The sequence below is a fragment of the Geobacter sp. AOG1 genome, from assembly GCF_019972315.1.
Classification (GTDB): domain Bacteria; phylum Desulfobacterota; class Desulfuromonadia; order Geobacterales; family Geobacteraceae; genus Geomobilimonas.
Genome location: NZ_BLIZ01000001.1, coordinates 1609671 through 1840356, shown reverse-complemented (window position 1 = coordinate 1840356; position 230686 = coordinate 1609671). Strand labels below are relative to the sequence as shown.

Sequence of the window (230686 nt, the reverse complement as noted above, 5' to 3'; positions counted from 1 at the left end):
TTTCTTTTCGCGAATACGCGCTGCCTTGCCGCGCAGTTTGCGCAGATAGTACAGTTTTGCCCGCCGCACATGGCCACGGGTAATCACCTCGATGGCATCGACGATCGGCGAGTGGAGCGGAAAGCAGCGCTCAACCCCGATACCGTTAGAGATTTTCCGGACGGTGAAGGTCTCGCGGATACCGCCATTCTGGCGACCGATCACTACTCCCTGGAAGGCCTGGATACGGCTTTTGTCTCCTTCCACGATCTTGACTTGCACCCGCACGGTATCCCCCGCCTTGAACGGCGGGATGTTTTTCTTCATCTGTTCCATTTCGATGGCGTCAATCTTGTTCATGTTCTTTCTTCCTTTCTTATGCTAGCCAAAACTTTCTTTCAGCATTTCAATACAGAATGTTAACTGCTTCAGTACGTCATTCCCGTTCTCCGAACAGGCGATCCAGAATAATGGAAACCGCCGAACGGACCGATAAATGGTTATACTCCGACGGGCCCTTAATGGGGGGAAGTACATAATCTGCCCGTTCGAATATTTCCTTCGTCATCCCCCAGCCGGTACCGAACAGAAGCAAATACGGCTGGCCCCGGTCACGACAGAGTTCCGACAGTGCTCCAAAGGAAATGGTATTTCCCCGTTCACCGGCGCCGGTCACCACAACCCGTGGAGTCCGGCCATAAGCTTCAGTCATGTCAACCAGCACATCGTCGAGTCCCGCGATCACCCGAACCTGGTCGAGGGCGGCCTTGCGCTTGGGGTTATAGGTTGCCCCCCACCCCTCCTGCCAGTGCCGTATTACTCGCTCCGCGAGTTTCTGCTGTTCCGCGACCGGTGTCACCACGTAGTAGCGGTGAAGACCGAAGGTCCGTGCCGCTCGTGCAATGTCATGCAGGTCCAGGTTGGTAACTGCGGTAGTGACCACCTGCCGGTTCTTGTCATAGACCGGATAGTGGAGCAGGGCAAGGCAGACGTTGGCAGCAGGCACATCCGAAATGGTCATTGTCCATCACCGTCGCCAAGCTCCCTCAGGCAGCGGCGATCGGCATCGGTCAGCCGTGCGGTGGCCAGTAGGTCGGGCCGTTCCCGCAAGGTACGCTCCAGGGACTGGCACCGCCGCCAGCGGTCTATCTCCCGATGGTTCCCCGACAGGAGCACCTCAGGCACCGCGAGTCCTCTGAACTCGGGGGGCCGGGTATAGTGGGGATACTCAAGGAGCCCGTCGGAAAAAGAATCGGCCGCAGCCGACTCCGCGCTCCCCAGTACTCCGGGAATCAGGCGGGTCACCGCGTCCGTCACGGCCATGGCGGCGATCTCTCCACCAGTCAGGACAAAATCGCCGAGGGATATCTCGTCCGCACCGAACAGTTCCCGAACACGCTCGTCCACCCCTTCGTACCGACCGCAGATAATGACAAGTCCCTTTTCGCGGGCCAGGGTCTCAGCCATCCCTTGGGAAAACGGCTTTCCCCCGGGGGTGGTCAGGATCACACGTCCCTTGGGGTTCTCCGCCAAAACTGATTCAAGGCAGGCCGTAAGGGGCTCAACCTTCATGACCATGCCGGCTCCCCCGCCATAGGGGGCATCATCCGTAGTCTGGTGCCGGTCGATGGCGTAATCACGGATATTGTGGAGACCTATTTCCACAAGCCCTTTCTCCACGGCCCGCTTAGTGATGCTCTCGGTCAGGGGGCCGGTGAACATGGCAGGAAAGAGCGTCAGAATATCGATTTTCATAGATCGAACAGCCCCTCCGGGGGGCTGACCGTCATGGTACCGGCAACCAGGTCGACATCCAGTACCACGTCAGCCAGGGCGGGAATCAGGTATTCCCGCTCTTCGGCGGTTATCACGTACACATCGTTGCTACCGGTGGCAATGATTTCCGTCAGGCTGCCCAGCAGGTCACCCTGGTCAGTCATGACCCGCAAACCCAGGAGGTCGCACCAGTAATACTCTCCATCATCGAGGGGAGGGAGTTGATCCCGGTCGGTATACAGTTCCCGTCCCACAAGATGAAGTACCTGGTTGATCTCCGTATACCCCTTGAGCGTCAGGAGCAGTTTCGTGCCATGCACCGCGGCCCCGGCAACGGCAAAATACTCCATGTCGCCAGTGGTCCCCTTCAGCATCACCGACCTGAGTCCGGTCAGATTGCCAGGTTCCCCCGAGTAGGAGATCACCCGCAGCTGCCCTCTGATCCCGTGGGTCGCGGCAATCTTGCCGATCAGAATCGGTTCGGTGCGATCCGGCATTACTCGACGATTTTCAGGACAGCCTTCTTGTTATCCTTGGTGGAAACCGCATTCAGCAGAGTCCGGATTGCCTTGGCGGTCCGCCCTTCCTTGCCGATGATCCGCCCCATGTCCTCTTTTGCCACGGTCAGCTTGATGACGGTCGTATCCTCTTCCATCTCCTCGGTTGCCTTCACCTGGGTGGGATCATCTACGAGCGCTTTGGCGATGGTTTCTACAAGCTGTTTCATGTCGGTATCCTCTGTCGATGTAGAATGTCCGGCGGACCGGGGGGAACAGGATTACACGGCTTTGGAAACGAACTTCTCCCAGATTCCGGCTTGCTTGAGGATCTGCTTGACGGTATCGGTCGGTTGGGCACCCTTGCCGAGCCATTCCAGCGTCTTGCTCTCCTCGAAGGTGACGGCTGCGGGGTTCTGGTTCGGATCATAGGTGCCGACATTGGCGATAAAACGCCCGTCGCGCTTGGACCGCACGTCGGCAACGACGATCTGGTAAAAGGGTTTCTTCTTTGCGCCTGCCCTGGCAAGCCTGATTTTTACTGCCATTTCTTCCTCCTGGTGTTGTGACGGTCCGTGGACCGCCTGAGAGTCTCGTTTATGTAGTCTGAAGTATAACCGACGTCACGAAAAAGGGAACATCCCCTTGCCAAGCCCACCCATCCCCTTCATGAGTCCCTTGGGGCCGAGCTTCTGCAACTGCTTCATAACCCGCTGCGCCTCGGTGAAGCGCTTGAGGAGCTGGTTGACTTCCTGTACTGAGGTACCACTCCCCTTGGCTATGCGGAGACGGCGGCTACCGTTGATAATGCTGTGGTTGGCACGCTCCGCGCGGGTCATGGAATCGATGATCGCCTCGATCCGCTTCAGCTCCTTTTCCGAAGGCTGAGCCCCCTGGAGCTGTTTCATCATCTTGCCGACGCCGGGAATCATACCGAGGATCGAATCAATGGACCCCATTTTCTTGATCTGCTGGAGTTGGGCCTTGAAATCCTCAAGGTCGAACTGGCTCTTCTTCAGTTTCTGCTGGAGCCGCTCCGCATCCTTGGCGTCGAATACCGACTGGGCCTTCTCCACCAGGGTCAGCACATCACCCATGCCGAGAATGCGCGACACCAAGCGGTCGGCGTGGAATACTTCGAGGGCGTCCAGCTTCTCGCCGATACCGGCAAACTTGACGGGACGGCCGGTGACCGCCTTGATGGAGAGGGCGGCCCCCCCCTTGGCGTCGCCATCCAGCTTGGTCAGCACTACACCGGTAATGTCGAGGCGCTCATTGAAGCCGCTGGCGACGTTGACCGCTTCCTGGCCGGTCATGGCGTCAGCCACGAACAGGATTTCCCGGGGATCCACGGCCCCCTTGATCCTGACCAGCTCATCCATGAGGAAGTCGTCGATCTGATGCCGGCCGGCGGTATCGAAAATTACCGTATCGAAGCCCGAACGCTCGGCATACTGCAAGGCATCCCGGCAGATATCGACCGGGTCCTGATCGGCACGGGCATCAACCACCTCGATGGACAACTGCCGACCCAGGGTTTTCAGCTGCTCGATGGCTGCTGGCCGGTAGACATCAGCCGGCACCAGCAGGGGCCGCCGGCGCTGACCCTTCAGGTAGCGGGCGAGCTTGCCGCAGCTAGTGGTCTTTCCGGCCCCTTGGAGACCGACCATCATGATGGCCACCGGCGGCTTGGCTGCCAGGTCAAGGCTGTTGTCCTCGCCACCCCCCATGAGGGCGACCAGCTCGTCGTGGACAATCTTGATCACCTGCTGGCCGGGGGTAAGACTCTGCAGCACCTCGGTGCCGACCGCGCGACTGCGGACCTTTTCGACAAAATCCTTGACGACCTTGAAATTAACGTCAGCCTCAAGCAGCACCAGCCGGACCTCGCGCAGGGCCTCCTTGACGTTTTCCTCAGTCATCACCCCCTGGCCCCGCAATTTCTTGAAGACCAGGTCAAGCTTATCGGAAAGGTTTTCGAACATGCAAACTCTAATTATTCCATATGGTTGGCAAGTAGGAGCAAATACCCGGCACCGGCTCGCAAATATCCACCAGTAAAGAGGTTAACTATAGAGGGCCGCAAGAGTTTTTGTCAAGACAATTTTTCCCGCGCTTTTTCACCTTTCACCTTTCACCTTTCACCTTTCACCTTTCACCTTTCACCTTTCACCTTTCACCTTTCACCTTTCACACCCGCACAACCGAACCTGCCGTGAGGAGGCTCTCGGCGATGGTGAACATATTGGTCACCGCTCCGGCCAGGAGCTTATTCCTGCGATTGAAATAATCGAGGCAAATCCCGCATGACAACACCTCCACCCCACGATTCCCGAGCTTTTCCAGAGCCTCCACAACCTCAGACCCTTCGGTGGCAAGGAGGACACCGCTGTTAACGAACATGAGGCGATCCGGCAACCGGTCAAGCTCCAGCAAAGTAATAATGAAGTTCTTCATGAGCAGGCGTCCCAACTCTTCCGGACCATCTCCCAGTCGATCGGAAGCAATGAGCATCACCGTCGGGCCGGTCAAGGCGCCATTCCCCTTCCTGGCCGTTGTCGCCTCACCCGTTATCACCAGGGCAACGCCGTCCTCCAGGGTGGTTTCCGTCACCGTCAGTCCACGGTTCGCGGCGAACCGGGCCACATTCTCCCGGGGCGCGCCGTCGTCCAGAAGCACCTGAAGCGCCTCTCCCGGCGCATCCTCCAAAGCCCGCTTGACGGTCACCACCGGCAGCGGACAGGCCATATTCCGGCAATCCATCGTTTTCATCATAACTCCTTTAAAAGCCGTGATCCGTGATCCGTGATCCGTGATCCGTGATCCGTGATCCGTGATCCGTGATCCGTGATCCGTGATCCGTGATCCGTGATCCGTGATCCGTGATCCGTGATCCTAGTTCCTAGTTCCTAGTTCCTAGTTCCTAGTTCCTAGTTCCTAGTTCCTAGTCCCTAGTCCCTAGTCCCTAGTCCCTGCCTCCACATACTTGCCGTCCCGTCGCACATAGATCGACTCCGGAATCAGCCCTGCCTCTGCCATCACCCCCTCCACAGCCTCCCGGTCCGATGCGGCATACCTGATGGCAAGGCCGCAGTCGGCGCTGATATCGCGGGGTGCGGGTATAAGCAGCATCGCCACACGGCGTCCCTTGAGGAGCTGCTCGGCCTTCATGACCCGGTGGATCGAATTGAAAATTGCCACGAAATCGCCTTCGTTAACCATGCATCACCTTTCCGCATGCCCTTCCGGCAGGGTGCCGGTCTGGGCCGTCATTGCATTCCAAGAAGCGGATTGACAAAATTTCGCCAAATCCATACTATGGGCCGATGTACTCCCTCTTGACACTCATCGGTCTCATTCTGCTCGCCCTGGCCGTAAACGTACCATTCGGCTACCTGCGGCAGAGCTATGAAAAATTTACCTTCGGCTGGTATTTCTACGTCCACATCTCCATCCCCCTTATCATCTACCTGCGCATCAAATCCGGCTTCAGCTGGAAATTCATCCCCCTCACCCTGGGAGGAGCCGTGGCCGGGCAGATTATCGGGGGATTCCTCCACCGGAAACGCTATGGCCGCCGATGAAAAACGGCGGAGAATGCCACGCCCCCTTGCCGTCGCCGACCTGATCGGCACGGCACTTCACGGCAAGCCGGCAGAAAAACGTCTCCAAGAAGGAAAGATATGGCTCGTCTGGGAGGAAGTGGTCGGTCCTACGATCGCAGCTCAGGCTCGCCCAACCGGGTTCCGCGATGGAGTCCTGACCGTCACGGTTGCCAGTTCCCCCTGGATGCAGCAACTCACCTTCCTCAAGCGGGACATCACGGCCCGGCTCAATGCCCGGCTCGGGTGCGACCTCGTCACGGATATCTACCTCCGGGCCGGTCAGCCGGAAACACAGCCTGTAGCGGTGAAATCTCCACCGCCACCGTCACGAACCCTTTCCGCCGCCGAACGGGAACGGATAGCTGAACAGACGGCGGCCGTGACGGATCAGGAACTGCGTGACGCCATCGCTGGCCTACTGAGCAGGCATCTGGCAACGGAACCCCGGAAACGGGAGCGATGAAAGAAACCCGCCGGATAGCTGAACGTGCTATCCCAGCACTTCGTAGACCGCAACCCCCACACTGGAAGGGTCCCGGTACAGGAAGTACAGCTTCAGGCCGGGGAGCGGTCTGAAACCATCCCCCTTTTCAACGTAGACCCCGCTGGCACCTTCGACGAAGAGGGGCTCGTACAAAACTCCCAACTGCGGACGCAAACCGGCAAGTGCCCCATCGACTACAATGTACCGGGTACCACTCTTCCGGGCCGTTGCCACGATCTCTTCAAGACTGGCCTGGGGCATATCAACCCACCCCCTGTCCGCGTAGAACCCGACCCTCCCCCAACGCGTCATTATCCTGGCCGATTTCGGCAGATATTCATTCAATAGTTGACCTATCCGTTTGTGATCATACCGCCCCCCATCCTGGGAAAAGTGATAGGGAAGATTACGGTCTGCAGGGACCTGGCCAACGAGGAGATAGAGAGCGAACAGCACCGTTGCCGCCAGCGAGAACATACCTCCCGCCCCCCGCAGGGTAAGGAGCGGATGGCGACCCACTCCCACAAGGGCGAGTGCCCGCTTCTCCATCCAGAGGGCACCGGCAGAAACCCACAGGAAGAATACCGGCAGGTACGGCTGGGTATACTCCGGCCCAATGAAGAAAAAAACGACGATGATCCCCATCGGCGCGAAGGTGGCAATCAGAAAGGCCCGCTCCTTGAGTTTATCCCGGCTCCAGCCGCCGGTGCAGAAGCCGAGCAGGCCGAGCAGCCAGAGATAGGGGGGCACAAATTCCCTGATGAATTTCATCAGATTCTCAGGAATATTCTGACGAAGGAAGTCGGGATAACGTCTCACCACGTCCAGATAGCCGATTTCCTGGAAAGCGGGGTCCCTTTTCAGGTCGGGCCGGCCGAGATACTCCATCAGCGAATCCGCCAGGGCAACGCGGCTCTTCCCCGTGAGTTGCCACGTGCCGGTTACCTCATGGAGAAAGTAGGCATAGGGAAAAAACACGACAACGAATGCACACCACCCGGCCAGGAGACAGACGAATTGTCGGCCGTCACGTTTTACCCCCGCATCGACCGCAAGAACAAGAGAGAGAACAAGGAAAACGAGCACCCCTTCGGAACGGGTTAGGTGCGCCATCCCCATGGCCAGGCCACCGGCCACGGCATACGCCACCGACCTGCTCTTGCAGGCATGCCAGATGAGATAACCACCGAGCAGTACCAAGGTGATGTAGGTTGACTGACTCATCACCTCGTTTGACCATAGCCGGAGGCTGGGCCAGGCCATGACGAGAACGGCAGCCATGATGCCTACCTGCCGGTCAAAAAATTCACGGGCGAGCAGATAGACCGGAATGACAAGCAGGCTCCCCATGAACATTGCGGCCAGTCTCCCCGCAAGTTCGATGTCGCTGAACATCGTATGAAAAAGGGCCACGAGCAGCGGATAGAAGGGGGGAAAATGGGTGGCGCCGGCAAATCCTCTCCCGGCAAGTATATCTCGGGCAATCTGGGCATAGGCGACACCGTCCGATGATATGACCCGACAGAACTGCAGGAAGTAGAACTTTATCCCCAAGGCGACAAGGAACAAGGTACCCATGATGAGCAGGTCACCCTTGGTAAGATTGTCCGTCCCGGACAGCTCATTTCCCCGCACAATCACTCCCCTTGGCAAAAATTCCTCCAGACGCCAGCCCTATCTTCGCCAGTCTGAACTGTAGCGCCGTTTTCATGACCCCCATCCCGTAAATCACGCTACGTCTGAAATTTATGGACGAAGCATCATCGAAATACTTGGTCGGGCAACTCACTTCGCCGATCCGGTAACCAAACCAGACGATCTGAGCCAGCATCTGGTTGTCGAACACGAAGTCATCAGAATTCTTCTCCAACGGAAGGGATTCCAGAATTTCCCGGGAAAAGGCACGGTACCCGGTATGGTATTCGGAAAGCTTGTGCCCGAGCAGGAGGTTTTCGAACAGGGTCAGAAACCGGTTGGCAAGGTACTTGTAGAGCGGCATTCCCCCCTTGAGGGCGCCGATGCCAAGGATACGGGAGGCCAGCACCGCATCGAACTCGCCGAAGGCGATCATGGCAGCCATGGACGTGATAAGTTTCGGCGTGTACTGGTAGTCGGGGTGGAGCATGACCACAATGTCCGCACCATGCTCCAGTGCCATACGGTAACAGGTTTTCTGATTGCCACCATACCCTTTATTCTGTTCGTGGACAATGGTCCGTATTCCCAACCGCCGGGCCACCTCGGCCGTATCGTCGCGACTGGCGTCATCAACGAGGATGACCTCATCGACAAACTCAAAGGGAATCTCGCTGTAGGTCATCTCCAACGTTTTTGCCGCATTATAGGCAGGAAGCACCACCGCAATTTTCTTTCCGTTCAGCAAAGGTCAACCTCCTTCTGATAGCACTCTGGTGATAAATATCCGAATCGTCTTCATCCTTCCTGATCCGATCCCTCGTTACGGACTAAAAGCGGCGGCAGCACCCGCAGTTCTCCCTTCCGCCCCTTTGCCAGTTCGACCATGAACATCCGCGCGTCGGCATCTCCATATCCATGCACCATCCGCAGACGAAGCGGCGCCAGTTTCAGTTCCGTCGCCAGGGCGAAGAACTCGGCTAGCCGGGAGGGATGGGAAATGAAGCAGATCCGACCCGTCGGTTTCACCAGATACTTTGCAGTCGCCATAAAATCGGCCAGGCCGGCGGTTGACTCGTGCCGTGCCAGGTCCCGCCCGGTCCGGGGACTAATGCGACCGGTGCCGCGCCGGCGGTAGGGGGGATTGGCCGTCACCAGGTCGAAGGTAGAAACGGGGAAATGCTCCCGCAGCCGTCCTACATCCTCTTCCAGAATCGTCACCTGATCCCCCAACCCATTCAGATGTGCATTACGCTCAGCAATTCCTACCATTGCCTGCTGGTGCTCAACGCCGACAAAATGTACCCCCGTCGCAAGACGGGCCAGCACCAGGGGGATCACGCCGCAACCGGTCCCCAGATCCACTCCCCTCTCACCCTCTCTTACGTCGGCAAACTCACACAGGAGAAGCGGATCAAGAGAAAATCGGTACCCATGACGGGGCTGAATGAGGCGAAGATCGAAGCGCCGCAGTTCGTCAATGGTTTCGTCGCAACAGTTCAAAGTTGCTCCATGTGGGGTACGTTTAACATGCACAAATCTATTAACGCAGAGACGCGGAGACGCAACGACGCAGAGAAAACATATCTGCTTTTACTCAGGACTTTGATTTCTCCGCGCCACCGCGTCCCTGCGCCTCTGCGTTATATGCCTTGGTTAACCCCGCCTTTTTCTCAGCAACATCTCCCGCGCCACCATGAAGGCAAAAAACGCGAAGGAAGCCAGGGTCAGGTATTTGCCGATCTTGAAGGGGAGCGGATCGAAGGTGAATTCCACCGTGTGGGTCCCCGGCGTAAGGTACACGCCGCGCAGGATGTAGTCAACCCGCTGAATCTCGGCAGGTTTGCCGTCCACCCGTGCCCGCCACCCCTTGTAATACTTCTCCCCCATGACCAGCAGGGCATTCCCGGCAGTCTGGGCGTTTACTTTGAGGAAGTTCGGTTCATAGCTCTTCACGGCAACATCCCCCACGGTCCCAGCCGACGCCTGATCAGCCAGGGGAAGGGAAGGCGGGGACTCCACCAGCGCCAGGCGCCGCGGGTCGAAGAGCGGACTCTGCAGAACCGGCAATTGCTGACGGGGTTCAGTCGTTACGAGTACTGTCGGCACCAGCCATGCCTTGGGGAGCACCGTCCGGTTTTCCAGTACCACTTCGGCCCCATCGGGTGAGGTAAAGACCGGCCTGAAGCGGTCCCCCAGTTTGTCCTTTTCCTTTTCGTACTGGACGGTGTCGTAGACGAGATACTTCACGTTCAGAAGATCCAGCATGGCCGAATCGAAGGTAAACCCGTCGAGGAAATCCTGCCAGCGCTGCATCATCACCGGGTTGGAGGTAAACATCACCGGAATGCCGTTGCTCACATAATGCATCGGATCGCGGCCGTTCATGGGAAGGACCCGGTACTCCTTCGAATCCCGGGCCAGGTACTCCATCACGGGGGTTTTGGTTCCCCGCAACGATTGGGGGAGATCCTGCAGCAGCATGAACTTGGCGTTCACCCGTCCCGTATCGGCCAAAAACAGGAGGAAAAGGACTGGCAGCACGATCCTCAGGGAAAGCCATTTTCGGGCAAGAGCGAACAGCATAGCGGCATGGAGAGCCGCCACCACCGTCGCAATTGCCGTCTCCCTTACCAGATTGTTCCAGCGGTTCATCACCAGTTGCGGCCCTTGCTCGTACCGGGTCGGCTGGGCAAATGCCTCGATGAACCGGTTCAACAAGAAGTCCCGCCCGGCCGCCTCCACCGCCACCATGACGAGAAGCAGGAGCGGTAGCGCCAGCACAGCAGTCAGATAACGGCGAAACTCCCTTGTCCCGCGCACCCCTTCATCACGGAGAATGTCGAGCCCCCGGGCAGCCAGCACCCCCAGGCCAAGGGCCGGGATGAACATCATCATCTTCGGCACCCGGAAGTGGTTGATGCCAGGGAAATGCTCGAAGAGAAACCAGTAAAAAGGGGTATATTTACCCAGGGAAAAGAGGATGCCGACCACCACGCCCGCCAGCGCCAGCCAGGTATAGCGGTCACGCCGGAAGATGAGCGGCAGGGGGAGGAGGAGCCAGGGGAGAAGCCCCATATAGTCGATGGTCTGGGTGAAAACCATCCGTCCCCAGTAGTAGGCATCGATATCACCGGTATTGTATCCCCCCTCCTGGCGGGAATATCCGAACAGGCCGGGGACCACGAAGGTCGCCAGCTCCTCGGGAGGCATGGACCATGACATGGCCTCATCCAGGTTCAGCCCCCCCTGCCCCTGGTTGGCGCCAGTCTGCACGCCGCGGGTGGTATCCTTGGACCAGTCCGCCAGGGGGACGAGGGAGATGGCCACCGTGGAGAGGAAAAAGAACATGGTCACCAGGTTGAGCCCCACCAGCCGGCCGACCTGCCCCGGCGACCGCTGCCGTTCAGCCACCAGGATGCCGACAGAGCGTCCAACGCCGTACACGCCGATCCCGAGACAGGTATAGAAGGCGATCTGCCAGTGCATGTTGAAGAACTGGAAGGCGAGCACGAAGCCGGCAGCGAGGAACCAGATCACCCGGCGGCAGATGAACCCCTTTTCGAAGAAATAGAAGGCCCAGGGGGCGAAGCTGATGGTGGCGATCTTCTGGGCATGGCCGGCGTTGATGAGGGAGGCGTTTTCCGGCACGATGGCGAACAGCAGACCACCGAGAAAGGCGGCCGTCCTGCTGCAGCCGATGGCACGGCAGTAGCAGTAGGTCCCGGCACCACCGACAAAGAGGTGGAAGACGATGAACCACGCCACGTTGGCCGGTTCCGGAATGAGCCAGAACAGAAGATTCCGGTAATAAAGGAACTGCATAGAGGCAGTCCCGCCTCCTTCGGTTCCGCCACTGTTGGCATATATGTCCCAGCCGGCCTGCAGGTGGGTCCGGAACAGCTCGAAAAACCCCATCTCCTTGAAGTGGCGGATGGTCCAGTAGAACTCATTGGTAATGTCCGGCGCCCGGATTATCTGGTGGGTGAAGAGGATCTTGGCAAAGTATATGAACAGCACCGCCAGCAAGCCGGCAAGCGCCAGCAGGTTTTTTTTCCGTTCAGTCATAGAGAATGCTCCGGTGTTCTTCGTTTTCAAGCTTTAACGCAGAGGCGCAGGGGCGCGGAGACGCAGTAAAAACAATAAACCAAAGGTATAACCCAAACAAAAAGATCCAAATAAGCTTTTCCAGGTGTTCCCCTGCGTCCTTGCGTCTCTGCGTCCCTGCGTTAAGCCTTTCGCTTGTAAAATCCTAACGCAAGGGCGCAGAGAGCGGAGACGCGCAGAAAATCTTTCCTGGTTTTTCTCTGCGGCACTGCGTTAAGCATCAAAAATCACAAACCATTTACTACCCGGTGAATACCATCTTTTACAAACTTTTCCCCAAAGTTGATTACCAAAGCAAGTCTCAGATCAAGCATTCTCAAGTAGGTTAGCGCCTGTGCCTCAAATATCGGGTTATATTGAGCCGCTGCCTTTACTTCAACAATGATCTGATTTTCAACCAATAAATCGAGACGAAGCGGTGAGGCTAACAGATTCCCTTTATATTTTACCGGCACCGTTTTCTGGCGCTCAACAACAAAGCCACGTTGTTGTAGTTCCCAAGCCAATGCTTCTTCATAGACATTTTCCAATAAGCCGGGACCGCCGAGATTTCTATGAACTTCAACAGCACAAGCGACAATATTTCCGCTTATCTGGTTTTCGATCATAATTTACCCTTGTTCAGTAAATACCTAACCCAGAGGCGCAGGAAAAACAATAAACCAAAGGGATAACAAGCCAAACAAAAAGATTCAAATAAGCTTTTCCAGGTGTTCCTCTGCGTCCTTGCGCCTCTGCGTTAAGCCTTTCGCCTGTAAAATCCTAACGCAGGGGCGCAGAGACGCGGTGGCGCAGTAAAACCAATCATCGCAAAAGAAAACCAAACAAAAAGATTCAAAAAGCCTTTCCCCAGTTTTCCCCTGCGTCCTTGCACCTCTGCGTCTCTGCGTTAAGCCTTTCGCTGTAAATATAAGTTCTGCAACTGCAGCGCAAAATCCCGCCATCTGAACCGCTCAAGCAAGTAACGTCTCCCCGCTTCACCTAGAGTTCGCCTTTTCAGAGGATCTCCGAGCAGTTCAATCACCCGGTCGGCCATCTCCCGCCAGTCGTCCGGATCACAGAGGATGCCGGAGACCTCCGGCTTGATGTACTCCGCCAGCTGCCCCACCCGGTCGGCCACCACCGGCACGCCAGCGCGCAACAGCTCGGTCAGTTTGGCAGGACATTTGGACCGGTTGACCAAGGTGTCGGCAAAAGGGTAGATGGCCACATCACCCGCCGCCAGATAATTGGGGAGGTCGGCCGGCTCCACCCAACCCGCCATTACCAATGCCGGAGCAAACCCTCTCTGCTCACCCGCCTGGAGAAGAAGGGCTTCTTCGTTGTTCCGCCCCTTCCCCACCACCAGAAACCTGACCTCGGGAACCCTCTGGTAGATCTCGTCAAAAAGAAAGTGGAGTTTCTCCTGGGCAAACTCGAAAAACCGTGTATAGAGTAGCACCACCGGTGCATCGGGCGGAATTCCCAACTTCTCCCTGGCGGCAGCGCCATTACCCGGGGGTACAGCTTCTACGCAGTTGGGAAGATAGAGCGTTCGTTCCGGCGGCACCCCCATCTCCCGGATGAGATTTTCCAGCATCCGGCTCGCCACGGTTACCCCAGCGGCCCGCAGGGGGATCCACCGCTCCTGAAAACGGTAGAGCTGACGCTCGGGTAACGAGTACTTATGGAGGGTTTCCATCCCCCCGCGACCTTCCCAGTCGTCCGTATCCACGAACAGGGGGGGAAGCCGCACCCCTAGCTGCCGGAGAGCGAGAAGGAGCATCCCCGCGAGGCCGCCATACCCCTTCGGCTTGAAGAGGTGGACCAGATCGGGCTTTTCGGCCAAGGCAGCCCGGAACATCCGCCAGGCAAGGGCCGGAGCGGCAAGAGCCTTATTCTTCGGACCAATCGCGATATTTCGCACCATAACGCCCCTAACCACCTCGGTCTTCCCCGAGTCCTCCGTGTTGGTATAGGGAGGGGCGATGATCACCACTTGGTGGCCAAGCGTCTGCAACTCTGCAGCCAGCGGGATCATGCGGGCGATCACCGTCCCCTTGGGGCGGAGACCGAACGGTGCGAGGAAGACGATCTTCATCGGAACTCGCCTCTCTGCCGATCAAACCGGTTGCAATACGGGTCTAATGTCACACTACCCCCTGCATTTCAGAGAAAGAGAATGTAGCTCGAGAAAGATGATTTTCATAGCAACTTACTCTTCATATTTACCGAACTTCCCACGCCGGTAGTCCCTATAGCCGCGCCACATCATCCGCAGTTTCGCCAGCTTCTCTCCTTCGAACAGGATGATGCTGGCAATCTCCTTCGCCAGCCGCACCCGGTCGAACAGGCAGTGACCGGGAAAGTCCCGCCGGTAGAGGCGGTTCACGAGGAAGCGGTTGCGGGTCTTGTAGTAGCGGCGCAGGGGCGAATGGTTCGTGGCAATGAACGGCCCGTATTTATGGGTGTCGCCGACACTGTGCTGCAACAGTGCATCATTGGCCCGAAGTACCAGGAATCGCTGTTTGCGCAACCGGAGACAGTACTCGTTGTCCACGAAATCGATGAACAGGTCGTCCCGGAAGGGGCCGACTTCCCGGTAGGCATCAAGACTCAGCAGACAGCCGGAGGTCATGGGGGTCATAACATCCTGACACGCAACGCCGGAAGGAGGATTACCACTCGATTTTGTCATGTGGAAGGGGGAAATGATACCAACTCTGGCCGAATCCCGCTCGCCAAGACAGGTCAGCATCTTCTCCACCATATCCGGCGCCGCACTGCTGTCCTGATCCATGGTGAGAAGTATGTCATAGCCTTCTTCACCAGCCTTTTCGGCACCGATGTTCAGCGCACGGGCTATCCCCTCATTCTCCCGGTTGCGGGTGAGGACCACTTTCCCCAGCGCGGCAATTGCGGAAACGACGGCGGGAATGTCTCCCCCCGAATTGTCAACCACGAAGATGGCATCCACCTGCCCCGCCCAACTCCGGATATTGGCAACCACTTCCGGGGTGGGGTGATACAGAACCGTCACGGCAGCAATCCGCGGCGGAGTCAGCACAAACTACCTACTGACCTGGCGGTCTTCCGCAGGATAAAAATATTCTCTACCCCCCCCCGCAGCATCAACTCGATCTCAAATGAGTGCACTGTCCGCAGGAACAGAACCAGTTCGACCATCTCCTTCTGGCTCCAGACATGGAAATGGATGCTGTAATCCATTGCGATCAGCTTGTTGACCAGTTCGTCTCGTTCTTTGGGATGTTCCACCTTGCTGACCAACCGGACCCACTCTTCGAAATGCCCTTTTCTCGACCACTCCGGCCCCTCCCGGAAGTCTCGCAGCAGGTGGTCAAGGGGCGTAACCGGCCTGTCCACGTCAAAGGAATATCGTTTGTCGGGCAACGCGATATAGAGAACACCGTCAATCTTCAGTACCCGGAACATGTTGGCAATTGCCCGCAGGGGATTCTGGCTGTGCTCAACAAAATGATTGGCTATGACGAAATCCTGACTTTCGTCGGCAACCGTCGCCAGATGTTCTCCGTCGTCAACGATGTCCACATTGACCAGTTTTTCCTTGGCAAGTTCCGGATACTGCCTACGCAGATCGGCCACCGACATCCGGTCCAGATAACGGACCCGGGCCTTCTCGCCCACCTTCAAGGGATTGTGGAGCGCGCCAATCTCGATGCCGTTCCCTTTTAGGTAGGTCGCTGCCACTGCATCACGGTCAATGGTAAGCACAAATAAACCCATGAGCCGTTTCAGCTTTTGAACTCCGTTCCACGCTGTTTTCCTCAGTAGTTGCATCGTTTCATCCTATCCGATCATGGAGCGATCAACCGGCCAATAGCCGCTCGTAAGCTTCATGGGTCTGTCGTGCCGCCACATCCCATGAAAAATCATGCCGTATCCGACTGCTGATTGCTGTCATGTGCCGCTCCGTGGCAAGTTCGGCAAATATCCCCTGGCGTATGGATAGGTAATTCAGTGGGTCTACAGCGGTCGCAACCCCTTTAAAATAGCTTTCGAAGGGACAGTAACGCCCATCAGCCACAACAGCCCGGCAGCCGCACCCCAGCGCCTCCAGGCTCACCAATCCCGTGGTTTCTCCGAGGGAGGGGAGAACGTGAAGGGCGGCATTCCGGTAGAACAGGGGCAGATCCTCGTGGGGAACCTCGTCGATGAAATACACATTGCCCCGCCGTCGCCCAAGCTCCTCGACCGCGCGGAAATAGGCCGGGTTAACCCGTTGATTCCCGACAAAGAGGATCGGAAGGTGCCCGTCATCCATCAACGCCTTGACGGTGGAATACTGGTTCTTCCCCGGTTCGATCCGCCCAACCTGGAGAATGTAACCGGACGGCAAATGGTTCCCCCCGGCAAAGTCGGCAGCTGTAGCCGGCTTTGACTCGGTAAGTGTAACGGCATTCACGACCGGTCGTGTTTTGGCCAGCAGCTCACCGGGATCAAGCCCCGACAATCGGGCCAGCACATCCGCCTCCTCAACCGAATTGGGCAGCAGCAGATCGGCAGCGGAAAGGGTCTGCCGCAGATACTCCCGGTAATTGTGCGTGTGTATTGTCGGCATTCCCACGACACCAGCAAGAAGCTTGAGCAACCGGGAAGCAAAACCCATTCGCCGCTCCGACAGCCGGTATGCTGACAGGCGTTTTACCATAAAGGTATAGGATACGACAGCAGTGAAATCCCACAGCACAGGGGAAAGGGCAACTTTCACCCCGGCGGTACGGCATTTTGCCAGATAGGCTTTCGTATCCTCGATCTTCTGGATATTGAATATGTGGCAGAGATCGTACTTTCCTGCATTCAGTTTCTCCGGGCTGGTAACGACATCAACATTCGTTCCATAGCTGTTCTGGAGCAACTCCCGGGTCTGCAGGAGTTGGACCGTATCGCCACCCTTGACGGAGAGAAAATCGCTACGGGTGCAAAAAACGATGTTCATTGATTACGCTCTTTGAAGCAGTACTTGAAAATACGGTATTTTGCTATTGACCACCATTTACGTTTTTCTTCAAAGTAACAGATGAACTTGTTTCTCTCTCCGGACACCGTCTTCGCCCGATAATTTTCCTTAAACACAGCAAGATCAGTACTTGCGCCACCAACCCGCATCATTACCGTAATATTATCCAGGAATCCGGCAGCCAGACCTTCATGGGCACGCAAGAGTAATTCATAATCACCTGCCATTCGATAGGTAGGGTCAAAAATGCCGTATTTAGAAAAGTATTTTCGATTATGCAACGATCCCGGATGTGCAACTATCATATTCTTCCTGAAAAATTCCCATGACCATTTTTCTCCAACCACCTTGATAGGCTGCAGATCGGAACTCACCAACTCGATCCGTGAAGAAACAAAGTCAAGGTCTTCATTCTTGTGTAAAGCTATATACTCAACATAATCCTTTATTGCAGTCGGATAATAGAGATCATCACACCCAAGGAAAGCTATCCATTCACCATTCGCTACGGCGAGACCTTTATTCCATGCGTCATAAATCCCTGAATCAGGCTCGCTCACCCAATAGGCAATATGTTCAGAATGTGCCCGCAGAATATCAACAGTAGAGTCTTTGGAATCGCCATCAATAACAATCAATTCAATATCGGCATATGTCTGATTAGTAATACTATTAATAGCTTCCGCAATATATTTTTCGCCATTGAATACAGCTATTATGACTGTGACCAACGGTCCATTTTCACTATTGCATGAATTTAAATATGTATCATCTGTTGTTGGCATTGACCCTACTGGATACTATGTAAGGCCCCCCTTGGGCATACGCCGTATGCTAGACTTCGGCGAAACCCATTCTCCAAAGGAGGCCTTACAGATGAGATTTTACACAAAAACACTACTGCAAATCGACCTTTATACTGGAGTAGCATTTCGTATGAGACTATTCATGTCGTATTTGTTTAAGAAGTAAAGATGGTTTTAACTTCTCATTCTCTAACCGTTCACGGGAGGCGATGAATATCGCCCTCTGTAGGCTAGCCTTATGCTCGTCTGGATTCGTCCAGTCTAGTGGAAATTCCTCGTGGTTTGGTTGGGTCGTTGGCAGATAGACATATTCAAAAAGCTCTTGAAGTTCCTTGAATATCCATGCCCTTGTTGGCCGGCAGCCGGTACCGGAGTGAGCCTGAGTCGGATCAGTTTGCATTTCCGTTACAAGATTTATTGCTTCGTTGTCGCCAAATGAAACGCTTGTTTCGAGGAATAGCATTCTTCTAGTGCTCTGACTGAGAAACGTTAAAGCTTGTTTGGGCGCACTCAGGTGATAAAGAAGACCATAACAGTGAACTAAATCAAACGGAGAATCATTGATATCGGACGGATGTTCCATATCAAGAAACCGCACATCACAGGCCGGATAACGATTCTTTAGGATTTGAAGATTGTCCGTTCGTGCCTCTGTAATAGTTACTCTGCATCCCCTATCAATATAGTAATGTGAATGATCACCAATGCCAGCTCCAACTTCCAAAACGGACATTCCCGTTACAGGAATTCTCAAGCTCGCTAAGTGCTCCAACCTTCTTGCATTATGGCGCAGATAGTGATCTGAATGGAATGTACAAACTGGGTTATCCGAACGGACAATATCGAAACCCGTTTTTCTGATTATGTTCCTTGCCGTTGTCATGATCTTGCTTAACATTTCCATTTCCTCCAGTGTCTGTTGACCTAACGAAGCGTTGTGGGGGCGCACTGGAGAAGTGCAACGAAGTCCAGTGCCGCCCGTGTTCGACCTTTCCGCATAAATTGTTGACCATATATCAATGTATCTGGCGGATTTTGTTGTTGTACCAGTCTGAGATATAGAAACTGTTCCTTCAGTAGTAATGCCACGTGGATCATGGAATTGCGCCCCTTTTCCGGTGCCGCCGGCCGAAGATTCCTGACCCTGATGATTCCGAAATGAAGTCAGAACGGAGAAGCTGCTGACCCAATTCGTTCAAAAAAACGATTCAAAATCGTCAGGGCTTATTTTTGCCTTTGACGGACGGGGGTCTTATAAAGGTTATAACTAACAAACATCGTGACTAACTTCAGTTTTGCGGAGAAAAAACAATCTGTTGTCACCACATCCGCACAAATCGAAAAACCGGGTAATCACATGATTCAGCTTTGTACGTCTGATTAGCTTAACCAGTAAGTATTTTTTTGTGGTTTCAAATCTTGTCCCTGAAGAGGGGAGCCAAAAAGAAGATGGTTGTCCCATGTCGGGAAAAGAAAGTAGATGACACCATTGGAAATGGAGCCATTCTGATGACGTGATGGTCTTGCTCTGCTCTAACACCAGACCTGCCTTTTCTGCAGCAATTGCCATCGACCTGGTGGAGAAAAAATGTAGATGATACGGAGTATGCCAATTTATCCAGCGGCGGCCAAACAATCGTGCTCCCCAACCGTTTGCATTAGGAGTACTCAGAATAACCGTCCCATTGGTTTTCAATATCGCAGCAATGCTCTTCATGGTTTCCAGGGGATTAGTAACATGTTCAATAACATGGTCCATGGTCACATAATCAAAGAAGCCTGGTTCGTAAAGAGTTGAATCAAACAACCCTACATGCACCTTATATTGATATTTTTCGGCAACCCGTCGTATGTTCTCATCCGCTTCAACGCCATACACATCACATCCACGTGCCCGATGATACCCAAGAGTTTCGCCGAATCCACATCCAATATCCAGGACACGAACGTTTCTGGGGACCCATCGGAATGCAGCGCAGTATTCACCAACCAGCCAAGGCTTCAATCCGTGGACTTCGCCATGCGGATTGTAGTTGGCTAGATCATACGTTGAACGGGGGTAGAATTCCGTATACAGTTGCAGAAGAGCCTCATGGTCGAATTCTGCAAGTAATTGCTTGTGGCCACAAGCAAGACATCTTACCAAAGTGAAGTAACCAGGATACGCGTAGCGGTCATCAAACAATCCATCAATAAAATTTTCAATTGAATTGCCGCACACAGAACATAGTGTCATAAGCTATTATCCGGAACAAAAAAATAATTATACTGACTATCGTCGTGCTTAACAAAAGAGGTCAGATTTACCCCATCGTACACAAAAGCTTTATAACCTTTATCAATTAAATATTTCACGGTAGCTTCTGGATCTTCATTCGAATCAGTACCTTTATAAATTTCACAGAATATAACAGGATAGTATTTATCAATTATCAACTTCATTCCTTCAAGCACTTTTTGCTCAAATCCTTCCACATCTATTTTAACAAAATCAATATGTTTGAGAGCTAGTTTTGGCAACAAATCATCCAGACTCATGCAAAGCACGTTCATTTTACCACGGATTTCTTTCCTTCCAGTATCTTTTAAGCTGGAATACGCATTGTCTGAAGCCACAAAAAATTCAGCAAGTTGAGTTTTATCTGAAACCCCAATGTTAAGAGGCAAAATATTATTGATGCCTTGAATATTATTCAGCAACAAACTGAATGTGTCCTTGGATGGCTCAAATGAAATTACCAGACCTTCAGGAACAAGGCGCGAAAATGAAATGCTGTGCAACCCTATGTTGGCGCCAATATCCAAAACGACACTGTCATTTTTAATGAATCTATTACACAGTTCAATCTCATCTTTTTCAAATTCACCCCTGAAAAACAAAGCCTCACCTATATCAGTATTGGGATTATAGGCTATCTTGCGTCCTTCAAACTCGTCACTCACTCGTACAGCAAACGTTTCGTAAATCTTTAAGAGTTTTTTCCCCAACAACAAATTCAATGCTTTCCTCATTTTATGCTTAAGCATTATTGTTCTCCATTTGAATGCGTATTCAAGTTAAGCAGTATGCCAATATTTCCGACTGCGTCTCCATACAAAATAAACTGCTGGCAAAATAAAGAGCACCATTACAGAAAAAAACCCTATGACAACGCCAAGCACTCCATATTGCATTCCCAATAACCACGTTACTAATCCTTGAATAATTGAAGAAATAAGAATTGCCACCATCAGGGGTTCCTGTTTATGTGCTCTAAGGTAAACAGCAAACCCATTTATCACAACGAGTACGCACATTGACGCAAATAGAAGTGCTGCATAAGGTGTAGGAATAAATCTCTGACCAATACTAAAATTAGATTGAAGAAACCAGATTATACATGTTCCTATTACAGCACCTGTTACTGCTAGAGATGCAGCCTGTATCAATACTCTGAAAAATAGTTTATCAAGAGAAACCCAGTCACGAACAGCCACAAGTTTTCCAAATTCAGGATTTTTAGCGAGGAGCAAAGTCATGCAAATCCCTAACAAAGCATTAGCTGCGGATAGTGTCATCCCCATCTGCCCAGCGACAGCTGCACCATGGTAATGGAAGAGCACAGGGTTGAACAGCTGCATTATAAAATAAGCAGCTCCAGAAGAAATCGCCATCCTCCACTGCATCGGCCAGATTTCACCCCACCAGGAAATCCCCCGTGAGCTCTTCGGTAAACTTTCGGGATGAAATATCCCGCTAATTGCCAGTTTCAGCAATTCAGGCTTAGTTCTGATTAGGTACGACCATCCTATTAGGCTAATTCCAAAGCTCACCGCACTGACCGCATAAAGACCACCGTACATTCCTATCACAAACCACGACACCAGTGAACCGACAACGCCCCCTAACATTTCTCGATGATTTACCGATACAACATCGCCACTCCCCATGATGACGGCAAAAAACGGGGTGATTAACAGATTCGATGCCGTACCGATAACGGCAAGAATCCAAGGGATGCGCCATGAAAAATCATGTACAACCCCTTCATTCCCATAATTGAAAAAGTAGAGTCCTGCAGGGACAAGTCCGACTACCATCAGTAGCGAGGCCACCCCGAACCATTTAGTAGTCTTGTACAATAGTTCCACAAAGCGTTTGAGCGGTTCGGTGTCACCCTCAATTCTCCCGGACTCTCCCCATTTTAAATATACGAACTCATGGCTCGCAAATTGTGCAACAACGAAAAGGAGGCCCAATTCAAAAAAAACCTGCAAACCCAGCAGACTGCCAAAAGTGTAGTAAAATCCTTGCTGTTCCTTTGTGAAACGTGCCGCGATCAACAACATGGTAACCGGACCGGCAATAACTCCCCATATCCGCGTCAACATCCCATAAATGACCGCCCGGTTCATCCCGAGCATGTTCAATATTCCTCTTCCGACTTTATTGCCGTCAGACATCTCCATTATCTCCTGGTCGAGCATCTCCCGGTGCTGGGCGGTCACGCAAACAACGCTCCTGAAGCTTTCTGGATGACGTTCCAGCTCTTTTATCACGGGAGCCATCTTTATCGCCTCCGGTCGGGTACCGAAGATCGACATAACAGTCAACATCTACACCCTCCCTGACCGAGGGGCATCTATGCATCCAGGTGAATAGATTCTGTTCCGGTCTCCCCTTAAATCGAGCAGTTTGCCGAGAAACTCCTCTGCACGTTTAAGTGAGGTAATAACGATTATGTCGGTATCCGACACTGTACTCTGTGTAACGTCCATAATCGGCAAGCCGAAAAATTTCTCCCCCGCCGCAGCATCATCCAGAACCGCAACCAGTTCGATCCCCGCCTCCTGCATGGACAGATACGCAATTTCCGCAACCTCGTCCACCCCGCAGAACACCACCCTTGCCACACCTCCCGCCTTCAGAGATTGAAACAGATCGAGGTAATCCTGCCGAGCGACGGTATAGAGATTGGTGAAATAGCTAAGGTGCTGGTAGGCGAGCCGGCTTTTCTCGGCGATGCCCGTTGGGGTGAGGAGGTAGGCGTAGCGGTTGCGGGGAAAGTTCTTGACCCGCACGTACCCCTTGGCCACCAGGTTCTTCAGGTAGGAATTTACCAGCCCGACCGCAATGCCGGCCCGGCGGGAAAGCTCCCGCTGGGAGAGGGGCTCCTCGCCGGCAATCTCGGAGAGGAGAAGGAAGGAACGGTAGGAATCGACGGACTTGTCACTGTGATCGTTCATGAAATGAACAGTACCGGAAATGGCATAAAGAGGCAAGGGAAATGTTCATCTTGTGAACGCTTGTCCTCTTCCCCCCTCCTAACCTCCCCCCGCTGGGGGAGGAACTCTTAGTCCCCGGCAATTCTCAGCTCCAGCAGGGCACATACTTTCCCCTCCCCCAGCGGGGGAGGGTCAGGGAGGGGGAAGGGGGAAAGATGAATAGCATTCAGGAGCCCTACTCATTCAACGCATCATAAATTCTCTGCAAAACTCCCTCAGTAGTTGACAAAACCTCGTTGTTCCAGAAACGAATGACCCGAATGCCATGGTATGCCAATAACGCAGACCGTTCAGCATCACGGACCTTTATATCTGTATAGTTATGCTGTCCGCCATCCAACTCCACTGCTAGCCGTGCTTCATAACAATAAAAATCAAGAACAAATCGTTCGATCGGGTGCTGTCGGCGAAACCGAAAACCGCCGAGTTGCTTACGACGCAGACAATGCCATAGCAATTGTTCTGCGTCGGTCATGGTACGACGCAGAACACGGGCGGCTTCAAGCAGAGGAGTTGGAATGGGTTGCGGCAGGAAAAGTTTTTTCTCGTTGGTCAAGATATTCCCCCCTCCTAACCTCCCCCCGCTGGGGGGAGGAACTCTTTGTCCCAAGCAGGGCACTATTTCCCTCCCCCAGCGGGGGAGGGTCAGGGAGGGGGAAGAGGTATCATCTTTTGATACACCTCCACCAGCTGCCCCCCCCGCGCCTGCCAGGAATGCTCTTCCACCGCTTTCCGACGGCTGGCGGCGGCAAGAGCAGCGCGTCGGGCAGCATCCTCCGCAAGATTCTCCAGTTGAACGGACAGGTCAGTGGCATCGCCGTAGCGCGCATACACGCCGGCATCGCCGAGGATCTCCCGGTTGATAGGGGTATCGAATACCACCGTCGGAAGCCCGCAGGCCAGGTAGTTGAAGAGTTTGCCGTTGGCTTCGGCGAGGGATATTTTCGGGGATACCGCCAGGTCGCCGGCGCTGAGCCAGCGGGACGCCTCGCCGTAATCGATCCGGCCGGTGAATGTTATCCGGTCGGCAATCCCCATCTCCACGGCTTTTTGCCGGTAGGCGTCTTCGGGGAACCCCATGACAAGGAAATGGAGTGGACAATCCCGCATCTTGAGCAGGTGGATCGCCTCCAGGAGGAGGTCTGTTCCCTGGTAGGAGTTGAGAAGCCCCAGGTAGACAGTCAGTGGCCGGTCGTGGGGAATATTGAGTGTCTTTCGGGTCTCGTCCCGGGGGACAGGCCGGAATTCGTCGGTGTTCACCCCGTCCATGAGGCCCAGCACCTTTTCCGGCGGAATGCCCCAGTTGCCGCGCAGATCATCGGCAGCGGCTCCTGAACTGGTAATGATAAAGTCCGCCCGCCCGTTGATCAACCGCTCCAGCATGCTGAAGAGGCGATGGAGAAGGCTTCCTTTGCGAATGAATCCATGGTCCATGATTTCGGCAGTGAGGCTCCCCTGGCAATCGAATAGCAGAGGGATGCGGAGAAACATTTTCAGGAACAGGCCGATGAACGCCCCCTCGTGAAGGTGGGCATGGATGAGGTGAGGGCGATAGGTGCGTGCCGTCTTCAGCGCCCTGAAGAACAGAAGGATGTCCAGATAGGGTTTGTGCCAGGAAGGGCCGGCGGTGAGCTTTTTGTACCAGGGAATTGCCGGAATGCGGTCCGTGGGTATTCCCGGCATATCCCGGCCGATGTGATAGGTAACGATCCGGACCTCATGTCCTTGCGTGACCAGTACCCGTGCCTCTTCATAGATGCGCACATGGCATCCTCGGTCGGCGAAGAACGGAGTGGGCGCGAGCATGAGGATACGGAGTACGTTCGGGACTCGGGACTCGGGACTCGGGATCCGTACCTGCTCACCGGGATCCGGGACTCGGGATCCGGAACCCGAAAAACTTTGGTCGGAAGATCTCGGAAGTTTAACGGACACCTGTTGTTCCCTTGTTCCGGTAATGGCGGATGAGGCCGTTAAGCATTTGCTGAACAGCAGCTAAGCGTATGAGCACACCATCGATTTCTTCCAGATAACCAAGCTTTTTGGCGATAATGAACTGAGTCTCCAACTCAGCAGCCGACCCAAGCGCAACGTGGAGGAACTGGACAAACTCCTTGCTGGTATTGCGTGCTGCTCCCTCTGCGATGTTGGAAGGTATTGAAACCGCTGCCCGGCGCATCTGGCTCGTCAGGCCAAACAGTTCATCTTTAGGAAACATTCCGGAATGCCGATACGACTCGACAACCAAGTCGATACCCTTCTTCCAGACATCCAGCTCTTTATGATCTTTCATGCTTAACACCCATAGTGGCCGTGATCCGGGGTCCGGGGTCCGGGGTCCGGGGTCCGGGGTCCGAGTTCCGAGTTCCGAGGTCCGGGGTCCGGGGTCCGAGTTCCGAGTTCCGAGTTCCGAGTTCCGAGTTCCGAGTTCCGAGTTCCGAGTTCCGAGTTCCGAGTTCCGAGTTCCGAGTCCCGAGTTCCGAGTTCCGAGTCCCGAATCCCCGACCTTCGGCTTTTACCCGAGTCCCGGATCCCGAGTCCCGGATCCCGACTTCACATTGATTCGTTCCCGAACCGCATAAATAGGCTTCCCTTGCGCCTCATAATACGTGCGGGCGTTAAGTTCGCCGAGCAGGCCCAGGACGATAAACTGCACCCCCATGAAGAGAAGAAAAGCGGTGAGGATGAGCAGCGGATTCCTGTTCATGCTCATGTGCTCGAACAGCTTCATGTAGATGGTGAGGCCGCCACTGAGGAAACCGGCCATGAGCGTGTAGATCCCCCACTTGCCGAACAGCTGGATCGGCTTGGTGGAGTAGCTGAGGAGGAACTTGACGGTCATCAGGTCGAGAACGACCCGCATGGTCCGGGAGATGCCGTATTTGCTCGTGCCATGGAGCCGGGGGTGGTGGCGCACCGGCAGTTCCGCCACCTTCGCTCCCACCTGGGAGGCGAGGGCCGGCACGAAGCGATGCATCTCCCCATAGAGATTAATCCCTTCCAGCACTTCGCGCCGATACGCCTTGAGTGTGCAGCCATAGTCATGGAGGTGCACCCCCGTCAGCCGGGAGATTATCCCGTTGGCGATGATAGAGGGGAGCTTCCGGTTGATGAAGGTATCCTGGCGATCCTTGCGCCACCCCGACACCACGTCGTACCCCTCGTGGATCTTCGCCAGGAGGCGCGGAATGTCGGTCGGGTCGTTCTGCAGGTCGCCGTCCATCGGGACCACCACTGCTCCGCTGGAGGCATCGAAACCGGCCGCCATGGCGGCGGTTTGGCCGAAATTGCGGCGAAAGCGGATTACCTTAACCCGTTCGTCCCTTGCAGCCAGTTCCTTGAGCAGGGAGAACGAGCCGTCGGATGAACCGTCGTCCACCAGGATCAGTTCGTACTCCAGGCCAGTCGCTGCAAGGGCTTTCTCGATGCTGTCATGGAGGGCGAAGATATTCTCCTCCTCGTTATAAATGGGAACAACTATACTTAAATCCACGCGCGCCTCATTTCTTTTTTTCAGACAATAGCCGAACTTTTTCCCGCAGATAGGGGAGATAGTTTCTCACCTGGACCGTGGCGACGGGAAACTCCGCATCCCCGTAGGCCTGGAATATTTCGTAGTTCTTCAATGCAGCCTCCGGGTTCCCCAGCATATCCTCCACCCTCCCCAGCGTAAGGTACGCCTTGAGATTGAACCGGTTAAGCTCCAGAGCCTTTCGCAGATGATCCCTCGCCGAGACAAAATCACCCGTCAGGATGTAGCTGTCGGCTACACCCGACTGGACATAGCTGGAGTCCGGGTTTACCTGTACCGCATGGCGCCAGAGGATGTGTTCATTCAGCCAGAACCCGTTCTGCCGCACCGTCAGAAGGGCAAAGATCAGGAGCAGGGAGCAGAAACCGGTGACCATGGCTTTGGCGGGCCATCGCCCGAGCAGCCATGCTCCCAGGAGAGCCATTCCCGGCAGACAGGTGTACATGTAACGATCGGCCATCATGTACGATATGGGAACGATATTGGCGACCGGCAGGTACATGAGAAGAAACCAGCCGCCGGAAAAGGTCAACAGCGGATTACGGGTGACGTTCCGCAGGAGAAAATAGACGAGGAGCACGAGCAGTGCTGCCCCCGCCAGCGCTCCGGGCTGGAGCGTATCGCTGGAGAACCGGATCGCATACTCGGGTGCCAGCTTGAACGGCATCAGTATCTTGCCCACATAGAGCACAACGACCTTGAGCGCACCCATGTAATAGGGGAAATGGTCGAGGGAGTCGGTGAAACCGTTCTTGGTGTAAGGAGCCATCAACTGGGCGGTGGAAAACATCCCTCGGTAATGGTAGATGGCGGTGCCGACCAGCACCATTACGGAACCCGCCAGCAGCAACGGCCTACGCAGCAGAAACCGCCGCTCCGCCGGAACGAAAAGATATTCGTAGAGCACTAAAACCAACGGCAGAAACGCGGTGGATTCGTTGGAAAGAAGCGCCCCGACACAGGCCACTGCGGTCAGGACAACGAACAGAACCCGGCTTCGGCCGCCGGATGCCATCCCTTTCATATACCAGAGAACGGCAGTGAGGCTGAAAAAGAGTGCCAGCAGTTCCTTTCGGTGTCCAACATTCGCCACCGACTCGACCTGCAGCGGGTGCAGCAGGAAAAGCAGGACACCGAGAAAGGCGGGCAATGGCCCGACACCGAGGTTAAGGAAAACCGCCAGCAGAAGGCAGCCGTTCAGGCCGTGCCAGAAGAGCTGCTGGGCGTGATAACCTGTCGGGTTCGTTCCGAACAGCTTGTAATCGACCATGTAGGAGAATTCGCGCATAGGTCGTCCGGGATACTGGTTCCGGGCAAACTCCGCCAGTGAATGGGTATCGGGGTTGTCCACCACCACATACCGGTCGTCGTAGGTCCAGTCGTTGCGGAAGGTGTTTCCATAGACGAGCAGGGTGACGCCGAACAGCGCGATGAAGAGATATATCCGTGGTATGTCTGTAAATTTCTGCATTGCTAATCCTAGACCATAAAAAAAGCCCATTAACGCAGAGTCGCAGAGCCGCAAAGAAACCAAACCTTACACTGCTCCATTTCAACTGCGATCTGTTGGGAATTCCTTAACCCACCGCAAGGTAACGACCGGTTCTCCTGCCCTGGTTTTTTTGAACGGCCAGCCGATGAATCCTCGCCAGAGCCCCGCCCCGTAGGCAAGGTGAATGGTCGGGAAGATGGCCATGAGCAGGGGAAACACTTTTGCCTCCCGGGCCCGTAACGCCCCCTGGAAGGCGGCCAGCGCCACAGCACCTGCATAGCACAAAAGCGGCAGATAGTAAACCGGCTTGGTTACGAACGGAGCAGTTGCCAGATAGAGAAGCATGAGTGCCGGAAGGAACGTGACCGGGTGGAAACTCCGGCTGATGAGCGTCTGCTCTGCACGCCCCCGGCCATAATTGAGGAACTGCCGCATGAAAGCCCGGAATGTCGGCCGCTGACTCCGGTAGACCGCCAGGTCGGGATCATGAATGAGAACGCTCCCCCCCCTCCGCACCCGGTCCATGAGCTCGTTTTCCTCATTGGGATAGAGCCGTTCGTCCAGCCCTCCCAATTCGAGAAACAGGTCGCGACGGAAGCTAAGGTTGCAGAGGATCAGTTCATGGTCGCCGGTGGCTCGTGCCATGCCGGTCCTGCGATACCGGTTCCGCATCCCGCCCCCACCCATCGGGGCAGCAAGCGCAATCCCGATGCTCCGCTGCAAGAGCGAATCGCTGGCAGGAGTCAGGGATGGTCCCCCCACCGCCGCCACCGCAGAGTTGGCATAATGGCGTACCGTTCGGTGGAGAAAATCGGGAACGGTGAGGGAATCGTCATCGAGAAAATAGAGGATGTCGCCGCGCGCCTCCCGGGCGGCCCGGTTCCGTTGTACGCTCGGCTGCGCTCCTTCGGCGACGATGATCTCCAGCAGGTCGGGAGGAAAATCAAGCCGGGACAGCCCCTCAAGTGCAGTTACCGTCCCGCCGGGCTTTACCGGTATGATGATGGAAACCTTGTTGGTCATCTCGGTAGTCAACTTTCCGCTCCGTACAAAAAGAAAAACCGGGCAGACCCGGTGTGTGTAATGGTGGTTGTCAGCCGTTTCAAACGGCCGTTCTCCTGTGATTATAGCTAGAAAAATTTCTTCAGGTTAGCGGAAAACCGCTTTTCCACCCGCTTGAAGTTGAGGTTCCCGTCCTGGTTGCCATAGGTATAATCGAGGCTGACCTGGAGCATGCTGTACGTAATGCCCGTTGAGGCAGAGTAGACAAACGCCTTGAACCCTCCCGGGTCGGTCAGCGTATACCGCGCATTACCCGCCAGGAAGAAATTTCGCAGCGGATAGTATCTGGCACCCAGCAAAATACTCTTGCTGGTAACGGCAGCGCTACCGAAGTCGGTGCTGTTTTCGTTGTAGTTGATTTCCTCGTTCAACTCCAGGAGTCGCCGGCTGACACCGTTGGTCCGGTAGAGGTAATAGTTGAATTTCTGGACCAGGTTGACAAAGGTGGTTGTCTGGTCGGACCTTTTTTCCCGCGTATAATGGTAATTGAGCGACGCATCAATGAACCGGTTCGGCTGGTAGGTGACGAGGCCGCTGCTTTCCAGCCAGTCGTTGCTGGCGCTTCCGGTATTTTCCCGGGAATAGCTGCTGCTGACTCTCATGGAAAAAGCGGAAATACCGTAGGAAATCGTGTTGGTCACCCTGGTGATGTAATCCACGGGCTGGCCTGAGGCGGTCAGGACATCCTCTGTCAGCGAGAGGGAAACCTGCAGACGCGCTGCGGGGGACCAGCTCCCCTTCAGGGTGGTGACGGAGCGGACGTAATCGTTGATGGTCGTGCCGTTGGTGCGCCAGAACTTGCTCGTCGTGCTGTCGCCGAATCCGCTGTTGACCACCACGGCGGAACCGCCGGAATTGCCGGGGTTGGTGCCGGAACCGACCTGGAAGAGCTGGCCGGCTTCGAAGAAGAAGATGTTTGATGGCCTATAGCTTGCGCGCCCCTCGATTTCCTGGTTCGTATAGGTGCCCGTGGTCCGCCCGCTCTGGTTGGAATCGAAGTACTTCCCGGAATACCGGCCATAGAGCCCGTATACGGAGGAAAACCGCCGGGTACTGGTGGTCTCGACGGAACCTTCGACGGCAAGGGTATTCCCCGTGATGGAATCGTAGCGTTCCACGGACAGGGTGGGGGTCAGGGTGAAGGACGAACGCTTGAAGGTATTGACCTGTAGCGAAGCGAGCAGGTCGGAGTCTCTCTCCAGGGGATTAGTGACGTTCGCCTGCTTTTTCTCGTGGTCGTAGAACCTGAACCGCCAGTCGGTCTCCGGGCTCAGGTCGCCATTGGCATACAGCGGCAGGTTCGCTTCATGGATCAGGTTCTGGTCCTCGATGCTCCGCCGGAACGTGCTGTAGGTACGTGCTTCCCAGTTCTGGCGCTTGGCTATGCCAAACAGATTGAGGTCGTAGCTTTCCACAGAATTGACGGTGTTTTTCGCGTCCCTCTTGGTGAAGGTCCCGTCGGCGGAGAGGTTAATCCAGTTGGTGAAGCTGATCCAGCGGCGCCCCATGTTCTGGTCGACGGTCCCTATCTGGAATGCCTTCTCGGTCCAGTCGTTGAAGGGATTGAGGTAGTCGCTGAACTTGCTGGTGCGGTAATGGAACCAGTTGTCCTTCTTGTTGAGGCTCACGAACGCCAGACGGCTCAGACGGGTATCGACGGGGGACAGGCTTTTGGGATCGTGATTGATCTCGTCCCGGTAATCCACCAGCAGCATGGGGAAATACCGGAAAATCTCGTTATAGCCGTTGGTCAGGCCGTTACGCACCCCCAGGAGCAGGGTGGCGCCGCTTTCGATGCGGGTGCCGTCGATGATGTCGGTGGTGAGGTTGGGGGTGACGAGATCGTCGGCGAAAACGGCACGGTTGCCAACCATCACCGTGTCCCGGTTGAACTGGATTCGGTTCAGGTCGCGGCTGAACGCCTTGAACTGGAACGGCAGTTCTTTCGGGTCGATGAAAATCTCCCCTTCGTAGAGGACGTGGCCGCGGTTCGCTGAGAGGGAGACGTCGGTGGCGGGATTCGGGGTTTTCATCTTGGTGTTGAACGCCGCCCATTCGTAGCCGAGGGAGATATTGTACCCACCCACGCGGCCGCCGGCGAGGAGGTTCGACGTGGAATAGAGGAGGGAGTAGCGCTGCTGGAAGGAACGGGCGTCGTTTTCGGTAACGCCGTTGGTTTTCGAATCGTACTTCACGTACCCCAACTCAGCTTCTCCGGAGAGCTTGGCATGGGCGGAAAGGGGCGACAACTGCAGGAAGATCGCACAGAGCAGTGTAGTCAGAAGCCGTAAGTATATGTCGTGCCTTATCCGCATCAGGGAGCCATTAACCTGTCGTGAAACATTCGCAATATCTTCGCCGACTTGTACGGTGATTTGGTAAATCTTGTTCGACCCCTTTTGTGTGCAAATACCATACCTTCCGCGTCAATTAATTGCCACATTCCAATACACCATAACCTGCTGATTCACAAGGCATTTTTGACCACCCGGGCGGGGCGGGTGCACCTCTCTCCGAAAGCCCGCGATATGACACGATATTGCAGGTGAAATGACGCGGCGCCTGGTGCCACGCACCCTTTGCACAAAAAAAGGGGGATGGTTTCCCATCCCCCTCGATACCATCAGCAGGTATACATTCGCATTACTTGTTGTGGCAGGTCAGACAGAGGTAGCTGCCGGCGTTGGTGGTGCGGAGGAACGGCACGTAGCCCGGATCATGCACCGCATGGCAGCTGGCGCACTCGAGGCTGGAAGTACCACGGCCGGAGTTGAAGAGCGGGAGGTTGGTCGTGGTAAGCCCGCCGATGGCCTTGCCGCCGTTCTGGGAGGTGCCGATGGCGCCGCCGAAGTTGACGATGTTGAAGTTGACCGGATGGTCGTTCTGCAGGTTGGTGCCCAGGTTGGCCGTGGAGGTGATCTGATCAGCGGCAGGGGTCATGGTCGGAATCACTTTGCCGTTGTCGAGCGGCAGGTTGTGGATCCGGCCGGCAACGAGGCCGCCATCGTGGCAGCTCATGCAGTAGAGAGAGACGCTGTTGGTGGTGAAGCCCTGGCTCGCCTTTAGGGCGCCGTACTGGTTCTTCATGTTCCCCGAGGAGTAGAGGAGGAAGGAGCCGCTCGCGGCGGAACGGTTCCAGAGGGGGTAGCCGTTCTGGATCGCGTTATGCGGGGTGTGGCAGAACACGCAGATCTGATTGGTGGAGGTACCCACGCCAGAACTCTTGAAGGTGGCGGTGCTGCCGCTGCTCAGGTCATGCTTCGAGTTCTTGATGGTTGCTGCGCTTGCTACGGTTGCAGCGGCCATGAGACTGACGACCGCCACGAGGGCTAATACTTTTTTCATCGGTGTTACTCCTTTCTGTTGGTGTCGGTCTTAAAAAGACCTTTGTAATTGCTCCGAGCATTAATGGTTTCTTTGCAAGCCCAGGGGATAGCTATCCCGCACTTACTGCATACCATGACGACTAACTTAGCAAATCGCATGCCAGCTTGAATCTCACCATGTAACACGGAATACGAAAGGAGTTTGTGCAAATATGAAGCCAGCTTTACCAATAACAATTAACACTCTGAAATATCTCGAAACTGCTCCTGCTCGACTGACCCTAACCGATAGATGCAACCGTCAATACCCCACCCTATCGGTTAAATAACTGCACTTCCATGCCACTCATTCCACCCTCTCATCCGTTGAAATGTCCGGTCATAGTCCGCCATATGCCGGGAAATGGCGGACAAAAAGGGGCACTGCTGCCACCATGCTACTTCGGCGGGACGTACCCGGGAATGGGGTTGGCCTGCAGGTAGCGGTCGGAGATGTACTGGAAGACCTGAAACCGCTTGTTCAACTGGTCGACGATGTAGATGGTGTCGTTCTTGTCGATGTCGATACTCTGGGGGAGCATGAATCCACCCGGAGCGTATTTGCCCGTATTGAGCGAGGAGTAAAGCCCGCCGACGAGGAGCAGGAAGTCGCCGTTGCTGTTGAAGATGAGCATCTTGTGCCCCTTCCCCTCACTCACGTAGATGTTATCGTCCGAATCGACCGCGACCCCCTTCATGATCTGGAAGTCGGAGGGGCCATCACCCCGGCGACCGAATTTGCGGAGAAACTTCCCGTCCCCGTCGAATATCTGGATCCGGGCGTTCATGGAATCGGCCACGACGATCTCCCCCTTGCTGTTGACCGCAACCGCAACCGGATAATTGAAATAGCCGTCCGCATCCCCCCCCGCTCCGAAGGAGGTGAGGTAGGTGCCGTCGGGGGCGAATGCCACGATCTTGTGCCCCCGGGTGTCGACAACGAGCAGCCGTTTGCGCACCTTGTCGAAAGCCATGCCGGTGGCCCGTTCCAGACGGTCCTTGGTGGTAATGGTGCGCAGCGGTTTCTCGTTCCGGTCGAAAACCTGAATTATCCCCTGTTCCGTATCGCTGACGTAGACGTTCATTTCGTCATCCACGGCCAGTCCGACGGGAGAGCGGAACTGCCCCACCGCCTCCTCACCTCCGAGCATGTGGACATTGTTGTTGACCATGTCATACACAAAGACAAGGGCGATGGCCGGGTCGGTGACATACACCTTTCCTTCGCCGTTCGACTTGATATCGAGCGGCTTGCTGAAGGGAATCGGCTCCTCCTCGCCCGCTATGGCGGAGATGAACTGCCTGAATCCCGACTTGGGGAAATCGAGCTGGCTGCTGTATGCCTTCTTCCACTCGATGCGCGGACGATCGGGGAGCTGTGGCCAGTAATAGTGCCTGACCTCCTGCTGCTCGGCCGCGCATCCTGCTAAGAGGCCGAGACCGAAGACCAGACCGGCGAGTTTAACCAGTGCTCTTGTTGCGTTTTTCATACCGTACCTCTTCTTTGTGCTGGGTTAATTCCGCTGTAATCGACAAAATTCTTATTTATTGTGGCACATCTGGCAGAGGAGCAAGCGGTCCTCCGCATTGTTCGTGAAGAAATACCGGACGTCGCCGCTGTGGGGATTATGGCAGGAAATGCACGACATCTCCCTGCCAGATGACGGCCTGGACGGATCGATCTTCCACTTCAGCGGGTGACCGGCGCCAGCCGTGGTGCGGACCACATGGTACCCCTTCCCCACATCCTCGTGGCAGGAAAGGCAGAGCTCGTTGATCGGCATGAGGAGCTGGGCGGGATACGGCGAGCCGTGGGAATCGTGGCAGACCTCGCACAGTCCCGCTGCGATGGGGCCATGGAGGTACTTGCGCTTGGTGAATTCATCTCCCTTGTCGGCGTGGCATTCGTTGCACAACACCGCGTCGCGCTTGACAACGGCGTACTTGGACTTTCCGTCACCCACGTGGCAGTAGGCACAGGAATAGGTTCCTGCCGGACCGTGCACGAAGGTGTAACTCATCATCTTCTTGTGGCAGCCGAAACAGGGATTCCCCTTCTCCGGACTGCTGGCAAGTTGAGCAGGGGTCGGATTCATGGGGTGACAGGGGGCGCAGAGCTTTTCGTTTTCCGGCACGTGGAGTCGATTGGGACTGTACTCGGGGGCGACGGGACCCGTCCCTCCCGGGTTGTACCATACATCGTTCATCGCGGTTTCAATCCGCTTGTCGCCGCTGAACGCTTCTACGGCAACGTCATTCTTCCCCTTGTCCCAGACCGCCTGGAGAATGAGAAAATCCTGAAACGCCTTCCGGTATTCCGGCGTGCCGATCGGCAGGAGCCCGCTCGCCTCGCCGTTCACGGTGACCCGGACGCCGGTGATGGCGGGGTTATTCAGCTTCAGGACGAGATAGTCCGCCCGCTTCACCCAGCTTTTGGGAGCAGGATAGACGAAGGTAATGGCGGCGTGGGCTGCAACCACCCCTGAAGTCAGCAGGATGACAATGGTCGGAACGAGCTTGCGGAACATCTTGCCTCCGTGGATACACCAGAAAATGAGTGCTAAAAGCCGGCAGGGAATATCCCTGCCGGCGAACAACGACCGCTACGGATTGATGACGGGCCTGACCCGGTCATAGGATTTGGGTTTGTGACAACCGACGACACAGGTCCCCCCCGTGGAGGTGCCGGTGAAAAACATGGGGATATCCCATTTCCCGAACCCGGGGATGTTTTTCTTGAGGAGGCGCCCTTGGGCTGCGTTGTGTGGCTCATGGCAGGTCTTGCAGGTACGCCCCTTGTCGGGCTTGTTGACGTGCAGCTCGTGGAGGTTGCGGTCCCCGTTCCGGAATCCGGTGAGGGTATCGGTCCGCTTGTCCTTGGCCAGATCCCGGTTGTGGCAATCGAAGCAGAACGAGTAGTGGGCGGGGTTGTAGGGCATGTAATACAGGTCGGGATTGTCGCGCTTGAGCATATGCCGGTACGGCGAGCCATGCACCAGGTGGCAGCCGAGACAGTCGCCGGTCGCCACTGGCCCGTGCACCGACTTCCCCTTGGCGATAGCGCTATCGTGGCAGTCGAAGCAGAGTTTGGAACCGGGCTTTCTGACCATCATCTTGTTATCGGACTGGTGGGGATCATGGCAGGCAAGACAGTCACCCTGCACGACAGGTGCATGGCCGTATTTGAACTGGAATTTGTTCTCGTGGCACATGAAGCAGAAATCGGCGCCGGTTCCCTTCAGCAGTTTGCGGTTGGGGGACTTGTGCACTTCGTGGCACGCCTGGCATTCGCCACTCGCCACCGGCCCATGGACGAACTTCTTGGCGGCAAGATTATCATGACACATGTAGCAGAGCTTTTCCCCCTTTTCCTGAAGGGTCACCGACCCTTTCTCGGAAGGATGCATCTTCCCTTGCACCATCTGGTGGCATGAAACGCACTCCCCATCGCCGACCGGCTTGTGCACCACGCTGTCGCGCACGATGGCGGGGTGACAGCCGAGACATCTGAGCTCGGAGGCCGCCTCACTTTCCCCCGACGGAGCGACAAACGCCAGCATCGCGCCGAGCAGGGCAGGAACAGACAGCCGCTTCCATGCACTCATTCTCACTCTCCCGAACAGCCGTAGTGTAAGCTTCTGCTACCGTCCGCCGTAACTGTGCAGCCCCGAAAGGAACAGGTTGACGCCGAGATAACAGAAGATGGTGGCGGCAAAGCCGACAATGGACAGGATCGCCGCTCGTCTCCCGACCCACCCGCGGGTAATGCGGGCATGGAGGAAGGCTGCGTAGATGAACCAGACGATAAGCGACCACGTTTCCTTCGGGTCCCAGCTCCAGTAGGTGCCCCAGGCGTAATTGGCCCAGGCGGCGCCGGTTATGATGCCGAGGGTCAGTAGCGGGAAGCCGATCATGATCGCCTTGTAGTTCAGGTCGTCCAGTATTTTGATGGAAGGGAACATGGCGATGACACCCCCTGCCTGGGAGTTTCCGTCGGTCGTCTCCTGCTTCTCCTTGATCAGGTACATGATGGAGATGCCGCAGGCGACCGCGAACGCCGCATAGCCGAGGAAGCAGGTGATGACATGGTAGAGCAGCCAGTTGCTCTGGAGGGCCGGCACGAGAGGCTCGATCCCGCTGTTCATGCCGAGCTGCGCCCACGCCATGCCAAGGAGGGCAAAGGGGACGACAAAGGCACCCACCACCCGGTACTTGTATTTCAGGTCGAGAAACCCGAAGATCAGAATGATGGTCCAGGAGAAGAAGACCACCGATTCGTAGAGGTTGGAAAGAGGCGCATGGCCATGCCCCATGGCGTAGGACTCCTGCCAGCGAAGGCCGATGGCGACCGTCTGGACGATGAATCCGAAGAAGGCGATGCCGCTGCCGGCAAGACCGAGATTTTTGTTCCTGCTGGCCAGGAAGGCAAAGAAGGCAACGGTGGACGCCAGATAGGCGAAGGTGGTGACATTGAACAACAGCGAACTGGACATCGGTGTATCCTCCGAAGGGTTACAGTTTAGTGAGTTTATCCACGAGGGCATCGAACTGGAGCTGGAAGCCGGCCGGATTTTTGCTGGCGCTCCCCCCCATTACCACATGACCATTGGCGATCCGTATCCAGACCCGCTTGTGGGACATGAAAAACGCCATGCAGATGCCGATTACCATGAGGGCACAGCCCAGCCAGACGACCCAGACGCCGGGGTCCTTGGCCACCTGGAGACCGGTGTAGAACTTCTGGTCCGAGCCATCGTAGGAGAAGATCGTGTCCCCGCCCCGCTGTTCATCCAGTTCCGGATAGTTGCGCATGACGATGAAAGCCTGGGGTGCCCCGCTGCCGGTAGCCACCTCGATGCGGGCCGCCGGCCCGGAAAACTGCGGGATGAAATTGCGCACCTCGTCCGTCGACTCCAGTACCTGCATGGTGCCACCGCCGGGAAGCGGGACCTTGTCCCCCTGGCGGGCCGTCAGCTTGACCGGTGCTCCCCCCTTACGGCTGCGGACGGTGAAGTAGAAGGTACCTCCCTCGCTGGCGGAGCCGTAACTGGACTGGTAGAAGGTAATCCCCTTGTAGGTGAGGGGACTGTTGACGATAGTCGGAATGTTGATATAACCGGGAACCGGCTGGCCATTCTCCAGCACGGTCAGGATGCTCTTGAACTCCTTGGGAGCACCGGTGTCATAGAAGGAAACCGAGAATTTCTCGCACTTGAGGGCAAACCCGAGGGGGATGGTCTTTCCCGAGCGGCTCGTCAAGCTGTCCACGCTCTGCCCCTCCACGATGGTGACGAACCCCTTGTAGCCGAAGTAGGAACCGATGATGGCGCCAATGAAAATGATGATGATGCTGAAGTGGACCACGTACACCCCCAGCCGGCTGTACGGGGTTTTCTGGGCGAAGAGGTGGCAGGTTCCGTCAATTTCCGTTACGACCGGTTTCGCAAACTCGCTCGTGAGGAAGGAAACCATCTTCTCCCTGAGGGTGGCGCTCTCCCCCTTCATCTTGACATCATGGGTCAGGGAAAGGGATTTCTCGAAGGCTTCGTCCATCACCAGAGTCGGCTCGGAGACGATCTTCCAGACCCGCGGCAGACGCTTGATGGAACAGGCGATCAGGTTGACCGTCAGCAGGTAGAGGAGCAGGATGAACCACCAGGAATGGTACATGTCGAAGAAGCCGAGCTTGTCGTACAGCTGCAGCTTGGTCTGGCTCAAGGAGTGGATATACTCCTCGGGGATGTTGGGGACCTGGGGGATGACCGTCCCGATAATCGAGGTCACCGCCAGCAGGATGAGGAGCGAAATCGAGAGTTTGAGGGCGCAGAAAAAATCCCAGAGGGCTTGCAGAAAACCGCGGTCTTTGGTAGTCAAGGTGTTCTCCTGAACAGATAATAGATGTGATGCTGTGCTACATCAACGTGCGATTATATGCAAAACGGCGCAAAAAGGATAATTTAATTTTACTAATTTTATTTATGGCTAAGAAAAAGGGATAACAAGAACCCTGTTACCCCTTTTCCGTTGTTTCTGAGAGCCTGGAACGGTTACTTCTTGTGGCACTCACCACACTTGGTCGGGCCGGCCTTCTTCTCCTCGTGGCAGCCTTTGCAGAGCTTGTGAGCGGCGTCCTTGCCAAAACCCTCGATTTTACCGGGGCCTTTTTCGTGGCACACCTTGCAATCCTTCAGCGTCTCCTGGTGCTTCTTGTGGTTGAAGGTCACGTTGCCGTTCTTGGCCGGCAGATTGATGGTGTCGGCAGCCATGGCGGCCACTGCACAGATGAGCGTAAGCGCCATCGCAGCAAAAATCTTTTTCATCGAATTTCACCTCCTTCGTCTGTAATGTAAATCGCGGCAAAACTAATACACAACACTACCGTTGTCAAGCAAAAATATCCCCGTGACGCCCCTCCCAGTGCATGTTAGCACGGGTTAACCATGCTCTCCGGCACCTGTCTATTCCGGTATCCGGGAAAGAGAGAGGCGACTTCAATTTCGCCGACGACTATCGGGAGGCTTGCAGGGCCTGGTCCTTCGCTTCCACTTCCAGCGCCATCTTTTCCCGATGACTGACGAGAGCGGCGGCCAGGCCGGCATCGTGAAGCGCCAGCATCTGAATGGCAAACAGGGCGGCGTTCTTCGCCCCCGCCTTGCCGATGGCCATGGTCGCCACCGGTATCCCCGCCGGCATCTGCACCATGGCATAGAGGGCATCCACCCCGTTGAGCGATCCACCGCCGATGGGGACACCGATTATGGGCAGGGTGGTTTCCGCCGCGATGACGCCTGCCAGATGTGCCGCCATACCGGCGCCGGCAATTATGACCCTGATCCCCCGCCCGGCCGCACCTGCTGCAAGTGCCGCTGTCTTGCGGGGACAGCGGTGGGCCGACGATATCCGCATCTCGTAGGAAACGCCGAATTCTGCCAGGACCTTTGCCCCTTCTTCCATGATCGGCAGATCGGAATCGCTCCCCATGACGATGAGTACCTGTGGATTTTCCATTTATACACTCCTTTTATAAGGCCGGGACTCGTGATCCGGGACTCGGGACTCGTAAAACCAACACCGATATTCCGGGGTTCGGGAAGCGTAATCCGTTACCGTTAAATGGTCACTTATTCAGATGTTGTTGTTATGAGCCCCGGATCCCAGGTCCCGGTTTAAGTTTTTACGAGTACCGAGTCCCGGATCACGAGTCCCGTCGAGTTTACGGTTCCCGAGTCCCGGCTTTACGAGTCCCGGCCTAACGCCTTACTCCCGATATCCCTGCGATAGTGCACCCCGTCCCAGCTGATGGCGGCGACACCTTGATAGGCGCGATCGATCGCTTCCCGCACCGTTCCCCCCAATGCAGTGACACCGAGGACCCGACCGCCGCTGGTAACCGTTTCTTCTCCCCTGAGCGCCGTGCCGGCGTGGAACACCACCACATCCGGGATATTCGCCGCCGCGTCCAACCCCAGGATGGCATCCCCTTTGCGATACTCCCCCGGATACCCGCCACTCGCCATCACAACACATACCGCTGCCTGGTCGTGCCATTCGATCGCAACCCGGCTGATGTCCCCCTCCGCAACTGCCAGAAGGATCGGCACGATATCCGATTTCATCCGCATCAGGAGCGGCTGGCATTCCGGGTCGCCGAACCGGGCGTTGAATTCCAGGGTCTTCACCTGGTCACCGTCGATCATCAGGCCGGCGTAGAGGACCCCGCGATAGGGGCGCCCCTCTGCCGCCATACCGTCCACGGTGCGGCGCATGACTTCAGCCATTGCCTTCTCGTGAATGGCCGGTGTCACTACCGGCGCCGGCGAATAGGCACCCATGCCACCAGTGTTGGGGCCGGTATCCCCGTCGAAGACCGCCTTGTGGTCCTGGGCGCTCGCCAGGGGGATGATGTTCTTCCCGTCGGTGAAGGCAAGGAACGACGCTTCTTCACCCTTCAGGAACTCCTCGACCACCACGCGGGAACCGGCCTCGCCGAAGGCATTCCCCGACAGCATGTCGGTGACCGCCTCGACCGCTTCGTCCCTGGTCTGGGCGATGATAACACCCTTGCCCGCAGCCAGTCCGTCGGCCTTGATGACGATGGGGACGCCGAGCCTGTCAATGAAGGCGATCGCAGGCTCAACCTCGGTGAATACTTCATAGGCGGCGGTGGGGACATGGTATTTTTTCATCAGGTCCTTGGAAAAGGCCTTGCTCGCCTCGATCAGCGCCGCATTGCGCCGGGCGCCGAATATCTTCAGACCGTACTCCTCGAACAGGTCCACGATCCCGAGGGAGAGGGGGAGTTCCGGACCGACGACCGTCAGGTCGATATTTTCCTTGCGGGCGAAGGCCAGAAGCTGCGGTAGGTCGTCCACCCCGATGGCGACATTTTCCGCCAGCTGGCCGATACCGGGGTTCCCTGGCGCGCAGTAGACTTTCTCCACCAGGGGGGATTGGGCTATTTTCCAGACTAGGGCATGCTCCCGCCCGCCGCCGCCGATTACCAGAATTTTCATATCATCTCCCTACCTTTCTTTACTTTTACGCTATGCCCGGCTATTCGTCCGGCAATAACCGGGTGTGTCGGCATCGAGGACAACCTACGTCCCATCGGGTGTTCCCAGGTAACGAGCAACCAACTTCCGGTACTCGGGGAGGCTTCTCAGACGCGCCAGGTCAGGATCAGTCGACAGGTTGGCCCAGTCCCGATACCCCTGTTGCAGGGCCGCCTCCAGGTGAGCGAGGGCTGCCGCCAGTTGTTCAGCCAACGCCTCGACGCAAGCCATATCGTATTCCGCATCGGCGTCGACCTCCCCCACCCTCGCCAGTTCACCGTAATAACGTCGGGCTTCTGCGAACTGGTGCTGTTTCAGGCTGAGGTTGAGCAGGGCAGCCAACGCCTTTCCATACCTCGGCTGCAGTTGCAGGGCCGTCATATACTCTTGGGCAGCCTTTTCGGGCATGTCGGCAAGGTGGTAGTTGTTCCCCAGGTTATAATGGCCCGGGGCGTTGTTCGGGTAACTCCTGACCAGCCGTTCCAGATACTCCCGGGACCGCGACAGGTCTCCCCGGTCCATCAGGAGAATGCCGAGATTGTTGAGGATGGTCGGATCGTCGGAGTCGGCAGCTATTCCCCTCTCGTAGGCCGCCAGGGCCTCATCAAGCCGGCCGGCACGCTGCAGGATTTCGCCGACGCCACTCCACGCCTCGGCATTGTTCGGATCGATAGCCAGTGCCCGGCGGAAAACTGCCATTGCCTCATTAGACTTGCCGTTACGGAGCAGGGCCTGCGCCAGCCCGTTCCAGGAGCCGGGCTTTTCGGGGGTTTTGGCCGCCGAGTCTTCCCAGAGGGTGAGGGAATTCCGCCAGACCCCGGCCCGCTGCCAGGAGAGGAACGACATACTGACAAGAACAAGGCAGCAGCCGACCAGGAGAGCCTTTCGCCCCACCTCCCCCACACGTGTCGACAGCCCGGCAACTCCCAGTCCCACCAGAGCTCCTGCTCCGAGGAGGGGGAAATAGAGGTAGCGGTCATTCATGAGCGTTACGAGCGGCACGACCTGGGAAACGGGCACCAGCCCGAGAAAAAACAGGGCATACCAGAAAAAAGCTCGCCGGTGACGACGGTAGAGATAGATTCCTCCGGTCGCCAGAATCACCAGAAATCCAACCGCCAGAAAGACCGTCATATCCACACTGGTGCGTATCTGCGGATTGTAGATGGCACTCAGATCGGCGGGCCAGACCAGCAACAGCAGGTAGTGCCCCAGTACCGGCAGCATGGTAAAGAGTGTTGCCAAAGGAGTACCGCCGGGGTAGCCGGCACGTCCTCCACCGGACCGCAAGGCCGGATCCTGGCTGACGAGCGCGAGCACCGCCACGGCAACCGCTGCCACCAAGTAGGGGATCTTGTCGAACCAGCCCCGTTGCTGGCCGCTCTTGAAACAGCACCGATCGTAGATCACCAGGAGGGGCGGCAGGATGACGGCGATCGACTTGGCCAACAGCGCCAGGACAAAGGCTCCGAGCGACCATCCATAGGCAGGCCGCCCACCCGCCGGCTCCCGTTCCCGGTAGACCGCATACCCATACAGGGATACCAGAAAAAAGACCATCGCCAGCAGGTTCTTCCGCTGGGAGACCCAGGCAACCGACTCCACCTGGACCGGATGGCAGAGGAAAACGAAGGCAGCCAGTATGGCCACCAGCTTGCTGCCGTGCAACCGCAACAGTAACAAATAAAAGACGACCCCGCTGGTCAGGTGGCAGACGATGTTGGTCAGCAGAAAGCCTGCCGGCCGCAGTCCCCAGAGGGTATAATCCAGCATGTAGGAAAGCATCTGCACCGGCGCATAATTGCCGACGTAGAAATGGCTGAAAGCGTCCCGTAGATGGGGCCAGGAGAAACCCCGCACCGTCTCGTTTTCCGTTACGTAGAGGTTGTCGTCCCAGTTGATGAGGAATTCGTGCCCCAGAATCCGGCCATAGATGGCAAATGTAACCGCCACCAGGAGAAGGACCGGCGGCAAATGGTCACGTAAACGGGTTTTCAGGCCGGGTGCCCCTTCAGCAGTACCGCGCATCGTCTGACGTATCGCCGTCAGTGCCGGAAATGACGCATGGCCGTAAAGACCATGGCGATATTGTGCTCGTCGGCGGCGGCGATGACCTCCGCGTCCCGCATGCTCCCCCCCGGCTGGATGACCGCAGTGATCCCCGCAGCCGCCGCATTGTCCAGACCGTCCCGGAACGGGAAGAAGGCGTCGGAGGCCATAACCGCTCCCGTTACCTCAAGCCCCGCATTCTCCGCCTTGATGGCGGCAATGCGTGCCGAGTTGACCCGGCTCATCTGACCGGCCCCGACGCCGATGGTCATCCCGTCCCTGCCGTAGACGATGGCGTTGGACTTGACGAATTTGGCCACCCGCCAGGTGAAGAGGAGGTCGATCATCTCCTTCTCCGTTGGCTGCCGTTTGGTCACTACCTTCAGGTCGCTGTACAGGGAAAGATCGGTATCCTGGACCAGGAGGCCACCGTTGACCCGCTTCATGTCGAGACGCTGTCCCGGCTCGGTCGACCATTGGCCGCACTCCAGGAGCCGTACATTCTTCTTGGCCGCCACGATCTCGCTGGCCGCGGCGGAAACCTTCGGTGCAATGATCACCTCCACGAACTGGCGCTCCACGATGGCCCGGGCCGTCGCCTCGTCCAGTTCGCCGTTGAAGGCGATGATCCCCCCAAAGGCCGATTCGGGATCGGTCTTGTGGGCGCGGTCATAGGCCTCCAGGAGCGTCGCACCGATGGCCACCCCGCAAGGGTTGGCATGCTTGACGATAACGCAGGCCGGCCCTTCGCTGAACTGCTTGACGCATTCCAAAGCAGCATCGGTATCGCCAATGTTGTTGTAGGAAAGCTCCTTCCCCTGCAACTGGCGGGCAGTGGCCACCGAGGCCTCCTTCACATCACGTTCCACGTAAAAGGCAGCAGACTGGTGGGGGTTCTCGCCGTAGCGCATTCCCTGGGCCTTTCTGAACTGGAAGGTGAGGGTCGGCGGGAACGCTGCATCCTCTTCGCCGAGCTTTTTCCCCAGCCAGTTGGAGATGGCCCCGTCGTAGGCGGCGGTATGCTGGTAGACCTTCACTGCCAGACGGAAGTTGGTTGCCGGCGCCATCGCGCCACCGGAGCTTTTCATCTCGTCCAGCACCAGACCGTAGTCGTTGTGGTCCACGATTACGGTCACGTCGGCATTATTCTTGGCTGCCGAGCGGAGCATGGTCGGGCCGCCGATGTCGATGTTCTCGATGGCATCCTCCAGGGTGCAGCCGAGCTTGGCAACCGTCGCCTCGAAGGGGTAGAGGTTCACCACCACCATGTCGATCGGCTCGATGCCATGGGCCTTCATGGTCGCCACATGCTCCGGGTTGCCCCGCATGCCGAGGAGACCGCCGTGGACCTTGGGATGGAGGGTCTTCACCCGGCCGTCCAGCATCTCGGGGAAACCGGTGAACTCGGAGACATCCTTAACCGCCAGCCCCGCCTCCCGGAGCAGCTTGGCGGTACCGCCAGTGGAGAGGATCTCCACGCCGAAGGAAGACAACTCCCGGGAAAAGTCGACGATGCCGGTCTTGTCGGAAACACTGATGAGCGCGCGGGTGATTGTTGCCATTTGGTTATCTCCTTACATGAAAAAAATCTCTGAACCGCCAAGACGAAAAGACCGCAAAGTTTTAAAATGATTCGACGCCGTCTTTGCGAGCTTCGCGCCTTAGCGGTTCAATGGTTGAAGTTTGTTGCCGTTTTTCCGAAAATCACGCTGTGGGGAAATTCATCTGTTCAAGAAAGTGCTTCTCGAAGGCAGGGGTGCCGGAAAGGGGGATGACCCGGATGGACTCCGCCAGGCGTGCCACCCGGTCGAAACCGTCGGGGACGCAGATGGCATGCTCCACCCCCCGGAGGGCACCCTCCCGGACAAAGCAGGCAATTTTTACCATGTTTTCGGTGAAAATTCCAAGGTTTTTTAGGCAGCGGGGGGAGAGTTCAGCGCCGAAGGAACCGGTCAGAATCACCTCTTCCACGGCATCGCACCGTATACCGGCCCGCTCGCAGAGCACCTCCACGCCGGCCCGGATGGCCCCCTTGGCAAGCTGCACCTGGCGGATATCCTCCTGGGAGAGGTAGACCGTGGTCCGTGCATCCCGGTAGAGGATGAAGGCGGACTGGCCGGCAACTTTTTCCACCCGGTTGGCCAGGTTGGAAGGGATCTCCGCAGGGTTGAGGAGCCGGCCGGTGGGGTCAATGACACCCGCCTGCAGAAGTCCGGCAATGGTCTCGATCACTCCGGAGCCGCAGATTCCCGCCGGGGTGCCGCCACCGATGACGGACAACTCCAGCCGGTCGCCGACGATCGCCACCCGGTGGATGGCACCCGCCAGGGCTGCCATGCCGCAGGCCAGGTCCCCCCCCTCGAAAGCGGGACCGGCGGCCGCCGACGTGGCGAATATCTTCTCTCCCACCTGGAGCGCAAGTTCGCCGTTGGTCCCCAGGTCGAGGGAAAGGCGGAGGCCGGAAACTCGGGACCCGGGACCCGGGACCCGGGGACCAGCCAATTCAACACCGAAAAGGAAGGCCACCAGGTCGCCACCGACGAAACCGCCCGGGAGGGGAAAGACCATCACCGGCAGCGTCACGTCCCATCCGAGATCCCTGGTCGTGATCGCCTGGCCTGAGGTAAAGAGCGGTCGGTAGGGGGGGAAGGCGAGAGATTCCACCGGCAGGCCGAGGAGAAGATGCTCCATGGCCGGATTGCCGGCGATGGCAATCCCCACCAGGTCAGGGAGGTCAGCGCCGGCCTCGGCGAGCAGTTTCTCGACCATATTTGCCAGTGTCCCGTTAACGATGGCGGTCATCTTCTGCCGGTTGGCGGCTGAAGCGTGGGCAACCTCAAGACGGGCAATCACGTCGGCGCCGTAGACCCGCTGGGGGTTGAGGCCGCCGGTCATGGCAAGCCGCTCGCCGGTTACCGGATCCAGAAGTGAGGCGGCGATGGTGGTAGTGCCGAGGTCAATGGCGATGGCGAGGCGACGCCTAGGCGATGACAAGTGGGGAGTCTCCAAGGGAAAGCACGTCGCCGATGGCGACGGCAAAGCAGCCCCGTTCGGTGGCCATTGCCAGGAAACGTTCGGCGGCCGCAGGGTCCAGGGCAATGAGGAGTCCCCCCGAGGTCTGGGGATCGAACAGCGGCAGGAGTTCATCCCCTGTGCCCCCCTCCCCCGTCACCATCCCCCCGTAATGGTCACGGTTACGGTAACAGCCGGCAGGTACGAGTCCGTCGGCCATAAGTTCCGCTACGCCGGCCATGACCGGCACCTGCCGGCGCTCCAGCCGGAGGGTGACACCAGCGCCACGGGCCATTTCGGCGGCATGGCCGATGAGGCCGAAACCGGTCACGTCGGTGGCGGCGCTCGCCCCGCATTCCTGCATGATCTCCGCCGCGACGGCGTTGAGCGTCGTCATCCACCGGACCGCCTCGACCGCTACATCTGCCGGGGCCAGGTCCGCCTTGATGGCGGTGGTGACGATGCCGGTCCCCAGGGGCTTGGTGAGGATGAGTCGGTCGCCGGGGCGGGCCGTGGAGTTGCGCACGATCCGGTCCGGATCGATGGTACCGGTGACGGACAGGCCGTACTTGAGCTCGTCGTCCTCCACCGTATGCCCTCCCACGAGACAGACCCCCGCCTCCCGCATCGCCGCCTGGCCACCGGACAGGATATCCCCGAGGACATGGAGTGGCAGGGAGCAGGCGGGGAAAAAGGCAAGATTCATGGCGGTCACCGGCCTCCCCCCCATGGCATAGACATCGGACAGCGCGTTGGCCGCGGCGATCCTGCCGAAGGTGAACGGGTCGTCCACCAGGGGGGTGATGATGTCGGCGGTCTCCACCAGGGCGAGCCTCTCCCCCAACCGGTAGACCCCGGCGTCGTCGGCAGTCTCCATCCCAACCAGCAGGGCCGGATCGACTGACCGTTCCACCTCCCGCAAAGCGTCTTCCAGACCCGCCGGGCCCAGTTTAGCCGCTCAACCGGCCGCTTTCACCATGGCGGTGAGTTTGATCTTGTTTCTTGTCATATATGTGCATTCCTTCTCGTGCTCAAAAATGTCCAGATGCTAGGCGCGCAAGGCCGAGGAGTGAGGCGTAGTACCCAAACATCGGGCATAAACAGCGCTACGCCGCAGCGACGCAGGCAGAAGCGGAACAACGCAGATTGGCGTTTTTCAGCGCGAGCTATTAAGATAGATACGTGGCACCCGCTTGCTGATGCCACAGAAGATCTCGTAGGGGATGGTCCCCGCCTTCTCCGCCAGTTCTTCGGCGTGGATGCAGTTGCCGTTGCCGTCGCACCCCAGGAGGGTCACGTCGTCCCCCACCGCCACACCGGGGATGTGGGTCACGTCGAGCATGATCCAGTCCATACAGACCGTCCCGACCACCGGTGCCCGTTGGCCGCGGATAAGCGTTTCGCCCCGGTTGGTGAGGCTGCGGCTGTACCCGTCGGCATACCCCACCGGCACACTGGCGATGAGTCGACGGTCGGAAGCGGTATAGCGCCGGGCATAGCTGATACTCGTTCCCGGATCGACCCACTTGAGCATGGCGACCCGGCTTTTGAGCCTGAGCACCGGTTTGAGGTCCAGCTTGCCGGCAAAATCGGCGGAGGGGAGCGCCCCATAGAGGACGATGCCGGGGCGGACCAGGTTGCAGAAGGGGAACTTCTGACTGAAAACAGCGGCGCTGTTGGCGATATGCACATAGCGGGGGGTAAACCCCTGGCCATGGGCCTCCGCAAGGGCGGCAGCGAAGAGACCGGCCTGGCGGGTGGTGTAATCACAGCCGGATTCGTCCAGTTCGTCAGCAGAGGCGAAATGGGAAATGACCCCCTCCAGTTCCAGGTGGGGAAGCCCCTTGAGTTCCCGGAAAAAGGGGCCCGCCTCGGCGGCGGGAATCCCGAGCCGACCCATGCCGGTGTCGATCTTCACGTGGACCCGTGCCTTGCGGTAGAGCCGGCCAGCCGTCTCGTTGAGGGCCCGGGCCTGCTCGATGCTGAAGAGGGCGGTTGAAAGGTTGAAACCGACACACTTCTTCTCCTGCCCCGGGTAGATGCCGCCGAGAAGGAGAATCGGCCGGTCGATGCCGCTCTTGCGCAGCTGTATCCCTTCGGCGAGGAACGCCACGCCGAAAGCTGTCACACCAAGGGATTCCAGTTCAAGGGAGATGTCCATGAAGCCATGGCCGTAGGCGTCCGCCTTGACCACCGCCAGGATGCCGCAGTCGGAGGGGATTGTGGCGCGAACCTGGCTGAAGTTATGCCGAAGTGCCGCCAGGTCGATCTCTGCTAACGTGGGACGACTGTCCATAAAAATCCAGTGTTGAATTATGAGTTTTGAATGTTGAATTACAAGCTCTCGTGCGAGGCCCGCAACACAGATACTGATCCCACGTTTTCTACCACTTATCCACCGCCTCTGTAAAGCCAAAAACCGGAAAATCCATTGACTTATGGGCAATAATCCCGTAGTCTGCAAGGCTACAATCGACAGCCAGCTGGGGGAGTTCGCAAGAACTGAGATCCACAGAAATCCCAGGGAATGTCAGTTTTTCGCAAGGTCAAGGCGATCAAGGGATTGCGCGGAGGCGTACTGAGAGGTACGCCGCACAAGCGATCTCGAAGATCAACGCAGAGATTGCGGAAAAATGGCATTTCCCCACGAAGTGGAAACCCTTTGAACCTGATCCGGTTTATCCCGGCGTAGGAAAGCGGCCCCCATCCCCTGACCGTTGACAGTGGAGAGCCGCGAACATTTTAATTCGCGGCTTTTTGTTTCTCAAGTCCGCTATTTCGAGATAATGATGAAGCGCAGTCAGGATTTTCTCAAACTCGTGGTGGACCGAGGGACGACCGAAACCCGGATCAGGGGGGTCTACCTCGTTACCGATCAGGGGAACCGCCTCCCGGAAAGGGTCCAAGAGACCATCGCCGGCGGCATCTCCGTGCTCCAGTACCGGAACAAGGAGCGGGACGGGGCAGCCAAAGTCGAACTGGGACGGGAACTGCGGCAGATGTGCGCCACGGCGGGAGTTACCTTTATCGTCAACGACGATGTGCACTTGGCGCGGGAGCTCGACGCGGACGGTGTGCACCTGGGTCAGGAAGACGGCGACCTGGCGGAAGCCCGGAAAATCCTGGGGGCAAGGAAGCTCATCGGCGTCTCCACCCACAACCTGGAAGAGGCGCAACGGGCGGAAGCTGCCGGCGCCGACTACATCGGTTTTGGCGCCATGTATCCGACCGGCAGCAAGGACATCGAGCATCTGGTCGGCCCGGAAACCCTGGCGGACGTCAGGCCGCACATCGGCATTCCCATCGTCGCCATCGGCGGCATCAACAGGGATAACGGGACGCGGGTCATCGACAGCGGCGCCGACGCGGTTGCCGTCATTTCCGGGGTACTCGGGCAGAAGGAACCCGCCCTGGCCACCGCCGAACTCTCCCTCCTCTTCAACCGGAAGGCCCCCCTGCCGCGCGGGGTGGTGCTGACCGTTGCCGGCAGCGATTCGGGAGGAGGCGCCGGCATCCAGGCCGACCTGAAGACTATCTCCCTCCTCGGCAGTTACGGCGCCTCGGTCATTACCGCCCTCACCGCCCAGAACACCCGGGGGGTAGCCGGCATCCACGGCGTCCCGACCGACTTCGTGGGAGAGCAGTTCACGGCCGTCCTGAGCGACATCCCGGTGGACGTGGTAAAGACCGGCATGCTCTATTCGGCGGAGATCGTCCAGGTGGTAGCGGACCGGCTCCAGGAGTTCGGCCGGCGCATCGTAGTGGTCGATCCGGTGATGCTCGCCAAGGGGGGGGCCAGCCTCATCGATGCCACCGCCGTTACGACCCTGAAGGCGCGGCTTCTCCCCCTCACCTACCTCCTCACCCCCAACGTACCGGAAGCGGAAAAGCTGACGGGGCTTTCCATCATGGACGAAGCGGGGATGGAAGAGGCGGCCCGGCGCATCCACCGACTGGGGGTCCGTAGCGTGTTGATCAAGGGGGGGCATCTCCCCGACGGAACGGCGGTGGATATCCTCTATGACGGCAGCGCCTTCACCCGTTACCCGGCCCCCCGTATCCTGACCAAGAACACCCACGGCACCGGCTGTACCCTCGCCTCCGCCATCGCCACCTTCCTCGCCCAGGGGGAACCTCTCCCCACTGCGGTTGCCCGGGCCAAGGAGTTCATCACCGCCGCCATCAAGCTCGCCCAGCCCTTGGGGAAAGGGCATGGGCCGGTGAATCATTTTCTGGCAGCACGAGAAAACAGGTAAAGGTAAAGGTAGAGGACTGCATGTTCAAATCTTTCAAAGACATGCCGGCGTGGCAGCATGCCATCGCACTTGCCGAAAAAGTCCATGCCCTCACTGACAACCTTCCGAAAAAGGAAGATTACGGATTCACCTCTCAAATCCGCCGGTCAGCCCTCAGCATATCCGCCAATATTGCCGAAGGTTACGGAAGGAAGCACACACTGGATAAGATCAATTTTTACTATAACGCTCGTGGCTCCCTGACTGAAACCCAGAGCCATCTCGACTACGCTGTAAGAGTCGGATATATGACGAAAGAAGATTCAACAACCATGGATGAAGCGTTGAATGGTCTCTACCACGAAATCAACAAAATCATTAATTCACTGCGCGACACTGCAGCCTAGATTTTTCTTTACCTTTACCTCTACCTTTACCTAGGAGCCTTATATGACACAACTTGATTACGCCCGGAAGGGCATCATAACCGACAAGATGAAAGAGGCGGCCCTGGCCGAAGGGGTATCCCCCGAATTCATCCGCGACGGCATAACCGCCGGAAACATCATCATCTGTCATAACGTGAAACATGGCAACGGCCGACCCCTGGCCGTGGGGAAAGGTCTCCGCACCAAGGTTAACGCCAACATCGGCACCTCCGCCGACGACCTGGACATCAGCAAGGAACTGGAAAAGGCGCGCACCGCAGTACATCACGGCGCCGACGCCATCATGGACCTCTCCACCGGCGGCCCGGTGGACGAGATACGCCGCGCCATCATCGCCGAAACCAGCGCCTGCATCGGTTCCGTCCCCCTCTACCAGGCCGCCCTCGACGCCGTCCGGACCAAGAACAAGGCCATCGTCGACATGGGCGTGGACGACATCTTCGCCGGGGTCATCAAGCACGCCGAGGACGGGGTGGACTTCATCACTGTCCACTGCGGCGTGACCCGGAGCACCGTGGAGCGGATGAAGAACGAAGGACGGATCATGGACGTGGTCTCCCGCGGCGGTGCCTTCACCGTGGAATGGATGGCCTACAACAACAAGGAAAATCCGCTGTTCGAGCACTTCGACCGGCTGTTGGAGATCGTCCGGGAATACGACATGACCCTGTCGCTGGGTGATGGTTTCCGCCCCGGCTGCCTCGCCGACGCCACCGACCGGGCCCAGATCCACGAACTGATCATACTGGGGGAGCTTACCCAGCGTGCCCAGGAGGCGGGGGTGCAGGTGATGATCGAGGGGCCGGGACATGTGCCCCTCAACCAGATCGAGGCCAACATCCTGCTGCAGAAGCGGCTCTGCCACGGGGCACCCTTCTATGTGCTCGGACCGCTGGTCACCGACATCGCCCCCGGCTACGACCATATCACCTGTGCCATCGGCGGGGCCATCGCCGCCGCGGCCGGCGCCGACTTCCTCTGTTACGTGACGCCGAGCGAGCACCTGCGGCTCCCGAGCGTGGAGGACGTGCGCGAGGGGGTCATCGCCTCCCGCATCGCCGCCCACGCAGCCGACATTGCCAAGGGTGTGAAGGGGGCGATGGAGAAGGACCTCCGGATGGCAAAATGCCGGAAAAAGCTTGACTGGGAGGGGCAGTTCGACATCGCTCTCGATCCGGAGAAGGCGCGGCGGCTTCGGGCAGAATCGGGAGTCGCCGACCACGGCGCCTGCACCATGTGCGGCGAGTTCTGCGCCTACAAGGTGATGGACGACGCCATGGAGAAACAGGCAGCCAAGGGGTGACAACCTCGGTGCAACCCGATCCGGCACTCAAACACATCCCCCGCGCCAGGCATAACCCGGTGCGGGGGATGAAATACCTCGGCATACCGTATTCATTGCCATGACTACCACCCAAGAACTATCCGCTTCTCCCGCAGGATCACTACGGTCAACCGGCAAGCGGCTGGATGCGGCCCTTCTTTTCCTGCTCGCTGTCGTGATCCGGTGCCTTCCCTGGTCGCAGGTGTTCTCGGCGGGGCAGGTCTATCTTTTCGATCCTGACTGCTACATCCGGCTACGCAAAATCATGGTCTACCTGCTGGCCTTCCCGTCTCCCCGTGTCCATGATTATTTCCAGGGATTCCCGGTTGGAACGGGTGTGATTTCCCCGCCAGCCATGGAGTATGTTATCGCGGCACTGGCATTGCCCTTTCGCACCGTCCACGACCTGCAGCAGTCTCTTGCCCATCTCATCGCCGTTATCCCTCCCCTGATCGGCGGAATAACCGTCGTCATCCTCTATCGCTCCCTCGTCAGCCGCATCGGCCGGACTCCGGCCCTGCTTGCCGGCGGCTTGCTTGCCCTGCTTCCGGCACATATCGAGACAACTGTTCTTGGTCGCTTCGACAACGAAATGATCGAACCACTCTTCTTTCTTCTCATCTTCCAACTCTCTATGGATGCCAGAAACGGACACGGGAGCACTCGACGCTGGATTGCCGCCGGCGTTCTCAGCGCCGTATTTCTCACACTCTGGCGAGGTGCGGCTCTCCCCCTTGTCGTCATTGGCCTCGACCTGACGGCCGGCATCTTCATGGAGTCCCCGGACGACGAGCCGCTCCGGACGGCGCAAGGAGGGGTGTTGATGTACCTGACAGCTACCCTGCTCATCGCCGTCATCTGCGTGAGCGACATATGGGGAACCGCCGGCGTTTTCAGTGCCACCATCGTCTCCTGGTTTCACGTTGCGTTATTTGCAGCAGCGGCCCTATTTCTCTCCGCAGCTGTAATATCTGCCCGCCACGGCGTCCGGAAACAATTCGGCATCACCTGCCTGGGACTTCTTGTTGCGGCGGCCCTCCTGATTGCACTGACCTCGCGAGATGCGTTGTGGCTCCAGCTCTTCAGCGGAGGAAACAGCTGGCTCGATTCCATATCCCAGTATCAGCGGCCAGGAGGAATAACGGGATGGCTGCGCAATTTCGGTTTTACGTCGCTGCTGGTGCCTCTCACCATTCCTTTTCTCCTGAAAACGCCAAGCATCCCCTTACCCTTGCGGCGCCAGCTCATTATCTTGGGAATGTACACCCTCCTTCTTGCAACTCTCAGGGAGCGGTTCAGCGCATATTTTGCCCTTGCCTGCGCAGCCATGGGAGGGGTTGCGTTCCATATCCTGGCCAACCACATTGCCCGACGGATGTCAATCTCTGACTGTGCAAAAAAAACCTGGGCAGCCATTCTCCTTGTCGTTGTCCTTGCTCCGACAATCGGTTTCGACACTGCTCTGGCACGGACGGGAATAGCCTTCCCCTTCCGGGGGGATATTGAAGAGACAATGATCTGGCTGCGCGAGCACACGCCACCGGCCGGAGACCCGCTTCGGCCCCAGCAGTTTCCGGATTACGGCGTTATGGCCCGATGGGACTACGGTGGCTGGATCGAGACCGTTGCCCAGCGCCCCTCAGTCGCCACCAATTACGGCACTGAAACCCACGGCATGGCAGAGGCAGCCTCGTTCATGCTGGCCCGAAACGACGACGAGATGGCCGCTGTCCTGCGCAAAAACGGAGTCCGCTACCTGATTGTCGATAAGGTGATCGGCGATATCCCCATGTACGCACGCCTGATCGGCAGGCAAGGACATTTCTTCGATCGGCAGCCTGGCAACGGCAACGCGTATTCTCCCACGGCTGAAGCCTTTGACCTTGTCTCCTCCCGTCTCTTCTTCGCGGACGGAAGCCAGCGCATGCTGGGAGGATTCACGTTTCGGGCAGTGGAAGGGGTCAGGATGGTCCACGAATCGCCTTCAAATGCCAAGGTTGGAGGGTTCCCCTGGGAAGTCAAGCGGCTCAAGATCTATGAGTTCTGTCCCGGGACCACCATCATCGTTCATGCTCGGCCTGGCGAAACGGTAACCATCTCCCAGCCGATCGAAACCAACCAGGGGCGGCGTTTTGACTATGTGAACGAGAAAACCGCTTCTGCTGATGGGGTGGTACGGTTCACCCTGGTCTACTCCCGCCGGCAGGGCCCCGATTCCGTCGGGGCAACCGGGCCCGCGCTCATTACCGCCGGCAGCAGGCATGCGGATATCAACCCATCATCAGACACACCAGCCGACACGGTCTACCACATACGCCTGAATTGATGCCATTATTGACGACAAGTTCATCGAACACGCCCGTCCGCCTGCCACCATCTACCCGCAGCATAGTTCCCGACACCATCAAATCGAGTCGTGGCAACAATCCCCCAGACTTTTGGCTGCCACAAAACGCCCTTGAGGGTTGACTTGCCCGAGGAAATAGTATTAAATATGCTTCGCTTGACGGGTTGCTGACAACAGGTACCCGCCACCTTAGCTCAGATGGTAGAGCAATTGATTCGTAATCAATAGGTCGCCGGTTCGATTCCGGCAGGTGGCTCCAAATTAAAATCCGGCACCATCCGGAGCAGTACAGAAAGCCCTGAGAAATCGGGGCTTTTTCTTTTTTAATTGTCCAGCATTGTCCTATCTGGTATGCTTAAATCTAGCAGTTTTGACGGTATGCATGGAGGTATACCGTCAGCACAGGAAAATGGATACCGTCAAAAGGGGGTGCGCCAATGCCAAAGAATATCCAACCGATGACTGAAATGCGAGTTAAGACTGCGAAGCCTAAAGAGAAGGATTACAAGCTTGCGGATGGCGGTGGGCTCTATCTACTCGTCACAACCACGGGAGGTAAACTCTGGCGTTGTGACTATCGGCATAATGGAAAGAGGAAAACGGCTGCATTCGGCGCATACCCTGCAGTCTCCCTTACAGATGCACGACAGCGCCGGGAGGATGCAAAGAAGCTCCTGGCCAACGGTGTTGACCCAGGCGAAGTGAAGAAGGCACAGAAGGCCGCGACGGTTGCCGAATCAGAAAACAGCTTTGAAGTGGTTGCTCGTGAATGGCACTCTCGGCAGAAAACCATATGGACAGAAGGCCACGCCGAAAGAACAATGCAGAGGCTTGAGCGTGACATATTCCTCACACTTGGGAACCGTCCCATCGGGGAAATCACCCCTCCAGAACTTTTGGCGGTGCTTCGCCGGATTGAGTCACGGGGCGCACACGAAACAGCACACCGGGCAAGGTTTGTATGTGGTCAGATTTTCCGCTATGCCGTGGCTACCGGACGGGCTGAACGTGACCCATCGGCAGATTTAAAGGGGGCACTTACCCCCGTGAAAGTAAAGCACCATCCAGCAATAACCGACCCTAAAGAAGTTGCCCACCTCCTGAGAGCGATAGATGGGTATAAGGGGACTTTCGTTGTCAGATGCGCTTTCCAGCTTGCGCCCCTTCTCTTTGTTCGCCCGGGTGAATTAAGAGAAGCCGAATGGTCAGAGTTTGACCTTGACGCAGCAGAGAGAAACATCCCTGCAGAACGAATGAAGATGAGAGTTGCACACCTTGTCCCCCTCTCTCGACAGGCAGTAGAGATACTGCGTGAGCTTCACGCATTAACAGGCCGTAGCCGTTATTTGTTTCCCAACTTACGCTCATTCCATCGCTGCATGAGCGACAACACAATTAATGCCGCTCTCCGTAGCATGGGGTTTGACAAAGACACCATGACCGGCCACGGTTTCCGTGCAATGGCACGGACCATCCTTGATGAAGTGCTACAGATACGGCCTGATATTATCGAACATCAGCTTGCCCATGCCGTGAAAGACCCGAACGGCAGAGCCTACAACCGCACGGCGCACCTTGCCGAACGGCGGAAGATGATGCAGACATGGGCTGATTACCTGGACGGGCTCAAGAGCGGGGCGAAGGTGATACCGTTACGCAAGGCGGAGTAGAAAACCAACGATCTAAAAAAATTATCGTGTCAAAACGGCCAGCTGTGGACAACTACATACTTCACTGTTGAAATTCATTTTTCTTCGGACGTAGTATGTCAAACATGACTGACACACATATAACAATTACAGCAGAAATGGATGCTCTTTCCCTTGCCGACCTCGTTAAAGAGCTTTCCAGGGTCTGTGGCCATGGCGACAATTTCAGCGGCACCATTCCCTTGATGTTTGGTCAAGGTGGCCTGCGTCAACCCGTCATAAGCGACCCAGGCGTAAAAGCGAAACTTGTCCCGTTGCTCAAGATGATATGCAAGCCGCTATTCATGGCACAGGAAATGAGTGGGCACGTTACCTTCAATATCCTAAACGGCAAACTGTCTGGATTGCCAGATTGCACGGAACAGACACATGGGGGCCTTGAGGGTGATGAATACCTCTCGTGGATAATGACACGGGATAAGGTCTGGAGCGCCCTTAAAAAGCATCCTGGCGCCCCCCTTAAGAAGCTTTTGAACGACCCAGGGCGTTACGGTTCCAGAAAGGCTCTATCGCTGCTTTCGATTCGCGGCAACAGGGTTGAAATGAAGTGGCACAAGCACCACCACGACTTTTAATTTAACGCCGATACTTCACGCGTGAGGCTGCGTCCTACGTCTATGTAGTTTCGGAAAAACCAACGAACAGCGGGCAGTAAACCCTCCCAGAGGACTATTACAAACCCCGGTGTTGACACTCTATTGTGTCGATGCCGGGGTTTTTTTATTCCCTGCCGTCGTCACGGAAAGGGCAAAGCAATGGAAGTTAACACGAAGCAGCGCAAGAAGAATGGCCGCGTGGGAGGGCTCCCGGAAACGGGTTATCTCCGTCTCTCCCAGATCGTCGGGGACAGCAAGACAGACCCTCCGACACCGGCAATCATCCCTATTTCACGTTCATCGTGGTGGGATGGCGTCAAAAAAGGTCGTTACCCAGCCGCCATAAAATTGAGCGCAAGAACAACTGTCTGGCGAGTAGAAGACATTCGCGCCCTGATCGAGAAGGAGGTGTAACCATGACCAGTCAACGAGAATTCCAAACCGAGAGCATCGACCTTGCCTCTTTCCTCGTCACCGCCGATTTCAACGTTGAGGTACTTCGACAGATCGGCAGTCACCGCGCCGTGTTTTCCTTCGCTGACAGCGACGCCTTACGGGACGCAATCATTGCATACGAGCGCGGGGCCTCTCTACCTGCAAAGCGCCTCTTGAACTGCCGTTCCTGGCTCTTCCGTGAAGCGTCGCGGGTCGTGCGGGAAGGGAGAATATAGCCATGGCGAGAATAAGAACCGTAAAACCAGAATTTTGGACATCCGAGCAAATAATGAATCTTAGCCCTATCGCACGGTTGTTATTTATTGGCCTGTGGAACTTTTGCGATGATGCTGGTATTCACCCGGCAAGCATCAAAAGTCTGAAAGCCCAGATTTTCCCTGTTGACGACATCGATGTTGCCTCACTAGTCGACGAATTAATCCAGGAAGGGCTTGTCGATGAATACGAAGTTGAAGGTAAAAGTTATTGGCGAGTGACAGGATGGCAGCGCCACCAAAGAATTGATAGGCCAACATTTAAACATCCACTGCCCAACGGGGTGATACCGAAAAACCATGACGAAGTTATGAGGGTGCTTGAGTTTCAAGCCATAAAAAAGAACCTCGACGAGTATTCGCCGAATGAACGAAGAGCCCTCACCCCCGGAATGGAAGGTAAGGGAATGGAAGGTAAGGGAAGAGGAAGGTAACGTATAGGAAGGATGGGGAGCGGGGAAGGAAACCTACCCAAAATTCTTGTGGGGAAGGAAAGCATGAGTGAACCAACGAAACCAGATTACCAGAACCTAACCGCCATGATACGGGCGAAGAGGGAGCAGGCAACCGGCGAGATCGGCTGCAAACTGGAGAGAGGGAACCGTTACCAGTTGACGAAGATCGAAAACAACTATCTACCTGCCGGCGAAAATCGGCAGATTGACCAGGAGGAACCAGATGGACAGAGAGCAGATCATTAAGAACGTAGAGAAGAACTGGCCCAAGAAGAAAGGGAAGGCTGACTACATTCACCACCTTCGAGGGAAGAGACTGACCCAGGCAGCGGCAATTCGAGCGAAATGTTACGAATGTGTCCAAGGGGAAGATACCCAACCATGTACCGTCGCAACTTGTGCACTGGCTCAATATTGCCAGTGGAACAAACGAGGGGAAAGCACCCCAGAAGATGCCGACTAAGGGCAAGGTATAGGGTCAGCCGTAAAAATTGCTGCAAGACCCCGTACAGGTCATGCCAATGACAAGATTTTTAAAAGACGACGCAGGGGGGAGACGATGGCAAAGAGATACAATCCATTTGACTACGACATGGTAGTTATCTGCGAGACAACCCCGCGACCCATGGAGCCGATTGCACGTGTTGAAGCACACATGATAGACGGCAAACCCGTGTCAATTACAGCCTGGTTGCCGAGTGAAGGGCAAAATTATTTACGGTATGACTTCTTCACATCCCCTGATTCATGGCGGGAGATAATCACCCATCTTGCACCGTTCCTTGGGATGAAGGTTATTGACGCCAACGAGAAGACCGGCAGAGGTGCTGCAACTGTTCCCGCCGATATGGTGCCCTTTCTGGAAGCGATCGAGACGGCACAGGCCACCGGGAGGCCGTATCACAAGACCGGGCGAAACGGTCTCTATGCAAGGCGGGCGGAGTTGCCAGCGGGGTACAACGGAATAGGCCGGGACCGCTTAGAATCTCTGGCAGGGGAGTTGCTGAAAGCAGGGGCTCTTTCCCAAGATGAAGCCGGAGCACTGGCCATTCCTGACAGCGTTACTGATTCCTAAAATTAGCCGGAACCTGCTATTGATAAGGTTTTGCAGGTAGGAAGTTGACATGGCAACGTAAAAGACGCCTCACGGTGAAGCTATATCGTGGGGCGTCTTGCGTGTTAACACGGCAACCGATGCGGGTTTACCTCTTACTTCGCCTGCGTAACCGCCAGTAACCGGGAAGTTGAACGTGTGCCCCGCCTATATTCTTCTCTTGTCTAATACACTACACTACAATATTTACTACACTGTCTAGTATTGCAAGATTTCAGCCACCTGTAGCCAGTCAATCCTTGATAACAGTGGCTATATGATGTTGTGTCCCTTCCCCAGTTTCATCAACTCTTCCCCCGGGATGTCCAGGTATTCCGGTTTCAGTCCCCTCCCCAGCACTTCCTTCATATAATCCCGCTCCTTCTGCGGAAGCTCTGCCAGGGGAAGGTTGAAATACTTGGGAGGAAGCATTGCCCGTAGATGCAGGAGTCTCATCAACGGCTTCGCCTTGGTAGTATTCGACAATTCGGGGAATGTCTGCACTATGGGCATAGTAGCAAAGACTTCCTTACTCATGGTGTTACCCCCTTGCTCTGGAGTTCAAGAACCTTTTTCGACCCTACTGCCGGCGCTGGTCCCTCATTTCCCGCTTGAGCCTCCGCAGGGTTTGTGCTGCTTGAACTGGCGGGTACAGCATCCTTATCAGTTCCACTACGCTCCCCGCTGCGTCTTCCTGCAGGTGCCGTGGTTCCACTACTGACAGCATCCGATGCAGGGCGCTTGCTGCTCCCGGGAGTTGATCGAATATCTCCCGTGCTATTTCCTCCGGGTTGCTCCCCCCCAGTGTCAGGGTGTTGTCCTCGACCCCCCGCACTTCCTCCATTGCCCGGAGCATTTCCCGCCTCCACGCTGGGCTGTCCTGCTGATTTTCCTCCACCATCATTGCCAGGAAGTCTCTTGGTAACATTTGGCCTCCTTCGGTGATCGTCGCCTGATATGCTACCATCATCTTGCGACAAAAAAAGTCCTACCCGAAATCGGCCCCTCACTTAATATCAAGGACGCATTGATCGTTGACCCAGACTCCACCTTGTTGCTGGCATATGCGAGCCTTCCTCATAGTCGCTTCCAAGTCTTTCGGTTGCTGGCTTGGTTGGATTGCTTGGTTAACAATTTCAATTTTCTGCGTTTTCCTCTGGGAACAATTAAACACTTTGGCATTAACGAAGGAGGAGGGATTCATTCGGCTACTTGTTACCAGGATAGCGTTCGCTCCGGGAAGTTCTGCAGCTTTGTTCTTTGCATCCGTAAATGCCATATCGAGGCCAGCAGTGCCCCCCCATATACCAGCATCGCCAGTAACATAACCTAACTCCTGACAGTCCAACATGGCCATAACACCTCCGTCACGGATGGTCATTAGTCTTGCTGCCTCTGGAGATAATGACGCACAACCTGTGACCAATAGCATAACCGGAAACAGTCGAAACAAGCATTTAAACCATTTCATCGAAACCTCCCCTTAACAGGCATGAGACATCCATAAATCAGCAAGAGTCTGAAGAATCATTAATAACGCATAAACCCGCAGTAGGCAATGAATTTGTATTTCCCGACTGCCAATGAATTGGGGTTTGTCCGGAAAATCGGGGTTCTTGAAAATGGCGCGGCGTTACGTGACAGGTCAACTCTCACTGGCGGGCGTGGGTGTCGTCTAGGGGGTCTAGGGGTAGGTGGGCGGGGGGGAAGTTAACATGCAAGACAAAAATGATCTTAAATCATGTAACATCCTAGATTTATTACGTTTTTTATTGACTTAGAGGGCTGAGTCATGGTAGTTTCTAACCATAATTCAATACACTGGAGGGCAAGAAAATGACGGTAACACAGCTGATCGAGGCACTGAAAGCAGTACATGCAGAACTGGGTGACGTGGCAGTACACAGCGAGCAAGGGGAAGTTAACACGGCGGAAGCAGTCCAGGCGGGGGAAGGATACGGGGCTCACGTCTACCTTATGTAACGAGGATGCTGGATAGCAGATCAAGAAGGCCGCTCAGAGATGGGCGGCTTTTTTCGTTCCTTATGCCTACGTCATGGTATAGAATGCAGAAAATTTGACCTCCAGGAAAGAGGGTAGCTTGAGTTTTTAACGGTATTTTTGACGGCATCACAAAAAAAACAACATCAATATTTCCTTTAGCAACAATAGGTTAAGCTTATATTTCGATTGAGGCAGGTGCTCCAGTAAAAAAGGGTCGTTCCCCGAGGGGATCGGCCCTTTTCTTTTCTTCTCCCTGTACGCCGCTTCCGTCAGGGGGTGTTGATCAGGAATGCGAGCTCTTTGCGTATCTCATCGGGATCGGCAGTGTTGAACTCCATCAGCCGGCGCAGATGAATCATCGTGTCCAGGTCTTCCCGCACGAACTTCACGCCGATCTCGTCATCCTCCATATGCACCACCTGGGCCTCGAATCTGAGCACCACATCACTGCCGTCCAGGTGGATGGTGAGCTTGCAGGGGTCACCAAGCTTGACCGGAGGGTGCCCTCCGGCGGCGATCAGCGCCCCCCTGAGGGAAATGTCCATGAGGTGGGCCTCCCCGCGGACACCGCCAAACTCCACGAAACTCTCCGCATCAAAGTTCACGCGGCTGAAGCGTCTCATCTCCGTCATATCCATCCCCCTGTCCGCAGTTTCGAAAACTATACCGTCACCAGGCACTATTCGCAAGCGCCGTCTGCCGGAGGTTCGCTGACCCCATCCATCTGCAGCTTGACCTGATGTCGGTTTTACAGTTATCCTACAACCATGGCCACGAATCCATCCCTTAGCGAACTGCTGAAAAACTACCGGGAACTGATCGGCCGGGTGGACGAGCTGTGCGCCGCTATCGGTGAAGAATTCCCGGAAGAGATCGTCTGTCGGGCCGGATGCGCCGGATGTTGCCGGCACCTGACCCTTCTGCCGGTCGAAGCCATAGCCCTTGCCGTGGCAATGTATGAGCTTCCCCCCACCCAGGCCGACATGATCCGCGACCGGGCACGAAAGTCGGCACCGGACGGCCCGTGCCCCCTGCTCATGGACGAACGCTGCCTCCTCTACGCCGCCCGCCCCCTCATCTGCCGCACCCACGGGCTTCCCCTCCTGACCCGGCTGGACGACGTCCCTCAGGTCGATTTCTGCCCGGAGAATTTCAGGGGAGTGACCAACCTCCCCGGCAGTGCCGTTATCGACCTGGAGCGCCTCAATACCGCCCTCGTAGCGGTAGATGCCCTGTTTCGCCGGGAGTATTTTCCGGAAGGGCGCGCCGGCAGGGATCGGTACACCATCGCCGAAGCGTTGCTTCTGCAACTATAAGGAGCCCACCATGAACGCTCTCATCAACGGTATCAACCTGGCCTATGAAGACACGGGCAGCGGTCCGGCGGTCATTCTCATCCACGGCTTTCCCCTCTGCCGCAAGATGTGGCGCCCCCAGTGGAACAAGCTCCCCCTTTCCGGTTACCGGGTCATCGCTCCCGACCTGCGCGGTTTCGGCGAGAGCGACGCACCGGATGGCCCTTACAGCATGGAACTGTACGCCGACGACCTGGTCGGACTCATGGATCATCTGGAGATCGAAAAGGCGGTCATCGGCGGGATGTCCATGGGAGGATACGTTCTCTTCAACCTGCTGGAGCGCTACCCCGAACGGGTCAGGGGAGCGGTGTTCATCACCACCCGTGCCACCGGCGACGATGAGGCGGGGAAGGCCAGGCGCCTCCAGCTCGCCACCGACGTACGGAGGTTCGGCCCCCAGGTGGTGGCAGATTCCTTCGAAAAGCTCCTTTTCGCCCCCGACACCCCCCATGAGCGCCCCAAGCTCGTAGAGGAGGTGTACGGCTGGATGGTCGAAAACGCCACTTCCGGGCTGGCGGGAGGGCTTCTCGCCATGCGCGAGCGGAAGGATTACTCCCCCCTGCTCGCCGATTTTGATCTCCCCTCCCTTGCCATCGGCGCAGAATGCGACCAGGCCGCACCACCCACGACGAGCAGTGCCATAGCCGCCGGCATTCCCGGCTGCCGACTCGCCATCATCCCGGAAGCCGGCCACCTGGCCAACCTGGAGGACGTGAAGGCATTCAACGCCCCCCTGCTGGATTTTCTGGCCTCGCTCCCCCGGACATAACACGTCTACTACCCTATTCCACATTTATGTACGACAAACAAGCCGCCCCCTTCCGTTAGAGCCGGCTTCGTCCGGCAATACCATAAAACCGTGTTTTTGTGAAAATAAAACAAATATTACAATAAGTTATAGTATTGGTAAAATTATAAAGATTATTAAAACAAAAAAGTGGTCTGACCAGCATCGCAACATACTTGTAACGTTTCGTTTTATTTGATATTTTTCCACTTATCGCTTGCGTTTTACAAAAAAACTGATTATAGTCTAGTTAAAAATAAGATATGAGTACAAGGAGAGCAGCAATGACGTGTCCAGTTTGCAAAACCCATGGAGAGTATGTTGGAATCAACCTGCATGCGGATGATTTCGCCGAAAACATCAATACGTGCCACGTTTGCGAGACGACGTGGTCCGTCAATCACGGCATATCGAAAGTCATTGAGGATTCGACTTTTCTGGAAACCACATCCGATTGTGCCGATGAGGATACCTTCTGTTTTGCCGCATAAGACAACCCGTGGTAGCTAAAAAAAGTCCACAAAAAAACCGGGACACGCCCAGAGCGTTCCCGGTTTTTTTGTCGCCTGAAAAGACCGGTTACATGCCGAACCGCCGCTGCACATCGGCCGGAGCCGGCTCGAAGCGGGCAAATTCCATGGTGAAGGTGCCCCGACCGCGGGTGGCGCTCCGCAGTTCTGTCATGTAGCCGAACATCTCGGCCAGAGGAACCAGCGCCCGGACGGTCTCAATCTCCCCGTGGGTCTGGAGTCCCTCCACTCGTCCCCGCTTCTGCTGGAGGGAGCCGAGCACCTTGCCGGAACAGTCGAGGGGAAACACGATCTCCAGCGTCATGACAGGCTCCAGAAGGATCGGCCCTCCTTCCCGGGCGGCCATTACCATGCCCCGCTGGGCAGCAGCCCGCATCCCCTGGTCGGTAGTTATTCCCGGTTCGACGGGGGCTTCCAGAACCCGCACTTCCAGGTCGGTGAGGGGATACCCGGTCAGGCAGCCGGCGGCGCATCCCTGTGTAAGGCTATCCGTCAGGGTACTCCGCAGCTCCTTCGCCAGCACCGCGTCCGGCGGGAGGGAAATCGCGACCCGCACCCCCTCTCCCCGCGCCAGGGGAATCAGGCGGAGCAGAACCTCCCCACCCTGCACCTTCCCCTCGAATTCCCTCCTGAATACCTCGCGCCGCTCAACCATTCGTGTCAGCGTCTCCCGATAGACCACTTGTGGTCGGCCGGTTTTGACCCCCACACCGAACTCCCGCTCCAGCCGGTCGGTGATGACCTCCAGATGCAGTTCCCCCATGCCGGTAAGGATCGTCTGGCCGGTTTCGGCATCCTCATGGACCCGGAACGTGGGGTCTTCCCATTGCAGCTTTTCCAGGGCGAGAGGGAGCTTCTCCTTGTCCTCAGTCCCCCTCGGCTCCACCGCCAGGGAGACCACCGGCTCGGGAACGGTCAGCCCCTCCAGGGCAAGATGGTGGTCGGGGGTGCAGAGGGTGTCGCCGGTCAGGGCCGCCTTGAGACCGGTCACCGCCACGATATCGCCTGCCCGGGCCGTCTCCAGCTGTTCCCGTTTGTGGGCATGCATCCGGAACAGGCGGGCCGCCTTCTCAAAGCATCCCTGTGAACTGTTGAAAAGCGCCATACCGGCCTTGAGCGTGCCGGAATAGATCCGCAGCCAGGTGAGTTTCCGCCCTTCATCGGCAAGGACCTTGAAGGCAAGGGCGCAGAAGGGAGCCATGGGGTCGCAAACCAGCAGCTCACGCTCGCCCGCCGTTGAACGATGGGCAGGGATCGGCGGTAGGTCCAGGGGGGACGGCAGGTAGTCGGCCACCCCATCGAGCAGGGACTGCACCCCTTTGTTGCGCAGGGCCGACCCGAGAAACACCGGAAACAGCCGGCACTCCAAGGTTCCCCGCCGAACGGCACCCTTGAGACGCTCCGCCGTCACCTCGGCACCGGACAGGTAATCGGCCAGGATGGTGTCATCGAAATCTGCCGCCGCCTCCACCAGTTCGTCACGCGCCGTGCGGGACGCCTCGGCGAGATCGGGGGGGATGGGCCCCACCACCACCGTCTTCCCCTGGTCTGCCGCGTCAAAGGAGAGGACCTCCAAGGAGAGAAGGTCGATCACACCCCGGAAACCGGCCTCGTTCCCGACGGGGAGCTGAAGGAGGAGAGGGCGGGCGTTGAGCCGCTTCACCATTTGCCCGAGGACGGCCCGGTAGTCGGCGCCGACCCGGTCGAGCTTGTTGATGAAGCAGATTCGGGGCACCCGGTAACGGTCAGCCTGGCGCCAGACAGACTCACTCTGGGGCTGGACCCCCTCCACGGCGCTGAAGATGGTGATTGCCCCGTCCAGCACCCGCAAGGCCCGCTCCACCTCGATGGTGAAGTCGATGTGGCCGGGGGTATCGATCAGATTGATCCAGCAGTCGTGCCAGCGGCAGCTGGTGGCGGTGGCGGTAATGGTGATCCCCCGCTCCTGCTCCTGGGGCATCCAGTCCATGACCGCCAGCCCCTCGTGCACCTCCCCCATCTTGTGGGTCTCACCGCTGTAAAAGAGAATCCGTTCCGACACGGTAGTCTTGCCGGCGTCGATATGGGAGATGATGCCGATGTTGCGGATGGATTGAAGAGGCGGCTGGTCCATGGTCTCCTCACGCTGCCGTGATAGTATGTAGACCACCGGAAAGAGGGGCAGCAGACGGCCTTCCCGGAAAGCCTACGTTTACAACACCCCGTCCATGGAGAGATTATAGGGATAATTATTCATTCTTCAAGATTTTTGACGGTTCCCGCGGATGGAGGCTGTCCTTTCCCCGCGAACCATGACCGCCAGATGTCATTTACATCTCTCCTCAGTGCGCTAGAATGTACGGTGTCGTCAACAACTTAGGGGAGGAAATTCATGAAGATTCTTCGACTGCTGATCGTGTGCCTGTCGCTCCTGCCGGGCGCAGCGTTCGCCGCCGATCTGGGACAGGCGAGGATAAGCCTGATCAAGGGGGACGTTCAGATCTATACCAGCGACACCCAGGACTGGGTCGCCGCTTCCATCAACATGCCCCTTCAGGAAGGGGACCGGCTCTGGGTACCGGAAGGCGCGCGAACCGAAATCCAGCTCCAGGGAGGGGTGTATATCCGGCTCGGTTCTTCCACGGCGTTCGACCTCCTGCAGTTCCAGGAGGAGGCTTACCAGTTCTACCTGAACGGCGGCCACGCCTATGTCAACAACCGCAAGGGGGGAATCGACCAGATCCAGATCGATACCCCACTGTCGTCCGTCAGATGCTACGACAACTCCCTCCTGATGCTCGACGTCACACAGAACGGCAGTACCGACGTATCGGTCCTGAAGGGGTACGCAGCCGCCGAGAACAGGGAAGGAACGACCCGGGTCGAGGCGGGCAACACTCTCCACATCGGAGTCGACATGGCGGCAGAACTCTCCCCCCTCCCCCCGCCGGACCAGTGGGAAAACTGGAACCGTGAGCGGGACCGCAAGCTCGCCCAGTCGAACCGGAGCCTGCGCTACGTCCCCGAAGAATTGGACGACTACAGCCATGACCTGGACGACTATGGAAGGTGGGTGTACGTCACCGACTACGGCTACTGCTGGACTCCCCTCAACGTCTCCGTCACTTGGGCCCCCTACCAGATCGGCCGCTGGTGCTGGCGTGGCGCGGACTACGTCTGGGTATCCTACGAACCGTGGGGGTGGGGCCCCTACCATTACGGCAGGTGGTCCTTCGTGACCAACGTGGGATGGTGCTGGGTCCCCCCCACCGTCGGTGCTGTCTACTGGGGACCGGGTTACGTGGGATGGGTCCACACCCCGACGTACGTGGGATGGGTGCCCCTGGCGCCGGGAGAAATTTATTACGGTCGTGGTTATTACGGGCCATGGAGCGCTAACATCGCCACCTCCACCATCAACCGGACCATTGTCCAGAAGTACCGGAACATCAACGTGCGAAACGGCGTTACCGTGGTGAACCGCACCACCTTCCTGACCGGCAGGAGAGAACCGGTCAAGGTACGGGAAAACCTGTTCCGCGCAACGAACGTCGCGGCGGGCCCACCTAACATCAGGCCGACCCGGGCCACCTCCATGCCGATCATCAGAAACATACCCCAGGCCAAGCGCCCGCCGGAGAGGGTCAGACAGACCAATGTCAGCGAGATCAGGAGGGAGAGGGGACTCGTGCGGGAAGAGAAGGGGTCCGCCTTCAGGGGAGGTCGTACTGGAACGGAAATGCCGGTCAGGAAGCGGAGCGAGCCCCAATCCATGATCCGTGAACAACATCCGGCCCTGCCGACACAGCAGCCCGCCAAAAGATATCGGACCACGCCACGAAGCGAGCGGAAGCAGCCCGCCAGGGAAGCAGAATCTGTAAAAGGCCAGCCGGCGCCAGCCGCAGTGAAGCCGGCTGCACCAGCCGCTCAGCCTGCTCCACCTTCGGTCAGACCGACTCAGCCTCGGCAGTCCGTAAAGCCTGAAAAACCCCGTCAACTGGAGACGCCGCGCCAACCCCAACCGCAGGTTCGTGGCGGATCGCAAAAGCTGACTCCGCGGCCGGAGCGTGGGACTCCGCGTGAACCACGCTGGCAAGAGCCGCTCCCTGGCGTACGTTCTGCGGCCCCCCAGGCGCCTGCCGCCGTACGATCCGAGGGTCAACGTCCCCCACGCCCGGCTGCGCCCCCTGCCCAGACACCGACCGTTCAACGGCCGGCTGTCCAGCCTCGGGAATCTCCTGCAGTATCCCAGCCCCAGCAGCCCATGCAGCGTAGGGAACTACCCGGCAGATAACTGGATACACCTTAACATGCAGTTTCACGCAACGAACGTAATGGACACGACATTAATCTCACAAGACAGCAAAGGGGGCCGGTATCCCGGCCCCCCTGATCATCGAGAGACAACTTTTGTCGCTGAACCGTAAAGAAGCTCTGCCGGCACCCGGCTAAGGGGGGACGGCAGGCGACGAGAAGCGGCCGTCATGCCTTCACGATTCTGATCTTCTTCAGGTCCATCTCCCCCAGTCCCCGCTTGTATGCCGCGACGGTTACGGCGATGTCGGCCGGCTTGAGGCCGAAGAGGGTGGTGGCATAAGCGTCGGCCGCCACGATGTCGGTACCGGCGATTACCTTGTTCAGCACCTTCACGTCCCGCAGATCTCCCCCTTGGGGACCGTGGGCGGTGAGGACCCTCGTGGCATCGATCACCACCAGGTGGCTCTTCATGACACTGTTGATGTCCGCCAGGGCACCATCGATTTTCTTGTGGATGCTCCCCCGGTTCCCCCCCATCACCCCCATGACGTTCTTGAGTCCGAGGGTGAGCTTGGTGAGACCGTGATGTTTGGCAACCGGGACGTTGATGAAGACATCGGCATTGAGCGCCTCATCGTAAAGCTCCCATTCCTTGAGCGTTACACCGTTGACGATGGAGACCTTCCTGAAGCGCTCATCCTCGATGTGCTTGACCTCCACGTTCTTCATTCCCTTGAGGGCCGGCTCGATGCCGCTATTGATATAGCAGCGCCGCTCGTCGTTGCAGGTCCGGTCGAAGACCTTGACCTTTTTCGCCCCCGCCTTCAGACACTCCTCTACCACCGCCTTGACCACGAGGGGATGGGTGTTGGCTCCCTGCTCCGCATTCCGGTCCCACCCCATGTTGGGCTTTACCACCACCGTCTGACCCGGCTTCACGAAGCGCCCCATCCCGCCAAGGGCATTGATAGCCTGACGGGTGATGCGCCCATAGTCAGTACCTTCGGCGACGGCCAGCACCGACTGACCCGCGGCCGCAAGCTCCTTGACCAGCCAGTGCCCGAACAACGGCGTCAGCCCCAGAATTCTGAGAAATACCCTTCGATCCATTGCTCCCTCCTGTCTAGTCCCTAATCCCTAGTCCCTGATTCCCATCCTTCTCCCTGAGGAATACCACGAAAGCGCCGTTCCCTCCCATCTGGCGCGGCGCCGGGGCAAACTCGGCCACCATGGCCTTCCCCCGGTCCCGCAGCCAACTGGCAACCGCCCCCTGGAGCACCGGTTCGTCGGGGGAATTGTTTCCCTTGCCGGTGATGACGAGCACCGCTTTCTGTCCCCGGTTGAAGGCGCCGGTGATGAAACGGGTCAGGCTCTCCAGCGCCTCGTCCCGGGTCATGCCATGCAGGTCGAGCTCGTAGTCGATCCGGAGCGCTCCCCGCCTGAGCTGGCGCATCCTGTTCACGGGGAGCGGCTTGAGGGGGACGACGTCGTCCGGCAGTTCGTCGCGGAAGTTCACATCAAGCCGCAACTCTTCGATGGCTTCGAGAAATGCCTGCCGGTCCGCCGCCTCGATCCGCACTTTCGGCGGAACCGCTGGTTTCTGCGGGCGTGGCCGAGCGGGCTCATCCTGGAGGCGTCGCACATTGGCCACCGCCCGCAGGAACAGGTCGCTGTCGTCCTCGGCCACCGGGGGAGGAACCGGTGTGGGTGCGGGCGTCGGTGGAGCCGGCGAATCAGCCTGAAACCCCTTGAGGGACCGGAACGGAGTGGCTGCAAAATCCTTCGGCTTCGGCATATGTTTTTTTTCTTTTTTCATGACAGGACCACCATGGCAGGGGCGGAGCAAGCGCCGCCCCTGCCGTCAGACTGCTAATCCTTCGGCACCAGAATGATCTCGATCCGCCGGTTCTTGGCCTTCCCTTCCGGCGTGTCGTTGCTCGCCACCGGCTTGTACTCGCCGTACGCCACGGCAGCCAGGAGGGTCGGGTCGATCCCCTGCTGCTGGAGGAACTTGGCCACGTTGATGGCCCGGGCCGCCGACAGTTCCCAGTTGGTGGCGTACTTCTTGGTCAGGGCGCCAACGATCTGATTGTTGTCCGTATGCCCTTCGATACGAATCGCCTTGTCCTGCACGGTTTTCAGGATATCGATCACCTTCTGCAGCACTTCGAGCCCTTCCGCCTTGACTTCCGCCTTGCCCGAGTCGAACAGGATCTCGTTGAGCATGTTCACCGTCAGCTTCCCCTTCAGCTCGGAGATGGTGACTTCCCCCTTGGATATCTCCCCCTTCATCTTTTCCAGCAGCTCCTCGTAGGTCTTGCTGGTCTTCTGGACCTCTTCCTCCTTGGCCTTCTGGAGCTTGGCCACGTCATCCCTGAGCCGGGAGTTCTCCCCTTCCAGGTCGGTGATCTTCTGGCGCAGCTCGGCAATCTTGTCGAGGGATTCGGACTTGGACGACTTGAGGACCTTGTCCAGTTCCCTGTTGTCGGCTGTCAGCTTTTCCTTCTCCTTGCCGAGCCCTTCCACCTCGCCGGTAAGCTTGGCTACCCGTGCCTTGAGCCCGTCGTTTTCGCTGTTCAGGTCCTGGTATTTTTTCTGCAGCTCCTGCAGGTTCTTGTCGAGGGTCTGTGCCTCCTGCTCCTTCTGCTCGAACCTCCCGAGGGATACGCATCCCCACTGGGAGGCCGTAATTACCAGAAAGAGTACCAGCAGCAGCGATTTTTTCAGCATGTCAAACCTCCTTGTTTGTCAGGGGAGCCACCGGCTCCTCCTTGAAATCTAACGGAACAGCCAGAGCGGGATGACGGCCGCGGCCAGAACGAGGGCGGACGGCACCCAGAGCCGATGGTAGACCCTTGCCATGTCGGCATTGAAATATTCTCGGGTCAGCACGAGGCAGAGATGGAGCGGCGACAGCATGACGCCGGCAAACCCGCTGCCGAAGGCGAGTGCGAGCAGCCCGAGAGACGGTGTCGCTCCCCCCATGAGCGGCAGCAGGAGCGGAAAGGTGATCCCCACATAGGCAATGGTAAGCCCGGTCATCAACCCGGCAAGAAACGGAATGGCCACGATGATGAGTATGGGGGGCAGCCCGCTGCTGGTGAAAAACCGCGACACCCCATCGAGGGCACCGGTAACCTGCAGGGTTTCCTGGAACACCATGATGCCGAGCACGAGAAATACGGCCTTCAGGGAGACGCTCTCGCGCAGGGATTCCCATACTTTGGCCGGAGAATAGCGGTGCAGCAGGTAGAGGAGCACCACCACGCCTCCCATGGCCGGGACGGGACTGACCCGCAGGATCACCACGAGCACCAAGGTAACGAGAATAGGGGCCACCGCCAGGAGAAATACACCGAACGCCTTCCAGCGCCCCGCCGTCTGCTCCCGTGCGATCCTCACCGGACCGACTCCCGTAAAACAGAAGAACACCCCCCACCCCACCACCGACACCGCAAAAGGTGCGTTGGCCAGGGAGAGGCTGGCATAGGGGAGACCGGTCAGGCCAGACACCAGGATGATGCCGGGATAGAGGGGCGAGACGTATTCCCAGATGTGGCGATACCAGTAGTTGATGAACGCCTTCTGGTCGGCGCCGATCGTGGTACCGGCGGCCGCCTCGTTCACCATCGGCGCCGAGAACACCGCACCGCCGGGAGACGGAAGAAGGCCGATCATGGCCGGCATGGCCGCCATGATCAAGCGCCCGTCGGGCAAGAGTTCCGCCAGACTTGCCACCATCCGCTTCAGGGTACCGGTCTTTCTGAGCACGTTCTCCATGATCATGGTGAAGACCAGCATCCCCGTCATTTCCAGGGAGCGGGGGGCGAGCAGCGCACGGTACACCCCCCCCAGGAATGCACGGGGTGGGGTGAGGTAGAGAATCGCCAGCAGCAGCGAACCCACCGCCATGACGGTCCCCAGATAGACCTTGCGGCGCAGGAGTACCACGAGAACGGCCAGCACCACGAGAGTTTTAACGAGATCGATCACGGGTCACCCGGAATGAAAAGTATAACAAAAAACGTGAATCCGTGAGGGATGATTGTCCCGCGGAACACATGGTACTTTGGGCAGAACGTTGGCGCGCAGTTCTCACGGATTCATAAAAAAAGAGACCCGAAGGTCTCTTTCTCTCTGCCGTAGCCGGCTCTATTTCCGGATTATCCGGCGCTTCGAGCCCCCCATGGCGGCCGCATGATGTTTCTGGATCGCGCCGATGCTCTCAAGGTGGAACTGGAACCACATGTCGCCGAAGCCGCGCATCTTCATCTTCTTCCCTTCCCCGAGCAGGGCCAGGTTCCCCTTCAGATGCTCGTCGCCGGGGAGCTTCTTGAGCCCCCGCTCCAGCACTTCTTTGGCCTTTCCCGTATCCCCGATTTCCGTCAGACAGTAGGCGTAAACGTTCCAGAGGAGAGACTCCTTGCTGCTCCACTGGACCGCCTTCTCGAAGGTCTCCCTCATCTTTTCGGGCTTGCTCCGCTTCATGTAGCTGACCGCGAGCATTCCCATGGCTACCCAGTTCTTGAAGAACGATTTTTCCAGATAGGGAAAGGCCTTGCCGAAATCGCGCTTCATGTAGTAGATCATGCCGATCTGGGCGTTGAGCTGGCCGGTGACGTACATCTGCCACTTGCCATAGACAAAGGCGCTCTTCAGCTCGTTAATGGCCTTGTCCACCCGCTGCCCCTGGAGGTCTCGATTGGCGGTCTCCATAATGGCCATGACCTTTTTCATGACGATGCGGGAAATGAGGAAGAAGACCAGTATGGCCATCAGCGGCGAAACCAGCGCGGCTATCCACCAGGAACCGACCGCAAGCTTGAGTCCGATGAAAACGACCACGGCCACCGCCGCGGAGATCAGTGCATTATACATCTGTGGGAAATCCTTTCCGACTTACGATTTTTCGTTCACCGCGGGAACCATGGCTCCCGCTTTCTCCACATACTTTGCGACGATGATGCGCCGGCCCGGCCGCAGGGCGATTTTTTCCCGGATGTTGTTCCAGGCGGAGAGAATCCTGGCCGAAACATTGAAACGTCTGGCCAGGGCGTGGAGGGTATCCCCCTTTTTCACGGTGTAGTACTTGTTGAACTCACGACTTTCCTTCTTGGCAACAACGTTGACGGGGGCATCCTGCACCTCGGGTCGGACGGGGATGGTCAACACCCGTCCGCGCACCTTCTTCGCCTTGCCCAGCCGGTTCAGCTCCGCCAGAACCTGGGGGGTGGTGCCGTAACGACTGGCCACACCGGCCAGGGTGTCCCCTTTTCTCATGCGGTAGCGGGTATAGAGAACCTTCGGAGTATACCGCTTCTCCTCGGGGAGCTTTGCGTATTCGGCCGCGAACAACTCCCTTTTCCCCTTCGGCAGCTTCAGCTCGTACCCCGGGTAATCGGGAGGAGTGGCCCACCGGCGCAACTCGGGGTTCAATTCCCGCAGGGTCTGAAGGGGAATGTCGCAGAGACGCGCCACCAGATCGAGATCAGTCTGGGTCGGAATCGGGACCGTGTCGAACTCGATGGGAGGGAGGTAGGCCACGTCGGCGAAACCGTACTTGTGCGGTTCCTTGGCGATAATGGCAGCGGCCAGGAGTTTCGGCACGTAATCCTTGGTTTCCCGCTTCAGGTACGAACCCTTGGCGAGCTGCCAGAAATCGCGGCTATTGTACATGTCGATGGCCCGGAGAATCTTGTTCTCGCCGGCATTGTAACCGGCTGCCGCCAGATACCAGTCCTTGTTGAACAGCCCGTAGAGTTCTTTCAGGTAAAGTGCGGCGGCCACCGTCGACTTGAGCGGATCCCGCCGCTCGTCGATCCAGCCGTCGATGCGCAGGGAATAACGCTTGCCGGTGGCTGACATGAATTGCCAGGGGCCGACGGCGCTCGCCACCGAGTAGGCGTGGGGAGAGAACCCGCTTTCGATCATGGCCAGGTAGACGAGGTCTTCCGGCAGGGACTCCTTGCGAAGCACCTCTTTCATCATCGGCAGGTACCGCTCGGAACGGGAAAGCCAGCGGGCGAATACGGGCCGGGCACGACCCTGGAAATAGGAAACGAAATACTGCACCTTATCGTTCAGGGTGAGGGGGATGTCCGAATCGGGCAGGTCCTCTTCCGGCAGCTTCAGGTCGAAATCCGCAGCCACATCGGCCGGTTCGTCAAGCGGGTAGAGCTCCGCCGCCGGGAGTTCCAGAGCCCGCCCCAGATGGGAGGCCTCCCGGGACGCAGCCACCCCGTCGGCGGGAGGGGTAACCATGCTCCCGGACATGACAAGTCCGGCAAGAAGCGGGTTCTGTTTCGAACTGCCGGCCGGCAACTCAGCCGCCAGCACCGGCGCTGCCACCAGCAGGGCTATGGCAAGAGAGAACATTGTTTTCATTGAAGATCCTTGGACTGTCGCGACCTGGGTAACCGACACATGGCAGCCTGCGAGGAGGGGTCAGTATAGTCAATTATTGGCGGGCTGTCAATCGGGATGCGCGGCGGCTCGGGAGGCGGAAGTGCAGACAATTAGATTCGGGGAGGCGCGGATTAGCGCGTCAGAAAGGCCAGAACCGGCGCTCCATCTCCACGAGAAGGGGTTCCAGGGTGGCGCCATCCAGGGCGGAAATGCTGATGGATCCGTAGCGGCGCGTCAACTGGCGCACCTTCATGAACGCCAGGGGATCACGCCGTTTCAGTTCGGCAAGCTGGTCGCTCTTGTTGAACACCAGGATGCGCGGCTTGTCGGCCAGATCCAACTCTTCCAGAATCTGTTCAACCTGAGCGATCTGCTCCTCGCAGCGGGGATTCGCGCAGTCAACCAGATGCAGGAGAAGATCGGCATCCTGAAGCTCTTCCAGGGTAGCCTTGAAGGCCCCCATGAGGGAGCGCGGAAGGGAGCGGATGAAACCGACCGTATCGGTGATGATTACCTCCCGTTCCCGGGGGAAGCGGAGGCGGCGGGTCGAGGTGTCGAGGGTGGCGAAGAGGAGGTTTTCGGTAAAGACGTCGCTCCGGGTAAGGGTGTTAAGAAGGGTCGATTTACCCGCGTTGGTGTAGCCGACGATGGAGACGATGGGGAGGCCGGAGCGAGCCCGTTTCTGCCGGCGCTGGTAACGTCCGTGGGACAGCTCGGCCAACTCCCTCTCCAGCTTGGCGATCCGGTCCCGGATCCGGCGGCGGTCCACTTCGAGCTTCGTTTCACCCGGTCCGCGGCCCCCGATACCCCCCATGAGTCGGGACATCTGCACCCCCCTCCCGGTCAGGCGGGGGAGAAGGTACTTGAGCTGGGCCAGCTCAACCTGCACCTTGCCGTCCAGGCTCGTGGCCCGGCGGGCGAATATGTCGAGGATCAGCTGGCTCCGGTCGATGACCTTCAACTCGGTCATTTCCGAGATGGAACGGACCTGGGCCGGAGAAAGCTCCTGGTCGAAGACCAGCAGGGTCGCGCCGAACTGGAGTGCGCGGATCACCACTTCGCGCATCTTCCCCTCCCCCATGAGGTAGCGGGGGTTGAACTGGCGCGGACGCTGAATCAGCGTATCCAGCACCTCCACGCCGGCAGTGCGGGCGAGCTCCTTCAACTCCTCCATGGAATCGGCTGCCTCTCCCGGCGGCTGAGTGGTCACCGAAACGAGGATTCCCCGCTCCTCACCACCCCGCACCTCTCTGGCCCCCTTGGCGGCACGCTGAAGGGCGCTTTCCCGCTCGGCGACGAAGGCTGCGAAATCGAACTGAAAACGGTTTAAGAGTTGGGGAGGATCGACGCTGTAGGGAGCAGCAGCGGGGGCAGAAGGGGTCAGGCTGGCATTCTGGATGGAGATCGTCGTGTCATGGGGATCGAGGAGGAGGGCCGCAATCAGGTCGAACCGGAGCATGGCCAGGTCGGTAAGGTCGTCGTCGGTGAGGGGTTCACCCTTCAGGTGGGTGTGGATGAGCCGCAAGCCGCGCAGGAGCTTCTTGCCGAGGGGGTAGTCGGGAAGCTCGGGAATGAGGAGCCCCCGCTCGTCACCGACGATGACATACTCGATCTCGCCGAACCGGTTGGCCAGGATACCGATCTGGCGCCGAATATCGCGGGACAGCTCGGCCACCTCCCGCGCCACATCGAGGGAAACCACGTCGGCAATCCCGATACGGCGCCGGTAGAGGCGCTCAATCCCTTTGAGCTGGCTCGGCTTCAGGCCGGTGAGGTTGCCATGGAGCTGTTTGATAGACTTCCCTCTGGATTGTAGGGCAGGCACCCGCGCCTACCACTAACGATGGGCAACCACAGGGGTTGCCCCTACAATGGGGCATTAAAGACCGATGATGTTGTACCCACAGTCCACGAAATGGACTTCGCCGGTCACCCCCCGTGACAGGTCACTTGCCAGGTAGAGAGCAGCCCCGGCCACCTCATCCTGGGTGATATTGCGCCTGAGCGGCGCCTTTTCGGCGACATGGCCGGCGATCTGGTTAAAACCGCCGACCCCCGCAGAGGCAAGGGTCTTGAGCGGCCCGGCAGATATGGCATTGACCCGGATACCTTCCTGGCCGACCGTCTCGGCAAGGTAGCGGACGCTCATCTCCAACGCTGCTTTGGCAACCCCCATCACGTTGTAGTTCGGAAAAACCTTCTGGCCACCATAATAGGTCATGGTCATCACGCTCCCCCCCTCCTTCATGAGCGGCATTGCCTCCTTGACGAGGGCAATGAGGGAGTAGGCACTGATGTCCAGGGCCATGGAAAAACCTTCCCTGCTCGTATTGAGGAACGATCCCTTCAGCTCTTCCCGGTTGGCAAAGGCAATGGAATGGACAAGACAGTCGATCCCCCCCCAGGCCGATCCGATCTTGCCGAAGGTATCCCTGATCTCGTCGTCGCTCCGCACGTCGCAGGGGAGTACCAGGGTGGACCCGATACTCTCGGCCAGGGGGATGACCCGCTTGGCCACCGTCTCATTGGCATAGGTAAAGGCCAGTTCGGCCCCTTCACGCTTGAACGCCTCGGCCACGGCCCAGGCAATACTTTTCTCGTTGGCGACACCGAAAATGACCGCCTTTTTACCCTGCAAAATCCCCATGTGTATGACATCCTCCTCGCTTCTACATGCTGGTTATACCAATTCCACATCAAGGCGCTATCTGCGTTGGCTCGTCTTCGGCTCCTCAACGTACTGCCTGTACGCCTGCGTCGCCTCAATCCTCGCCGCCTTGATTTCATCCTTGATCTGAAATTGGTATGCATCCCCTTCGGACCGCGCCACCGGCGTCTCGGAAACAGAGGGGAAACAGGGTGGATAGTAATAAAAAATCCTTGTTTTGGCAAGCACTATGGCCAATTTTGTGGTTTAATTCACTACGGACGGTACAACACCCATGGCCGACATCTTCAAATCCATCATCGAAGGGAGCGAGCGCCTCAGCAACCTCGACGACATCGACGAGGTGGTGAAGGACCTCTCCCGCCTGCTCAGGAAAATGGTCAAGAGTCGCTGGACGGCGGCCTATTTTTTCGATCGGGACCGGCGCGATTTCACCCCCGTGCACAGCGCGGGACTCCCCCGCCGTTTCCAGCCGGTATTCCGGACGATGCCCCTCGCATCGGCCACCATCCCCCTTATCAAAGGTCTGTTGCAGAAGAAACAACACCTTCTCATCACCGACACCGGCAGTTCCCAACTCCTCAATCCGCGCTTCCGCCGCATCCTGCGCGACGTCAACCTGCTGGCCGTGCCGATGATCGTCCGCAACCAGGTACTGGGGGCGGTGTTCGTCTCCCGGGAACGGAAACTCCCTCCTTTTTCCGATGACGAGATCGCCATAATCAGGGATATGGTCTCCCATGCCGCCCTGGTGGTTTCCCATATGCGCCTGTTCGACGAAACCCTGGACATGGCCATCGAACTGGCCGGCCGGATCGACGTCATCATGACCCTGGACGAGATCAACAAGGCAATCTCCTCCTCCCTCTCCCGGGAAAAGATCATGGAAACGGCCATGCAGCACATCGAGCGCATCACCCGCTCCGAACTGGTGGCCATCCTCCAGGTGGAGGGAGAGGACCTGGAGATAACGGCTATTCATGGCAACGGCATCACCGTTCCCCCGGAAATGCAGCCAGGCTCGCGCATCAGAGGTCGCTCGACAGCCGGTGCGGCCTTTGCCCGCCAGTCCAGCCAGCGAATCGGCGACCTGACGGCGCGCGAACGACTCAGTCCCGTGGACCGCCGCCTGATGGAGGCAGGCATCAAGTCTCTTTTTGCCATCCCGCTTCTGTCAAAAGACCGGATCGACGGCGTGCTCCTCCTAGGGGATACGGATGCAGGGCAGTTCACACCGGAGGCCACCTTCACCATCGAGAAGATCGCCTCCCAGATGGCGGTAGCCCTCGGCAACGCACGGCTCTACGAAGATCTCCACATCCTCTTCATCAGCACGGTCACCAGCCTGGCAAACGCCATCGACGCCAAATCCTCCTGGACGAAGGGACACTCGGTACGGGTCATGCAAATGTCCACCCGCCTCGCCCGGGAGATGGGTCTTTCCAATGACGTGGTGGAACGGGTGCGCCTTGGGGGGCTGCTCCATGACATCGGGAAAATCGGCATTATCGAGGCCCTGCTCGACAAACCGGCGGCACTCATGGAAGACGAATTCCCCCCCATGCGTCTGCATCCGGAAAAAGGGGTGGCCATACTCGCCCCCATAGAACAACTTCGGGACGTAATCCCCGGCATCCTTCACCACCACGAAAGGTATGACGGATCCGGTTATCCAGCCGGGCTCAAGGGAGAAGCCATTCCGCTGGAGGCGCGCATCATCGGGGTCACCGACGCTTTCGACGCCATGGTGGCCGAACGTCCCTACAAACCGGGCCATTCGGTAACTGAAGCCCTTTACGAACTCCGCCGGTGCGCGGGGAGCCAGTTCGACCCGGTGGTCGTGGAACATTTCTCACGCGCCATAACGCGAATCATGGAGGCGGTCAAACCACCGCCAAACCAGGACAAGGAAGAACAATGATGATGAGGCTGATTACGGCAGGAGTGATTGCGCTGGTGATTTCCGTGGGAATACCCCTTGCGCAGGGGGATGAGGGAAAAGCGGGCCAGACATCGGTAGCCCTGACCGTGCACGGCATGATGTGCTCTTCCTGTCAGAAGAACGTTGAAAAAACGCTCTTCAAGCTGGAAGGAGTTGCAGATGTGAAGGTCGACATGAAGAAAAACCTCGTCGAGGTCAGGTACGACGGGAGGAAGGTTACTCCCCGCCAGATGACGGAGGCGCTTGAGAAGGCGGGATTTCGGTCGAAACTTCCGAATTACTAGCTGCCGAAGCAAGGGGAACGACCATGTCGAGCCGCGCCTCGATTGCCGTCAGCCGTTTTTCAATGTCTTCCAGAATGATATGGCTCCGGTCAAGTTTTCCCTTCATGGCAAAAATCACAAAGGGGAGAACGAACCAGAGGACCGTGAGAAAAAACCCCACGATCGAAACCATCACCATGAACCCGCCGACCAGTTCCATCACACCCTCGTTAATCATGATTAGCTGATATGTAGGGGAGCCGCTTTCCGTCCCATCCTTCGCCGGGAGCCTCTACCCTTTGAATACCGTTGCCTCCAAAGCCCTTGCCAACTGGTCCGGGCAGGAGGTGTCCCCCTGGCAGGCGATACCTTTGAGACGCCGAATCGCATCGGCAACCGGCATCCCTTTTACCAGCGCGGCCACTGCCCGGGTATTTCCGGGACAGCCATCGACGAATACGGTATCCACGATAACTCCCGCCTCGATTTCTATGTCGATCCTCTTGGCACAGGATCCCGCTGTTTCGTAACTTATGCGCAAGCCGTACACCCTCCCGATAGATGCAGAGAAGGGTACCCGGCGACAACGGAAATGTCAATGGGAACGTGAACGGCCGGTGGCAGCCCGATTTCCCCCATTTGTCGGGGGTCGGTACGGGGGGTAAAATTCCCTTGCCTTTTTTCCGGCGTATGCTAGTATGCACAAAAATTAGGCAAAAGCTTTCCCGGAATAGATATTTTTCATGGTACAACCCCTTGTAATCGGTTCGCTTCGGCTTCCCAACAACCTGCTGCTGGCGCCCATGGCCGGCATAACCAACCTCCCGATGCGGCTCATGGCCCGGGAATGCGGTGCCAGCCTGGCATTCACCGAAATGGTGAGCGTCAACGGCCTGGTACGTGACGGGAAAAAGACCTTCGGTCTTCTTGCCAGCACACCGGCGGACCGGCCACTGGGGATCCAGCTGTTCGGTGACGACCCCGTGCTTCTGGCTGAAGGGGCCCGGCTGGTGGAAGGTTACGGCGATCTCCTCGACATCAACATGGGATGCCCGGTCCGCAAGGTGGTCAACAGCGGGGCAGGCAGCGCGCTTCTGCGGGAACCCGGGAAGGTGGCAGCCATCGTCAGGGAGGTTCGTCGTGCCACCCCCCTCCCCCTGACGGTGAAAATCCGGACCGGCTGGGGCGCCGACAGTGACAACTTCCTGGAAATCGGTCGCATCGCCGCAGCCGAAGGGTGCGACGCCATCACCCTCCACCCCCGCAGCCGTTCCCAGATGTTCGAGGGGCATGCCGACTGGGAGAAGATCACCGCCCTGAAAGAAGCCGTTACCATCCCGGTCATCGGCAGCGGCGACCTGTTCACGGCGGCGGATGTGGCCCGCATGATCGGGGAAACCGGCTGCGATGGCATCATGCTGGCCCGTGGCGCATTGGGAAACCCCTGGCTGTTCCGGGAAGCGGCCGCTCTCCTGAATGGTGAGGAGCCGGTGATTCCGACTCCTGCGGAGCGGCTTGCGGTTGCCCTGCGCCACATGGATATCTTCATCGAACTCACGGGTGAACGGGTTGCCCTGCGGGAGATGAGAAAACATCTTTCGTGGTATGCCCGGGGCCTTGCCGGCGCCGCCCAGTTCCGGGACCAGATCAACCGCATCACGGGGAAGGCGGCGGTCGTCGCTGCCGTGGAGGATTTTTTCGGGGGTACGGTCCATGGCCGTTAACCATCTCCAGGATTATTACGCCAACGTTATCGACAGCGTCGGCGACGGCGTGGTCGTTATAGCCGAGGAGGGGGGCATAACCCTCATCAACCCGGCGGCGGAGGAACTGGTAGGAGTTTCCCGGCGCCAGGCGATGGGATTGCACTTCACATCGCTGTTCCGTGGAGAGGACCTTCTCCTGGAGATGATCGAGAAAACCACCCGTACCGGGATGACCATTTCCGACCACGAGAACATCGTGCTGAAGAAAACCGGCCACCCCATCCCGGTTGGTGCCACCACCTCCCCCCTCCTGATGGCAAACGGTGAACGGATCGGCACCATTCTCCTCCTGCGTGACCTTACCAACATCAGGGACCTGGAGGAGGCGGTACGCCATGCCGACCGGCTTTCATCCCTGGGAGCCCTGGCGGCAGGCCTTGCCCACGAGATCAAGAACCCTCTCGGCGGCATCAAGGGGGCGGCCCAACTCCTGGCCATGGAACTGCCGGAGGGGAGTGAACAGCGGGACTATCTCCGGGTAGTCCTCAAGGAGGTGCAGAGGGTCAACCGGATCGTCGAGGAACTCCTGGAACTGGCGGCCCCCCGCAAGCTGGAGCTTGCCCCCGTCAACCTCCACAAGATACTCGGCGACATCATCGTTCTTCAGAAACGTTCGGTGGACGACCGGGAGATCACGTTCCAGCAACAGTTCGACCCGAGCATCCCGCCAATCCTCGCGGACGAGGCGCTCCTGACCCAGCTCTTCCTCAACCTGATCAAGAACGGCGTAGAGGCAGTGGGTGATACGGGACAGGTCCGGGTGAGCAGCCGGGTCCTCGCCGACTACAGCATGACCCAGAAGGGGGAACGGCGCTCCCGCATGGTGGCTATAGAGGTATCCGACGACGGACCGGGTATCGGCAAAGAGCAGCTTGAGCACCTCTTCACCCCCTTCTACACCACCAAGAGCAAGGGAACCGGCCTCGGCCTCGCCATCTGCCAGAAAATCGTCGCCGAGCACCGGGGAATGATCAAAGTGGAGTCGGAACCGGGGCGGGGGACGACGTTCACCGTCATGTTGCCGTTAATCCAATAAAATCCGTTCAACGTTCAATGTTCCACGTTCAACGTTGCAAGACGTGAACCTCGAACTTTGAACCTTGAACCTTGAACAGAGGTTTTACTTATGTCCATCAACAGAATTCTGGTCGCCGATGACGAAGAGAGCATGCGCTGGGTCCTTTCCAAGGCCCTGAGGAAGAAGGGGTTCAGCGTCGACCTGGCCCGGGACGGGGACGAGGCGTTGCGCCTCATCCAGGCCAATAGTTACGACATGGCCATCCTGGACATCAAGATGCCCGGCCTGACCGGTCTGGAACTGCTCGACCGGGTACGGGAACTGAAAAGCGACCTGCTCGTCGTAATCATGACCGCCGAGGCGAGCATGAAGAACGCCGTGGAGGCCATGAAGCGGGGGGCGTACGATTACATCACCAAGCCCTTCGACCTGGACGTGATCGACGCCATCGTGGAGAAGGTCAACCGGGCACAGGAGATGACCTCACAGGTTACGGTCCTCAAGGAGGAACTGAAGGACCGCTACCAGCTGGAAAAGACCATCATCGGCAACTCGCCAGCCATGCGCGAGGTGTACAAGACCATCGGCAAGGTAGCTCCCTCCGACGTCACCGTCCTGATCCAGGGGGAGTCGGGAACCGGCAAGGAACTCATCGCCCGGGCGATTCACTTCAACTCCAAACGGCTCGGCAAGCCGTTCATTGCCCTGAACTGTGCCGCCATCCCAAAAGAGCTCCTGGAGTCAGAACTGTTCGGCTTCGAGAAGGGGGCCTTCACCGGCGCCGTGGAGCGCAAGCTGGGAAAATTCGAGCAGGCCAACGGTGGCACCATCTTCCTGGACGAGATCGGCGACATGCCACTGGACCTCCAGGCCAAGATACTTCGGGTCCTCCAGGAAAAGGAAGTCACCCGGACCGGGGGGAGTCAGAACATCTCCGTTGATGTCCGGATCGTTGCCGCGACGAATCAGGACCTGGAGGAAAAGGTACGGCAGAAGGAGTTTCGGGAAGATCTGTTCTACCGCCTCAACGTGGTGCCGATCCAACTGGTCCCCCTCCGTGAGCGGAAAGAGGATATCCACCAGCTGGCAGAGTACTTCCTCCAGAAGGCATGTGCAGAACTGGAAACCCCGCTGAAACAGTGCTCCTCCGACGCCTACCAGCTCCTGTCGGACCACAACTGGCCGGGAAACGTGCGGGAACTGGAGAACACCATCAAGCGAGCGGTGATCCTCTCTTCCGACCTGCTTCTCACGGCACCCGACTTCCCCAGCCTGCGCCGGCAGAAGGGAAGCGGAGAGCGGGTGGCCAACGAGGAACTCTCCCTGGAAGGGATCGTCGACATCAAGCTGCGCAGCTGCTTTTCCAACATGGACAAAATGGAGAGCGGCGATGTCCACACGATGGTGCTGGAACAGGTTGAGCGCCCCCTGATACGCTTTGTCCTGGAGAAGACCCGTGGCAACCAGGTGCGGGCCGCCGACATCCTCGGCATCAACCGCAATACGTTGAGGAAGAAGATACAGGAGCTGGGCATCGAAGTTAAGAAAGATTAGATAGAAACGCGGCTATTCCGCAATCTCTGTGTAAGTCTTCGGGATCACTTGTGCGACATAGCAGCGCTACGTCTCCGCGCAATCCCTCGACAGCCTTGACCTTGCGACAATTCTAACAGAATTGGACAGCGGAGGCTGCCCGTAGGGTGAGGCTGTAGGCCGAATCAAAAATCCACGTTTCTCTGTGAATCAGGTAATGAAAAGGAGGAATCTATTTATGGGCGTCAAGGATACATTTTTTCTCGACCGGAGCAAGGCAGTGCTGGTGGTGATAGATGTGCAGGAGAAGCTCTGCCGGGCCATGGACGAAAAGATCCTGGAGCGGTTGGCCCGCAATGTCACCATACTCCAGGAGGCAGCCCGGGAGATGGGAATCCCGGTAATCGCGACTGAACAGTACGTGAAGGGGCTCGGCGAGACCCTCCCCGCGCTCAAGGAAGGGCTGACCGATCCGGCAATCGAGAAAATGTCGTTCAGCTGCTGCGGCGAAAGCCCCTTCCCCGACCGGCTGCAGGCACTGGGCAAGAAACAGGTCATCGTAACCGGCATGGAGACCCATGTCTGCGTACTCCAGACGGTGCTTGAACTCCTTGACGCGGGATACACGGTTCACCTGGTGCGCGATGCCGTGATGAGCCGCCGCAAGGAGAACTGGCACGTCGGACTCGAAACCGCCCGCGCCGCCGGTGCCGTCATCACCTCCACCGAAGCGGCACTCTTCCAGCTCCTCCGGACAGCCGGAACCGAAGAATTCAAGAAACTCTCGAAAATGGTAAGGTAGCCCTTCCTTCTGCAGCATTCTTCAGCAGGTGGTCTCCCCTGGAGGCCACCTGCCAACCCTGCACCACCACTCCGTCAAATAACCACCCAATTTCGCTCCTCCGGAACCGGCGCAACATTTCCCTGAAATAGACGAGGAATTTCCCCAACATGCTAATTTTTAGTTGTTTTTATTTAAATTAAGTGATACTTAGGTAGGAATCGAGGAGCTGGATGAATACCGTTATATACCCGACTATTACGCGATATTTCCGGGTCAGCCGGCGTGAACTGGTCTATCTGAAGTTTATCACCGAGGCATATGAAGGATTGCTAACTGTCAGCACCGTTGACAGGACAGAGGGGATTGTTACAATTTCTTACCCGGATTGTTCCGCACGGGATGCAGAGCAGTTGCTCCTGGCCCTTGCAGGAGAAATTCCGCTGGAAGAAGTCGCGCCTCCTCCTGCGGGGGCACATCCTATCGTTTCTGCTGACAGCACACCACTTCCTCATAGCCGTTAGGCCGTCACACGATATCTCCACTCCTCCCCATTCCCAGCTCCGGGAGGAGGGACCAGCTTCCCGCAGGGGTGGCATTTCGATTGCGTACTGAGAACAGGAACCTCCCTCATGCTGGACAGCTTCGACATAGCAAGGATTCTCCGCCGGGCACTTGCCGGCGGCGGGGAGTTTGCCGATATTTACGGTGAAGAAGGCGCCTCCACCGCCATCGTCTGCGAGGACGGCAAGATCGAAAAGGTCCTGGCGGGTACCGACCGGGGGGTCGGTATCCGGGTCATTTCCGATCTGCGCACCGCCTATGCCTACACCAATGAAATCACCGAAGCCGCTCTCTTCGACCTGGCCGACACGGTCAGCAGGGCGGTACGGGGGAAGGACTTCGGCAGCGCCATTGACCTCCGCCCGAAAGTTGTTGGGGCCGGGTTCCCCATTAAACTGCCGCCGGCCGCCATACCCCTGCAGGACAAGGTCTCCGCTGCCAACCGCGCAGAAGGCGCCGCCCGTGGGTTCGACCAGCGTGTCCGGCAGGTGATGGTGATGTACCGTGACAGCGCCCTCCGCGCCCAGAGCGCCAACTCCCTGGGAGAATTTCATGAAACCAGCCGCACCGGCACGGTTTTCATGACTCAGGTGGTCGCGGCGGACGGGGACATCATCCAGACCGGCTACGAACCCCTTGGCGGCTTCCGCGGCTTCGAGCTGTTCGACCAGAAGAGCCCGGAGGAAATCGCGCTGACGGCCGCCCGCCGGGCAGTTATGATGCTCACCGCCCGCAAGGCGCCGGGAGGAATGATGCCGGTCGTGCTTTCCGCCGAGGCGGGAGGCACCATGGTCCACGAAGCCATCGGTCATGGACTGGAGGCGGACCTGGCCCAGACCGGCATGTCGGTCTATTCCGGCAAGATCGGCGAGCAGGTTGCCTCGTCCCTTGTGACGGTTGTTGACGACGCCACCATCCCCAATGCCCGCGGCTCCTTCTCCTTCGACGACGAAGGAACCCCGGGAGAGCGGACCGTGCTGGTGGAAAACGGCATCCTCAAGGGATACATGTACGACCGGCTCACCGCCATGAAGGATGGTTGCCCATCCACCGGGAACGGCCGACGGGAATCGTACCAGTCGAAACCGATCGTCCGGATGTCCAATACCCTCATCGCCCCCGGCAACACCCCGCCGGAATCGATCATCAAAGGGGTAGCACGCGGGCTGTTCGTCCGGAAGATGGGTGGAGGGCAGGTCAACACGGTAAACGGCGACTTCATGTTCGAGGTCTCCGAGGGGTATCTTATCGAAAATGGCATGCTCGGCGAACCGGTGCGGGGAGCGACTCTGACCGGCAGCGGGCCGGACGTGCTCAAGAAGGTAGAACAGGTCGGCAGCGACCTGGGGTTCGGCATCGGCACCTGCGGCAAGGATGGGCAGGGTGTGCCGGTGGCCGATGCCCAGCCGACCCTGTTGATAGCTGAAATAACCGTCGGCGGCGCCGCCTGACGGGGTGACATGGGCGAGGGAACTGTTCCTTGACTGACCCAAAATCCACATTCAAGCCGGAAGAGTTGCTGGGAAACCTCAGGGGCCACAGCTTTCTGTCGAATTACCAGCTCGACGTCTTCTGCTTCAAGAACGGCAACGGCTCACCCTCGGAGACCGGCTGGAAGCTCTGCCACTCCCTGTTGCCCGCCGACCTCTGCACACGGATCTGCCAACCTGCAGTGGAGCAGGCGCTGAAAAGCGTAGTGACCTCCAACCAGCCCGCTGTCTTTCACTGCCCCCTCGGCCTTCTTAATTTCGCGGTACCCCTCAATTCATGCTCCGCCCCCTTGTGCTGCGTCATTGGCGGTGGCGTCCGGGAGCGCTCACTCGACCTGTTCAAGCTGGAAACCATTGCCCGCACCGAAGACATCAACCCGATGGCAATCCTCGACCAGCTGCAGAAACTTCCCGCCGTCAACGAAATGGAACTGCTCCGGGTGGCCCAGAAGGTACACAGTCTCATCCCCTCCTTCCAGAAGGAAGAGCACCATGCCATCTACGTGGAAAAGACCACTGAGCAGCTCAACGCCATTGTCCAGGTCTCGGCGGACATCGATGCCGCCGTCACGAGCGGTGAAGTGGTGGCGCTCCTGAGCGAGACCCTCGGCATTCTCTTCGACGTGCCGACCATCGCCGTAGCCCTCCCCGAGGAAGGTGACCGCAGTTTCTTCCTGCAACGGACCTGGGGAGACATCTCCCTCGACCAGACGACCATCGGCACGGACAAGCTGCGGCGACTGATTCCCGGCTTTGCCACCGACGTGATCGTGCTCCAGGGCGAAGACGCGGAGGAGCTGATACCGGGAGGAATGGCCGACGTGCTCACCTGCATCCCCCTCATCTCCGCCAGCGAGCTGTTCGGACTGGTGTTCGTCTTCGACCGCGAACTCCCCACTCGCGATCTCCTCCTCACCCAGATCATTACCGGGCGGGTGGCGGGCAAACTACGTCAGTTGCAGCAGCAGGCAGATTACGGCAAGGAAACGTCCCTTTCCGACAAACTCATGTCCATCATCAGTTCCCTGGCCCTCACCGAAGGACAGACGGAACTGATCAGACAGGTTCTGGAGATGGGAGCGGACCTGGTCAGTGCCACCAGCGGCTCCCTCATGCGGATCGACGACCGGGGAGAAAACCTCCACATAGAGGCGGCCATCGGCATGAACCTCAACCTGGCACGCAGCCTCAACCTGAAAGTCGGCAAGGGGATTGCGGGCCGGGTGGCACTGAACGGCACCCCCCTGCTGGTGAACGACATCGAAAAGGCCAATCTCGGCCAGGGGGTCAATAGACCCCGCTTCAAGACCAAGTCGTTCATCAGCCTGCCGCTCAAGTTCAAGGAACAGATACTCGGCGTGCTCAACCTGGCGGACAAGAAAGACCAGGGGCTGTTCACCGACGCGGACCTGGAGATTCTCACCACGTTCGTGGAACACGCCGGGGCCATGATCGTCCGGACTCTCTCCCTGGAACGGGCGGCGGTGCTGGAGAAACTCTCCCTCACCGATCCGCTCACCGAACTCTATAACCGGCGCTTCCTGGAGAAACGGATGGAAGAGGAGCTGAACCGGAGCGTCCGGCAGGGACTGAGTCTCACCGTCATGCTGATCGACCTGGATCATTTCAAGCTCTACAACGATTACAACGGCCACATCGCCGGGGACAAAGCCCTGAAGAAAACCTCCAAGATTCTCCGGAGCTCCGTGCGGGACATGGACATGGTAACCCGATACGGCGGCGAGGAGTTCTGCATCATCCTGCCGGGAACCGTGAAGCGGGAGGCGATTTTCGTGGCCGAGAGGGTCCGGCGCGGCATTGAATGCGAGCCGTTCGCCGGCGAGGAAGAACTCCCCCTGGGACGATTGACTGCCAGCATCGGGCTGTCAGCATTCCCGGAAGACGGCGACTCGGCAACGGCCCTTATCCATGCGGCAGATGTCGCCCTCTACCAGGCCAAGGCAGATGGGCGCAACCGCATCACGTTCTCCGCGCCCCCCCAGAAAAAAGAAGAGGAACACGTGCAGGAAGCGACAAAATCGGCTTGACACCCCCTTCCCCGAAGCGGTAATGTTGGCCCCTTCCAACCATGTCCGCTCCCCCTCGAAACAATCAGGCAGCACCGACATGTATTCCCCATCCCCGGCAGATCTCCCGCGACACCGGGGATCAACCATCCCAGCAAAGGAGGATTACCATGAGTCTGAAGGGCACCCGCACCGAAATCAACCTGTTGACGGCTTTTGCCGGCGAAAGCCAGGCACGTAACCGCTATACGTACTTCGCTGCCAAGGCGAAAAATGAAGGCTACGTCCAGATGGCCGACATCTTCGAGGAAACCGCCAATCAGGAAAGGGAGCACGCCAAGCGGCTCTTCAAGTTCCTGGAGGGGGGCGAGGCACAAATCACCGCCAGCTTCCCCGCCGGAAGGATCGGCACCACCGCGGAAAACCTGCGGGAAGCGGCAGCGGGAGAGCATTACGAACACACCGACATGTACCCCTCCTTTGCCACCGTCGCGCGGGAGGAGGGATTCCTCCAGATCGCCGACGTATTCCTTGCCATCGCCGTGGCGGAAATGCAGCACGAAAAGCGCTACCTCGGGCTCCTGGACAACATCGAACAGAACCGTGTCTTTCGCCGGGACACCTCCGTCACCTGGCGCTGCCGCAACTGCGGGTACCTCCACCACGGTCCCGACGCCCCCGACACCTGCCCGGCCTGCAACCATGCCCAGGCCCACTTCGAGCTGCTCGGAGAAAACTGGTAGGGCAGCTTCGACATACCTACAAAACAAAAAGGCCGACAGGGGATTTCCTGTCGGCCTTTTTCACTTTTCACTTTTCACTTTTCACTTTTCACTTTTCACTTTTCACTTTTCACTTTTCACTTTTCACTTTTCACTTTTCACTCTTACCCTTCGACAACCTTCATCGCCGTGATAAATACCGGCTCCACGGGGACGTCCGAATGCCCCCCCTTCGAACCGGTCTTTACCTCCTTGATGGCATCCACCACTTCCATGCCGGCGGTCACCTGGCCGAACACCGCATAACCGAAACGGTCGGGAGTTTTTCCCTGGTGGTCGAGGAACGGGTTGTCCACCACGTTGATGAAGAACTGGGACGTGGCGCTGTCAACCACGCTGGTCCGGGCCATGGCCAGGGTTCCCCGCTTGTTGGACAGGCCGTTGGCCGCCTCGTTCTTGATGGCAAACTTGGTCTTTTTCGGCTGCATGTTCTCGTCCATCCCTCCCCCTTGGACCATGAAGGATGCGATGACCCGGTGGAAGATGAGTCCGTCATAGTAACCGTCCTTCACGTAGGAGAGGAAGTTGCGGACACTGATGGGGGCCTTGTCCTGGAACAGCTCGATGGTGACCTTCCCCATGGAGGTTTCCATAAGGACCTGGGGATTTTTTGCTTCGCTCATGACGATCTCCTTTAGGGGTAAATAATGGTCTTTTGTAGCACAAATCCCGTCGCGACGGAAAGCCTTTTCGCCAGTCCTCATGGCAGCCGGCAGTTGCAAACCGGTCGGGGGGAAGTACAATCTAGTGTGCCTGCCGGCTTTCATTCGGCAACAGGCAACCAACACCAGGCCAGGAGGACTTACACCAATGAATGGACGACAATGGATGGGCGGGACGGCTCTCGCAGCCGCCATATTCGCGTGCGGCGGCAGTGGAGCCCTCGCGGTTGAAGTGGATAGAGCCCACGGCATGTTCGCGACAAGTCACTCGCTGGAATCGCACATGGATGGGGGCACCGCCAGGGTAGGTCAACCGGCCCCCGGTTTCACCCTGGACGCCGTGATCAACGGCGAATTCAAGAAGGTGGGACTGGCCGATTACCGGGGGAAATGGGTGGTCCTTTTCTTCTATCCCAACGATTTCACCTTCGTCTGCCCCACCGAGATCAGGGGGTTCAACGCCGCCCTCGACAGCTTCCGGAAGCTGAATGCGGAAGTCCTCGGCGCCTCCGTGGACAGCAAGTACTCCCACCTTGCCTGGATCCAGCGGGGCGACCTGGGAGACCTGAAATATCCCCTCCTGTCCGACTTCAGGAAGGAAGTGGCCGCCCGGTACGGCATTCTCGACGAGAAGGAAGGGGAAGCCCTGCGCGGCCTCTTCATCATCGACCCGACCGGTGTTCTCCAGTACGTACTGGTCCACAACCTCTCGGTCGGGAGGAGCGTGGAAGAGACCCTGCGGGTACTGGAAGCGCTCCAGACCGGCGAACTCTGTCCCATCGGCTGGAAGCCGGGGCAGAAAACGCTGGGAAAATAGGTTCAGTATATTCTGGACATGACAAAGGCCGCGGAATCCGCGGCCTTTGCTGTTCGAGCATGTCGATTTTCTCCGCCAACAGCAGTCACCTTATCCTCTCACCGGCAGCACTCCAGGCACGCTGGCGTGACCATCGCCCCACTGCAGACGCACCCCTTGCACGGATCGGCAGGGGCTTCGGGGGGAGGCTCCGGCGGCGTCTGCACATCGGGGACCGACGTTCCCGGTACAGACGGAGGGGGCGAAGGGGAAGGCTGGGGCTGGTAGGGAAGCTCCGGCGGTGCCTGCTGGCTGTCAGTAGCCGGCTCGTTCGCCGGTTGCTCTTGATCGGCTCCCCACAAGGCCCCCCCACTCAGGACAACACACACTACACCAACAAAAAGGCTGATTTTCAGACGTTTCATGATATCTCCTCCGCCGGAACTCACGCGCAGTCACACCCCTTTTCCTGATACATTTTAATGGCGCACAGTTCCAAGTCAAGGCGCTTTCATCGTTACCGGGACTGCCACGGTACCGCCAGTATTATAACAATCACCGGCTGGCTTCGTCTGCATATTTCCATATGTAGAGATACCAGTACACCGGCATGGCGACCATGTTCCCCAGGAAGATGACCACCGCCCAGAGCGCCTTCTTGTCCTGGGAAATGACATCCGTCTTGAAGATGTGCCAGATATAGATGGCGATCAGGGCGAATATCTCCAGCATGGTGAGAAAGTGCAGGGGAAAGATGATCTTGAAGGCCAGCGGCATGCCGTCGCCCGTGGGGTGCGTACCCATGCCGGTGAACACCTGGGAAAAAATCACCGCCATGAACAGGAACATGTAGACAATCGGCCAGAGGGTGAATCCGGCAAGCAGCAAGGCTTTCGGTTTAGTCATGGGGAACTCCTGAATGAGTAGATGATTGCCTACAGTTTCTCCAGCAGCGCGCTGAATCTATCCACAAGAATGGTCACTTCTTTCTCGATCCGTTCGTCCAGTGCCCCGATCGCGACCGGCCCGACGAGTACTGTCTTCATTGATCGCTCTCCTCGTTTGATACTTAATTCCCCTACAAGACTCGGGAAATTGTTTATTCAGCAGTAACCTCAATCTGTCGTTCGGCAATTTGTTCCCCATTGACGAAAAAGACGAACTTCCACATGCCCGGCTTCTCGAATGCTTTGTCGAAGTTGCGATAAAACCACGAGTACCATATCGCCGTCTTGGGGGAAACGGAGGGGGCGGTGAAATTGAAGACGAGGTTCCCATCCGCGTCGTAGAGCTTGCCCGTGCTCTGGTAGGGCTTATCGGGGGGACCGAGCATTTTGACATGCGCCACGATTTGTTTTTCATTGATGGAGATTCTGCTAAGGTCGTTTCCCGGCATATTGTCTTTGTCGATTGCAGTAGCAAAGACGATCTTTGCCCTGGTGATGCCCAGTGTATTGCCCATGGCGTACGGGATGTCGACAGAAGCAACCGGCGGTTTCGCAGCTTCTCGATCCGCCGGCACATTTGCCGCAGGGGATGTTGTGGTTTTGTCTGGTTCTGTTTTTTGCGATGTTTCAATGGAGGGGATCGATATTCTCGAATCCTGGGTTAATTGCCTGAATACAAGCGCGACAATAATGATTACAAGCAAACAAACAATCGACACAATACTCATTGCATGTTTGCCACCGGTTTTCACCTCACCGTGACCGGGTTCTCCGCACTTTGGGCAAAATGCCGAGTTGATACTTATCTCGGTACTACACGTTTTGCATGCTATTAGCCCTGAAAAAGTCTCTAAGACATTCTGCTGTCTATATTTGTAATATTTTCTAACAATAAGACCGCACTTTGGGCACGTTTCGAATTCGTTGTCAGCTGTATAGTGGCAGGATGGGCATGTTCTTGTTGTTTCAAGTATCTCCTGAGTGGTATCCGTAACCGTTATAGTATCAGGGGTAACGCTACATCGTGCACCATCATGACCGGGCTCAGTACCCATAACTAGTTTCCCTCAAATTAAATTGGTCAACAGCAAGATTTAGTCCCACTACTGGAAACTCACGTTACACCGCACGACTGCTCATCAGCCAGGCGACGCTGGGCTATTGCACGCCCCAGGCGCCAAGCCTCTTCCACGGAGAGAATCGTTGCTTCCGGGTGTATAGACCGCCATGCATCCGCGGCTTGGGGCGAGGCTATGAAATGGACCTGACTGCAAAAAGCGATGCGTATAGTGCAGCACCCTGCCTGACCAGCGGGTATCACAAGGGAAACGACGGCTCCAGCCGGGGCCAGGAAGGTAACCCCTGCTGGTGTAACCGTCAGCCGAACGGCAGTGCCCGTAACGGGGCAATGTGATTCCACTTGAGCAGTTTGCTGCAGTGCCACGGGGTACATCAAGGCATCCAAAGCACACCACGTAAACAAATTCAGGCCGTTAACCTGGAAGCAATGCGGCGTCGGGGTAAGTGAGAGTCCACAGGCAACCAAGTTTCCATCAGCGTCATACTCAATATCTTTGAACGTTGTCAATGCCGACCGTACATCGCCACGTGACATTCCGAGCGCGCTGGCAATGCTCACGTGCGTCACTGGTTTGCCCTTGGCGAGAGCACGCAACACATACAGCCAGAGTCTTGGGTGGTCGCAGCGCAACACTGCCTGGAGGTGATTTTCCAAGATAGGGTTGAGGGACTGACCGCTATTTTCTGTTCGTTCCAACTTGAGCGACATTTTCAGATACTTCCCTTAGATTACTATCTGCCGAACGGGGTCGGCCTTGATCTGCCTAGCTTTTCGGGCAGGTCGAAGGACGTGGTTAGGCGTTCTTCCTTGGTTTGAGGCATTTCGCTCAGGCTTCACTCACATACGCAAAAATTCTCGATCACTCGGCCTTGGAAGTTCTCTGCCTCTCCCTTTGTTTTTTTCTAAAGCAATTCGACCTGCTTCAGTCTCTATTGAGACCATCGAATGCCCTCCGCACTCCGGGCAATGCCTCACCTTCTGGAAGAAGGGAACATTTGTGTAGAAAATCAGGTTCGTAAAGAACTCGGTAAGAAGGCGACCGACGCTGACTTTCGGCGTTCCAGTGAAGAAACACTCCGTGCAAATATGCGACTTTTCTTTTTCCATTTATTCACCTAACGGGCATGGCCCTCGAACGCAAAGCGTGAAGACAGTCCGTAGTGCAGGACCTAGTTATGGTCCTCGTAATTGTCATCCCTTCTTGACCTTCCACCTCCACCCACATCCAGCGACTATGAGCATCACGACAATGCCAGCCAACGAAACCCAATCGTCTAATCCATTTAAAGCGAGGATAATGCCAAGAGTCCCAAATAAATAATACCACCACGGAAAGAGGCCTTTGGATAAGCGTTCCTGCTCTAACGGATTTACTTTACTTTTGTAACGAAACATTGAAAAACTACAGTAGAAAAGAAATGCAAAGAAGCTCAACCATGCAACGACCAGTAAAGCTTTCATGGTTTTTCCTCATTCGATTGCCTTTTTATTTAACCATAACGTGCACGAGTGTGACCGGAGCGGGTTCATCGCGTCCGTGTCTACACGAGAGTTAGGCATTGTCTTTCTCTCGCGCACAAAAGGAGAGAGTCATGATAGACGAATACACCGGCAAGAAGATTGTCAGCCCGCTTGATTTTTCAGAAATCCGGACAGAGGAAGCAAAGAAATTAATTGCCGCCGGGAAACTTGACCCTAATGATTGTCGTACTGCTATCTACGTTGATTCAGATGGTGAGCTATCTGTCTCAAAGTGTGTTCAATGTTAGATAGTCTTGATTCAATGTCGTCAATTGACTTTTCTTGCTTTTTCATTAGTGTGCCAAGATTGTAGTAGTCAAGCACTCCGATAGGAGCATTACAAGACGAGCATTGCACGAAATTTACTTTGAAGTTTGAACCGTGGGGTTCTTTCTCGACTACTTTAAACATCCCTCCGCCACATTTTGCACAACTTGAGATAGTAAGCATGAGAGCCTCCCATTTATTTTTTGCTGCCTAACTAGGAGTTATATGATTGTGTTACTCTTCCAGAAACTCGCTTGAGAACCTGCCGAAATACCGCTAATTAACCCTAAAAAAGTTGGTTTTCAGGGAATGAGTACAATACACCCCGATACAGGGGGGTTATGTTACTCGTCACATAATTCCGGCGAAAATTATCCAGGCCCGTTTCGAACGCATTTTGACAAACAAAACACAAAAAGCCGCCCGGGAGAACATTCCCCCGCCAGCGGCTTTTCCGTTACGTCATCCCTCCATGTAAATCCTTTACTGAAGAGTCGTTAACGCAACCTACCCTGTGTAACCTCCGTTGTCAAGCAAAACTGCGCCTCACTCCCCGCCCAACATCGCCTTCAGCCGGGCAAAGGTGTCGCTCGCCACCTTCTCCGTCTCCTCCTCGGTGAGGACGGTTGCCGCGGCTGCCTGCTGGACGTTGAGGAGGTCGGCGGGGATCTCCTCCAGGAACCGTGAGGGGAACCGCTCCTCCAGCTTGCCGTACTTCTTCCGCCGCAGACAGCGGGTGATGGTGAGGTGACGGCGGGCGCGGGTGATCCCCACGTACATGAGCCGGCGCTCCTCGTCGATGGAGAAATCCTCGTAGATCGAGCGCTTGTGGGGAAGAATCTCCTCCTCCAGCCCGACCAGGAAGACGTAGGGGAATTCCAGCCCCTTGCTGGAGTGGAGCGACATGAGGGTGACGGCGTTCTGGCCGTGCTCCTTCTTGTCCTTCCCCGAAAAGCGGTCCTCGTCCATGAGGGAGACCTTCTCCAGGAAACCGGCCAGGGTCGGTGCGGGGACCCGCTCCTCGTAGGAGGCGAGGGAGTTGACGATCTGCTCAACGTTCTCCACCTTGCGCCGGGCCACGGCCCGGTCGTCGATGGTCCGGTACAGCTCCTCCTCGATGCCGACCCGCTTGAAGAGCGCCGTCACCCGCTCCGCCAGCTCCGTCTTCCGGTGCCGGAAGCGTTCCGCCTCCTCGATCAGCAGCCCGTGGAAGGCGAGGACCTTCTCCCGGATGGCGACGGGGATGTCGTCCACCTCCCCTACCCGCCCCAACGCCTCGAACAGGGGTATCCCCTGGGCCAGTGACCACTGGTTGAGCTTCAGCACGGTCCCCTCGCCGATCCCCCGGCGGGGGAAATTGATGATCCGGAGGAGCGCCTGCTCGTCGTCGGTGTTATTCAGCGCCTTCAGGTAGCAGAGGGTGTCCTTCACTTCTTTCCGCTCGTAGAACTGCATCCCGCCGATGAGGACATAGGGAATCCCCTCGAAGCGGAGCTGCTCCTCCAGGGCACGGCTCTGGGCGTTGGTCCGGTAGAGGATGGCGAAGTCGCCGTACTCCATCCGGTTCCGCGTGCACTCCACCTGGATCCGTTCCACCACCGTGGTCGCCTCCTCTTCGTCATCGGCGGCCACCACCAGGTCGATGGCCCGGCCCGGGCCGCTGTCGGTCCAGAGGGTCTTCTCTTTGCGCTTCGGGTTGTTCCGGATGACGCTGTTGGCAGCGGAGAGGATGGTGCCGGTGGAGCGGTAGTTCTGCTCCAGCTTGATCACCCGGCACCCCGGGTTGTCGTGCTCGAAGGCGAGGATCTTCTCCACGTCGGCGCCGCGCCAGCCGTAGATGGACTGGTCGTCGTCCCCCACTACGCAGAGGTTTTTGTGGTAGGCCGCCAGCTGGCTGATGAGGAAGTACTGGGCGGGGTTGGTGTCCTGGTATTCGTCCACCATGATGAAGCGGAATCGCTCCTGCCAGTGCTTGAGCGCCGCCGGATGCTCCTGGAAGAGCCGGGCGGTCAGCATGATGATGTCGTCGAAATCCACCGCGTTGCAGGCCTGCAGGGCCTTCTGGTAGCGGGGATAGAGCCGGGCGGCCAGGAGCTCGTAGTCGTCGCCGGGACGGGGGACGTAACGGTCGGGGGGGGTAAGGGCGTTCTTGGCGCCGGAGATCTTCCAGAGGACGGTCTCGGCGTCGTACTTCCTGCCGGTATCGTCGATCTCCCGCATGAGTTGGCGGATGAGTCCCACCTGGTCGGAGGTGGAGTAGATGGAGAAGTTTCGCTTGTAGCCGAGCCGCTCGATGTCCCGCCGGAGGATGCGCATCCCGAGGGAGTGGAAGGTGGAGAGGATCACCCCCTTGCACCGCTCCCGCCCCACCAGTTCCGCCATCCGCTCCTGCATCTCCCGGGCCGCCTTGTTGGTGAAGGTGACCGCCAGGATCTGCTCCGGCGGCACCTGGAGCTTTTCCAGCAGGTAGGCGATCCGGTAGGTGATGACCCGGGTCTTCCCCGAGCCGGCCCCGGCCAGGACCAGGAGCGGCCCTTCCGTATGCTTCACCGCCGCCAGCTGGGGTGGGTTCATGGTATGGAGATCGAGCATGGGAAATAACCTTGAGTGCGGAAGTTTGAAGAGCGAAGCGCGGAAGTAAAAGGCTTCTTCCAGCCTCCGACTTCCGCGCTTCCGTTCCTTGATACCAGAACGCCCCCGGCAAATCAAGAAGGCTAGTTTCATGCCAAGGGTTTACCTTCCCCCTCCCCTGTGCTATAAAAAATCTCCACCATTACCAAGGAGCCCTTTCCCATGGAGAACCAGGCCGCCGCGCAGCGGATTCAGGAGCTGCGCGCCGAAATAGAGCGCCACAACCGCCTTTACTACCAGGAAGACCGGCCGGAGATAACCGACGCCGAATACGATCTCCTGTTCCGGGAATTGCTGACACTGGAAGAACGGCATCCCGACCTCGCCACCCCCCATTCTCCCACCCGCCGGGTCGGAAGCGCGCCGCTTGAGAAGTTCGCCCAACTACGGCACCGGATCCCCATGCTCTCCCTGGAGAACGCCTTCACGGAGGCTGAGATCGCCGAGTTCGACGAGCGGGTGAAGCGCTTCCTCGGCATGGCGGCCGACCGGGAGATCGAGTACGTTTGCGAACCGAAGATGGACGGACTGGCGGTGGAACTGGTGTACGAAAATGGCGGCTTCACCGTCGGTTCCACCCGCGGCGACGGCTTCACGGGGGAGGAGATCACCCAGAACCTGAAAACGGTAAAATCCATACCCCTGCGGCTCGCCACCGACACCCCCCCGAAACTGCTGGAGACACGGGGGGAAGTCTATCTCCCCCTCGCCCCCTTCCAGCGGCTGAACACCGAGCGGGAGGAGGCGGGGGAGCCCCCCTTTGCCAACCCGCGCAACGCCGCGGCGGGGAGCCTTCGCCAACTCGACTCCCGCATCACCGCCCGCCGCCCCCTTTCCATCTTCTGCTATGCGCCGGGAATGGTGGAAGGGACGGAGTTCGCTTCCCAGAGCCACTTTCTTTCAACCCTCGCCACGTGGGGCCTGCCGGTCAACCCCCTCATCCGGACAGTCGCTGGGGTCAAGGGGATCATCGACTTCTACCGGGAGATGGCCGCCCAGCGGGAAACCCTCCCCTACGAGATTGACGGAGTGGTAGTGAAGGTGGATTCCTTTGCTCTCCAGCGGGAGCTGGGGGAGAAGAGCCGCTCCCCCCGCTGGGCGGTAGCGATAAAGTTCCCGCCGCGCCAGGCGGTGACCCTGGTGGAGGACATCGTCCCCCAGGTCGGTCGAACCGGCGTGGTGACCCCCGTGGCCCACCTCCGGCCGGTGGAGGTGTCCGGGGTGATGGTTGCCCGGGCCACGCTTCACAACTGGGAGGAGATGGAGAAGAAGGACATCCGGATCGGCGACACCGTGGTGGTGGAGCGGGCGGGGGACGTCATCCCGGCGGTGGTGCGGGTTATGACCGAGAAACGGACCGGCGCCGAGCGTCTCCTCCCGATCCCGGCGAGCTGCCCGGAGTGCGGCTCCGAGGTGGTGAAGATTCCCGAGGAGGTGGCGGTCCGCTGCCTCGGTCTCTCCTGCCCGGCCCAGATCCGCGAATCCATCATCCACTTCGCCTCCCGCCGTGCCATGGACATCGAGGGGCTGGGTGACAGGTTCATCGAGCAGTTGCTCCGCCTGAAGCTGGTCCGGAACGTGGCCGACCTCTACACTCTCACCCAGGAAGACTTCATGCAGTTCGAGCGGATGGGGGACAAGCTGGCGGAAAACCTCCTGAACGCCATCGCCGCGAGTAAAGAGCGGGAGCTCTCCCGCTTCATCTACGCCCTCGGCATCCGCCACGTGGGGGAACACACGGCAAAGCTCCTGGCCACCTCCTTCGGAAGCATCCACAACCTGGCGAAGGCGAGCGAAGAGGAACTCCTCGCCATCCGGGAGGTTGGCCCCCAGGTCGCACTGAGCATCCGGACCTTTTTCCATAACCGGGACAACATGGAGGTGGTGGAGCGGCTCCTGGCGGCGGGCGTGACACCGTCGGTGACGGAGAAAAAGGTAGGGGGACGTTTCACCGGCAAGACCTTCGTCTTCACCGGAGCGCTCACCCGCTTCAGCCGGGATGACGCAAAAAAGCTCGTGGAGGACGAAGGGGGACATGCCGCCGGCTCGGTGTCCAAGAAGACCGATTACGTGGTGGCCGGTGAGGAGGCAGGGAGCAAGCTGGATAAGGCCCGGCAGCTGGGGGTGACGGTGCTCACAGAAGAGGAGTTCCTCGCCATGCTGGAGTCGTGACGACTACCGGTAAAACCATTTTACAACAGAGAAGTAAAGCTGACGACATTCCGTGTCCTCTGTGTCCCATATGTCCTCTATGTCATATGTTTTTCGAAAGGAAGCAGCATGAAAATTCGTACCATGGTGATCGTAAAGGGGGTCGTGCAGAAGGTGAACTTCCGTCACTTCACACAACAAAACGCCCTTCATTTCCACGTGAAAGGGTGGGTGCAGAACCTCCCCGACGGATCGGTTGAAGGGTGCTTCGAGGGGGACGAGGCGAATGTCCAGGCTCTCGTCGACTGGTGCCGCACCGGACCCAGCGCGTCCCGGGTGGATGAAGTACAGGCGAAATGTGGCACCTACACGGGGGAGTTCGATGACTTTTCCATCAGGCGCTAGGACGCTTCTTTTCTTTCTCCTGCTCCTGGCCCTGCCGCTGAGCGCCATGGCCACCGAGGAGTACGCACGCCAGACCGGCCAACCGTGCAAGACCTGCCATCTCGACCCGGCCGGTGGCGGCGAACTGACCGCGGCAGGCCTCGGCTTCCAGAAGAGCGGGGCACTCGCCACTGCTCCCACCGCCGTACCGGCTCCCGCCGGGACACCGGAGCGCTCCCCCGCCAATCGGCTCTTTCGCCTGGCGGTCGGCTACCTCCACCTCATCACCGCCATCCTCTGGTTCGGCACCATCCTCTACGTCCACCTGGTGCTGAAGCCGGCCTACGCCGCATCCGGCCTCCCGAAGGGGGAGATGCGGGTCGGCCTTGCCTCCATGGCGGTCATGGCCGTGACCGGCGCCATCCTCACCCACTACCGGATCCCCGACCCGGCGCTCATCCTCGCCACCCGCTTCGGCATCCTTCTCACGATCAAGGTCTCTCTCTTCGCCATTATGGCCGTCTCCGCCCTCTACGTGGTCATCGTCATCGGCCCGAAGCTCCGCCGGCAGATAAAAAACGGAGAAACGCCGGCCGGTGCCGGCGGTGATCTGACGCTGGAAGCCCTTGCCGGTTTCGACGGCAAAGAGGGTCGGCCTGCCTATGTGGCCTATCAGGGGGGAGTCTACGATGTGACGGAGAGCCGGCTCTGGAAGGAAGGGGCGCACATGCGCCGGCATCAGGCGGGGATCGATCTGACGGAGGCGCTCTCCCAGGCACCCCACGGTGAAGACCGGGTGCTGGCCATGCCGCGGATCGGCACGCTGGTACTGGATGCGGTCAAGGTGAAGCCGCCGTTGCACGTACGGGTATTCTACTTCATGGCCTACATGAACCTGACCATGGTGTTCCTCATCACGCTGGTCGTTGCCCTCTGGCGCTGGTGGTAAGCACTACCCCCGGATCGGCCATCCCGCCTCGTACCCCGCCGGGAAGAAATTTTCTTTGGTTCGATTGAAGTAGCCGTACTGGATGCGGGGGAACTCTTTTTTCACCCGCTCCAGCATCCGGTACATCCCCATCCCCTTCCCCGTCACCCCCATCCGCGTGTTGTAGAAGTCGGGATCGATGGAAAGGTTCCGCATCTGAATCATGTCCACCCCGGTCTCCCCGATGAACTGGAGGAGCGCCTCCACCTCGTCATCCCGGTCCGAGAGCCCCGGCGACACCAGGTAGTTGATCATGGTGAAGAGCCCCCGCTCCTTGGCAAGCCGGACCGACTCCCTCACCGCGGAAAACGTGTACCCCACCGGCCGGTAGTAGCGGTTGTAGAACTCCTCCTGCACCGAATTCATGGAAAACCGCATGGAATCCATCCCCGCGTCGCAGAGAAGCGCGATCCGGTCGGGGAACGAGCCGTTGGAGTTGAAATTGACGGTGCCGCGGCTCGTGGCGGCCTTGAGCCGCCGGGTCGCCTCGGCGATGGTATCCGCCTGGAGGATCGGGTCCCCCTCGCACCCCTGCCCGTAGGAGACGATCGGCTCGGGAGCCTCGTTCAGGTGGGGGAGCATCAGCTCCACGATCTCCTCGGGAGTCGGGACGAAGCCGATCCGCTCGTGGTTGGAGGGGCAGCAGTCGGAGGGTTGCAGGCTGATGCAGCCGAGGCAGCGGGAATTGCAGGCGGGGGAGGTCGGAATGGGTGCCTCCCAGCGGCGAAAGAAGAGGTTCTTGGCGGCAAAGCAGTGGTAATCCACGGCGCAACGGGCCAGCTGCACCAGGAGCCGGTTGTCGGGAAACTCCGCCACGAGCTTGCGCACTAGGGGATCGAGCTTCCGGTCGTCGTAGTTTCGGGGGAGCCAGTTCTCGTTGCCGTCCACCCGGCTCGCCGCCACCACGAACCGCTCCCGCTCCTCGTCCCACCCGACGGCGGTGTAGGACCAGAGGGGGAGATGGACCTTCTTTTTGCGGTAGTCGCAGGCGGGTAGCAGCGTCCGGACGTAGCCGGGGGCCATGAAGGCGGAGACCGCCTGGACCCGCTGCTCCCGCCGCCCCTCACGCACCGTCTCCACGGTGACAAAGGCGCGCTTGTTGGCGTCCCACGCCATGGGGGGGGTATCGGGAATGGTGAAGAGGCGGCTGTCCTCGGGGAGGGGGATCAGTTCCACATCCTCGGGGAGGACCGGCTCGGTGCCGTTCATCCCGGCCATGGTGAGGTGGGGATGGTCGAAGATGTTTCCCTTGGCATCGGCATAGAGGAGTTTGGGCAAGGTTTTTCGTTTCATGCCGTCACCTTACCACAAACCGTCGGCCACGGGCAAGGCCGGACGGCCGGATCGGAAACAAGCGGGCTGAGCGGAGCTTTTGGCCTTAATCTCCTTTGACACTGACTAAAATCGGGATTATAGTGCGCCTTCATTGGCCTTCGCTTACCAGAGTTGCCGATTTGCCCCGGATTTTCCAGCCAGGCTGTATTGGAGAAAAAGATGAGAACAGAACCACGACGTACGGATCGGAAGATGACGACCTCACGAGAAATGGAAATCTTGCTGGAGAGGATGCCAGTCGGTCGATTGGCTGTCACGACTGAGGATGGGCCCTATGTTGTTGCAGTAAACTACTTGTTTTTTGAAGATTGCATTTATTTTCACAGTGCGCTATCCGGCAGAAAAATGGAAGCGCTTCGAGCCGATTCTCGCGTTTGTTTTTTAGTAGACGAAGTCGGCCCTCAAGTCCTTTGGGAACGGGGGTGTGGGATAAGTCAGATTTACAGAAGTGTTGCTTGTTTCGGAAAAGCCGAGCTGTTGGAGGGGGCAATTAAGAAGAGGGAAATATTGGAGAGAATGGTGCAAAAATACGTGCCTTCCAGCTACGCAACCTCACCTATGACCGATGAGAACATCGAGAAAACAGCCATAGTAAGGATTTTAATAGAATCAATGAGTGGGAAGGCGAATGAACTCTCTTCGGTGCACACCGTTATTCAAGTGAATGAATCCAGTTAAGCAACCATGGGAATTGGGAGACATCTCTATGAAGAACTGCCCGAGCATGAGCGCACCCCCGCCCCGCCCGCGCGGGAAGAGTACCCTGGTGATGGCAATCGCCCTCTTCCTCATCACGACTTCTCTTCTTGTCTGCGCCACCTCGTCCGAGCTCTTCGCCGGAGCTTCCCACCGTCCGTCAATCACCATCTACGTCGGCAGCGGCTGACCGTACTGCGCCAAGGTGGAAAGTTATTTCACCCGAAAAGGAATCCCTTATACCAGCCGGGACATCCGCAAGGACAAAAAAGCGCTCCAGGAATGGCGCGAGCGCTACCATGGCGAGATCGTACCGATGGTAGTCTTCAACAACGGCAAGCGGATCGTCGACGGGTACGATATTCCTGCCATAGAGCGGGCACTGCGGGATCTGGGCTATTCTCCGTCACCTTCTCCGTAAAATCGGTGGAGGACGCCAATCCTCCTCAAGAAAACGCATTCGTCGCCCCCTGTTCCGGGTAACTTTCGCTGGTCTTCCCCCTTCCCTTCCGCTACAATTTACCCATGAAACTCCTCCTCGTAACGCTCCACGCCAAGTACGTCCACGCCTCCCTGGCGCTCCCTTCCCTCGCCGCCGCCTGCGCCGACCTGCCGGATACGGAGTTCGCCATCCGGGAATTCACGGTGAACGAGCCGGCAGACGGGGTGCTGCGCCGGATGGTGGCGGAAGAGGCCGGTCTGGTGGCTTTCTCCTGCTATATCTGGAACATCGAGGCGACCCTGAAGCTCGTCGCCGACCTGAAGCAGCTCCGTCCCGGCACCATCATCGTGCTTGGCGGTCCGGAGGCGTCCCACGGGGTGTTCGAGCTGATGGAGCGCAACCCGGCGGTGGACATGGTCATCCGGGGGGAAGGGGAAGTGACTTTCCGCGAGGCCCTGCAGGCCCTGGACGGCGGAGTCTCATGGGAAGCGGCGGCTAGCCGGCTGAGTGAGGTGGAAGGGATAACCGTCCGGACGGACGGGGAGCTCGTCGCCAACCCGGAACGGGGGCCGGTGGCCGATCTGGACACCCTCCCCTCCCCCTTCGCCGCAGGGCTGGCGGATCTCACCAAGCCGCTGGTCTACTACGAGACCTCCCGCGGCTGCCCCTTTTCCTGCGCCTTCTGCATGTCCTCCCTGGAGAAGGGGGTGCGAAGCTACTCCCCGGGCCGCATCGAGGCCGACCTGGACATCCTCATGGCGGCAGGGGTCAGGACCGTCAAACTGGTGGACCGGACATTCAACTACGATGCGGTGCGGGCCAACCGGATCTGGGAGTACATCCTCGACCACAACCGGGAGAGCGCCTTCCATTTCGAGATCGCCGCCGACCTCCTGACCGACGCCAACATCGAGTTCCTGAAGCGGGTCCCGGCCGGCCGGTTCCGGTTCGAGATCGGCGTCCAGGCTGAGGGGGCGGAGACCCTTGCCCGGGTCGGGCGGAGTTCGGACCTCACACGGCTCTTCGCCAACGTCCGGCGGCTCGTGGCCGAAACGGCCGTCACGGTCCACCTCGATCTCGTGGCCGGCCTCCCCCACGAAGATTTCAACGGCTTCCTCCGTTCGCTGCAGCAGGTATTCGACCTCCTCTCTTTCGACAATTCGTATTTTTTCGACTGCCAAGGCGGCAAGGAGGAAGCGACGGAGGCGTACCGGGCGGTACGTCGAGAAGCTTCCGACGCAGCCAACGCCGGCAGGCGGGAAAAGACGGATTGTCATGTACAGGTGGAGCCGTTGAAGGTGCTCAAAGGTTCACCCATGCGCGCCATCGCCCGGGAGGAAGGATACCGCTTCTCCGCCACCCCCCCCTACAAGATACTCACGACCCCCTGGCTCACTTACGGCGAGATCGGCCGCATCGAAACCATCGCTCGGCTCCTGGACCTCGTGTACAACAGCGGCCGGTTCGCCACCCCCCTTGCCGCCTGGGGGAAAACCACCTCTCCCGCGCGGATCTTCGCCGCCATGGCCGAATTCTGGGAACGGGAAGATATCTCCCTCACCCTTTCCCAGCCCGACCTGTTCGCTGCGTTCTGGAGCTGTGCAGAGGCGCTTGCGCCGCAGGAAGTGCGGGAAGATATCCGGGACGCTCTCTGCTACGACCTCTGTCTGACCGACTACCCGGGGGGACGGGAACTGGGGTTTTTCACGAAGGAGGAAGTGCGAGCCAGGAGGAACGAAGAGAAGGAAATTGCGCTGGAACTGGTGCAAAGGCGGGGCGGCGACGCGGCGGGGCGGGTACGGTGGATCAGCCGCCGGTTTGCACGGGATTACCGCCGGACCCCCTGGCGGGAAGGAGAGATCGATCTCCTGTTCGTCTATGTTTCGGCCCCCGGCAAGGGACTGTCGGTGGAGATTGCCGAAATCGGCCAGCCCGGGATGGCGGAAGACACATGAAACCCTTCCCCGCGAAATGCTTCAGGTTCCTGGCCTGCCTGTTCCTGCTCCTGCTTTTTTCAGGGAATGGAGACTGCGCAAGCCGTTTCGAACGTGTCAGAGACGGCAAGACCGTCGATTTTGACGCCATGGTGGGGGACCTGAAGGGTGCCAAGGCGGTATTCATCGGCGAAGTTCACGACAAACGGGAGCACCACAACCTCCAACTCGACGTGATCAAGGCCCTGCAGCAGCGCGGAATACCGGTTGCCATCGGCGTGGAGATGTTCAGCTTCGACCAGCAGCCGCTCCTGGACCGGTGGGTCGCAGGGGAAATTACCTTGCCCGACTTCGTCAGGGCCTACCAGCAGAGCTGGAACATTCCCTGGGCCATGTACGACGATATCTTCCTCTATGCGCGGAACAACCGCATCCCCCTGGTCGCCCTCGACGTACCGCGGGAGATCGCCATGATGGTCTCCCGCGACGGATTTGCATCCCTTCCGCCTGCCGCACGAAAGCTGATCCCCACCGTGGTAAGCTGCCGGATCGACGCCCCCTACATGGAATTCATCCGACGTGCCTTTGAAAACCACGGCAACGGCACACAGCAATTCATGCACTTCTGCGAAGCCCAGCAGCTGCGGAACCAGACCATGGCCTGGTATCTCCTCTCCTACCACCAGCGGGAACCGCAACGGCTCGTGGTGGTCCTCACCGGGGTCGGGCATGCCATGAAACGGGGCATCCCCTATGAAATCCAGCAACTGGCACCGCTCCCCGTCAAGGTCGTCATCCCCCGGCTCACCGCCGGAGCCCGGAAGAGCCTGGACGATAGCGACGCCGACTACTACCTGACAGACTGACCGGTAACTCTCCGCCGTCAACGGGTGGCCGGGCCGTAACTCCCTCCGACCAGGTTGGCGGTGACGCTCCCCACGGTGACCTTGGTCTGGGCCCGCACCGGGATGCGACGAGCGTCGTCGGTCAGCCAGATATGCACCGACCCTTTCCCCTCGAAGACCCCCTGCGACTTGACCATGGGACGGATGACAATGGTGTCCAGTTCTCCCAGAACGGTCTTCAGCTTCTCCTTCCGGAGCACCCGCACTGCCACCTGTTCCACATCCTTGCCGTCGAGTACCGTCACCACAAATGATTTCCCCACCTCGAGGGGGAGAAACCGCACATAGTAAAAGCTCCCGTAGATGTCGAAAACAGGGGGGATGATGGGAATGTCCTTTTTTTCGCCGGAACGATGGTCGCGGTAGACGGCCTTCCTCCCCGCCTGGTCAAAGTCGATCTCCCGGTCCCGGCTATGTCGCCCCTCGCTCATCTGCATCCGATAATGGCGGGTGAGCCCCGGGAAGGGTGCGCCAGCCGATTCCAGGGTGCTCTCGATCCGGTCGTTCACGGGAAAGAATACGGAAAGCCAGTCGTTGGAGCGGGCAGTGGAAACGATCCGGCGCATTTCCCCCTCATCGGTGATCTCCTGGGTCGCCATCCCGACCGGAATACCGGTCCAGCTCAGTTCGTAGACGAGCTTCTCCGGGACGGTCTGGGCAAATCCGGTATCGGGCAGAACAAAGAACAACCCGATGAACGCCAGCCACCAGACGGGAGCACATGCCATCCGCGCGATGTCGGCAAGTCTGCTCATACCATCCCCCCTTCTCCGATCTCCTCCGGCAGCGCCCCCATTACCCGGCGGATATAGACGATGGAAACGATGGCGGCGCTCCAGGTGACGAGAAATATCCCCCACCATATCCCCTTCACTCCCCAGCCGAAGACCATGGAGAACAGGTAGAACACCGGCAGGGGTGCCAGAAACTGCCGGTAGAGGCCGATCCAGATGGCAAACTGGGGACGTTTGAGACCCTGCAGGGCGAAGACGTTGATGTAGAGAATCACATAGGCGCAGAAGACCAGCGCTGCCACGTGGAGGTAGCTGGTGCCGATGGCGATGACCCGGGAGTCACGGGTGAAGAGCTGAACCAGGTGATCGGCGAAAAGGAGAAAGAGAGCCGCGACGCCCGCCATGAGGGAGACCCCCCGCACCAGTGCTCCCCGGATGGTCTGTTTTACCCGGCCCGTCCGTCCGGCACCGCTGTTCTGGGCCACCAGGGCCAGGGTGGCGACGTTCAGCCCCATGACCGGCAGAAGCGCCATCTGTTCCAACCGGGCAGCGATGCCGTAGGCGGCGACGGCATCCTTGCCGAACCGCCCGAGGAACCAGGTGATGACGAATATCCCGATGGCCACGGTCAGCATGTTGAGACTGGCGGGAAACCCCTGCCGGGCCAGATCCAGATAGGTTTGCCGCCGGGGAAGAAGGTGGGAGGGGTGAAAATCGGCCAGGAGACCGGTACGGCGAACCCGGGTCAAGAGGTAGAGATTGCCGCAGATCTGGACCGCCACCGTCGCCCAGGCGATGCCGGGAAGCCCCAGGGGGGGAACGCCGAAACCGCCGAACAGGAACCAGGGGTCATAGACGAGGTTGAGGAAGAAGCCGGTCACGAGGAAGTTGCGGAAGCTTTTCGTATCTCCGGAGGCGTTGAGGCTGGCGTTGAGCACCTGGTTGAAGATGAAGAAGACCGCCCCCGCAAGAAGCACGTTGATGTAGGAGAGGGCCTGGGTCAGATAGTCCCCCTCCGCCCCGAGCCAGCGGAACAGAAGCGGCGTCACCAGCGGTCCCACAAGTGAGAGGAGGAGTCCGTGGAGGAGGCCGAAAGAGATGGCCTGAACGCTGAAGCGGCGGGCCTCAGCCAGTTTCCCGCCGCCTAGGGCATGGCCGATGAGGGCGGTTGCGCCGGTGGCGATACCGGCCCCCACGGCAATGACGACGAAAAAGGTGGGGAAGGCGAGGGACATGACCGCCAGCGCCTGGGTGGAGACGAGGCCGCCATAGAAGGTGTCCACCACGTTGAACATGGTGTTGAAGAAAAAGCCGATACCGACCGGCACCGCCAGCCGGCGCAGCAGGCGGGGTATCGGGTCGGTCAGGAGATGGTTATTGGCGGCCGGCACATCGCTCATCATGCACCACTATACCCTGACGGACCACCCTGTCAATCCTCGCGGAAGGTCGCCATTGACAAACGCCCGTGGGTGTTCATACTTTTCTGGAAGAGCCGGCCGTAGCCGGCGGCATATCATTCACGAAAAGGAGAAAGACCATGCTCTATTTCGTCAAGGAAAACACCCTCCACAAATTCCCCGTCCCGAAGCGTTGCACGGCGGTTCGGGAAAAAGAGCAGCTGCGGGACACCATCCCGCACGGCGTGGAGGAGTGCCCTTACTGCATGCGCATCTGGCCGGGAGCGCAGGAATAAACCGGAAGGGGCGGCCCACCGACATCGGTAGCCGCCCCTTGCTTTTTAGTACACCAGCACCCCGTTTCCGGCCGTTTCACCTTTCACCTTTCACCTTTCACCTTTCACCTTTCACCCTGCCTCCCTGCTTCAGGTGCACAAACCAGTAGGCGAAGGCGACGAACACCACTCCGCCGAGAATATTTCCCAGCGTTACGGGGAGGAGATTGCCCATGAAAAAGTTTCCCCAGGTAAGCGCCGGATCGTTACGGTGCAGCTCGTTGGCCAAGAGGAGTCCGGTCGGGATGGAATACATGTTGGCGACGGAATGTTCGAAGCCGCTCGCCACGAACGCCATGATCGGAGCGAAACAGGCGAGCATCTTGCCGGTGACGTCGCGGGCCGCCGTGGCCATGAAGACCGCCAGGCAGACCAGCCAGTTGCAGAGAATGCCGCGGATCAGGGCGACCTCGAAGGGGAGCTGGCACTTGACGGTGGCGATCCTTAGCGCGTGCTCCGCCAGGTTCCCCTGCTGCCAGAGACGCGATTCGAACATGAGCCAGGCGAAGAAGAGGGAGCCGACCAGGTTTCCCACCAGCACGATGAGCCAGTTTTCCGCCAGCTTCAGCCAGGATATCTCGCCGTGGAGGGCCGCATTGGCGAGGAGACTGTTCCCCGTGAAGAGCTCGGCGCCGCAGATGACCACGAGCATGAGCCCGAGGGAGAAGACGCTCCCCCCCAGCAGGCGGGAGATGCCGCTGCCGACGAAGGTGGCGGCGTCCTGGGTGACCACCGTCATCAGTTCTGCGCCGAAGGCGATGTAGAAGCCGGCCAGAAGGCTCAGGACCAGCGCCCGGGAGCGGGACTGGGTAAGGACCCGTCTGCCGTTCTCCACGATGGCCCCGACCGTCTCCGCTGGGGTGAGAAAGCGCTTTTCCATGGTTGCCTCGTTTGACCGGATATCTTACAACCCGCTCGTGCCGAGAAAATTCTCGCCGTGCGGATGTCCCGAGCTGTTTGCAAAGGGAGCGGTGGCTTCGGCCATCGAGGCGATGAACGCCGCGGCATCCGCGAAGGCGGTGCCATCGCCCCCGTGCGGATGGGATTGGAGGTACAGGGCCGCCACTCCCGCAACATGGGGGGTTGCCATGGAGGTACCGCTCATGAGGACCGTCCCTCCCCCTTTCCTGGTCGAAAGGATGTTCACCCCCGGCGCCGCGATGGTGACCGGCGCCGACACGTTGAAGCTTCCCGGATTGTCCCCCCAGTTCGACCATGTCGGCCAGTCGTCGCCGCTCGTCGTGGCGCTGACCGTTATGACGGTATCGTCGTATGCTGCGGGGGTGGAGTTCTGGGCGTCGGCCCCCTCGTTCCCTGCGGCGACCGCAAATACGACCCCCTGGTTCCGGGCATTGCATATGGCCCGGTGGAAGTTGTCCGTTCCCGAATAGCCCGATGACGTACAGGTACCGGTCTTGCTTCCCGCCCCCCCGAGGCTCATGTTCGCGACAGCCGCCTTGCCGCGGGCAAGCGCCTCGCCGGCGACCCAGTTTATCCCGCTGATGATTCCCGATATCGTCCCCGACCCTTGCTTGTTCAAGACCTTCACGGCATGGAGAGTCGCCTCCGGCGCCACCCCGACAACGTCGATGCCGTTGTCGATGGCCCCTATCGTGCCGGATACGTGGGTTCCGTGACCATGATCGTCGTCCCAGGGGGCAATGCACGATCGCCCGGTGCACGCCACAACGGCGTACCCGTTCCCCACGTGGGGCTGCAGGTCCTTGTGGTCGGAATCGATGCCCGTATCCAGGACGTACACATCGACACCGATCCCTTTATTGAAAGCGGACCTGGCCCCGATGCGCTGGACGCCCCACGGCACCGTCTGCACCGTCGTTCCGCCACCCCCAGACGGTTTTCCAATCGCATAGACAGGCGCATCGAAGGTCACGCTTTCCACATCCGCATCCTGCTGCAGGCGCGCCAGCCGGCGCTCCGGAATCTGCCCGGCAAAACCGACAAGCGCCGTCCCGTAAAGGAATTTGGGGGATACTCCATGCCGTGCGGCAACCTCCACGGCCCGCGCGTTGTTGTGCCCGCTGTTCCTCGGATTGATAGCGCCTTTCAGGCTGACTATCACGTCGACGACCTTCTCCTCTGCCGCCCCTTCCTGGTACACGGAAAGAAGGAGAAACAAGCAGGCCAGCAGCACGAACGGGGTTCTTATCCTCTTCATAATGCCTCCTTTGATAAACGGTGTGGTAATAACTGGCGTGACCTGCGGGGCGGGGTTCGCAGCGACAGAGCGAAGCGAAGACCGTCTGCCGCTGAGTGGCGTTATTTGTTAGCACAGGCCGACGAACTTCAATGACGACGTCCTTGGTTACCTCGCGGCTTTATCGATTATATCTAAGTTGCCCGTTCATTGAAACATTGGCAAGGCGAAGAGGATTATGCCCACTCCGCCAGTGAGCAGCGAAGCGAACCAGACCAGTCTGTAGCGCGTAAGTGCCGCCACTGCGCCCAAAGCAATGGATACCTGAAAGAGGGCGACCGCACTGGCGAAACCATGATGCTTATGGAGAAGGTGATCGGATTCTTTCAGCCTCTCGTCCCGCTCTCGTTCCTTCTCCCGTGCCTTGTCCTGGATCTCTTTCTGTTCTTCTTCGTAGCGATGCATTTTTTCTTCATAGGCTGCGGGAGGCACCTTGCCGATGGCCAACCAGGCCGTGCGTGCTGCGTCCTGGACCGCTGCCTTGACCCCCTTGGCCTGGTAATAGGCCCATTGGTCTGATGCTTCGGATTGCAGTCGTGTCGCTTCCGTCTTCAGCACCAGGGCCATGTTGACGGTGGCTCCGGCCTGAAGCGAAGCGATAGCGGCGAGAACCGCAAGGATCGCGGTGGTGAGTGAAATTTGCTTGAGGAACGATCCCCCTTCCCGTTCAAGTTCTTCCTTGATAGCTTCGTGCAGGTTTTCGGTTTCGATCTCTTGGCCTTCGGGCATGTTACGTCTCCTTTCATCCACCAAGTGCAGCATCAACCGATTCTTCACTGTTAACGGCTTGAGGGTGACCCGCCAGTCACTTAGGGCGGAGCCATGCCGATAGTTGGGCTATTTCAGGCAAGTTCTACGAAAACTGACTAACGGTCTGTTGGGCATTCTCAAAGTTTCGCAAAGAGATAAACAACAAAAGCAGTTCCAGCTGCTGCCATTGCCAGATAGAGCCAAACAAACGACTTTGCGACTGATTTTTTGCAATTTTTCACTGGTTCTTTATCATCACGTTCTCCTTCTAACTGGACTTGTGCAGTAATAATTTTGTGCGCTTCTTCTGCAAATGAAGCAGGGACCTGAAGCTTTATGCCACCTAGTGCATTCGAGTATAACGGGTTAGCACCTATGGTAAATTGATCTAATACAAATGCTGGAATTCCGCACGCTTCGAGATCTGCTTTCGCCATTTCTGCTTCATAAGGTGCACCAAAGACAGCGATTGTCACCAGTTGTTCTTCCATATTGTTCCCTTTGCCTAACGGCTCAATGCGCGACCTGCGCTGCAGAGTTTGCCGCGTCAGAGTCTATGCATTTGTTGGACGTTTCCCGCTGTTTGACAATCCCGGCGATCTTTTCGGCAGCACGGCGCTCTGACTCGGCGAGTGCAAGGGGAACAGTGCTGGAGGCAAATGCAACGTATGTTCTTCCAATTTCAGTCCGCAACAGGTCGATGTATTCTCGAAGTTGTGCATCATCCGCTAAACGATATATGAAATGGTAATTCAGCATAAGTTCTGGCCTACTGTCTGCGACTAACGCATCTCGGTTCTCCTTCATCCTTCTCACCGCGTCCTGCCGCTGAGCCAGCACTTCCTTTGCAAGAAAAGGCTCAAGAGACTTCGTCATGCTTTCGGACAGCATAATTATGGTGTCAGCTTCGGTTTCTGCGCCGTGAAGAGCTGCCTCAATTGCATTCAAGAGTTCGATTCGCTTCGCCGGCGGTGGAGTATCCCTGATGTCTGTGAGATACTGGCACATTTCCCCCTGTACGCCCGGTTCTTCAATTCGTCGCTCTTCCCGCATCATGGCCGCAACAACCGGACGCTCCAGGAACTCCGCAAGTCGTTTCAAGGTAAGCTGGTCGTATCGGGAAATGAGAGTTTGTAACAGCACTCCTCGAATGGCACCAATGTCGAAGCTTTCTTTTAGTGCCAGGAGCATACGGCTTTGCTCCCCCTCATCGTTTTTTGTGACGAGACTGGTATTGGCGACCGCTTGGTATGCATCTTTGTAGGTACTAAGATGCTCGATGAGCTGAGAGGCGGCAAGGACTCTTTCCGCCAGTCCTTCGCTAACAGGGTCGGCTGCAATCGCAGGCGAGACGAGCATGTTGCAATAAATGCATAATGAAATCATAAATGCCCAGATAACTCTCATAGCAGCTCCTACAGTACATGCTTTAAATGTATTTAGTTCAACGGCTTGAGGGTCTGCTGTGTAGCGAAGCGAAAACGGCAGCACCCGAGTGTTGGCAATCGGACTTCTATTCGCTTTCCTCGGCTTTCTTCTTGGCAGTCAGTCTCCTTTTCCTAATCATGTCTACAAAAGGCTTTATTGGTAAGGTTAATATGATGAATGCGTAGATAAAGATGATCTTAAATGACTGAAGAAATATGTTGTCTCTGAAAAGATCAGATACTTTTTCTCTTGCCTCGTATCTCCTTCTCTCGTTTGCACTCGATCGTGAGACCAACTGTAAACGTACGCCGACATCAGTATTTGTGAAGGCGAAGTGGTAACCAGCGTATTTTAATTCAAATCGATCTGACGCCGGCACAAACACCTTCTCAAGCTCCTGATAATTCACCGGAATGCAGCTGAAAGCAAGCGACCCATCTCGCTGATCACGTATAGCAACTAATACGATTCCTTTCGGAATAACACAGTCATAACCACCTGTGTAAGGCGCTGCCCAACTAACTGCTACGTGGGTCTTTATGTCTTCCATCGTGACGAAACGGTCTCCGTGGAGAATTTTTGTAGGTTCGATTTTATTCACCTTTTTCTTGTCAACTCGTTATTGACCGGTTTCCATTTGTTCCCGATATAAGTAATGTCTCAGGTTACCTATATAGCAAATTTCGTCAGGCATACCGTTCAGCCAGTCGTTCGACCAGCGGTGTTCCGCGGATCAGGCCGTACCGCACGTACCAGAGTTTCCTCTCGGCATCCCACCTTGCCCGCATGGCGCGCAGTTGTTGCCGCAACTCCGTCTCACCGTAGGCGACATGAATTTCCCCTCTATAATCGCCATCGACGCGCCATGGGCCGCACGCGCCGGTCACTTACCCGACTATACGCATTCCTCGATTGTCTGTAAATTACAATCTTCAAAGAATTGAGAAACCAGAATTCACGTGGAGGGAAGCGGCGAAGCGAGGTGTACCTTCGCGCCGTGGAGAGGACATTGTAAGAACTAGAACTCCACCAGGTGCCGGCGGTACTTGAGGGGGACCTTGCTCTGCTGCAGGCGGGGGTTGTGCCGCGCGGCGATGGCGAGCCGGTCGAAGTAGCGCCGCCAGAGGGACTGGAACCACTCCTCCCGCTCGCTCATGACCGGCGCTCCGGTCAGCTCCAGGGACACCTCCTCCCACCCCTCCCGTCGCGCGGCATGGACGATCGCCAGGTTCCTCCGGACGTCGTGAATGACCCAGTGCTGGTCGAAGAAACGGTCGGCAAAATGGGGGGCCATGAGGGAGAGGACCCGGTGGTCCGGCTCCAGGGCGGCATAGTAGAACCCCTCCCGCACCTTCCGGAACCGGACGAACCCTTTCATCCGGTGCGCCTCGTGTCGTACGCGACGGGCCAGCTGGTGCACCGGCAGGACCGACTCGTGGCTGAGGAGGGAGTCGAGCCGCCGCCCCTCCCGCCACCCCAGCCGGAGGTAACGGTGGAGGTGCATCTCCACCCCTTCCGTTTCGCTGAGAAAGGCATGGTAGAGGTGGGCGGCCGTTGCCGGCGACAATCGCCGGCCGATCTCGTCCAGCAGCCGTTCCGCAACTTCTTCGTTGGTCTCAACACGGACGATGGCAGCGAAGAGCCCCGCCTGGGCCGGGGCAGTCGTGCCGATGGAGTTCGGCTCCTCTCCCGCCTCCCGCACCAGGGCCAGGACGGTCAACACCCCTTCAAACGTCCCGTCATAGAGATAGCAGGTCATAGGCAACGCCTTTTCGTCGTTAACTCAAAACTCAAAACTTAGAACTCAAAACTGCCTCACAACTCCCCCGTCAGCACTGACGCCAGCTCATCTCCCCCCGCACCGTCGAACAGGGAGAGCTGTCTCGCCTTTTTGGTCGTCGCCGGCGCCATCAGCCGCGACCTGAGCACCGCCTCGTTCATGTCCAGATCATCCAGCCGCTTCCCCCGGGCGGTGAGGAAGTAACGGGCCCGCTTCAGCACCACCCCCAGCTTCGCCAGGTCGTCGAAGGAGAGGCGCTGCTGGCGGCGGGCGCGGACGATCCGCTTAGCCGAGCGGACGCCGATCCCCGGCACCCGGAGGAGCACTTCGTAGTCGGCCCGGTTCACCTCCACCGGGAAGAGGTCAAGATGGCGAAGCGCCCAGCCGCACTTGGGGTCCACCGCCAGGTCCAGGTCGGGACGGCCGTCATCCAAGACCTCGTGGGCGGCGAAACCATAGTAGCGCAGCAGCCAGTCAGCCTGGTAGAGACGGTGCTCCCGCACCAGCGGCGGGACCGGAAGTGCGGGCAACCGGTTTCCTCCCGCCACCGGGATAAAAGCCGAGTAGTAGACCCGCTTCATCCCGAGCCGGTTGTAGAATCCCTCCGCCAGGCGGATGATCTGCAGGTCGCTCTCCGGGGTCGCCCCGACGATCAGCTGGGTGCTCTGCCCCGCGGGCGCGAACAAGGGCGCCTTGCGCGATACCTTCCGCTCCTCCCGGCTCCGGGTGATGAGACCGCTCGCCGTCCGCATCGGTCCAATAATAGCTTCCCGGCTCTTGTCCGGGGCCAGGAGCTTCAGGCTCTCCCGGGTCGGAAGCTCGATATTGACGCTCACCCGGTCGGCAAAGCGCCCCGCCTGCTCGACCAGCAGCGGGTCGGCGCCGGGGACGAGCTTCAGATGGATGTAGCCGTTGAAGCGATGGGTTTCGCGGAGGAGCCGCGCGGCCCGGATGAGGAGCTCCATGGTCTGGTCCGGGCCGTGCACCACCCCCGTGCTGAGGAACAGCCCTTCGATGTAATTGCGCCGGTAGAAGCCGATGGTCAGTTCCGCCACCTCCTCCGGAGTGAGGGAGGCGCGGGGGACGTCGTTGCTCCGGCGGTTGACGCAGTAGGCGCAGTCGTAGATGCAGGCGTTGGTGAGAAGGACCTTTAGGAGGGAAACGCAGCGGCCGTCGGAGGTCCAGCTGTGGCAGATGCCGCAGGAGGCGGCGTTGCCGATGCCGTCCCGGTTGTACCTCTTGCTCCCGCTCGAGGCGCACGACACGTCGTACTTCGCACTTTCCGCCAGGATCACCAGCCGCTTTTCCAGCTCCATCTTTTCCTCCTCCACCGGGGCCTGCGGTTCAAACAACCGCGAGACATGCCGTGGTGGTCAGCGTAGGGGAGGAGTGTGACAGAATACGTCAATTTTATCCTGAACCCGTGGGGGAGAAGTGCCCTTGGAGCAAATAGGAGAGAGGCGTGAGCCAAACCACGTCAGCGCCACGGCAGCCCTGCCCATAAAAAAAGCCCGCAGATATGGAATCTACGGGCTTTGCCAGCTTTTGTGCGGTGAGGTCATTCCCCCAGGTAGGTGTACCCCAGCAGCGTCCGGTCCAGCAGTTCGATGAAGTGGCTGCTCTCCTCGATGGAGACCTTGCGCTGGGCAACCCCCTTCTCCAGGTGTTCCCGGACCCGCTTGAGAATCTCCGGCCCCTTGTACTGGACATACTTGAGGCTCTCCCAGCAGGCATCGCCGTTGATGACCGTGTCGATCATGTAGCCGGACTTCTTGCTGAAGGTGATATGGACGGCGTTGGTGTCGCCGAACAGGTTGTGCAGGTCCCCCAGGATCTCCTGGTAGGCGCCGATCAGGAAGAAGCCGATGTAGTATTCCTCCTCCTTGCGGATCTTGTGGAGCGGCAGGAACTTGGTCCGGCCGTTCTCCCCCACGAAACTGGTGATCTCCCCGTCCGAATCGCAGGTGATGTCGGCGATGGAGGCGATGACGTCCGGCTTCTGGTTGAGCCGTTGCAGCGGGACGATGGGGAAGAGCTGGTCGATGGCCCAGGAGTCGGGGACCGACTGGAACAGGGAGAAGTTGGCGAAGTAGGTCTGGCGCAGGGCCAGCTGGAAGTTCTGCAACTCCTCGGGGATCGGCTTGATCTTCTCCACGATGCCGTTGATCTTCCTGATGATCTTGCCGTAGAGCCACTCGGCGATGGCCCGCTCCTGCAAGGTCAGGTACCCCAGGTTGAACAGGCTCACCGCCTCCTGGATCAGTTGCTGGGTGTCGTGGTAGTCCTCCCGCAGGCTGTAGCGGTCGATGCTCTTGTGGATGTCCACCAGCTTCTTGACGGTCGGGGCCAGCTTTTCCGCTTTTTCCAGGTCCTCCTCGAAGTCGGGGGTGAGGCGCTGGGTGTTGGTGTTGAGCACGTTGGTCACCAGCACCGAATAGTGGGCGACCGTGGCCCGCCCCGACTCGGAGATGATGTTGGGGCACTCCACCCCCGCATCGTCGCAGATGTTCTTGATCTGGTAGATGACGTCGTTGGCGTACTCGTCGATGGAATAGTTGACGCTGGAAAAGTAGCTGGACTTGGAGCCGTCGTAATCCACCCCCAGGCCGCCGCCGATGTCCACGTACTCGATGCCGAGTCCCATCTTCCGCAGCTCGGCATAGATGCGTGCCCCCTCGATGAGGGCGGTCTTGATCTTGTCGATCTTGGTGATCTGGCTCCCGATGTGAAAATGGAGGAGCTTCACTTGGTCGATGAGCCCGTTCTCCTCCAGAAGGCCGATGGCGGCGATGATCTCCGCCATCCGGAGGCCGAATTTGGCATCCTCGCCGCCGGAGGTCGCCCACTTGCCGGTCCCCTTGGAGGAGAGCTTGACCCGAATGCCGAGCTTGGGCTGGATGCCGGTCTTCTTGGACAGCTCGATGATCTTTTCCAGCTCGAACAGTTTCTCGATCACCAGGGTGATGTCGTAGCCGATCTTGGTGGCGTAGAGGACCGTCTCGATGTACTCGGTGTCCTTGTAGCCGTTGCAGATGATGGGGAGGTTATTGCCGCTGGAGATGGATATCCCCGCCACCAGTTCAGGCTTGGAACCGACCTCCAGCCCGAGGTTGTAGCGCTTGCCGTAGCTGGCAATCGCCTCGACAACCTGGCGCTGCTGGTTCACCTTGATCGGGTAGAAGGTCTGGTACTTGGCCGGGTAGTCGTTCTCGGCGATGGCGTTCCTGAAGACCCGGTTGATGCTGGCGATCCGCCCCTGGAGGATGTCCATGAAACGGAGCAGGATGGGGGGCTTGATCTTCCGCTTGATCAGGTCGTCCACCAGCACCCGGAGGTCGATGGAATTCTTGGAGTTGGACGAGGGATGGACACAGACATTCCCCTTCTTGTTGATGGAGAAGAGATCTGCCCCCCAGTTGTCCATGTTGTAGATTTTAGAGGAATCGTTTATCGACCAGCGTTCGGATACCATAGTTTACCTCGGGCGATGCCAGGAAAATTTAAAATCAAACCAATTACGACAACTTGTTCCGGAAATCCTCGTAGCAAAACGTTCGAACTACCTTCAACTCCCCGGTCTCCGGCTCATAGGTACAGATGGCCGGATGCTGGATGCCGTTGAAGGTGGTGGTCTTCACCATGGTGTAGTGGGACATGTCCTCAAAGGCGAGCCGGTCACCCGCCGTGAGGGGCCGTTCGAAGGACCAGTCGCCGATGACGTCACCCGCCAGGCAGGACGGCCCCCCCAGTCGGTAGGTGTGCGCTTTCACCCCCGGATCGAAGCCACCCGTGATGCCGGGACGGTAGGGCATCTCCAGCACGTCGGGCATATGGCAGGTGGCCGAGACGTCGAGAATGGCGATGTCCATCTCGTTGTGCACCACGTCCAGCACTTCGCCGACGAGGATGCCGGTGCCGATGGCGATCGCCTCCCCCGGCTCCAGGTAGACCTCCACGTTGTACTTCCCCTTGAAGTAGGCGATGAGCTCCACCAGGGCGTCGATGTCGTACCCCTCGCGGGTGATGTGGTGGCCCCCCCCGAGGTTCAACCACTTCATGCCGTGCAGGAACCGGCCGAACTTCTCCTCGAAGACCTGGGCGGTCCGCTCCAGCGGCTCGAACAGCTGTTCGCAGAGGGTATGGAAATGCAGTCCTTCGACGCCGCCCAGGGACCGCCCCTCGAACTCCCGCAGCGGAATGCCGAGGCGCGACGTGGGGGCGCAGGGATCATAAAGAGGGGTGTGCCCCTCGGAGTGCTCCGGGTTCACCCGCAGGCCGACGGAGACCCGCCCCGCCTCCTTCTCCCACAGGGGGCGAAACCGCTCCAGCTGGTTGAATGAGTTGAAGACCAGGTGGTTGGACACCTGCAACAGCTCGACGACATCGCTCTCCTTGAAGGCGGCGGCGAACGAATGGACCTCCCGTCCGAACTCCTCCCGCCCGAGCCGTGCCTCCCACGGCGAACTGGCGCAGACGCCGTGCAGCGTCTCCCGGATGAGGGGAAAGACCGACCACATGGCGAACGCCTTCAGCGCCATGAGGATCTTCGCCCCGCTCCGCCGCTGCACTTGGTCCAGTATGGCCAGGTTATGGCGCAACCGCCCCAGGTCCACCACGTAGGCGGGGGACGGAGCGAGTTGGAGAATTTTCGGAATGTCGATACCGGTCAATGTTAGAACCTTTTTTCACCACAGAGGACACGGAGGAACGCAGAGGGAATTTATCAACCTTCGTTCCGACTGTTAGTCCCGTATTGTTGCTCTTGCGGCACATCCAATTCTGGTTCTGGCTGGTTATAAAAGGAACGTTAGATTTGCGATGATGACGGCGTCGGAGAGGAGGGCCGCCCGCAGGCGTAGCAGCGCTACGTCGAGGAGCGGGCCGACGAGCCGGCGTCGTCAGTGCGCAAATATGGCGTTCCTACAGCGTAGGCCACTCCCCGCCGTCGACCACAACCGTCGGCAGCCCCATGGGGCCAAGCACTTCAAGAAACATCTCCGGATCGAACTGCTCCATATTCCAGACCCCCGGCTTGTGCCACTTGCCGGTCAGCATCATGATGGCCCCCACCACCGCAGGCACGCCGGTGGTGTAACTGATGGCCTGGGACTGGACCTCCCGGTAGCACGCCTCATGGTCGCAGATGTTGTAGATGTAGACCTGCTTGCGCTTGCCGTTCTTGGTACCGCGGGCAATGACGCCGATGCAGGTCTTCCCTTTGGTAAGCGGCCCGAGCGATCCCGGATCGGGAAGGAGCGCTTTGAGGAACTGGATCGGGACGATCTTCTGCCCCTGGAACTCCACCTCGTCGATGCGGGTCATCCCCACGTTCTGCAATACCTCCAGGTGCTTCAAATAGTTATCCGAGAAGGTCATCCAGAACTGGGCCTTCTTGATGGTCGGTATATGCCTGACCAGCGACTCCATCTCCTCGTGGTAGAGACGGTAGATGTTCATGGGACCGATACCCTCGGGGAAGTCGAAAACGTGCTTGGTGGAGAGTGGTGCACTCTCGACGAACTGGCCGTTCTCCCAGTGGCGGCAGGTGGCGGTCACCTCCCGGATGTTGATCTCCGGGTTGAAGTTGGTGGCGAAGGGCTGGCCGTGGCTCCCGGCGTTGGCGTCGATGATGTCGAGCTCTTCCACCACATCGAGATACTTTTTCGCCGCCAGGGCGGTGTAGACGTTGGTCACCCCCGGATCGAAGCCGGAGCCGAGGAGCGCCATCAGCCCCGCATCCCTGAACCTGTCCTGGTAGGCCCACTGCCAGGAGTACTCAAACTTGGCGGTATCGAGCGGTTCGTAGTTGGCGGTGTCGAGGTAATCCACACCGGTTTCCAGACAGGCGTCCATGATGGTCAGGTCCTGGTAGGGGAGCGCCACGTTGATGACCAGTTTCGGTTGCTCCTGCCGAATCAGGGCCGCCAGTTCGGGAACATTGTCCGCATCCACCTGGGCCGTCTTGACCGGCGTCGGAATCTGGGCCGCGATGGCGTCGCACTTGGATTTCGTCCGGGACGCCAGGGTGATCTCGCTGAAGATGTCCCTACGCTGGGCGCACTTGTGGGTGACCACTTGTCCAACTCCACCGGCACCTATTATCAGAACTTTGCTCATCATTTCCTCCAAAGAGTGCCGCCACATTTGCGCCCTGACGACGCCGGCTCGTCGGATTGCTCCTCGACGTAGCGCTGCTACGCCTGCGGGCCTTCCTCCTCTCCGTCGCCGTCATCATCGCAAATCTGACGCCACGCAGGTTTTAAAAGTCTTCACTGCCTAAGGGATGCGAGATTTCGGCCAGATCCTCGCACCCGCAGGAATGCCGGCGGAGGCGTACTGGAGATACGCCGCACAACGAGCATCCGGAGACGGCGGGGATATGGTCGGAAGATCGCATCCCTCAATAGTAAAAGGTGGGTGGTGTTACCACCCACAATATCTTCGCCGCCGTCTTCCCGATATTCTTCACCGAATGCTTCTTATCCGACGTGAAATAGAAACACTCGTCCTTCTTGATGGTGTGGAGCCGATCGTCCAGACGGAGCTGGATTTTCCCCAGGAGGACGAAACCAAACTCCTCCCCCTCGTGAAACTGCTGCTCGTCCATCTCCTCACCCGGCTCCAGGGTCACGAGCACCGGATCCATCTCCCGATTCTGGGCGCCGGGGACCAGGAGTTCGACCTTTATTTTCTCGTCGTCGTCAGTGGCCTGCACCCGGGCGTCCTTGCCGAACACCACGTTCTCGTCGTCGTCGGTATCGCTGAAAAACTCCTGCATGCTCACCCCGAACACATCGACGATGTCCTTCAGCGTTGCAATGGACGGAGATGTGGCGTCGTTTTCCAGCTGGGAAATGAACCCCTTCGTCAGGTCGGCGCGACTCGCCAGCTCCTCCTGGGTCAGGGAATTGATCATCCTCAGCCGCTTCAACCGTTCACCGATCTTCAAACAGTCCTCCACGTTCAGCACAGGTAAACGCATCGCTCCCGCAAAGTTTAGTATTTCTAAACTTATTGTCAATCAGCGGGTTTAGCATTGGTAAACTTTCTGTCATGTGCCGGGTTTAGAAATGCTAAACTTTATGTTTAAACCCAAGCACACGAGCAAAGCTTTATAGTACATGCCCCACACCGTGTCAATCATTTTTTGAGCCCTCCGGAAAATTTTACCCGACGGCAACAAAACCGGTTCCGGTGTCCCCGGGGAAAAGGTGAAATAGTGCCATTATTTCCCTTCGGCACCGCCAAATTTATTGACATTTGAAGAGGGATTTATTACTCATTCATACAGCTGCACCGAAATGAACGAACTGATTCCGGGCCATAGGCCCCGGCAAGGAGAGAATATGCTGAAAGACAAAAAGATCGGCTTCATCGGCGGGGGGAACATGGCTGAGGCCCTGATAAAGGGGCTCCTGGCGGGGGGAATGCCGGCCGGTGACCTGGCAGTGGCAGAGCCGGTGGCGGAACGGCGCACGTTCCTGCATGACCGTTACGGTGTGAACGTCAGCGGCGATAACCGGGGGGTGGCTGCCGACAGCAACATCCTGTTCCTCGCCGTCAAGCCTCAGATGGCGGAACCGGTGCTGGCGGGACTGGCCGGTGTCGTGGGCCCCGCCACTCTGCTGGTCTCCATCATGGCCGGGGTGAAAACCTCCACCATAGAGGCGGCATTCGCCACCGGCGTCAAGGTCGTGCGGGTGATGCCCAACACACCCTCACTGGTTCTGGAAGGGGCAACAGCCCTTTGCAGCGGGGCCAACGCCACGACTGACGACCTCACCACCGCCCGACGCATCTTCGAGCTCGTGGGAAAAGCCTGTATCGTGGAAGAAAAACTCATCGACGCGGTCACCGGCCTGTCCGGCAGCGGTCCGGCCTTCGTCCTCACCTTCATCGAGGCGCTCTCCGACGCGGGGGTCAAGAACGGTCTCCCCCGCGACATCGCAACGAGCCTGGCGGCCCAGACCGTCTACGGCACCGCGCGGCTGCTCCTGGAAACCCACGAACACCCCGCCATGCTCCGGGATAAGGTGACGTCCCCCGGCGGGACAACCATTGCCGGGCTTCACGTACTGGAAAAGGAAGGGTTCCGCGGGACGGTCATTAACGCCGTGGATGCGGCCACGGCCCGGTCGAAGGAACTGGCGGGAGGGAAGTAGGAGATTGGATGAATTCGGAGAAAGCTCCAGATGCAAGGCTTGCGATCCGTGAGGAGTGAGGCGTACTGGCAGGTACGCCGCAACGACGTATAATTGAGGAGCAATTATTGGTGCGGGCGTGTAAGCGTTCGCACTAAAGGCAAGCTGACAATCAGCAGATGGACTTTTTACGGATTCGTCATAGCTGGCCATAGTACTGCAATGCCCGCTTCACCCTCGTCACCAGCGTCGCCTCCCGCACCGGCTTGGCCATGAAATCGAAAAAACCCTTCTCGAATGCGCGCGCTTCTTCGTCGCCGTCCGCCACCCCTGTAAGGAGGATCACCGGGATCAGTCGGGTTTCCGGCAGATTCTTGAGCGCGGACAAGAGGGCATAGCCGTCCATCTTCGGCATCTCCTTGTCGGTGAGAATCACCTGGGGTGCCTCGGCCAGCGCCGTCTGGTACGCTTCCATCCCGTCCATCGCCACCACCACCCGATACCCTTCCTGCGTAAGAATATTGCTCAGCATGGTGTAGAGGAGCTTGTTGTCCTCCGCGACCAGGATGGTCCGCTCCTCGCCGGAGATTTCACTGGTCTTTCCCAAGTAATGGCGATTGATGGCGGCAATGATATCCCGGCGGGTGGCAATGTAGGGGACGATCTTCAGGCTGTGGTTGGCGGCGATGTTGGCAATGATGCGGGTGTCGGTGGGATCGGCCATGGCAATGGCGAGCCGGCCATTCTCCACCTTGAGCGGAAAGAGGAGATTGGGGAGCGCCACATCCACCGAGAGGAGACGGAGCGCATCGGGAGAAAACTTGAACCGGGCAAAATCGCTCACCACCCGGTAGCCATACTGCTGGGCCAGCGCATCGGCAAGCTCCTCCCCCGTGATGACCTCGATGTCCTCCAGCACAAAACCGACCTTTTTTTTCTGCCGTCTAGCCCTGAGCAACGCACGCTCCAGCGTCGTCGGGGTAACCAGCCCCTTCTCGACAAAAATTTCGCCAAGCTTCTGCCGCTTCGTCATCGTCCCTCCTCGGATCACTGCTTCATAACATGGGCAACCGGTCGCAACCTTAACACATTTTCAGAAAAAGACAAAGCCAGGTGCGAGCCTGGCTTTGTTGTCCTTCATTTCGGAGCGTCCCCCTCGGGGGGAGACGGAGCATCTCCGCGGTTGATCGCGTCATAGAGCGCGATCTGCTCCTGGAGCGAGAGCTTCCGCTTCCCCTGACACCCCTGCCGCAGGCAGAGGCTGCACCGGTCGTCGCTGCACCACTGGCAAAAGGTGCAGTCCGGACACGCGTGCTTCTTTCCGCTCTCGTCACTTTTCAACTTTCACCGTTTTTCAGTAGACGATGTTCCGCTTGGGTGCCGTTCCCGCCAGTATCTGGGCAAACGCCTTCCCCTGATCGGCATTGATGAGGAGATACCGGGGAAGCTTCGTGACGGTGTCGGAAGCGCCCGCGTGGTGGCGCTCGATGGTGAAGGTCGTTATGTAGCCGGCAGCAGCCGCCTTCTGCAGCAGATGGTCGTCATAGATACCGAACGGCCAGGCAAGCATGTCCACCTTTCCCCCCAGCTCCTTTTCGAGCCGCGCCTTCGACTTGGTGAGCTGCGTATCCACCGATTTCTCGAACTCGGCGGGCGCCATTTTCTTCCGGTCCTTCTTGAAATTGGGATGCCAGTAGGTGTGGGACTGGATGTCGAACAGCCCGGTCTTCTTCAACTCCCGCAGTTGATCCCAGGTCATGGCGTACTTGGCATTGGAGATGGCGGAGGGGTAGACGAACACCGTCACCGGTACGTTGTACTTCTTCGCCAGGGGGAGCATGTCGCTGTATACCGTCTTGTGGGCATCGTCCTCGACGATCACCACCGACTTCGGAGCGGGCGCCGGCCCCTTCTTCAGATACCAGTCCACCAGCTGACGGAGCGGAATTACCTTGTAGCCGTTGTCCCGCAGGTATTTCAGGTGTTCTTCGAAAACGGTAGTCTTGATGGTCATGCCGTCGGCGACGGTCGGTCCGAAACGGTGGTAGAGGAGAATGGGGACACTCACCTCCTGGGTGAGCGCGGGCTTCTGCTGCTTGAGTTGGGGAGTGGCGGCCAAGGCCGGAGTAAGGGTGACGAGCAGGGCAAACAGGACGAAAGCAATGCGGGACATCATTGAACGATAAACCTCCAGGGGATGTGTGAATAGGGATGAGTGTATAACAGAACGGTTACAGAAGGGAATGGAAAAATGGCTGGATGCAGAAAGAAATTGGGCAGTTACCGGTACTGCCGCTCCCCGAAGACCGCCGTGCCGATCCGCACCAGGGTCGCGCCCTCGGCGATGGCCGCCTCGAAGTCCCCCGACATCCCCATGGAGAGTTCCGCCATGGTCACGCCGGGAATCCCCATAACGGTGATCTCACCGGCAAGGCGTCGCAGCTCCCGGAAGTAGGGGCGCGCCCCCTCCGGGTCGTCGAAGAAGGGGGGCATGGTCATGAGGCCGCGCACCCGGAGGTGGGGAAGCCGTGCCACCGACCGCACCAGATCGAGCAGTCCGGCGCTCGTGGTGCCGCTCTTGGTCGCCTCTTCGGCGATGTTCACCTGGATCAGCACGTCGCAGCTCCTACCCAGCCTCCTCCACTGCCGGTCGATCTCTTCAGCGAGGGAGAGCCGGTCCACCGAGTGGATGAGGGTGACGAGCCCGGCCAGATATTTCACCTTGTTGCTCTGGAGGGAGCCGATAAAGTGCCACTCCACCGGCTCCTTCACCTCGGCCGCCTTGGCGGCGAACTCCTGGACGTAGTTCTCCCCGAACAGGAGCTGCCCGGCCCGGGCCGCGCCGGTAACAGCTTCCGCCGACTGGGTCTTGGAGACGGCCACCAGGCGCACGCTGGCCGGGTCACGTCCGGCCTTGACGGCAGCAGCGGCGATGCGGTCCTGGATGATTTTCAGGTTATCGGCGATGGGCATGGAAATCTCCGGAGCAGACGGTTTCACTTTTCGGGCTAACAAATGCAGCTTTTAACGTTAACTAGCTTGCAGGACAGGAATTCCTTGTCACCTGCGGATTCCCATGTAGTAGGTCTAGATCTGCTTCGAAATCAGATACACCCTGTCTTCACCCCGTATTTTTTGCCCAGCAAAGGTTTCTGCCTCCAGTTCAAGGAGTTGCGACGAAGCACCTGGTTCGACAATAATCTGGTCTATGTATATGTGACAGATAAAATCCTCTATGCCATCTCCATTGACATCCTCGATTGCACATAGATATTTATCCCCTTTACCCACTCTTTGCACATCAGCTCCAGCCAATGTTACCGATTCGGGGTTGATAGCAGTGGCATCAAATACCGCAGAACCGAAGATCGCCACGGTGAGTTTACCATTAGTGCGAAGTTTGATTTCATTATCTGGATCAGATGGTCTGATATCGATCCGTACCGTTTGCACAAGTGGGCTAAAAATAAATGCATGCCGTTCCCCGTTGAGGAGGCCGGAGCCAATGATCTGTCCCTTGTCATTGATATCACGGACCTCTTCGATATTCCAGCCTGAACTTGCAGGGAGCAAGGTATTCAGGTCGGTCATGATTCCGTTATAGTATATATAAGGATGGAGGATAAAATCCAAAGGGCTTTGTGCCGTTCCAATGACCTGCCCCAAGTTGTTAAGAGCTGTTGGGTAATTATAACTGCCACCGAAATCGTTAATACGGGTCATTTCCCCTTCCTGATATATGAAACCGTCAATATGCACCCACGCCACTATACCGGATCCGACTACTTGTCCCACGTCATTGATATCTGTTGCATTGAAAGGAAACAGTCTGGTAAACGTACCCTGGCTATAAAGATAAGAATGTTCACATTCCCAACTGCCGCACGGGACCTGGAAAAGAATAGCTTGTCCCAGATTATTGATCCCTCTGGGGCTACCTTTTATCCCAGGATATACTATTCCTTGACGTTCTCCTTCTGCAGATAAGTCTGTAACACTACCATTGTCGTATAAAATCACATGATTTTCTCCCATATCAGGCACATTGGCTATGCTTCCTATTATAACGTTGTGATCGTTTATTCCTGTGGCTTCGATCATACCAGCAGCTATAAACAAATCTGTGAATTGGGCATTGTACAACTGAAAAGCCTGCTTATAGTCATTGTTACTATAGTTTCCCACTATATAACCCGATTCATTAATGCCCAATGCTTCACTATCGGTTCCACCGAAGGTACCAAGATCTGTCAATAATTGATTCTCGTAAAGAAATGCATGTTTATGCCCATCATCAGTTGTTTTGTATCCGACGACTTGTCCTTTGTTATTGATCGCCGTTGGAGTGACCATTGAACCCAAGTCAATAACGGAATATGATGTTGTTCCCGCGATTGATTGAAATGCCAGCGAAATGACAATTAAAATTGTAGAAGCTGTCTGTGTTATTATCTTCATTGAATGCTCCCTTCGTTAGATGAAGGGGCGTAGTGTCCGACCCCTCACGGCAGAAATTTTGACGAGCTATAGTTAACATACTCAAATCACTTAACATACTACCCTGTTCTATTACATTGTCAAAATTCTGTGGCCACCAGAAATTCAGGGGTGATTCTGACAACAATCAATTACCACGCTTGTCACACAACTGAACCATCTTGACCCGATAGTGAAGAAATTGTGGAGGAATATAAAAAAGGCGGCCCGATTGGACCGCCTTTTTGGTGAAGTTGCATTCTCTGAAATTGTGCCTCACTCCTGCAGTGCCCCGAGCCTCCGCAGCGCCTCCACCACCTCGCACAGCGGCAGCCCGACAACGTTGGTGTAGGAGCCATCGATCCGCTCCACCATGTGGGCCGCCCCCCCCTGGATGGCATAGGCCCCTGCCTTGTCGAAGGGGCAGCCGGTCGCGATGTAGGCGGCGATCTCCCCGTCCCGGAGTGGTTTGAAAAACACCCTGGTCGTTACGGCATCGCAGAGGGCATCATCACGTTCCTTGTCGAAAATCGCATAGCCGGTGATCACCTCGTGGGGGACGCCGGAGAGCTTTTTCAGCATCCGCTCGGCGTCGGCAGGATCCACCGGTTTTCCCATGATCTCGCCGGCGCAGACGACCACCGTGTCAGCCCCGATGAAGAAGCGCCCTTCTGTTCTCCCCGCGGTGAAGAACGCCTTGTCCCGCGCCAGCCGCCGAACGTGATCCTCGGGGGTCTCACCCGGCATCTCTTCTTCCGGGATGTCGCTCGGGAAAACGTCAACCTCAACTCCTGCCGATGCCAGCAGTTCAAGCCGCCGGGGGGAGGCCGATGCCAGCACGATCCTATTTTTTATCGCCATGTTCCTGCTCTCTCTTTTCCTTCATTTTCTGTTCATAGATCTGCTGCATCGCCTCCTGCTCCTCCCAGTGCTTCTTCCAGTCCTTCTTCCGGACGAAATAGAGGGCAATGGAGCCGCCTATGATCATCACCCCCCAGAACATCTGGGTAGCCTGGCCGGTCACAACTCCCGAAACGAGGGATCCAATACCCATGAGGAGGAGAAGCACCTCGATGCAAAAGAGCCGGCCGATGACCGATATTTCCTGTTTTTCCTTATCCTTGTCCATTCATTCCCCTTGCAGGTGCGATCCTTGGATCGCCCGCTTCTGGTATCGCGTCAATTCCGGGCGAACACAAGGTTCGCCCCTATCATGATCTCAGCCATCCGTCCAGCTCTGCCAGTGCCCGTTCCGCCAGCCTGGCACGTTTCTCCTTTTTCTTCACCCGTCCGGGAAGGTCGGGGAAGAGGCCGTAGTTCACATTCATTGGCTGGAAATGGCGGGGCTCGGTGTTGGTGATGTGCCGCACCAGTGCCCCCAGGGCCGTTGCCGGCGGGGGGACGGTCAACGCCTCTCCCACTGCAAGACGGGCGGCATTCAGACCAGCCAGAAACCCGCTCCCCGCCGATTCCACATACCCTTCCACGCCGGTGATCTGCCCCGCAAAGAACATGCGCGTATCGCTCTTGAGCTGGAACGTGGGAAGAAGGAGGGCGGGTGCGTTGATGAAGGTATTACGGTGCATGGAGCCGAGGCGAACGAACTCGGCATGCTCCAGCCCCGGCAGCATCCGGAAGATGCGACGCTGTTCCGGCCAGGTAAGCTTGGTCTGGAAGCCGACCAGGTTGTACATGGTCCCGGCCAGGTCCTCCCGGCGAAGCTGCACCACCCCATGGGGTTCGGTGCCGGTACGCGGGTCGACCAGGCCCACCGGCTTCATGGGGCCGAAACGGAGGGTATCGAGCCCTCGCGCCGCCAGCTCTTCCACCGGCATGCACCCCTCGAAGTGGACCACTTTCTCGAACTCCCGGGCCGGCACCTTTTCCCCGTCATTGAGTGCAGCCACGAAAGCCCGGTACTCCCCCTCGTCCAGCGGGGAGTTAAGGTAATCGTCCCCATCCCCTTTGCCGTAGCGGGAGGCACGGAACACCTTCCCCATGTCGAGGGAATCGGCCGTCACAATGGGGGCAATGGCGTCGTAAAAGTAGAGGTAGTCGCCGGTGAGCCGGCCTATCTCCCCGGCCAGGGCATCGCTCGTCAGGGGGCCGGAGGCGACGATGACCGTCCCGTCCTGCGGAATCTCCGTCACTTCACCCCGCACCACCCGGATGAGAGGATGGGTCTCGATCCTGTCGGTGACATAGTCGGAAAACAGCTGACGATCCACGGCCAGCGCCCCACCGGCCAGCACGCGGGTGGCATCGGCCGCCATCATGAAGAGGGAGCCGAGTCGACGCAATTCCTCCTTGAGAAGTCCGACGGCGTTTTCAAGCGACTCACCCCGCAGGGAATTGGAGCAGACCAGTTCGGCGAGACCTTCCAGGTGATGGGCCGGGGAATACCTGACCGGCTTCATCTCGAGGAGGGTGACCGATACCCCCCGCTGCGCCGCCTGCCAGGCCGCTTCGCAGCCGGCCAAGCCGGCACCGATGATCGTTAGTTGCGTCATGGTGTCATTCGCCATCGTCAGAGGAAACGTCGAACTTCTGCAGTGGTGAGCCGGCCAGAAGCCGTGGCCGTCCTTTCCCCTCGTCCCAAACAGTCAGATACCCCTTCCACCCTTTGTCGAGCAGTTCCCTGATCTGGCTCACCACCCCATCCGCCGGCGGCGCATGGAACGCGTTGTACCCGGAAAATCCACCAGGGGGGATCAGGCGGTAGGCACCGTATCCTCGCTTTTCATTCCGCTTGGTCAGTGTGGACGATGCAGATAGGCTTGTATGCTCCTCATACTTTGTCCAGCCGCAGATGGGGCACATGACCCGCCGGGCACTGGTTTCACCCCAGCATTCCATATCGATGCGGGCGTAGGCGAAGCGACACTGGCCACACTGCTCATGCGTCTCACTTGGCATGAAAAACTCCTTGTATCATGAAAAAAGCGGGGATCGCTCCCCGCCTTGCGTTCGACAGCGGGCTATTTCTCTTTGCCCCCCAGCTTGTAGTCGCACCCTTCTTTCGGGCACTTGAGGAATTCCCCTTCCCGCTTGTACACCTTTTTCACGAGGAGCGGAAAACCGCATTTCGGACAGGGTCCCGGCTGAGGGGGGTCCCAGAGAGCAAATTTGCATTGCGGGTAGCGGTTGCAGGAGTAGAAGAGCTTTCCGTAGCGGGATTTCTTCTCGGTCAACTCCCCTTCCTTGCAGTCGGGGCAGACAATTCCGGTTCCTTTCGGTTTGACCAGCGGCTGGATGTTCTTGCAGGCGGGGTAACCGGAACAGGCCAGGTACTTGCCAAAGCGGCCATCCTTGATAAGCATGGGGCTGCCGCACTTGTCGCATTTTTCCTCGGAAAAGACCGGCTCCGCGGTTTCCGTGGCCGACTGCTCCAGGTTGCGGGTATACTTGCAACCGGCCTGGTAGCCCGAGCAGGCGATGAACTTCCCTCTCTTCCCCAGCTTGACCACCAGCGGCTGGCCGCAGTCGGGACAGATTTCGTCGGTAGCCTCGGTGGTCAGGTCAGACTTGCTGACCTCCCCCTCCTTCTGGTGCAGAAGCGAACTGAATGGCCCCCAGAACTCGCGCAGGAGGGGCTTCCACTGCTTTTCACCACGGGAAACCTGGTCCAGTTCCTCTTCAAGGGAGGCGGTGAAGTTGTAATCCACATAGGTGGTGAAGTGGTTGACGAGCAGATCGCTCACCACCATCCCCACATCTTCCGGGAAGAACCGCTTCTTGTCGAGCCTCGTGTACTTCCTCTCCACCAGGGTGTTCATGATGCTGGCATAGGTGGAGGGCCGGCCGATGCCATATTCCTCCAGGGTCTTGACCAGCGTCGCCTCGGTGTATCGGGGAGGGGGCTGGGTAAAGTGTTGCTCCGGAAGGAGCTCCCCGAGCGACAGGGATTCACCTTCGGCAAGGGGGGGAAGCGTCCCTTCCTTCTCCTCCGTCTCGTCGTCGATCCCTTCGATATAGAGCTTCATGAAGCCGGGAAAGCGAATGACCGTACCGGCAGCCCGGAAGACAAAGCCTTCACCCGCACCGATATCGACGGAAGTCTGGTCCAGCAGGGCCTCAGCCATCTGGCACGCTACGGTACGCTTCCAGATGAGTTCGTACAGCTTGAACTGGTCGGATGAGAGGAATTTCTTCAGTTCAGCGGGGGTCTTGACGATGTAAGTGGGGCGGATCGCCTCATGGGCTTCCTGGGCATTCTTCGCCTTGTTCTTGAAGGTGCGGGGCTTGGCAAGGGTGTACTCCTTGCCGTACAGGTTCCCGATCACCTCTTTCGCCTCGGTAAGCGCCTGGTTGGAAAGCACCACGCTGTCCGTACGCATGTAGGTGATGAGACCGACCGATCCTTCACCTACGTCGATCCCCTCGTAGAGCTTCTGCGCAATGGACATGGTCTTTTTGGCGGAAAAGCCGAGCTTGCGCGCCGCCTCCTGCTGGAGAGTGGAGGTGGTAAAGGGGGGAGACGGTGAACGTTTCCGTTCGCTCCTGGTGACCTTCTCCACCCGGTAGGATGCCTTGCCAAGTGCGGCCACGAGACGCTCGGCGGCCGTCTGATCGGGGATATCGAACTTGCCGAGCTTCTTCCCTTCCGCCTCCACCAGGTTGGCGGTAAAGCGCTGCCGGGCGTGGTTGGCGAGCTGAGCTCCAATGGACCAGTATTCCCGGCTCTGAAACGCCTGAATCTCCTTCTCCCGCTCACAGACGAGACGGAGCGCCACCGATTGCACCCGCCCTGCGGACAGGCCATAACGGATTTTCTTCCAGAGGAAGGGAGAGAGGTTGAAACCGACCAGGTAATCGAGAACCGACCGCGCCTGCTGGGCGTCCACCAGGTCAAGTGCAATGTCACGGGGGTTGTTGACGGCATCGACGATGGCGTCCTTGGTGATTTCGTGAAACACCACGCGCCGGACCGGAATCGACTTTTTCCCGTCGAGGCCGAGCGCCGCCAGCAGATGCCAGGAAATCGCCTCCCCTTCACGGTCGGGGTCGGTGGCCAGGAGAAGGGAATCGCAGTTCTTCAGTTCCTTTTTGATCGTGTCGATGTGCTTCTTGCTCTCAGGCAGAACCGCATATTTCGGCTCAAAGTCGTGCTCGATATCCACCGATCCCTGCTTGCTGGGAAGTGCCCGTACATGGCCGAAAGAGGCAAGGACACGGTACTCCTTGCCAAGGAACTTTTCGATGGTCTTGGCCTTGGCCGGAGATTCGACTATGACGAGATGCTGGGACATTTATTCACCGCGCTGATTGATTAAGTTGAATTCTACCACAGGTGGCACAGAGGAAAAGGAGAGTTTCCGGAGTAAACCATTTCCTCTGGCTTTTCTCCATGCCCCTCAGTGTCCTCCATGGTCTAACAGGAGTTGTATCCTCTGTTGTTTCATGCAAGCGCAAAAAGTTTCCCCGGGAGTTGCTGCACCGCCCCCTTCAATTCCAGGCGCAGTAAAATAGCGGAAACATCCCCCACTGTCAATGCGCTTTTTACAATGATATCGTCGATATGGTGCGGTGCCGCCGCCAGGATCGTATAGATCGCCGCTTCCTGGTGGGTGAGCTCAAATGCCGGCACGACAGCCTGCGAAGTCCGGTTCTCCCCACGCTGCGGCAGTTCCTCCAGGATATCCTCCACCGTCTCCACCAGCTTGGCCCCCTGCTTGATGAGGCGGTTGGTTCCGCGACTGGAACTGCAGGTGATGTTTCCCGGAATGGCGAATACCTCCCGGCCCTGATCCAGTGCATACTGGGCGGTGATGAGGGAGCCGCTCCGCTCTGCCGCCTCCACCACCAGGACCCCGCGGCAGATACCGCTAATGATCCGGTTACGGCGGGGAAAGTTCTCCGCCAGGGGGAGGGTCCCCAGGGGGAACTCGGAAACGAGCCCGCCTTTCTCCTCCATGGCGGCAAACAACTCATGGTTTTCCGGCGGATAGACCACGTCGACACCGCACCCCAGTACGCCGACGCTTCGCCCTCCACCGGACAGGGCTCCCCGGTGGGCTGCCGTGTCAACGCCACGCGCCATGCCCGAGACTACCGTGATACCGTGGGACGCCAGATCACCAGCCAGCCTTCGGGTGGCAAGCAGCCCGTAACTGGAGGCACGACGGGAACCGACCACGGCCACGGCAGGCTCGAGCCCCGTCAGTGAACCCTTGACATAGAGGTAGGGGGGCGGATCGGGTATCTCCAGCAGGGATCGGGGGTAGTCGGCATCCAGCAGCGTGACGACCCTGGCGCCACTCCGCATGAGCAGTTCACATTCCCGTTCGGCCGCTGGCCGGTAATCATGGTTCCCGATGGCGGCGGCCGCCGCCACGCTGACCCCTTTGACTCTTGCCAGTTCTTCCGCCGAAGCGTCAAGGGCTCTGGCCGGTGTCCCGAACTGTTCCAGCAGGCGACGGAATGTCACATTTCCCACCTGGGGAACCGATTTCAGGGCAAACCAGTAAAAATGTTCCATGCATGGACCTGTCTCAAATCAAATAAAAAAAGGGGGTCCAATCCGCGAATTGGGCCCCCTTTCCGGTCGCCTGCCTACTTTCTCATTTCAACCCGATCTCCTCGGTAAATGGTGTCGATGCTCTTGACTACCAGCGCCGTGGATGTGGTTTCACCGGTCTCAACCACCACGACCGCCCCGACCACGTCTATCGGAAGTTTGCCGATCGGCAAGCTGAGAAATTTCTGATCGGGAACCACGTCACGCACCACATACAGCATATTGCCAGGCTCAAGCCCGTTCCCTTTCCCCATATCCAGAAAGACAACGTCACCCGTCGCAATAGCCTTGTTGCCGGTCTGGGTTTCGACGATATAGCCGTTCAGGTCCTTCGCCGGCGCCTTGAGCGATACGATCTTCTTCCGCTCCCGGTACGGCATCAGGTATGCCCCCGCACCTATTTCCAGGTACGATTTCGTGATGAGCGCCTTGGAAGATTTCTCCTCCAGTTCGGAAATCTGCAGCGAACCGAGGGGGATGACCCGGTGTCCCAGGATCACGTGGTTTACCGGATGGCTGACCGCTTCCATTTCCTTGAATATGGAGAAGCGGTCGCCGGTCTTTACCCCTTGGACCTTGCCAATGTCGGCATAGACGATGTCGTCCTCGCCGACAATCTGACGGTTCTGAAAGGTGGAGATGATGTGACCTACCGGCCGGGCGTTCCCTTCCAGCAGGAAACCTTCTCCGCCCGTCACGGTGAATACCCGCTCCGGAACCACACCCTCCGGTTCAGGCGAAGGGGCAGGAACGGGCGGAACCGCTCCTTTTTCGTCAACTATCTCGATCCGGTCTGCAAATATCCTCAGTTTCTGGCCAGGGAAGATGAAGTGGGGATTGCCGATACTCGGATTTTTCGCCCAGAGGGGCGGCCAGTAGTGGGGATCCTTCAGGAACTTGTCGGAGAGCCCCCACAGGGTATCACCCTTCTGAATCACATAGATGGTCGGCTCTTCGTCCTGAGCCCAAGCCACCGTATAACCGGCCGTCAACAACAGTAAAAACAGAAGTGCTCGCACAGTTAGTTTCATAGACACCTCACGGGATAGTTTGGTTCCATCTGAAAGTTCTAAGAATGTCCCAGTCGTTCCTTCGCCTTCACCGCAGCCGGGCTCCGGGGATATTTGTCGACCAGTGCCTTAAGGGCCGCCTTGGCCCTGGCCGGTTCGTTCATATTGAAGAGGGTGTAACCGGTCTTGAGCATGGCGTCCGGAACCTTGTTACCTTTCGGATAATTACTCACCACCTTGTTGAACGCCTCCAGTGCCAGTGGGTAGTTGCGCTGGGTGTAATAGCACTCACCGATCCAATACTGGGCATTGCCGGCATACTCATGTGAGGAATGATTCCGAATGAAGGCCTCGAAGGCCTCGATGGCTTCACCATACTTGTTGCTGCTGAACAGGCCGAAAGCCTTCATGTAGGCTTCCTGGGGGCCGGCATCGCTATCGGGAGGGGCCGCATCGCTATTCACCACCTCGATCCTGGGGGTGGCAGCGGGAGGCAGTTCGGTCACGCTCGGGGAGGGGGTTTCCAGGGACGGCTTGAGGTTCTTCAGCTGGGGAGCAACCGTATTCTTCAGTTCATCCAGTTCGGCAGACTGGGCCTTGTCCCTCGCCTGCAACTCTTTCACCTCGCCGCTCAGTTCGGCCACCCGCTTGTTGGCAGCAGCACTCCCCTGGATCAGCTGCTCCAGCCGGGCATCCATCTCCGTCTGCTTCTTCAGAATGACGTCATAGTCGCTGCATCCGGAAGCCGCAAACGCCAAACCAGCCACGACAACCCACGAGATCGAACGCATTCCCCCTCCTTATCAAAAACTGACCATAATAAATGCCATTTCCCCGTTTTTGTCAAGAACAAAGCGCCTTTTCGGGTTTATCTGACGTCGTCGATGTGCTACTATCCGGCATGTTTTCCAACTTTGCTCCCCAACCCAGGAAGTTACAATGACCAAACCGGAACTGCTCGCCCCGGCGGGCAACATGGAAAAGCTAAAGATCGCCATTCACTACGGAGCCGACGCCGTCTACCTGGGGGGGAAAGCCTACGGCCTGAGAAACCATGCCGACAATTTTACCTTGGATGAACTGGCTGGCGCCGTCGCCTATGCTCACCACCACCGGGTCAAGGTCTACCTGACCGTTAATGCCTATCCCGACAATGCCGACATCGACGGACTTTACCGCTACCTGGAGTCGCTGCGGGACATCCCCCTCGACGCCTGCATCGCCGCCGACCCCGGAGTAGTCGCCATGCTGCGGGAGGTCGCGCCGGACCGCCCCATCCACCTCTCCACCCAGGCCAATACCACCAACTGGAAGAGCGCCCTTTTCTGGCAGGAACAGGGAATCAGCCGGATCAACCTGGCCCGCGAGATGTCCCTCGACGACCTGCGTTACGTCCGGGAGCGCGTCGGCCTGGAACTGGAGGCCTTTGTCCACGGGGCCATGTGCATCTCCTACTCGGGGCGCTGTCTCCTCTCCAGTGCCATGAGCAGCCGCCCGGCCAACAAGGGTGAATGCGCCCATCCCTGCCGCTGGAGTTACGCCCTGGTGGAGGAGACCCGGCCCGGCCAGTATTTCCCGGTAATCGAGGACGAAACCGGCACCTTCATCTTCAACTCCAAGGACCTCTGCCTCCTCCAGTACATCCCCGAACTGGTGGAAAGTGGCATCAATTCCCTGAAGATCGAGGGACGGATGAAGGGGATACACTACGTGGCGGCGGTGGTCCGGGTCTACCGGGAAGCGCTCGACCGCTACTGCGACGATCCGGAGAACTACCGCTGCCGGCCGGAATGGCTCGACGAACTCTGCAAGATCAGCCACCGGGGGTATACCACCGGCTTCTTCCTCGGTCCACCCAAAGACCTTGACCACGAATACCGTTCCCGCTATACAAGGAGCCACGACTTCGTCGGCATCGTGGAAGAGGTAAAACGCGACGGCTCTCTCGGCATCGAGGCCCGTAACCGGATCGAGCCGGGAGACGAACTGGAATTCATCGGCCGTGGCATGACCGGTGGCAGACACCGATTGACGGAGCTCTGGAGCTCCGACGGCACGCCGCTCCAGGTTGCCCATCCCAACCAGCGAATCACGCTCCGTGTGCCGTTCCCCGCCGAAAAATACGACCTCATCCGGCGGGAAAAACCGGTGGAGGAACTGACATAACGTCACGCCAGGCAACAAAGCTCTATGACGCAACAACACAAGGACACAAAGAAACGCCACAGCCCCATCGACTTTCTCCTGTCTCCTCCACGTCCTCTGTCGTAAATATTTTCCAGGTTAAAATTCTATTCCAAGTAAAGGTCACTTCCGATGAAATTTATCACCGACTTCCTCACCGCCAAAGAGAGCCCCGCCAGAAGGGACCTGGTGGCACTCCTTCTCGTTTTCGGCGTGGCATTTCTGCAGTTCCTTGGCCGCCTCCCCCTGTTTGAACCGGACGAGGCCCGCTACGCGGAGATACCCCGGGAGATGCTTGAGCGGGGGGACTTCATCACGCCGTTACTCAATCACGTCAAGTATTTCGAAAAGCCCCCTCTCCTCTACTGGCTGAATGCCATCTCCTTCTCCCTTTTTGGCGAGAACGAGTTCGCCGCCCGTTTTGCCTGTGCCATGGCAGGGCTGCTCACGGTCCTCATAACCTACCACGTAGGACGCACCCTGTTTGGCCGGCGGGAGGGTCTCTTCGCAGCCCTGATCCTGGGGACCTGCACCGGCTTCCTCATCCAATCCAGGATCAACATAACGGACATGCTCCTCACCTTCTGCTTGACCGCCTGTCTCGGCTGCTTCGCCATTGCAGTCCGCGACAGCGAGCCCCGCCGGGGGCTTTACTGCCACTTTGGCTATATTTTCGCTGCCCTGGCGGTTCTTGCCAAGGGGCTCATCGGCATCGTCTTCCCCGGTGCCATCATCTTCCTCTACCTGCTCCTGGGAAAACGCTGGCGGCTTCTCAAGGAGATGCGCCTGGTGACCGGCACCCTCCTCTTCCTCCTGGTGAGCGCCCCCTGGTTCATCCTCGTCTCCCGGCAAAATCCGGAATTCGCCCGCTTCTTCTTCATCCACGAGCACTTCGAGCGCTTCACCACCAAGGTCCACGGCCGCTATCAGCCCCCCTGGTTCTTCGTCCCGGTCCTGCTCGGCACCATGATCCCCTGGTCGTTCTTCATTCCCTCCGGGCTCAGGGGGATATGGCGGGAGCGCCACAGCCTCTCGGGGCTCAATGCCCTTTTCCTCGCGACATGGGCCATCTTCATCTTCGTTTTCTTCTCCAAATCCGATTCAAAGCTTGTCCCCTACATACTTCCCGTCTTCCCTCCCCTCGCCATCCTCATGGGGAGGGCTTTTGTCCGGCAACTGGGCGAGCCTGACCGGCTCATGCGTATCCAGGGATACGTGCTGGCCGCCATTCTGACGATACTCGGGATTGGCGTCTGCATCTATCCCCATGTTCCCCAGGCGCGGGATATCACCCCCCTTTCCGGGCTGGTTGTCGGCTCGATTTTCCTCGTCGAAGGGGTGGCAGTCTTCGCCATGGCCCGCCGCGGCACTCTTGCGGCACTCCTCGTCGCCCTCTGTTTCTGTTCGTACCTGCTGGAAATTGCCGGCCCGCTGACCATCATGAACGATGTGGCACCGACAAGGTCCACTAAGGACCTTTGCCTGATCGTGCGGGAACAGGCCGGGCCGGACGCCGTGGTCGCCTCTTTCGGCCACGAACAAGGGCTGCCGTTCTACGCCCGGCGGCGCGTCATCACCGTCGGCGGCATGGGAGAGCTGGAATTCGGCTGCAAGCAGGGAGACCAGTCCGCCTGGTTCATGGATGCGCAGCAGTTCAGCCAGCTCTGGGACGGCCCGAAGCCGGTGTTTCTCCTTTTCCGCCACACGGACGTGGAGGGGTTCCGCGCCCTCGTCAAGACACCCATCCGGGAATTGGCCCGCACCAGGAAGAAGGTGCTCATTACCAACCGCTAACGAGCCACCAGCCTGAAAATTGTTTGCACCATCAGTAGTTTTGTGCCATAAATAACAGGTTATTTTACCTGCCGGAGGCCCTTCGTGCGCACGGATTTTCTCCCCTTTTCCCGCCCCACCATTGACGACGCCGAGATCAACGAGGTTGTCGATTCCCTCCGCTCCGGCTGGATCACCACCGGCCCCAAGGTGAAGCGTTTCGAGGAAGAGTTCAAGGCTTACGTTGGGGCGCCCTACGCCGTTCCCCTCAGCTCGGCCACCGCCGGACTTCACCTGACGCTCCTGGCGCTGAAGATCAAGGAGGGGGATGAGATCATCACCACCCCCATGACCTTCGCCTCCACGGTCAGCATCTGCGTCCTCTGTGGCGCAAAACCGGTGCTGGTCGATATCGAACCGGGGACCCTCAACATCGACGCGGCAAAGATCCGCGAAAAAATCACGGAGCGGACCCGCGCCATCATTCCGGTTCACTTCGCCGGCCAGTCCTGCGACATGGACCCCATCTTCGCCTTGGCGAAAGAGTTCGGCATTACCGTCATCGAAGACGCTGCCCATGCCGCCGGCACCGAATACAAGGGGCAACGGATCGGTTCCTTCGACTCCATATCCATCTTCTCCTTCCACCCCAACAAGAACATCACCACGGGCGAAGGGGGGATGGTCTGCACGCCGGACGAGACGCTGGCCGAGGAAGTCTCCCTTCTCAAGTTCCACGGCATGAGCCGGGAGGCGTGGAAGCGGTTCGCCGCCAGCGGCACCCCCAACTACGACATCGTCCTCCCCGGCTTCAAGTACAACATGATGGACATCCAGGCAGCCATCGGCATCCACCAGCTCCCCCGGCTGGACGGTTTCATCGACAGACGCCGGGATATCGCCGAATTTTACAACCGCGAATTCGCCGACGTGGCCGAACTGGCCCTCCCCACCTATGCCCCCTACGAGCAGCGCCACGCCTGGCATCTCTACACGCCGCTGGTCAGGATCGAAAAGCTCGCCATCGACCGGGACACCTTCATGGCGGAGTTGAAGAAGGAAAACATCGGCACAGGCCTCCACTACAAGGCGATCCACCACCACGAGTACTACCGGAACACCCTGAGCATCCGCCCCGGTGAACTGCCCAATGCGGATTACGCGTCGGACCGGATACTCTCCCTCCCCCTCTTCCCGCTCATGTCGATGGACGACGCCCGGGACGTGGTGGAAGGGGTGAAAACAGTGATTGCGAAAAACAGAAAATAACGTAGGGGCGGGGTTTCCCCGCCCTAGCGCGTGAACCGCGCCCCTACAGGACACCCCATGCCCGACAAACCGTACATCTCCATCGTCATCCCCGTCTACAACGAGGAACCGAACCTCCACCCCCTCTTCGACCGGATCTACCCGGTCATGCAGCAGATGGGACGGCCGTTCGAGATCATCTTCACCGACGACGGCAGCCGCGACCGCTCCATCGAGATTCTCAAGGAGCTGGCCGCAACCCACCCGGAAGTGAAGGTCATCGAGTTCAACGGCAACTTCGGCCAGCACATGGCGATCCTCGCCGCCTTCGAGATCAGCGCCGGCGACATCGTCATCACCCTGGACGCCGATCTCCAGAACCCGCCGGAGGAGATCCCCAAGCTGGTGGCGGAGATCGAGAAGGGGCACGACGTGGTGGGGAGTGTGCGCCAGAAGCGGCAGGACACCTTCTTCCGCAAATTCGCCTCCCGCATCGTCAACATCACCACCAACAAGATGACCGGCATGCGCATGAGCGACTATGGTTGCATGCTCCGCGCCTACCATCGCGACATCGTCAACAATATCAACCACTGCCAGGAGACCACGACCTTCATCCCCGCCCTGGCCCAGACCTTCGCCTCCAACCCGGGTGAAGTGCCGGTCGCCCACGCTGAACGGGCGGAAGGGGAGAGCAAGTACTCCCTCTACAAGCTGGTCCGGCTCAACTTCGACCTCATGACCGGCTTTTCCGTGGTCCCCCTCCAGCTCTTCGCCCTGCTCGGCATCTTCACCTCCGTCGCGTCAGTCCTTTTCGCCCTCTTCCTCCTGGTACGCCGCTTCCTCGTGGGAGCTGAAGTCGAGGGGGTCTTCACCCTCTTCGCTATCCTCTTCTTCTTCATCGGTATCGTCATCTTCGGCATCGGCCTGGTGGGGGAATACGTGGGGAGGATCTACCAGGAAGTGAGGAAGCGGCCGCGCTATGTGGTACGGCGGGTGCACGGGCAAGAAAACAAAAAGCAGAATTAACAGGGATGAACAGGATATACAGGATAAAGTCAAAATCCTTTAGAAGGCAATCCGACAAATTTCTTTCATCCTGATCATCCTGAATATCCCTGTTAGAAAAGGTTTTATATGTCTTCTGTTGTCGTCTGCGCCTATCACAATGTCGGCTATCGCTGCCTGACGGAACTCCTCCGGCAGGGGGCGGATGTACGGCTCATCTTCACCCACGAGGACTCCCCCACCGAGGAGATCTGGTTCGAGTCGGTGCGGGAGCTGGCGGACCGGCATGGCATCCCCTACCTCACCACCGACATCAACCTGCCGGAGAACAGGGAGCGGATCAGGGCGATCGACCCTGACTTCCTTCTCTCCTTCTACTACCGGAACATGATCAAGCCGCAGGTCCTGGAACTGGCACGCCGGGGTTCCCTCAACCTCCACGGCTCGTACCTGCCGAAATACCGGGGGCGGGTACCGGTCAACTGGGCCGTCATCAACGGCGAAACGGAAACCGGCGCGACCCTCCACTACATGGTGGAAAAACCCGACGCCGGCGACATCGTGGATCGGGAAAAGGTGACGATTGAATTCACCGACACATCCCTCGACGTTTTCAATAAGGTTACCGCCGCGGCAGTGACGGTCATTGGCCGCTCCTGGCCCAGGCTCGTGGCCGGCACCGCCCCCCGCATCCCCATGGACCTCAAGGCGGGAAACTACTGCGGCGGGCGGAAACCGGCCGATGGCCTTATCGACTGGACCAAGAGCGCCGTACAGATCTACAACCTCGTACGCGGCGTCACCCACCCTTATCCCGGTGCCTTCACTTTCCAAGACGGGAAGAAGGTCATCGTCTGGAGCGCCTGGCCGGTGGCCGGAAACGCCGAGCCGGGAGCCATCGTTTCGTCGGCCCCCCTTCTCGTCGGCACCGGAGACGGCCTCCTGGAAATCCGCTCCCTCCAGGAAGAGGGGAACAGCGAAATTCCCGCTGCCCAGTTCGCCAAAGCGTTTCCTGGAGGAATAGTCAAATTCTGCAGCGAATGAAACACCTCGACAAGAGAAACCAACCATGAATCATGCCCTGTTCACCTTCATAAACGGCTACGCCGGCAAGAACGTCATCGTCGACACGGCTGCCGTGGCCCTAGCCGAATACCTGCCACTCATCTTCATCGCTTTTCTCGGCTATCTGTGGTTCTTCAGGAAAGAATCCCGGGAAGAAGTACTGATGACCTGTGTTGCAGCACTGTTCGCTCTCACCATGAACGTCGCCATCGGCCTTCTCTACTTCCATCCCCGCCCTTTCATGGACCATCCGGTGAACCAGCTCATTGCGCACGCGGCTGAAACATCATTCCCTTCCGACCACGCGACCTTCATGCTGGCACTGTCGCTCATGCTGGCAATCTGCCGGCGGACCAGAACCGCTGGACTTCTGTTCGTTGTTTTGTCCTTCGCGGGAGGTTTTGCACGGGTATTTTGTGGAGTCCATTACCCCCTGGACATAGCCGGGTCATTCCTGGTCGCCCTCCTGGCATCCGGTCTCGTCCGTTCCCTGCACAGCCGCCTGTCGTCGTGCAGTCAGGCAGTGCTGGGTAAATATGATATCATTGCAGCAAAACTGGTTATTGCCAGACGGCAGTAGCTTCAGCTGTTCAGTTACCACCAAAGGAGAATTTCATGAAAGTACTCATTCTGGGCGTCAACGGCTTCATCGGCAACGCCCTCACCCACCGCATCCTCACCACCACCGACTGGGAAGTCTACGGTCTGGACATGGCATGCGACAAACTGGAGCGCTCCCTCGGCGATCCCCGTTTCCACTTCCTGGAAGGGGATATCACCATCAACAAAGAGTGGATCGAGTACCACATCAAGAAGTGCGACGTGGTGCTGCCGCTGGTGGCCATCGCCACGCCGGTCACCTACGTGAAGGACCCGCTCCGGGTCTTCGAACTCGACTTCGAGGAAAACCTGAAAATCATCCGCCAGTGCGTGAAGCACAAGAAGCGGGTCATCTTCCCCTCCACCTCCGAGGTCTACGGCATGAGCCCCGACCGGGAGTTCGACGAGGAGAGCTCGCCGCTCATGCTCGGCCCCATCAACAAAGAGCGGTGGATTTACTCCTGTGCCAAGCAGATGCTCGACCGGGTCATCTACGCCTACGGCAACCACGAAGGGCTGCAGTACACCCTGTTCCGTCCCTTCAACTGGATCGGCCCGAAGCTCGACTCCATCAGCACCGCCAAGGAGGGGAGTTCCCGGGTACTCACCCAGTTCCTCTACAACATTCTGGCGGGGGAACCGATCCAGCTGGTGGACGGCGGCAACCAGCGCCGCTCCTTCACCTTCGTGGAAGACGGCATCGGCGCCCTCATGAAAATCATCGCCAACGAGAACGGCTGCGCGAACGGCGGCATCTTCAACATCGGCAACCCGGGGAACGACCTCTCCGTCAGGGAACTGGCCGAGAAGCTGATCGCCCTGGTAAAGGAGTACCCCGCCTACCGGGAGCGGGCCGAGGCCTGCAAACTCGTGGAGGTGTCGTCCGGAACCTTCTACGGCAAGGGATACCAGGATATGCTGACCCGCGTCCCCTCCGTCGAGAATGCCAGGAAATGCCTCGGTTGGGAGCCGACGACCGGCATCGACGACGCCCTGCGCAAGACGCTGGATTTTTATCTCATCGAAGAGCGGGAGAAGATCGAGCATCTGTTGTAGTTTTTGCGAACCGTCACTAAAAAGGCCACTTCCTTCCGGAAGCGGCCTTTTTAGTGACGGTCATCGAGCATTCAAGATTCAGCGCTTCTCCTGAAAGGGCGAAAACAGCAGGGGTGACCGCTTGGGATTTCCCCCCACCCGCTGCAACTCCACCTGCGCCGTCAGGATGGAGGGGGAAACGACGGAAACGGGGACCCACCCCGACTCCGCGCCGCACGAGGCGTTAAAGACATCGTCGTCGTTGCCGGCGGCGATGACCTTTTCCAGGCTCACCAGCGGGGTGCCGACCAGTTCCACCCCCCGCACCAGCCGCTCCTTGCCGGTCGCCACATCCACCGCATAGACGAGGACCGGCGTCGCCTTGAACGCCTGGAAGTTTCCCCCCAATCCCGACGCACTCGGTCCCTTCGTGTCCGTTTCACCGTTCCTGATGTGCCGGATGATCAGCCCGTACGGTTTCCCCTGCTTCTTCGCCTCCTCGATCAGCATCTTCTTGAGCGTGTCGAGGCTGTGCCGGTTCTCCGACTCTACCATCAGGGTCGCCATCCTCCCCACCGGGTGGCCGTAGAGGAGATTGGCCTGGGGGTTCTGGCTGCGGGCGTGACCGTTGGACCCGGCGAACCCCTTGATGGGGGTCCGGGAGAGAAGATAGTTCGCCAGCTTTCCCCGGTTAACCAGGGTGACCTTCTGTGCCGCAACCCCCTCGCTGTCGTACCGGTAATGCCCCGACAGGCTTTTCCCCTTGAAGCACGGGAGCGTCGGGTCGTCCACGATGGATATCTGCTCCGAAATGATCCGGTCGCCGACCTTGTCGCGGAACGTCTGCCCCGACTCCGTCATCCTCTGCCGTTCCCCCTCCAGCCGGTGCCCCAGCGCCTCGTGGAAAAAGACCCCGGCCACGTCCGGCCCCAGGATTGCCGGTCCGCTGTAGGGATTGAACTCCTCGGCATTTCGCAGTTCGGCCAGTTCCCGGGCCAGCGCTTCGGCCTCGGCCAGGAGCTTCTTCCCGTCGGGCAACTCCTTCGGGTCCTGCACCTGGAAATGCCGAAAATTCGCCACCTTAATCCCGTCCGGCGTCCTGGTCCAGGCGGAGATATCGATGGTGTAGAGGAGCTCCGACGTCCGGAGGACCGTCCCCTCCGTGTTCATGTAGTAATTCACGTCCCGGGCGGCCTGAATATCCATGGTCGGTTCCATGATCCCCTCCTGCCGCGCCAGGTAGCCGGTCACCTTCCGGACCGCATCCTTCCAGACCTCGTCATCCACCGAGACGCCGACTTCCATGATGGGTTCCACGAAAACCACGCTCTTTTCCCGGGAGAAATCGTCCAGCGGCTCCTTTTTAACCCCCGTGGACTGGAGCATCTTTTTCTTCTGGTATTCACCCACGGCCCGTTTATACGCCGTATCCCCCAGGACCCAGAGGGCCGACCGGAGCGCGGCCCCTTCCCCTTCCAGCGGCACCTCGGCGAGCTGCCAGTCGTTCTCTTCCATGAAATCCGCATAGTCGGTGGCGTTGAAGCGCAGCGCCAGGGGGAGGTTCATGTTATCGAACTCGTAGGAGCCGACCCGCACCTGGACACCGGCGGCTCGTCGTGGATGCAGGTCCGGGTGGGTGTGAGTGATCCCACCGTACTTGCCGGAGAGGTTGGCGCTGACCGATTCCTGGACCCAGTACTCGATGAAATAAGGAGCAGGCTGGTCAGGCAGCCGCAGGCTCTCCTTCGCCCGCTGCAATTCCGTCCGCATCGCCGCCAGGAGAGGGTCGGTCTGTAGGTCGGGCAGCGTCTTTTCTGCTTTTACGACTGACGGAGTGAAAGAAAGGATGGCCAGCAGGATAAACGTAACAGCGGCGCTTCTGAACAGTAGATTCAACACGTGCGTCCTCCGGGGGAATGGGGTGGTGGTGTCCATATATTCGTTGACGGTGCTGGATCACCGGGCCGCGAAGTTTTTGCGGCAGCCGGTTTAACCTCTCGTTGGAGACTATTGCAGTTAACATCTTATAGCCTCTTCAGAAGTCGGTGGCTAATTCATGTAAGTCCAATGATATCTTAAAATAGCCCCTACCCGTCTTATAGCACAGCTTTTTATTAATGAACATTATTTTGACATGTCTCATCAACGACGCCGCGGTCAATCCATCCCCGATGGATACCACATCCACCCCTCAGCCGAAAAACTCTTGTATTTCCGTCCATGTAAAGGTAGAGTGAGCCGGCAGCCGGAACCGAGCGGCGACTCTATCCTCCCGTCTTTCCCGAAACGAACACATGAACCAGCCAGTTATTGCACTGAAAGTAGACATCGACACCTTCGTCGGCACCCGCGACGGCGTACCGAACCTGCTTGCCATCCTGGCACGGTTCGGCATCAGGGGTACCTTCTACTTCTCCATGGGTCCGGACAACTCGGGAAAAGCGATCCGCCGCATCTTCCGCCCCGGCTTCCTGAAAAAGCAACTCCGCAGCGGGGCACCCTCCGCGTTCGGCCTGCGGACCCTCCTTTCCGGCACCCTCCTTCCCCCCCCCATCATCGCCGCGAAGCTCCCCGAAGTCCTTAAAATGACCGAGAAGGCCGGGCACGTGGTCGGTATCCACTGCTGGGACCACGTGAAGTGGCACGACTACCTCCCCTGGTTCCCCAAGCCGGTGACCGCCATGGAACTGGGCAAGGCAAGCGCTCTCTACCAGGAGGTTCTCGGCCACCGTGCCCTGACCACGGCCGCGCCGGGATGGACGGTTTCCGCAGATTCGCTGGAGGTGCAGGACGCCATGCACCTCTCCTACTGCAGCGACTGCCGCGGCAGCCACCCTTTCTACCCGGTCATGGACGGGAGAACCTTTCGCACCCTGCAGATCCCTACCACCTGGCCCACCATGGACGAACTGCTCGGTGAGAACGGCATCACCCCCGAAACCATCAACGACCACTACCTCACGCTTCTCAAGCCAGGACTCAACGTCCACACCATCCACACCGAATTCGAGGGAATGGCAATGTCGCAAGTCTTTACCGACCTCCTCACCCGACTCACCCAACGGGGAGTCCGCTTCGTCACCCTCGCCGAGGTGGCCGAAGAGGCAGGCCCAACTGCCCCAGTCGCCCCCCTCGCCATGTCCGAGATTCCCGGTCGCGCCATGCCGGTCGCCATTCAGGGATAACGCGCCGTATAAAAAGATTAACGACAATTGAGCGCAGATTAACGCTGGTAACAGCGGATTAGCGCCGATGAAACTCAAACCCATCAACACTGAAGCAGCGTACATTCGTCTCTACACATACTTTCCGGGAAAAGTGGAAGCGTGCTGGCGGGGTCTCGGGAGTGGAGAGAGAGACCGAGCGGCAGCGAACGCCCGCCGAAAGTTTCCTCGGAGGCATCCACGGGAAACTGCGGCGTCGCCCGTTATGAAATGAAGATGGTCAAGGTTCGCAGCAGAGGGCTCGACTGTAACGGACGGGACTCCGCCAGCACGTCAATTCGCTATTGATTAAGAAGGCTCGCAAAAAAAGGGGGACCGCATGGTCCCCCTTTCCCGTTATCACTTATCCCCCGACTCCTTCAGCCTGCCCCCATGAAGGCACGCACGGCGACGGTCGACTCCTCAGTCATGGCAATGAACTCAACCCCGAATCCTTCGGGGAGGCTCCCCTTCAGCCGCGTAGCCCCACCGTTCACCCAGGCGACCCGTCCCTTGGTCTGGACAACCGACCCCTTCCCGTCCGGGAGGGCGAAGACCAGGTCCATGGTCGTCCCGAGTTCCACCGCACAGGTGGCCGCCACGTAGATGCCATGTTCGCTCATGTTCACAACGTCGCCGGAGAGGGTGATGCCGAAGACCCGGAATTTGACCTTGGCGACACAGGGGACACGCCGGTCGCGCCGGTCGATGCTCGGGATGAAGTGGCGCGCCTTGTCCAGGAAGACGTTGCGGTCAATCGGCTTGGTCAGGTAATCGTCGCATCCCGATTTGATGCAGAGGACCCGGTCATCCTCCTTCCCGTCGGCGGTCAGCATGATGACCGGGATGTTCCGGAGAGACGGGTCGGCCTTGAGACGGGCGCAACATTCGTCGCCGGTCATGTTCGGCATATGCAGATCCATGAAGACAAGGGCGGGCACTTCCCGCCGGGCGATCTCCAGCGCTTTCGCCCCGTCGCTCGCGGTCAGGACGTGCACGGAAGAGAGTTTGAGGAACCCCTTCATCAGCTCCAGGAACATGTTGACATCATCGACCAGCAGCACCTTCTGGGGCATAAGCGCTCGTCACCTTCAGTGGATTGGGTAATGATCGACTACGTCGTCAGCCCTTCAGCAACCGGCGTGCGATCACGTCATGGTTCAGCCAGAAAACCGGTGCTGCGGGCGACCACGCCGTATCGAACATGAGCCGACCGACGCCGCTGAACACCGCCCGGGAAAGGACCCCGCAGACGATTTCCTTCGGGTTCGCGTTCATCCCCATGAGCGCCTCCGAGCAGCCGAGCATCAGCTCCGCAAGTTCAGGAGTGTTGTGGAGCGGCCATCCGGCATAGTCGCCGAAAGGGGCCAAAACCGGTGAAGCCAAGTAACTGTTGGCCTTCTCCAGGATGTCCCCGATGCCGGTATCCGGTTTCAGCAGCGACTGGCATTCTTCCCGTACCTGCTGTGCCAGCTTGCCGTCACCCTCCTTCTCAAGGGCGGCCAGGAGTGGATAGAGGGATATTTCCACGCCGAGGAAGAGGGCGCTGGAGTTGGTCAGGATTTCCGGGCAGTTGAATACCGTCGCATGCACCCCTTCCCCCCAGGCGGCCGTAGCCACATCCTCCAGGCGTATCTTGGCCCATCCCTGCAAATAGGGAGTGTAGGTCTGCCAGGTGTAGTTGCCGTTGACGAGCACTTCGCAGCCGTGGTAGCCGTAGGCAACGTAGCTCACCCTGCCGCCGGCGCTAATGTTGCGTGACCGGATGGCAGCCGTGGCGTCAATGAGGTAACGGAACGTGTCGGCCGTCACCTCGTCGAAGGAGAGCTGGCAGAGCCGTCCCAGTTCAGAATTCCAGAATGTCTCCGAACTGATGAAGCGCTCCCCCTGCCCCTTGAACACCTTGTTCAGGAGCGGCATGAATATGCGTGCCCGGGGAATGCCGCCTGCCATGGAGTGGACGAACAGCACGTTCGCCCCGGAGGGGATGAGTCGTTCCAGTTCCGTCGCCACGCAGGTCATATTGGCGGTGAAGCGCCGGATACCCGCCTGGCGGGATGCCTCGATCCCCTCCCAGTTCAGGCGAACCGCCTCCCACTCGTCGGTCTTTATCCCCTTGAGCTGATCCAGGGGAGTGCTGCCGCTGCCGTCCGGCTCCATGTCGAAACCGGCCTCCAGCGGGACATTGATGATCTTACCCCCCAGGTTCGCCTCAGCTTCTGCCAGTTCGGCGTCGTTCAGGGGGCGAAGTGTGCCGTCGGCGTCACGGCGCCCGACGGTTGTACCGATGATGGTCATGCCGGCCCGGCGCGCCTCGTCGATAATGCCATTGGCATAGCCGCGGCCGAACAGCTCTCCGCAGAGGACGAACACGTCCCCCGCCTTGTAGCCGGCGCTCGCCGGCAGTTCCCGTAAGGGGTTGTAAGTTGTCATGGTCATATCCTTGCTCATTGGAATAGAGTGTTACGTAGTTAAAACCTTGACGCAGAGGCGCAGAGACGCGGGGAACCCCAAAAAACTCTTTTCAGATTATGCCTTCTCTGCGCCTCTGCGTCTCTGCGTCAATAAAGATTTTGCCTGTTCTGCCCCGGCCTTAATCGAAATCTCCCACGGCTTGCCCTTTCCCAAAACACACCCCCCGCTTGGAGGACTTGATGAAGTCGAGCAGGTGCCGCACGTCGTCGGTCACTTCCAGCTCCGCTTCCACTTTGGCCACGGCGTTCGGCATGTTGAGACCGCTCCGGAACAGGACGGCGAAGGCGTTCTTGATGGCCCGGACCCGTTTCTGGTCGAAACCATTGCGCCGCAGACCCACCAGGTTGAGGGTCTTTACGGTGTGGGTCTCGTCCATGATGCAGTAGGGAGGAACGTCGCGGGAGGTGCGGGAGAGGCCGCGCATCATGGCAAACCCGCCGATGCGGCAGAACTGGTGGACCACGCAGTTGCCGGAGATGATGGCCCGGTCCGCCACCTCCACGTGTCCGGCAAGGAGCGAGCCCCCGGCAACGATGATATTGTTTCCCAGGATGCAGTTGTGGGCCACATGGGACTGGATCATGAGGAAGTTCTCGTTGCCGACCACCGTTTTCGTCCCGGCGCGGTTTCCCCGGTGGATGGTGGCATACTCCCGGATGATGTTACCGTTCCCCAGCTCCAGGTAGCTTTCCTCGCCGTGGTAGCCGAAATCCTGGGGATCGTGGCCGACGATGGCACCGTAGTGGATGGTATTGTTGCAGCCGACCGTGGTCCAGGGGCCGATGACCGCGTTGGCCATGACCCGGGTGCCGCCCCCCACCGACGAGTGGTCGCCGACGATGACGTTGGGGCCGATCTCCGCATCCGGAGCGATGGTCGCAGTCGGGCTGATGCGTGCCGAAGGATCTATCATGGTATACCTCTCTAATTCGTGAAAAGTGAAAAGTGAACGGTAAAAAGTTCATAGTATTGATTCAAACTTTTCACTTTTTTCTTTTCACCTTTTACTTTTCACCGTATTAATATTCGTCCCGCCGGCTCAGGTTCTCGAAGCGGGTGTATTCCCCCCGGAACGCTAGATCGACTATCCCGATCGGTCCGTTACGCTGCTTGCCGATGATGATCTCCGCCTTCCCCTTCAACTCCTCGTTCTCCTTCTCGTAGACTTCGCCACGATAGACGAACATGATCACGTCGGCATCCTGCTCGATGGCACCCGATTCGCGGAGGTCGCTCATCATCGGCCGTTTGTCGGTGCGGCTTTCCAATCCGCGGTTCAACTGGGAAAGGGCCACCACCGGCACATCAAGCTCCTTGGCAAGCGCCTTGAGGGAGCGGGAGATCTCGGAAATCTCCTGTTGGCGGGATTCGGGGTTGGATCCACCCCGCATCAGCTGGAGGTAGTCGACCACGATCAAGGCAATGCCGTGCTCCGCCTTGAGGCGACGGCACTTGGCCCGCATCTCCAGTACGGAAATGGCCGGGGTATCGTCGATGAAAATCTTCGCTTCGTGTAGGTTTCCTGCCCCCCGGGCAAGCCGGTCCCAGTCGGAATCGATGAGGTGTCCGGTGCGGAGCCGGCTGGCATCGATGCGGGCCTCGGAACAGAGGAGGCGGGTCACCAGCTGTTCCTTGCTCATCTCCAGGGAAAAGACGGCGACCGGCTGCTGCTGGTCGGCATGGATCGCCGCATACTGGGCTATATTGAGGGCGAAGGCGGTCTTTCCCATGGAGGGGCGGCCAGCAATGATGATAAGGTCACCGCGCTGGAAACCGGCGGTTTTTTCGTCCAGATCCGTAAAGCCGGTCGGGACGCCGGTGATGTGCTCTTTCTTCTCGTAGAGCTTCTCGATATTCTTGATGGTATCTTTGAGAACGGCGCCAACCTGCACGAAGGCGGGGCGGAGTTTGTTCTCGGATATCTCGAAGATCACCTTCTGGGCTCCGTCCAGGAGCTTCTCCACCTCCACCTGCTCGTCGTACCCCTGGGTGACGATCTCGGTGGCAGCAGATATCAGCTTGCGCACCACCGCCTTTTCCTTGATGATTTTGCTGTAGTAGGCGATGTTTGCAGCGGTCGGCACATAATCGACGAGGGTGGCCAGGTACGCCCCGCCGCCGACCTCTTCCAGGTCCCCCTTCTTCTTCAGGATATCGGACATGGTAATGAGGTCGCACGGCTCCCCTCGCTCGCTGAGCTCAATCATTGCCCGCAGGATCTTGCGGTGCGACTCCCGGTAGAGATCATCCACTTCCAGTATCTCAATTACCCGATTGATCGCATCGTTGTCGATGAGGATGCCGCCAAGGAGCGACATTTCCGCTTCGATACTCTGGGGGGGAAGTTTTCTCAGGTCTACTGCTGCCATCGCCTCAATCCGTGACTTTTCTGGTGGAGAATCGAACGCGTACTATAACCCGGCTCACCGCGCCGGTCAATCATTTTGGATGGAACCGCCCGGCGCCTGTTCTTTGAGTTCGCAGAGAAAAACGAGAGAATTGAGGGGTCGGCTCAGGTGAATGGCAATGCTCGCATCGAGGAGTTTCCCGGCTTCCGCCAGCGCCGAAGGCGGGAAATCGACGGCACCGAAGCGGCCGGTTGAGAGGCAACGGTGGAGAAGGGTGACGGTGGCAGCCGTAACCGGCATGGATCCGGTACCACAGTTCCGGCACAGAATCCCACCGGCAGTGGCACTGAAGCCCAGTCTTTCCAGGCCGGCCAGCCCGGCGCCGCAGCCTGCGCAATGTTCCAGTGCCGGCCGGTAACCGAGAATGTTCAGCAGGTTTATCTCGAAAAAACGACGGGCCGATTCGGCATAGGGAGAGTGATCCAGAAATTCGAGGAAGGCGGCGAGAAGCCGGAACAAGCGGGGATTGGCACCCCCCTCCGGCAGCAGGCGGTCTACCAGTTCGCAGGCATAGCCCGCGCAGCCGATGCGGCCCAGGTCCGTGCGGATTCCGGGAAAGACAGTGAGAATGTCCGCCCCCTGTATCCGCACCAGTCCCTCCTTCAGACTGACCTGGAGGTGGAGGCGGGCAAATGGTTCCAGCGCCCCGCCAAATCGTTGACGGCTTCGTTTCGCTCCTCGAGCGACCCCCCGCAGCTTGCCATGCTCATGACAAAAAAAGGTCACGAGACGGTCCGCTTCCCCGTAGTCCGTGGCCCCGAGGATAATCGATTCACACTCCGTCGTCCGCATGGGGGCAAAGGTACCACCGGAGCAGGTGGCAGTCAATCACTTGCCCGACGGCACCTTCCCCTTTTCAAACAGTAAAGGGCGTCCAGTCCCGCGACGCCCTCACTTTTCACTTTTCACTTTTCACTTTTCACTTTTCACTTTTCACTTTTCACCTGAGCCCGAGCCTGCTCAGCAACAGGCCGAGATACCTATTGAGCGGATGGCTCCGCGGCAAGTTCCTGAAAAGGGGAGGCTTCCTCTCACCCAGTGCTTCAAGCTCGTAGACGACCGATGAGTCAGCCCCATGATGGAGCGCCAACCTGAACATGATCAGGGCTTCGTGGCGCTGTTCGGCCAACAGATAGATCTGGCCGAGATTGAGATAGTAGACCGGGTTTTCAGGATCTTGGGATGTAGCATCGCGGCCGAAGGCGATGGCCTGGGGGAAACCGCCGGTGGACTTGGCCAGTGCGAGCCCAAGGTAGGAGCTGGTGCGGGGCGACTGTTCCAGTTCGTATGCCCGTCCGAAGCAGGTGCGGGCCAGGTAGTAATGACCGTTTTCCAGCGCTTCCAGTCCTTTTGCATAAAGTTCCGTTGCTTCCTCGGCAGGCATGACTCTCCTCGCTAACCGGTTGAATCAATTTATTAATCAGTAATATTCAATAACCGCGCCAGCCGGAAAGGAAAAACCGCAGCAGCAGACAGAATGGACGTTTAACCGTTAAGCCCGAGGATTTTGCCGGGGGAAAGCAATTACCCATCCCGCCAAATAGCTGAAAACCCCGAAAAATTTGCTCGATTTAGTTTCACGGAAAAGAATGTCACCCGGAAAGGGTGTGGCAGAATACAGCAGTACCGTTGTGGTGAATGGGCGCGCAACATGTGCCATTTTCTTGATAATGGTGATAAAGTATAGTAGATTGAATGGCAAATCGTACACGAGGTACCCCATGCGACTTTCGACCAAAAGCAGGTACGGGCTGCGCGCCCTCTTTGACATCGCCTACAATTCAGGCAATCTGCCGACCCAGATCCAGGACATCTCCCGCCGCCAGGAGATATCCCCCCGCTACCTGGAACAGATATTCCAGAGTCTCAAGAAGAACGGCATCCTGAAGAGCAAACGAGGACCCCGGGGGGGATACTACCTGTCACGCAGTCCGGAACTGATCACCGTCAGGGAGATCATCGAGGCAACGGAAGGCGATGTGATGCTGGTGGAATGTGTCGCTAGCAAGAGGAAGAAGAAAGAGAATTGCACCTTCAGCGGCCACTGTGTCACCCAGACCGTATGGAACGAGGCGGGCGTCCTGCTCAATGACTACCTGGGGAAACTGACCCTGACAGACCTTTGCGAACGGGGGCAGGCCTTGGGTGTAAAGAAGGAACAGGATCACCGATTCGTCTACTACATATGACGAAAGGAACGTACATGCCTCTATTTACCAGCACCGCCACCCTGGAGCAGATCGGCAATACCCCGCTGCTACGCCTGGCACACCTTGAAGAGCCCGGGTCTGCGGCTATTTACGCCAAGGCGGAATTTTTCAACCCCGGCGGCAGCGTCAAGGACCGCATTTGCCTCGCCATGATCGAGGCGGCGGAAAAAGCAGGCCATCTCAAGCCCGGCGCCACGGTGGTCGAACCGACCAGCGGCAACACCGGTATCGGCCTCTCCATGATCTGCGCAATCAAGGGATACAAGCTGGTCCTCACCATGCCCGATACCATGACCGTCGAGCGGCGGCGGCTGCTAGCCGCCTACGGTGCCGAACTGGTCCTCACCCCCGGCACCCAGGGGATGCGTGGCGCCGTGCAGAAGGCGGAAGAGCTGGTGACGGCCCACGGCCACCTGATGATGCAGCAGTTCAAGAATCCTGCCAACCCCGATGTGCACCGGCGGACTACCGGCCCGGAGATCACCTGCGCCCTCGACGGCCAGACCATCGACGGATTCGTCGCCGGAGTCGGAACCGGCGGTACCATCACCGGTGTGGGAGAGGTACTGAAGCAGCATAACCCCGCGATCATCATCGCCGCCGTCGAACCGGCCGCCTCCCCTGTCCTCTCCGGCGGTGAACCAGGTTCCCACAAGATTCAGGGGATCGGGGCCGGCTTCGTTCCCGACGTGCTGAACCGGAAGGTCTACAATGAAGTCATCAAGGTAGGCAACGATGACGCCTACGCCGCCACCAGCCGGCTCGCCCGCGAGGAAGGGCTTCTGGTGGGAATTTCATCCGGCGCCAACGTCTTCGCCGCACTCCAGCTGGCCAGACGGCTTGGACCGGGGAAGAACGTGGTGACGATTCTCTGTGATACGGGGGAGAGATACCTCTCCACCGGAGTGTTTGACTAATAGGGAACGGTCCTTTTTCGCAATATCTGCGTAAGCCTTCGGGCTCACTTGTGCGGCGTAGCGCTGTTTATGCCCGATTATGGGTACTACGCCTCCGCGCAAACCCTCGACAGCCTTGATCTTGCGAAAAATTACTCGTCCCCGAAAAGACACATGAAAAGCCCGGAAGGGCTTTTCGTTTTCGGAGTGATAATGGACGAATTGCACGAAAAATTTGAACGGCTGAAGGGGATTCTCACGAAGATGGGTTCGGTGCTGGTCGCCTTTTCCGGCGGGGTGGATTCCACCTTTCTCCTCAAGGTCGCCCACGACCTCCTGGGGGAGCGGGCCGGTGCCATCACCGCCACCTCCCCCACCTACCCGGAGTCGGAATTCCGGGCGGCCACGGACCTGGCCCGACAGATCGGCGCACGGCAGATCGTGGTGGAATCCAACGAACTGGAGATACCCGGTTTCGCCGGCAATCCCAAGGACCGCTGTTACCACTGCAAGAAAGAGCTTTTCCAGCTCTGCGCGGCCCGGGCCGGGGAACTCGGTTTTGCCGTCATCGTGGACGGGAGCAACACCGACGACCTTGGGGACTACCGGCCGGGTCGCCGGGCACTGGGGGAGCTCAACATCCGAAGTCCCCTGCTGGAGGCGGGGCTCTCGAAGGCCGATATCCGCCAGCTCTCCCGGGAACTGGGGCTCACCACCTGGGACAAGCAGCCCTACGCCTGCCTCGCCAGCCGCTTCCCCTACGGGGTGGAAATCACGCCGGAACGGCTCCGGATGGTGGAAGCCTGCGAGGAATTCCTCAAGGAAAAAGGATTTCGGACCTACCGGGTCAGATTCCACGGGGAAACCGCCCGGATCGAACTGGGGGAGGAAGAGATCGACCGACTGCTCGACCCGGTCCTGCGCCGGGAGGTAGTGGTGGCCGTCAAGGGGGCCGGCTTTACCTATGTGGCGATGGATTTGCAAGGATACCGGACCGGCAGCATGAACGAATAGTGTTAGCGTTGAAAAACGCCCATCTGCGGCGTTGGCTCGTCGGCGGCTCCTCGACGTACCGACGTACGCCTCCGTCGCCTTCTCCTTGCCGCCTTGCATCTGGACATTTTTGAACGCTAACAAAGAAGGGGGCGGATCAAATCCGTCCCCTTTGTTTATTGGTATCAGTTAGAAACGTGAATTTTTGATTCGGCCTGCGGCCTCACCCTCCGGGCAGCCTACGCTGTCCAATTCTGTTTGAATTGTCGCAAGGTCGAGGCGCACAAGGAGTCCCGAAGGGCAACGCAGAGATTGCGGAAAAGCCGCGTTTCTACTTCACTTCGACCTTGATCTGCTTCGGCTTCGTCTCCTCCCTCTTCGGCAGCGTCACGGTCAGTATCCCTTTCTCGCAAGTGGCCTGAACGTTCCCCTGGTCGATGGTGTGGGGGAGGGAAAAACTGCGCTGGAACGAGCCATAGTACCGCTCCACCCGGTGGTAGTTCTCCTTCTGGACGGTCTGGTCATGCTTCCGCTCACCCCGCAGGGTGAGGGTGTTATCCTCGATCCGCACCTCGATGTCATTCTGATCGATCCCCGGCACTTCGGCCTTGATGACCACCGACGTCTCATCCTCGTAGATGTCCACTGCCGGCTGCCAGAGTCCCTCTCGCAGTTCCTCGCCGCTCTCCCGGCTCCAGGTCATATCGAGGAGACGGTTCATCTGGTCCTGCATGGTCCTCAGGTCACGAAACGGATTGTACTTGACGATTGCCATGATGTGGTACCTCCTGCATGCTTAGTTTCACCATCGCTACCAAAATAAGCAGCCTTGGCAAAAAATCAAGGGGGGAGAAAACCAGTTTCTCCCCCCCCCTTTATCTCTCCGTCCCCAGGACGGGTGGCGGTACGCCTAAACCCGTTTCCCCTTGGGGATGCTATGTTTCAGTTTTTTCGAGCCGTCATACAGGGCCGATTTCGTCACCGCCCGTTTTTCCTTCATATCCTTCTTCTCGTAGTCGGTTTCCAGCACCAGTTCCATCTCGTTTGCCAGGCGTTCGATCACTTCAGCATCTTTTTTCGTCATACGGACACCCCTTTGGTTAAGGTTGAGACATGGCAAGTTCAGGCCGATTGCAGGTTCTTTTCCGGGCCTCCTTTCTTTTGCAGCAAGTCTAGCAGATTCCCCCTCCCTTGCAACCGTTAACCTATTAAAATGGTTCAATTTTTATGCAAGGCCTCCAGACGGTGCACCACCCGTTATTCCCCTTGAAGAGCGGCCGGAGATGGGCTAATATGCCGGGTAAATCCAGCCAAGGGGTGTACCGTGCTGAAATACAAGGTCGTGGAAATCAATTCCGTCACTGAGGATACCATCGAGACTGCCCTCAACGAGCTTACCCGCGAGGGGTGGCGCTTCGACGGCCTCCACTTCGCCATGCGCGAATCGAGCAAACGCCCCTCCATGGCCTTCGTCATCTTCACCCGGGAAGAGGAATAAGACATGGCCGAGCAACCCACCCTCTACCTCATCGACGGCTCCTCCTACATCTACCGTGCCTACTACGCCATCCGCCACCTCTCGTCCCCCTCGGGCTTTCCCACCAACGCCCTCTACGGCTTCACCCAGATGCTGCTGAAGGTGCTCAAAGACCGGAAGCCGGAGCATGTAGCGGTTGTGTTCGACGTGGGACGGGTCACCTTCCGGACCGAGATCTACCCGGAGTACAAGGCCAACCGGTCAGCCATGCCCGACGATCTGGTCCCTCAGATCGCCCCCATCAAGGAGATGGTCCGCGCCTTCAACATCCCGGCGCTGGAACTTGCCGGCTTCGAGGCGGATGACATCATCGGCACCATTGCCCGGCACTGCGAGCGGGAAGGGCTCGCCACCGTGGTGGTGACCGGGGACAAGGACCTTATGCAGATCGTCAGCGACAAGGTTACCCTTCTGGATACCATGAAGGAGAAAGCGTCGGGGATCAGGGACGTGGAGGAGCGCTTCGGCGTCGGGCCGGACCGGGTGATCGACATCCTGGGGCTGGCGGGGGACACGTCGGACAACATACCCGGCGTCCCCGGCATCGGCGAGAAGACTGCCATCAAGCTGATCCAGGAGTTCGGAACCCTGGACGAGCTGCTGGCAAGGGCAGGCGAGGTGAAGGGGAAGATGGGGGAGAAGCTGCGGGTGTTTGCCGAGCAGGCCCGGCTGTCGCGCCGGCTCGCCACCATCGACTGCCAAGTTCCCATCCACTACCGCCTGGACGACTTCGCCCTTTCCCCTCCCGACAACAAGCGGTTGGCCGAGCTGTTCAAGGAGTACGGCTTCACCACCCTCATGAAGGAGCTGACGAGCACCGCCACCCTTTCCAGCGAGCAGTACCGGGCCATTCTCGACACGTCTGCATTCGACCGGCTCATGGCGGAGTTGAAGGCAGCCCCCGCCTTCGCCGTCGATCTGGAGACCACGAGCCTCAACCCCCTGGAAGCGGAGATCGTCGGCATCTCCGTCAGCTGCCGGGAACATGAGGCGGCCTACATCCCGGTAGGGCACTGCTACCCCGGCGCGCCGGACCAGCTGGACCGGCAGGAGGTGTTGGCAGAACTGGCATCACTTCTCACCGACCCGGCCCGTCCCAAGATCGGCCAGAACCTGAAGTACGATTACCAGGTGTTCCGGGTGAACGGCGTAGAAATGGAGGGAATCTGGTACGATACCATGCTCGCCTCCTACCTCCTCAATCCGGCCCGCTCCAGCCACGGCCTGGACTCCCTCTCGGTGGAACACCTGGACCACAAGATGATCTCCTATACGGAGGTTACGGGAAAGGGGAAGGAGCAGGTCAACTTCGCCCAGGTGCCGGTGGAGAAGGCAACCACGTACTCCTGCGAGGACTCGGATGCCACCTTCCTCCTCCATCGGCTCTTCCTTCCCCGGCTGAAGGAAGCTGGACTGGAGGGGCTCTTCTTCGAGCTGGAGATGCCGCTGGTGATGATCCTGGCGGAGATGGAACTGGCGGGAGTGAAGCTTGACCTGCCGCTCCTCGCCCGGCTTTCCGCCGGTTTCGGGACGCAGATGGGGGAACTGGAGGGGCGCATCCATGCCCTGGCGCCGGGCCCCTTCAACATCAACTCCCCCAAACAGCTGGGGGAAGTGCTGTTCGAGCAGCTGAAGCTCCCCACCGGGAAAAAAACCAAGACCAAGACCGGCTGGTCCACCAACGTGGAGGAACTGGAGCGGCTGGCGGAGGAGCACGAGATCGCCCGGCTGATCCTCACCTGGCGCAGCCTCTCCAAGCTGAAATCCACCTATACCGACGCCCTCCCCAAGCTGGTGGACCCCACCACCGGCCGGGTCCATACCTCCTACAACCAGGCAGTCACCAACACCGGCCGGCTCTCCTCCTCCGACCCGAACCTGCAGAACATCCCGGTCCGGAGCGAGGAGGGTCGCCAGATTCGCCACGCCTTCATTGCCGAGAAAGGGCACCTCCTCCTCTCCGCCGACTATTCCCAGATCGAACTCCGGGTCCTGGCCCACCTGTCGGAGGACCGGGTCTTCTGCGACGCCTTCGCCCGGGACGAGGACATCCACACCCGCACCGCCAGCGAGGTATTCGACCTCTTCCCCGAAATGGTCACGCCGGAGATGCGCCGCCAGGCCAAGACCATCAACTTCGGCGTCATCTACGGCCAGGGGGCGTTCAGCCTCGCCAAACAGCTCGGCGTGGCGCGCAAGGTGGCCGACGAGTTCATCGCCCATTACAAGGAACGGCACGCGGGGGCCATGGCCTATTTGGACAGCTGCGTGCGGCAGGCTGAGGGGAAGGGATACGTCACCACCATCCTCGGCCGGCGTCTCCCCATCCCCGACATCGCCAGTTCCAACGGCAACATCCGTTCCTTCGCCCAACGGAACGCCATCAACTACCCGATCCAGGGGTCGGCGGCCGATATCATCAAACAGGCGATGGTGAAGGTGTTCAACCGTATGCGGCGGGAAGGGCTTGCGAGCCGGCTCATCATGCAGGTCCACGACGAACTGGTGTTCGAGGTGCCGGAAGCTGAAAAGATGGTGATGGAGCAACTGGTGCGCCACGAGATGGAGCACGCCGTCCCGCTAAGGGTCCCCCTCAAGGTGGACATCAACTACGGTAGGAACTGGAGCGAAGCCCACTGATTTTACAGGACACACCGCCATCCGCGAGGGGTGAGTGTCCCGTGAAGCGAATGTGCCCGAGTACCAGCCGCTGTAGGCGAAATAAAGCAGAACCGGCCAATCGGCCGGCGCGAAATAAGCCATACAGCGGCGGCACGAGGGTACTCTGAGCGGAACGGGACGCTCACCCCTCGCGAAACAACCGCAATACGGGATCCCCATGCGTGCCTTCATCAGCCTGATTCTGCCGTCTCTTCTCCTCCTGGTTTTCCACTCCCCTGCCTCAGGGGCCGCCTATCCCGGCGGCGAAGCGCTCATCGGCGACCCGTCGCGGTGTGTGACGGTAGCCGGCGAGTCGCTCATGGAGATCGCCCGCCGGTATGACTTGGGGTATAACGAGATCATCGCTGCCAATCCCGGACTCGACCCCTTTGTACCGGGCAGCGACAAAGAAGTACGGCTCCCCACCGTCTGGCTCCTCCCCGCCGTGGCCAACACGGAAGGAATCGTGATCAACCTCTCCGAACTGCGGCTGTATCTCCTGTTTCGCGCCGCCGGCAGCAGCCTCGTGACCACTTTCCCCATCGGCATCGGCAGCGAGGGACACGCAACCCCAACCGGTACCTTCCGTATTCGGGAGAAGATTGTTGATCCCCCCTGGCATGTCCCCCCCTCCATCCGTAAAGAGCGCCCGGAACTCCCCACCGTCATTCCTCCCGGCCCCGACAACCCCCTCGGCAGCCATGCCCTGCGGCTCTCCGCCGATGGCATCCTGATCCACGGCACCAACCGCCCCTGGGGAACGGGACGGGAGGTGAGCCACGGCTGTATTCGCCTCTACCCCGAGGATATCCCCCGCCTCTTCCGGCTGGTCCGGGTCGGTACGCCGGTCACCATCGTCCGGGAACCGATCAAGGTCGGTGAGCAAGGGGGACGAGTTTACATCGAAGCACATGATGATGGCGAGGAAGATATGGATTATCTGGGGGTGGCAACGGGGCTTTTGACCCAGCGCGGGCTCGTGGACCGGGTGGACATGAACCTCCTCGACAAGGCGCTCCGTTTGCGGAGCGGCATCCCTGCCGACATCACCCACTGAAACTACAGTGTAAACAAAAAAGGCCGCGGCATTCTCACCGCGGCCCGTTCACTCACATCTACCTGCGTTACTTTTTCTGCTGCATCTCGAATGCCTTTTCCGCCTTCTGCGCGGAGGTATCGGCCCGCTTGGCCGCGTCTTCTGCCTTGGCTGCCGCTGCTTCGGCCCGGTTGGCCGCCGCAACCGAGTTTCCTTCGGCCGCCTGTGCCGCCTGCGCCGCCTTCTGGGCATCGGCCTTGGCAGCGGCAACCTCGCTCTTTGCTGCATCCAGGTCGGCCATGGGCTGCCCCACCTTCTTCTCCAGGTCATTGAGCTTCGTTTCAATCCCCGTCAGCCGCGAATCGAGCTTGTCGATCCGGCTACTGATGGGGTCCGTCTGCTCCTTGACGAAACTTTCCGTGGCACACCCCGCAGCAAAGAGCATCGCCACACACACCATCACACCCAATCCCTTCATAGTCCACCTCCCGTAGTATTAAGCATAACTAACACAAATCATACAATTTTTCAGACAGTAATCAAGGGGGGATGGGACGATAAACAGGGTAGCCGGTCTCTATGGGCATCTATGCGGCGGAAACCCCTTCCCGGCTTGATACATAGAAGGACGAGGCCATGCACCCGACGACAACCCCACAGGTTCAAAACTCGCTCCTTCCCGTACCCGCAAGCCCCATTTCCACGCTGTTCTCTGTAACGTAGCCAGTGAAACCCCTTGCCACAGTGAAGTTTTTCTAACTTCAACCTTGACTTTTGCGTTGCTTAAAGTACATTTATAATCCGATTCTCACAAAACCAGGGTTTCCCGTCGCGCCCGAGGCTTGCAACGCGGCACATCAGCCTTTACAAAGAACACGATCCCGATATCGGAATAATCATCCGAATGTCATCATACAAAGGAGGAGTTATGCGCAGCCTGAAAATGATCGCGCCGGTCCTGGTTTCTCTCATGTTGCTGTCGATAGGTGGTTGCGGGAGCGGTTCGTCTTCAACCAGTAGCCCGTTCTCTTCGGGGTCTGGCAGTACCGCAGATTCAACCTCTACTACGCCCACACCCACCGGAAGCGGGACCGTGCTTTCCTACAATCTCGCTCTGAGCGTTACCGCACCATCGGGGACCGGCACCACCGTGGGACCCAACAGTATCGTCATTGCCACCGCCACATTGAAAGACTCCAGCGGTAACCCTGTCGCCAATCAGCCGATCAAGTTCGAGGCTGTCACGGGGCCGGTCACCATAAATCCGGCAATAGTTACCACTGATTCCAGTGGCAAAGCCATAAACTTCCTCACGGCGGGGTCAACAACCACGTCGGCTGTTGATGTAATTATCAAGGCGTCTACTTCGGCGAACAATCAGCTCGTCACCGCAATCGGCTTATTCAAGATCATGCGTAGCGAAAGTAATATCATCAAATTTTTAACAACCAAAAACCCTACCGATCCCGACGGCACACTGAACACATTGGCAGTAACTATCAAGGACCCAGCACCTACTTCGCGAGTAATTCTACAACTGGTCCCGTTTCAGATACTGGATAACAACGGGATCCCACGCACGCGTGTTCCAGTGACAATAAGTGTTTACAGCGAAATCGGCAATTGTCCTGTATTCATCGATTCTCCAGAAACAAGTGCAAGAACAGTTACCACTGATGACACTGGTTTAGGCATATTCAATGCCGGGGTAACTGTAGCTCTCCCAGCTGGTGTAACCAAGAATTCGTGCTCTGTCATATACAAAGCTGAGGCTGCTGATCCGAACAATGCTACGGGGTTCGTTTACTCTTATGGGGGTTTTATTGCTACCCTGGAAACCACACCATAATGTTGACTAGTTTTATATGCTAAATGATTTCATTCTTCTAGGAGGCACTATGCGTATCATCATCTCTTGTATCCTGAGCCTGGTCCTGCTCACATCTACCGCCATGGCCGAAAGCATCAACGGCAGGCTGGGCTTGACAGGCAAGCTTGGGTTTACCGTGCCGCTCAAAGACCTTGAGGTGGGAGGTGCAGAAATAGGTGAACATGAGACGGGTTTTGCGGGGGGTGGTGGGCTGATCTACGGTCTGGGTGACAACTTCGCCCTCGAACTTGACGTTACCCACGCCCCTGCCACGGACATCAAGATCAACAAGAGCAAAGTTGCGGAACAGCAGACCACCGACATCTCGGTCGGCCTCCAGTACCGGCTCATGCCCGAGCACCGGTTGGTCCCCTACGTGGGTGCCGGCGCCGATTTCATCAAGGGTGACATAACGAATTCAGACATAGATTGGACCTACGGAGGACACGCCTCTCTCGGGGCCGACTACTTCATCACCAAAAGCATCGTAGCGACCGTCGACTTCAGGTTTGTAGCCGGCAGCAAGAGCGACATTCTACTGAACGGCTCGACCATAGGGAGATATGATCCGATGAGTTTTATCGGAACGTTCGGAGTGCGGCTATTCCTGCCCAAAACCTGGTAGCAAAGGAATAGTCCTGGCTGAATGCGAAAAGGGGACCGGCGATGGTCCCCTTTTTCGTTCTGGAATTCCCCCGACCTGGCAGAGTTCCTGCCGCATCAGGAGGATATTTGACGAACGATTCATTCTGACAGAAGCGACAGAGTCCTCACAGCCACCGCTTCCGCTTGAAATAGACAAGCATACCCCCCGCTATGGCCGTCATGAGGGCCAGGACAGCATAGTAGCCCCATTGCCACTTCAGCTCCGGTATGTTCTGGAAGTTCATGCCGTACACCCCGACGATGAAGGTGAGGGGGATGAAGATGGTGCCGATGATGGTAAGGAACTTCATGATTTCGTTCATCCGGTTGGAGAGACTCGACAGGTAGACGTCCAGTATGCCGGAGAGCATGTCCCGGAAGGTGTCGATCGAGTCCATCACCTGGATGGTGTGGTCGTAGACGTCGCGCAGGTAGATCAGCGTTGCGTCCTGTACCAGTTCCGATTCTCCCCGCTGCAGGGCTGCGAGCACCTCCCGCAGGGGCCAGACGGCCCGGCGCAGGAAGATCATCCGCCGCTTCATGCCATGGATGCGACGGACGGTATGGGGGGTCGGCCGGGAGACCACTTCGTCCTCCAGCGCTTCGATCTCCTCCCCCAAATGCTCCAGCACCACGAAATAGTTGTCGACGATGGCGTCGATGAGGGCATAGAGCAGGTAATCGGCGCCGGCTGCCCTGATGCGCCCCTTCCCCCCCCGGAGCCGTATCCGGACCGGATCGAACGCGTCCCCCGCCATTCCTTCCTGGAACGACAGCATATGGGTGGGGCCGAGGATGAAGCTTACCTGTTCCGCGCGGACCTCGGGGTGCCCATTGTTGTGCAGCATCTTCATGACGACGAAGAGATAGTCGCCGTATACTTCGATCTTCGGCCGCTGGGTGGTATTGAGGATATCCTCCATCACCAGGGGATGGAGGCCGAAGCACTCCCCTAGCTGCTGGACGATATCTGCTTGCTGGACACTGTCCACGTTGATCCAGGTAACCGTCCGCGTGTCCCGGTAGGGGATGCACTGGGAAACGGACTGCAGTTGGGTCTCCCGGCATCCCGCCTCGTCGTAGTCCATTACGTGAATGGTTACCGGCCGGTCGATCGTCTCGCCGATGTGGACCAGGGTCCCCGGCGGCAGGCCGCTCTTTGCCCCCCGCCCTTTGACGAATTGCGTCATGTCATGTACCTCGGAACAGTCGTGGTGATAGCGACGGCGATTCTACACCAGACGTACGCCGCCGTCCACACCAATCCCCTGAAGCAGGGCGTCATGGTACATGCAAAAAATCCTCTTTACTTCATCCGCCTGTACGGATATATTCCGAGTCATGGAAACCATTGCCACGATTTTCCAATCCCTCGAAGACGAAACCCGTCTCCGCGTCCTGGCCCTGCTCCTGGAAGAAGAAGAGCTCTGTGTCTGCGACCTGATGGCGGTCCTGCAACTCCCCCAGTCCACCGTGTCGCGACATCTTTCCCACCTCAGGAATGCGGGATGGCTGCGCGACCGCCGTGAAGGGGTATGGATCTACTACTCCATTCTCAAACAGCTCGGCCCACTCCAGCAGTCGCTGCTGCCCATCCTGCGCCACTTCTTTCACGGCAATACGGTGGCAAAGTCAGATATTGAGCGACTTCGCGGGTTGAGTCGCGGGAATGTCTGCGCCTGACGAGTGGAATTATCGGAGTTCCCAAATCTGGGAGTGGGGGCGGAGTCTCCGCCCCCACCACACATCGACGATTTGGAGCAATTTTTTTGCCCGAATTAATCCGTAAATCCGGATTAAAGAAAGAAATCGCAAAAAAATCGCTGTACGCCGTACTCAATAGGAGCAGGAATGATGGAAAAGCAGATGAGTTTTTTCGACAAATACCTGACCGTCTGGGTCGCCATCTGCATGGTGATTGGTGTGGCGCTGGGCAAGGCGGCCCCCCAGGCGGTGGCATCTCTGCGTGGGCTTGAGTTTGGTCAGGGATCCCAGATCAACATTCCCATCGCTGTCCTGATCTGGCTCATGGTCTACCCGATGATGCTCAAGGTCGATTTCGGTTCGGTGGCCAATGTGGGAAAAAATCCGAAAGGGCTCTTCGTCACCCTGTTCGTCAACTGGATCGTCAAGCCGTTCAGCATGGCCTTTTTCGCCTGGCTCTTTTTCCGGCTGGTATTCAGCCCCTGGATCGCCCCGGCCGAGGCCGATCAGTACATTGCCGGCAGTATCATCCTCGCCGCCGCCCCCTGCACCGCCATGGTCTTTGTCTGGAGCTACCTGACCGACGGTGATCCCGGCTACACCCTGGTGCAGGTCTCGGTGAACGACCTGCTGATGCTGCTGTTCTTCGCCCCCATCGTCAAATTTCTCGTATCCGGCGCATCGAACCTGATCGTCCCCTTCGGCGTCCTGTTCACCTCGGTGGTTGTATTCATCGTCATCCCGCTGGCCGCCGGGGTCATCACCCGCAACGTGCTGATCAGATCCCACGGCCCGGAATGGTTCAACAACGCCTTCCTGCCCAAACTTCACCCGGTGGCAATCGGAGCCCTTCTGGCCACGCTGGTGCTGATCTTCGCCTTCCAGGCCGACAACATCACCGGCCGACTCTTCCACGTGCTGCTGATCGCCGTACCAATCACCATCCAGGTCTATTTCAACTCATCCCTGGCTTATGGACTGATGAAATGGCTCAAGATTCCCCATAACGTTGCCGCTCCGGGGGCACTGATCGGCGCCAGCAACTTCTTCGAACTTGCCGTCGCCGTCGCCATCACCATCTTCGGCCCCGAGTCAGGGGCTGCCCTGGCCTGCGTGGTGGGGGTCCTGGTGGAGGTGCCGGTCATGCTGTCGGTCTGCTCCTTCTGCAACCGCACCCGGCACTGGTTCGCTGCCGCATAATAAGAAGAAAAATGTGGCTGCAATTCATGATTTTTTTACCATGGCAGCATTCTTTGATCATTCCATGAAGAGATACCAACATGTTTTCATTCCTTGAACAGTTCGCCGACCTGATTGTAAAGCAATGGCTCGGCCTGGATATAACAACCCGTCTTGGCGGGGCGCTCCATTTCTTTATCTACGACACGGTGAAGATATTTCTCCTTCTGTCCACCATCATCTATGTTGTCGCCATCATCCGCTCCTGGTTTCCTCCGGAGAAGACCAAGCGAATACTTTCCCATGAACGGGAGTATGTTGGTAACGTCATGGCCGCCCTTTTGGGGATTGTGACTCCCTTCTGCTCCTGTTCGGCGGTGCCGCTATTCATCGGCTTTGTGGAGTCGGGAGTGCCCCTGGGGGTGACCTTTTCCTTTCTTATCTCATCACCCATGGTCAACGAGGTGGCCCTGATCATGCTCTGGGGGATGTTCGGCTGGCGAATCGCCCTCATCTACATCGGCACTGGCCTGGCAGTGGCCATCGTCGCCGGCATCGTCATCGGCAAACTGAACATGGAAAAGTACGTTCAGGACTATGTCTGGGAGATGCGGGTGGGGAACGCCGAGATCGCCGAGCAGAGCTGGCCGGAACGGCTCACCTATGCCCGTGGCTACACCCTCGGTTTGTTGAAGAAGATCTGGCCCTACGTTGTTGTGGGTATCGGCATCGGCGCTTTTATCCACGGCTACGTGCCGCAGGATTTCCTGGCCCGCTGGGCAGGACGGGACAACCCCCTCGCTGTTCCGGTCGCGGTGGCCTTGGGTGTGCCACTCTACTCCAATGCCGCGGGGGTGATTCCCATCGTCCAGGCCCTCACCGCCAAGGGGATGGCCATCGGCACCGTGCTGGCGTTCATGATGGCGGTAACCGCCCTCTCCCTGCCGGAAGCGATCATTCTCGGCAACGTACTGAAGAAACCGCTCCTGGCAACCTTCTTTGGTATCGTTGCAATAGCTATCGTCATCGTTGGCTACCTGTTCAACGCACTACTGTAAAGGAGAATATGACATGAAAATCGAGGTACTGGGAACCGGCTGCGCAAAATGCAAGACCCTCTACGAGAACGTGAAGAAGGCCGTGGAAGAAAGCGGCGCAAGCACCGAGGTGGTGAAAGTGGAAGACATACCATCCATCATGAAGTACGGCGTCATGAGCACGCCGGCGCTGGTGATCGACGGTCAGGTGAAGTTTTCTGGCAAGGTCGCTTCCGTAGCGGAGATCATGGGGATGCTATAGAGCTTCACCAACACAATCCACTGAAAGGAACATCCATGAAACGCTGCATAGCAGTCCTTTCCTGTATCCTGATGCTTGCCGGGGTAGCTCGCGCCGAACTCCCGTCCGCCACCGATGCGATTGTCAAACAGGCCCTCTCTTCCGGCAAACCGACCGTTATTGACCTGGGGGCGCGCAGCTGCATCCCGTGCAAGAAGATGGCGCCGATCCTGGAATCCCTGTCCGGCGAGTATCGCAGCAAAGCCAGCGTGCTGTTCATCGACGTCCATGAAAATCAGGCTGCTGCGGAAAAGTTCCGGGTTCAGTTGATCCCGACCCAGATATTCTTCGACGCCAAGGGGAAAGAGGTCAAACGCCACATCGGCTTCATGGAGAAGGCCGAAATCACCAGGGAATTGAAGGCGCTGGGGATTAAATGACCTTTCTCGACAACATCGAGCAGATCGTCGCCGCCTATCCGCTGCTGGCCTTTGGCGCCGTTTTCCTTGCCGGCGTCATCTCCTCGGCTTCCCCCTGCGTGCTCGCCACCATCCCGCTGGTCGTCGGCTTTGTCGGCGGCTATGCCGAAGGAAACCGCTGTAAGGCATTCCGCTATTCTCTGGCATTTATCCTGGGGCTCTCCCTCACCTTCACCGCCTTCGGTGCTGCCGCGGGGCTGCTGGGGACCATGTTCGGCACCGTCGGCGGCTGGTGGTACGTTGCCGCCGGTATCGTGGCGCTGGTGATGGGAGGACAGATGATGGGGCTCTACGAAATCCGTCTGCCGGTTAAGCGTGATTTCAAGCCGAAACAGGGGGGTGTGGTCGGCTCGTTCATCCTCGGCCTGTTCTTCGGAGTGGTCTCTTCCCCCTGTGCAACACCGGTGCTGGTGGTGATCCTGACCTACGTGGCCACCAAGGGGCGGGTGTTGTACGGAACGACGTTGCTGTTCACTTACGCCATCGGCCACTGCCTGCTGATCCTGGCAGCCGGGACGTTCACCGGTTTTGTCGAGTCGTTCGTAAAGGCAAGAGGGGTCGTCAACTTCTCCACCTGGACAAAACGGATCGGCGGATTCGTTGTCGCTACTGTGGGGGCGTATCTCTTGTGGATGGCTTAAATCGCCATGCTCAAAATACCACTCTTACGCTACGTTTCGGCCGCGTAAACCTCCATCAGCTTGCTGAAGCCGCAAAAAAGCCCGTTTCCTGCGGGCTTTCACACATGCACCTTTACACATGCAACGTGACCAGATAAATCTGCCAATCAGTATTCCTTGAGATTGCCGAACTCACCCCAGGCCAGGTACGTACGGGGAGATTCGACGAATTCGTAGATATTCTCCATGACTTCCAGATGGTGCTTCTCTTCCTCGGCGATCCGTTTCAGGATTCCGGCTGCCGACACGTTCTGCTCCTTCTCTGCCAGCTCTTCATAGAGCCGGATGCTCTCTTCTTCCGCTTTTATGGCATGGCCATATCCATCCTGATCCTCCGCCAGGATCGTCTCGGGAACAGCTTCACCGACGATTTTCCCCAACTCGTCCCTGGCCCGCTCGAGCACGACCGACTCGGCCCGCCGAGAATCGGTCCCCGCTTTCAGGGCCGCCAGGTGCTCGTGATGCTCCCGTTCGGACTCTGCCAGCAGGTTGAAGATTGTTTTTAGTTCATTCGTTCTTGCCGCTGCCGCCAGTTTCTCGTAAAACTTCCGGCTTTCCTCTTCTTTTTCCATGGCGAAATCGAACACGTTCATCCTTGCCACCACCTTTCACCACCGGCAGCACGTAGCGTCACCGGTGTTTTCTGTCATGCAATCCTTTTCCTGTTTCCTGGTTATAGTATACCACCAATCGCCCCTTCATGAATCCCAACAACTCGCCATAGTCCTTCCCATTTCGACGACCGCCGTAATCCGCCCCCTTGAAGCCGGCATCGACACATTGTAAGGGTACAATTTCCCGTCCCCGGTTGACACCCTGAGCACCATCGGATACATTAACACAGACTTAACAACTGAAATTCAATCCTGAGGAGGTAGCGATGAACCGCTTTCACCTGATACGCACCCTGGCCTGCGCGGCCCTGTTTCTGGCACTGTGTGTCGGATCTGCGTTGGCCACGTCCAAGGTCTTCGACGTGGACCAGGAGTTCTATCCCTACTACCCGTCCCTCATCAAATGGAACAAGTCCTCCGTCCCCTTCAATGACCCGAAAAAATGCGGCGGCTGCCACTCCAAGCAGTACCGGGAATGGAACGGCTCGGTCCACAGCCTCGCCTTCAAGGACCCGGTCTATCAGGGAGAGCTTAACAAGGGGGTCAAGGCGGTGGGGCATGATATCGCCCGTCAGTGCGAGGGGTGCCACTCCCCGGCTGGTGTAGTTACCGGCGAAATCAAGGGTCCGGGGAACGCGGGGCTTTCCGACATGGCCCTGGCAGGGGTATCCTGCGACATCTGCCACTCCATTAGCGGCACCACCCACTGGCAGACCCCCTCCCACGAACCGGAGAACGGCTCTTTCATCCTGACCCCGGGAGTGGAAACAACGGGGGGACAGACCCTGATCAAACGGGGCCCCTTCAAGCCGTCCGACAACTGCGGCGCCGGCTTTCACAAGTGCGAAGAGTCGTCCCTCCACCTCCAGTCCGACCTCTGCGCCGGCTGTCATCAGGTCTATCACTACGACTCCCACTTCCCCATCGAGGCCACTTACCTGGAGTGGAAACACGGACCCTATGCCCAGAAGGAGATCCTCTGCCAGGACTGCCACATGGTGGAGACGGAAGTATTCAAGCGCACCGCCGACCAGTTCGTGAAGCCCACGCGGGAAGAGTACCGCCACTACTTCAACGGTGCCAACTTCCTCCTTTCCTACCTGGCGGCCGGGGCGGCAAAAAAGGGGGGAGACGAGAAACTGGCCAAGAGCCTCATGCAGCAGTATGACATGGCGGTAGAGCGGCTTAAGTCGGCGGCCGACCTGGAACTCTCCCCCGTCTACCGCGACGGCCGGCTGGCAGAACTGAAAGTCCGCGTGAAGAACATCCGCGCTGGCCACAACCTCCCCACTTCCCTCACCAACGTCAGGGAGATGTGGCTCGAGGTCATCGCCAAGGATGAAAGCGGCAAGGTCATCATGACGAGCGGCTCCCTCAACCCTGACGGCACTCTGCCCGAAGACGCCCGCAACCTCAACTCCGACGGCATGGGGAACGATTTCCACTTCGCCATCGACCCGTGGAAAGTCACCGCCTTCTCCCGCCACGACACCATCCCTCCCAAAGGGTACAAGGATGTGCATTTCGGCTTCCCCGCCAATGGGGCGAAGAGCGTAACGGTCGAGGCCCGGCTCCGGTTCCGTCAGGCCGGCCAGAAAGTGGCAGAAGCGCTCCTTGGCGCCGTGCCGAAGGACATCGATCTGAAAGCAATCTACGGTCTGGAGAAGGTGCCGGCGCTGCCGGTGGTGGACATGGTGGTCAAGCAGGCAAATTTTGCCACTTCGCAGTAATTTCCCACCACTACATGCCATTCGCGAAAGCCCCGGCACCTTGCCGGGGCTTTTTTTGCGCATGCGGTCGCTAACGTCGCTTCAGCCGGGCAGAACCCTTTCCGTTTGACATCGTCCCACGTTTTCTCTATAACGACGACAGTATGCCGTAGTGCCGGGGAGGAGATAACCATGCAGCGGGCATTGCTGATCATCGACGTGCAGAACGAGTACTTCACCGGCAAGCTGCCGGTCACTCACCCCGCCGGGAGCCTGGCCAACATCCTGCGGGCGATGGATGCCGCCGCCGGACGGAACATCCCGGTAGTGGTGATCCAGCACGCCTCTCCCCAGGCCGATGCGACGGTATTCAGGAAGGGAACGCCCGCCTGGGGACTCCTTTCCGACGTAGCGGAGCGCCACCACGACCTCCTCCTCGGCAAGGAGTGGCCGGGGAGTTTCACCGGCACATCCCTGGAGACATGGCTGCGCAAGCGACGGATCGACACCGTGGCCATCGCCGGCTACATGACCCAGATGTGCTGCGACACCACCGCCCGTCAGGCATGCCATCTCGGTTTCGGCGTGGAATTCCTGTCCGATGCCACCGGCACACTCTCTATCAGCAACGCCGCCGGATCGGTGACAGCTGAGGAACTCCACCGTGCCATCCTGGTGACCCAGCAGATGCTCTTCAGCAAAGTAATGACCACCGCCGACTGGCTGCAGGCCATCGGCTGGACGCCATAATCGGAGCTTCCATGAAACGTTACCGCACCCCCTTGATACTTCTTGCCACGCTGGTTCTTCTCGCCGTCACCAATCCGGGCTTCGACCGGCACAAGGAAAAAATTGCCGAACGGACCCGGGAAGAGAGCGGTATACTCTCCGCCGCCGTCGGCGCCCTGAGAAACGAGTTCGGCTACCTCCGTTACCGGAACTATCTCCTCTGTTCCGCCACCGTTACCAAAATCAGCCGTCCCCGCCTGGTCTCTATCGGCGTGCTCGGGATGGTCGTGGTCGTATCGACGGAGTGACCCGCCGCCGCGGGGCGGCACTGACGCAGGGAGAAAGGAGAGACCACGCCATGTCCCGCTTCCCGACGATCCTTGCCGGAACGCTGCTGTTCATCTCCGTTCTCCTGTTCGCTCCTTTGGCCAACGCCAACGACTCCGCAGTGGAAGTGACCCCAACCGGCCTGCAGTTCAAGGAAGTGCGAGACATCGTCATTGAGCGGGAAGACCTCCGGATCGGCAAACAACGGGTCGACGTCACGTACGTCTTCAGAAACACCGGCACGCAGGACCTCACCACCGAGGTCGCCTTCCCCATTCCTCCCTATGAATTCAGGATCGCCCCCCCCGGCGGTATCCCCTCCTTCGACGACTTCACGGTAGAGGTGAACGGCACTCCGGTCCTCTACCGGAAGGACATTCGCGCCCAGGCCCGGGGGAAGGACGTCACCGACCTCCTGACCGCCAGGAAGATCTCCATCAAAGACTTCGACGGACTCCCTGACACGGAAGAGCAATTCACCGCCAAGATCGGCGCCGACATGGAAAAATTCCGGGAGACGGGGGTCATCGGGGGTGACGGCTGGCCCGACTGGCAGGTGGCCATCACCTGCCACTGGACCCAGACCTTCCCCGCCGGCACGCGTGTCACCATCCATCACCGTTACACACCCTACACTGGGTTCCGGGCCTTCCGCAACGAAGACGAGGACGACATCCCCGTGCGGGCCTGCCTTGACCAAGACGCCGAGACATGGCTGAACAGAACCATCCCGCCGGGGAAAGAGGTTTTCGGCAGCGCCATCTGGCTCGGCTACATCCTCACCACCGCCAACAACTGGCGACGCCCCATCGGGGAATTCCACCTGACCATCGACAAGGCCCCGGAAGAACTGGTGAGCGCCTGCTTCGACAGGCCACTGAAAACCACCGGCCCCACCCGGGCCGAGATCCATCTCCGCAACTATCAGCCGACCCAGGACCTGCAGGTATTCTTCCTCGGCAAGATGTGAACCGCCGCTTTACACGACGGATGCGGAATGGACACAATTTTTTCCTCTCTCCCTTGACTAACCGTCCAAAGCGCGGCCTACTTAGTAGTAAGAGTTCGTTGCTGCCGGCAGCCGGCGGCAATTCCGCATCGACGACAAAGGAGGCTGACAATGTCTGAAAAACTGCTGGTTCCATCCATCGAAAAACGTCTGGCAAGTTTCCTGGAAGTCAGCCGGAGGAATCTGAAGGGGCCCTGGCGCGGCGACAAGGTCCGACCGACCATCACCATCTCCCGCGAGTTCGGCTGCGAAGGGTTTCCCGTAACGGAGAAGCTGCAGGAACTTCTGGAAAAGCAGACCGGCGACGACTGGACTGTCATGGACAAGGCGCTGCTGGAGGAGGTGGCGAAGCACCACAACCTGTCGGAAGAACTCCTGCACAATCTTGGGGAGAAGAACCGCTTCATCGACGATATGGTCTCCACCTTCTCCTCCCGCTGGAAGAGCGACAAGGACTACTACCGGCTCCTCTGCAAGCAGATCGTCGCCCTCAGCGAGAAGGGGAACGTCATCATCATCGGTCGCGGTGCATCGATCCTCACCCAGGACAAACCCCACTGCTACCACTTTCGCATGATCGCGTCCCAGGAATTCAAACTGAAGTCGATCACCAAACGACTCGGTATCGACGAGGACGAGGCGGAAAAGCTCATCCGGAAGAAACAGCGGCAGCGGGAAGAGTTCATAAAAGATTTTCTCAACCGTGACGTGGCGGACCCGACCCTCTATCACCTCGTCTTCAACAACGCCAAGAACCCGGCGGATGTGATAGCGGAAACCATCTCCCATTACGTGTCGACGCGGCTCAAGCGGTAAGACGGCACCATGGGAGTCGACCACACGGCATTTTCCGCGACGCTACAGCAGGCCATCGGCGAAAAGCTTGCGGAAGCTGCCGATGCCGCGGGCCTGCGTGCCATGCTCGACACTGCTGTCCAGATCACCGAACGGACACTCGCCGAAGAGAGCGACCGGGAGCAGGCGGCACTCGTCGCCTGCCACGCCGGTTGTTCCGCCTGCTGCAGTCTCAACGTGGCGGTTCTCCTCCCCGAAGCGATCGCCATCGCCGCCTGGCTCCGGGAACCGGCCTTCGCCCAACTTGCGGAAACCGTGGGAACGTTCGCCAGATACCTCCGCTGGGTGGACGACGAAGAGCGAATTCGCCTCCGGATTCCCTGCGCCTTCCTCGACCACCGCGGCTGGTGCCTCATCCACCCGCTCCGCCCCCTCATGTGCCGCAGCATCGCCGCCACCGACCCGGACCAGTGCCGGAAATCACTGGAAATCACCTGGATGGACGACGAAGAGCCGGTCATGCTCAACCTGGAACAGAAATTCTTCTACGACGAGGCGTTCATGCACGTGGCAACGGCTCTCGACCGGCGAGGCCTCGATTCCCGCAGCATGGAACTCCACACCGCCGTGCAGGCGTTCCGGGACCGGCCGGAACGGGTTGCGGATTTTCTCGCCGGCGAACGGATCAGCCTCTGACGGACTCCCCTCCTTCCCCCGTACCTGCTTTGTCCTTGACTCACCCCGCCCGGCACAGTATTTTGAGACAAGTAGCAGCTCGGACTTAGCAGCTCCCGCAGTACTGAGAAATGTGAAGATATTAGTGAGTTCCGCCTTTATGGGTACCAGGTCAAAACGAAGCGAACGTTGCCAGCGTTGCCGAATGCATCTCCATCTCTGCCTCTGCCCGTTGATTCCCCGGTATGACCTCTCCACCCGGCTAGTCCTCGTGATGCACCATCGCGAGCAGATCAAGACAACGGCCACCGGCCCGCTTGCCCTTGAATCCCTGTCCAACAGCGAATTGCGCATTCACGGCCATCGGGACCGTCCCCTCGACTTCAGCGACCTGGATGTTCCCGGTCGGCGTACGCTCCTCCTCTACCCCGGAGACGATACCCCCATCCTCAGCAGAAGCTTTCTGGAGGGTGACGACCGGCCCATCACCCTGGTGGTTCCCGATGGCAACTGGCGGCAGGCGTCCAGGATGGGACGAAGACTTCCCGGTCTCGGCCATGCCGAAATGGTCCGGCTTCCCGAAGGTCCGCCGACTGAGTGGGGTGTCCGGCGGGAATTCCACTCCGAAGGGTTGGCGACGTACGAAGCCATTGCCAGGGCCTTCGGTATCATCGAATCGCCCGTCGTCCAGTCGGGCATGGAAGAACTCTTCCGCCTGATGGTGCAGAGGACCCTCCATTCCCGCGGATGTTCCGACCGGGAGAGTGACCGCACCTGAATAGCGCGAGGTAGGGGGATTTCAGCTGAAGTGAAAGACGAGCCCCAAAGCCGCCGCCCCGAGAATGACGAACATGGGGCTGACCTTGGTGAACTGAAGGATGAGCAGGCCGGCAATGAGGAGGAGGAAATCCCGGCCGCTGGAGAGGGAGGTCTTCCCCAGGTTCCAGGCAGCGGCGGCCACCAGCCCGACCACTGCCGGCAACAGTCCGTCCAGGGTAGTGCGGATCAGTTCCATGTTGCGCATCTTCTCGTAGCGGCTGGAGATGGCGAGCATGAGCACCGTGCAGGGGAGGAATATGAAGACCGTCCCTACGAGAGCGCCGGGAAAGCCCGCCGCTTTGTATCCGGTAAAGGTGGCAAGCATGGCAAGGGGACCGGGTGTGAGTTGGGAGAGGGCGACCCCGTCGAGGAACTCCTTGAGGGTGAGCCACTGCAGTTGATCCACCATGATCCGGTGGAGGAGTGGTATCAGGACGTAGCCGCCACCGAAGAAGATCACACCGATCTTCAGAAACAGCCATGCCAGCTTGACAAGCCCCCCCATCAGCTGTGCTCCCGTCGGTACCAGCTCCGTCCCAAGGACCAGACGGCCGCCGCGACCAGGATGGTGAGAGCACTCGCGTTGAGCAGGGCCGCTGCGGCGAAGGCAGCCAGGGCCATGAGCCAGGCTTCGTTCCCCTTCACCTTGGACCGTCCCATTCCCACTGCCGCCACGATGATGAGGGCGATGATGACGGGATTGGTGCCGTTCAAAGCCGACTGGAGCTGGGGCAGTTCGTGGAACGTGAAGTAGAGCCAGGAAAGCAGACAGATCAGGATGAACGAGGGGGCGATAAAAGCGGACGCCGCAATGATGCCACCGACGGGGCCGCGCAGGTAATAGCCGACAAAGGTGCAAGTGTTGAGGGAAAACGGGCCGAGTATCTGGCCGAAGGCGAGCCCATGCATGAACTCTTCCATGCTGATCCACTTCTTTTCGTGAACACAGACCCGCTCGGTGAGGGAGACGATGGCCATGCCGCCGCCGAAGCCGGTCGCCCCGATGAAAAAAAACACCTTGAAAATCTCGAGGAGAGATACCCGCTGTGACCGTTCCATGGCAGATGTATAGCAGTATCGGCACCAGTCGGCAAGGAAAAACCTGCCGCACGGCAATACTGCTCCCTGAATGGTTGCGAGGCACCGCCAAGTATGATAATATCCCCGCCGGTTTTGCATACTGTATACGGATTACGTATTTCTCATTGACTGACCCCAAAAAACATGACAAAATCCCCCACAATGTGTGCCGGCTGTGGATGTCCCTCGTCCGGAAAATATCGCATCAAGGGAAAGCACTTTCCCGTGTTGCCGTGAAATTTGATGTGCAGCATTAACTACAAGGAGGAATCGATGAAAACACCGAAACTCGTCAGGCTCGCTATCGGTCTGGCCATGGCAACCGCGCTCATGGTCGGCACCGCGTTCCAGACAATGGCCGCTGAACCGGCCAAGGCACCTGCCAAGGCGGCAACACCGGCTAAAGCTGCGGCACCGGCTGCTAAAGCTGCAGCGCCCGCACCGGCTAAAGCAAAGGTTGCCCTGACCAACGACGACTGCGTCAAGTGCCATGCCGGCCCCCCCGCCGACATCGAGGCGGCTGGCGGCTGGCACAAGAAGGTCGGCTGCAACAACTGCCATGAAGGGCACCGCCCCAGTTCGAAGAACAACATCCCGAACTGCAACCAGTGCCACGAAGGCAAACCCCACTACACCCTCAAGGGGCAGTGCGGAAACTGCCACAAGAATCCCCACAGGCCGAAGGATATCGCCTTCGCCAGCAACGTCACCGACCCCTGCGTGACCTGCCACACCCAGCAGATCGCCCAGCTGAAGGAATTCAAGAGCAAGCACTCGGGACTCTACTGCTCCACCTGCCACAACGTCCACGGCAGGATTCCGCAGTGCGTCCAGTGCCACAAGCCGCACGCTCCGACGATGGTTCAGGCCGACTGCGCCAAGTGCCACAAGGCTCATCAGCCGAAGAACGTGAAGTACGCTTCCACCGTGCCGTCCAAAGACTGCGCTGCCTGCCACAAGAAGGCATTCGATCTGCTGACCAATAGCACCTCCAAGCACAAGTCCCTGGCCTGCGTGTACTGCCACCAGGAAAAACACAAGATGGTACCCAAGTGTCAGGATTGCCACGGCGTACCGCACCCGGCCGGTATGCTGGCCAGGTTCCCGAAATGCGGCGACTGCCACAACATCGCCCACGACCTGAACCACTGGTCGAGCCAGTCTACGGCAGCACCGGGCAAACCGGCCGCTCCGGCCAAGCCGGCGAAGAAGAAATAACTCGCTCATCGTGAGCACGAAGGGCCTGCAGATTTCTGCAGGCCCTTTTTTATGGCTGATTGTCTTTTGTTAGCTTTTGAAACAGAGAGAACGTTTTATCAGCATCACCGGGCAAGATGGTGAAATAGAGACAAGGGTCTGACACCCGTTGCGTCACTGCGCCTCTGCGTCAACGATTGAAAGCCGTCAGATTTCACCTGCCAGCCCTTCCACGTACGCCACCGCCGCTTCCCGGAATTCCTCGAAATCCTCTTCGAGCCCGGCATAATTACGGCGCAACTCCCTGGCACCCGATGCCAATGGGTTCGGTCGCCGCAGGCGGAGTGAAAGCCGTTCCAGCACCCTGGCAATGACTGCCTCATCCCGATAGGAGGTGAGCCAGTCATGGGTTATCATCCGGGTTGCCATCTGTTGCATGGAGAGTGGAAGGCTCGGCAGGTGGGACTGGAGGGCGGCATAGACATGCCGCGCAAATACGGGAAGCGGGACGGGGTGGTGGCGATTCCATGTCCGGGCCATGAAGTGGTCATAGTAGACATCCACGAGCACCCCCCGGCAATGGCCATAGGACTCGTCTATCCGCAACCGGCTTCGCCGCACCGCGGGATGGTCGTGGGAAAAACTGTCCACCCGGCGGTGGAGTACGATCCCCCGGGTGACGTCCGGCGCGTAGGTTGCATCGAGCCGCCCCTTGACGAAATCGCCGAGGATGCTCCCGACCAGTTCCGCCGGGGTGTCGGGAGAAAGGTAAAGATGGAAGAGGTAGTTCACCGGTAGCTCCTTGTCAATTCCATCTATAGTGTACCGTACCTGGCTCCGCTTCGGCGACACATTTCCCCGGATGCCCGACAGGGAAAGCTGTTCTGCATTTTTGCCGGGGTGTGTTATGCTGTATGCACTTCACGACGAGGAGGCACCATGGCCGGTACCATCATGCGCTCGGTCTGCCCCTACGACTGCCCCGACACCTGCAGCCTGCTGGTTGAGGTAGAGGATGGCAGGGCAACCAGGGTGAGCGGCGACCCGGAACATCCCTTCACCCGCGGCACCCTCTGCCCCAAGATGCTCCACTACGAGCGGACGGTCCACTCACCCCACCGCCTCACCACACCGCTCATTCGCACCGGACCCAAGGGAAGCGGCCAGTTTCGCCCCGCCGACTGGGACGAGGCCATCGAACGGGTCGCAGCCCGCTGGGGGAACATCATCGCCTCCTTTGGGGCGGAGGCGATCCTTCCCTACTCCTATGCCGGGACCATGGGACTCGTCCAGAGAAACAGCGGCCACCCCTTCTTCCACCGCCTCGGGGCCTCCCGGCTGGCCCGGACCATCTGCTCTCCCGCCAAGGACGCCGGCTGGCAGGCAGTTATGGGGGAAACGCCGGCACCCCACCCGGACACGGTGGCGGACAGCGACCTGGTCATTCTCTGGGGGATCAACGCCGCGGCAACGAGTATCCACTTCCTCCACGGTGTCCGGGAGGCGAAAAAGCGGGGCGCCACCGTCTGGCTCATCGATACCTATGAGACCCCGACCGCCGCCGCGGCTGACCGGACCATCCTGGTCCATCCCGGCAGTGACGGGGCTTTAGCCCTCGGCTTGATGCATCTGCTCGCCCGCGACGAACAACTCGACCGGGAATTCATCGCCGCCCACGTCCAGGGGTTCGAGGAGTTCGCATCCCGCATTCTTCCCCTCTACCCGCCGGAACAGGTGAGCCTGCTCACCGGCCTCCCCGTCATCCTCATCGAGGAGATGGCCGCGTCCTACGGCAGAGCGAACGCGCCCTTCATCCGCCTGGGAAGCGGGCTCTCCCGCTACGGCAATGGCGCCATGACTGTCCGGACCATCGCCACCCTTCCCGCGCTGGTCGGCGCCTACGGGAGACCCGGAGCCGGCTGTTTTTGCGGTGTCAGCACCGGCAGCGCCTTTGCCCTGGCCGAGGTGACCCGTGAGGACTTCATGACGAAACCGACCCGTATCGTCAACATGAACCGGCTCGGCCATGCCCTCACCGAGCTATCCGGCCCGCCGGTCATGGGTCTCTACGTCTACCACTCCAACCCGGCCGCCGTCACCCCGGACCAGAACTCCGTCCTCAGGGGACTTGGCCGGGACGACCTCTTCACCGTGGTTCACGAGCGATTCATGACCGACACGGCCGCTTTCGCCGACATCGTCCTCCCCGCCACCTCGTCCCTGGAGCAGAGCGACATCTACCGATCCTATGGCACTTACTGCATCCAGCGCGCCCGGCCGGTTATCCCTCCTGTGGGGGGGAGCAAGACCAACTGGGAGGTATTCGCCCTCCTGGCCCGGGCCATGGGGTTCGATGAGCCGTTCTTCCGCCAGAGTGCGGACAACCTCATCGACCATCTCCTCGCCATCCCCCGGTCGCTGCGGGAGGGGATCGACACCGCCCGACTGGCAGAGGGGAAAGGGGTGGAATTGCGGCTGCCCGCGGTCGCCCCCCCCTTCGCTACTCCATCGGGAAAGGTGGAGATATTCAATCCACGTGAACCGGAGCCCTTTCCCCGCTACCTCCCCACCCACGAGGAGAAGGGGGAACACCCCCTGCGGCTCATGACCGCACCCACCCCATTCGCCCTCAACGCCTCCTTCTACGAGCAGGAGGAACTGCGTATCAAGCAGGGGGGGATGCGTCTCCAGATGAACCCGGCCGACGCGGCGGCGCGCGGGCTTGCGGACGGCAGGGAGGTGACCGCCTTCAATCGTCTGGGGGAGGTGGTCTTCTCCCTGAAGGTAACCCCCGGAGTCCCGGCAGGGGTAGTGGTGGCGGAAGGTGTCTGGTGGCTCGCCCACACCCCCGGCCCCCGGTCGGTCAACGCCCTCGTCTCCCAGCGCCTTACCGATCGGGGAGAAGGGAGCACTTTCTACGACAACCGGGTGGAGGTACGGGGAGGCCGTTGACGCATCCTCCCCACCTCCCCACCACAGGTCCCCCATGCCCCACTCCTCTTGCCACCCCGAACTTGCCGTTATCGTCCCCGCCCGCAACGAAGCGGCCGGCCTGGCCGACCTGTTCCGTAGCCTGGCCGACCAGCGTGAGGTGGAGCTGGAACTGGTGCTTTGCGATGGAGATTCCGTCGACGGGACGCCGGAACTGGCCCGGCGGCTGACAGCGACGGTCCCCTTCCCAGTCACCATCGTGGAGACGGAATCGGCGCGGGGACTCCAGCTCAACGTCGGCGCCGCAGCGGCGGCGGCCCCCTGCTTCCTCTTTCTCCATGCCGACTCACATTTCTCCGACCCCTTCGCTCTTCGTCGGAGCCTGCTCCATCTTGCCACCGCTCGGTCGGCAGACCCCGGCGCACTCCTGGCCGGGCGGTTTGCGCTCCGCTTCAGGCGCACGGAAACAGCCCCCTCCCTCCCCTACTACTACTACGAGTGCAAGGCATGCCTCGACCGCCCGGAATGCAGCCACGGTGACCAGGGGCTCCTTGTGGGACGGGAAACATTCGCTGACGTCGGCCCGTTCGACGAGACCCTTTCTATGCTGGCCGAGACCCGTTTCGCCGACACCGTCCGGCGCCGGGGGAGACTGCTCCTCCTCCCCGCCGAAATCGGGACGTCGGCTCGCCGCTTCGAAACGGAAGGGCTGGCGGCACGCCAGGCACTGAATGCCATCATCATGAACTTCGCCAACCAGGGGTGGGAGCCGTTCTTCCGCGATCTTCCCCGTCTTTACCGGCACCAGGACCGGACGGAAAGACTGCAACTCCGCCCCATCCTGGAGCGGCTCGGGGAATTGATATGCAGCCTCACCCCTCAAGAGCGTCGGGCACTGTGGCAGGGCACCGGACGCTATATCAGGGATAATGCCTGGCAGCTCGCCTTTGCCCTGGACGTGCGCCGCAACTTCCACTGCAACCTCGCTCCCGGCACGGGGACGACCACCTGCCTCGACATCTATGACCGCCACCTGGACCGGATCACCGACAACGCCGCCGGTCGCTGGCTGGCAGCCCTGCTGGCACGGATGTGGCTCTGGTGGGGAATTCACTGACGCGAAGATGCAACGACGGGATCTGGCTACCTGAACGTGGCAAGGATATAATCGGCGATCTTCCGGGCATCGGCATCGCCAATGGCCTGCCGGTCGAAGCGGGTCATCCCCTGTCCGGGGTTGCGCATCTTGTCCACGATGTCGTCGGCGGTGCGAATGCCGTTTGCCGCCAGGGTGAAGCGGTCGAGGCTCTTGGGGGGATACTTGCTGTTCCCGCCGTCCGGGTGGCAGCCGCTGCAGTGACGAAGAAAGAGCTCTCCCCCCGGCAGGCCGCTTCCGCTCCGGCCCGCCTCGCCGCTGCATGCCGCCAGACCTATCGTTAGCACCACGATGACCACTCCCCGCGCCATAACCTCTCCTTCTTTCACCGTATACGCATTATAGAGTATACACAGTTGCCCGGTCGGCCGCCACTGCCCTATAGTTATGCCAATTTCAGATCAAGGATGAAATCAAGCGGCGAGGATTTAGGCGACGCAGGCGTACAGACAGTACGTTGAGGAGCCGAAGACGAGCCAACGCAGATAGGGCCTTGATGTGGAATTGGTATTAGGCAAGCAGATCGTACTTAAGGGAGCATTGCGTCATGTGCAGAAAACTCTTCGTGGCCGCCACCGGCCAGAACTGCGGTAAAACAACCATAAGCGTCTCCCTCATGCATCTCGCCCGCCGGAAGTACGGCCGGGTCGGTTTCATGAAGGCCATCGGCCCCAAGTGTGTCACCTTCAACGACGTACCGATGGACAAGGATGCGGTGCTCATGGCGCAAATCTACGGACTGGCCGAGGACCGCCGCCTCATGTCGCCGGTGGTTCTGACGAAAGGGTCCACCAAGCGCTTCATCGATGGCGAACTGGCCCCCGCTACCGCCATCGAAAAACTCCGGGAGGCATGCAACGAGCTGGAGGCAAAGAACGACTTTCTCATCATCGAGGGGGCGGGGCACGGCGGGGTCGGTTCGGTGATCGGGCTGAACAACGCCCAGGTGGCGAAACTGCTGGATGCGCCGGTGGTGATGGTCGCGGGAGGAGGAATCGGCAACGTAATCGATTCGGTCCGGCTGAACATGGGACTCTATGAACGTGAAGGGGCCGAGCTGCGGATGCTGCTCGTCAACAAGCTCATCCCGGAGAAGCGGGCGTCGTCACTGGGATACCTGCAGAAAGCCTTTGCCGGAAGCGGCATCCAGGTTGCCGGGGCCTTCGACTATTCGCCGGTTCTGGCCAATCCGACCCTCCACAATCTGGCGCGACGTCTCGGCCAGCCGCTCAAGGGGGACGCGACCCAGCAGCACCGGATAGCCCACCACATCCAGCTGGGAGCCGCCTCGTCACAGGTGGTGATCGACGGGCTGCAGCATTCGACCCTTCTCATCACCACCAGTTCCCGGGACGAACTGCTCGTCACCACCGCATCCCTCTACCACATACCGACGTACCGCGAGAAGATCGCCGGGCTGGTGATTCCGGGGCATACTGCCATCTCTCCCGTCACCCAGAAGATCCTGGATGAAAGCGGCGTTCCCTACATCCGCATCCAGGAAACCACTGCCCAGGTCTTCACCAAGCTTCTGGACCACGTCTCAAAAATAACGGCGGACGACCATGAGAAGTTGGAACTCCTCCAGTCGACCGCCGAAACCTACCTGGACTTCGCCGCCATCGACGCCCTGCTGTAGCAGGTCGGCTGGGCGGCATCACTGCCTTACTGGGTGGCGAGCAGGCCCCCCCTACTCCTCCTGCTCGCTGTTGTCGATCATCTCCTGGATCGCCTGACGGGCTTCATCGCTGATACTGGTGTACTCTACCCCGAAACCGACCGGCATGTCCCACTTCTTGCGGGATTTGCCGCTGTTGAGCCAGGCCACCCGCCCCTTGATGGCGATCAGGCCGACCTCGCTGTCGGAGAGAAAAAACGCCAGTTCCATCTCATCGTTCTGAGTAACCGCATAATCCGTCGTCAGATAGATACCGCCACTGCTGATGTCGGCAACTGCAGCCGTACAAACCCCCTTCCCATCCCTGAAGAGGGCCGGGGTTTTGAGCTGGAGTCGCGGCTCACGCCGCTCGATGTCCGGCAGGTAGGAACGAGCCTTTTCCAGAAAGGCCTTCCTCTCCACCGGCTTGGTAAGATAATCGTCACACCCCGCCTTGTTGCACAGTTCGATCTCCTCATCATGCCCCGCGGTGGTCACCATGATGACCGGGATGAAGAGGAGGTCGGGATCCGACTTGATGGCGGTGCAGCACGCCACACCGTTCATCTTCGGCATGTGCAGATCGAGGAAGACCAGATCCGGCCGCTCCCGCCGGACGATCTCCAGCGCTTCCTCCCCATCCTCGGCGGTGAGGATGGAGACGTCCGAGTTGGTAAGAAAGCTTTTTTCCAGTTCTATGAACAGCTTGACGTCGTCCACCAGCAGAATCTTCGGTGCGGCCATGCGGCCCCTCCCCATCTTCCATCCTGAGAAATCACTGCAAACATCTACCCGTGTCGAAGCCGAATCGCCTCTATTCTAATGAATGCAAAAACCATACTCACCGCTCTTTCTTTTCTTCCTTTTCCGCCGGAGCAGTGAATTTCTTCATACTCTCAAGCATTTCCCGCAGCCGCGCATCCACCAGATAGTTGATGCTCCCCTCCGGATAACCGCCATCCGGCTGCCATTCTCCTGCCGGAACACCGGTCAGTATCTCGATCCCCTGATCGATGGTGGCCACGCTCCAGATGTGGAACTTGCCTTCTTTAACCGCCTCGAGCACTTCGTCCTTAAGCATGAGATGGCGCAGGTTGCTGGCCGGAATCATCACCCCCTGCTCGCCGGTAAGCCCTTTGGCCTTGCAGACCGCATAGAAGCCCTCGATCTTGTAGTTCACTCCGCCGATGGGCTGCACTTTTCCCAATTGGTTAACGCTGCCGGTCACGGCGATGCCCTGGCGGATCGGAACTCCGGAAAGGGCCGACAGGAGGGCGTAAAGCTCGGTGGACGAGGCACTGTCCCCCTCCACTCCCTCGTAGGACTGCTCGAAGCAGATGGAGGCAGAGAAGGAGAGGGGTTTGTCGTGGGCAAACTTCCCACCCAGGTAGCCGGTGAGGATGAGTACCCCCTTGTCGTGAATCGGCCCGGAGAGTTTCACCTCCCGTTCGATGTTGACCATCCCTCCCCGGCCGATATAGGTGCGGACGGTGACCCGGGACGGACGACCGAACATGTAGTCCCCGATGGTGAGGACCGACAGGCCGTTGATCTGCCCCACCTCGCTCCCTTCGGTGTCGCAGAGGATGGTGCCGTCATCGAACATCTCCTGCATCCGCTCCTCGATCCGGTTGCTCCGGTAGATCTTTTCATCGATCGCCTTTCGCACGTGCTCACGAGTCACGACGGAGCTTTGTTGCTGCCCGGCCCAGTAGCTCGCCTCCCGGATCAGGTCGGCAATCTCCATGAACTGGGAAGAGAGCCGTTCCTGGTCCTCCACCAGCCGTGACGAGTATTCGAGCAGCCCTGCCACCCCGCTCCGGTCGAAGTGAAGGAGATTCTCGCTCCTGCAGTGAGTGGCAACGAACAGGGCGTAATCCCGCATGATTTCCGGCGTCCGGGCAATGCGGCTGTCGAAGTCCGCCTTCACCTTGAAAAACTTCCGGTAGTCCGGTTCCATGTAGAAAAGGAGATAGTAGATCCAGGGGGAACCGATCATGATAATCTTGGTCTGGAGCGGGATCGGCTCGGGTTTCAGGGAAGCGATGGACATGAAACGGTACTGCTCAAGCACGTCCTCGATCCTGATCTCGCCACTGCGGATGCAGCGTTTCAGCGCATCCCAGGCAAACGGGTTGATGAGCACCTCCCGGGCATCGACGATGAGGTAACCGCCGTTGGCCCGGTGGAGCGCCCCGGGTTTAGCCAGGGTGAAGTTGGTGGTGGCCACTCCTCCCATCTGCATGATGTGCTCGATCCGGCCGAACAGGTTGTTATAGGTGGGGTTCGCCTCAAAGATCACCGGCGCCCCCTCCGCCCCCTTGTTATCGACGAAGACGTTCACCTGGTAACGTTCGAAGGAAGGCTCCTGGCGCGGCAGCTTGAGACCGGGAATGGGGGATTGCTGGGGCTGCTGCTCCTTGAAGTCCTCCAGGTTGAGGAGAATATCCTCCTGCACCGACTCCAGGTAGGCAATGACCTTTTCGTAGGAAGCATATTTCTCCCTGAGTGGCTCGATGTGGTGGCCGACGGCGGCCAGCCCCAGGTCCCGGTCGAGCTGTGACAGGGTATCCTTGGTCGCCTTTTCGTTCTCCCGCACCTGGCGGAGTACATCGTTGAGCTTCTCGGTCAACTCCTTCCCCGCCTCGTCGATCTTGTCCCGCTCCACTTTCTCCAGCGCTTCGTACTCTTCCTGGGTGTAGTTGCGCCCTTCCTTCTGGGGAACCATCACCAAACCCGAGACGGTCCTCTGCAGGGCGAACCCCTTCGATTCCGCTTCCTGCTCCAAACGGCCGAACAATTCACCGTTCTTTTCCTGATACTCCTCGACGATGGCAGACTTGTTGGTTTCGTACTCCTTGCTGTCCAGGGCCTTGGGTATGACATTGCGCATGTTCTCCAAAAGCTCTTTCATATCCCCGGCCAGTTCGCTTCCCAGTCCGGCGGAAAGAGCCAGCGCCAAGGGGAGATCGGGATTCTTGAAGTTATAGACATAGCACCAGTCCTGTGGAGGCGGCTCGGCCTTGGCCCGCTTCTTCAGCAGGTTCTTGATGGTGGAACTGCGCCCGGTCCCCGCCTCCCCTGCCAGAAAGAGATTGAACCCGCCATCACGCATGTCGAGGCCGAAATCGATGGACTTGAGGGCCCGTTCCTGACCGATGGACCCCTCCAGTTCGTTCAGGTCGGCAGTGGTGTTAAAGTCAAACTGGCTCGGATCGCACTCCCATCTCAGTTGTGCGACAGGTACCTTGAAGTTTTCGCGTGACACGGTGGCCTCCTTCATCAGATAGGGAAATGGAATAGCATGTTTCGTAGGGGCGCTCCTGTGCGACTGCCTTGCGTTGGGCGGCCACGCAACAAGCTCTTATCTAAGGGGACAAACTACATCTGCGATGGGATCTCTCTCTGTCGGTTTTTCCGGCATCCAGTCCGCCAGAAGCGGCGCGAACAACTTCACCGCCGTTTTCCGTACATCTGCCATAGAGACAGCCGCACCACATTCTCGCGCCAGCGACGTCACGGGACAGCCGGCGATGCCGCAGGGGTTGATCAGGTCGAAAGCCGCCAGGTCGGGGACCACGTTGACGGCGAAACCGTGCATGGTTACCCAGCGGCGGACCCCGACCCCGATGGAGGCGAGCTTCCCCGCGCCGGTCCAGACACCGGTCCGCCCCGGCACCCGCCTTGCTGCGACGCTGAATTCCGCCGCCACCCGGATGAGGAGTTCTTCCAGGAAGCGGAGATAGCGGTGCAGGTCCCGTCCCCGCCGGTCGAGGGAGATGAGGGGGTACCCCACCAGTTGACCCGGACCGTGCCAGGTGACGTCCCCCCCCCGGTTGATGCGCCGGACCTCCACCGAAGAATCGAGGACATTTGCCCCATCCCCTCCGCTGCCGATGGTATAGACCGCCGGATGCTCCAGAAGGAGCAGCGTCTCCGGCTCGGTACCGGCGGCTATCCCTGCGACCAGCCGTTCCTGGAGGGCGTAGGCGGTGTCGAACCCTATCATGCCAAGGTCAGTGACTTCCATATCCCCATAAGGCATGTTTTATCACACCAGCATGACCACGGGATTCTCCAGAACTCTCTTCAACTCCTGGAGAAACTTAGCCCCGTAGGCGCCATCCAGGAGCCGGTGGTCGGCGGAGAGTGTCATCCGCATCATCCGCCCTGCCGTCACCTGCCCGTCGCGCACCACCACCTCGTCCATGATTGCCCCGACCGCCAGGATCGCCCCCTGCGGTGGATGGATAACCGCCATGAACTCCTCTATTCCGTACATCCCCAGGTTGGAGATGGTGAAGGTCCCGCCGGACAATTCGCGCTCACTGATCCTGCCACTCCGCGCCCGTTCCACCAGTTCACGGCTCCGCGCCGCCACATCCCTGACGGTAAGGGCCTGGCAGCCGCCGATTACCGGCACCAGCAGCCCGTCGTCCAGGCTGACGGCAATGCCTATGTTGATCCCGTCGTGAAAGATGATGCCGTCGTCCGTGTAGGAGGCGTTTGCCAAGGGGAACTTTGCCAGGACGAGGGCGCAGGCCTTCACGACCAGGTCGTTGACCGAAACGGGGCTCCCCGCCTCCTTCAACTCCCGGCGCACCTCCTCCGCCTCCCTCATATCCACGGCAACGGTCACCGTGAAGTGGGGGATGGTCCGCCACGCCTCGGCAACCGTACGGGCGATGGCAGCCCGCATCCGGGAGAGGGGCTGAGCACTTCCCGCCGCTTCTTTACTTCCGGATTCTGCAACTGCTTCTTTGCCGGTCACCTGTCCCTTCAGGCCCGATTCTTGAGTCCGGTCCCCGACCCCCGCCTTTTCCAGGTCTTCCTGAAGGATGCGTCCCTCCGGCCCGCTCCCCTTTACTTCCCGCAGGACGATCCCCTTTTCCCTCGCCAGGCGTCGCACCAGGGGGGAAGCCTTCTCTCCGTTGCCAGCAGGCTGAAGGAGAGGCTCCGGAGAAGAACCAGCATCGGGGGGGACTTCCAGCAGGCGCTCCGGCACATCCCCAGCTGCCATAGGTTCGGCCGGCGGCAGTTCAGGTGGCGGCTGCCAGTTGTCAGGGACGGGTGCAGCCTCGGACGGTGGAGCAGCGACTGAGGCAGGCTGCTCTCCCCCTTCCCCCACTAAACCTATCACCGTCCCAACGGCCACCATCTCCCCCGGCTTTACCCGTATCTCCGTCAATACCCCGGCAGCGAACGCCTCCAACTCCATGGTCGCCTTGTCGGTCTCCACCTCGGCGATTATGTCCCCACGCTCCACCCTGTCGCCAAGGGACTTCTTCCAGACCACGAGTCGCCCTTCGGTCATGGTATCGGAAAGCTTCGGCATGGTGATTTCGGTTGCCATGTTTGCCTCATATATATCGATTCGATTTTGACAACACACGCCAAGCTCCCCCGCCTTCACGGCCACCCCCTCCTGAATCAGGAGGGGGATAGGGGGTGGTCACTCAATATTTTGCCGCCATCGTTTCCTTCACCACCGCGACGATGTCCGCCACCTGGGGAATACAGAGTTTCTCCAGCTTGCGCGAGTAGGGCATAGGGACGTCCAGACCCGACACCCGCCTGACGGGCGCCCGGAGTGAATCGAAGCAACCGTCGTAGATACGGGTGGCGATCTCCCCCCCAAGGCCGCAGGTTTTCCAGCATTCCTCCACCACCACCGCTCGGCCGGTCTTTTTTACCGACGCCACGAAAGTCTCTGCATCCAGCGGCGCCAGCGTCCGGAGGTCCACCACCTCGCAGGAGATATTTTCCTTCGCCAGCTCCTCCGCCGCCTGGAGCGCCAGGATGGTCATCCGCGCGTAGGCAACGATGGTGATGTCAGTCCCGGATCTCTTTACGTCACACTTGCCGAAAGGGACAAGGGACTCCGGATCGTCGGGGACCTCACCCTTGCTGTTGTAGAGGAGCTCGTGCTCCAGGAACATGACCGGGTTGTTGTCGCGGATGGCGGTCTTCAAGAGCCCCTTGGCATCGGCGGGGGTGGCGGGATAGGCCACGCGCATCCCCGGTGCATGCATGAAATAGGTCTCCAGGGACTGGGAGTGCTGGGCCGCCAGCTGGCTCCCGCCGCCGCCGGGCGCACGGATCACCATGGGAAGGTTCACCTGGCCGCCGAACATGTACCGGATCTTGGTCATATGGTCGATAATCTGGTCCATGGCAAGCAAGGCGAAATTCACTGTCATCAGCTCCGCAACGGGGCGCAGCCCTCCCATGGCGGCCCCGACTGCGACGCCGATGATAGTGTTCTCCGAGATGGGGGTATCCAGTACCCGCTCCTCGCCGAACTCCGCCAGCAGCCCCCTGCTCACCTTGAACGACCCTTCGTACAGCGCCACGTCCTCCCCCCAGACGACAATGGACGGGTCGCGGCGCATCTCCTCCTTCAGGGCCAGGTTGAGGGCATCACGGTAGGTCATTTCAGGCATAGATATCCTCCCAGACCGACCCATCTTCCGGCCACGGCGACTCCTCAGCGAAGGTAACCGCCTCCTGCACGATAGCGATCGACTCCTGTTTGATGGCACCCAACTCGGCCTGGGTGACGATCCCCTCTTCGATGAGGCGAATGGCAAAAGCGGGGAGCGGATCCCGGGCCTTCCAGAGCTCCACCTCGGCGGCTGAGCGGTACTTGCCGGGATCGGCCATGGAGTGGCCACGGAACCGGTAGGTGAGCGCCTCGATGAGGTAGGGGCGGTTCTGCTCCCTGACCCATTCTGCTCCCCACTTCACCGCCGCGTGGACCGCCATGACGTCCATCCCGTCCACTCGCACCGACGGGATGTCGTAGCCGCAGGTCCGCTTGTGGATATCCGCCAGGGCCGATGACCGCTCAACGGAGGTACCGATGCCATAGGCGTTGTTCTCGCAAACGAAGAGCACCGGCAACTCCCAGAGCCGCGCCCAGTTAAGGGATTCGTGGAAGGTTCCCTGGTTCACCGCCCCGTCGCCGAAGAAGCAGGCGGCGATCCGCCCTTCTTTCCGGAACTTGGAAGCGAAGGCAAGCCCGACGGCGATGGGGAACTGGCCGCCGACAATGGCGTATCCCCCCATGAAGGCGAGCTCGGGGGCGAACAGGTGCATGGAGCCCCCCTTCCCCTTGCAGATACCGGTTGCCTTGCCGAACAGCTCGGCCATGACCCGCCGCGGTTCCGCCCCCCGGACGATTGCCTGGGCATGCTCCCGGTAGGCGGAAAGGATGTAGTCGTCCTTGTGGAGAGCGTGGGTGGAGCCGACCGCCACCGCCTCCTGGCCGCTGTAGAGATGGAGGAAACCGGTGATGTGCCCCTTGGTGTACTGCTCGGCGCACGACTCCTCGAACTCACGGCAGAGCACCATCTGCTCGTACATCCTGACCAGTTCATGGTCGGGCAAAATCGCCCGGAGACTCGTCTCTTTCATGTGGTGCACTCCTGCGCTCGATTCCCTTCGCGGTGACGTCTTCATAGTCGCCGGTCAGTTCCAGACCGAATTTTTCGTGACAGATGGCGTTCTTGCCGCTCGCCTTTACCCGGTACATGAGGCCGTCGCTCAAACGGAGCATCTGGTCGACAGAGACGGGAGGGTCCAGAAAACTCACCAGACCGATGCTGAACGTAACACCATAGCGGTGGGCCGCCATGGCGGCGTCCAACTGAGCCTTGACCTTGCCAATGGCCACGCCGGCCTGGGTGAAGTTGTTTTCGGCCAGAAGAATGACAAATTCGTCACCCCCCAGGCGGGTCACGATGTCCGTCTTCCGGACGGCGGCCTGCATGGTGCGGGCGATGAGCACCAGCAGCTGGTCCCCTTCGTGGTGGCCATAGGTGTCGTTGATCGTCTTCAGATTGTCGGCATCGATATAGGCAAGGCTGAAGGGGCGATTATAGCGCTGGAACCGGTATATCTCCCGTTCGGCCAGTTCGCAGAAATAGCGTTTGTTGTAGGTCTTGGTGAGAAAATCGAGTCGTGCCAGTTCCTGGGTGCGGTCCATGCTGCTCTTGAGCTTGGCCACGAACAGGCTCGTCAGACCGAAGAAGAGCAGCTTCTCCATGACGTTCCAGACGAGGAACAGATTGCCTCTCCCGGACATTTCGGGATGGTTGGCTCCCACCCAGAGGAGGACACAGAGACATGCCACTGCCATGCCGGCCCGCCTCCCGTAATACCAGCTTTCCCATGCCACCGGTATCAGGTAGAAAATCACGAAGGAGAGATCCGCCACTTCACTGTCCAGGTACACGAGTATCGCCAGAAGCAGGGCGCCGATCAGGTGTTGGCCGATGGCCGGCCAGATGCGATCTTGTTCAAGCATGGTTCCTCACAAGGTTGAGAGTTCCTCCGGCAAGAAGTTCCTGCCGCTCACGATCGGATACTTCCAGGAGGGTGACGATCTCCCTCCCGTTCACCTGTACCGGTATTTCCGTTGCACCGTCGGCGACCAGGCCCCGGAGTCTTTTGAAGGTGAGCGTGTCACCCTGGGCAAGGGTTCCGTAGTCCGCCGGGTCCTTGAAGATGAGGGGAAGAATGCCAAAATTGATCAGATTCGCCTTATGGATGCGGGCGAAACTCTTGGCCAGCTTCACCCGGATGCCGAGGTAGCGCGGCGCCAGTGCAGCGTGTTCCCGGCTTGAACCCTGGCCGTAGTTCTCGCCGCCGACCACCACACCGCTCCCCTTCTCCATGGCCCGCCGCGGGAATTCCGGATCGATCTGCTCGAAGACGAACTGGCTGATGGCCGGTATGTTGCTCCGGAAGGGAAGCACCTTGTTCCCGGCCGGCATGATGGTATCGGTGGAGATATTGTCCCCCACCTTGATGATCACCTCGACCGCCAGTTCTACGGGGAGTTCGTCGAAGTCGGGGAACGGCACGATATTCGGGCCGGTGACGATCTCGACCCCGCCCGTGTCCGTGAGGGGATAGATGATGCTGGAGTCATCTACCATGTACTTCTCCGGATTCCGGACGGCAGGCCATTCCATCAGCTCCCCCAGCTTGCGCGGGTCGGTGATGACTCCGTAGATGCCGGCGGCGGCGGCGGTCTCCGGCGAGCAGAGGTAGACCTTGTCGTTCTTGGTGCCGCTTCTCCCCGGGAAATTGCGGGGAAAAGTACGGAGCGAGACCTGGTTGGTCCCCGGCGCCTGCCCCATCCCGATGCAGCCGAGACATCCCGGCTGATGGACCTGGGCGCCCGACAGGAGCAGCGACATGAAGCCCCCCTGGGCCGCCACGTTCTCCAGCACCTGACGGCTGCCGGGATTGATGTTGAAGGAGACATGGGGCGCCACCCGCCGGCCGTCCAGGATGCGGCAGACAGTCATGAGGTCGCGGAAGGAAGAGTTGACCGAGCTTCCGACGATCACCTGGTCCACCCTGATCCCTTCCACGTCCTTCACCCGCGATACGTTATCCGGCGACGACGGACAGGCAATGAGCGGCTCCACCTGTGACAGGTCGATCTCGTCGTAGTCGTCGTAGCTGCAGTCGGGATCAGCGGCCAGCTCCACCCATGAATCCCCTCGCCCCTGGGACTCCAGGAACTCCCGGGTCCGATGGTCGGAAGGGAAGACCGACGTGGTGGCCCCCAGTTCCGCGCCCATGTTGCCGATGGTCCCCCGATCCGTCACCGACAGACTAGCCACGCCGGGGCCGTAGTATTCGATGATCTTTCCCACTCCTCCCTTCACCGTGTGGCGGCGGAGCATCTCCAGAATCACGTCCTTGCCGGAGACCCACGGCGGAAGCTGGCCGGTCAGCTTGACCCCCATGATGCGCGGGCAGGGGAGACTGAACGGATGTCCCGCCATGGCCAGGGCAACATCCAAACCACCGGCGCCGATGGCGAGCATGGAAAGGCCGGCTGCAGTGGGTGTATGGGAATCGGCTCCCAGCATCACCTTGCCCGGTACGCCGAAGCGCTCCAGGTGGACCTGGTGGGAAACGCCGTTTCCCGGCTTGGAGAGGTGGATGCCGAACTTCTGGGCGGCGGTCATGAGAAAGACATGGTCGTCGGCGTTCTTGTTGTCAGTCTGGAGCAGGTTGTGGTCGATGTACTGGGCCGCCAGCTCCACCTTCACCCGCGGCACACCCATGGCGATGAACTCCAGCATGGCCATGGTCCCGGTCGCATCCTGCAGCAGGGTATGGTCGACCCTGATGGCTATTTCCGTCCCCGGGACCAGCTCACCCTTCACCAGGTGGGCTTCGAGGATCTTGGTTGCGAGATTCTTAGAGCTCATGTTCTTCTCCTCCGGAACGGCCGATTTTTTGTGAGATCAAGGAAGATGACGGCGCTCTTGTGCGCCGTGGAATCTGACGCAGATATCGCGAAAAAACGACCGTTCCTACGCATGTATCGCTGCCTTGTCCACATCCAGCGCCGCCTCCTTCATCGCCTCCGACAACGTCGGATGGGCATGGAAGGTCATGGCCACGTCCTGGGCGCTGCCGCCGTAGGTCATGACCGTCACCGCCTCGGCGATCATATCCGAGGCCCGCGGGCCGATGATATGCACCCCGAGCACCCGGCCGGTGGACTGGTGGGCGAGAATCTTGACGAATCCCTCTCCCTCGTCCATGCAGCGGGCACGGCCATTGGCCGAAAAGGGGAAGCGCCCCGTCGCATAGGGGACGGCATCCCGGGTGAGATCCTCTTCGGTCTTCCCAACCGACGCCACTTCCGGCCAAGTATAAATGATACCGGGAATGAATTCGTAGTCAACCTGGGAGGCCTGCCCTGCCTGACGCTCGGCGAACACCACCCCCTCTTCCATCGCCTTGTGGGCAAGCATCGGCCCATGCACCAGGTCCCCAATGGCGAAAATGCCCGGCACGGAGGTCTCGTAGTTGCCGTTCACCCCTATTCTCCCACCCGATTCGAGGGCCACCCCTGCTTCTTCCAGCCCGAGGCCGGCAGTGAGTGGATGCCGGCCGGCCGCCACGAGAATCTTGTCGCACGCCAGCTGTTCGGTGACGTCACCGCTCTTCAGGGTCACCATCGCCGTGCCATCCCGACGTTCTAGCTCGGTCACCCGGGTTTCCAGACGGAAGGTGAACCCCTGCTTCTTCAGGGAACGGACGAGGGTGTCGGCGACCTGCCGGTCCATATTCGGCAAGACCTTGGGGAGCACTTCCACCACCGTAACTTTTGCCCCCAGCCTTCGCCAGACCGACCCGAGCTCCAGGCCGATATACCCTCCCCCTACTACCAGCAGGTGCTCCGGTACCCGATCGAAGGCGAGCGCCTCCCGGGCGCTGACCACCAGATCGCCGTCGAAGGGAAGCCCGGGAAGCTCGGCCGGCGTACTCCCCGTGGCAAGCAGGAACCTCTTGCCCAAAAGGGTCTGCTTTTCCTGGTCCCGGCTCCCGGATCCCGAATCCCGCGAGAATTCAACTTCCACCTGATGAGTATCTCCGTCCTTTCCCGCCAGTCTGGCGGTGCCGATGAAGAGGGCAATCTTGTTCTTCTTGAACAGGAAAGCTATCCCGTCCGTCAGCTTGGTCACCACTTCGTCCTTGCGGGCCAGCATCCGGGAGAGATTCAGGGTGGGAGCAGGGATATCGATGCCATGGCCGGCGAACCTGTCCCGCGCCAGGGCGAACAGCTCCGACGAATCGAGGAGAGCCTTGCTCGGGATGCACCCCTCGTTGAGACAGACCCCCCCCAGGCGCTCCCGCCGTTCCACCACCGCCACTCCCATACCGAGCTGGGCGGCACGGATGGCGGCAACATAGCCGCCCGGCCCACCACCGATAACGATCAGGTCATATACTTGTTCGGCCATAGCGCCAGAACCTCCTTAAATCTTTTGCTCGTTACATCACGTACCCAAAGTCGGGGTGGGGGCTCTCCTGGAAAAAAGAGTCCCGCAAAAAAGCACCGAACTGCTCACTTCCCCGTTCGGAAGATGATCTCGAATTTCCCCCCCTGGAGCCGGGACCTCAGATCGGAGGGAGCGCCGGGGGTGGGAGGGGGGGCATAGGCGTCGGTGAGATCGGGAAGGGAAAACTTGAGGCTGTAATCCCCCTGGTCCAGCACGACCCCTTTCCCCTGGAGGTACGTGCCGCCGACTGCCGTGTCGTACGCTTCTCCACCGCTACGGGGCAGGCCCAGGTCCATGGCAGGAGTTCCCGCCGGTGCGGTCCGGAGAGCCACGAGTTCCCGGAGCACCGCCTGAGCCCCCATGTCTCCCTGTTTTGCAGCCTTTACGAGCCAACCCACCGCCTTGGTCTTATCGACCGGCACACCATCTCCGGCAAGAAGCATCATGCCATAGGCATGCTGGGCTTCCGCATACCCCTTTTCCGCCGCCTTTCCGATCCAGAAAGCCGCTTGCCCTTTGTCCTGGGGAATCCCGGTGCCATGGTAATAGAAGGTACCAAGGAAAAACTCGGCCCGGGCTCCCCCACGCTCCGCGGCTACCTGCATGAGACGCGCCGCTTCTCCCAGGTCCCGCGGCAGGCCGTCCCCGTGGTAATACATGAGGGAGAGCATGAAACTTGCCCGGGAATCGCCACCTGCAGCCGCTGCCCGGTACCAGCGAATTTCCTGGGCGGGATCCTTCGGCACGCCGTCTCCGATGAGGTACATGAGCCCGAGGGTATTCCGGGCCGCGGCATTACCACGATTGGCCGCCTTGCGCACGGCATTCACAATACCTTTCAGGTCCTGCTTCTCGCCACGGCTCCCCCGACCGATAATTTCCAAAAGGGCAACCGCTCGGTAGTCACGCTGTGCCGCCGCCGCGGCAAGCAGCTTTTTTGCCCGTACCGGATCGGCAGGTATCCCGACCCCGTAAAGATAACGGGTCCCCAGCAGGTATTGGGCGGCGAAATAGTTCTGCTCGGCAGACTCGCGGAGGAAGTTCACTCCCCGGGCGAGGTCCTGGCCCCCTTCGCCGCGAAGGTCCATGAGCGCCAGGAAGAACCGGGAAACCGACGTCGTTTCGGCCCCGAATTCAGTCCGGGCCAGGTCGTAGTTCCCCTTCCGGTACGCCGACCTGCCAGCAAAATCGTCCGCCGAAACAGGCGACGCCACCGCGGTCAGCATCACTGCCGCAACTCCCGCAACCAGCAGTATTTGGTGCCATTTACCCATGAACTCTCCTACCCCTCCAGCAACATCTCTTCCGGCTCTTCCACGTACTCCTTCACTTTCTTCAGGAATCCCACCGCCTCCCGGCCATCTATGATCCTATGGTCGTAGGAAAGTGCGAGATACATCATGGGACGGATCACCACCTCGCCGTTCCGCGCCACCGGGCGGTCCTGGACGGCATGCATCCCGAGCACGGCGCTCTGGGGCGGGTTAATGATGGGGGTTGAGAGGAGCGAACCGTAGATGCCGCCGTTGCTGATGGTGAAAGTCCCCCCCTCCAGGTCGGCCAGTTCCAGCCGGTTGGTTCGGACCTTCTCGGCATAGGTGGCGATCCCCTTTTCGATATCCGCGAAATGGAGCCGGTCGGCATCGCGCAGCACCGGAACCACAAGCCCTTTCTCGCCACTGACGGCGATGCCGATGTCATGAAAATGGTGGGTAACGATATCGTTGCCGTCGATGCGGGAGTTGGCCATTGGAAACTCCTTGAGGGCTTCTACGCAAGCCTTGACGAAGAACGGCATGTAGCCGAGCTTCACGCCGAATTTTTTCTGGAAGTGCTCGTTGTGCTTCTTCCGCAGTTCAATGATGGCCCCCATATCCGCCTCGTTGAAGGTGGTGAGCATGGCGGTCTGCTGCCGTGCAGCCAGGAGACGCTCGGCAATGCGTCGCCGGATCGGGGTCATGGGGATGCGGGTGATTCGGCCTTCGGAAACCGGGGACCGGGACCCAGACTGCGGGCCTGAAGGATCGGGGACCGGGGGGAAAAGAGTTTCCTGCACCGCGACTTTGGCCTCTCCGGGTTTCCCGGTCCCTGGTCCCTGGTCACCCACCCCTGCATTCAACAGGTCATCCACCGTTACCCGTCCACCCCGGCCGGTCCCCTGGAGGGTTTCCGGCGTGATTCCCTTCTCCTGGGCCATCTTGCGCACCGCCGGGGAGAGGAAGGGAGTTGGACCGGCAGTGGTCGACGCCGGTGCTTCCCGGCGCAGCGGCGTAGGAGCCTCCTTCGGCACCGCACCCTCCTTGATGACGCCGATGACCGTCCCTATGGCGACCGTCGTCCCCTCCCGGACGGTTATGAACAGGGTTCCGGCCGCCTCGGCGTTGATCTCCATGGTGATCTTGTCGGTCTCGATCTCGCAGAGAGGCTCGTCCTTCTCCACCCGTTCACCGTCCTGCTTGTGCCATTTGGCAATCAGCGCCTCGGTAACCGATTCACCCACCGCGGGAACTGTGATTTCCATGGTAAAACTCCTGAATACATTAATTAGATCAGATTTTCACAACTGAAAGGCCGCCGCCATGACCCTTTCCTGCTCCACCTTGTGCTCCCGATGGGAACCGACCGCCGGTGCAGCAGCGTCGGGCCGGCCGATGTATGCCGGCTCCGCCCCCAAGATATCCGCCAGGTGCGGCCGGACGAACCCCCACGCCCCCATGTTGCGCGGCTCTTCCTGGACCCAGCGGAAGGTCACGGCTCCCCGGAACGGGGCCAGGGCTTCCCGGACAAGATCGGTGCGCAAAGGGTAGAGCTGTTCGATTCGTACCAGCGCCACATCCTCCCTCCCGTCGCGGTTCTTCCGCTCCAGCAGTTCGAAATATATCTTGCCGGTACAGAAGAGCACCGTCGTGACGTGATCGGGGGAATCGGAGCCGGGGATGACCTCCCGGAACCACCCCTCCGACAACTCCTCAAGCCGGGAGACGCAGAGAGGGTGGCGCAGGAGGCTCTTGGGGGTAAAGACGATGAGTGGCTTGCGGAACGGCTGCCAGACCTGTCTGCGCAACAGGTGAAAATACTGGGCCGGGGTGGAGGGGTAGGCTACCTGCAGGTTGGCATCGGCACAGAGCTGGAGAAAACGCTCGATACGGGCGCTGGAATGCTCCGCTCCCTGCCCCTCGTAGCCGTGGGGGAGGAGCATGACGAGGCCGCTCACCCGGTCCCACTTGGTCTCGCCGCTAGAGATGAACTGGTCGATGATCACTTGGGCGCCGTTGGCGAAGTCCCCGTACTGGGCCTCCCAGATGGTGAGACCGGCGGGGGTTTCCAGGGAATAGCCGTACTCGAAGCCGAGCACCGCATTTTCCGACAGCATGCTGTCGAAGGCCATGAACGCCGCCCCTTGGGTGGCCACGGCAGAAAGAGGGATCCAGGTATCCTCGGATCCCATGTCAATAAGGACGCCGTGACGGCTGCTGAAAGTACCACGCCGGACGTCCTGACCGGAAAGTCTTATGGAATGCCCCTCTCGGAGCAGACTCGCGAAGGCCAGACTCTCACCGGTCCCCCAGTCGATCCCCTCCCCTTTCGTCACCGCATCGCGCCGCCGTTGGAGCAGAGTGGCCACCTTGGGATGGGGGGTAAAACCGGCGGGAATGGCAGACATCACCTCGGCCACCGCCACCAGGGCGTCCCGCGCAACACCCGTCTCCACCTTGGCGGGGGAGTATTCCCTTTGCACCCCGCTCCACGCCCCCTGGAAGCCCGGGTCCGCACCATCGACACGCTCTTCGACAGCCTGTTCCAGGCGGGCGGTATAGGCGGCGGCCGGCGCCGTTATCTGCACCTCCGCTATCCCCGCCTCCCGCAGGAGATCGGCATAGAGGAGGTGCACGGAGGGGCGTCCCTTGATCTTCCCGTACATGAGGGGCTGGGTGAAATAGGGCTCGTCCCCCTCGTTGTGACCGTAGCGCCGATAACAGATGATCTCCACCACCACGTCCCGGCCGAAGGCCTGCCGGTAATCGAGGGCGAGCCGGACGGCATGGACGGCCGCCTCCGGGTCCTCGCCGTGAACATGGAGGATGGGAGCCATGATCATCTTGGCGACGTCGGTGGCATAGTAACTGGATCGGGCGGCTTCCGGCGGAGTGGTAAAACCGATCTGGTTGTTGACGACGATATGCAGAGTGCCGCCGGTACGGTATCCCGGCAGCTGGGAGAGATTGAGGGTCTCGGCCACCATCCCCTGGCCGGCGAAAGCCGCATCGCCGTGGATGAGTACCGGCAGGACCCGCTCTCCACGGCCATCCTCATAGCGGTCCTGGCGTGCCCGGCATTTCCCTTCCACCACAGGATTGACCGCCTCCAGGTGGCTCGGATTGGCCGCCAGAGCAAGGTGAATGCTCTTCCCCCCGGAGGTTGCCACATCGACGGAAAACCCCTTGTGGTATTTGACGTCCCCCTCCCCCACCTCATTGTGCTCAAGGTTGTCGGCAAACTCGGCAAAGATGACAGAGAGGGGCTTGCGGAAAATGGTGGCAAGCACGTTGAGCCGCCCCCGGTGGGGCATGCCGACGATCAGGTCGGCAACTCCCACGTTAGCGGCATGGTTGACTGCGGCATCGAGCACCGGGATGAGAGTCTCCCCACCTTCCAAGGAAAAGCGGGTCTGCCCCATGAACTTCCGATTGAGGAACCCTTCAAACAGGGCTGCCTCCTGGAGCTTGCCGAGGATCGCCAGCCGTTCGTCAACGGTGAAAGCCGGCCGGTTGCGCACCGGCTCCATCCGGTCCATGAACCACTGCCGTTCGGTCGGGTCCTGGATATGCATGAACTCCGCGCCGATGGAACGGCAGTAGGTCTCCCGCATGACCGACAGTATCTCCCGCAGGGTGGCGGCAGACGGCTCAGCCGTTGTGGCAGAGATGGCAGTGCGAACCGGTCTGAACCTCCTGACATAGAAGGTGGTGTCCAGGTCCGACTCGTCCAGGTCGAAGGCGGACAGGGAAAGGAGGGGATGGTCGATCCTGCAAGGGGAGAGGGGATCGGTGCAGGCAAGGAGGTGGCCGATGTCCCGGTATCGGTAGATGAGGGACTGGACGCCCGACTGCTTGCGTGCCATGGCAGGATCGAGAAACTCCCCGCCTGTAACAGGTTCACGACCGGAATCTCCCAGTTCGAAACCGCGGAAGAAGGCCTGCCACTCGGGGCTCATCTCTTCGGGGTTTTCCCGCCAGCGCAGGTACTGGGCTTCGACCCATTCAGGGCTGATGTTGTCGGTAGAGCTCATGCCGCCTCGCGTATCGGAAAAAAGTTGCCAGATGAGATTATAACAGAGAGGGGAGATGTTACAAGACGACAGTGGCAGGGACTTTCAGGTACTTAAAGGAGGGCAGGAGTGCGCCAAAAGCGACAGACAGGCCATGCGTGGCTGCAATCGGTTGCTGCATGGAGAATAAAAGAATGGTAGTACGGTAAAAACGCCTACGTGCCGGTTTCGTGCTGGTGGGTGTAACGGATGACCGTCGCCTTTTCCAGGGTAATCATCCCCCCCACCATCATGGCATCGATCCGGGGCATGATGGCGTCGAACCGCTCCTGGCGGTCAACGACCTCAATGACCATCGGCAGGTCTCTGGAGAGGCGGAGCAGTTTGTCGGTGTGATAGACGCTGTGGGCGCCGAATCCGGCCACCCCCCGCAACACCGTGGCGCCGGCAAACCCCTCCCTGCGAAACAGCTCGACCAGCGCCTCGTAGAGGGGGAGCCGGCCGCACTTGTCGCTCTCGCCGATGAAAATCCGCATCAGTACCATTTCTCCGCTGATCCTGGTCATGGGCAATCCCTCCGAATGTCACAGCGCCCGGGCGGTTATGATGCCGGCCCAGGTGAAAAAAAGACAGAGCAGCACACTCGTCAAAACGTTGGCGGCGGCGATGATAAATTCGCCGTCCTCCAGGAGTCGGAACGTCTCATAGCTGAACGTGGAAAAGGTGGTGAGACCGCCGAGGAAGCCGACGGTGAGGCCAATGCGCAGGGCGGGGGAGATGAGCGTGCTGCGCAGGCTGAACTCCATAATGAGGCCGATGCAGAACGCTCCGACGATATTGACCGCCAGGGTTCCGGTAGGAAAGGACGGGCCGCAGAGGCGGTAGACCCACCCCGACAGGAAGTAGCGGGTCGCACACCCCAGAGCGCCAAACAGGGCTATGTAGCAGACCATCTCCATCGATTCCCTCGACTGCCAATGCAATGTCGGCAACTGATTAATACACTCGCCATTTCCGGCCTTTTTCCCTATCCGCCCGATAGTACAATGCCGTTCAACGTCAGATTTCAGATGATGGAGGCCCCGGAAGCGTACAGATAGTACGCTGAGGAGACCGACGAAAAAGCAACGAAGTGAACGCTGAAATATGGCGTTGTGCTACTTGATGGCCCAGGAGAAATTGATCCCTACCACGTCCGATTCCGACCGGGGCTGGTAGATGGTGACGTATTTCCCCGCGGAAACGCTGTACCCCTTCACTCCCGGCGACTGGGCAAAGCGGAACCCCTCATAGTGGATACCGGTGCGGAAATTCCGGTACCGGAAACCGGCTTCGGCGAAGGCGGACCATGCGCCTCCCGGCTTGACCGTCACCGTGCCCACCCCCGGGAAGTCCGCCTCGTTTTCGGTGTAAAAGGGGTACCTGGCACCCCCCTCGACAAAGAACCGTAGGTCTCCGTTCACGTCGTACCGCCCGCGGGCACCGACCCGGGCGTAGACGGTCTGCCAGTACTCCGTATACCCCTGGACCCCAAGGGGCTGGCCGGCCAGGTCCCGGGTCGTGGAATTGTCGATGTCCCGCAGCCACCACCGGTAACCGATGCCGCCAAAGGGCTCGACGGCAACCTCCTGGAGGGGCAACCGCCAGCCCAGGTCCACCTCCTGCCGCACGCCGAAGTGGACCACGTCGCTTTTGACCGGCAGGCCGTCATAGGCGGGGTTGGTGGAGGTGATGCTGCCGTCGTAGTCCACGTCACCGCCGAACAGGCCGAGCTTCCCCTTCAGTTTGAGGGCACCCGCATCGTCCGTCTGGAGCAGGTTCAAGTCCACAGTGGCATCGACCCCGAACAGGGGACCGCTCTCCTTGACGACCTGTGTCCCCCCCAGGAATTCCTTCCACTGGAAATAATCCACCGACGGGCCGAAGTAGAGCTCCTCCACGCCGCCGAAACGGGCGGCCCCCGCAGGAACGACACTGATGAACCAGACGACCAGGGCAACAGCGACGACTTTCATGGCTTCTCCCTGCTGCCGGCTATTCCCCCGCCGGCTCTTCTTTCTTCTTGCGGGGTGCCCGTTTTGCTTTCGGCTTGGCAGCCGGCTCGCCCACCTGCCCGGCAACCGCCACGGGAGTCTCTTCGGTAGCTACGGCCTTTTTTGCGCGACTCCGCGGCTTAGGGACGGCGGCAGGCTTCTCCACTGCCGGAGTCTCGGCCACGCCAGCCGGGGAAGCAGCGGGTTCCTTCTTCTTCCGGGGAGCACGGGGCTTGGCCGGCTTTTTCTCGTCAGGCTCTGCCGATGGCACCGCAGGTGCAGGAGCTTCAGCAGGCTCGCTGCCGGTATCCGACGAAGCCTCATCGCTTCCGGACACAGCCAGCTCTTCCGTTTTCTTGCCGCCACGCCGCCGACGACGGCGCCGTTTCTTCTTTTGCTCATCGCCGTGCTCTTCCTCAGCGGCACCAGTCACCGGCTCTTCTTCGGCATCCGCAGGCAGGGCTTCAGCCGATTCCACGGCAGCAGCTGCCTCTTCGGCAACACCTTCCGGGCCATGTCCCTTACCGCGCCGGCGCCGACGCCGCCGTTTCTTTTTGGCTTCATCGACGTGACCCTCCTCAGCAGACACGTCGGCTGGCGCCTCAACGACAACCGGCGTCTCAACGGTAACCGGCGGTTCCTCAGAAGAGGTTTCCATCGGCAACTGCTCTCCTGTCGGCGCTTCCACCCCTTCGCCACGCCCCTTTTTCCGGCGCCGCCGTTTTTTCTTCCCCTTGCCGTCCTCGACCACAGCCCCTTCGCCAGCCGCGGCCTCTCCCCCAGCAGCCTTGACAGCGGACTTGGCGGCAACCGGTTCCGCATGTCCCTCCTCCACCGCCGGCTTCTCCCGCTTGATGACTTCCAGTTCCAGCTGGTTCATGAGGAACGTGGGTTTCCCCTTGATGGTCACCTCGATGTCGTAATCGGTCTCAACCTGGGCAAGCTCGCGCTTCTTACGGTTAAGGAGATAGTAGGCCACTTCAAGCGGAAGGCCGCCCCGCACTTCGGCGCCGGTTCCCTTGGCTGCTGCGGCATGGACCTTGCGCAGGAAGGAAAGGGCCATGTTCTCCACCGACTTGACCTTGCCGCGACCGCCGCAATGGGGGCATTCCAGGTAGCTCGCCTGTTCCAGGGTCTGCTTGATCCGCTGGCGGGACATTTCAAGCATGCCGAACTGGGAGATCCTTCCCACGGTAACCCGGGCCTTGTCGGCCTTCAGGGCGTTCTTGAGGGTCTTCTCCACTTCCGCCATATGTTTCTTATCGCGCATGTCGATGAAGTCGATGACGATCAGCCCCCCCAGGTCGCGCAGCCGGAGTTGACGGGCCGCTTCCTCGGCCGCTTCCATGTTGGTCTTGAAGGCGGTATCCTCCACCCCCCTTTCCCCCGTGGACTTGCCGGAGTTGACATCGATGGAGACAAGCGCCTCCGTCGGCTCTATGACGAGGGAGCCCCCCGATTTGAGCGGCACCTTCTTCTCGTAGATCTGGTCGATCTGCTCTTCGAGCTGGTAGCGGGAGAAGATCGGCCGCTTCTCCTGGTGGAGCTTGACGAGGTTTTCGTACTTCGGCATGTTCACTTTGAAAAATTCCCGCGCCTGCGTGTACACCTCGGCGTTGTCCACCAGCACTTCGTCGATCTCGGCGGTAAAATAGTCACGAATGGTGCGGATCACCAGGTTCGACTCCTGGTAGATGAGGGCCGGCGCCTTGGCCTTTTTCGCCTTGGCGAGGATATCCTTGTGGAGCTTGACGAGCGACTGGATGTCCTTTTTGAGGTCCGTCTTCGTCTTGCCAAGCGCCTCGGTCCGCATGATATAGCCAATCCCCTCGGGGATATCCAACTCCGCAACCATCTCCTTGAGCTTTTTGCGCTCGCTGTCGCTTTCCACCTTGCGGGAGACACCAGCCGAGTCACTTCCCGGCATGAGGACCATGTACCGTCCCGGCAGCGACAGGAAGCTGGTGAGGGCCGCCCCCTTCATGTCCCGCTCCCCCTTTTCCACCTGGACGACAAGTTCCTGGCCGCGCCGCAGCACTTCCTGGATGCGCGGCCGCCGGTTCCGGTTTTCTTCCGGGACATCGTCGCGCCACTGCCAATAGTCAGGGTGAAGTTCCCCCATCTGGAGAAACCCGAGCTTTTTCAGCCCGATGTCCACAAAGGCAGCCTGCAGCCCCGGCTCGACACGCACCACCACTCCTTTGTAGACGTTGCCGCGGGTCTGTTCGCTCCCCTCGATTTCGATATCCAGTTCGACCAGGTGACCGTCCTCGACAATAGCGACCCGCGCCTCTTCCGGATGCATTGCATTAATCAGCATCTTTTTCGACATAGTGGTGTAAATCCTTTCGTGGCGGTGCCCAGGCTTCGCCCGGTACCGCAAGTTTGTTGGCCGGCAGCGGGAGGCTTCCCGCGCGGCGAAATCCTTGTCAGTGCAACTGCCAGCGGCCTCTACCCGGGCGGGGAGGCCTGCAGCGCATCAAACCTTGAGAGTATAACAGAGTTTATTCACCGCACTAAGAAAAAACTGCTACCAGACCTGCCGTTACCCCAGCAACCGTTTGACAAACCTCCCCCTCAAACCCTACAATGGGCTCCACCCTTAAAAACGAATGGGACACGGTACAATCGGAAAAAGCGGATCACGGCGGATTTTTGAGACCACTCGATTTCATACGTTTCAAAGGTTAATCCGCCGTTATCAGATTTTTCCGCCTTTTCCGTGTCCTATTTGAGAATCGTTTTTTCGCCGATAGCTTCCATCTGCCAACGAAGGAACCCCATGCTCCACCTCCACCACCTCTCCAAGGATTTCGCGGGCAAACCGCTGTTCACCGACATCGGCTGGCACCTGAAGAAGGGTGAGCGGGTCGGCCTGGTCGGCGAAAACGGCGCCGGCAAATCCACCCTCATGCGGATCATCGCCGGCCAGGTGGAACCGACCGACGGCTCCATCCAACTCGCCCGTGGAGGGACTGTCGGCTACCTCCCCCAGGACGGCATCGTCACCCGTGGTCGGACCCTTTTCGCCGAAACCATGTCGGCCCTCGCCGAACTCCAGGGGATTGCACGGGAAATGGAGGAACTGACCGCCCGGCTCGGGGTGGTCCCCCATGACGATCCAACCCACACGGGGCTCCTGGAACGGCTCGGCCACCTGCAGGAGGAGTTCCGTCTCAAGGGGGGATACGCCATGGAGGCGGAGGTGGGGAACGTCCTGACCGGCCTCGGCTTCCTCCCTTCCGACTGGGAGAGGGACTGCGGCGAATTTTCCGGCGGCTGGCAGATGCGGATCGCCTTGGCCCGACTGCTCCTGATGAAACCGAACGTGCTCCTCCTGGACGAGCCGACCAACCACCTGGACATCGAGGCCCGCAACTGGCTGGAGGGGTACCTGCAGGCCTACCCCTATTCGGTCATCCTGGTCTCCCACGACCGCTTCTTCCTCGACCAGGTCTGCAGCCGGATCACCGAGGTCTGGAACCACACCCTCACCGACTACCACTGCAACTACTCCGCCTACCTCATCCAGCGGGACGAGCGGGTGATGGCCCTGCGGGAGGCGAAGCGGCGCCAGGACGAGGAAATCGGCAAGCTGGAGGATTTCATCAGCCGCTTCCGCTACAAGGCGGACAAGGCGGCCCTGGTCCAGTCCCGGATCAAACAGCTGGAAAAGATCGAACGGATAACTCTCCCCCCCGAACGGAAACGGATCCGCTTCAGTTTCCCCGAGCCCCCCAAGAGCGGCCGGGTCGTCATGGAGCTGAAAGGGACGCGCAAAGCCTACGGCGAGCGGGTGGTGCTGGACACCATCGACCTGACCGTGGAAAAGGGGGAGCGAATCGCCCTGGTCGGCCACAACGGCGCCGGCAAGTCCACCCTCATGCGGATTCTTGCAGGGGGGGATTTCCAGGGAGGTGAACGGATAGTGGGACACAACGTCGTTCTCGATTACTTCGCCCAGGACCAGGCGGCCGAACTCGACCCCACCCGCTCCGCCTACGAGGAATTGCTGGCCGGCGCCCCCTACGACGTGGTGCCGCAACTGCGCGACCTCCTCGGCGCCTTCCTCTTCTCCGGCGACGACATCCACAAGAAGGTGGCGGTCCTCTCCGGCGGTGAGCGGAACCGGCTGGCCCTGGCCAGGATGCTCCTCAAGCCCGCCAATCTCCTCCTCATGGACGAGCCGACCAACCATCTGGACCTGTTCAGCAAAGAGGTTCTGCTGGACGCCTTGAAAGGTTTCACCGGCACGGTGGTGTTCGTCTCCCACGATCGCCATTTCATCGACGGTCTCGCAACGCGGGTGGTGGAAGTGGCTGACGGCGCCCTCGCCTCCTATCACGGCGACTACGAATACTACCTGGCGAAGAAAGCTGAAGTGTCAGATACTGGCGAGGCTCCGTCTTCGCCACTCATTCCTGCATCGCTCTCCAGCACCGGTCCCGGATCCCGGGTCCCGGCTTCCAAGGAAGAACGCCAGCAGCTTCGGGAAACGGAGAAACAACGTCAGCGCGAAGCCCAGCGCCGGGCAAAGCGGCTGGCCGAACTGGAAACCACCATCGAGCATGAGGAGAGCCAGCTTGCGGCGTTGGAAACCCGCATGGCCGACCCGTCCTTCTTTACCGACCCCGAGCAGGCCAGGCGCGGCGGCGATGACCATGCTGCCCTGACCGCACGGATTGCCGCACTCTACGGGGAATGGGAAGAGCTCTCTGCCTTGACAGGAGAGCCGTAACTGGTTACTCTTTAAAGACCCGCGAGCCCCTGCACCGGCAGCGTACCCCGAATACAAGGATGCAAACCATGCCGGACCACTCGACAATCACCGTACCGGAGGTCATCCCCCTCTACCCTCTGCGGGAGATGGTGGCGTTCCCCTACATGATCTTCCCCCTCTTTCTCAAACAGGAGGAGGTCGCCATTTTCGAGGAAGCCACCTGGCATGACAACATGGTGGCCCTGGCGATGCTCCGGCCGGAGCCGGCCGGCGATCTGCTATCGTCGCTGCACGAGGTCGGCACCGCATGCCGGGTCACCCAGATCCAGCGGCTTCCGGATGGAGGTGGCAAGGCGACCCTTGAAGGCCTGTCGCGCATCCGCCTGACCGGCACCATCGAGGACAAGCCGGTAACGCTGGCCCGGGTTGAACAGATTCGTGAGTTCTCCGAAAAAACTATGGTCTCCGAAGCCCTCGTTTCGAGCCTCAACGCCCTCCTCAAGATCGCCCTCTCCTACGGCCGGCCCCTTCCCGACGACGTGATGAAGATGATCGACTACATCGACAACCCGGCCCGTCTGTCGGACCTGGTGGCCCTCTACATCAATCTCCCCCTGGAAGAGCAACAGACGTTGCTTGAGACCGTCGATCCCCTGGAGCGGCTGAAGAAGGTCTACATGCAGCTGACCGCCGAGGTCCAGCGACTGCAGGTCAAGGGAGAGGTGCAGGCCGAAGTGACCAAGCGGGTCGGCAAGACCCAGAAGGAATTCATCCTCCGGGAGCAGATGAAACAGATCCAGGAAGAGCTGGGAGAGGAGGACTCCCGTTCCGCCGAGCTCACCGACCTGCGCCGCAAGCTGGATTCCGCGCGGATGCCGGACGAGGTGAAGAAGATCGCCGATAAGGAACTCAAGCGACTGGAACGGATCAACCCCGCATCCCCCGAGTACACCGTCTCCCGCACCTATATGGACTACCTGACCGGCATGCCCTGGCAGAGCGGCACCACCGACAACCGGGACATCAACCAGGCCGAAGAGGTCCTCAACGAGGACCACTACAACCTGAAGAAGGTGAAGGAACGCATCCTCGAATATCTGGCGGTCCGCTCCCTCCGTGAAAAGATGAAGGGGCCGATCCTCTGCTTCGTGGGCCCTCCGGGGGTGGGGAAGACCAGCCTCGGCAAATCCATCGCCCGCGCACTGGGGCGCAAGTTCATCCGCATCTCCCTCGGCGGGATGCGGGACGAGGCGGAGATCCGCGGTCACCGCCGTACCTACATCGGCGCCCTCCCCGGCCGGATCATCCAGGAAATCTACCGGGCCGGCAGCAACAATCCGGTCTTCATGCTGGACGAGGTGGACAAAGTCGGTCTTGACTTCCGCGGCGACCCGGCCAGCGCCCTTCTGGAGGTGCTCGATCCGGAGCAGAATTTTTCCTTCACCGACCACTACCTGGATGTCCCCTTCGATCTCACCAACGTCATGTTCATCACCACGGCGAACCAGCTCGACCCGATCCCGCCACCCCTCAGGGATCGGATGGAGGTGCTCCCCCTCGCCGGTTACACAACCGAAGAGAAGGAGATGATCGCCGCCCGCTTTCTCATCCCGAAAGAGATCGAAGAGAACGGTCTCCACGATGTCCCGCCAGCTTTCGAACCGGCGGCAGTCGCCAGAATAATCGGCGACTACACCCGCGAAGCAGGGGTCCGCAACCTGCAGCGGAACATCGCCACCATCTGCCGCAAGGTGGCAAAGGAAGTCACCCAAGGGAAGGAAGCCCGGCAGACCGTTACACCGGAGGTGGTGGAGGAGTTTCTCGGCCCGCGCCGGTTTTTCAACGAGGTGGCGGCGGAAAAGGACCGGACCGGGGTGGTAACGGGGCTTGCCTGGACCGAGGCCGGCGGCGACATCATCTTCGTCGAGGCGACCCGGATGAAGGGGAAGGGGGACCTGATCCTGACCGGGTCGCTCGGGGATGTCATGAAGGAATCGGCCCGGGCCGCCCTCTCCTTCGTGCAGGCAAACGGCAGCGAGTGGGATGTTGCAGACACATCATTCGACGACGCCAACATCCACATCCACGTCCCGGCCGGGAGCATCCCCAAGGACGGCCCTTCGGCCGGCATCACTATGGTCACCGCCATCGTCTCGCTCATGACCGGCCGCCCCGCCCGCCGGGATGTGGCCATGACCGGCGAAATCAGCCTTACCGGCCGGGTGCTCGCCATCGGCGGCGTCAAGGAGAAGGTGCTGGCTGCGCGTCGGGCCGGTGTGAAAAAGATCGTTCTGCCAGCCCGCAACCGCCAGGACCTGGAAGATGTCCCCGACGACGTCAGGAACGAACTGGAATTCGTCTTTGTGGAAGACGTGCGGGAAGCCATCACCCAGGCGCTCCAATAAAAACCAGGCGCGAGGCAATTGGCAAGGGGCACGAGGAAATCAGCCCATAGCCCATAGCCCATAGCCCATAGCCGGAACCTATGCCCCTCAAGCTTGCCGAAAATACGCTGAAACTGTTCTTCCTCGAAATCCAGGCGCTTTTCGCCCTTACCTGGCGCGCGCTTCTCAACATCTTCCGGCATCCCTTCTATTACCGGGAATTCACCACCCAGATGGACAAGATCGGCGTCGGCTCCCTCTTCATCATCTCCCTGACCGGCCTCTTCACCGGCATGGTCATGGCGCTGCAGGCCCTTATCCAGCTCAAACCCTTCGCCGCCACGAGCTATGTGGGGGGAATGGTGGCGGTCACCATGGTCAAGGAATTGGGACCGGTCCTCTCCGCCCTGATGGTATCAGGTCGGGTCGGTTCCGCGATATCGGCCGAACTCGGCACCATGGTAGTCACCGAACAGGTGGATGCCATGCGGGTGGAGGGGACTGACATCGTCAAGCGCCTCGTCACCACGCGCCTCAAGGCACTCCTTGTAGCCATGCCCCTCCTGGCGGTGGTCACCGATGCGATATCACTGATCGGCGGCTACATCATGTCCTTCGGCTACGGCATCAATCCGATCATGTACTGGAAATCCATCCCTCAGTTCATGGTGTTCCAGGACCTGATCGAGGGGGTGTTCAAGCCCGCCTTTTTCGGCGGGATCATCGCCATGATCAGCTGCTACGTGGGGCTCAACACCAGCGGTGGGGCCGCGGGGGTGGGAAATTCGGCCAAGCGTGCCGTGGTGCTTGCGTCGGTCCTCATCCTGGTATCGGACTTTTTTCTGACCAAGATCTTCATCGTCTTCCGCTAAGACAGATTCAAACTTGCGTCAGTGAGGGGTGAGTCTCCCGTGGAGCGAATGTGCCCGAGTGCCAGCCGCTGTAGGCGAAATGGAGCAGAGCCGGCCCGGCGCGAAATAAGCCGTACAGCGGTGGGACGAGGGTATCTGAGCAGAACGGGACACTCACCTCTCCCGGATTCACGTCGAAGACACAATAAAGGAGCAGGTACGTTGGCACCAGAAAGCGGCATACGGATGGAAAAGGTCTGCTTCGGCTTCGGCGGACGGAAGATCCTGGAGGATTTCGATCTCTTCCTAGAACGGGGGGTGAACCGGACCATCCTGGGGGTCTCCGGCGCCGGCAAGACCACCATCCTCAAGCTCCTGCTGGGGCTGCTCACGCCGGACAGCGGCCGGGTCAGCATCGACGGAACACCCCTGGCGGGGCTCAGAGAGAGCCAACTGGTAAGGGTGCGCAAGCACATCGCCATCGTCTTCCAGGGGGGGGCACTGTTCGACTCCATGACCGTCGGTGAGAACGTCGGCTACCGGTTGTTCGAGGAAGGGAAACTTCCGGAGCGGGAAATCGAAGGAATCGTCCGGGAAAAGCTCAGCTTCGTCGGACTGGAACAGGCCATCGACCTCTACCCGGCCGAGCTGTCGGGGGGGATGAAAAAACGGGCCGCCATCGCCCGGGCCCTTGCCTCCGACCCGGAGTATATCTTCTTCGACGAACCGACCACGGGTCTCGACCCCATCGGGGTCTACAACATCCGCAACCTCATGCACCGCCTGCAACAGGAGGGGAAAACCACCCTCATGGTGACCCACGACATGGAGACCGCCTTCGCCGTCTCCCAGCGTTTTTCCTTCCTCCACGAGGCACGGCTGGCTTTCGAGGGGACCCGGGAAGAGATGTGCTCCAGCAACCTGCCCGCGATCACCGAGTTTTTCGCCCCGACGGAGCAGTCGCTGTTCAGGTACAACCATCTGCCGGAATCGTAAGGGCAGGCCAGGAGGGGGCTCCTTCAAGTACCTATCAAATCCATACAAGAACGTGTATTTTTCGCAAGATCAAGGCTGTCAAGGGGATGTGCGGAGCCGTAGTACCCACAAACCGGGCATGAACAACGCTACGGCGCACAAACACCCCCGAAGACTTACGCAGAGTTTGCGGAAAAGACGCGTTCGATCGGAACGACCATGAAACGAAGTGACAACGTCGCCTGGTCCCAGGTCAAAGTCGGTATTTTCATCGTGGCCGCACTGATATTCTTCAGCGGCGGCATACTGGTCATGGGGGACAAGACCAAGTTCTTCATCCCCAAGGGCAAGCTGTCGGTTATCATGACCGACGTGGCGGGGCTCAAGGTCGGCGCGCCGGTCTGGCTGGCAGGGGTTGACGTGGGGCTGGTCAAGGATATCCGCTTCGAACACCCCGACCGGACCAACGCGGTGGAAGTGATCATGGAGGTCGAACGGGAGTCCCTGAAAAAGATCGGCCGGGACTCGCTGATCACCGTCAAGACAAGGGGGCTCCTCGGAGAGAAGTACGTGGACGTCACCCCGAGCCAGTTTGTGGTCGAAAATCCGGAAACCCGCCTCTACGGCACGTCGGTGGCAAAGCTGGACGACGTCATGCAGAAGGCAGGATCGGCATTCGACCGCGTCAACCGGATGATGGACACCATGGACCGGGGAGAAGGGACCCTGGGGCGGTTCGCCAAGGACCCCCGCCTGTATGACAACCTGGTTCACCTCTCCGCGGAACTCAACACCTTCGCCGGCCATGTCAACCGGGGAGAAGGGACCTTGGGGCAGCTTACCCGCAAGAGTGAGCCTTACAACCGGCTGGTGGGGGTTCTCAATCGCGCAGACCAGGCGCTGAAGGACATCCAATCCTCGGAAGGGTCGCTGAACAAATTCGTTCACGATCGCCAGCTCTACGACAAGCTGGTGACGGTTGCCGACAAGAGCGCCCAGGCGGCCGACGACGTACGGGAACTCAACAAGAAACTAACCTCCAAGGAGAGCACCGTCGGCAAGCTCCTGGGTGACCGGGAATTCTACGACAAGGGGATGCAACTCATGGAGCGGGCCGACCGGTCCGTCCAGTCCATGGAGGAGATCACCGCCCGGGTGAACCGCGGCGAGGGGACCGCCGGCAAGATTCTGAACGACAAGGAACTGTATGATCGCCTGAACCGGATGGTAGACGACACCAACGCCCTGGTGAAGGACATCAAGGAAAACCCGAAGCGATATGTGAAATTTTCGCTGTTCTGAACCCCCGTATTACCGAAACGAAGATACGGGCCATGAATCCGAGAGGTAACAATAATGAATAGGCTGTACCGGTTTTTGACAAGCATGTTGCTGTGCGCCCTCCTCGCCGTCACCGCCCACGCCGCAGGGCTGGAGGAGAAGGTCCGGGAGCACACCATGAAGAACGGCATGAAGCTTCTGCTGGTGGAACGGCACAGCTCCCCCACCATCGCCGCCTGGATCAGGTTCAAGGTGGGGAGCGTGGACGAGCGGAGCGACGAACGGGGACTCGCCCACCTTTTGGAGCACATGCTCTTCAAGGGGACGAAGACCCTCGGCACGACGGACTACGGAGCGGAGAAACCGCTCCTTGACAGGATCGAGGCGACCGCTATCCAGCTCATGGACGAGAAGGCCAAGCGGGAAAAAGGTGATTCGGCACGTATTGCCGCCCTGAAGAAGGATCGAGACAAGCTGGAGGCGGAGGCGGAAAAATATGTGGTCAAGGAAGAGTTCGCCCAGATCTACGCCAAGAACGGCGGGAGCGGCTACAACGCCTTCACGGCCAAGGACGGCACCACCTACCTCATCAACCTCCCCGCCAACAAGCTGGAACTGTGGGCCACCATCGAGAGCGACCGGATGCAGAACGCGGTGCTACGGGAATTCTACTCGGAGCGGGATGTGGTGATGGAGGAACGGCGCCGTTCCTACGACACGGAGCCGGAAGGACAGCTGTGGGAGAATTTTGTCGCGGCGGCCTACCATGCCCACCCCTACGGACAGCCGACCATCGGCTGGATGTCGGACATCGAAAACCTCTCCCGGACCAAGGCGGAAGCGTTCCTCCACAAGTATTACGCCCCCAACAACGCCATCATCGCCATTGTCGGCGACATCGATACCGACAAGACCATCGCCCTGGTGGAGCGCTACTTCGGTGCCATTCCCCCCGGCACGCCAGTGACACCGGTGGCAGTGACGGAACCGGACCAGGACGGGGAGCGACGGATCGAAATCCTGGCCGACGCGGAACCCAACTTCATGGTCGGCTTCCACAAACCGACCCTCCCCGATGCGGACGACTACGTGTTCGACGTCATCGACATGCTCCTTTCCGACGGCCGGACTTCGCGACTCTACAAGAAGCTGGTGGTAGATAAGCAGCTGGCCACCGACGTCGGCAGCTTCTCCGCCCCCGGCAGCCGCTACCCGAACCTGTTCATCATTGCAGCCACTCCCCGCGCCCCCCACACCGTTGCCGAAGTTGAAACGGCGATTTACGCGGAGATAGAGAAACTGCAGCGGGAGCCGGTGGCGGCCCAGGACCTGCAACAGATACTCAACCGCCTGGAGTACGAAGAGGTCCGCCAGATGGGTTCCAACGGCGGTCTGGCTCGAAACCTCACCGAATACGAGGCGGTGGCCGGCACGTGGCGCTACCTCATCGAGCATCGGCAGAAGGTGGCCAAGGTCACCCCCGACGATGTCATGCGGGTGGCAAAAAAATACCTGGTCCGGGAAAACCGTACGGTTGGCTTCATCACCAAGAAGGAGGTGGGGAAATGAGAAAACGTCTAGGAATCTGGCTCCCCATCGTCGTGCTGTGCACTCTGGCAGCGGGTTGCGCAACGGCACCGCTACCGGCAGACCCGCGCACCCTGACCTATGCCCCCCTTACCTTCACCATTCCTAAGAGCGAGCGGGTCGAACTGGCAAACGGCATGGTTGTCTACCTGCTGGAGGACCACGAACTGCCGCTCGTGAACATGACCGCCTCTATCCGCACCGGGAGCATCTACGAACCGGCCGACAAGGTCGGACTGGCCGGCCTTACGGGCGCAGTCATGCGGAGCGGCGGTACGACGGTTCTCCCGCCGGAAAAGCTGGACAGCGAACTGGAATTCATGGCCTCCTCCATCGAGTCGAGCATTGGCGCAGATGCGGGGAATGTCTCCCTCGCCACCCTCGCCAGAAACCTGGACCGGACCCTGGACCTGTTCGTCCAGGTCCTCCGGCAACCGGCCTTCCGCGAAGACCGGGTAGCCCTGGCGAAGAAGCGGAGCATCGAGGGGCTGCGCCGGCAGAACGACGACCCGAAAGGGGTGGCGGACCGGGAACTGCGCAAGGATGTTTACGCAGGACACCCACTGGGGCGCTATCCGACCATCGCAACGGTGGAAAAAATCTCTCGCGACGACCTGGTCGCTTTCCATCGCCGGTTTTACCACCCCAATAACATGATCCTGGCAGTGGCTGGTGACTTCAAACGGGACGAGCTGCTGGCCAAACTCAATGCCGCATTTTCCGGCTGGGAACGGCAGACCGTCGACCTGCCGCCGATAGCCCAGCCGAACCCCGACGTGAAGCCGGAGGTCCTGCTGGCTCCCAAGGAAATCAACCAGTCGGCGATCCGGATGGGGCACCTGGGAATAGACAAGGACAATCCGGATCTCTACGCAATCCGGGTTATGGATTACATCCTTGGTGGCGGCTTTACCTCTCGACTCGTAACGGAGGTCCGTTCCAACCAGGGACTGGCGTACAACGTGGACAGCTACTTCGATATAGGACGACGTTTTACCGGCCTCTTTATTGCCGAAACCGAGACCAAATCGGAGTCCACGGCAAAGACCATCGCCCTCATGCGCAGTATCATTACCGGCATGATCACGGCCCCGGTCACCGATCAGGAACTTGCTCTGGCAAAGGATTCCATAGTCAACTCCTTCCTCTTCGGATTCACCAAGCCGGACGTGATAGTCAACCAGCAGGCACGGCTCGAATACTACGCCTATCCCTCCGGGTACCTGGAAAACTACCGGGACCGCATCGCCAGGGTCACCAAGGAGGACGTGCTGCGGGCAGCACGCCAGTACCTCCACCCCGATGCTATGGTCATTACGGTGGTTGGCGACAGGAAAAAGTTCGACCAGCCGCTGTCAACCTTCGGGCAGGTGCGGGAGCTGAAGCTGGAGAACGGCTTGTAACGGTCGATTTTCCAGCTTCGTCTCAGATTCGTCACCCAAATTGCAGGGTTCCCTCCAGAGATATTTACTGTGGGCTTACTTTAATTTATTTTAAGCTTGACTCCAGGAATACACTAAAGTAAAATCCGGTTCTACTTTTCCCGTATACAGAATACACTTTAATATTGCATGCTGCGGTACAGGCAGCTGCATCGCAGGTTTCGAAGGCAAAGATTCATTACGGATCTAGGCTTGTATACATCACACCAACAGGAGGTAGAAAGATGTCTGAATTCGGTACACTGGAAAGCCGCATTCGTCGCAAGTCCCTGCTCAGCAAGGTATGCAAGGCTGAAGACTGCATTAAGTTCTTCCAGCCTGGCCAGGACCTTATGTGGTCCGGCTTCACTCCGGCCGGCTACCCGAAGATGGTGCCCATCGCCCTGGCCAACCATGTCGAGGCCAACAACCTCCAGGGCCAGTGGAAGTTCAACCTGTTCATCGGCGCCTCCGTCGGGGCCGAAACCGAGGACCGCTGGGCGACCTTGGACATGATCGACCGCCGCTGGCCATACCAGACCGGCAAGAACATCGCCGCCGGTATCAACGCCGGCCGCATCCGGATGGGTGACAAGCACCTCGGCCACTTCGCCCAGGACGCCGGCTACGGCTTCTACACCGGCAACGGCCGCTACGACATCGGCATCGTCGAAGTCTCGGCAATCACCGAGGACTGCGGCCTGGCCCTGACCACCTCCTGCGGCATCATTGCCGAGGCACTCCACCTCTGCGACAAGATCATCATCGAGGTGAACACCGGCCAGCCCTCCTTCGAGGGGATGCACGACATCCATATGCAGCAGAAGCCGCCCCGCCGCGCGCCGTTCCTGATCACTGAGGCCGACACCCGCATCGGCACTCCGTACGTCCCCTGCGATCCCGACAGGATCGTGGCTATTGTCGAGTCCAAGCTCCGCGACAAAGGGCGTGCATTTGCCGAGCAGGATGACACCTCCGAGGCCATTGCCGGCCACATCATGGAGTTCTTCTCCCACGAGATCAAGATGGGTCGTCTCCCCGAGAACCTGCTGCCGCTGCAGTCGGGCGTCGGTTCCATCGCCAACGCCGTCATCGGCGGTCTAGCCAAAGGTCCCTTCCGCAACCTGTCGGTTTACACCGAAGTGCTCCAGGACACCATGCTCGACTTCTTCGACGGCGGTAACCTGCTCTGTGCTTCCTCCTGCTCCCTGTCCCTCTCCGAGACCCCGGGCTTCCCGCGCTTCTTCGAAAACTGGGAAAAGTATTTCGACAAGATCGTTCTCCGTCCGCTCTCCATTTCCAACGCGCCTGAGCCGATCCGCCGCCTCGGGTGCATCGCCATGAACACACCGGTGGAGATCGACATGTACGCCCACGCCAACTCTACCCTGGTCGGCGGAACACGAATGATCAACGGCCTCGGCGGTTCCGGCGACTTCCTGCGCAACGGCTACCTGAAGATCATGCACACCCCGTCGAGCCGTCCGTCCAAGACCGACCCGAACGGAATCTCCTGCGTGGTGCCGCACTGCTCACACATCGACCACACCGAGCATGACCTGGATTGCGTCGTTACCGAGCAGGGTCTGGCCGACCTCCGTGGCCTCTGCCCGCGCGACCGTGCCCTGAAGATCATCGAGAAGTGCGCCCATCCGGACTACAAACCGATCCTCACCGATTACTACCAGATGGCCCTGAAGGACACCCTGGCCAAGGGAATCGGCCACGAACCCCAACTGTGGGATCGCGCCTTCAAGATGCACCTCAACCTGGCGCAGAACGGCACCATGAAGGTCAAGAACTGGGACGTCAAGCTCGACCTCTGCGAATAGAGGCCTGCGTCCCACCTGCATTGCAAAAAGCCCCGCGGTTTGCCGCGGGGCTTTTTTTGCGCAGTGCACTTTGTGCCCCCCTTGTGAATCTGCAAAACCGCTCCATTTCTGATTTTTCATACCGCCGACACATCGGGCAGAGACAATCCGTTTTCTAAAAAATCTCATAAAAATATAGCTTAATCCGCTATTTCACGGAATCACATCCTGTAACTATCTCAAACCCCTATCTATAACTCAACGCCGAAACACCGGTCCACTATCGCTAACCTTCGGAAATTTTATATAATTTACCCTTGATTTCCCTACTGAACCGATGTTATAAAAAAACAATTTTATTACACCTTCGGATATTTAGGATAGTATTGGTCGTCTTGTTTCGGATTTTCACCATTTCCTCAACGCAAAAAGAACCATAGAGATATATTTCTGGCACAAATACTGCTGTGTAATAATAATTAAAAGCACTCATCCATTGTGCCTGTTCAGGGCAACCTGATACCGCAGAATTTACGGGTCCGCACTGGATGCGGGCCAAATCGCCGAAGAGCGCAGAATGCCCCTCCCCAAATCGACGGGATATCTGCGCCCAATTTCGGCCACTTGTGTTTAGATGATGAAGGAAAGTGATGTGGGTCGCCTTAATTCGTCAACAATTCCGTTAAATAACGTCACAACTCCCAGCCGGTCTGTGAACCAGCGGTGGTTGGTCCACCTCTACCACGGAGCGCTCATTGTCTTCACACCAGCAACATTAAAGGAGGTTCGTATGAAACAGCAGGCCATTAAAGCAGCACTCATGTTAACCGTCATCCTGACAGCCACGGTGGCACTGGCCAAACCCCAGGTGACCATCGCCATCCAGACGGGAAAAGAGGTCGTAACTCTCCAGAACGGCCAGAAAACCACCAAGAAGATTGCAGCCACCAACGCAACTCCGGGTGAAATCCTCTTCTACACCCTGACCTACGCCAATACCGGCGACGAAAGCGCAACCAACGCCGTGGTGGACAACCCGATCCCGGCAGGAACGGTCTATCTCCCCGGCAGTGCTACCGGCCAGGGAGCAGACATCAGCTTCTCCATCGACGACGGAAAAACCTTCAAAAAACCAAGTCTCCTCACTTACGAGGTAAAGCTCCCGACGGGCAAGCTTGATCAGCGCATCGCCTCGCCGGAGGAATATACCCACATTCGCTGGACCATCAAGACCATCCCCTCCAAGGGGAGCGGCAAACTCGGCTTCCAGGTAAAGGTGAAATAGACACAGAGAAGCATGACCTTTCCATAGAGCTAACCATCATTATGGAGGAACAATATGAACCTACCAACTTACGACCCGATTTCCCGCAGTAGCTTTCCAAACCAAGCCAAACCGCCACCCGGCAACCGGCGACACCCCCGTGCCGGGCCGGAGATCAGGCCATCGCCTCCGAGCGACACGGCAGGTAACATTTCGATCAATCATTACATCAAAAGCAGGATAGAAAAGGAGATCACCATGAAACCACGGATTTCACCACGCTTCGCCGTTGCCGGCCGCCTGTTCCTGGGCGCCTTGGCACTGTGGCTGGTAGCGGGCATCGGCGCTCCGCCGTCAGCCGAAGCCAACACTGCAGCCACTGCCATTATCCGCAACACTGCCACCGTCAAGTACAATAACGCCGCAGGGGTACCCCAGGCGGATATCACCGCAACCTCCGACGTCAAAGTCACGTTGGTTGCATCTACGCCGACCCTGAGCGCGCCGGCCGACCAGAATACGGTCGTTGGTACCAACGCAGTCTACACCTACTACCTCACATCCAACGCCAACGGCCTGGATACTTACAACCTGACGTCAGCTATCGCTTCGCAATCCGGCATCTCCGGCTCGAATGCGACAGTTCCGGCGTCCATCACCCTCGGCGCATCGAGCGTCGCCATCGCCATCCCGGCCGGCGGAATCCCCGCAGCAGGAACGTACGCCATAACCGTCCCGAGCGACGACACACCGGCAAGCGGCGCTATCAACGGCATTGCCGTCGGCCAGACGATCGTGATCCTCGGCCAGGCCTATACCGTCGCCTCCATCGTGGACAATGGCGGGGTGGGAACATCCACCATAACCGTCAACGGCAACGGTACTGCCAGTGGAGCAATTCCCGCCGGCACCCAGATAGGCCAGCGGGGCTCCTTCTCACTGACCGTCACCCCCGGCACCCTGAGTGGAGCCGCCGACGGCTTCGTCAATGTCAACGTCAGTGCACGGGATGCGGCCAACGCCCAACCCGCCACCCCCGTTGACCTGACCATTACCACCGTTCAGGCCCCGCGCCTCAGCGTCACCAAGGAGGTCTCCATCGACGGCGGCGCCACCTTCCCCGCCGGTATTCCCAACGCCGCTCCGGGCGCCACCCTGACCTACCGGATCACTGTAACTAACAACGGCAGCAGTAACGCCACCAGCGTGGTCATCACCGATCCAATGACCATCTTCACCACCTACCAGGCAGGCACCGCCAAGAAGGCGACAGGCGCAGCCACAACCTACGCTGCGGCTCCGACCGCGCTGACCGACACCAACGGTGACGGCGACGGTTACGACTACACTGCCGGCACCGCGACCTACAACGTGGGGACCGTCATTCCGGGAGCCGCAAACGCCGTACAGCTGTTCTTCCAGGTCAAAATCAACTGACCTGGGCTGACCCGGGTGGACGGGGAGAGAATTCTCTCCCCGTCCACCACCTTTTCCACTAACCATTGCTCCGGCAATGGCTAAAACCGAGGTACCGTTGGTTTGAAATGCATCTGGTCGGACATACGGCGTAAGCGCCGGGCCGATGAATTCGGCAGCCGACCCGCGGAAAGACACTCCGCAGGGGACAGGATGCGTGCGGTCATGCAGCCGGCACACCTCTTCCTGCGTCCGGAAACAGACCATAGCAGACGTCCTGCACACACCAATCTTCTATCCCTCCTGTTCCTGGCGGTCCTTCCGTTACTGTTCTTCGCGTCTCCCGCCCGGGCGCTCACCCCCGTCCAGGGGGACAAGGTCGTCGACACGACCAGGGTATCAAGCTTTGAATTACCACCCCTTTATGCATCCGCAACCGTCACGGTGGTAATACGCACCCACTCATCCCTGGAATTCCTTGCGTATGCCCCGTCTCTCGCCGGGGCATCCCTCGTGAATGTTGCCACAACCGCATACCGGTCCGGCAGCGACCCGGCCGCACCGTTCGTCAATCTGCCTGCGCCGGTTCCCGTTGGGTCCGCCACCCCCATCGACCTGAGCAAACCGGTGCCACTGGCGACTGCAACGGTATTTCACAGCGGTGAGCCTGTCTTCGTGCGTCTCACCGACCTGGACCAGAATCTCGACCGGACCGCGAGGGAGACCGTCCTCGTCACCCTGAACGATCCCATGACCGGCGACGTGGAAGTCCTCCGCCTGACCGAGACGGACCCCGATACCGGCGTCTTCGTCGGTTACATCCCATCGACGTCAACGGCATCCCCCCCCTATTCCGGAGCGCTCAGCGTACACCAGGGGAGCCAGATAAAGGGAAGTTACACCGATACCGTGGACGGTACCGACTCGTCCGCTTCGGGAATCCTGGTGGACCCCCTCGGTGTCGTATTCAACAGCCAGACGGGCGAACCGGTCAACGGCGCAACGGTAACCATCATCGATGTGGGCACCGGCAGACAGGCAACCGTGCTTGGCGACGACGGAACAAGCAGCTTCCCGGCAACGGTGACTACCGGAGCTACAGCCACCGACAGTTCGGGCAAGGTATACGCCTTCGCCCCCGGCAGCTACCGTTTCCCCTTCGTCGGTCCTGGCACGTACCAGTTACAGGTAACCCCCCCCGCCGGATATATCGTCCCCTCGACGGTTCCCGAGGCGGCGCTCCAGCAGTTGCCGGGGGCACCCTACGCCCTGGGAACGGCATCGCGGGGAGAGACGTTCGTCATCAACCCCGGGCCGGCCCTGCGTATCGACGTACCGGTCGACCCCTTCGCCACGGATCTCTGGGTGCAGAAATCCGCGGGCAAGTCCGTCGTTGCCGTGGGGGATTTCCTCCCCTATGAAGTGAGCGTCCAGAACACCAGCGCCAAGGCGGGAGCTCCCGGCGTGACTGTCACGGATCGACTACCTGTCGGTTTCCGTTATCAGCGGGGCTCTGCGAAGGTCAACGATCTGGCCGCCCCCGATCCGGCCATTTCCGCCGACGGACGCACCCTTACCTTCCCGATTGGAAACCTCGCGGCGGCAACAACCGCAAGGGTTCGGTATGTGGCTGCGGTTTCCGCCGGTGCGGTATCCGGCAACGCCACCAACCAGGCCGCTGCAGCCAGCAGCGCCGGATCCACATCCAATACCGCAACGGCTACCGTCCAGGTGACCAGCGACTTCATGTCCAGCCGAAGTCTGCTCATGGGGCGGGTTTTCGTCGGAAGCTGCGGCGAGTCCCGTTCGGTAGCCGGCGACAAGGGACTTGGCGGAGTAAGGATCTATCTGGAGGACGGGACCTTCGTTGACACGGACAACCGGGGGATGTTCCACTTCGAGGGGGTCAAGCCGGGAACTCATGTGGTCCAGCTCGATATCGACTCACTTCCGGACGGCTACCAGGCGATTCCCTGTGAAGAGAACAGCCGCTTTGCCGGACGGGCCTTTTCACAGTTCGTTGATCTGCAGGGAGGGACCATGTGGCGCGTCGACTTCCCGTTGGCGATCACGGCAGCCCCTGCCCCCATGGAAGAACGCCGCCCCACGCCGGAGATGGCCCCACAAAAGGGTGATGTTACCCTCGAACTGACGAGCACCCTCCAGGGGTCAACCGTTGCATACCAGGCACTGCTGCAGGGGGGGCCCGTTGCGGTCAGCAATCTCAGGCTGAACATCCAGCTCCCCGAAGGGGTAATCTATCAACCGGGAAGCAGCAGGCTGGGGAATACCGTGATTGCAGATCCTGCCATAAACGGCACTGCCATCTCCTATCCCCTTGATAACCAGCCCGGCGACTGGAAACGGAAAGTAAGCTTCACGGCCACTATCCCACCCCAGACACAACCGGGGGAACTGCCGACCAGAGCCGTTCTTACCTTCGACTCCCCGACGGCCGCCGGACTGGCAACCCCTCCGGCGGAAACCCTCCTCCGCCAGGTGGCTGACGTAAAGCGGATTTCACTGTCGAACTTCGTCCTGCAATCCCATTTCCCCGTCTTGAGCGCCAAACTGACCGACGACGACAAGACGCAGCTCGATGAGCTGGCCCGGTTGATGCTGGTCCTGCGTGTCACTGAAATCACCGTTACGGGGCATACGGACAATGTACGGATTGCCCCGCGCAACCGCCATAGCCACAAGGATAACCGCGCCCTCTCCCTGGCCCGGGCCAAGAGCGTCGGCCGCCATCTCATTGAAGCCCTCCACCTCCCCCCCTCCAGCCTTACCGTCGAGGGGAAGGGGGACTCCGTCCCCATCGCCGACAACAACACCGAAGAAGGACGGGCGCTCAACCGGCGGGTGGAAATCCGGGTTCAGGCCCAGCGGATCATCGATATGACCCGCGTGGAAATGGCCAGGGAGCAGAGCGGAACCAGGTCGATCCCGGTGGCAAGCGCTCCCGCCACTGTCCCCCAACCGCCACCGGCGGAGAAAAAAGCGCCGGTTGCCACGGAACCGGCGGAGGTGCAGGACGACACAACGAGCAAGGAAAAGGAAGGCATCCTCTCCCCCAGCCCGGGGACCGTCCTTATCAACCCCATAAACGGCATTCGCACCAGCCTCATGTCCCAGCTGACGCCGCGGCTTCTCATTGACGGGAAAGAGGTCTCTGCCGACCGCATTGGCTATACCATGAAGGACAAGAAGTCCGGCAAGACGATCTACAGCTACGTCGGGGTCAATTTCGGCGACCAGGGGGAACACACCCTCCAGTTCCAGGGGATGGACCCCTTCGGCAACGCCCGCTTCAACCAGACCATCACGGTAATCCGGAGCGGTCAGGTCGCTTCCCTGCGACTCAAATCGGCCGAAGGAAACATTGCCGACGGCAAGACTCCGGTCAAACTCCAGATCGAACTGCTGGACGCTAACGGCACCCCCATTCCGGCAGCCACCGACCTGGAGATACAGAACGGTACGCTCAAACCGATGAAGAAGGAAGGGGAGATGCCCGAGCCCAAGGTGGGGATGACCGAACAGGTCCACGTGGACGAGAAGGGAAATATCCTGTTCCAGCCGGTCAACTCCAGCGGCCTCTACCGCGTGACCCTCGGCTACAACAACGCGAAACTGGGAACGGAAACCTACGTAAAACCGCTTCTGCGCGACTGGATTCTGGTCGGCCTGGCGGAAGGGACGGCCGGTTACAACGCAGTTTCCGGCCACATGGAAAACTTCACCACCGCCGGTGGCGACGAAAACTTCTATGACGACGGACGGCTCGCCTTTTACGCCAAGGGTAAAATCAAGGGAGAATGGCTCCTCACCGCCGCCTACGACACCAGGAAGAGCAACTCCACCACCGGAAGCAACGGCCTGTTCCAGACCATCGACCCCAATGCCTACTACCCGCTCTACGGCGATGCCAGCAAGCAGCAGTACGACGCCGCAAGTTCCCGCAAGCTCTACCTGAAGCTGGAACGGGACCAGTTCTCTGCCCTGTTCGGCGATTTCGATACCGGTCTCACCGTCACCGAGCTCTCCCGTTACAGCCGCAGCATGACCGGCGTAAAAACGGAATTCCAAGGAAGGAATGTCGAACTCAACGCCTTCGGCAGCAAGACCGGTCAGTCCTACGTCAAGGATGAACTCCGGGGGGACGGCACCTCCGGCATGTATCACCTTACCCGCACCAACATCGTGCTGAACTCGGACAAGATCCGCATAGAAATCCGCGACCGGTTCCATGGGGAAACCGTCCTGAAATCCCGTGACATGGGCCGTTTTACCGATTACAGTATCGATTACGACACCGGCACTATCTTCTTCAAGGAGCCGGTTGCCAACCGGGACGATAACTTCAATCCCGTGTATATAGTGGTCGAGTACGAAACGCTGAACACCGGTGCGGAGTCATACACCTACGGCGGCAGGGCAGGGGTCAAGCTCTTCGACCAGAAGCTCAAGGCCGGCTTTACCTATATCCATGAGGGTGAAGTGAGCGGTAAGGGAAACAGCTACGGGCTGGATACCACCGTTAAGCTCGGCGCAAGTACGACCCTGAAGGGGGAAATGGCCCGGACCGAAACGAGCTATGGCGGACCATCCCGCGACGGCAATGCCTATCTCGCGGAACTTGCCCACCGTTCGCCACTCCTCGACGCGCGGGTCTACTTCAGGGAACTGGAACCCGGTTTTGGGCTCGGTCAGCAGCAGGCCAGCGAATCGGGCACCCGCAAGGCAGGAGTCGATGCGGCCTATAAACTCACCGACCGGATCACCCTCGGTGGCCAGGCGTACCGCCAGGAGAACCTCGTCACTGGCCTGAAGCGTGACGTTATCGAAGGGAAAACGGCCTACAGCGATGGCCAGTACACCGCCAACCTCGGCGTGCGCCACGCCTCCGACCAGATGGCAGACGGCACCACCAACTCCTCGAACCAGCTGACCATGGGAGGGAGCTGGCTGACCCTCAACAAGCGTCTGACCCTGCGTGCCGAGCACGACCAGTCCATCGGCAGCAACAACAACGTCGATTTCCCGACCCGGACCACGTTCGGTGCAGACTTCAAGCTGATTGAAGCCGCCACAATCTTCGCCCAGCAGGAGTTCACCAGCGGGACCACGTCGAAGACCAACACCACGAGGGTCGGAGTCAAGGCCACGCCGTGGGAAGGTGGCACCGTGAACAGCACAGTCGAGCAGGACCTGGCGGAAAACAGCGACCGCCTCTTCGCCCTGTTCGGTCTGCGGCAGACCGTGAAACTCACCGACAAGTGGAGCGTGGACGGTGGCGTAGAGCGGAGTCAGACCATAAAGAACGCCTACACGTTCAAACTGGATACTCCTCCGGTTTCCGGCAGCTCAGCCAGCGGGGATAATTTCACTGCGGTATCCGTCGGAACGAACTACCGCGAGAAGAACTGGAACTGGGACGGAAGGATCGAAGTCCGGTCGGCCGAAAGCGAAGAGCGGTGGGGGGGCACGACGTCGTTTGTCGGGGAACCGACGGAAGGGTTGGGGTGGTCGACCCGGTTCCAGTTCTACAACTCCAACGCCACGACGCTCACCAAAACCAGCGGCGACCTGCGCCTCGGCCTTGCCTACCGTCCACGGCTGACCCGCTGGATCGTACTCGACCGCCTCGACCTCCTCTACGACCGGCAACGGGGAGGGACGTTCACCATGGATAACCGGCGCATTGTCAACAACCTGAACGCCAACTTCAAGCCGAACGGCAGAACCCAGATTTCGCTCCAGTACGGCACCAAATATGTGCGGGAGGCAATCGACGGCAGGGATTACAGCGGCTATACGGACCTGATGGGAATCGAGGGACGGTACGATCTGACCAAGGATTGGGACATCGGCCTGCGGGGAAGCCTCCTCCATACCTGGAACACGAGCCAGTTCACCTACAGCACGGGCGCGTCCATCGGCTACAATATCGTACAGAACGCCTGGATCAGCCTGGGATACAACATCGTCGGTTTCACCGACAAGGACTTCTCCGCCGCCGACTATACGGCCCGGGGGCCGTTCGTCCGCTTCCGCTTCAAGTTCGACCAGAACTCGGTGAAGGATGCCATCTCGTGGCTGAACAGATGACGATCCTGGAATCAAAGTGAGTAAAGACCCATGCGTATAACACACAATACAGCCATACGAGCGATACTCTTCGTCATTGTCATGACGTTCCTTGCTGCGGTAACGCCAGTCCATGCCGCCATTACCGTCGCGAGAACCTCGGGCACCACGCTCTATACGGATACCGGCACCACGAATCCCGGCATGCCAAACTGCGGATACATCTCCCTCAACGTCACCGACACCACGACGATTGCCGATGCCTGGGTGACCATAAACGGGTTCACGGGGGGATACCTTTCCCTCGGCGGAGGGGATGACGGCGCCTACCACATCGGGTCGCTCCTGGCAGGACAGACAAAGCCGGTCTTCTATTACATCTGTACGTCCTATACCGGCGGGATTTCCCCCACGCAGACATACGACATCAAGCTCTATAACGGCAACCCCTCTGCAGGAGGTTCCCAGATAGATACCACGACGACCCTGTCCATGACGATTGATAATACGGTCATCAAGGCAAACGCCAATTCGGTCAATGTTATCGTCTCAGGCCCCAACCCGGCAACCTTGGGGGGAATCATCACCATGACCGTCGATGGCGACACTGGCACCATCGGCTGTGTCAATCCCCCATCGACCTGTACCGGTTCCGCGGCAGGACCGATGTATTTTACCCCTGCCACCTTTTCAAACTGGCGCGCCGACGCCTTCGAACTGGTCGGCAGCAACGTTACCCTGTCGGGGGGAAACTCCGGCTCCTACGACAACACACTCTACATCAACAGCGTACCATCATCCAGTGACACCCATTACGTGGCGACCTACTACTTCCGTGCCGTCGGCACTACCGGCGTTACCACGACGCTTTCCCCCGTCTCCTACATCGCAAGTGGTACGCAGATCAAGCACACCAGCCTGAGCAGCGGCGCATACTCGGTTGCGGGAGGTCTGCAGCCGGTGGAATCAGCGCAGGCAGCTGTAGTACTTACAAAAGCCGTGAGCCATGCCACTCTCCCTGCCCAGGGAGGGAGGGTGACCTATACCCTCACCGCCACCAATACCGGCCTGGCAGCCGTAAGTCTGGACTCGTTCATTGACGTCCTGCCCGCCGGCGCAACCTACGTCACCGGATCATCCTCCTTCAACGGAACCGGCATGGCCGACCCCGGCATCACAGGGACGACCCTGACCTGGTCGTCCCTCTTCTCCATTCCGGCCGGTACGAGCCGCACCCTGGTCTTTCAGGCGGACCTTCCCGCAACGCCCGGCACTTACACCAATGCCGCCTCGGCTAGAGTCGGCACGGTGGTCATAGACAGCACGCTCTCCGTGTCCGACAACGCGCCCGCCACCGCGACCACGGTGGTGCTGAAAGCGCCGACCATCACCAAGGCGTTTTCCCCCTCCGCCGTCGCCGTGAGCGGGACATCGACCCTGACCCTGACGATCACCAATCCGAACGCCGGTCAGACGCTGAACGGCATCGCCGTCACCGACACCCTCCCCTCGTCGCCGGCCGGTCTCGGATTCGCCGTCCCTTCCGGCGCGGCAACGACCTGCTCCGGTGCCGTCCTGACCGTGACCGGCACCACGATAGGAATCAGCGGAGGGACCCTCGCCGCCGGCCAGAGCTGCACCGTTACCGCCAATGTAACTTCGGCAAGCGCCAACACCACCTATACCAACACGACCGGAACCGTCTCGTCCACCAACGGCGGAACAGGGTCGACAGCATCGGCAACCGTCACCTTCAGTACCAAGCCGACCATCACCAAATCGTTTTCCGTCCCGACGATCCCGCAGAACGACACGGCGACCATGACCCTCACCATTACCAACAACGGCACGGGGAGCCTGACCGGATTGACCTTCGACGATCTCTTCCCGGCCGGCATGATCACGGCCAATCCGCCGACGGTCACCCCCGCCTCCCCCTGCGGCGGCACTCTCAGTGCGTGGAACGGGACCACAGTCTCCACCCTCACCTCCACCGGCGGCGATGCAGGTATCCGCCTCGCCGGCGGCACCATCGCTTCAGCCGGCACCTGTTCCTTCACGGTCAACGTCACCGCCGCCGCGGCGGGGGTATATGCCAACACCACCGGAGGAGTCAATTCCAACGAAACCAGCCCCGCCGGGCCGGGGAGCAACACCGCCACCCTGTCGGCACTTTCTCCCCCGACGGTTACAAAGGCGTTTTTACCCTCCACCATCGGCAAGGGGCAGACCTCTACCCTGACCATCACCCTTACCAATGCAAACGCAACCGCCATAACCGGTGCGGCCTTCACCGACACCTATCCGGCCAACGTGACCACAGCTGCCATCCCCAACAATTCCACGACCTGCACTGGCGGCACGGTCAACTCCACCAGCGGCTCCGTTTCCCTCTCGGGAGGGACCATTCCCGCCAACGGTAGTTGTACGGTCAGCATCGACGTCACCTCCAGCGTGGTGAACAGTTACACCAACACCATCCCCGCAGGTGCGGTAACGACGACCAATGCCGGCAGCAACGGCGCCGCGGCCTCGGCGACACTGATGGTCAACGCGACGCCGACAATCACCAAGACCTTTTCGTTCAACGCCACAACGGGCATAGCGACTATGAGCATAACCATCGTCAACAATCACACGGCAGGCATATCGGGTCTCTCCTTCACCGACCTGTTCCCCGCCGGCATGACCACCACCAATCCTCCGGCTCTTTCGCCGGCAACTCCCTGCGGCACCGGCAGCTCTCTCCAGTCGTGGAACGGGGCCACTGCGGGGACCCTCTCGACCACAGGGGGCGACCTGGGGGTGAAACTTACTGCAGGTCAAATCCCGGCGGCCGGGGGGAGTTGCACCTTCACGGTCAATCTTGCCGCCAACTCCCTCGGTGTCTATACCAACCAGACCTCCGGCGTGACGCTGACCACCCCCTTTTCCGGTACCGGCAGCGTCAGCAACACAGCGACCTGGATTGCCCCCGCCGTCAGCAAGACATTTACCCCCAATACTGTCGGACCGGGAGACATTTCCCGCATGGTCATAAGCATCACCAACCCCAGTACGACCACAAGCCTGACGGGACTGACCTTGAACGACACCTATCCGACCACGGCGACCCTGCCGACTGGGGGTACGCTGAACGGAGCCGCTATAACCAATTCTGCCACCCCCAACGTCACTTCAACCTGCGGCGGGACGGTAACGGCCGTTGCCAACGGCACCGCTATTTCCCTCACGGGGGGATCGCTACCTGCCGGCGGCGCCTGTACCATCGCGGCAGACATTCACGCAACCAATACCACGCCGGCAACCTATTACAACACGACGGGAAAGGGCGCATCGGACCAGGGGATCGGCATCACAGGATCCGATGCACTGTATGTCGTCACCAAGCCGACGATCAGGAAATCGTTCCTCACCTCGCCGGTCACCATCTCGGGGGGGACGGCAACTAGCGTGATGCGCATCGTTGTCGAAAACAACGCTGGCGCAGATATTACCTCTGTCTCGTTTACGGACACCTTCCCCTCGAATCCCTCCCAGATGAAATGGGTGAACACGGTGGCCAACAGCTGCGGCGGCACCCTGACCGATGCTGCCGGGGCAGCGCTGGTCTCCAATAGCTCCACCGGCATAAAGCTGACGGGGGGCGCGATTACCGCCGCTGCCGTAACCTGTACCATCGACGTCACCGTGTCGGTCTCCGCCACCGGCAGCCACAACAACACCACTTCGGGCGCCACCTCCTCGACAAACACGTCCCCCGGACCAAACAGCAACACGGCGACGCTGGTGGCCTACCTTACGGCACCCACCGTCACCAAGGCATTTGCCAACAGCGGGTTCCAGGTCGGCGGCACCAACCGGCTTACGATTACGCTCACCAACCCGAATGGCGCAGACGTTACCGGCGTGAACTTCACCGACACCTTCCCTGCCAACCTGTCCATCGCTGCAGTTCCCAATCTATCAAGCACTTGTGGCGGCACCGCAACGGCAGCGGCAGGCACAGCAACCCTCAGCCTGGCGGGGGGAACAATCCCCACCTCCGGGGCATGCTCCCTTGCCGTGGATGTGACAACGGCGACGGTAGGCACCTACACCAA

At 59.0% G+C, this 230686-nt stretch carries 211 protein-coding genes, 1 tRNA gene, 2 pseudogenes and 1 riboswitch (2 of these 215 only partly in view); of the genes and pseudogenes, 86 read left to right on the top strand and 128 right to left on the bottom strand.

Going from position 1 to position 230686, the window contains the following annotated elements; all coding sequences use genetic code 11:
* From rplS to LDN04_RS08430, 9 genes are all read right to left on the bottom strand, one after another.
* Positions 1-339: the 5' portion of a 50S ribosomal protein L19 gene (gene rplS / locus LDN04_RS08470; RefSeq protein ID WP_223908855.1), read on the bottom strand. 15 nt of this gene lie to the left of the window's left edge; 339 of the gene's 354 nt are visible here — the first part of the coding sequence; it begins with the start codon at positions 337-339; its stop codon lies off the left edge, out of view.
* Positions 340-415: 76 nt separating this feature from the next.
* Positions 416-1000, bottom strand: coding sequence for an RNA methyltransferase (locus LDN04_RS08465; protein ID WP_223908853.1), 585 nt, complete (start codon positions 998-1000; stop codon positions 416-418).
* Positions 997-1734 carry a tRNA (guanosine(37)-N1)-methyltransferase TrmD gene (gene trmD / locus LDN04_RS08460; RefSeq protein ID WP_223908851.1) on the bottom strand — a complete coding sequence of 246 codons (738 nt, stop codon included), beginning with the start codon at positions 1732-1734 and terminating at the stop codon, positions 997-999. The genes LDN04_RS08465 and trmD overlap by 4 nt, the downstream gene beginning before the upstream one ends.
* Complete coding sequence (gene rimM, locus LDN04_RS08455; protein WP_223908848.1) at positions 1731-2252, bottom strand: ribosome maturation factor RimM; 522 nt, start codon at positions 2250-2252, stop codon at positions 1731-1733. The genes trmD and rimM overlap by 4 nt, the downstream gene beginning before the upstream one ends.
* Complete coding sequence (locus LDN04_RS08450; RefSeq protein ID WP_214175808.1) at positions 2252-2482, bottom strand: KH domain-containing protein; 231 nt, start codon at positions 2480-2482, stop codon at positions 2252-2254. The genes rimM and LDN04_RS08450 overlap by 1 nt, the downstream gene beginning before the upstream one ends.
* Before the next feature lie 51 nt (positions 2483-2533).
* On the bottom strand, positions 2534-2800 hold the full coding sequence (rpsP, locus tag LDN04_RS08445; protein ID WP_223908846.1) for a 30S ribosomal protein S16: 267 nt from the start codon (positions 2798-2800) through the stop codon (positions 2534-2536).
* 75 nt (positions 2801-2875) lie between these two features.
* A complete protein-coding gene (gene ffh / locus LDN04_RS08440; protein ID WP_223908844.1) occupies positions 2876-4237 on the bottom strand; it encodes a signal recognition particle protein in 1362 nt (453 codons plus the stop codon).
* 205 nt (positions 4238-4442) lie between these two features.
* Entirely contained in the window at positions 4443-5024 is a 582-nt protein-coding gene (yedF, locus tag LDN04_RS08435) for a sulfurtransferase-like selenium metabolism protein YedF (protein WP_223908841.1), read from the bottom strand.
* A gap of 186 nt (positions 5025-5210) precedes the next feature.
* On the bottom strand, positions 5211-5474 hold the full coding sequence (locus tag LDN04_RS08430) for a DUF3343 domain-containing protein (RefSeq protein ID WP_223908840.1): 264 nt from the start codon (positions 5472-5474) through the stop codon (positions 5211-5213).
* Positions 5475-5578: 104 nt separating this feature from the next.
* On the opposite strand from LDN04_RS08430, the gene LDN04_RS08425 reads away from it, so the two are divergent.
* Together LDN04_RS08425 and LDN04_RS08420 are read left to right on the top strand one after the other, a co-directional pair.
* On the top strand, positions 5579-5836 hold the full coding sequence (locus tag LDN04_RS08425) for a hypothetical protein (protein WP_223908838.1): 258 nt from the start codon (positions 5579-5581) through the stop codon (positions 5834-5836).
* Positions 5823-6320 carry a DciA family protein gene (locus LDN04_RS08420; RefSeq protein WP_223908836.1) on the top strand — a complete coding sequence of 166 codons (498 nt, stop codon included), beginning with the start codon at positions 5823-5825 and terminating at the stop codon, positions 6318-6320. The genes LDN04_RS08425 and LDN04_RS08420 overlap by 14 nt, the downstream gene beginning before the upstream one ends.
* 27 nt (positions 6321-6347) lie before the next feature.
* Here the strand turns inward: LDN04_RS08420 and LDN04_RS08415 are convergent, their stop codons facing one another.
* From LDN04_RS08415 to LDN04_RS08325, 19 genes and pseudogenes are all read right to left on the bottom strand, one after another.
* Positions 6348-7994 carry a glycosyltransferase family 39 protein gene (locus LDN04_RS08415; RefSeq protein WP_223908834.1) on the bottom strand — a complete coding sequence of 549 codons (1647 nt, stop codon included), beginning with the start codon at positions 7992-7994 and terminating at the stop codon, positions 6348-6350.
* Positions 7963-8724: a glycosyltransferase family 2 protein gene (locus tag LDN04_RS08410; protein ID WP_223908832.1), complete on the bottom strand. Its 762-nt coding sequence runs from the start codon at positions 8722-8724 to the stop codon at positions 7963-7965. Before LDN04_RS08410 ends, LDN04_RS08415 begins: the two co-directional genes overlap by 32 nt.
* Positions 8725-8774: 50 nt before the next feature.
* Complete coding sequence (locus LDN04_RS08405) at positions 8775-9479, bottom strand: tRNA1(Val) (adenine(37)-N6)-methyltransferase (RefSeq protein WP_223908831.1); 705 nt, start codon at positions 9477-9479, stop codon at positions 8775-8777.
* A gap of 153 nt (positions 9480-9632) precedes the next feature.
* On the bottom strand, positions 9633-12044 hold the full coding sequence (locus tag LDN04_RS08400; RefSeq protein ID WP_223908830.1) for a YfhO family protein: 2412 nt from the start codon (positions 12042-12044) through the stop codon (positions 9633-9635).
* Between the two features lie 266 nt (positions 12045-12310).
* A complete protein-coding gene (locus LDN04_RS08395) occupies positions 12311-12691 on the bottom strand; it encodes a GxxExxY protein (protein ID WP_223908829.1) in 381 nt (126 codons plus the stop codon).
* 281 nt (positions 12692-12972) lie between these two features.
* Entirely contained in the window at positions 12973-14163 is a 1191-nt protein-coding gene (locus LDN04_RS08390; RefSeq protein WP_223908828.1) for a glycosyltransferase family 4 protein, read from the bottom strand.
* 114 nt (positions 14164-14277) lie between these two features.
* Positions 14278-15102, bottom strand: coding sequence for a glycosyltransferase family 2 protein (locus LDN04_RS08385; RefSeq protein ID WP_223908826.1), 825 nt, complete (start codon positions 15100-15102; stop codon positions 14278-14280).
* A gap of 20 nt (positions 15103-15122) precedes the next feature.
* Positions 15123-15827: a methyltransferase domain-containing protein gene (locus LDN04_RS08380; protein WP_223908824.1), complete on the bottom strand. Its 705-nt coding sequence runs from the start codon at positions 15825-15827 to the stop codon at positions 15123-15125.
* Between the two features lie 82 nt (positions 15828-15909).
* A complete protein-coding gene (locus LDN04_RS08375; RefSeq protein WP_223908822.1) occupies positions 15910-17040 on the bottom strand; it encodes a glycosyltransferase in 1131 nt (376 codons plus the stop codon).
* Positions 17037-17846, bottom strand: a complete 810-nt coding sequence (locus tag LDN04_RS08370) for a glycosyltransferase family 2 protein (protein ID WP_223908820.1) — start codon at positions 17844-17846, stop codon at positions 17037-17039. The genes LDN04_RS08375 and LDN04_RS08370 overlap by 4 nt, the downstream gene beginning before the upstream one ends.
* Before the next feature lie 157 nt (positions 17847-18003).
* Positions 18004-18765 carry a bifunctional 2-polyprenyl-6-hydroxyphenol methylase/3-demethylubiquinol 3-O-methyltransferase UbiG gene (locus LDN04_RS08365; protein ID WP_223908818.1) on the bottom strand — a complete coding sequence of 254 codons (762 nt, stop codon included), beginning with the start codon at positions 18763-18765 and terminating at the stop codon, positions 18004-18006.
* Between the two features lie 369 nt (positions 18766-19134).
* Positions 19135-20103, bottom strand: a complete 969-nt coding sequence (locus tag LDN04_RS08360; protein ID WP_223908816.1) for a class I SAM-dependent methyltransferase — start codon at positions 20101-20103, stop codon at positions 19135-19137.
* Positions 20100-20894: an FkbM family methyltransferase gene (locus LDN04_RS08355; RefSeq protein WP_223908813.1), complete on the bottom strand. Its 795-nt coding sequence runs from the start codon at positions 20892-20894 to the stop codon at positions 20100-20102. Before LDN04_RS08355 ends, LDN04_RS08360 begins: the two co-directional genes overlap by 4 nt.
* 1428 nt (positions 20895-22322) lie before the next feature.
* A pseudogene (locus LDN04_RS08350) lies at positions 22323-22463 on the bottom strand (UDP-N-acetylglucosamine 2-epimerase (non-hydrolyzing)); the annotation flags it as partial.
* Complete coding sequence (locus tag LDN04_RS08345; RefSeq protein ID WP_223908811.1) at positions 22464-23093, bottom strand: winged helix-turn-helix transcriptional regulator; 630 nt, start codon at positions 23091-23093, stop codon at positions 22464-22466.
* A 214-nt stretch (positions 23094-23307) separates the two neighbouring features.
* Complete coding sequence (locus LDN04_RS08340) at positions 23308-23688, bottom strand: endonuclease domain-containing protein (protein WP_223908809.1); 381 nt, start codon at positions 23686-23688, stop codon at positions 23308-23310.
* A gap of 89 nt (positions 23689-23777) precedes the next feature.
* Entirely contained in the window at positions 23778-24938 is a 1161-nt protein-coding gene (locus tag LDN04_RS08335) for a glycosyltransferase (protein ID WP_223908807.1), read from the bottom strand.
* A 118-nt stretch (positions 24939-25056) separates the two neighbouring features.
* Positions 25057-25425, bottom strand: a complete 369-nt coding sequence (locus LDN04_RS08330) for a four helix bundle protein (protein WP_223908806.1) — start codon at positions 25423-25425, stop codon at positions 25057-25059.
* Positions 25426-25647: 222 nt separating this feature from the next.
* Positions 25648-26625 carry a glycosyltransferase family 2 protein gene (locus LDN04_RS08325; protein WP_223908804.1) on the bottom strand — a complete coding sequence of 326 codons (978 nt, stop codon included), beginning with the start codon at positions 26623-26625 and terminating at the stop codon, positions 25648-25650.
* A gap of 1325 nt (positions 26626-27950) precedes the next feature.
* Here LDN04_RS08325 and LDN04_RS16980 point away from each other — a divergent pair.
* Positions 27951-28037 (top strand): hypothetical protein, encoded by an 87-nt coding sequence (locus LDN04_RS16980; RefSeq protein ID WP_374045166.1) that lies wholly within the window; start codon positions 27951-27953, stop codon positions 28035-28037.
* 179 nt (positions 28038-28216) lie between these two features.
* Here LDN04_RS16980 and LDN04_RS08315 read toward each other — a convergent pair whose 3' ends face one another.
* The 16 genes from LDN04_RS08315 to alr form a co-directional block, all read right to left on the bottom strand.
* Entirely contained in the window at positions 28217-29179 is a 963-nt protein-coding gene (locus LDN04_RS08315) for a glycosyltransferase family 2 protein (protein WP_223908799.1), read from the bottom strand.
* 107 nt (positions 29180-29286) lie between these two features.
* Positions 29287-31533 (bottom strand): hypothetical protein, encoded by a 2247-nt coding sequence (locus tag LDN04_RS08310; protein WP_223908797.1) that lies wholly within the window; start codon positions 31531-31533, stop codon positions 29287-29289.
* 328 nt (positions 31534-31861) lie between these two features.
* The gene (locus LDN04_RS08305; protein ID WP_223908795.1) at positions 31862-32563 is read right to left on the bottom strand and encodes a cytochrome c3 family protein; all 702 of its coding nucleotides are present in this window, start codon (positions 32561-32563) and stop codon (positions 31862-31864) included.
* Between the two features lie 418 nt (positions 32564-32981).
* Entirely contained in the window at positions 32982-34073 is a 1092-nt protein-coding gene (locus LDN04_RS08300) for a 6-bladed beta-propeller (RefSeq protein WP_223908793.1), read from the bottom strand.
* 51 nt (positions 34074-34124) lie between these two features.
* On the bottom strand, positions 34125-35111 hold the full coding sequence (locus tag LDN04_RS08295; RefSeq protein WP_223908792.1) for a cytochrome c3 family protein: 987 nt from the start codon (positions 35109-35111) through the stop codon (positions 34125-34127).
* A 75-nt stretch (positions 35112-35186) separates the two neighbouring features.
* Positions 35187-36188: a cytochrome c3 family protein gene (locus LDN04_RS08290; RefSeq protein ID WP_223908790.1), complete on the bottom strand. Its 1002-nt coding sequence runs from the start codon at positions 36186-36188 to the stop codon at positions 35187-35189.
* A 36-nt stretch (positions 36189-36224) separates the two neighbouring features.
* The gene (gene ccsB, locus LDN04_RS08285) at positions 36225-37076 is read right to left on the bottom strand and encodes a c-type cytochrome biogenesis protein CcsB (RefSeq protein ID WP_223908789.1); all 852 of its coding nucleotides are present in this window, start codon (positions 37074-37076) and stop codon (positions 36225-36227) included.
* Positions 37077-37095: 19 nt separating this feature from the next.
* Positions 37096-38457, bottom strand: a complete 1362-nt coding sequence (locus LDN04_RS08280) for a cytochrome c biogenesis protein ResB (protein WP_223908788.1) — start codon at positions 38455-38457, stop codon at positions 37096-37098.
* A gap of 173 nt (positions 38458-38630) precedes the next feature.
* Positions 38631-38903, bottom strand: a complete 273-nt coding sequence (locus tag LDN04_RS08275) for a cytochrome c7 (RefSeq protein ID WP_223908787.1) — start codon at positions 38901-38903, stop codon at positions 38631-38633.
* 187 nt (positions 38904-39090) lie between these two features.
* A complete protein-coding gene (purE, locus tag LDN04_RS08270; RefSeq protein ID WP_223908786.1) occupies positions 39091-39591 on the bottom strand; it encodes a 5-(carboxyamino)imidazole ribonucleotide mutase in 501 nt (166 codons plus the stop codon).
* 227 nt (positions 39592-39818) lie between these two features.
* Positions 39819-41096 (bottom strand): phosphoribosylamine--glycine ligase, encoded by a 1278-nt coding sequence (purD, locus tag LDN04_RS08265; protein ID WP_223908784.1) that lies wholly within the window; start codon positions 41094-41096, stop codon positions 39819-39821.
* 84 nt (positions 41097-41180) lie between these two features.
* Positions 41181-43163 carry a tetratricopeptide repeat protein gene (locus LDN04_RS08260; RefSeq protein ID WP_223908782.1) on the bottom strand — a complete coding sequence of 661 codons (1983 nt, stop codon included), beginning with the start codon at positions 43161-43163 and terminating at the stop codon, positions 41181-41183.
* 17 nt (positions 43164-43180) lie between these two features.
* Complete coding sequence (gene purH, locus LDN04_RS08255) at positions 43181-44746, bottom strand: bifunctional phosphoribosylaminoimidazolecarboxamide formyltransferase/IMP cyclohydrolase (RefSeq protein WP_223908780.1); 1566 nt, start codon at positions 44744-44746, stop codon at positions 43181-43183.
* A 142-nt stretch (positions 44747-44888) separates the two neighbouring features.
* Entirely contained in the window at positions 44889-46178 is a 1290-nt protein-coding gene (locus LDN04_RS08250) for an ASKHA domain-containing protein (RefSeq protein ID WP_223908778.1), read from the bottom strand.
* Positions 46165-47205 carry a selenide, water dikinase SelD gene (gene selD, locus LDN04_RS08245; protein WP_223908776.1) on the bottom strand — a complete coding sequence of 347 codons (1041 nt, stop codon included), beginning with the start codon at positions 47203-47205 and terminating at the stop codon, positions 46165-46167. The genes LDN04_RS08250 and selD overlap by 14 nt, the downstream gene beginning before the upstream one ends.
* A 147-nt stretch (positions 47206-47352) precedes the next feature.
* Positions 47353-48492, bottom strand: coding sequence for an alanine racemase (alr, locus tag LDN04_RS08240; RefSeq protein ID WP_223908774.1), 1140 nt, complete (start codon positions 48490-48492; stop codon positions 47353-47355).
* Positions 48493-48671: 179 nt separating this feature from the next.
* Positions 48672-48908, top strand: a riboswitch (TPP riboswitch).
* Positions 48909-48985: 77 nt separating this feature from the next.
* Here alr and thiD point away from each other — a divergent pair.
* The 12 genes from thiD (at position 48986) to LDN04_RS08180 (ending at position 59096) form a co-directional block, all read left to right on the top strand.
* Positions 48986-50452 (top strand): bifunctional hydroxymethylpyrimidine kinase/phosphomethylpyrimidine kinase, encoded by a 1467-nt coding sequence (gene thiD / locus LDN04_RS08235; RefSeq protein ID WP_223913359.1) that lies wholly within the window; start codon positions 48986-48988, stop codon positions 50450-50452.
* A gap of 20 nt (positions 50453-50472) precedes the next feature.
* Complete coding sequence (locus LDN04_RS08230; RefSeq protein WP_223908772.1) at positions 50473-50838, top strand: four helix bundle protein; 366 nt, start codon at positions 50473-50475, stop codon at positions 50836-50838.
* Between the two features lie 43 nt (positions 50839-50881).
* Positions 50882-52183 carry a phosphomethylpyrimidine synthase ThiC gene (gene thiC, locus LDN04_RS08225; protein ID WP_223908771.1) on the top strand — a complete coding sequence of 434 codons (1302 nt, stop codon included), beginning with the start codon at positions 50882-50884 and terminating at the stop codon, positions 52181-52183.
* 100 nt (positions 52184-52283) lie between these two features.
* On the top strand, positions 52284-54530 hold the full coding sequence (locus LDN04_RS08220; protein ID WP_223908770.1) for an STT3 domain-containing protein: 2247 nt from the start codon (positions 52284-52286) through the stop codon (positions 54528-54530).
* A gap of 204 nt (positions 54531-54734) precedes the next feature.
* Positions 54735-54810: transfer RNA gene (locus LDN04_RS08215), tRNA-Thr, on the top strand.
* 178 nt (positions 54811-54988) lie between these two features.
* Positions 54989-56221, top strand: coding sequence for an integrase arm-type DNA-binding domain-containing protein (locus LDN04_RS08210; RefSeq protein WP_223908769.1), 1233 nt, complete (start codon positions 54989-54991; stop codon positions 56219-56221).
* Between the two features lie 95 nt (positions 56222-56316).
* On the top strand, positions 56317-56835 hold the full coding sequence (locus tag LDN04_RS08205) for a hypothetical protein (protein ID WP_223908768.1): 519 nt from the start codon (positions 56317-56319) through the stop codon (positions 56833-56835).
* Positions 56836-57015: 180 nt separating this feature from the next.
* Positions 57016-57270: an AlpA family transcriptional regulator gene (locus tag LDN04_RS08200; RefSeq protein ID WP_223908767.1), complete on the top strand. Its 255-nt coding sequence runs from the start codon at positions 57016-57018 to the stop codon at positions 57268-57270.
* 2 nt (positions 57271-57272) lie between these two features.
* Positions 57273-57527, top strand: a complete 255-nt coding sequence (locus LDN04_RS08195) for a hypothetical protein (RefSeq protein WP_223908765.1) — start codon at positions 57273-57275, stop codon at positions 57525-57527.
* 2 nt (positions 57528-57529) lie between these two features.
* On the top strand, positions 57530-58000 hold the full coding sequence (locus LDN04_RS08190; protein WP_223908763.1) for a hypothetical protein: 471 nt from the start codon (positions 57530-57532) through the stop codon (positions 57998-58000).
* A 63-nt stretch (positions 58001-58063) separates the two neighbouring features.
* Positions 58064-58267: a hypothetical protein gene (locus LDN04_RS08185; RefSeq protein ID WP_223908761.1), complete on the top strand. Its 204-nt coding sequence runs from the start codon at positions 58064-58066 to the stop codon at positions 58265-58267.
* 313 nt (positions 58268-58580) lie between these two features.
* On the top strand, positions 58581-59096 hold the full coding sequence (locus LDN04_RS08180) for a hypothetical protein (RefSeq protein ID WP_223908759.1): 516 nt from the start codon (positions 58581-58583) through the stop codon (positions 59094-59096).
* Positions 59097-59387: 291 nt separating this feature from the next.
* Here LDN04_RS08180 and LDN04_RS08175 read toward each other — a convergent pair whose 3' ends face one another.
* The 3 genes from LDN04_RS08175 to LDN04_RS08165 all read right to left on the bottom strand — a co-directional run bounded on the left by LDN04_RS08175 (position 59388) and on the right by LDN04_RS08165 (position 60585).
* On the bottom strand, positions 59388-59651 hold the full coding sequence (locus LDN04_RS08175; RefSeq protein WP_223908757.1) for a hypothetical protein: 264 nt from the start codon (positions 59649-59651) through the stop codon (positions 59388-59390).
* A gap of 43 nt (positions 59652-59694) precedes the next feature.
* Positions 59695-60042 (bottom strand): hypothetical protein, encoded by a 348-nt coding sequence (locus LDN04_RS08170; protein WP_223908756.1) that lies wholly within the window; start codon positions 60040-60042, stop codon positions 59695-59697.
* A 78-nt stretch (positions 60043-60120) separates the two neighbouring features.
* Positions 60121-60585, bottom strand: a complete 465-nt coding sequence (locus LDN04_RS08165; protein ID WP_223908755.1) for a DUF4156 domain-containing protein — start codon at positions 60583-60585, stop codon at positions 60121-60123.
* A gap of 365 nt (positions 60586-60950) precedes the next feature.
* Between LDN04_RS08165 and LDN04_RS08160 the strand changes: the two genes are divergently transcribed.
* Positions 60951-61097 (top strand): hypothetical protein, encoded by a 147-nt coding sequence (locus tag LDN04_RS08160; protein WP_223908754.1) that lies wholly within the window; start codon positions 60951-60953, stop codon positions 61095-61097.
* A gap of 290 nt (positions 61098-61387) precedes the next feature.
* On the opposite strand, the gene LDN04_RS08155 is transcribed toward LDN04_RS08160, so the two are convergent.
* A complete protein-coding gene (locus LDN04_RS08155; protein ID WP_223908753.1) occupies positions 61388-61750 on the bottom strand; it encodes a PilZ domain-containing protein in 363 nt (120 codons plus the stop codon).
* Between the two features lie 135 nt (positions 61751-61885).
* Here LDN04_RS08155 and LDN04_RS08150 point away from each other — a divergent pair, with 135 nt between their 5' ends.
* Both LDN04_RS08150 and LDN04_RS08145 read left to right on the top strand, forming a co-directional pair.
* Positions 61886-62434 (top strand): YkgJ family cysteine cluster protein, encoded by a 549-nt coding sequence (locus LDN04_RS08150; RefSeq protein WP_223908752.1) that lies wholly within the window; start codon positions 61886-61888, stop codon positions 62432-62434.
* 10 nt (positions 62435-62444) lie between these two features.
* A complete protein-coding gene (locus LDN04_RS08145; RefSeq protein WP_223908751.1) occupies positions 62445-63245 on the top strand; it encodes an alpha/beta fold hydrolase in 801 nt (266 codons plus the stop codon).
* A 597-nt stretch (positions 63246-63842) separates the two neighbouring features.
* On the opposite strand, the gene fusA is transcribed toward LDN04_RS08145, so the two are convergent.
* On the bottom strand, positions 63843-65906 hold the full coding sequence (fusA, locus tag LDN04_RS08140) for an elongation factor G (protein ID WP_223908750.1): 2064 nt from the start codon (positions 65904-65906) through the stop codon (positions 63843-63845).
* Between the two features lie 258 nt (positions 65907-66164).
* Here fusA and LDN04_RS08135 point away from each other — a divergent pair, with 258 nt between their 5' ends.
* On the top strand, positions 66165-68066 hold the full coding sequence (locus LDN04_RS08135) for a FecR family protein (protein WP_223908749.1): 1902 nt from the start codon (positions 66165-66167) through the stop codon (positions 68064-68066).
* A gap of 188 nt (positions 68067-68254) precedes the next feature.
* On the opposite strand, the gene LDN04_RS08130 is transcribed toward LDN04_RS08135, so the two are convergent.
* The 8 genes from LDN04_RS08130 to LDN04_RS08095 form a co-directional block, all read right to left on the bottom strand.
* A complete protein-coding gene (locus tag LDN04_RS08130; RefSeq protein ID WP_223908746.1) occupies positions 68255-69139 on the bottom strand; it encodes a DUF362 domain-containing protein in 885 nt (294 codons plus the stop codon).
* Between the two features lie 13 nt (positions 69140-69152).
* Positions 69153-69845, bottom strand: coding sequence for a Smr/MutS family protein (locus LDN04_RS08125; protein WP_223908744.1), 693 nt, complete (start codon positions 69843-69845; stop codon positions 69153-69155).
* Positions 69846-69898: 53 nt separating this feature from the next.
* The gene (locus LDN04_RS08120; RefSeq protein WP_223908741.1) at positions 69899-70759 is read right to left on the bottom strand and encodes an OmpA family protein; all 861 of its coding nucleotides are present in this window, start codon (positions 70757-70759) and stop codon (positions 69899-69901) included.
* A 48-nt stretch (positions 70760-70807) separates the two neighbouring features.
* Positions 70808-72022 carry a DUF401 family protein gene (locus tag LDN04_RS08115; RefSeq protein ID WP_223908738.1) on the bottom strand — a complete coding sequence of 405 codons (1215 nt, stop codon included), beginning with the start codon at positions 72020-72022 and terminating at the stop codon, positions 70808-70810.
* 159 nt (positions 72023-72181) lie between these two features.
* Positions 72182-72907 (bottom strand): tetratricopeptide repeat protein, encoded by a 726-nt coding sequence (locus LDN04_RS08110; protein WP_223908737.1) that lies wholly within the window; start codon positions 72905-72907, stop codon positions 72182-72184.
* 21 nt (positions 72908-72928) lie between these two features.
* Positions 72929-74413, bottom strand: a complete 1485-nt coding sequence (locus tag LDN04_RS08105; RefSeq protein ID WP_223908735.1) for a lytic transglycosylase domain-containing protein — start codon at positions 74411-74413, stop codon at positions 72929-72931.
* A 160-nt stretch (positions 74414-74573) separates the two neighbouring features.
* Positions 74574-76199: a GTPase HflX gene (hflX, locus tag LDN04_RS08100; protein ID WP_223913358.1), complete on the bottom strand. Its 1626-nt coding sequence runs from the start codon at positions 76197-76199 to the stop codon at positions 74574-74576.
* 114 nt (positions 76200-76313) lie between these two features.
* Complete coding sequence (locus LDN04_RS08095) at positions 76314-77081, bottom strand: enoyl-ACP reductase (protein WP_223908734.1); 768 nt, start codon at positions 77079-77081, stop codon at positions 76314-76316.
* Positions 77082-77376: 295 nt separating this feature from the next.
* On the opposite strand from LDN04_RS08095, the gene LDN04_RS08090 reads away from it, so the two are divergent.
* Both LDN04_RS08090 and LDN04_RS08085 read left to right on the top strand, forming a co-directional pair.
* Positions 77377-79023 (top strand): HD domain-containing phosphohydrolase, encoded by a 1647-nt coding sequence (locus LDN04_RS08090; protein ID WP_223908733.1) that lies wholly within the window; start codon positions 77377-77379, stop codon positions 79021-79023.
* Positions 79020-79328, top strand: coding sequence for a heavy-metal-associated domain-containing protein (locus LDN04_RS08085; RefSeq protein WP_223908731.1), 309 nt, complete (start codon positions 79020-79022; stop codon positions 79326-79328). The genes LDN04_RS08090 and LDN04_RS08085 overlap by 4 nt, the downstream gene beginning before the upstream one ends.
* Here the strand turns inward: LDN04_RS08085 and LDN04_RS08080 are convergent.
* Together LDN04_RS08080 and LDN04_RS08075 are read right to left on the bottom strand one after the other, a co-directional pair.
* Positions 79261-79545: a hypothetical protein gene (locus tag LDN04_RS08080; protein WP_223908729.1), complete on the bottom strand. Its 285-nt coding sequence runs from the start codon at positions 79543-79545 to the stop codon at positions 79261-79263. The genes LDN04_RS08085 and LDN04_RS08080 overlap by 68 nt on opposite strands.
* Before the next feature lie 54 nt (positions 79546-79599).
* On the bottom strand, positions 79600-79848 hold the full coding sequence (locus tag LDN04_RS08075; RefSeq protein WP_223908727.1) for a TIGR03905 family TSCPD domain-containing protein: 249 nt from the start codon (positions 79846-79848) through the stop codon (positions 79600-79602).
* A gap of 202 nt (positions 79849-80050) precedes the next feature.
* Here LDN04_RS08075 and dusB point away from each other — a divergent pair, with 202 nt between their 5' ends.
* The 8 genes from dusB (at position 80051) to rbr (ending at position 89229) form a co-directional block, all read left to right on the top strand.
* Positions 80051-81031, top strand: a complete 981-nt coding sequence (gene dusB, locus LDN04_RS08070; protein ID WP_223908725.1) for a tRNA dihydrouridine synthase DusB — start codon at positions 80051-80053, stop codon at positions 81029-81031.
* Positions 81021-82109 (top strand): nitrogen regulation protein NR(II), encoded by a 1089-nt coding sequence (locus LDN04_RS08065; RefSeq protein ID WP_223908723.1) that lies wholly within the window; start codon positions 81021-81023, stop codon positions 82107-82109. Before dusB ends, LDN04_RS08065 begins: the two co-directional genes overlap by 11 nt.
* 90 nt (positions 82110-82199) lie before the next feature.
* Positions 82200-83645, top strand: a complete 1446-nt coding sequence (locus tag LDN04_RS08060; protein WP_223908722.1) for a sigma-54 dependent transcriptional regulator — start codon at positions 82200-82202, stop codon at positions 83643-83645.
* A 217-nt stretch (positions 83646-83862) separates the two neighbouring features.
* On the top strand, positions 83863-84426 hold the full coding sequence (locus LDN04_RS08055; protein ID WP_223908721.1) for a hydrolase: 564 nt from the start codon (positions 83863-83865) through the stop codon (positions 84424-84426).
* A 212-nt stretch (positions 84427-84638) separates the two neighbouring features.
* Positions 84639-84929: a DUF4911 domain-containing protein gene (locus LDN04_RS08050; protein WP_223908720.1), complete on the top strand. Its 291-nt coding sequence runs from the start codon at positions 84639-84641 to the stop codon at positions 84927-84929.
* A 108-nt stretch (positions 84930-85037) separates the two neighbouring features.
* Entirely contained in the window at positions 85038-86420 is a 1383-nt protein-coding gene (locus tag LDN04_RS08045; RefSeq protein ID WP_223908717.1) for a TldD/PmbA family protein, read from the top strand.
* Between the two features lie 29 nt (positions 86421-86449).
* Positions 86450-88507, top strand: a complete 2058-nt coding sequence (locus LDN04_RS08040) for a diguanylate cyclase (RefSeq protein WP_223908715.1) — start codon at positions 86450-86452, stop codon at positions 88505-88507.
* Between the two features lie 149 nt (positions 88508-88656).
* On the top strand, positions 88657-89229 hold the full coding sequence (gene rbr / locus LDN04_RS08035; protein ID WP_223908714.1) for a rubrerythrin: 573 nt from the start codon (positions 88657-88659) through the stop codon (positions 89227-89229).
* A gap of 143 nt (positions 89230-89372) precedes the next feature.
* Here the strand turns inward: rbr and LDN04_RS08030 are convergent, their stop codons facing one another.
* Positions 89373-89891 carry a peptidylprolyl isomerase gene (locus LDN04_RS08030; protein ID WP_223908713.1) on the bottom strand — a complete coding sequence of 173 codons (519 nt, stop codon included), beginning with the start codon at positions 89889-89891 and terminating at the stop codon, positions 89373-89375.
* A 289-nt stretch (positions 89892-90180) separates the two neighbouring features.
* Between LDN04_RS08030 and LDN04_RS08025 the strand changes: the two genes are divergently transcribed.
* Positions 90181-90747 carry a peroxiredoxin gene (locus tag LDN04_RS08025; protein WP_374045165.1) on the top strand — a complete coding sequence of 189 codons (567 nt, stop codon included), beginning with the start codon at positions 90181-90183 and terminating at the stop codon, positions 90745-90747.
* A 98-nt stretch (positions 90748-90845) separates the two neighbouring features.
* Here LDN04_RS08025 and LDN04_RS08020 read toward each other — a convergent pair whose 3' ends face one another.
* From LDN04_RS08020 to LDN04_RS07990, 6 genes are all read right to left on the bottom strand, one after another.
* Positions 90846-91151, bottom strand: a complete 306-nt coding sequence (locus tag LDN04_RS08020; RefSeq protein WP_223908712.1) for a hypothetical protein — start codon at positions 91149-91151, stop codon at positions 90846-90848.
* A gap of 130 nt (positions 91152-91281) precedes the next feature.
* The gene (locus LDN04_RS08015) at positions 91282-91632 is read right to left on the bottom strand and encodes a hypothetical protein (RefSeq protein ID WP_223908711.1); all 351 of its coding nucleotides are present in this window, start codon (positions 91630-91632) and stop codon (positions 91282-91284) included.
* A gap of 193 nt (positions 91633-91825) precedes the next feature.
* Entirely contained in the window at positions 91826-92425 is a 600-nt protein-coding gene (locus LDN04_RS08010) for a hypothetical protein (RefSeq protein ID WP_223913411.1), read from the bottom strand.
* A 362-nt stretch (positions 92426-92787) separates the two neighbouring features.
* The gene (gene merB, locus LDN04_RS16975) at positions 92788-93462 is read right to left on the bottom strand and encodes an organomercurial lyase MerB (protein WP_223908709.1); all 675 of its coding nucleotides are present in this window, start codon (positions 93460-93462) and stop codon (positions 92788-92790) included.
* Positions 93463-93591: 129 nt separating this feature from the next.
* A complete protein-coding gene (locus tag LDN04_RS07995) occupies positions 93592-93861 on the bottom strand; it encodes a hypothetical protein (RefSeq protein WP_223908707.1) in 270 nt (89 codons plus the stop codon).
* Positions 93862-93945: 84 nt separating this feature from the next.
* Positions 93946-94215, bottom strand: coding sequence for a hypothetical protein (locus tag LDN04_RS07990; protein ID WP_223908704.1), 270 nt, complete (start codon positions 94213-94215; stop codon positions 93946-93948).
* 131 nt (positions 94216-94346) lie between these two features.
* Here LDN04_RS07990 and LDN04_RS07985 point away from each other — a divergent pair, with 131 nt between their 5' ends.
* Complete coding sequence (locus LDN04_RS07985) at positions 94347-94523, top strand: hypothetical protein (protein ID WP_223908701.1); 177 nt, start codon at positions 94347-94349, stop codon at positions 94521-94523.
* Positions 94524-95088: 565 nt separating this feature from the next.
* Here the strand turns inward: LDN04_RS07985 and LDN04_RS07980 are convergent.
* Complete coding sequence (locus LDN04_RS07980; protein ID WP_223908699.1) at positions 95089-97134, bottom strand: ATP-dependent helicase; 2046 nt, start codon at positions 97132-97134, stop codon at positions 95089-95091.
* Positions 97135-97335: 201 nt separating this feature from the next.
* Here LDN04_RS07980 and ligA point away from each other — a divergent pair, with 201 nt between their 5' ends.
* From ligA to LDN04_RS07965, 3 genes are all read left to right on the top strand, one after another.
* Positions 97336-99345, top strand: coding sequence for an NAD-dependent DNA ligase LigA (ligA, locus tag LDN04_RS07975; RefSeq protein ID WP_223908697.1), 2010 nt, complete (start codon positions 97336-97338; stop codon positions 99343-99345).
* A 108-nt stretch (positions 99346-99453) separates the two neighbouring features.
* On the top strand, positions 99454-99729 hold the full coding sequence (locus LDN04_RS07970; protein WP_223908696.1) for an acylphosphatase: 276 nt from the start codon (positions 99454-99456) through the stop codon (positions 99727-99729).
* Positions 99707-100657, top strand: a complete 951-nt coding sequence (locus LDN04_RS07965; RefSeq protein ID WP_223908695.1) for a CopD family protein — start codon at positions 99707-99709, stop codon at positions 100655-100657. Before LDN04_RS07970 ends, LDN04_RS07965 begins: the two co-directional genes overlap by 23 nt.
* 3 nt (positions 100658-100660) lie before the next feature.
* Here LDN04_RS07965 and LDN04_RS07960 read toward each other — a convergent pair whose 3' ends face one another.
* Positions 100661-101989, bottom strand: coding sequence for a radical SAM protein (locus tag LDN04_RS07960; RefSeq protein ID WP_223908694.1), 1329 nt, complete (start codon positions 101987-101989; stop codon positions 100661-100663).
* A 252-nt stretch (positions 101990-102241) separates the two neighbouring features.
* Here LDN04_RS07960 and LDN04_RS07955 point away from each other — a divergent pair, with 252 nt between their 5' ends.
* The 5 genes and pseudogenes from LDN04_RS07955 (at position 102242) to LDN04_RS07935 (ending at position 105969) form a co-directional block, all read left to right on the top strand.
* A complete protein-coding gene (locus LDN04_RS07955) occupies positions 102242-102709 on the top strand; it encodes a pyridoxamine 5'-phosphate oxidase family protein (protein ID WP_238482228.1) in 468 nt (155 codons plus the stop codon).
* 28 nt (positions 102710-102737) lie between these two features.
* Positions 102738-102917, top strand: a complete 180-nt coding sequence (locus LDN04_RS16970; protein WP_223908693.1) for a hypothetical protein — start codon at positions 102738-102740, stop codon at positions 102915-102917.
* A gap of 12 nt (positions 102918-102929) precedes the next feature.
* Positions 102930-103148 (top strand): annotated as a pseudogene (locus LDN04_RS16965) (glutaredoxin family protein); the annotation flags it as partial.
* Between the two features lie 104 nt (positions 103149-103252).
* A complete protein-coding gene (locus LDN04_RS07940; protein ID WP_223908688.1) occupies positions 103253-105124 on the top strand; it encodes a B12-binding domain-containing radical SAM protein in 1872 nt (623 codons plus the stop codon).
* Positions 105121-105969, top strand: a complete 849-nt coding sequence (locus tag LDN04_RS07935; RefSeq protein ID WP_223908686.1) for a ChaN family lipoprotein — start codon at positions 105121-105123, stop codon at positions 105967-105969. Before LDN04_RS07940 ends, LDN04_RS07935 begins: the two co-directional genes overlap by 4 nt.
* Positions 105970-105986: 17 nt before the next feature.
* On the opposite strand, the gene LDN04_RS07930 is transcribed toward LDN04_RS07935, so the two are convergent.
* Both LDN04_RS07930 and LDN04_RS07925 read right to left on the bottom strand, forming a co-directional pair.
* Positions 105987-106763: a DUF3108 domain-containing protein gene (locus LDN04_RS07930; protein ID WP_223908684.1), complete on the bottom strand. Its 777-nt coding sequence runs from the start codon at positions 106761-106763 to the stop codon at positions 105987-105989.
* Positions 106760-108145 carry an MATE family efflux transporter gene (locus LDN04_RS07925; RefSeq protein WP_223908682.1) on the bottom strand — a complete coding sequence of 462 codons (1386 nt, stop codon included), beginning with the start codon at positions 108143-108145 and terminating at the stop codon, positions 106760-106762. Before LDN04_RS07925 ends, LDN04_RS07930 begins: the two co-directional genes overlap by 4 nt.
* 137 nt (positions 108146-108282) lie before the next feature.
* Here LDN04_RS07925 and LDN04_RS07920 point away from each other — a divergent pair, with 137 nt between their 5' ends.
* Positions 108283-108438 (top strand): hypothetical protein, encoded by a 156-nt coding sequence (locus LDN04_RS07920; RefSeq protein ID WP_223908681.1) that lies wholly within the window; start codon positions 108283-108285, stop codon positions 108436-108438.
* Positions 108439-108535: 97 nt separating this feature from the next.
* Here the strand turns inward: LDN04_RS07920 and LDN04_RS07915 are convergent, their stop codons facing one another.
* The 13 genes from LDN04_RS07915 to LDN04_RS07855 form a co-directional block, all read right to left on the bottom strand.
* Positions 108536-109357, bottom strand: a complete 822-nt coding sequence (locus tag LDN04_RS07915) for a formate/nitrite transporter family protein (protein WP_223908680.1) — start codon at positions 109355-109357, stop codon at positions 108536-108538.
* A 24-nt stretch (positions 109358-109381) separates the two neighbouring features.
* Positions 109382-110656 (bottom strand): S8 family serine peptidase, encoded by a 1275-nt coding sequence (locus LDN04_RS07910; protein WP_223908679.1) that lies wholly within the window; start codon positions 110654-110656, stop codon positions 109382-109384.
* A 186-nt stretch (positions 110657-110842) separates the two neighbouring features.
* Entirely contained in the window at positions 110843-111424 is a 582-nt protein-coding gene (locus LDN04_RS07905; protein ID WP_223908678.1) for a DUF4337 domain-containing protein, read from the bottom strand.
* 158 nt (positions 111425-111582) lie between these two features.
* Positions 111583-111936, bottom strand: coding sequence for a putative signal transducing protein (locus LDN04_RS07900; RefSeq protein WP_223908677.1), 354 nt, complete (start codon positions 111934-111936; stop codon positions 111583-111585).
* 22 nt (positions 111937-111958) lie between these two features.
* The gene (locus LDN04_RS07895; RefSeq protein ID WP_223908676.1) at positions 111959-112852 is read right to left on the bottom strand and encodes a hypothetical protein; all 894 of its coding nucleotides are present in this window, start codon (positions 112850-112852) and stop codon (positions 111959-111961) included.
* A 106-nt stretch (positions 112853-112958) separates the two neighbouring features.
* Positions 112959-113474, bottom strand: a complete 516-nt coding sequence (locus LDN04_RS07890; RefSeq protein WP_223908673.1) for a hypothetical protein — start codon at positions 113472-113474, stop codon at positions 112959-112961.
* Between the two features lie 85 nt (positions 113475-113559).
* Complete coding sequence (locus LDN04_RS07885; protein WP_223908670.1) at positions 113560-113760, bottom strand: DUF5710 domain-containing protein; 201 nt, start codon at positions 113758-113760, stop codon at positions 113560-113562.
* A gap of 131 nt (positions 113761-113891) precedes the next feature.
* Positions 113892-114632, bottom strand: coding sequence for a TIGR03915 family putative DNA repair protein (locus LDN04_RS07880; RefSeq protein ID WP_223908669.1), 741 nt, complete (start codon positions 114630-114632; stop codon positions 113892-113894).
* 56 nt (positions 114633-114688) lie between these two features.
* Complete coding sequence (locus tag LDN04_RS07875; protein ID WP_223908668.1) at positions 114689-115969, bottom strand: putative DNA modification/repair radical SAM protein; 1281 nt, start codon at positions 115967-115969, stop codon at positions 114689-114691.
* Between the two features lie 242 nt (positions 115970-116211).
* Positions 116212-118125: an arginine decarboxylase gene (gene speA / locus LDN04_RS07870; protein ID WP_223908667.1), complete on the bottom strand. Its 1914-nt coding sequence runs from the start codon at positions 118123-118125 to the stop codon at positions 116212-116214.
* A gap of 43 nt (positions 118126-118168) precedes the next feature.
* The gene (gene nspC / locus LDN04_RS07865; RefSeq protein ID WP_223908666.1) at positions 118169-119323 is read right to left on the bottom strand and encodes a carboxynorspermidine decarboxylase; all 1155 of its coding nucleotides are present in this window, start codon (positions 119321-119323) and stop codon (positions 118169-118171) included.
* Positions 119324-119573: 250 nt separating this feature from the next.
* Complete coding sequence (locus LDN04_RS07860; RefSeq protein ID WP_223908664.1) at positions 119574-120770, bottom strand: saccharopine dehydrogenase family protein; 1197 nt, start codon at positions 120768-120770, stop codon at positions 119574-119576.
* Positions 120771-121053: 283 nt separating this feature from the next.
* Complete coding sequence (locus LDN04_RS07855) at positions 121054-121602, bottom strand: helix-turn-helix domain-containing protein (RefSeq protein ID WP_223908661.1); 549 nt, start codon at positions 121600-121602, stop codon at positions 121054-121056.
* A 397-nt stretch (positions 121603-121999) separates the two neighbouring features.
* On the opposite strand from LDN04_RS07855, the gene proC reads away from it, so the two are divergent.
* On the top strand, positions 122000-122815 hold the full coding sequence (gene proC, locus LDN04_RS07850) for a pyrroline-5-carboxylate reductase (protein ID WP_223908657.1): 816 nt from the start codon (positions 122000-122002) through the stop codon (positions 122813-122815).
* Between the two features lie 178 nt (positions 122816-122993).
* On the opposite strand, the gene LDN04_RS07845 is transcribed toward proC, so the two are convergent.
* The 13 genes from LDN04_RS07845 to ybgF form a co-directional block, all read right to left on the bottom strand.
* A complete protein-coding gene (locus tag LDN04_RS07845; protein WP_223908655.1) occupies positions 122994-123827 on the bottom strand; it encodes a response regulator in 834 nt (277 codons plus the stop codon).
* A gap of 104 nt (positions 123828-123931) precedes the next feature.
* Positions 123932-124135, bottom strand: coding sequence for a hypothetical protein (locus LDN04_RS07840; protein ID WP_223908652.1), 204 nt, complete (start codon positions 124133-124135; stop codon positions 123932-123934).
* Between the two features lie 13 nt (positions 124136-124148).
* The gene (locus LDN04_RS07835) at positions 124149-124970 is read right to left on the bottom strand and encodes a polysaccharide deacetylase family protein (RefSeq protein ID WP_223908649.1); all 822 of its coding nucleotides are present in this window, start codon (positions 124968-124970) and stop codon (positions 124149-124151) included.
* Positions 124971-125074: 104 nt separating this feature from the next.
* Positions 125075-125767, bottom strand: a complete 693-nt coding sequence (locus tag LDN04_RS07830) for a YggS family pyridoxal phosphate-dependent enzyme (RefSeq protein ID WP_223908647.1) — start codon at positions 125765-125767, stop codon at positions 125075-125077.
* Between the two features lie 114 nt (positions 125768-125881).
* Positions 125882-127252, bottom strand: a complete 1371-nt coding sequence (locus LDN04_RS07825) for a hypothetical protein (protein WP_223908646.1) — start codon at positions 127250-127252, stop codon at positions 125882-125884.
* A gap of 294 nt (positions 127253-127546) precedes the next feature.
* On the bottom strand, positions 127547-128131 hold the full coding sequence (locus tag LDN04_RS07820) for a Maf family nucleotide pyrophosphatase (RefSeq protein ID WP_223908645.1): 585 nt from the start codon (positions 128129-128131) through the stop codon (positions 127547-127549).
* Positions 128115-128399 (bottom strand): hypothetical protein, encoded by a 285-nt coding sequence (locus LDN04_RS07815; RefSeq protein WP_223908644.1) that lies wholly within the window; start codon positions 128397-128399, stop codon positions 128115-128117. The genes LDN04_RS07820 and LDN04_RS07815 overlap by 17 nt, the downstream gene beginning before the upstream one ends.
* Before the next feature lie 82 nt (positions 128400-128481).
* Entirely contained in the window at positions 128482-129780 is a 1299-nt protein-coding gene (gene trmFO, locus LDN04_RS07810; RefSeq protein ID WP_223908642.1) for a methylenetetrahydrofolate--tRNA-(uracil(54)-C(5))-methyltransferase (FADH(2)-oxidizing) TrmFO, read from the bottom strand.
* Positions 129781-129784: 4 nt separating this feature from the next.
* Complete coding sequence (locus LDN04_RS07805) at positions 129785-130186, bottom strand: hypothetical protein (protein WP_223908639.1); 402 nt, start codon at positions 130184-130186, stop codon at positions 129785-129787.
* Between the two features lie 62 nt (positions 130187-130248).
* Positions 130249-132519 (bottom strand): type I DNA topoisomerase, encoded by a 2271-nt coding sequence (topA, locus tag LDN04_RS07800; RefSeq protein WP_223908637.1) that lies wholly within the window; start codon positions 132517-132519, stop codon positions 130249-130251.
* 149 nt (positions 132520-132668) lie between these two features.
* Positions 132669-133748, bottom strand: a complete 1080-nt coding sequence (gene dprA / locus LDN04_RS07795; protein WP_223908635.1) for a DNA-processing protein DprA — start codon at positions 133746-133748, stop codon at positions 132669-132671.
* A 74-nt stretch (positions 133749-133822) separates the two neighbouring features.
* Positions 133823-134818 (bottom strand): LysM peptidoglycan-binding domain-containing protein, encoded by a 996-nt coding sequence (locus LDN04_RS07790; RefSeq protein WP_223908634.1) that lies wholly within the window; start codon positions 134816-134818, stop codon positions 133823-133825.
* A 38-nt stretch (positions 134819-134856) separates the two neighbouring features.
* Positions 134857-135588 (bottom strand): tol-pal system protein YbgF, encoded by a 732-nt coding sequence (gene ybgF, locus LDN04_RS07785; protein WP_223908633.1) that lies wholly within the window; start codon positions 135586-135588, stop codon positions 134857-134859.
* A gap of 148 nt (positions 135589-135736) precedes the next feature.
* On the opposite strand from ybgF, the gene LDN04_RS07780 reads away from it, so the two are divergent.
* The 7 genes from LDN04_RS07780 to LDN04_RS07750 all read left to right on the top strand — a co-directional run bounded on the left by LDN04_RS07780 (position 135737) and on the right by LDN04_RS07750 (position 143731).
* A complete protein-coding gene (locus tag LDN04_RS07780; RefSeq protein ID WP_223908632.1) occupies positions 135737-136963 on the top strand; it encodes a U32 family peptidase in 1227 nt (408 codons plus the stop codon).
* Positions 136964-137113: 150 nt separating this feature from the next.
* On the top strand, positions 137114-138775 hold the full coding sequence (locus LDN04_RS07775) for a glycosyltransferase family 39 protein (protein ID WP_223908631.1): 1662 nt from the start codon (positions 137114-137116) through the stop codon (positions 138773-138775).
* Between the two features lie 84 nt (positions 138776-138859).
* Positions 138860-140023, top strand: a complete 1164-nt coding sequence (locus LDN04_RS07770) for a DegT/DnrJ/EryC1/StrS aminotransferase family protein (protein ID WP_223908630.1) — start codon at positions 138860-138862, stop codon at positions 140021-140023.
* Between the two features lie 57 nt (positions 140024-140080).
* The gene (locus tag LDN04_RS07765; RefSeq protein ID WP_223908629.1) at positions 140081-141031 is read left to right on the top strand and encodes a glycosyltransferase; all 951 of its coding nucleotides are present in this window, start codon (positions 140081-140083) and stop codon (positions 141029-141031) included.
* Positions 141032-141139: 108 nt separating this feature from the next.
* Positions 141140-142054, top strand: coding sequence for a formyltransferase (locus LDN04_RS07760; protein ID WP_223908628.1), 915 nt, complete (start codon positions 141140-141142; stop codon positions 142052-142054).
* Positions 142055-142079: 25 nt separating this feature from the next.
* Positions 142080-142655, top strand: a complete 576-nt coding sequence (locus LDN04_RS07755; protein ID WP_223908627.1) for an undecaprenyl-diphosphatase — start codon at positions 142080-142082, stop codon at positions 142653-142655.
* Positions 142656-142690: 35 nt separating this feature from the next.
* Positions 142691-143731, top strand: coding sequence for a bifunctional UDP-4-keto-pentose/UDP-xylose synthase (locus LDN04_RS07750; RefSeq protein ID WP_223908626.1), 1041 nt, complete (start codon positions 142691-142693; stop codon positions 143729-143731).
* A gap of 78 nt (positions 143732-143809) precedes the next feature.
* On the opposite strand, the gene LDN04_RS07745 is transcribed toward LDN04_RS07750, so the two are convergent.
* Positions 143810-145609: a metallopeptidase TldD-related protein gene (locus tag LDN04_RS07745; RefSeq protein ID WP_223908624.1), complete on the bottom strand. Its 1800-nt coding sequence runs from the start codon at positions 145607-145609 to the stop codon at positions 143810-143812.
* Between the two features lie 395 nt (positions 145610-146004).
* On the opposite strand from LDN04_RS07745, the gene LDN04_RS07740 reads away from it, so the two are divergent.
* Positions 146005-146895 carry a 4-deoxy-4-formamido-L-arabinose-phosphoundecaprenol deformylase gene (locus tag LDN04_RS07740; RefSeq protein WP_223908622.1) on the top strand — a complete coding sequence of 297 codons (891 nt, stop codon included), beginning with the start codon at positions 146005-146007 and terminating at the stop codon, positions 146893-146895.
* Between the two features lie 398 nt (positions 146896-147293).
* Here LDN04_RS07740 and LDN04_RS07735 read toward each other — a convergent pair whose 3' ends face one another.
* The 6 genes from LDN04_RS07735 to LDN04_RS07710 form a co-directional block, all read right to left on the bottom strand.
* On the bottom strand, positions 147294-147989 hold the full coding sequence (locus LDN04_RS07735) for a response regulator (protein WP_223908619.1): 696 nt from the start codon (positions 147987-147989) through the stop codon (positions 147294-147296).
* A gap of 46 nt (positions 147990-148035) precedes the next feature.
* Positions 148036-149346: a hypothetical protein gene (locus LDN04_RS07730; RefSeq protein ID WP_223913355.1), complete on the bottom strand. Its 1311-nt coding sequence runs from the start codon at positions 149344-149346 to the stop codon at positions 148036-148038.
* 160 nt (positions 149347-149506) lie between these two features.
* A complete protein-coding gene (lpxA, locus tag LDN04_RS07725) occupies positions 149507-150301 on the bottom strand; it encodes an acyl-ACP--UDP-N-acetylglucosamine O-acyltransferase (RefSeq protein ID WP_223908616.1) in 795 nt (264 codons plus the stop codon).
* Between the two features lie 106 nt (positions 150302-150407).
* Positions 150408-151757 carry a replicative DNA helicase gene (gene dnaB / locus LDN04_RS07720; RefSeq protein ID WP_223908614.1) on the bottom strand — a complete coding sequence of 450 codons (1350 nt, stop codon included), beginning with the start codon at positions 151755-151757 and terminating at the stop codon, positions 150408-150410.
* A gap of 66 nt (positions 151758-151823) precedes the next feature.
* On the bottom strand, positions 151824-152588 hold the full coding sequence (gene recO / locus LDN04_RS07715; protein ID WP_223913354.1) for a DNA repair protein RecO: 765 nt from the start codon (positions 152586-152588) through the stop codon (positions 151824-151826).
* Positions 152589-152736: 148 nt separating this feature from the next.
* Positions 152737-153180, bottom strand: coding sequence for a hypothetical protein (locus LDN04_RS07710; protein WP_223908612.1), 444 nt, complete (start codon positions 153178-153180; stop codon positions 152737-152739).
* Positions 153181-153517: 337 nt separating this feature from the next.
* Here LDN04_RS07710 and LDN04_RS07705 point away from each other — a divergent pair, with 337 nt between their 5' ends.
* From LDN04_RS07705 to larE, 3 genes are all read left to right on the top strand, one after another.
* A complete protein-coding gene (locus LDN04_RS07705; protein WP_223908610.1) occupies positions 153518-153985 on the top strand; it encodes an Rrf2 family transcriptional regulator in 468 nt (155 codons plus the stop codon).
* 14 nt (positions 153986-153999) lie between these two features.
* Positions 154000-154923, top strand: coding sequence for a cysteine synthase A (gene cysK, locus LDN04_RS07700; RefSeq protein ID WP_223908607.1), 924 nt, complete (start codon positions 154000-154002; stop codon positions 154921-154923).
* 192 nt (positions 154924-155115) lie between these two features.
* Positions 155116-155916 (top strand): ATP-dependent sacrificial sulfur transferase LarE, encoded by an 801-nt coding sequence (larE, locus tag LDN04_RS07695; RefSeq protein ID WP_223908604.1) that lies wholly within the window; start codon positions 155116-155118, stop codon positions 155914-155916.
* A gap of 310 nt (positions 155917-156226) precedes the next feature.
* On the opposite strand, the gene LDN04_RS07690 is transcribed toward larE, so the two are convergent.
* Positions 156227-156670: an Hsp20/alpha crystallin family protein gene (locus LDN04_RS07690; protein WP_223908601.1), complete on the bottom strand. Its 444-nt coding sequence runs from the start codon at positions 156668-156670 to the stop codon at positions 156227-156229.
* Positions 156671-156805: 135 nt separating this feature from the next.
* On the bottom strand, positions 156806-156979 hold the full coding sequence (locus LDN04_RS07685) for a hypothetical protein (RefSeq protein ID WP_223908600.1): 174 nt from the start codon (positions 156977-156979) through the stop codon (positions 156806-156808).
* 240 nt (positions 156980-157219) lie between these two features.
* Here LDN04_RS07685 and LDN04_RS07680 point away from each other — a divergent pair, with 240 nt between their 5' ends.
* From LDN04_RS07680 to LDN04_RS07670, 3 genes are all read left to right on the top strand, one after another.
* On the top strand, positions 157220-157393 hold the full coding sequence (locus LDN04_RS07680) for a DUF4177 domain-containing protein (protein ID WP_223908598.1): 174 nt from the start codon (positions 157220-157222) through the stop codon (positions 157391-157393).
* 3 nt (positions 157394-157396) lie between these two features.
* Positions 157397-160072 carry a DNA polymerase I gene (polA, locus tag LDN04_RS07675; RefSeq protein WP_223908596.1) on the top strand — a complete coding sequence of 892 codons (2676 nt, stop codon included), beginning with the start codon at positions 157397-157399 and terminating at the stop codon, positions 160070-160072.
* A 199-nt stretch (positions 160073-160271) separates the two neighbouring features.
* A complete protein-coding gene (locus LDN04_RS07670; protein ID WP_223908595.1) occupies positions 160272-161150 on the top strand; it encodes a L,D-transpeptidase family protein in 879 nt (292 codons plus the stop codon).
* Between the two features lie 67 nt (positions 161151-161217).
* Here LDN04_RS07670 and LDN04_RS07665 read toward each other — a convergent pair whose 3' ends face one another.
* A complete protein-coding gene (locus tag LDN04_RS07665) occupies positions 161218-161607 on the bottom strand; it encodes a hypothetical protein (RefSeq protein WP_223908593.1) in 390 nt (129 codons plus the stop codon).
* Between the two features lie 450 nt (positions 161608-162057).
* Here LDN04_RS07665 and LDN04_RS07660 point away from each other — a divergent pair, with 450 nt between their 5' ends.
* Both LDN04_RS07660 and LDN04_RS07655 read left to right on the top strand, forming a co-directional pair.
* Positions 162058-162978, top strand: a complete 921-nt coding sequence (locus LDN04_RS07660; protein WP_223908591.1) for an Ig-like domain-containing protein — start codon at positions 162058-162060, stop codon at positions 162976-162978.
* A 49-nt stretch (positions 162979-163027) separates the two neighbouring features.
* Positions 163028-163624: an outer membrane beta-barrel protein gene (locus LDN04_RS07655; protein ID WP_223908588.1), complete on the top strand. Its 597-nt coding sequence runs from the start codon at positions 163028-163030 to the stop codon at positions 163622-163624.
* Positions 163625-163769: 145 nt separating this feature from the next.
* Here LDN04_RS07655 and corA read toward each other — a convergent pair whose 3' ends face one another.
* Positions 163770-164834 (bottom strand): magnesium/cobalt transporter CorA, encoded by a 1065-nt coding sequence (gene corA, locus LDN04_RS07650; RefSeq protein WP_223908586.1) that lies wholly within the window; start codon positions 164832-164834, stop codon positions 163770-163772.
* A gap of 151 nt (positions 164835-164985) precedes the next feature.
* Here corA and LDN04_RS07645 point away from each other — a divergent pair, with 151 nt between their 5' ends.
* The 6 genes from LDN04_RS07645 (at position 164986) to LDN04_RS07620 (ending at position 168925) form a co-directional block, all read left to right on the top strand.
* A complete protein-coding gene (locus LDN04_RS07645; protein ID WP_223908585.1) occupies positions 164986-165327 on the top strand; it encodes a metalloregulator ArsR/SmtB family transcription factor in 342 nt (113 codons plus the stop codon).
* Between the two features lie 168 nt (positions 165328-165495).
* The gene (arsB, locus tag LDN04_RS07640; protein WP_374045144.1) at positions 165496-166548 is read left to right on the top strand and encodes an ACR3 family arsenite efflux transporter; all 1053 of its coding nucleotides are present in this window, start codon (positions 165496-165498) and stop codon (positions 166546-166548) included.
* 80 nt (positions 166549-166628) lie between these two features.
* Positions 166629-167585 (top strand): permease, encoded by a 957-nt coding sequence (locus tag LDN04_RS07635; RefSeq protein WP_223908583.1) that lies wholly within the window; start codon positions 166629-166631, stop codon positions 167583-167585.
* Positions 167586-167598: 13 nt separating this feature from the next.
* Positions 167599-167826, top strand: a complete 228-nt coding sequence (locus tag LDN04_RS07630; protein ID WP_223908581.1) for a thioredoxin family protein — start codon at positions 167599-167601, stop codon at positions 167824-167826.
* 35 nt (positions 167827-167861) lie between these two features.
* The gene (locus LDN04_RS07625; RefSeq protein ID WP_223908579.1) at positions 167862-168245 is read left to right on the top strand and encodes a co-chaperone YbbN; all 384 of its coding nucleotides are present in this window, start codon (positions 167862-167864) and stop codon (positions 168243-168245) included.
* Positions 168242-168925 (top strand): cytochrome c biogenesis CcdA family protein, encoded by a 684-nt coding sequence (locus LDN04_RS07620; protein WP_223908576.1) that lies wholly within the window; start codon positions 168242-168244, stop codon positions 168923-168925. The genes LDN04_RS07625 and LDN04_RS07620 overlap by 4 nt, the downstream gene beginning before the upstream one ends.
* Before the next feature lie 146 nt (positions 168926-169071).
* Here the strand turns inward: LDN04_RS07620 and LDN04_RS07615 are convergent, their stop codons facing one another.
* Complete coding sequence (locus tag LDN04_RS07615) at positions 169072-169557, bottom strand: ferritin family protein (protein WP_223908574.1); 486 nt, start codon at positions 169555-169557, stop codon at positions 169072-169074.
* 287 nt (positions 169558-169844) lie between these two features.
* Between LDN04_RS07615 and LDN04_RS07610 the strand changes: the two genes are divergently transcribed.
* From LDN04_RS07610 to LDN04_RS07580, 7 genes are all read left to right on the top strand, one after another.
* A complete protein-coding gene (locus LDN04_RS07610) occupies positions 169845-171308 on the top strand; it encodes a cytochrome c family protein (protein WP_223908572.1) in 1464 nt (487 codons plus the stop codon).
* A 171-nt stretch (positions 171309-171479) separates the two neighbouring features.
* The gene (locus LDN04_RS07605) at positions 171480-172037 is read left to right on the top strand and encodes a cysteine hydrolase family protein (protein ID WP_223908570.1); all 558 of its coding nucleotides are present in this window, start codon (positions 171480-171482) and stop codon (positions 172035-172037) included.
* An 11-nt stretch (positions 172038-172048) separates the two neighbouring features.
* Positions 172049-172324 (top strand): hypothetical protein, encoded by a 276-nt coding sequence (locus tag LDN04_RS07600; protein WP_223908569.1) that lies wholly within the window; start codon positions 172049-172051, stop codon positions 172322-172324.
* A 50-nt stretch (positions 172325-172374) separates the two neighbouring features.
* On the top strand, positions 172375-173313 hold the full coding sequence (locus tag LDN04_RS07595) for a DUF4424 family protein (protein WP_223908567.1): 939 nt from the start codon (positions 172375-172377) through the stop codon (positions 173311-173313).
* Between the two features lie 150 nt (positions 173314-173463).
* Complete coding sequence (locus LDN04_RS07590; RefSeq protein WP_223908566.1) at positions 173464-174168, top strand: AAA family ATPase; 705 nt, start codon at positions 173464-173466, stop codon at positions 174166-174168.
* 9 nt (positions 174169-174177) lie between these two features.
* Positions 174178-174843, top strand: coding sequence for a YkgJ family cysteine cluster protein (locus LDN04_RS07585; protein ID WP_223908565.1), 666 nt, complete (start codon positions 174178-174180; stop codon positions 174841-174843).
* Positions 174844-174982: 139 nt separating this feature from the next.
* Positions 174983-175600 (top strand): tRNA-uridine aminocarboxypropyltransferase, encoded by a 618-nt coding sequence (locus LDN04_RS07580; RefSeq protein ID WP_223908562.1) that lies wholly within the window; start codon positions 174983-174985, stop codon positions 175598-175600.
* Between the two features lie 21 nt (positions 175601-175621).
* On the opposite strand, the gene LDN04_RS07575 is transcribed toward LDN04_RS07580, so the two are convergent.
* Positions 175622-176146 carry a chromate transporter gene (locus tag LDN04_RS07575; protein WP_223908560.1) on the bottom strand — a complete coding sequence of 175 codons (525 nt, stop codon included), beginning with the start codon at positions 176144-176146 and terminating at the stop codon, positions 175622-175624.
* Positions 176146-176700, bottom strand: a complete 555-nt coding sequence (locus tag LDN04_RS07570) for a chromate transporter (RefSeq protein WP_223908558.1) — start codon at positions 176698-176700, stop codon at positions 176146-176148. Before LDN04_RS07570 ends, LDN04_RS07575 begins: the two co-directional genes overlap by 1 nt.
* Before the next feature lie 294 nt (positions 176701-176994).
* Between LDN04_RS07570 and LDN04_RS07565 the strand changes: the two genes are divergently transcribed.
* The gene (locus tag LDN04_RS07565; RefSeq protein WP_223908556.1) at positions 176995-177939 is read left to right on the top strand and encodes a cytochrome c3 family protein; all 945 of its coding nucleotides are present in this window, start codon (positions 176995-176997) and stop codon (positions 177937-177939) included.
* A gap of 186 nt (positions 177940-178125) precedes the next feature.
* Here the strand turns inward: LDN04_RS07565 and LDN04_RS07560 are convergent, their stop codons facing one another.
* Positions 178126-178710 (bottom strand): ACP phosphodiesterase, encoded by a 585-nt coding sequence (locus tag LDN04_RS07560; RefSeq protein WP_223908554.1) that lies wholly within the window; start codon positions 178708-178710, stop codon positions 178126-178128.
* A 147-nt stretch (positions 178711-178857) separates the two neighbouring features.
* Between LDN04_RS07560 and LDN04_RS07555 the strand changes: the two genes are divergently transcribed.
* Together LDN04_RS07555 and LDN04_RS07550 are read left to right on the top strand one after the other, a co-directional pair.
* Positions 178858-180870 (top strand): molybdopterin oxidoreductase family protein, encoded by a 2013-nt coding sequence (locus LDN04_RS07555; protein ID WP_223908552.1) that lies wholly within the window; start codon positions 178858-178860, stop codon positions 180868-180870.
* Between the two features lie 34 nt (positions 180871-180904).
* On the top strand, positions 180905-181966 hold the full coding sequence (locus LDN04_RS07550; RefSeq protein WP_223908549.1) for a glycosyltransferase: 1062 nt from the start codon (positions 180905-180907) through the stop codon (positions 181964-181966).
* Between the two features lie 26 nt (positions 181967-181992).
* Here LDN04_RS07550 and LDN04_RS07545 read toward each other — a convergent pair whose 3' ends face one another.
* Positions 181993-182316, bottom strand: coding sequence for a c-type cytochrome (locus LDN04_RS07545; protein ID WP_223908547.1), 324 nt, complete (start codon positions 182314-182316; stop codon positions 181993-181995).
* Positions 182317-182552: 236 nt separating this feature from the next.
* On the opposite strand from LDN04_RS07545, the gene LDN04_RS07540 reads away from it, so the two are divergent.
* Positions 182553-183644 (top strand): phosphotransacetylase family protein, encoded by a 1092-nt coding sequence (locus LDN04_RS07540; RefSeq protein ID WP_223908544.1) that lies wholly within the window; start codon positions 182553-182555, stop codon positions 183642-183644.
* Between the two features lie 51 nt (positions 183645-183695).
* On the opposite strand, the gene LDN04_RS07535 is transcribed toward LDN04_RS07540, so the two are convergent.
* From LDN04_RS07535 to LDN04_RS07460, 16 genes are all read right to left on the bottom strand, one after another.
* Positions 183696-184406: a response regulator gene (locus tag LDN04_RS07535; protein WP_223908541.1), complete on the bottom strand. Its 711-nt coding sequence runs from the start codon at positions 184404-184406 to the stop codon at positions 183696-183698.
* Between the two features lie 97 nt (positions 184407-184503).
* Positions 184504-186930, bottom strand: a complete 2427-nt coding sequence (locus LDN04_RS07530) for a Lon protease family protein (RefSeq protein WP_223908538.1) — start codon at positions 186928-186930, stop codon at positions 184504-184506.
* 96 nt (positions 186931-187026) lie between these two features.
* The gene (lipB, locus tag LDN04_RS07525; RefSeq protein ID WP_223908536.1) at positions 187027-187692 is read right to left on the bottom strand and encodes a lipoyl(octanoyl) transferase LipB; all 666 of its coding nucleotides are present in this window, start codon (positions 187690-187692) and stop codon (positions 187027-187029) included.
* A 21-nt stretch (positions 187693-187713) separates the two neighbouring features.
* Positions 187714-189015 (bottom strand): dihydrolipoamide acetyltransferase family protein, encoded by a 1302-nt coding sequence (locus tag LDN04_RS07520; protein ID WP_223908535.1) that lies wholly within the window; start codon positions 189013-189015, stop codon positions 187714-187716.
* Between the two features lie 103 nt (positions 189016-189118).
* Entirely contained in the window at positions 189119-190105 is a 987-nt protein-coding gene (locus LDN04_RS07515; RefSeq protein WP_223908534.1) for an alpha-ketoacid dehydrogenase subunit beta, read from the bottom strand.
* Positions 190098-191078 (bottom strand): pyruvate dehydrogenase (acetyl-transferring) E1 component subunit alpha, encoded by a 981-nt coding sequence (pdhA, locus tag LDN04_RS07510; RefSeq protein ID WP_223908533.1) that lies wholly within the window; start codon positions 191076-191078, stop codon positions 190098-190100. The genes LDN04_RS07515 and pdhA overlap by 8 nt, the downstream gene beginning before the upstream one ends.
* Entirely contained in the window at positions 191038-191970 is a 933-nt protein-coding gene (locus LDN04_RS07505; protein WP_223908531.1) for a GGDEF domain-containing protein, read from the bottom strand. The genes pdhA and LDN04_RS07505 overlap by 41 nt, the downstream gene beginning before the upstream one ends.
* A complete protein-coding gene (locus tag LDN04_RS07500) occupies positions 191963-193897 on the bottom strand; it encodes an aconitate hydratase (RefSeq protein WP_223908528.1) in 1935 nt (644 codons plus the stop codon). The genes LDN04_RS07505 and LDN04_RS07500 overlap by 8 nt, the downstream gene beginning before the upstream one ends.
* Before the next feature lie 105 nt (positions 193898-194002).
* Entirely contained in the window at positions 194003-195442 is a 1440-nt protein-coding gene (lpdA, locus tag LDN04_RS07495; protein ID WP_223908526.1) for a dihydrolipoyl dehydrogenase, read from the bottom strand.
* Between the two features lie 104 nt (positions 195443-195546).
* Entirely contained in the window at positions 195547-196755 is a 1209-nt protein-coding gene (locus LDN04_RS07490) for a tetratricopeptide repeat protein (RefSeq protein ID WP_223908524.1), read from the bottom strand.
* Positions 196756-196763: 8 nt separating this feature from the next.
* Complete coding sequence (gene odhB, locus LDN04_RS07485; protein ID WP_223908521.1) at positions 196764-198002, bottom strand: 2-oxoglutarate dehydrogenase complex dihydrolipoyllysine-residue succinyltransferase; 1239 nt, start codon at positions 198000-198002, stop codon at positions 196764-196766.
* Between the two features lie 36 nt (positions 198003-198038).
* Positions 198039-200771, bottom strand: a complete 2733-nt coding sequence (locus LDN04_RS07480; RefSeq protein WP_223908518.1) for a 2-oxoglutarate dehydrogenase E1 component — start codon at positions 200769-200771, stop codon at positions 198039-198041.
* A 194-nt stretch (positions 200772-200965) separates the two neighbouring features.
* Entirely contained in the window at positions 200966-201316 is a 351-nt protein-coding gene (locus LDN04_RS07475) for a DUF190 domain-containing protein (RefSeq protein ID WP_223908516.1), read from the bottom strand.
* An 18-nt stretch (positions 201317-201334) separates the two neighbouring features.
* Complete coding sequence (crcB, locus tag LDN04_RS07470) at positions 201335-201709, bottom strand: fluoride efflux transporter CrcB (protein ID WP_223913353.1); 375 nt, start codon at positions 201707-201709, stop codon at positions 201335-201337.
* A gap of 198 nt (positions 201710-201907) precedes the next feature.
* Positions 201908-202765, bottom strand: coding sequence for a hypothetical protein (locus LDN04_RS07465; protein WP_223908514.1), 858 nt, complete (start codon positions 202763-202765; stop codon positions 201908-201910).
* Positions 202766-202784: 19 nt separating this feature from the next.
* Entirely contained in the window at positions 202785-205115 is a 2331-nt protein-coding gene (locus LDN04_RS07460; protein WP_223908511.1) for an Rne/Rng family ribonuclease, read from the bottom strand.
* A 450-nt stretch (positions 205116-205565) separates the two neighbouring features.
* Between LDN04_RS07460 and LDN04_RS07455 the strand changes: the two genes are divergently transcribed.
* The 12 genes from LDN04_RS07455 to LDN04_RS07400 all read left to right on the top strand — a co-directional run.
* Positions 205566-207521: an ABC-F family ATP-binding cassette domain-containing protein gene (locus LDN04_RS07455; protein ID WP_223913352.1), complete on the top strand. Its 1956-nt coding sequence runs from the start codon at positions 205566-205568 to the stop codon at positions 207519-207521.
* Positions 207522-207589: 68 nt separating this feature from the next.
* Positions 207590-209908: an endopeptidase La gene (gene lon, locus LDN04_RS07450; RefSeq protein WP_223908508.1), complete on the top strand. Its 2319-nt coding sequence runs from the start codon at positions 207590-207592 to the stop codon at positions 209906-209908.
* A gap of 80 nt (positions 209909-209988) precedes the next feature.
* Complete coding sequence (locus LDN04_RS07445) at positions 209989-210759, top strand: ABC transporter permease (protein WP_223908505.1); 771 nt, start codon at positions 209989-209991, stop codon at positions 210757-210759.
* 225 nt (positions 210760-210984) lie between these two features.
* A complete protein-coding gene (locus LDN04_RS07440; RefSeq protein WP_223913351.1) occupies positions 210985-211734 on the top strand; it encodes an ATP-binding cassette domain-containing protein in 750 nt (249 codons plus the stop codon).
* A 198-nt stretch (positions 211735-211932) separates the two neighbouring features.
* The gene (locus LDN04_RS07435; RefSeq protein WP_223908502.1) at positions 211933-213015 is read left to right on the top strand and encodes an MlaD family protein; all 1083 of its coding nucleotides are present in this window, start codon (positions 211933-211935) and stop codon (positions 213013-213015) included.
* Between the two features lie 54 nt (positions 213016-213069).
* The gene (locus tag LDN04_RS07430; protein ID WP_374045143.1) at positions 213070-214563 is read left to right on the top strand and encodes a M16 family metallopeptidase; all 1494 of its coding nucleotides are present in this window, start codon (positions 213070-213072) and stop codon (positions 214561-214563) included.
* A complete protein-coding gene (locus LDN04_RS07425; RefSeq protein ID WP_223908498.1) occupies positions 214560-215984 on the top strand; it encodes a pitrilysin family protein in 1425 nt (474 codons plus the stop codon). Before LDN04_RS07430 ends, LDN04_RS07425 begins: the two co-directional genes overlap by 4 nt.
* A 263-nt stretch (positions 215985-216247) precedes the next feature.
* Entirely contained in the window at positions 216248-217834 is a 1587-nt protein-coding gene (locus tag LDN04_RS07420) for an acetyl-CoA hydrolase/transferase C-terminal domain-containing protein (protein WP_223908496.1), read from the top strand.
* Positions 217835-218603: 769 nt separating this feature from the next.
* Positions 218604-219098 (top strand): DUF11 domain-containing protein, encoded by a 495-nt coding sequence (locus LDN04_RS07415; RefSeq protein WP_223908494.1) that lies wholly within the window; start codon positions 218604-218606, stop codon positions 219096-219098.
* A gap of 237 nt (positions 219099-219335) precedes the next feature.
* Positions 219336-220514, top strand: a complete 1179-nt coding sequence (locus LDN04_RS07410) for a DUF11 domain-containing protein (protein ID WP_223908492.1) — start codon at positions 219336-219338, stop codon at positions 220512-220514.
* A gap of 192 nt (positions 220515-220706) precedes the next feature.
* Positions 220707-226604, top strand: coding sequence for an OmpA family protein (locus tag LDN04_RS07405; RefSeq protein ID WP_223908489.1), 5898 nt, complete (start codon positions 220707-220709; stop codon positions 226602-226604).
* Between the two features lie 30 nt (positions 226605-226634).
* On the top strand, positions 226635-230686 hold the 5' portion of the coding sequence (locus tag LDN04_RS07400; RefSeq protein ID WP_223908486.1) for a DUF11 domain-containing protein. It continues 877 nt past the right edge of the window; the window shows 4052 of its 4929 coding nt (coding positions 1-4052); it begins with the start codon at positions 226635-226637; its stop codon lies beyond the right edge, outside the window.

Excerpts from the sequence above, each read along its gene's own strand:
- LDN04_RS08465 (WP_223908853.1), bottom strand. The coding sequence starts at position 1,000 with ATGACCATTTCGGATGTGCCTGCTGCCAACGTCTGCCTTGCCCTGCTC.
- trmD (WP_223908851.1), bottom strand. The coding sequence starts at position 1,734 with ATGAAAATCGATATTCTGACGCTCTTTCCTGCCATGTTCACCGGCCCC.
- rimM (WP_223908848.1), bottom strand. The coding sequence starts at position 2,252 with ATGCCGGATCGCACCGAACCGATTCTGATCGGCAAGATTGCCGCGACC.
- LDN04_RS08450 (WP_214175808.1), bottom strand. The coding sequence starts at position 2,482 with ATGAAACAGCTTGTAGAAACCATCGCCAAAGCGCTCGTAGATGATCCC.
- rpsP (WP_223908846.1), bottom strand. The coding sequence starts at position 2,800 with ATGGCAGTAAAAATCAGGCTTGCCAGGGCAGGCGCAAAGAAGAAACCC.
- ffh (WP_223908844.1), bottom strand. The coding sequence starts at position 4,237 with ATGTTCGAAAACCTTTCCGATAAGCTTGACCTGGTCTTCAAGAAATTG.
- yedF (WP_223908841.1), bottom strand. The coding sequence starts at position 5,024 with ATGAAAACGATGGATTGCCGGAATATGGCCTGTCCGCTGCCGGTGGTG.
- LDN04_RS08430 (WP_223908840.1), bottom strand. The coding sequence starts at position 5,474 with ATGGTTAACGAAGGCGATTTCGTGGCAATTTTCAATTCGATCCACCGG.
- LDN04_RS08425 (WP_223908838.1), top strand. The coding sequence starts at position 5,579 with ATGTACTCCCTCTTGACACTCATCGGTCTCATTCTGCTCGCCCTGGCC.
- LDN04_RS08420 (WP_223908836.1), top strand. The coding sequence starts at position 5,823 with ATGGCCGCCGATGAAAAACGGCGGAGAATGCCACGCCCCCTTGCCGTC.
- LDN04_RS08400 (WP_223908830.1), bottom strand. The coding sequence starts at position 12,044 with ATGACTGAACGGAAAAAAAACCTGCTGGCGCTTGCCGGCTTGCTGGCG.
- LDN04_RS08395 (WP_223908829.1), bottom strand. The coding sequence starts at position 12,691 with ATGATCGAAAACCAGATAAGCGGAAATATTGTCGCTTGTGCTGTTGAA.
- LDN04_RS08390 (WP_223908828.1), bottom strand. The coding sequence starts at position 14,163 with ATGAAGATCGTCTTCCTCGCACCGTTCGGTCTCCGCCCCAAGGGGACG.
- LDN04_RS08380 (WP_223908824.1), bottom strand. The coding sequence starts at position 15,827 with ATGGGTTTATTTGTGCTTACCATTGACCGTGATGCAGTGGCAGCGACC.
- LDN04_RS08375 (WP_223908822.1), bottom strand. The coding sequence starts at position 17,040 with ATGAACATCGTTTTTTGCACCCGTAGCGATTTTCTCTCCGTCAAGGGT.
- LDN04_RS08370 (WP_223908820.1), bottom strand. The coding sequence starts at position 17,846 with ATGCCAACAACAGATGATACATATTTAAATTCATGCAATAGTGAAAAT.
- LDN04_RS08365 (WP_223908818.1), bottom strand. The coding sequence starts at position 18,765 with ATGTTAAGCAAGATCATGACAACGGCAAGGAACATAATCAGAAAAACG.
- LDN04_RS08360 (WP_223908816.1), bottom strand. The coding sequence starts at position 20,103 with ATGACACTATGTTCTGTGTGCGGCAATTCAATTGAAAATTTTATTGAT.
- LDN04_RS08355 (WP_223908813.1), bottom strand. The coding sequence starts at position 20,894 with ATGCTTAAGCATAAAATGAGGAAAGCATTGAATTTGTTGTTGGGGAAA.
- LDN04_RS08345 (WP_223908811.1), bottom strand. The coding sequence starts at position 23,093 with ATGAACGATCACAGTGACAAGTCCGTCGATTCCTACCGTTCCTTCCTT.
- LDN04_RS08335 (WP_223908807.1), bottom strand. The coding sequence starts at position 24,938 with ATGCTCGCGCCCACTCCGTTCTTCGCCGACCGAGGATGCCATGTGCGC.
- LDN04_RS08330 (WP_223908806.1), bottom strand. The coding sequence starts at position 25,425 with ATGAAAGATCATAAAGAGCTGGATGTCTGGAAGAAGGGTATCGACTTG.
- LDN04_RS08315 (WP_223908799.1), bottom strand. The coding sequence starts at position 29,179 with ATGACCAACAAGGTTTCCATCATCATACCGGTAAAGCCCGGCGGGACG.
- LDN04_RS08310 (WP_223908797.1), bottom strand. The coding sequence starts at position 31,533 with ATGCGGATAAGGCACGACATATACTTACGGCTTCTGACTACACTGCTC.
- LDN04_RS08305 (WP_223908795.1), bottom strand. The coding sequence starts at position 32,563 with ATGAAAAAAGTATTAGCCCTCGTGGCGGTCGTCAGTCTCATGGCCGCT.
- LDN04_RS08300 (WP_223908793.1), bottom strand. The coding sequence starts at position 34,073 with ATGAAAAACGCAACAAGAGCACTGGTTAAACTCGCCGGTCTGGTCTTC.
- LDN04_RS08295 (WP_223908792.1), bottom strand. The coding sequence starts at position 35,111 with ATGTTCCGCAAGCTCGTTCCGACCATTGTCATCCTGCTGACTTCAGGG.
- LDN04_RS08290 (WP_223908790.1), bottom strand. The coding sequence starts at position 36,188 with ATGAGTGCATGGAAGCGGCTGTCTGTTCCTGCCCTGCTCGGCGCGATG.
- ccsB (WP_223908789.1), bottom strand. The coding sequence starts at position 37,076 with ATGTCCAGTTCGCTGTTGTTCAATGTCACCACCTTCGCCTATCTGGCG.
- LDN04_RS08275 (WP_223908787.1), bottom strand. The coding sequence starts at position 38,903 with ATGAAAAAGATTTTTGCTGCGATGGCGCTTACGCTCATCTGTGCAGTG.
- purE (WP_223908786.1), bottom strand. The coding sequence starts at position 39,591 with ATGGAAAATCCACAGGTACTCATCGTCATGGGGAGCGATTCCGATCTG.
- purD (WP_223908784.1), bottom strand. The coding sequence starts at position 41,096 with ATGAAAATTCTGGTAATCGGCGGCGGCGGGCGGGAGCATGCCCTAGTC.
- LDN04_RS08260 (WP_223908782.1), bottom strand. The coding sequence starts at position 43,163 with ATGCGCGGTACTGCTGAAGGGGCACCCGGCCTGAAAACCCGTTTACGT.
- purH (WP_223908780.1), bottom strand. The coding sequence starts at position 44,746 with ATGGCAACAATCACCCGCGCGCTCATCAGTGTTTCCGACAAGACCGGC.
- alr (WP_223908774.1), bottom strand. The coding sequence starts at position 48,492 with ATGGACAGTCGTCCCACGTTAGCAGAGATCGACCTGGCGGCACTTCGG.
- thiD (WP_223913359.1), top strand. The coding sequence starts at position 48,986 with ATGAAGCGCAGTCAGGATTTTCTCAAACTCGTGGTGGACCGAGGGACG.
- LDN04_RS08230 (WP_223908772.1), top strand. The coding sequence starts at position 50,473 with ATGTTCAAATCTTTCAAAGACATGCCGGCGTGGCAGCATGCCATCGCA.
- thiC (WP_223908771.1), top strand. The coding sequence starts at position 50,882 with ATGACACAACTTGATTACGCCCGGAAGGGCATCATAACCGACAAGATG.
- LDN04_RS08220 (WP_223908770.1), top strand. The coding sequence starts at position 52,284 with ATGACTACCACCCAAGAACTATCCGCTTCTCCCGCAGGATCACTACGG.
- LDN04_RS08210 (WP_223908769.1), top strand. The coding sequence starts at position 54,989 with ATGCCAAAGAATATCCAACCGATGACTGAAATGCGAGTTAAGACTGCG.
- LDN04_RS08205 (WP_223908768.1), top strand. The coding sequence starts at position 56,317 with ATGTCAAACATGACTGACACACATATAACAATTACAGCAGAAATGGAT.
- LDN04_RS08200 (WP_223908767.1), top strand. The coding sequence starts at position 57,016 with ATGGAAGTTAACACGAAGCAGCGCAAGAAGAATGGCCGCGTGGGAGGG.
- LDN04_RS08195 (WP_223908765.1), top strand. The coding sequence starts at position 57,273 with ATGACCAGTCAACGAGAATTCCAAACCGAGAGCATCGACCTTGCCTCT.
- LDN04_RS08190 (WP_223908763.1), top strand. The coding sequence starts at position 57,530 with ATGGCGAGAATAAGAACCGTAAAACCAGAATTTTGGACATCCGAGCAA.
- LDN04_RS08185 (WP_223908761.1), top strand. The coding sequence starts at position 58,064 with ATGAGTGAACCAACGAAACCAGATTACCAGAACCTAACCGCCATGATA.
- LDN04_RS08180 (WP_223908759.1), top strand. The coding sequence starts at position 58,581 with ATGGCAAAGAGATACAATCCATTTGACTACGACATGGTAGTTATCTGC.
- LDN04_RS08175 (WP_223908757.1), bottom strand. The coding sequence starts at position 59,651 with ATGAGTAAGGAAGTCTTTGCTACTATGCCCATAGTGCAGACATTCCCC.
- LDN04_RS08170 (WP_223908756.1), bottom strand. The coding sequence starts at position 60,042 with ATGTTACCAAGAGACTTCCTGGCAATGATGGTGGAGGAAAATCAGCAG.
- LDN04_RS08165 (WP_223908755.1), bottom strand. The coding sequence starts at position 60,585 with ATGAAATGGTTTAAATGCTTGTTTCGACTGTTTCCGGTTATGCTATTG.
- LDN04_RS08160 (WP_223908754.1), top strand. The coding sequence starts at position 60,951 with ATGACGGTAACACAGCTGATCGAGGCACTGAAAGCAGTACATGCAGAA.
- LDN04_RS08155 (WP_223908753.1), bottom strand. The coding sequence starts at position 61,750 with ATGACGGAGATGAGACGCTTCAGCCGCGTGAACTTTGATGCGGAGAGT.
- LDN04_RS08150 (WP_223908752.1), top strand. The coding sequence starts at position 61,886 with ATGGCCACGAATCCATCCCTTAGCGAACTGCTGAAAAACTACCGGGAA.
- LDN04_RS08145 (WP_223908751.1), top strand. The coding sequence starts at position 62,445 with ATGAACGCTCTCATCAACGGTATCAACCTGGCCTATGAAGACACGGGC.
- fusA (WP_223908750.1), bottom strand. The coding sequence starts at position 65,906 with ATGGACCAGCCGCCTCTTCAATCCATCCGCAACATCGGCATCATCTCC.
- LDN04_RS08135 (WP_223908749.1), top strand. The coding sequence starts at position 66,165 with ATGAAGATTCTTCGACTGCTGATCGTGTGCCTGTCGCTCCTGCCGGGC.
- LDN04_RS08130 (WP_223908746.1), bottom strand. The coding sequence starts at position 69,139 with ATGGATCGAAGGGTATTTCTCAGAATTCTGGGGCTGACGCCGTTGTTC.
- LDN04_RS08125 (WP_223908744.1), bottom strand. The coding sequence starts at position 69,845 with ATGAAAAAAGAAAAAAAACATATGCCGAAGCCGAAGGATTTTGCAGCC.
- LDN04_RS08120 (WP_223908741.1), bottom strand. The coding sequence starts at position 70,759 with ATGCTGAAAAAATCGCTGCTGCTGGTACTCTTTCTGGTAATTACGGCC.
- LDN04_RS08110 (WP_223908737.1), bottom strand. The coding sequence starts at position 72,907 with ATGTATAATGCACTGATCTCCGCGGCGGTGGCCGTGGTCGTTTTCATC.
- LDN04_RS08105 (WP_223908735.1), bottom strand. The coding sequence starts at position 74,413 with ATGAAAACAATGTTCTCTCTTGCCATAGCCCTGCTGGTGGCAGCGCCG.
- LDN04_RS08095 (WP_223908734.1), bottom strand. The coding sequence starts at position 77,081 with ATGGGGATTTTGCAGGGTAAAAAGGCGGTCATTTTCGGTGTCGCCAAC.
- LDN04_RS08090 (WP_223908733.1), top strand. The coding sequence starts at position 77,377 with ATGGCCGACATCTTCAAATCCATCATCGAAGGGAGCGAGCGCCTCAGC.
- LDN04_RS08085 (WP_223908731.1), top strand. The coding sequence starts at position 79,020 with ATGATGATGAGGCTGATTACGGCAGGAGTGATTGCGCTGGTGATTTCC.
- LDN04_RS08080 (WP_223908729.1), bottom strand. The coding sequence starts at position 79,545 with ATGATTAACGAGGGTGTGATGGAACTGGTCGGCGGGTTCATGGTGATG.
- dusB (WP_223908725.1), top strand. The coding sequence starts at position 80,051 with ATGGTACAACCCCTTGTAATCGGTTCGCTTCGGCTTCCCAACAACCTG.
- LDN04_RS08065 (WP_223908723.1), top strand. The coding sequence starts at position 81,021 with ATGGCCGTTAACCATCTCCAGGATTATTACGCCAACGTTATCGACAGC.
- LDN04_RS08060 (WP_223908722.1), top strand. The coding sequence starts at position 82,200 with ATGTCCATCAACAGAATTCTGGTCGCCGATGACGAAGAGAGCATGCGC.
- LDN04_RS08055 (WP_223908721.1), top strand. The coding sequence starts at position 83,863 with ATGGGCGTCAAGGATACATTTTTTCTCGACCGGAGCAAGGCAGTGCTG.
- LDN04_RS08050 (WP_223908720.1), top strand. The coding sequence starts at position 84,639 with ATGAATACCGTTATATACCCGACTATTACGCGATATTTCCGGGTCAGC.
- LDN04_RS08045 (WP_223908717.1), top strand. The coding sequence starts at position 85,038 with ATGCTGGACAGCTTCGACATAGCAAGGATTCTCCGCCGGGCACTTGCC.
- rbr (WP_223908714.1), top strand. The coding sequence starts at position 88,657 with ATGAGTCTGAAGGGCACCCGCACCGAAATCAACCTGTTGACGGCTTTT.
- LDN04_RS08030 (WP_223908713.1), bottom strand. The coding sequence starts at position 89,891 with ATGAGCGAAGCAAAAAATCCCCAGGTCCTTATGGAAACCTCCATGGGG.
- LDN04_RS08025 (WP_374045165.1), top strand. The coding sequence starts at position 90,181 with ATGTTCGCGACAAGTCACTCGCTGGAATCGCACATGGATGGGGGCACC.
- LDN04_RS08020 (WP_223908712.1), bottom strand. The coding sequence starts at position 91,151 with ATGAAACGTCTGAAAATCAGCCTTTTTGTTGGTGTAGTGTGTGTTGTC.
- LDN04_RS08015 (WP_223908711.1), bottom strand. The coding sequence starts at position 91,632 with ATGACTAAACCGAAAGCCTTGCTGCTTGCCGGATTCACCCTCTGGCCG.
- merB (WP_223908709.1), bottom strand. The coding sequence starts at position 93,462 with ATGTCGCTCAAGTTGGAACGAACAGAAAATAGCGGTCAGTCCCTCAAC.
- LDN04_RS07995 (WP_223908707.1), bottom strand. The coding sequence starts at position 93,861 with ATGGAAAAAGAAAAGTCGCATATTTGCACGGAGTGTTTCTTCACTGGA.
- LDN04_RS07990 (WP_223908704.1), bottom strand. The coding sequence starts at position 94,215 with ATGAAAGCTTTACTGGTCGTTGCATGGTTGAGCTTCTTTGCATTTCTT.
- LDN04_RS07985 (WP_223908701.1), top strand. The coding sequence starts at position 94,347 with ATGATAGACGAATACACCGGCAAGAAGATTGTCAGCCCGCTTGATTTT.
- LDN04_RS07980 (WP_223908699.1), bottom strand. The coding sequence starts at position 97,134 with ATGCTCGATCTCCATACCATGAACCCACCCCAGCTGGCGGCGGTGAAG.
- ligA (WP_223908697.1), top strand. The coding sequence starts at position 97,336 with ATGGAGAACCAGGCCGCCGCGCAGCGGATTCAGGAGCTGCGCGCCGAA.
- LDN04_RS07970 (WP_223908696.1), top strand. The coding sequence starts at position 99,454 with ATGAAAATTCGTACCATGGTGATCGTAAAGGGGGTCGTGCAGAAGGTG.
- LDN04_RS07965 (WP_223908695.1), top strand. The coding sequence starts at position 99,707 with ATGACTTTTCCATCAGGCGCTAGGACGCTTCTTTTCTTTCTCCTGCTC.
- LDN04_RS07960 (WP_223908694.1), bottom strand. The coding sequence starts at position 101,989 with ATGAAACGAAAAACCTTGCCCAAACTCCTCTATGCCGATGCCAAGGGA.
- LDN04_RS07955 (WP_238482228.1), top strand. The coding sequence starts at position 102,242 with ATGGAAATCTTGCTGGAGAGGATGCCAGTCGGTCGATTGGCTGTCACG.
- LDN04_RS16970 (WP_223908693.1), top strand. The coding sequence starts at position 102,738 with ATGAAGAACTGCCCGAGCATGAGCGCACCCCCGCCCCGCCCGCGCGGG.
- LDN04_RS07940 (WP_223908688.1), top strand. The coding sequence starts at position 103,253 with ATGAAACTCCTCCTCGTAACGCTCCACGCCAAGTACGTCCACGCCTCC.
- LDN04_RS07935 (WP_223908686.1), top strand. The coding sequence starts at position 105,121 with ATGAAACCCTTCCCCGCGAAATGCTTCAGGTTCCTGGCCTGCCTGTTC.
- LDN04_RS07930 (WP_223908684.1), bottom strand. The coding sequence starts at position 106,763 with ATGAGCAGACTTGCCGACATCGCGCGGATGGCATGTGCTCCCGTCTGG.
- LDN04_RS07925 (WP_223908682.1), bottom strand. The coding sequence starts at position 108,145 with ATGATGAGCGATGTGCCGGCCGCCAATAACCATCTCCTGACCGACCCG.
- LDN04_RS07920 (WP_223908681.1), top strand. The coding sequence starts at position 108,283 with ATGCTCTATTTCGTCAAGGAAAACACCCTCCACAAATTCCCCGTCCCG.
- LDN04_RS07915 (WP_223908680.1), bottom strand. The coding sequence starts at position 109,357 with ATGGAAAAGCGCTTTCTCACCCCAGCGGAGACGGTCGGGGCCATCGTG.
- LDN04_RS07910 (WP_223908679.1), bottom strand. The coding sequence starts at position 110,656 with ATGAAGAGGATAAGAACCCCGTTCGTGCTGCTGGCCTGCTTGTTTCTC.
- LDN04_RS07905 (WP_223908678.1), bottom strand. The coding sequence starts at position 111,424 with ATGCCCGAAGGCCAAGAGATCGAAACCGAAAACCTGCACGAAGCTATC.
- LDN04_RS07900 (WP_223908677.1), bottom strand. The coding sequence starts at position 111,936 with ATGGAAGAACAACTGGTGACAATCGCTGTCTTTGGTGCACCTTATGAA.
- LDN04_RS07895 (WP_223908676.1), bottom strand. The coding sequence starts at position 112,852 with ATGAGAGTTATCTGGGCATTTATGATTTCATTATGCATTTATTGCAAC.
- LDN04_RS07880 (WP_223908669.1), bottom strand. The coding sequence starts at position 114,632 with ATGACCTGCTATCTCTATGACGGGACGTTTGAAGGGGTGTTGACCGTC.
- LDN04_RS07875 (WP_223908668.1), bottom strand. The coding sequence starts at position 115,969 with ATGGAGCTGGAAAAGCGGCTGGTGATCCTGGCGGAAAGTGCGAAGTAC.
- speA (WP_223908667.1), bottom strand. The coding sequence starts at position 118,125 with ATGGTATCCGAACGCTGGTCGATAAACGATTCCTCTAAAATCTACAAC.
- LDN04_RS07860 (WP_223908664.1), bottom strand. The coding sequence starts at position 120,770 with ATGAGCAAAGTTCTGATAATAGGTGCCGGTGGAGTTGGACAAGTGGTC.
- proC (WP_223908657.1), top strand. The coding sequence starts at position 122,000 with ATGCTGAAAGACAAAAAGATCGGCTTCATCGGCGGGGGGAACATGGCT.
- LDN04_RS07845 (WP_223908655.1), bottom strand. The coding sequence starts at position 123,827 with ATGACGAAGCGGCAGAAGCTTGGCGAAATTTTTGTCGAGAAGGGGCTG.
- LDN04_RS07835 (WP_223908649.1), bottom strand. The coding sequence starts at position 124,970 with ATGATGTCCCGCATTGCTTTCGTCCTGTTTGCCCTGCTCGTCACCCTT.
- LDN04_RS07830 (WP_223908647.1), bottom strand. The coding sequence starts at position 125,767 with ATGCCCATCGCCGATAACCTGAAAATCATCCAGGACCGCATCGCCGCT.
- LDN04_RS07825 (WP_223908646.1), bottom strand. The coding sequence starts at position 127,252 with ATGAAGATAATAACACAGACAGCTTCTACAATTTTAATTGTCATTTCG.
- LDN04_RS07820 (WP_223908645.1), bottom strand. The coding sequence starts at position 128,131 with ATGGCGATAAAAAATAGGATCGTGCTGGCATCGGCCTCCCCCCGGCGG.
- LDN04_RS07815 (WP_223908644.1), bottom strand. The coding sequence starts at position 128,399 with ATGGACAAGGATAAGGAAAAACAGGAAATATCGGTCATCGGCCGGCTC.
- trmFO (WP_223908642.1), bottom strand. The coding sequence starts at position 129,780 with ATGACGCAACTAACGATCATCGGTGCCGGCTTGGCCGGCTGCGAAGCG.
- LDN04_RS07805 (WP_223908639.1), bottom strand. The coding sequence starts at position 130,186 with ATGCCAAGTGAGACGCATGAGCAGTGTGGCCAGTGTCGCTTCGCCTAC.
- topA (WP_223908637.1), bottom strand. The coding sequence starts at position 132,519 with ATGTCCCAGCATCTCGTCATAGTCGAATCTCCGGCCAAGGCCAAGACC.
- dprA (WP_223908635.1), bottom strand. The coding sequence starts at position 133,748 with ATGGAACATTTTTACTGGTTTGCCCTGAAATCGGTTCCCCAGGTGGGA.
- LDN04_RS07790 (WP_223908634.1), bottom strand. The coding sequence starts at position 134,818 with ATGAAACTAACTGTGCGAGCACTTCTGTTTTTACTGTTGTTGACGGCC.
- ybgF (WP_223908633.1), bottom strand. The coding sequence starts at position 135,588 with ATGCGTTCGATCTCGTGGGTTGTCGTGGCTGGTTTGGCGTTTGCGGCT.
- LDN04_RS07780 (WP_223908632.1), top strand. The coding sequence starts at position 135,737 with ATGACCAAACCGGAACTGCTCGCCCCGGCGGGCAACATGGAAAAGCTA.
- LDN04_RS07775 (WP_223908631.1), top strand. The coding sequence starts at position 137,114 with ATGAAATTTATCACCGACTTCCTCACCGCCAAAGAGAGCCCCGCCAGA.
- LDN04_RS07765 (WP_223908629.1), top strand. The coding sequence starts at position 140,081 with ATGCCCGACAAACCGTACATCTCCATCGTCATCCCCGTCTACAACGAG.
- LDN04_RS07760 (WP_223908628.1), top strand. The coding sequence starts at position 141,140 with ATGTCTTCTGTTGTCGTCTGCGCCTATCACAATGTCGGCTATCGCTGC.
- LDN04_RS07755 (WP_223908627.1), top strand. The coding sequence starts at position 142,080 with ATGAATCATGCCCTGTTCACCTTCATAAACGGCTACGCCGGCAAGAAC.
- LDN04_RS07750 (WP_223908626.1), top strand. The coding sequence starts at position 142,691 with ATGAAAGTACTCATTCTGGGCGTCAACGGCTTCATCGGCAACGCCCTC.
- LDN04_RS07740 (WP_223908622.1), top strand. The coding sequence starts at position 146,005 with ATGAACCAGCCAGTTATTGCACTGAAAGTAGACATCGACACCTTCGTC.
- LDN04_RS07735 (WP_223908619.1), bottom strand. The coding sequence starts at position 147,989 with ATGCCCCAGAAGGTGCTGCTGGTCGATGATGTCAACATGTTCCTGGAG.
- LDN04_RS07730 (WP_223913355.1), bottom strand. The coding sequence starts at position 149,346 with ATGACAACTTACAACCCCTTACGGGAACTGCCGGCGAGCGCCGGCTAC.
- lpxA (WP_223908616.1), bottom strand. The coding sequence starts at position 150,301 with ATGATAGATCCTTCGGCACGCATCAGCCCGACTGCGACCATCGCTCCG.
- dnaB (WP_223908614.1), bottom strand. The coding sequence starts at position 151,757 with ATGGCAGCAGTAGACCTGAGAAAACTTCCCCCCCAGAGTATCGAAGCG.
- recO (WP_223913354.1), bottom strand. The coding sequence starts at position 152,588 with ATGCGGACGACGGAGTGTGAATCGATTATCCTCGGGGCCACGGACTAC.
- LDN04_RS07710 (WP_223908612.1), bottom strand. The coding sequence starts at position 153,180 with ATGCCTGCCGAGGAAGCAACGGAACTTTATGCAAAAGGACTGGAAGCG.
- LDN04_RS07705 (WP_223908610.1), top strand. The coding sequence starts at position 153,518 with ATGCGACTTTCGACCAAAAGCAGGTACGGGCTGCGCGCCCTCTTTGAC.
- cysK (WP_223908607.1), top strand. The coding sequence starts at position 154,000 with ATGCCTCTATTTACCAGCACCGCCACCCTGGAGCAGATCGGCAATACC.
- larE (WP_223908604.1), top strand. The coding sequence starts at position 155,116 with ATGGACGAATTGCACGAAAAATTTGAACGGCTGAAGGGGATTCTCACG.
- LDN04_RS07690 (WP_223908601.1), bottom strand. The coding sequence starts at position 156,670 with ATGGCAATCGTCAAGTACAATCCGTTTCGTGACCTGAGGACCATGCAG.
- LDN04_RS07685 (WP_223908600.1), bottom strand. The coding sequence starts at position 156,979 with ATGACGAAAAAAGATGCTGAAGTGATCGAACGCCTGGCAAACGAGATG.
- polA (WP_223908596.1), top strand. The coding sequence starts at position 157,397 with ATGGCCGAGCAACCCACCCTCTACCTCATCGACGGCTCCTCCTACATC.
- LDN04_RS07670 (WP_223908595.1), top strand. The coding sequence starts at position 160,272 with ATGCGTGCCTTCATCAGCCTGATTCTGCCGTCTCTTCTCCTCCTGGTT.
- LDN04_RS07665 (WP_223908593.1), bottom strand. The coding sequence starts at position 161,607 with ATGAAGGGATTGGGTGTGATGGTGTGTGTGGCGATGCTCTTTGCTGCG.
- LDN04_RS07660 (WP_223908591.1), top strand. The coding sequence starts at position 162,058 with ATGCGCAGCCTGAAAATGATCGCGCCGGTCCTGGTTTCTCTCATGTTG.
- LDN04_RS07655 (WP_223908588.1), top strand. The coding sequence starts at position 163,028 with ATGCGTATCATCATCTCTTGTATCCTGAGCCTGGTCCTGCTCACATCT.
- corA (WP_223908586.1), bottom strand. The coding sequence starts at position 164,834 with ATGACGCAATTCGTCAAAGGGCGGGGGGCAAAGAGCGGCCTGCCGCCG.
- LDN04_RS07645 (WP_223908585.1), top strand. The coding sequence starts at position 164,986 with ATGGAAACCATTGCCACGATTTTCCAATCCCTCGAAGACGAAACCCGT.
- arsB (WP_374045144.1), top strand. The coding sequence starts at position 165,496 with ATGATGGAAAAGCAGATGAGTTTTTTCGACAAATACCTGACCGTCTGG.
- LDN04_RS07635 (WP_223908583.1), top strand. The coding sequence starts at position 166,629 with ATGTTTTCATTCCTTGAACAGTTCGCCGACCTGATTGTAAAGCAATGG.
- LDN04_RS07630 (WP_223908581.1), top strand. The coding sequence starts at position 167,599 with ATGAAAATCGAGGTACTGGGAACCGGCTGCGCAAAATGCAAGACCCTC.
- LDN04_RS07625 (WP_223908579.1), top strand. The coding sequence starts at position 167,862 with ATGAAACGCTGCATAGCAGTCCTTTCCTGTATCCTGATGCTTGCCGGG.
- LDN04_RS07620 (WP_223908576.1), top strand. The coding sequence starts at position 168,242 with ATGACCTTTCTCGACAACATCGAGCAGATCGTCGCCGCCTATCCGCTG.
- LDN04_RS07615 (WP_223908574.1), bottom strand. The coding sequence starts at position 169,557 with ATGAACGTGTTCGATTTCGCCATGGAAAAAGAAGAGGAAAGCCGGAAG.
- LDN04_RS07610 (WP_223908572.1), top strand. The coding sequence starts at position 169,845 with ATGAACCGCTTTCACCTGATACGCACCCTGGCCTGCGCGGCCCTGTTT.
- LDN04_RS07605 (WP_223908570.1), top strand. The coding sequence starts at position 171,480 with ATGCAGCGGGCATTGCTGATCATCGACGTGCAGAACGAGTACTTCACC.
- LDN04_RS07600 (WP_223908569.1), top strand. The coding sequence starts at position 172,049 with ATGAAACGTTACCGCACCCCCTTGATACTTCTTGCCACGCTGGTTCTT.
- LDN04_RS07595 (WP_223908567.1), top strand. The coding sequence starts at position 172,375 with ATGTCCCGCTTCCCGACGATCCTTGCCGGAACGCTGCTGTTCATCTCC.
- LDN04_RS07590 (WP_223908566.1), top strand. The coding sequence starts at position 173,464 with ATGTCTGAAAAACTGCTGGTTCCATCCATCGAAAAACGTCTGGCAAGT.
- LDN04_RS07585 (WP_223908565.1), top strand. The coding sequence starts at position 174,178 with ATGGGAGTCGACCACACGGCATTTTCCGCGACGCTACAGCAGGCCATC.
- LDN04_RS07580 (WP_223908562.1), top strand. The coding sequence starts at position 174,983 with ATGGGTACCAGGTCAAAACGAAGCGAACGTTGCCAGCGTTGCCGAATG.
- LDN04_RS07575 (WP_223908560.1), bottom strand. The coding sequence starts at position 176,146 with ATGGGGGGGCTTGTCAAGCTGGCATGGCTGTTTCTGAAGATCGGTGTG.
- LDN04_RS07570 (WP_223908558.1), bottom strand. The coding sequence starts at position 176,700 with ATGGAACGGTCACAGCGGGTATCTCTCCTCGAGATTTTCAAGGTGTTT.
- LDN04_RS07565 (WP_223908556.1), top strand. The coding sequence starts at position 176,995 with ATGAAAACACCGAAACTCGTCAGGCTCGCTATCGGTCTGGCCATGGCA.
- LDN04_RS07555 (WP_223908552.1), top strand. The coding sequence starts at position 178,858 with ATGGCCGGTACCATCATGCGCTCGGTCTGCCCCTACGACTGCCCCGAC.
- LDN04_RS07550 (WP_223908549.1), top strand. The coding sequence starts at position 180,905 with ATGCCCCACTCCTCTTGCCACCCCGAACTTGCCGTTATCGTCCCCGCC.
- LDN04_RS07545 (WP_223908547.1), bottom strand. The coding sequence starts at position 182,316 with ATGGCGCGGGGAGTGGTCATCGTGGTGCTAACGATAGGTCTGGCGGCA.
- LDN04_RS07540 (WP_223908544.1), top strand. The coding sequence starts at position 182,553 with ATGTGCAGAAAACTCTTCGTGGCCGCCACCGGCCAGAACTGCGGTAAA.
- LDN04_RS07535 (WP_223908541.1), bottom strand. The coding sequence starts at position 184,406 with ATGGCCGCACCGAAGATTCTGCTGGTGGACGACGTCAAGCTGTTCATA.
- lipB (WP_223908536.1), bottom strand. The coding sequence starts at position 187,692 with ATGGAAGTCACTGACCTTGGCATGATAGGGTTCGACACCGCCTACGCC.
- LDN04_RS07520 (WP_223908535.1), bottom strand. The coding sequence starts at position 189,015 with ATGGCAACCGAAATCACCATGCCGAAGCTTTCCGATACCATGACCGAA.
- LDN04_RS07515 (WP_223908534.1), bottom strand. The coding sequence starts at position 190,105 with ATGCCTGAAATGACCTACCGTGATGCCCTCAACCTGGCCCTGAAGGAG.
- pdhA (WP_223908533.1), bottom strand. The coding sequence starts at position 191,078 with ATGAAAGAGACGAGTCTCCGGGCGATTTTGCCCGACCATGAACTGGTC.
- LDN04_RS07505 (WP_223908531.1), bottom strand. The coding sequence starts at position 191,970 with ATGCTTGAACAAGATCGCATCTGGCCGGCCATCGGCCAACACCTGATC.
- LDN04_RS07500 (WP_223908528.1), bottom strand. The coding sequence starts at position 193,897 with ATGAGCTCTAAGAATCTCGCAACCAAGATCCTCGAAGCCCACCTGGTG.
- lpdA (WP_223908526.1), bottom strand. The coding sequence starts at position 195,442 with ATGGCCGAACAAGTATATGACCTGATCGTTATCGGTGGTGGGCCGGGC.
- LDN04_RS07490 (WP_223908524.1), bottom strand. The coding sequence starts at position 196,755 with ATGGGTAAATGGCACCAAATACTGCTGGTTGCGGGAGTTGCGGCAGTG.
- odhB (WP_223908521.1), bottom strand. The coding sequence starts at position 198,002 with ATGGAAATCACAGTTCCCGCGGTGGGTGAATCGGTTACCGAGGCGCTG.
- LDN04_RS07480 (WP_223908518.1), bottom strand. The coding sequence starts at position 200,771 with ATGAGCTCTACCGACAACATCAGCCCTGAATGGGTCGAAGCCCAGTAC.
- LDN04_RS07475 (WP_223908516.1), bottom strand. The coding sequence starts at position 201,316 with ATGACCAGGATCAGCGGAGAAATGGTACTGATGCGGATTTTCATCGGC.
- crcB (WP_223913353.1), bottom strand. The coding sequence starts at position 201,709 with ATGGAGATGGTCTGCTACATAGCCCTGTTTGGCGCTCTGGGGTGTGCG.
- LDN04_RS07465 (WP_223908514.1), bottom strand. The coding sequence starts at position 202,765 with ATGAAAGTCGTCGCTGTTGCCCTGGTCGTCTGGTTCATCAGTGTCGTT.
- LDN04_RS07460 (WP_223908511.1), bottom strand. The coding sequence starts at position 205,115 with ATGTCGAAAAAGATGCTGATTAATGCAATGCATCCGGAAGAGGCGCGG.
- LDN04_RS07455 (WP_223913352.1), top strand. The coding sequence starts at position 205,566 with ATGCTCCACCTCCACCACCTCTCCAAGGATTTCGCGGGCAAACCGCTG.
- lon (WP_223908508.1), top strand. The coding sequence starts at position 207,590 with ATGCCGGACCACTCGACAATCACCGTACCGGAGGTCATCCCCCTCTAC.
- LDN04_RS07445 (WP_223908505.1), top strand. The coding sequence starts at position 209,989 with ATGCCCCTCAAGCTTGCCGAAAATACGCTGAAACTGTTCTTCCTCGAA.
- LDN04_RS07440 (WP_223913351.1), top strand. The coding sequence starts at position 210,985 with ATGGAAAAGGTCTGCTTCGGCTTCGGCGGACGGAAGATCCTGGAGGAT.
- LDN04_RS07435 (WP_223908502.1), top strand. The coding sequence starts at position 211,933 with ATGAAACGAAGTGACAACGTCGCCTGGTCCCAGGTCAAAGTCGGTATT.
- LDN04_RS07430 (WP_374045143.1), top strand. The coding sequence starts at position 213,070 with ATGAATAGGCTGTACCGGTTTTTGACAAGCATGTTGCTGTGCGCCCTC.
- LDN04_RS07425 (WP_223908498.1), top strand. The coding sequence starts at position 214,560 with ATGAGAAAACGTCTAGGAATCTGGCTCCCCATCGTCGTGCTGTGCACT.
- LDN04_RS07420 (WP_223908496.1), top strand. The coding sequence starts at position 216,248 with ATGTCTGAATTCGGTACACTGGAAAGCCGCATTCGTCGCAAGTCCCTG.
- LDN04_RS07415 (WP_223908494.1), top strand. The coding sequence starts at position 218,604 with ATGAAACAGCAGGCCATTAAAGCAGCACTCATGTTAACCGTCATCCTG.
- LDN04_RS07410 (WP_223908492.1), top strand. The coding sequence starts at position 219,336 with ATGAAACCACGGATTTCACCACGCTTCGCCGTTGCCGGCCGCCTGTTC.
- LDN04_RS07405 (WP_223908489.1), top strand. The coding sequence starts at position 220,707 with ATGCGTGCGGTCATGCAGCCGGCACACCTCTTCCTGCGTCCGGAAACA.